Raw genomic sequence first — 227,254 nt, forward strand, 5'->3', positions numbered from 1 at the left:
TTTTTACAACCTCACTTCTGTGGGGGGTTCTTTTTTTTTTTAATATTACCCTGTTTGGGGGGGGGGGGGGGGGTATGGGCCCGCGCGAGAAGTCGGACCGGCCGACTTCTCGCGCGTCTACGGCGGAATGGGGGAAACGTTCATTCGCGGGCAGGGGGGAAGCGCGCCGGAAAAGCCGGCGCGGCCCGGCCGGAAACGCCCGCACGAGGAGGGGGGCGAGGGCGCGGCCGGTGGGTCTTGCGGGCCTCGCGGATCCTGCCGGACGAATCGGATGGATCGGATCGAACGGATCGGCTCGACGGGTCGGCCCAACGGGTCGGCCCGGACCTCGACGGTGGGGCCGCGTTCCGATCCGCGGGGGCGGAAGCGGAGCACCGACCGCGGCACGTCCGGGAGACGTGCCGGCAGGACCCGCCGGCGGCGCCCTACAGCAGCGGCGTGAGCCAGCGACGGAGCAGTTCGGTGTACCGGTCGGGAGCGGTGTTCCAGAGGGTGGCGTGGTCGGCACCGGGGAAGGCCTGGAGGCTCACGACGTCGCGACGGGCGGCAGCCAGCTTCTCGGCGGTGCCGAAGGGCGCGATCCGGTCCTCGGGGCTGTGCAGGAGAAGGGTGGGCACCCGCAGGTCGGTGCCCTCGGCGATGCGGGCGAAGTCGGCGAGGTCGACGCCCGTGCGGCCCTCCGCGGCCAGCGCCCCCAGCTCGGCGGCGACGCCCTGGAAGCCGGCCCGGGCGGCGTCCCGGCGGGCGGAGACCGGGAGGTCGAGCACCGGCGAGTCGAGGATGAGGCCGCTGACGGCGTGCGGCCAGGCGGTGCGGGCCGCGGTCTGGAGGGCCGTGGTCGCGCCGACGGACCAGCCGTAGAGGATCACCTTGCCCGCGCCGCTGTCGAGCGCCAGCCGTACCGCCGCCTCGATGTCGCGCCACTCGGTCTCGCCGAAGTGGCTGAGCCCGTCCGGGGAGGCGGGGGCGCCCTGGTCGCCGCGGTAGGTGACGGCGAGGGTGGGCAGGCCGAGCCGGTCGAGGACGGGGAGCACCGGGAGGGTCTGCTGGCGGTCGGCCTCGGGGCCGTGCACCAGGATCACCCAGGTGCCGCGCTTGCCGTCGAGCCGCCAGGCGGGAAGGGCGCCGAGCTCGCCGTCGGCGGTGGTGTCGGTGAAGGGGAGGCCGAGTGCCTCGGTGGGGTCGCCGAGAAGGACCCGGGGGGTGAAGCGGACCTCGGTGCCGGGGGTGAGCGTGCCCCGGTCGGCGCGGAGCAGCCGGCGGGTGACGCCCCGCTCGTCGCTGTGCAGGACCTCCTCGACGACCGCGTGCCCGCCGTCCGCCCACTCGACCGCCCAGCGGCCGGGGCGCAGGCTCTCGGGGCCGCGGGTGAAGGTGACCCGGCCGGGGGCGAGGCCGCGGACCAGGACCGGCCCGGACTCCGGGACGGCGGCCACCGGACGGACCGTCCGCTCGGAGGCCCGACGGCCGATCACCAGCACGGCGGCCCCGACCGCGGCGGCCGCCACGACGGCGGCGGTTCCCCAACGCATTTCACTCCCCGCTCTGTTGCTCACGGACCGGACGGTGTTCGGGCACCAGTTCACCGGCGCTCCGTCCGCCCGGCCACCGGGCTGGGCCGTCCGGGTCACCCGGGCGGCGGCCCGGCGGCGCTGAGGAGGTGTCGGAAGCGGGCAATGAGGATGGTGGGGCGGGACGGCGGCGGAGCCGGCGGTGCCCCGCTGGGAGGGGATGTGGTGTTCCCGGTGGGAGGGACGTGGTGTTCCCGGTGGAGGGCGGCCCCGCGCCTGGCGATCCCCCGGCGCGTCGGCGGCGTCCGCGTGTGACCAACCCCTCCGTGACCTCGGTTGACTCCCGGTTCGGGCCCGTGATGGGATCCTGGGGCCAAACGGAGGCATGGAGAGGAAGCCGGTGGAATTCCGGCGCGGTCCCGCCACTGTCACCGGGGAGCACGCTCGGAACATCGCCACGGCGGCCGTCGACGGCCGCTGGAAGGCTCCGGGGGTGCGTTCGACCCGGAAGCCAGGAGACTCTCGCCCCCGTCACGTCGATCCAGGGCGCGGACCCTGAGTGAGGACACGCACGCGATGCAGGCTGCCCCGCCCCACCGGACTCCGAGCTGCCCTCCGCCGTGCCCCCGATGACCCCGCTCGGACCCTCCTCCTCGCCGCGCCCGCTGGCCCGCGCCGCCGCGTTCGCGCTCGGCGCCGTCGCGGGCCATGTCGCCGACGCCCGCTTCGCCGACCCCCGCCGGGGCCATCCGGTGGCTGTCTTCGGCAGCGCCGCGACCCGGCTGGAGCGTCGGCTGTGGCGCGACGACCGCGGCGCGGGGGCCGGCTACACGGCGCTGTGCGTGGGCGCGGTCGCGGCGGGCGCGCTCGCCCTGGACCGTACGGTGGGCCGGCGTCCGCTGGGCCGGGCGGTGCTGGCGGCGGCCGCGACCTGGACGGTGCTCGGCGGCACCTCGCTGACCCGGGAGGCGCGCACCATCGGCCGCTCGCTGGCCGCGGGCGACCTCACGGCCGCCCGGGAGCGGCTGCCGCACCTGTGCGGGCGGGACCCGAGCGCGCTGGACGGCCAGCAGATCGCCCGGGCGGTGGTCGAGTCGGTGGCCGAGAACACCGCCGACGCCGTGGTGAACGCGCTGACCTGGGGCGCCCTGGCCGGCACGCCCGGCCTGCTGGCCTTCCGCGCCGTGAACACCCTGGACGCGATGGTGGGTCACCGCTCGCCGCGCTACGCCCGGTTCGGCTGGGCCTCGGCCCGGCTGGACGACCTGGCGGGCTGGCCGGGCGCCCGGCTGACGGCGCTGCTGACGGTGGCCGCCGCGCCCGAGCCCCGTACGGCCTGGCGGGTCTGGCGGCGCGACGGCTCCGCGCACCCGAGCCCGAACGCGGGCCAGGCCGAGGCGGCGTTCGCCGGCGCGGTGGGCGTACGGCTGGGCGGGGCGCTGCGGTACGGCGAGCGGGTGGAGCACCGGCCCGTGCTGGGTGCGGAGCTGCGGCCGGTGACGGTGGACGACATCGAGCGCGCCTGTGCGCTCTCCCGGCGGGTGGGCGCACTGGCGCTGGGTACGACGGTCGCGGGGCACGTCCTGCTGCGGATGCTGCTGAGGAAGAGGGGACGGGCATGAGCAAGGCGCTGCTGGTCGCGGGGACGACCTCGGACGCGGGCAAGAGCGTGGTGACGGCCGGGATCTGCCGTTGGCTCGTCCGCCAGGGCGTGCGGGTCGCGCCGTTCAAGGCGCAGAACATGTCGCTCAACTCCTTCGTCACCGCCGACGGTGCCGAGATCGGCCGCGCCCAGGCGATGCAGGCGCAGGCCGCCCGGGTGGAGCCGGAGGCGGCGATGAACCCGGTGCTGCTCAAGCCGGGCGCGGACGGCCGCAGCCAGGTGGTGCTGCTCGGCAGGCCGGTGGCGGAGGTGGGCGCGCTGGACTACCGCGAGCGCAAGCCCGTCCTGCTGGAGCGTGCCCTGGAGTGCCTGGCGGACCTGCGCGGCCGCTACGACGTGGTGGTCTGCGAGGGCGCGGGCTCGCCCGCCGAGATCAACCTGCGCGACCGCGACATCGCCAACATGGGCCTGGCGACGGCCGCCGCCCTGCCGGTGGTGGTGGTCGGGGACATCGACCGCGGCGGGGTCTTCGCGGCGATGTACGGGACGCTGGCGCTGCTGTCGGCGGAGGACCAGCGGCACGTGGCCGGCTGGTTCGTCAACAAGTTCCGCGGTGACGCGCGGCTGCTCGCGCCCGGGCTGGAGATGCTGCACGGGCTGACCGGCCGTCCGGTGCTGGGCACGCTGCCGATGCTGCCCGGGCTCTGGCTGGACGCCGAGGACTCGCTGGACCTGTCGACGGTGGTGGACCGGGCGGACGGGCCCGGGCCGTACGGCGCGGACGTGCTGCGGGTGGCCGTGGTGCGCTTCCCGCGGCTGTCCAACTTCACCGACATGGACGCGCTCGCGCAGGAGCCGGGCGTGCTGGTGCGCTGGGCGACCCGCCCGGAGGAGCTGGCCGACGCCGACCTGGTGGTGCTGCCCGGGACCCGGGCCACCGTCGCCGACCTCGCCTGGCTGCGCGAGCGCGGTCTGGAGCCGGCGCTGCGGGCGCGGGCGGCGGCCGGGCTGCCGGTCCTCGGGGTCTGCGGCGGCTACCAGATGCTGGCGCGCTCGATCGTGGACGAGGTCGAGTCGAAGGCGGGGGCCGTCGAGGGCCTCGGCCTGCTGCCGACGCAGGTGCGGTTCGGCGCCGAGAAGGTGCTGGCGCGGCCGGTCGGCGAGGCGTTCGGGCAGCGGGTGGAGGGCTACGAGATCCACCACGGGGTGGTCACCGTCGAGGGCGGGGACACGTTTGTCTCCGACGGCCGGGGACGGAGTCTGGACGGCTGCCGGGTGGGCCCGGTCTGGGGCACGACCTGGCACGGCGCGCTGGAGAACGACGGGTTCCGCCGCGAACTCCTGCGCGAGGTCGCCGCGCTGTCGGGCCGGGCGTTCGTCCCGGCCCCGGACACCTCCTTCGCCGCGGCGCGCGAGGCCCGGCTGGACCGGCTGGGCGACCTGATCGAGGAGCACGCCGACACCGACGCGCTGTGGAAGCTGATCGAGGGCGGGGTGCCGGCGGCCGGATCGCTGCCGTTCGTCCCGCCCGGGGCCCCTGGGAGCGACGCATGAGCCGGGTACGGCAGCAGGGCCAGGCAGGATCACGCAACCGGGCAGGATCACAGGACCGGACAGTGCCGCGGGACGGGGCACGACAGGAGTGGGGTACGGCATGAGTGACGTCCGCTATCCGTTCACCGCGATCGTCGGCATGGCCGACCTGCGGCTCGGGCTGCTGCTGAACGCGGTCTCCCCGGCCGTGGGCGGCGTGCTGGTGCGCGGCGAGAAGGGCACCGCGAAGTCGACCATGGTGCGCGCGCTGGCCGGCCTGCTGCCGTCCATCGCCACCGTGGACGACTGCCGCTTCGCCTGCGACCCGACCGCGCCCGACCCGCAGTGCCCGGACGGGCCGCACGTCTCCCCGCCCGCTTCCGAACGGCCGGCCCAGCTGGTCGAGTTGCCGGTCGGCGTGGCCGAGGACCGGATCGTCGGCTCGCTCGACCTGGAGCGGGCGCTGGCCGAGGGCGTCAAGGCGTACGAGCCCGGGCTGCTCGCCAGGGCGCACCGCGGCGTGCTCTACATCGACGAGGTGAACCTGCTCCAGGACCACGTGGTGGACCTGCTGCTGGACGCCGCCGCGATGGGCCGCTCCTACGTCGAGCGCGAGGGCGTGTCGGTGCGCCATGCGGCCCGGTTCCTGCTGGTGGGCACGATGAACCCGGAGGAGGGCGAGCTGCGGCCGCAGCTGCTCGACCGGTTCGGCCTGACCGTCGAGATCGCCGCCACCCGGGATCCGGCCGAGCGTGCCGAGGTGGTCCGCCGCCGGCTCGCCTACGACGCGGACCCGGCCGGCTTCGCCGAGCGGTTCGCCGAGGAGGAGCGGGCTCTCGCCGAACGCATCGTCGCGGCGCGGGAGTTGCTGCCCAAGGTAGAGCTGACCGATGTGGCGCTGCGTCAAATCACCGCCGTGTGCGCCGCGTTCGAGGTGGACGGGCTGCGCGCGGACATCGTGATGGCCCGCACGGCCGTCGCACTGGCGGCCTGGGACGGGCGCACCGAGGTGCAGGAGGAGGACGTCCGCAAGGCGGCGCAGCTGGCGCTGCCGCACCGGCGCCGCCGCAACCCCTTCGACGCGCCGGGGCTGGACGAGGAGCAGCTGGAGCGGACGCTGGAGGAGCACGCGCAGCAGGAGGAGCCGGAGCCCGAGGGCGACGGACCGGACGGCGACGGCGACGGGCCGGAGGGCGGCCCGGACGGGGGCGGCCCCGACGGCGGCGGCGCGCCCGAGCCGTCCGACAGCGGCCCCGAGGGGTCCGCTCCCGAGGCGCCCTCCCCCGAGGGCCCCGAGGCGCCCGCGCAGCAGCCCGCACCCGCCCAACACCCCTCTCCTGCACGGGAATCGGCTCCGGTCGCGGCCGGGGACCCGTACCGGACGCAGCTGTTCACCGTCAAGGGCACCGGGCACGGCGCCCAGGGCCGCCGCTCCCCCGCCGAGACCACCGGCGGGCACACCATCCGCGCCCGCCGCCCGCAGGGCGCGCTCGGCCGGCTGCACCTGACCGCGACCCTCCAGGCCGCCGCGCCGCACCAGGCGGCGCGCGGGCGCAGCGGGCGGGCGCTGGTGGTGCACAAGGACGACTTCCGCGAACAGGTGCGCCAGGGGCGGGAGTCCAACCTGGTGCTGTTCGTGGTGGACGCCTCCGGGTCGATGGCCGCCCGGCAGCGGATGACCACCGTCAAGGGCGCGGTGCTGTCGCTGCTGATGGACGCCTACCAGCGCCGCGACAAGATCGGCATGATCACCTTCCGGGGCGCGGGTGCCGAGCTGGCGCTGCCGCCCACCTCCTCGGTGGAGGTCGGCGCGGCCCGGCTGGAGTCGCTGCCCACCGGCGGGCGGACCCCGCTGGCCGCCGGCCTGCTGCGCGCGCACGAGGTGCTGCGGGTGGAGCGGCTGCGCGACCCGAGCCGGCGCCCGCTGCTGGTCGTGGTGACCGACGGCCGGGCCACCGGCGGGCGGGACGCGCTCGCCCGCTCGCACCGCGCGGCCGCGCTGTTCGCGGCACAGGGCACGGCGAGCGTGGTGCTGGACTGCGAGTCCGGCCCGGTCCGCCTGGGCCTGGCCCGCACCCTGGCCGGGCTGCTCGGCGGCACCGCCGTCGGCCTGGACGAGCTGCGCGCCGAGGGCGTGGCCTCGCTCGTCCGCGAGAGCCGGTCCGACAACCGTTCTGCGAACCGTGCAACCACCGCGATGCGAAAGGCGGCCTGAGCCGACATGCCCAAGGGTGTCCCCGAGAGCGTTCCCGACGACGGCCTGACGACCCGTCAGCGCCGCACACTGCCGATCACCGCCGTGCACACCGGCCCCGGCAAGGGCAAGTCCACGGCCGCGTTCGGTATGGCGCTGCGGGCCTGGAACCAGGGCTGGCCGGTCGGGGTGTTCCAGTTCGTGAAGTCCGCCAAGTGGAAGGTCGGCGAGGAGAACGCGCTGCGCGTGCTCGGCGCCTCCGGCGAGGGCGGCACCGTCGACTGGCACAAGATGGGCTCCGGCTGGTCCTGGATCCAGCGCTCCGCCGAGCAGGAGATGTCCAGCGAGGAGGCGGCCAAGGAGGGCTGGGAGCAGGTCAAGCGGGACCTCGCGGCCGAGACCTACCGCTTCTACGTGCTGGACGAGTTCACCTACCCGATGCACTGGGGGTGGGTCGACCCGGACGAGGTGGTGGCCGTGCTCAAGGACCGTCCGGGCAGTCAGCACGTCGTCATCACCGGCCGGTACGCGCCCGAGGCGCTGACCGGATTCGCCGACCTGGTCACCGAGATGACCAAGGTCAAGCACCCCATGGACGCCGGCCGCAAGGGCCAGCGCGGTATCGAGTGGTAGGCCGTTGAGCACCGTCCCCCGCCTCGTCGTCGCCGCGCCCTCCTCGGGCGCCGGCAAGACCACCGTCGCCACCGGCCTGATCGCGGCGCTCGCCGCGCGCGGGCTGGCGGTGTCGCCGCACAAGGTCGGCCCCGACTACATCGACCCGGGCTACCACGCGCTCGCCGCCGGCCGCCCGGGCCGCAACCTGGACGCCTTCCTGTGCGGGCCGGAGCGGATCGCACCGCTGTTCCTGCACGGCGCGGCGGGGGCGGACGTCGCGGTGGTCGAGGGGGTCATGGGCCTGTTCGACGGGGCCTCCGGGCGCGGGGAGCTGGCCTCCACCGCGCACGTCTCCAAGCTGCTGCGGGCGCCGGTGGTGCTGGTGGTGGACGGCTCCTCGCAGTCCCGCTCGGTCGCCGCGCTGGTGCACGGCTTCGCCTCCTGGGACCCGCAGGTGCGGCTCGCCGGAGTGATCCTGAACCGGGTCGCCTCCGACCGGCACGAGCAGCTCCTGCGCGAGGCCCTGGAGGAGGGCTCCGGCGTGCCGGTGCTGGGCGCGCTGCGCCGCTCCGCGGCGGTCGCCACGCCGTCCCGCCACCTCGGGCTGATCCCGGCGGTGGAGCGCTCGGCGGAGGCCCTGCGGGCGGTCGCCGACATGGGTGAACTGGTGGCCTCCTCGGTCGACCTGGACGCCCTGCTCGAACTCGCCCGGACGGCGCCGGACCTGGACGCCGAACCGTGGGACCCGTCGGCCGAGGTCACCCCGGTGGCCGGCCGGCCGCGGATCGCGGTGGCGGGCGGCGCGGCCTTCTCCTTCTCGTACGCGGAGAACGCCGAACTGCTCGGCGCGGCAGGCGCGGAGGTGGTCCCGTTCGACCCGCTGCACGCCTCGTCGCTGCCCGAGGGGACGGCCGGCCTGGTGATCGGCGGAGGCTTCCCGGAGCTGTACGTGCGCGAGTTGAGCGGCAACGCCGAACTTCGCGCCGCCATCGCCGGGTTCGCCGCCGCGGGCGGGCCGATCGCCGCCGAGTGCGCCGGGCTGCTCTACCTGGGGCGGGAGTTGGACGGCCTGCCGATGTGCGGCGTGCTGGCCACCGACGCCCGGATGACCGAGCGGCTCACCCTCGGCTACCGGGAGGCGGTCGCCCTGCACGACTCCCCGCTGGGCCCGGCCGGCACCAGGCTGCGCGGCCACGAGTTCCACCGCACGGTCTGCGAACCCGGGGCGGGCGAACTCCCGGCCTGGGGCTGGCGCCTTCCCACCGGCCCCCGCGCCGAGGGCTTCGGAGGCGGCAACGTGCACGCCTCCTACCTGCACCTGCACTGGGCGGGCGCACCGGCGCTGGCGTCCTCCTTCGCGGCCGCGGCGGCGGGCTTCGCGGCGGGAACGGGCTTCGCGGCGGGGGCGGGCTTCGCGGCGGGGGCGGCCGGAGCCCTGTAGTCCACGGTTCGTCCCGTCCCCCGGGGCGCCCCCGGATAACGCGGCGACGCCGCGGGGTGTGCCGCCATAGGCTCCGCCCATGCATGTGATCGTTCTCAACGGCGGGTCCAGCTCCGGCAAGTCGAGCATCGCCCGGCGCCTGCAGGAACTGCTGCCGGACCCGTGGCTGCACCTCGGCGCGGACACCATGGTCGAGGCGCTGCCGGCGTCGTTGCGCGACGGCGGCGAGGGGATCGGCGGGCTGGAGGGCGGGAACGGGACGGTCGAGGTCGGCCCGGTCTTCGCCGCGCTGGACGCCGCCTGGACGCTCGGCGTGGCGGCGATGGCCCGGGCCGGGGCGCGGATCGTGGTGGACGAGGTGTTCCTCGGCGGCGCCGCTTCGCAGACCCGGTGGCGGGCGGCGCTGGAGGGCCTGGACGTGCTCTGGGTCGGGGTGCGCTGCGATCCTGCGGTGGCCGCGGCGCGAGAGGCCGCGCGCGGCGACCGGGTGGCCGGGATGGCCGCCGCGCAGGCCTCGGCGGTGCACCAGGGCGTCGCCTACGACCTGGTCGTCGACACCTCGCGGGCCTCGGTGGACGACTGCGCCCGGCTCGTCGCCGGGCGGGTGGCGTCCGACGGTTGAGCCGCCCCGGCCGAACCCTGTCGTACGCGGCCGCGCCCCGTCGTACGCGGCCGCACGTCGTCCGGGGCACCGGGTCCGGGCTCGCCGCCTCCGCTACAGCGCGAGGGTCTGCCAGCCCGGGCGATCTGATCGTGGACGGCCTCCGGGTCCGGCGCCGGCGACTGGGCCGCCGCCAGCGCCGCGGGCCCGGTCTCCACGATCCGGCGGATCACGCTCCGGTGCTGGTCGCCGCGAACGGGCTGGAGCCGTGCGCCGCGCACACCACGCAGCACGCAGCACGCCCACGCCCACACGTCGGCCGCCGGACCGACCCGTTCCTCGCCGAACTGCTCCGGCGCCATGTACGTCAGGATGCCCGGGCCGCCGCCGGTGGCGGTCAGCCGGGTGCCGTCCACGATCGCCGCGATGCCGAAGTCCAGCAGGCGCGGGCCGGCCGCAGTCAGCATGATGTCGGCGGGCTTGAGGTCCCGGTGGACGAGCCCCAGCCGGTGCAGCCCCGACAGCGCCACAGCCAGCGCGGGCGCGAGGGCACGCAGCGCCTCCGCGGAGCGGATCGCTCCCTGATCGAGCAGGGGGAGTACAGGCGGGCGCCGCCGGATCCCGGGCCTACCGGTCGAGCAGCACGGCGAGGTAGCGGTCGATCTCCTCGCGCAGCTCCTCGGGCATCGGCACGTGCCAGTGCCCGCTGCCGGCCGTCGCGTTGAACAGCACGCCGTCGCACCAGCGGATCAACCGGCGGGAGTCCCCCGTCGGGTCGCTCGAACCGGCGGCGGCGAGCAGTTCGGCGGCTCGCTGGGCGAAGCGCGCGCCCAGGCGGTCGTAGAGGGAGCGCAGTTCGGGCCTGCGGGTGGCCTCCAGGGCGAGCTCCAGGCGGGCCAGGGTGATCCGGCGGCCACCTGTGAGCGCCTGGAAGAGCACCTCGGCGCCGACCTCGGCCAGCTGCTCTCGCGGCGGGACGGCGGCCGCCGGCAGCTCGCCCTCGACGAGGACGGGGTAGTCGGCGGTCTCCCGCTCGACGATCCGGGTGAGCACGAGCTCCAGCAGGGCGGCCCTGGTCCGGGCGAGGTTGGAGGTCGAGCCGGCGGGCAGGCCGGATGCGTCGTCCACGGCGCGGTGGGTGAGCCCGCGCAGGCCGGCGTCGGCGATCAGGTCGATGGCGGCGTCGGCGATCAGGGTCGGGCGCGGGGGTGTCATGGGTCCGATCATGGCCTTTCCGGAGAGGCGCCCCCAACTCACTACAGCCGTAGTTTACGACTCACTACATGCGTAGTACCGTTTCGAGCACCGGGCACTACATCTGTAGTGACCAGAGCGCGCGAGAAGAGGAGCCCCCTCATGGACCTGCACCAGGCGATCGTCATCGGCGGCGGCATCGGTGGCCTCACCGCCGCCCTCGCCCTCCACCGACAGGGCGTCCCCGTCCGCGTCCACGAGCGCGCCGACTCCCTCGAACCCGTCGGCGCCGGACTCGCCCTGGCCCCCAACGCCCTGCGCTGCCTCGACCGGCTCGGCATCGGCGGGCACCTGCGCGCCCTCGCCACCCCGCACCCCGCCGTCGGCCTGCGCCACCCCTCCGGCCGCTGGCTCGCCCGCACCAGCACGTCGGCCTTCGAGGCCTGCTTCGGCGACACCATCGCCGCCGTCGCCCGCGCCGACGTCATCACCGCCCTGGTCGACGCGCTCCCGGAGGGCGCCGTCCGCACCGGCTCACCCGCCACCCTCGTCACCCCCGGCAGCGCGACCGGGCCCGCCGTCGTCCGCACCGCCGACGGGGAGGAGACAGCCGACCTGGTCGTCGCCGCCGACGGCATCCACTCCGCGACCCGGAGCCTGCTCTTCCCCCGGCACCCCGGCCCCCGCTACAGCGGATTCACCACCTGGCGCACCATCGTCACCCCCGGCCGCCTCCCGGCCGCCGCCGGCGAGGTGTGGGGCCGCGGGAAGCTCGCCGGGATCGTCCCGCTCGCCGACGGCCGGGTCTACGTGTACGGCGCCGCCCTCGCCCCGGCCGGCGAACGGGCCGCCGACGGGGACGAGCGGGCCGAACTCCTGCGCCGGTACGGCGACTGGTGCGCCCCCGTACCGCAACTGTTCGCCCTGGCCGAACCCGAGCGGGTCCTGCGCCACGACGTCCGGGACCTCGCCGACCCGCTGCCCGCCCACCACCACGGCCGGGTCGCCCTCCTCGGCGACGCCGCCCACGCGATGTGCCCCTTCCAGGGCCAGGGCGCCTGCCAGGCCATCGAGGACGCCCTCGTCCTGGCCTCCCTGCTCACCCCCGGCACCGACCCCGCCGCCGCCCTGCCCGCCTACACCGCCGCCCGGCTCCCCCGCACCACCGCCGTCGTCGCCGGCTCCCGCCGCATCGGCGACCTCGTCGCCCTCCGTTCCCCCGCCGCCACCTTCCTGCGCACCACCGCCCTCACCCTCGCCGGCCTCCTCCCCGCCCGCGCCCTGCTGAGCCGCGCGGCCCGGACGTACAACTGGCGGCCGCCGACCCCGGGCGGGGCGGTGTGAGGGGCCCGGGCGGCCGTCAGGCGAGCTTGCCGAAGGTGCCGTCGAGCGGGTCGGACCGGTGGCAGGCGACACAGCGCAGCCGGGTGTAGATCGCCACCGCGCCCATGAAGACGTCCTCGCGCCCGTCGGCCGGGGACTCGGAGGAGGCCGGCTTCCCGCAGTCCAGGCAGACGCGGCGGGGGCGGGCGGCGACCGAGCAGGCGCGGCAGATCAGGTGGGTCGGGTGTTCCGCGTGCACGACGACGGGCTGGGGGCCGCCGTACAGCAGGTGGTCGCACCATGTGCAGGACTCGTCCTGCTGGGCCGCCAGCATCCGGGCCCGGGTCTCCTGCTGCCATTTCGCCGCGTGCTGCAACGGCACCCTGACGGGCGGTCCCCACCCGGAGGCGGTGAGCCACCGGGCACCCTCCGCACCGGCGGCCCGCAGCTGGTCGCCGACGGCGATGTCCCTGGGCGTCTTCTCGTTCATCGGGTCTCTCCTCCGCTGGGCTTCCGCAGAGGACAACGCGGCCGGGAGGCCGCCGGACACGCGGCCCGGCGTGCCCGGCCCCGGTTCACAGGAGCGGCTCGGTGTCCCCGTGCGCGATGAGCAGCTTGCGCAGCAGGGCGTCGAGCCGGGTGCGCTCGTCCGCGTCGAGGACCGAGAGGATGCGTTCCTCGTTGCCGACGTGGCCGGCCAGGGCACCGTCGATCAGCTCCTTGCCGGCCGGGGTGAGGCGGACCAGGACGGCGCGGCGGTCGCTCGGGCACGGGTTGCGCTCGACCAGGCCCTTGGCGGACAGCCGGTCGACCCGGTTGGTGATGGCGCCGGAGGTGACCATCGCGGACTTGAGCAGCGCGCGGGCGTTGAGCTCGTACGGCTCGCCGGAGCGGCGCAGGGTGGCCAGCACGTCGAACTCGGAGGAGTCCAGGCCGCAGGCGGTGAAGTACTCGCGCAGGGCGTTGTCGACCCGGACGTTGAGCCGTCGGAGCCGGCCGATCAGGGCCATGGGGCCGGCGTCCAGGTCGGGGCGTGCCCGGGCCCACTGCTCGACGATGTCGTCCACGGTGTCGCGCTGCTGCATGTCCGCCGCCCTCCCGGGGCCGTCCGATCCGAAGCCTTCCGCCCAACGCGGATATCTTAACATTCACATACTTGACGTTCTCCGATCCTGGGCGTAGAAAGTATCTCAACGTTCAGATAATCAACGTTCAGGGGGACGTCATGGCCGTCATGGACCGCAAGCGCGCGGGGATCGCCGTCACCGCCGCACTCGCCCCGGCCGCGTGGGGCACCACCTACCTCGTCACCACCCAGCTGCTGCCCGAGGGCCGCCCGCTGCTGCTCGCCGCCCTCCGCGCCCTGCCGGCCGGACTGCTCCTGCTGCTGATCGGCCGCCGACTTCCCAAGGGGCGCTGGTGGGGGCGCGCGGCCGCCCTCGGGATGCTCAACATCGGGCTGTTCTTCCCACTGATGTTCGTCGGCGCGTACCGCCTGCCCGGCGGCGTCGCCGCCACCATCGGGGCGATCCAGCCGCTGCTCGTCGCCGGGTTCTCGATCGGCGTGCTGCGGGTGCGGCCCGGACGGCGGGCGGTGATCGCGGGACTGGTCGGGGTCGGCGGAGTGGCCCTGCTGGTGCTCAAGAGCGGCGCCCGGCTGGACGGCGTCGGGATCGCCTCGATGGTCGCCGGAATCTCCCTGATGGCCATGGGCACCGTCCTCACCCGCCGCTGGGGCCGCCCCGAGGGCGCCACCCTGCTCGACCTCACCGCCTGGCAGCTCCTGGCCGGATCGGTCTTCCTCGTGCCGCTCGCCGCCGTGGTCGAGGGCGCGCCGCCCGCCCTGAGCGCCGCCAACCTGGCCGGCTTCGCCTACCTCGGCCTGTTCGGCACCGCGCTCGGCTACTTCCTCTGGTTCCGCGGCATCGAGCAGCTCGGCGCCGGCCCAGCCTCCTTCCTCGGCCTGATCAACCCGGTCGTCGCCACCCTCGGCGGCCTCGTCGTCCTCGGCCAGACCCTCACCCCCTGGCAGCTCCTCGGCCTTCTCCTCGCCCTCGCCGCCATGCTCGTCGGCCAGGCCCCCGCCCGCCGCACCCCCACCCCCGCCCCCGCCCCGACATCGGCACCGGCACCGGCACCGGCACTGACCACCGCACCCACCCCCCAGCCCGAACCGGCCACCGCCCGCTGACCGGGCTGCTCCCCCAGGCCGGCATCTCCCTGAACGCCTGCGCCCCGCCGTCGCGGCGGGGCGCAGGCGTATTCGGCGGGCGGCGAGCGATGACGGACGGGCCGCGCGAACGGCGGAACCCGGACCCCGGGCGGCGGGTCAGCCGGTGGCGCGGATGTAGATGTCGGCGGCGCCGGGCAGGCCGCCGGGGATGGTGGCGACGTAGATGCGGCGGGCGGCGGGGGCATGGGTGGGGAGGTCGGTGGGGGTCGGGGTGGGGGTGGGCGTCCAGGTCGGGGTTGGGAGAAGGGCGGGGGCGGGGGCGGGGTCGTCGGGGGTGGGCTCGTCCGGGACGGCCGCGGGGGCCGGTTCGACGGTGGGGTCCTCGGGGTCGGCATCGGAGTCGCCGGGGTCCGGGGCGGCGGGGGTGGGGTCGGAGGGCCCGGCCGGGTCGGTGGGCTCGGCGTCCGGGGACGGGCTCTCGGTGGGCGCGGCGGCGGGGTCGGCGGTGGCGGACGGGCCGGGCGCGGGCGTCGGCGCGGACTCGGGGAGCTCCGGGGCCTCGGCCGGCTCGTCACCGCCGAGGGCGGCGAGCAGGTCGGCCGGGAGCGGGGCGGCCGGCCCGGGCGAGGGGAGGTCGTAGGCGCTGAGAAAGTCGCCGAGGCCGGGGGCCCTGCCGCCGCCGAGGCGGTAGTGCAGGTAGGCGACCGGGGCGCCGCCGGAGGTGTGGGTGTAGACGGCGCCGACCGGGACGTAGAAGCGGCCGACGCCGGGATGCTGGGACGGGTGCAGGCCGGCCAGGCGTTCGGCGCGGTCGCGGTCGGTCTCGCGGCCGGTGCCGCCGGCGGTGAGCGCGTTGACGCCGCGCACCACGAGGGCGGCGGCGACGGACACGCAGAGCACCAGCCCGACGGCGACGGTGCGCCGCAGGACCGGGCGGCCGTGCAGGGCGGGCCAGGAGTCGGTCACCGTGCGCTCGGGTGGAATGCCGTCCACGGTTGTCTCGCTCCCCCGTTCGTTCAGGACGCCTGATCAGGACGTCACACTCTGCTCGACGTGGGACCGTAGCCGAGAGTTCCTCAGCCCAGGTAGGCGGGGGCGACCGCAGCCCTGGTGACCGGCTGCGCGCTGCCCGAACCGTCCGCCGGGACGGTCCACAGGTCGGCGCCGTAGTCGCCGGGCAGGGCGTAGACCAGAGTGCCCTGGCCGGACCAGAGCGCCTGGTCGTCGATGTTGCGCTGCTCGGCGGTGGCGGTCTCGGTCATGGTGGCGAGGTCGAGCACGTACAGCCGCCACGGGGCGTCGGCGGGCAGGCCGGGAACGCGCTTCTTGTAGGCGACGCGGGTGCCGTCCGGGGAGAGCGAGGGGCACTCGACGTTGTCGTGCAGGGTGGTGAGGGTGCGGGCGGCGAGGTCGCCGCGGACGAGGTGGGTCCGCCCGGCGCTGGCGAGAGTGGCGTAGAAGGTGGTGTCGTCGGCGAAGGTGACGCCCCAGATGTTGATGTCGTGCGCCTGGTACGGGTGGCCGTCCAGGACGACCGAGAAGTCCTCCAGGTTCTCCCGCAGGTTCCAGTCCCGGACGTCCACGATCGAGGTGCGGGTGGAGAAGTCGCTGCCCGCGTACGAGTCGCCGCTGACGAAGACCGTCCAAGCGGCGAGGTGCCCGGACGGGGAGACCCGGGAGCGGGTGGGGATCCCGGCCGCCGGGAACGAGCGGAGCTCGCGCAGGTGGTCGTCCAGGACGACGGCGCGGTAGGTGTCCTCCAGCGCGCCGTGCTGGGCCTGGAGGCAGATGCCGGTGCCGGCGGCGGCGTGGAAGCGCAGGCACTGGACGCCGGAGGCGGTGCGCGGGCCGTCGGGGCGGTCGGCGGCGACGGAGGTGATCTCGTCCCGGTGCGGGCCCCAGGCCATGTTGCGGAACAACAGCTGTCGTCCGCCGGACTGCACCTGTAGTGACACCGGGCCGGACGTGACGGACGGCCCGCCGGGCTGGGCCTGGTCCCGGCGGGCGGTGCGGTCGGCGGCGTTGAGGACGGCCCCGGTGCCGACCGCGCCGAGCAGCACGACGGCGACCAGCAGGATGATCATCCTGGTGCGGTTCCGCAGGTTCATGGGGTCTCCTCCGGGGACTTCGCGGCGACGGGTCCGGGCTGCTCGGCGACGGGGACGGGCTGACCGGCGGCGGGTCCGGACGGGCGCAGTACCGCCGCCGCGCCGAGCACGCACAGCGCCAGCGCCCCCGCCGACCAGCCCAGCGCCGCCGGGCCGCCGACCACTCCCCACAGCGCGCCGAACAGCAGCGAGCAGGCGAACCGGGCCAGCGCCTGTCCGGTGCCGACCAGGGCGAGCCCGGCGCCGCGCTGCTCGGCGGGTACGGCGTCGGCGGCCGCGGCCGCGAGCACGCCGTCGGTGGCCGCGTAGAAGGTCCCGTGCAGCACCAGCACGCAGAGCACCGCCGGCAGCCCGCGCAGCGGTGACAGCAGCAGCCCGTACGCGAGCAGCAGCACCCCGTGCCCGGCGAGGAAGAGCCGGTGGCGGCCGATCCGATCGGCGAGCGCGCCGAGCGGGACGGCGAGCAGCAGGAAGGCGGCGGCGGTGCCCAGCGGCAGCAGCGGGAAGAGGCCGACGGGCAGGTCCAGCCGGCGCTGGACGAGCAGGTAGAGGAAGGAGTCGCTGACGGTGGTGAGGCCGAGCAGGACGGCGCAGAGCGTCAGCCGGCGCAGCCCCGGCAGCCGCAGCAGGGTGAGGCTGTCGCGCAGTGAGGGGGCGGAAGTCGACAAGTCGTCACCCTGCTGCCGGTTCGGCACGAACAGCAGCAGGATCAGCACCCCGAGCGCCGCGACGCACGCGCTGACCGCGAACACCGCGTCGTAGCCGTGCCGCTCGCCGCCGTCGGCGAGCAGCGGACCGCCGGCCAGCCGCAGCACCAGGAACGCGGTGAGCGGCCCGAGCAGGGCGCCGGCCGTGTCCATCGCCCGGTGCACCCCGAACGCCCGGCCGCGGTGGGCGGGTTCGGTGGCGAGCGAGATCATCGCGTCCCGGGGGGCGGTGCGCAGGCCCTTGCCGGTGCGGTCGACGGCGATCACGGCACCGATCAGCGGCACGGTGTGGGCGAACAGCAGCAGCGGCCGGCACAGCGCGGACAGGCCGTACCCGACGGCCGCGACGGTCTTGTGGCGGGCCGCGCCGTCGCGGCCGCGGCGGTCGGACAGGTGGCCGCCGACCAGCCGGACCAGTGCGCTGAAGCCGTTCTGGATGCCGTCGAGCAGACCGAAGCCGAGCGGGGAGAGGCCGAGACCGGTGAGCAGGTAGAGCGGGAGGACGGCGGTGACCATCTCCGAGGAGATGTCGGTGACCAGGCTGACCGCACCGAGGGCGACCACCGCCCCGGGCACGGCGCCCCACCGCACCGGGCCCACGGCCGGCCCGGCGGTGGTCGGCGTGGCGGGGGGCTGCCCGGCGGGGGACGGCCCGACGGACGGCTGCCCGGTGGGGGCCTTCGAGCTGCGCGAGTCCGCGACGTACACGGCCGTCAGTTCCGGATTCCGGTGCGGCCGACGGCGCCCGCGGAGCGCGGCCAGGGACGGGGCCCGGGACGGCTGCCGGGGGCGAGGGTTCCGGGGGCGCGCAGTCGTGCGAAGGCCATGGGGTCCTCCGGAGGTCGGGGATTCCTGGGCGGGAGCGCCGAGAACAGTAGGAGCGCCGTGGTGTCGTGTACCGCACAACGCAGATGAAGAACAGGCGAACAGCTGCCGCGCCACGGCGAACCCGGCACGGACGGCGGACCCGGCACGGACGGCGCGGACGGCGGACCCGCGTCGGAGGTCACACCCACCGCGATTGACCCGTTCCGGCCGGGCGTGGTGGGATCACCGGAGCTCGGGACGAAAGGTGCGGCACGTGAGCGAACCGGTCGCCGGCGCCCCCCGAACCCTGGTGGTGGGGATCGGCGCGAGCAGCGGCGCCGAACGGACCGAGGTCCTGCGACTGCTCACGGACACCCTCAGGGAGGCCGGCCTGACGCCGTCCGCCGTGGCCCGGCTGGCCACCGTGACGGGCAGGGCGAACCACCCGGCGGTGCGCTGGGCGGCCGACCACCTCGCCGGGGTGCCCGTGGACGAGCACCCGCCCGAGGTACTGGCGGGCGTGCCGGTGCCGAACCCCTCCGCGACCGTCGGTACGACTGTCGGCACCGCGAGCGTGGCCGAGGCGGCGGCGCTGGCGAGCGCGCCGGGCGGCCGGCTCGTGGTCACCAAGCGGAAGTCGGCGCGGGCCACGGTCGCGATCGCCCGGACGGCGGCGCACGGACGCCTCGCGCCGCTCGACGTGGACGCGGACCCGCCGCCACCCACCTGTCCACCGGCACCACCAGCCCCGACCGGTACCAGCCGAACCACCTGAGCCACCCGAAACCCGAAGCACCCGAAGCACCCGAAGCACCCGCAAGGAGACCCCGCGTGACCGCCCCCGAACCCGACCTGCGCCACCACGGCGACGCCGAGGTGCGCGCCGACGGGCTCGGCCTGGTCGACCTCGCCGTCAACGTCCGCACCGGCACTCCCCCGGCGTGGCTGCGCGAGCACCTCGCGGCCACTCTCGGCGACCTCGCCGCCTACCCCGACCAGAGCGCCGCTCGCGCCGCGGTGGCCGCCCGGCACGCCCGCCCGGTCGAGGAGGTGCTGCTCACCTCGGGGGCCGCGGAGGCCTTCGTCCTGCTGGCAAGGGTTCTGACTCCAGGTCATATCGTCGTGGTGCACCCGCAGTTCACCGAGCCGGAGGCGGCCCTGCGGGACGCCGGGCACCGGGTGCACCGGGTGCTGCTCTCCCCCGAGGACGGGTTCCGGCTGGGCGCCGTCCCCGAGGAGGCGGACCTGGTCGTCCTCGGCAACCCGACCAACCCGACCTCCGTGCTGCACCCCGCCGAGGCCGTCGCCGCGCTGGCCCGGCCGGGGCGCACCCTGGTGGTGGACGAGGCGTTCATGGACACCGTGCCGGGCGAGCGGGAGTCCCTCGCCTCCGTCCGGGATCTACCCGGCCGGGTCGTCGTGCTGCGCAGCCTCACCAAGACCTGGGGGCTGGCCGGACTGCGGATCGGCTATGTGCTCGGGCCCGCACCGCTGATCGCCGACCTCGGCGCCGCCCAGCCGCTCTGGCCGGTCTCCACCCCGGCACTGGCCGCCGCCGAGGTGTGCAGTGGCCCGGCGGCGCTCGCCGAGGCCGAGCTGGCCGCGGCCGAACTGGCGCTCCGGCGCGAGCACTTGGTGAAGGGACTGGCCGCCTTCCGGTCGGTGCGGCTGTACGGCGAGCCGGCCGCTTCCTTCGTCCTGGTCCGGCTGCCGGATGCGGCGGCCGTCCGGCGGCGGTTGCGCGAGCACGGCTTCGCCGTCCGGCGCGGGGACACCTTCCCGGGGCTGGGCGAGGAGTGGCTGCGGATCGCCGTCCGGGACGAGGAGACCACCGACCGATTCCTCAACGCCCTTGAGGCCGTGCTCGGTTCCGCCTGACCGGCGCAGCGCCAACGCCCTCCGGACGCCCGCCGTCCGCCCGTCAAGCCGGACGGGCGGACGAACGAACGGCCGAACGGCCAGCCGGGCAACCAGCCGGCCCGACACGCAAACAGCACGGCCCGCACCGACGCGACGAGCGCTACCGGAGCCCGAGCGCCTCCGCCGCCAGGGCGGTGCCCTTCACCCGGGCCGCGATCTTGGCGAAGGCGGTGTCCCGCGAGGTGGAGGCGTCGTCGGCGAAGGGCGAGAATCCGCAGTCGTCGGTGGTGCCGAGCTGGTCGACCGGGATGTGCCGGGCCGCGGTCAGCACCCGGTCGCGCACCTCCTCCGGGCTCTCCACCCTGGGGTCGATCGGGTCGGTCACTCCGACGAACACCCGGATTCCGGGGCGGAGTTGATCCGCGATGACGGCGAGCACGCGGTCGGGGTCGGCCTCGCTCGCCAGCTGCACGTAGAAGTTGCCGACCTTGAGCCGGAAGAGCTTCGGCAGCAGCTCGGCGTAGTCGACGTCCAGGCTGTGGGTGGAGTCCTGGTCCCCGCCCGGGCAGGTGTGCACGCCGAGGCGGGCCCGCTCCTCCTCGGTGAACCGGTCGAGCACCTGGTTGTTGAGGGCCACGAAGTCGTCGAGCAGGCTGCCCGACGGGTCGAGCTTGAGCGACAACCTGGCCTCGGTGAAGTCGAGTTGGACGACGTGGGCGCCCGCGTCCAGGCAGCCGCGGATGTCGGCCTCGGCCTCGTCGGCCAGGTCCTTCAGGAAGTTCTCGCGCGAGTACCCGTCGATGCCGCCGGCCGGGTAGAGCAGGCTCAGCGCGGAGGGTGCGATGACGGCCTGCTTGACGGGCTGCGAGGTGTGGCGCAGGGCTTCGCGCAGATAGGTCTCGGCGCGGACGCGGTAGCGGAAGGGTCCGGCGGTCAGCCGCGGCAGCTGCCGGGTGTGCCCGTCGGCGAAGGGGATGACGGCGCCGTCCCCGGCGAGGGAGGTCAGCCCGGCGAGGGGGTAGGTGACGAAGCTCGGCTTGGCCTGCTCGCCGTCCACCAGGACGGGGCAGCCGAGCTCCGCCAGCTTGGCCAGGGTGTCGGCGGTGGCCTCGTCCTGCAGCTTCTTCAGGTCGGCGTCGGACAGCCGCCCTTCGGCGTGTTCGGTGAGGGCGTTGAGCAGGCTGCTCGGCCGGGGGATGCTGCCGATGGGCTCCGTGAGAATGGTCATGACGGGACGGTAGAAAGGGCGGCGCCCCGAGCACAACGGGGCGCACGGCGCATTCCGCCCGACCGTTCACACTCCGCGCGCCCCACCCTTCTGCGTTCACGCCCCCGGAACGGCACACCCCTCCGCCCAATCCCGTAGCGTGGCGAAGTCCTCGGCCAGCAGGCCGATCCGGGGGTTGACGTGCAGGGCCAGCGCCCGCCCGGGATGGTGGGCGGCGATCCACTCCTCGTCCTGCGGGCCGAGTTCGTCGTCCACCCAGACGAACGGGCGTCCGGCGGCCCAGGCGACCACGTCCCGGGTCTTCCAGTGCAGCCCGTCCGCGTTTATCCCGAACAGGTCGGACCAGCGGATGTACGGCAGTTCGGGCAGGCCGATGTGCGGGCCTATGTGGGTGTTCGCCTCGCCCATCCAGCCGGTGGCCCACACCAGTTCGTACGGCAGCGCCAGCAGCGCCTCGCCGTGGGAGGGGTTGAGCCAGACCCGCAGCGGCTTGACCCGGACGGCGGGCGGCTTGGCGTGCTTGGCGCGGGTCGCCTGCCGGGCCTGGACCGCCGCCAGGTGCTCCTGCTTCGCCACCCACCAGGAGGGGCGCAGCCGGTGGGTGGCGTAGCCCTCGGGCCTCCGCTTCGGCGCGGCGTAGGGATTGAGCGGTCCGTCCACGTCGAGCAGGAGCAGGGGCTGCTGGGTCATGCCATGAATTCTCGGTCCGGTGAGGGCGCTTGACCAGCGATTTGCCGGCCGCGATCGGCCGGGCGGAGCCCCGGGGCGTCCCCGCCGCGATCGGCCGCATCCCGGCCGCGATCGGTCGGGCGAAGCCCCGGGGCGGTCCCGGCCGCGCCACCCGGACCGCCCCGGCTCCAGGCGTCACGGGCGGTCCCACAGGTTGCGGGCGGCGAGCAGCGGGAGCACGCCCTCCCCGAACCAGTACGCCTCCTCCAGGTGCGGCATTCCGCTCAGCACGAACTCGTCGATGCCCAGCGCGTGGTACTCGCAGATCAGGTCCGCGACCTCCCGGTGGCTGCCCACCAGTGCCGTCCCGGCGCCGCCGCGCAGCAGGCCGATGCCGGCCCAGAGGCCGGGGTACACCTCCAGCCGCTGCGCGGAGCCGCCGTGCAGCGCGAGCATCCGCCGCTGCCCCTCCGACTCGCTCTCGGCGAGCGCCCGTTGGGTCTGCCGCACCCGGGCCGGGTCCATCGCGGCGAGCAGCCGTTCGGTCTCCGCCCAGGCCTGCGCGGCGGTGTCCCGGGTGATCACGTGCAGGCGGATGCCGAACCGGACGGCCCGGCCCCGGGCGGCGGCCAGTTCGCGGATCCAGCGGATCTTCTCCCGGACCTGGGCGGGCGGCTCGCCCCAGGTCAGGTAGACGTCGGCGTACCGGGCCGCGACGTCGCCGGCGGCCGGGGAGGAGCCGCCGAAGTACACCGCCGGCACCGGGTCCGGCAGCCGGTTCAGCCGCGCGCCCTCGACCCGCAGGTGCGGCCCGTGGTGGTCGACCGTCTCCCCCGCCCAGAGCCGTCGGGTGATGTCCAGGAACTCGCCGGTCCGCGCGTACCGGGCGTCCTTGTCCAGGAAGTCCCCGAAGGCGCGTTGCTCGGCGGACTCCCCGCCGGTCACCACGTTGAGCAACAGCCGCCCACCGGAGTGCCGTTGGTAGGTCGCGGCCATCTGCGCGGCCAGTGTCGGGCTGATCTGTCCGGGCCGGAACGCCACCAGGTACTTCAGCCGCTCGGTCACCTGGCTGAGCATCGCGGTGGTCAGCCAGGCGTCCTCGCACCAGGCCCCGGTCGGCGTGAGCACGCCCTCGAAGCCCAACTGCTCGGCGCTGCGGGCGATCTGGCCGAGGTAGCCGATGCCCGGCGGCCGGTCCGACCCGGCGGCGCCGGGCGTGGAGCCGTGCCCGCCGCCGACGATCAGCCGGCTGTCGCCGTTGGTGGGGAGGAACCAGTGGAAGGTGAGAGCCATGGACGGACACACTCCTGGGGCCGGTGCTGCCTGCGGTCGGTTGTCGGAACCCACTCGCGGCGACACCCGTCCGCCCACACCCGCCCCAGGTCCACGTGCAGCCTGCGCACGAGAAGGGGGCGGCCCGGAGCAGTCATGCCCCGATTCTCCGCGTCTCCCCCACCCCGATCAAGCCCCCGGACTCCCGGCCCCGACCCTCGGAGGCCCCGACGCCGCAACGCCCGCGGGCCCCCTCCTGCACCGGGAGGGGGCCTGCGGGCGTGACGTGGCGAGGGTGCCGGGTACGGCGGCGGATCAGACCTGGCCGGCCTTCTCCAGGGCCGCGCAGCAGGTGTTGATCAGGAGGCGGGTGACGACGTAGGGGTCGACGTTGGCGTTCGGGCGGCGGTCCTCGATGTAGCCCTTCTTGTCCACCTCGACCTGCCACGGGATGCGCACGGAGGCGCCGCGGTCGGAGACGCCGTAGCTGTAGACGTTCCACGGGGCGGTCTCGTGCTTGCCGGTGAGGCGGGACTGGATGTCGTCGCCGTACTGGCTGACGTGCTCCAGCACCTTCTCCTGGGAGGCGCCGAGCGACTCGCAGGCGGTGATGATGGCGTCGTAGCCCTCGCGCATCGCCTTGGTGGAGAAGTTGGTGTGGGCGCCCGCGCCGTTCCAGTCGCCCCTGGCCGGCTTGGCGTCCAGGGTGGCGTCGATGCCGAACTCCTCGGCGGTGCGGTACAGCAGGTAGCGGGCGATCCACATGTCGTCGGAGACGGTCAGCGCGTCGACCGGGCCGATCTGGAACTCCCACTGGCCGGGCATGACCTCGGCGTTGATGCCGCAGATGGCCAGGCCGGCGTCGATGCAGCGGTCCAGGTGCAGCTCGACGATCTCGCGGCCGAAGACCTCCTCGGCGCCGACACCGCAGTAGTAGCCGCCCTGCGGGGCCGGGAAGCCACCCTCCGGGAAGCCGAGCGGGCGGGAGCCCTTGAAGAAGGTGTACTCCTGCTCGATGCCGAAGATCGACTCCTGCGCGGCGTACTTCTCGGCGACCTCACGCAGCAGGGCGCGGGTGTTGGAGACGTGCGGGGTGCCGTCCGTCTCCAGGACCTCGCAGAGGACCAGGATGTTGTCGCCGCCGCGGATCGGGTCCGGCGTCACGCGCACCGGGTCCAGCACGCGGTCCGAGGCGTGGCCCTCGGCCTGGCTGGTCGAGGAACCGTCGAAGCCCCAGGTGGGGATCTTGTCGGCGTTGGGCAGGACGCGAGTCTTGGAACGGAGCTTCGCGGTCGGCTTGGTGCCGTCGATCCAGATGTACTCGGCCTTGATTGCCACGTCGTGTCCCTCGCATTGCTGGGTGGTGGGTGCCCGCGTAGCGTTGCAAGCCGCCGTTTCCCGGTTGTTCCTCTCGTGTAACGCGCATGTGAACCAACCGTCCGCGTTGGCACGGTCACGGTGCGGGAGTGCCGGGGGTGGCACTCCCGCTGTTCCGGGTGCCGTCGGTGACGGCGCGGGCATGGTCAGTGACGACGGGCGTGCGCGGCGCGACGGCGCCGGGTGGCCCACAGCGCGGCCGCTCCGCCCGCGACCAGGGCGGCGGCCCCCGCGGCGAGCGGGCCGGTGGCGCTGCTGCCGCCGGTGGCGGCCAGCTTCTCCGCCTTCTCCGACTTCTCCACCGCGGCCTGCGGACCGGCGGCCCGCGAGGTGGTGGTGTCGGCGACCGGCTGAGCCGCGGGCGCACTGGCGGACGTGTCGGCCGGCGCGGTACCCGTGGCGGTCGGAGCGGTCGGGGCGGTCGACGGCGCGGAGGGCTTCTCGCAGCTCACCGAGGCGACGGTGACCTTCCCGGTGACCTTGGCGACGTTCAGGTTGAGCGGGTTCACCTCCACCTGCACCTCCAGCGCGGAGGCGGCGGCGGTGGTCGTGGTGACGGTCTTCTTGGAGAACTCCACCGAGACACTGCCGACCAGTGGCACGTCCACCTTGGTCGGGCCGTACACGCCGACGGTGACCGGCTTGCCGAGCACGCTGAGCTTGACCGGCGCGACCACGTCGGCGGTCGGCTGCCCGTCGACCGGACAGGTCGCCTCGGCGCTCATCGCCTCCAGGCCGAGCAGCGCGGTGGTGGGCAGCCCGGGGGCGTGCACGTCGGCGTTGACCAGCTTGACGGAGGCGGTGGCGCCCTTGGCGTCGACCCTGGTCACCGACTTGCCGATGTCGGCCTTGACGAGCTCGACCGGGCCGGTCTGGTCGACCCCGGCCACCGTGGCCGTCAGGATCGATCCGTCGCGCTGCGCCGGCGACTCCACCTTGTTCAGCGCGATGTTCACCGGGACGTCCACCGCCTTGTTCAACAGGCTGACGTCCAGGTCGAGTTCGGCGGTGACGGCGCGGGCCTTGCCGGGCGACGGGGCGGGCTCGGCCGCGTGGACGGGCGCGGCGGTGAGCAGGGTGCTCGCCACCACGGCGGTGGCCGCGGCGGCGGAAACGATTCGGCGAGAAGACATGGCGATACCCCCACACAGATGAAACGATGAGACGCCAGTCTTCTCGAACAATCCGTCACATGAGTAACACAGAAAGTCATTTCACTCGTTGGAGTGAGATTGGCGTTCTGCGCTGACCCAGCTCTGCTACAGCGGCCGCACCGTACCGGCCTACAGCGGCCGCGCCGCACCGGCGGCTACGGCAGCCGCCAGTCCACCGGCTGCGCCCCCTGCCGCACCAGCAGCTCGTTCGCCCGGCTGAACGGCCGCGAACCGAAGAAGCCGCGGTCGGCCGACATCGGGCTGGGGTGGACCGACTCCACCGACGGCACGTTGCCCAGCAGCGGGCGCAGGTTGCGGGCGTCGCTCCCCCACAGGATCGCCACCAGCGGGCCGCCGCGCGCCACCAGCGCCCGGATCGCCTGCTCGGTGACCGCCTCCCAGCCCTTGCCGCGATGCTGGCCGCTCTTGCGCGGCTGCACGGTGAGCACGCGGTTGAGCAGCAGCACGCCCTGCTGCGTCCACGGGGTGAGGTCCCCGTTGGACGGCTGCGGCAGGCCCAGGTCGGTGCCGTACTCCCGGTAGATGTTGATCAGGCTCGCCGGGATCGGCCGCACCTCCGGCGCCACCGAGAAGCTGAGCCCGACGGCGTGGCCGGGCGTCGGGTACGGGTCCTGCCCGACGATCAGCACCCGCACGTCGGCGAAGGGCTGCTGGAAGGCCCGCAGCACGTTCGGGCCGGAGGGCAGGTAGGTTCGGCCTGCGGCCAGTTCGGCGCGCAGGAAGTCGCCCATCGCGGCGACCCGTCCGGCGACGGGTTCCAGGGCGGTGGCCCAGCCGGGCTCGACGATCTCGTTCAGTGGACGCGGTGCCATGGTCGCCACCCTATCGGCCTACGCCGACAGCGCCTTCAGCGGATGATCATGGGATCGAGGCAGGTCGACGGGGTCCGCGGGCGGTGTCCTCGGCCCGACCGAGGACACCGCGGGCCTACCCGACCGGCCGCCCCCGCAGCACCACCAGCCGCGGGTCCGCGAGCACCCGGACGTCCGCCCGCGGATCCTGCGCGTACACCACGAAGTCCGCCGGCGCGCCCTCCTCCAGGCCCGGCCGCCCCAGCCACTCGCGCGCTCCCCAGCTCGCCGCCGACAGCGCCTGCGCCGGGCTCAGACCCGCCTTCACCAGCTCCGCCACCTCGTCCGCGACCAGCCCGTGCGCCAGCGAGCCGCCCGCGTCCGTCCCGACGAACACCGGGATGCCGGCGTCGTGCGCGGCGCCCACGGTGTCGTACCGGCGCTCGTGCAGCCGCCGCATGTGCGCCGACCAGGCCGGGAACTTGGCCTCGCCGCCGGCCGCGAGGTCCGGGAAGGTGGCGATGTTGACCAGCGTCGGCACGATCGCCACCCCGCGCTCGGCGAAGGCCGGGATCAGCTCCTCGGTCAGCCCGGTGGCGTGCTCGACGCAGTCGATCCCGGCCGCCAGCAGGTCCGGCAGCGACTCGGCGGAGAAGCAGTGCGCGGTGACCCGGGCACCCTCCTCGTGCGCCGCCGCGATCGCCTCGGCCAGCGCGTCGCCGGGCCAGCAGGCGGCGAGGTCGCCACGCTCGCGGTCGATCCAGTCGCCGACCAGCTTCACCCAGCCGTCCCCGCGCCGGGCCTCGGCCCGCACGTAGGCGGCCAGGTCGCCGGGTTCGATCTCGTGCGCGTAGTTGCGGATGTAGCGGCGGGTGCGGGCGATGTGCCGCCCGGCCCGGATGATCCGGGGCAGGTCCTCGCGCTCGTCGATCCACCGGGTGTCGGCGGCCGAGCCGGCGTCGCGGATCAGCAGGGTGCCGGCGTCCCGGTCGGTGAGCGCCTGCTTCTCGCTGGTCGCGGCGTCCACCGCGCCGTGCGCGTCCAGGCCGACGTGGCAGTGCGCGTCCACCAGGCCGGGCAGCACCCAGCCGTTCACCGTCCGCACGTCCCCGGCGGTCGGCGGGCGGGTGAAGCTCACCCGGCCGTCCACCACCCAGAGTTCGTCCCGGACGTCCTGCGGACCGACCAGCACCCGACCCCGCACGTGCAGCACCGCGCCATCGCTCATGGCCGCACTCTACCGACGGGCGGGTTCCGTGTAAGCAGTCATGATGCGGCAGACTCGTTTCCGCACCCCACCCCCGCGAAAGGCGATCAAGACGTGAGTCCCTTCCTCGACCTGCCCCCGCTCAGCGCCGCCGAGTTCGCGGCGATCGAGGACCGGGTGGCCGCACTGCTGCACACCGAGGCCGATGTGATCGTCACCCAGGGCGAGGCGCTCCTGCCCCTGGAGGCCGCGATCCGCGGCGCCGCGCACCCCGGCTCGACCGCCCTCAACATCGTCACCGGCCCGTACGGGCAGACCTTCGGCAACTGGCTGCGCTCCTGCGGGGCGAAGGTCGTCGACCTGGCCGTGCCCTTCGACAGCGCGGTGAGCGCCGAGCAGGTGGCCGAGGCCCTCGACGCCAACCCGGGGATCGACTTCGTCTCCCTGGTGCACGCCGAGGCCGCGACCGGCAACACCAACCCGGTCGCCGGGATCGGTGCCGTGGTCCGCGAGCACGGCGCGCTGCTGATGCTCGACGCGGTCGCCTCCGTCGCCGCCGAGCCGCTGCTCACCGACGAGTGGGGTGTCGACCTGTGCGTCATCGGCGGCCAGAAGGCGATGGGCGGCCCGGCCGGGGTCTCCGCCGTCTCCGTCTCCGCGCGCGCCTGGGAGCGGATCGCCGCCAACCCGGCCGCCCCGCGCCGCTCCTACCTCTCGCTGCTCGACTGGAAGGAGCGCTGGACCGACGCCGGCCGCGCGGTGCTGCCGCACGCCCCGGCCCAGCTGGAGATGCTCGCGCTCGGCGCCTGCCTGGACCGGATCGCCGCCGACGGCCTGCCGGCCGTGATCGCCCGCCACCGCGCCGCCTCGGCCGCCACCCGGGCCGGCGTCCGCGCGCTCGGCACCCTGGCCCCGTACGTCGTCGAGGACGCCCACGCGGCCCCGGTCGCCACCACCCTGCGCACCCCGGACGGCGTCGACGCGACCGCCCTCGCCGCCCGCCTCGACCCGGCCCTGCCCGTCCAGCCGGGCGGCGGCGCCCTGGCCGGCTCGATGCTGCGGGTCAACCACTACGGGCGGGCGGCCGCGCTGGACACCGTCCGCGCCTGCCTGTCGGGCCTGGCCGGGGCGACGGACGCCGACCCGGCGCCCGCGCTGGCCGCCGCCGAGGCCGCCTGGAGCGCGACCGTCCCGGCCTGAGCGGTTCGGGCTCCCACGGCCGAGGCCCCCGCAGGACATCCTGCGGGGGCCTCGGCCGTGCCCGGGCTCAGTGCCCGTTGACGTCCACCACCTCGACGCCGCGAATGTTCCGCTCGATCTCCTCCGTCGGCAGCGCGATCGCCAGCGCCCAGTAGTAGACGACCAGCGAGAACACCACCACGACCACGATGTCCCACCACAGCGGCAGGTTCCCCTTGGCGCCCGCGCCGAAGGTGCCCTGCCAGGAGGTCAGGCCCATGCCGAGCAGGTAGACCGGCAGCCACTGCCCGGCCCGGAAGTCCATCCGGGGCGCGTTCGGCAGCCCCTTGGAGCGCGCGTACCAGGAGTACCCGCCGAGCAGCGCGTAGCCGATCACGATCGCCAGGCCCAGGCGCCACAGGGTGTCCCAGCCGGACCAGTAGATGACCAGGCTCGCCACCACGAAGGCCAGCGGCGAGATCACCGAGCCGCCGGGCAGGTGGTACGAGCGCTCCATCTTCGGCAGCCGCTTGCGCAGCACCCCGAAGGCCAGCGGGGCGCCCGCGTACATCAGCACCACCGCCGAGGTGATGAAGCCGACCAGCCGCTGCCAGCTCGGGAAGGGCAGGAAGCAGATCACCCCGGCCACCCAGGCGATGAGCAGGCCCAGCCAGGGCACCGCGCGCTTGTCGGTGGACTGCAGCACCTGCGGCGCGTAGCCGTTGCGGCTCAGGCCGTAGGTGACCCGGGAGCTGGAGGTGATGTAGACCAGCCCGGTGCCGGCCGGCGAGATGACCGCGTCGATGAACAGCACGGTGGCCAGCCAGCCCAGGCCGATCAGGGTCGCCAGGCCGGCGAACGGTCCGCTGATCCCGGGGTAGTCGAGGGTGCTCCAGCCCTGGGCGAAGGTCTCCGGCGGCAGTGCGCCGATGAACACCACCTGGAGCATCACGTAGACGATGGTGCCGACCACCACCGAGCCGAGCACCGCGCGGGGGATGTCCCGGCGCGGGTTGCGGCTCTCCCCCGCCCACTGGATGGCCTGTTCGAAGCCGAGCAGCGCGAAGATCACCCCGCTGCTGCTGATCGCGGTGAGCACGCCCTTGGCGCCGTCCGGCGCGAAGCCGTGCACGTCGAAGTTGGAGCCGTGGAACTCGGTGAGGCCGAGCGCGAAGATGGTCAGCACCGGGATGGCGACCTTCCACACGGTGGCCGCGCTGTTGGTGTGGGCGAGCAGCCGCACGCCGAGGAAGTTGACCGCGACGAAGACTCCGAGCAGGGCGGCCGCGACGACGAATCCCCAGCCGGTCAGGGTCAGGTTCTTGTTCAGCAGGCCGTCCGCCCAGCTCCAGTGCTGGGCGTAGTTGATCATCGCCTGCACCTCGATCGGCGCGATGGTCGCGGCCTGCAGCCAGGTGAACCAGCCGAAGGACATCCCGGCGAACCCGCCGAAGGCGTAGTGCGGGTAGCGCGCCGTCCCGCCCGCCACCGGGAACAGCCCGCCCAGCTCGGCGTGGACCAGCGCCAGCAGGATGATCGCCACCGCGCCGATGCCCCAGGACAGCAGCGCCGCCGGCCCGGCGGCCACCGCCGCCTTCTGCGCCCCGAAGAGCCAGCCGGAGCCGATGATCGCCCCGACCGAGGCCCAGAGCAGTCCGATGACGCCGACCTCGCGCCGCAGCCCGGTGTGCCCGGAGCCGGGCGGATTGGAGGAGGAATGGGCCATGGCCGATCGCCTCTCGAAGCAGGAGGAAGTCCTCCGACAGTGCCCCAGCCCGGGCGCCTCCCCTCCCCGAAACGCCCCGCACCCCGTGCCCCTCACCCGAACAGCCCGCGGGAACCGCCCGCCGGCACAGTTTCCGAAGCGTTCACCCGCCCGGCACGTGGAACTCACCGGCGGCAGGCAGGCTCCCGGACAGAGCTTGAAGTTGGCTATACAACTTCAGCCCATACGACAGCCGTAGTGCCGCCGAGGAGAAGACCGATGACCGAACTGCCGCCGTACTGGCTGCGCGACAACTGCCCGTGCGCCGAGTGCCGGGACCCGCGCAACGGACAGAAGCTGTTCCAGATCGACGACCTGCCCGAGGACCTGGCGGTCGCCGGGAGCGCGGAGGCCGACGGACACCTGGAGGTGCGCTGGTCGGACGGCCACCGCTCCCGCTACCCGCTGGAGTGGCTCGACCGGGCCGACGAGGGCGACGGGCGCACCGAGCGGGGCAAGCGGCTCTGGACGGCGGCGGACTTCGCGTCCGGCCTCCCGCAGGCGCGGTGGGAGGCCTACCTGGCCGACCCGGCCGAGCGGGCCGCGGTGCTGGCCGCCGTACGGGACGACGGCTTCGCGGTGCTGCGCGGGGTGCCGGCCGTCGAGCGGCAGGTGCTGCGGGTGGCGGAGAGCTTCGGCCACGTACGGGTCACCAACTACGGGGAGCTGTTCGACGTCCGGGTCGAGCCGGACCCGAACAACCTCGCCTTCACCAGCGTCGCCATCGCCCCGCACACCGACAACCCGTACCGGGACCCGGTGCCGACCCTCCAGCTGCTGCACTGCCTGGAGAACTCGGCGACCGGCGGCGACTCCGGGCTGGTGGACGGGTTCAAGGCCGCGGCGCTCCTCCGGGAGGAGGCGCCGGCCGCGTTCGAGGTCCTCACCCGTACGCCCGTCCCGTTCGTCTTCCGCGACCGGGGCACCGAACTGCGCGCCGACCGCCCGCTGATCGACGTGGACCCGCTGGGCCGGATCCGCGAGGTCAGGTTCAACAACCGCTCGATCGGCACGGTCCGGGCCGGCGCCCCGGACGGCCTGAACGCCTTCTACGCCGCCTACCGCCGCTTCGCCGCGATCACCCTGCGCCCCGGGCTCCGGCTCACCTTCCGCCTCGGCCCCGGCGACTGCCTGATCTTCGACAACACCCGCCTGATGCACGCCCGGACGGCCTTCCGGCAGGACGGCCACCGCCACCTCCAGGGCTGCTACGCCGACCTCGACTCCCTGCACAGCACCCTTGCGGTGCTGCGCCACCGCGCCGCCGCGCTGGACGCGATCGCCGCCCTGTTCGCGGGCGAGGGCGCCGGGGAGTACCTGGGCGAGGAGGTCACCATGGCCGAGCACATGCTCCAGGCCGCCGCTGCCGCCGAGGCCGCCGGGGCGCCGGCGCACCTGGTCGCCGCCGCGCTGCTCCACGACGTCGGCCACTTCTTCGACGAGCACGGCCAGGGGTCCGCGCACGGACGGGATCTGATGGAGGGTCAGGACAATCGCCACAGCGACTCCGGGGCCGACTGGCTGGCCCGCTGGTTCGGCCCGGAGGTCACCGAGCCGGTCCGGCTGCACGTGGCCGCCAAGCGCTACCTGTGCGCGGTCGAGCCCGGGTACCGGGAGCGGCTCTCCGCGGCCTCCGAGTACACGCTGGGCGTCCAGGGCGGCCCGATGGACGAGCGCCGGGCCGCCGCCTTCGCCGAACTCCCGGGCGCGCGGGACGCGGTGGCGGTGCGGCGCTGGGACGAGCAGGCGAAGGTGGCGGGCGCCCCGACGCCCGGTTTCGAGCACTACCGCCCGCTGCTCGCCGCCCTCATGCGGTGAGGACGCTCACGCGGCGAGGGCGCTCGCCGCAGGAGGGCGCTGACGCTGTGAGGGCGCTGACGCCGTGAGGGCGCTGACGCCGTGAGGACGCCCGTGCGGCACGCGCGAGGGGCTCAGTCCAGCTCCCGAGCGTGCCGCGAAAGCGCCGAGGTGGCAAGGGAGTTGTGCACGCTGAACGCCACCGTCCCGGGCAGGTAGCGGTCCTGGGACCACTCCACCGGCGTGCCCGTCGGGTCGGTCGTGCGCCGCCGCTCGCGCAGCAGCGGACCGCCCCGGCGGCAGCCGAGCAGCCGGGCGTCCTCGGCGTTGGCCGGGACGACGTCGATGGTGTGGTCGGCGTCGGTGAACAGGATGCCGTGCTCGCGCAGCACTTCGGTGTGCGAGACCACGTCCGGCGGCAGCTCGGCGACGATCTCGCCGACCCGCGGCGGGTACACGGTGCGCTCGACCATCACCGGCGTGCCGGACAGCGTCCGCAGCCGGACGATGACGTACACCTCGGCGCCCGGCTCCAGGCGCAGTTGCTCGCGCTCGGCGGCGTCGGCCGGGCGGCGCACCAGCGAGTCCAGGATGCCGCCGGGCTCCTCGCCCATCGAGTACGCCCAGTGCGTGAAGCTGAGGAGTTCGGAGAAGCTCTGCACCCGGGCGCCGCCGAGGACCACCCGGCGGGTGCCGCGGCGGGAGGTGACCAGTCCGTCGGAGCGCAGCACTGCGAGGGCCTGGCGGACGGTGCCGCGGGAGACGCCGTACTGCTCGGCCAGCGCGCCCTCGGCGGGCAGCCGGCCGGCCTCGCCGTACGCGCCGGTGGTGATCGCCTCGCGCAGGTCGGCGGCCACCTTCCGGTACAGCGCGCCGGGGCGCTCGGCCGCGGGCTCCGCGGCGGCCGAGCGGTCCCCGGCGGCCGGGCGCCCCTCGGCCCCGGGGCGCTGGGGCTCAGTTGCCACGTCAGTCAATGTCCCTCCTGGGGCGGTGTCCTGCGCAGCCGTGCCGGCGCGGACTGCCCGACCTTATCCCGCTGCGCCTTCGAAGCATCGCACCGAACGGTTCACGCTCCGATGGCCGGATTCCACCGTTCCCGCAGCCGACCCCGGTTCTGGGCCGTCCGTTCATCTTCCCGTCACCGGCCTCCGGCGTACTTACTGCTGTCAGCGAAGTTGGCTAGTCAACTCGGACGACGTCGATCGATCGCTCACCCGGCCGGTCCGCCGCCCTTCGCGAGACGCAGGCCCGCGGAACCCCCCGCGAACGCCCCTCGCAGTACGCCCCCTTAACAGGAGACTTCCCCGTGACCGTGCACCGCGCCCGCGCCGCCGCCTTCGCGGCCGTACTGACCGCCGCCGCGCTCTCCCTCACCGCCTGCGGCTCCGCCGGTTCGAGCGCCAAGTCCGGCGACGCCGCCAAGGACGGCGCCAAGGACGCCAAGACGGCCACCTCGGCCGCCGACTTCGGCGGCATGGACGGCCTGATCGCCGCGGCCAAGAAGGAGGGCAAGCTGCACGTCATCACGCTGCCCCGGGACTGGGCGAACTACGGCAAGATCATCGACGGCTTCAAGGCCAAGTACGGCATCGAGGTCGAGGAGGAGAACCCGGACGGCTCCAGCCAGGACGAGATCAACGCGGTCAACTCCCGCAAGGGCCAGGACCGCGCCCCCGACGTGGTCGACCTGGGCAGCGCCTTCGCCCTCCAGGCGGTCAAGGACGGCATCCTCGCCCCCTACAAGGTCGCCACCTTCGACAAGGTGCCGGACACCATGAAGGACGCGAACGGCGCCGCCGTCAACGACTACGGCGGCTACGTCTCCATCGGCTGCGACGCCAAGAAGATCGCCAACTGCCCGAAGACCTTCGCCGACCTGCTCAAGCCCGAGTACAAGGGCCAGGTCGCCCTCAACGGCAACCCGACCAAGTCCGGCTCCGCCTTCGGCGGCGTCTACGCGGCCGCGCTCGCCAACGGCGGTTCGCTGGACAACGTCCAGCCCGGCATCGACTTCTTCGGCAAGCTGAAGCAGTCCGGCAACTTCAACCCGGTCGAGTCGACCCCGGCCACCATCGAGAAGGGCGAGACCCCGATCTCGATCGACTGGTCCTACCTGAACGCCGGTTACACCGACGAGTTCAAGGACAAGGGCGTCGACTGGAAGGTCTCCATCCCGACCGACGGCTCCTACGCCCAGTTCTACAACCAGGCCGTCAACAAGTGGGCCCCGCACCCGGCGGCCGCCCGCCTGTGGCAGGAGTACCTGTTCAGCACCGAGGGCCAGAACCTCTTCCTCGGCGGCTACGCCACCCCGTCCACCTTCGAGGCCCTGAAGAAGGACGGCACCCTGGACACCACCGCGGCCGCCAAGCTGCCGGCCGTCGAGAAGCCGTTCACCACCTTCCCGACCGTCGACCAGATCAACGCGGCCAAGAAGGTCGTCACCGAGAACTGGACCAAGGCCGTCGCGGGCTGACACCCCGGCCACGTACCGCACTTCGGGCTGAGAAAAGGCACTCATGACCACGGCTCCCACCCCGGTGCCGACCACCCCCGCCGCCACCTCCCCCGGTGGCGGCGCGGGGGCGTCCGCCACCGCCACGACCACCTCCCCCACGAGCACCGCCCCCGCCCCGCGGCGCCGGCCGCTCGCCCGCCTCGGCGGCGCCTCCTGGCTGGCCACCGTGCCGCTGCTGCTGTTCTTCCTGATCGGCTTCGGACTTCCCTGCGTCGCCATCGTGATCGGCGCGTTCACCGCCTCCAGCGACGCGGAGAGCGGCGCCGGGCAGTTCACCTTCGACAACCTGACGGCCTCCGTCCAGGGCGGCTACCGGACGGCCATGCTGAGCAGCCTCAAGCTCTCCGCGCTGACCGCGCTGCTCGCCACCGTGCTCGGCGTACCGCTCGCCCAGGCCGTCGTCACCTCCCGGCGCGGCTGGCTGCGCCAGGCGGTGCTCACCTCCTCCGGCGTGCTCGCCAACTTCGGCGGCCTGCCGCTCGCCTTCGCGTTCGTCGCCACCCTCGGCAACGCCGGTGAGATCACCAGGCTGCTGCACCTCACCGACCACGGCTGGTCGCTGTACTCCTTCACCGGCCTGACGGTCGTCTACCTGTACTTCCTCATCCCGCTGATGGTGCTCACCATCACCCCGGCCCTGGACGGCCTGCGGACCCAGTGGCGCGAGGCGGCCCAGAACAACCGGGCCACCACCGTCCAGTACTGGCTCCACGTCGCCCTGCCGATCCTGCTGCCCTCCCTGCTCGGCGGCTTCGTGCTGCTCTTCGGCAGCGCCTTCGCCGCCTACGCGACGGCCGCCGCCATGGTCGGCGCGACCGTCCCGCTGGTCAGCCGCTCGATCGCGGACGCGCTCTCCGGCAACGTGCTGGTCGGCCAGGGCAACCTCGCCCTCGCCCTCAGCCTCAACATGATCGTCGTGGCCGTCCTGGTGATGGCCGTGTACCTCCCCCTCCAGCGCCGGAGCGCCCGATGGCTCAGCTGACCACCCCCGCCCGCCCCGGCCGACGCGACGTGCGCTGGTGGCGCGGTGCCGTGCTGCTGCTCGCCGGCGTCTACTTCGTCGTCCCGCTCGCGGCCTCCTTCTGGTTCTCGATCGACGAGCCCAAGGGCATCTCCTTCTCCGCCTACACCGGACTGCTCTCCGCCCCCGGCTTCCTGGACAGCCTCTGGCTGACCCTCGGCCTCGCCGTGGTCACCGTCGTGGTGCTGCTGCTCCTGCTCGTCCCGGCCCTGATCGCCGTCCGGCTCGGCTCGCCGAAGCTGCGCCCGGTCATCGACGTGCTCTGCACCCTGCCGCTGGTCGTCCCGCCGGTCGCCCTGACCGCCGGCCTCATCGGCGTGCTGCGCTGGGGCCCGGACTACCTGATGGACACCCCGTTCTTCCAGACCTTCGTGTTCGTCCAGGACCCGGACTTCCCGCTGGTACTGGTCGTCGCCTACGTGCTGATGGCCCTGCCGCTCGCCTACCGCGCCCTGGACGCCGGCCTGCGCTCGATGGACGTGCGCACCCTGGTCGAGGCCGCCCGCAACTGCGGCGCGAGCTGGCCGCGCGCGGTGTTCACCGTGGTCCTGCCCAACCTGCGCGGGGCCCTGCTGAACGCCTCCTTCCTCACCCTGGCCCTGGTCCTCGGCGAGTTCACCACCGCCTCGATCCTCGGCTACCAGCCCTTCCCGGTCTGGATCTACTCGGTCGGCAACAGCCAGGCCCACATGTCGGTCGCGGTCTCCATCCTGAGCCTGCTGCTCACCTGGCTGCTGCTGCTCCTGCTGGCCACCGCCGGGCGCGAGCGCCGCGCCAAGACCGCCACCTCCTGAAACCCCCCGGAGTCACCAGTCATGACCACGGCCACCGCCATCGCCAACGGCGTCTCGCTCTCCCCCGGCAGCGCCACCGTCGAATTCCGCTCCCTGCGCCGCGCGTTCGGCGCCACCACCGCCCTCGACGGCCTGGACCTGACCGTCCACCCGGGCGAGCTGATCGCCCTGCTCGGCCCGTCCGGCTGCGGCAAGACCACCGCGCTGCGCATCCTGGCCGGCTTCGAGCAGCACGACTCCGGCGAGGTGCTGGTCGACGGCCGGGACATCACCGCGATCCCCGCGCACAAGCGCGACGCGGGCATGGTGTTCCAGTCGTACAGCCTCTTCCCGCACCTGACCGCCCTGGACAACGTCGCCTTCGGGCTGCGGATGCGCGGCACCGGCAAGGCCGAGCGCCGCAAGCGGGCCCAGGAGCTGCTGGAGCTGGTCGGCCTGCCGCACCGCGCCGACCACTACCCGCACCAGATGTCCGGCGGCCAGCAGCAGCGCATCGCGCTCGCCCGCGCGCTCGCCCTCCAGCCGCGCGTCCTGCTGCTGGACGAGCCGCTGTCCGCGCTGGACGCCAAGGTCCGCCTCCAGCTGCGCGACGAGATCCGCCGCCTCCAGCAGGAGCTGGGCATCACCACCCTGTTCGTCACCCACGACCAGGAGGAGGCGCTGTCGATGGCCGACCGGGTCGCGGTGCTGCGGGCCGGCAGGCTGGAGCAGTGCGCCGTCCCGTCCGAGCTGTACAGCCGGCCGGCCACCGCCTTCGTCGCCGAGTTCGTCGGCACCATGAGCCGCATCCCGTGCACCCGCACCTCGGACGGCGTCGAGGTGCTCGGCCGCCGGCACGCGGTGGACGGCGCGATCCCGGCCGACGGCGAGCTCCAGGTGCTGGTCCGCCCGGAGAACGTCACCCTGACCCCGGCCGAGGACGGCCCCGCGCTGGTGGTCACCGCCTCCTTCCTGGGCGCCGTCACCCGGCTCACCGTCCGCCTGGACGACGGCACCGAGGTCAAGGCCGACCTGCCCACCGAGGCCGCCGCCGCCCTGCCGGCCGGCGCCCGGGCCGCGCTCACCCTGCCGGAGCGCCCGGTGCTGGTGGACCGCCGCACCGCCTGAGAACCTCGTACCTCCCTGCTCCGTCCACCGGAGCACCGAAGAACCACCGAAGGTACCGCCATGCCTGACTCCGCCCTGCCCGACTCCGCCCTGCCCGGGAACTCCGCCCCGCCCGCCGCGCTGCCCGCCGCCGTCCTGCCCGCCGCCGTCCTCTTCGACATGGACGGCACCCTGGTGGACACCGAGCAGCTGTGGTGGCAGGCCGCCGCCGAACTCGCCGAGGAACTGAACCGCCCGCTCACCGACCAGGACGCCCCCGAGGTGCTCGGCCAGGCCATCGAGCACACCGCCGCCCACCTGCACAGGGTCAGCGGCACCACGCTCGGCGAGGCCGAACTCGCCGCCCGGCTCGGCGATTCCTTCGCCGGCAAGGTCGCCGCCGAAACCGTTCCGCGCCCCGGCGCGCTCGCCCTGCTGGCCTCGCTGCGCGACGCCCGGGTGCCCACCGCGCTGGTCTCCGCCTCCCCGCGCCGGGTGGTGGACCTGGTGCTGTCCGCCATCGGCCGGGACTGGTTCGCCGTCACCCTGGCCGCCGAGGACACCGAGCGCACCAAGCCCGCGCCCGACCCGTACCTCGCCGCCGCCGAGCGGCTCGGCCTGGACCCGGCGGCCTGCCTCGCTGTCGAGGACACCCCGACCGGGGTCGCCTCCGCCACCGCGGCCGGCTGCGCTGTGCTCGCCGTGCCGTCCACTGCGGTGCCGATGCCCCGGGGCGAGCGGATCACCCTGCTCGCCAGCCTGGAGCAGGCCGACCTCGCCCTGCTCGGGAAGCTCGCCGGTCCCGGCGCGGTTCGACCCTGACATGCCCTATCTCCTGCTCGCCCTCGCCATCGTCAGCGAGGTCTGCGCCACCAGCTGCCTCAAGCTCACCGAGGGGTTCACCCGGCTCTGGCCGAGCCTCGGCGTCGGCATCGGCTACGCGCTCTCCTTCGTGCTGCTCGGCCGCGCACTCAAGCACATACCGGTCTCGGTCGCCTACGCGGTCTGGTCCGGGGCCGGCACCGCGGCGGTCGCCGGGATCGGCGTGGTCGCCTTCGGCGAGTCGCTCGGGCGGCTCCAGTTGGTGGGCATAGCGCTGGTGATCGTCGGGGTGGTCGTGCTCAACCTCAAGGGCGGACACTCCTGACGCCGTTCTGACGGTTCGTCAATTTCCGAATACGCTGGTCAGCCACCCTTTCGGGGCGGGACGTCGGACGTGCCGACCTCCCGCCCCGAAGCCTTCGCTACGGTGTCCCCCATGACGGACCCCCGACCCCATCACTACCGCTTCGTCCACCGCGAACTCGCCCGCCAGGTACTGGAGTTCGGCCCGCGCGTGGCCACCCCGACCCCGGACGGCGGCAGCCTGCTGCCCGTCGTCACCCAGATCTGGGACGACCTCGGCGCCGCCCTGCCGCCCGAGGACCGCCTGCCCCACCACGGCCTCGACTGCCGGCACCTGTCGGTCGACGGCCACCACATGCTGCTGGTCACCCTGCCCACCGCGGTCGGCGCCACCGAGGCCCACTTCGTCGCCGCCGTCCAGCCCCAGGGCGCCAGGTCGGTGCGCTACATGACCCTGGAGCACGCGTTCAGCCCCTTCGACGGCAGCCCCGGCACCGTCCTCGGCGAGTGGACCGCCGAGAGCCACCTCAACCACGGCCCGGGGCCCTCGCCCGTCGCCGAACTGTTCGTCACCGCCGTGGTACGGCTCGTCACCCCGAAGAAGCGCGGCTTCTGGCGCCGCTGAGACCGACCCCGCGGGTACGTCCCGGGCCGGGCCGCCGACGTCAAGAAGGCGTCGACGGCCCGTAAAGGTCCCGCAAACATCCTCCCCCGGACCCCTGCGCGGGCGATCATCGGCGCACTGGTCGGGGCTATGCTCGCCCGGTCCGACAAACGACGCATCGGGGGGCGAAAGTGTCCGACTTCAAAGTCAGTTCAGAATTCCTCGCCAAGCTGGCCCAGGACCTCAAAGGCTGCGGCGACGAACTCGAACAGGGGCTCAAGGCCTTCGAAGCGGCCGGCCACACCGGCACCGGCTTCGACTTCCTGGACGAGGCCTGCGGGCACTTCAAGGACAAGTGGCAGTTCGGCCTGAAGAAGGTCCGCGAGTGCGTCAAGGTCCTGGACGAGGGCCTGGAGCAGGTGCAGAAGAACTACGACGGCACCGAGCAGAGCATCGTCAAGGTCCTCACCCCGGCGGGGCAGTCGTGAGCGCCCCGACGCCGCCGGCGCCCGACTGGTCCGGCCTCGGCTTCAACCCCACCCCCGGCGACTCCGCCGCCGTCACCGCGCTCAGCGCCGGCCTGCGCCGGGTGGGCCAGCACCTGACCGGCGTGCACACCACGCTCTCCCAGCTCTCCTCCAACCAGGGCGAGTGGACGGGCGAGGCCGCCAAGCAGTTCGCCAAGCAGTTCGACAAGCTCCCCGGCTACCTCCAGGACGCCGCCGACTCGATCACCGCGGCCTACACCGCGCTCGATGTCTGGTACAAGGCGCTGACCGAACACCAGCCCAAGGCGGCCGAGTTGGCCGCCTCCGCGGTCGCCGCCAAGAAGAAGCAGGACGAAGCGGACCGGGCGCACAGCGCCGCGGCCGCCGCCCCCGACCTCCAACTGGCCGGCCGCCACTACTCCGACGACGCGAGCCTCGCCGCCGCCGAACAGCGCTACAACACGGCGAAGAGCCACCTCGACTCGGCCGCCGGCCTGCTCACCAGCGCCTCCAACGAGCTGGCCGGCCTCCAGAAGCAGGCCCACGAGCTCGCCGGGACCCACCAGTCGGACGCGAAGAAGACGGCCGAGGCCGTCCGCAAGGCCGCCGACAGCAAGGCCCCGCCGGAGCCCGGCTGGCTCAGCAAGGTCGGCGACTGGTTCAAGAACCACGGCGCGGACCTGCTGACCGTCGCGGCCGGCGTCTGCGGCGTCGCGGCGATCTTCTTCCCCGCCTTCGCGCTGCCGGCGCTCCTGCTGAGCGCCGCCGCCGCGGGCGCGCACGCGACCCAGTACGCCGCCAAGGGCCAGCTGTGGCCGCCGCAGAAGAACATCGGCAACTGGCTGACCCTGGGCGGCGACGTCCTCGGCGCGATCCCCGGCGTGGGCGTCGCGGCCAAGGGCGTGACCGCCGTCCGGGAGGCCCGCGCCGCCGGTGCGGGCGTGCGCGGCGCGGTCTCCGCCGGGTCCACCGAGGTCCGGACCGCCGCCCGGGGGATCGACCCGGCCAACCCGGTCTTCACCACGGCGATCGAGAAGCCGGCCATCAAGCTCGGCGTCTCCAAGGCCACCGCGATGAACGTCTCCGACGGCGTCCAGGCCGCCACCACCGCCGGGCTCAACGCCCCGACCGCGTACGCGCTCACCCAGGACAACCCGAGCGACAACCTCGCCGGTGCGGTCAACTACACGACCGGTGGCAACAGCGTCATCGGCTCGGCGGGCATGGCGGCCGGCGGCGGCAAGGCCAACGTCATCATCGGCAGCGTGTCCACCGTCGGCAACCTGCTCGGCATGGGCGGATGGGCGGCCGGCTATGGCCGCTGAGACCCCGGGCGCCACCGCCCCGCCGCTCTGGCTCGACCTGCCCGCGGGCTTCACCGCCGTCGACCTGGACGAGGACCCCGGCGACCGGATGGCCCGGGCCGCGGAGCAGTTGGACGCGCTCTTCCCCGAGGCCGGGGCCGAGCAGAAGCTCGCCGCCGTGATCGCCTCCGAGACCGCGCTCCAGGCCCAGCTGCGGGAGGGCGCCGTCCACGTGTCCGGCTGCCTGGTCCGGGCCGGGGACGGCGGTCCGATCCACGGCGTGCTCTCCGTCTTCCTCCGCCCGCAGGACCTCGGCGCGCCGGGCAGCTACCCCGCGCGGGTCGCCGCGGAGCTGGCCGAGGCCTGGCCGGACGCCGACGTCGGCGTGGTGGACCTGCCGCTCGGCCGCGCCGCCCTGGCCGCCCGCGAGCTGACCGTCCCGGTGCCCGGCGCGGTCTTCGGCGTACCGGAGTCGGCCGTCGGCACGGTCCGCCAGCTCGAACTGCTGATCCCGCACCCGTGGAGCCCGTACGTGGTCGCCGCCGTCTTCACCACCGAGGACGTCGACCACTGGGACGAGTGGCTGCCGCTGGTCGCCGCCGCGTACCGGGGCATCTCCTTCCACCCGCCCCGGGACGAGAGCCGCGACACCGTGCCGCCCGACCAGTGGGACAACGTCCGGAAGGCCTTCGGATGACGGTCGCTCCGCCCGGCCAGGGGACTCGAAGCGGCCCGCGCCGGTTCGGGGGCGCGGTGGCGCTCATCGCGCTCTCCACCGCCATGCTCGTCGCCGTCATCGCGCTGGACGTCTACGTCAACTCGTTCCTCGCCACCATCGTCGGGTTCGGCTACCCCCTGGTGATGCTGATCGCGTTCGCCCTGCGCCGCGACGCCGACACCAACCCCGCGTTCCAGAAGAGGATGTTCGGCTGGAGCGCGGGCATCTGCGCGGTCGCCTTCGTCGCGTACCTCGCGGGTTCCACCGCCTGGACCAACCTGATCCTGGGCTCGGGCCGGACGGTGCGGGCCGTGGTGGTCGACGAGAAGGTCACCGACTCGCTCCACGGCACCGGGCGGGCGTACACCCTGGCCGCCACGGAGCTGAACGACGAGGTCCCGGGCGGCCCGCTGGAGGAGCGCGACGCGCTGTTCAAGCGCGGAGACGTGGTCACCGTCCGGATGGACCCGGCCGGGCGGGTCGCCCCCAAGCTCCCCGGCGAGGTCGACTCCCCCGCCTACCTGCTGCTGTTCCTCGGCTGCAACGTCCTGATCGACGGCGCCGTGCTCTGGTCGGTGCGCCGGCCCGGGCCGTCGGCCGTCCGAACCGTCGACCGTCCGAGCCGGGCGGGCGCCTGAACCGGACGGCCGCCGCCCCGGGCCGGGCCCGGGGCGGGGTGCCGGATCAGCCCAGCAGGGCGGGCAGTTCGGCGATCGAGCCGAGGACGTGGGTCGCGCCGTCGGCCCGCAGGCGGGCCTCGTCGTGGGCGCCGGTGAGGACGCCGGCGACGACCGGGGCGCCGGCCCGGGTGCCGGTCAGCATGTCGTAGCCGGTGTCGCCGGCGACCGCGACCTGGTGGACCGAGTCGGTGCCGGTGCGCAGCAGCGCGGTGAGCACCAGGTCGGGGTACGGGCGGCCGCGGCCGGCCTCGGCGGGGCAGAGGGTCAGGTCGGCGACGGACCGCCAGCCCAGGGCGTCCAGGATGCGGTCCTGGGTGGTCCGGGAGAAGCCGGTGGTGAGGACCACCTTGCGGCCCCGGCCGCGCAGTTCGGCGATGGCCTCGGCGGCGCCGGGCAGGGCGGCGCAGTGGCCGGCGTCGACCAGGTCGTCGTAGGCGGTCTCGAAGGCGGCGTTGGCCCGCTGGGCCTTCTCCTCCTCGCCGAACAGGTGCCGGAAGACGGAGATCTTGGACTCGCCCATGGTGGCCCGGACGTGGGCCAGCATCGGGTCGAACTCCGGGCTGCCGGCCTCGACGCCGAGCGACGCGGCGGCCGCGGTGAAGGCCTGCTCGACCAGGCCGTCGTCGGCGACGGTGGTGCCGGCCATGTCGAGCACGACCAGGCGGATATCGGTGGTCACAACAAGGTTCCTTACAGGTTGGCGAGTTCGGCGGTGGTCTCGGCGATGGCGGGCGAGCAGGTCATGCCGCGGCCACCGGGGCCGGTGACCAGCCAGACGCCGTCGCGCACGCGCTCGCGGTGGACGACCCGGGTGGTGTCGACGCACTGGGCGTACACCCCGGCCCAGCGGCGGCGGATCCGCGGCATCGGGCGGCCGAGCAGTTCCTCGACCACGCCGGCCAGGTGGTCGTACGGGTCCTCGACGACGTCGAAGCCGAACGGCTGGTCGTACTCGTGGGTGTCGCCGATGGTCAGGCCGCCGTCGCGGCGCTGGACCATCAGCAGCTGCATCCTGTGCTCGGCGGCGACCGGCGGCTGCGGCTGGGTCTCGCGCAGCCGGTCCAGGGCGGTGCCGGCGAAGGCCGGGTAGTAGCGGAAGCTGTCGCCGTCGGCGACGGAGGTGGTCAGGGTCTCGCCGAGCGGGTCGGTCTGCATCATCTGGAGGCGGACCCGGCGGACCGGCAGGGCGGGGGCGAGTTCGCGGACCAGGCCGCCGAGCCAGGCGCCGGTGCAGAGGATCACCAGGTCGCCGGTGTGGACGTCGCCGTGGTCGTCGCGGACGGCGTTCTCGCCGACCACCTCCCGCACCTCGCGCCCGGGCAGGAAGGTGTACCGGCCGGTGGACTCCAGGTGGCCGCGCAGCGCGCGCTGGGCGGTGCGGGGCTCGACGGCGGCGTCGCGCTCGCACCACAGGGCGCCGAGCAGCTTGCCGCGCAGGGCCGGGTTGACGGCGCGGGTCTCGTCCGGGTCGAGCAGCCGGTAGCCGCGGGCGGCGGCGTCCGGCAGGGTCAGGGCCTGCTCGGCGACGGCCAGTTCGGCCTCGGTGCGGATCGCGGTGAGCGACCCGTTCGCCCGGAAGCCGAGGTCCGGGACGCGGGCGCCGATGGACTCCCACAGTTCGCGGGCCCGCAGCGCGGTGTCCAGTTCCTCGCCCTGTGCCCGGCCGCTGACCCAGACCAGGCCGAAGTTGCGCACGGAGGCGCCGCGGGCCTCGGTCTCGCGCTCCAGGTGGACGACCTCGTGGCCGCGCTCGACGGCCTGCCAGGCGTGCATGCTGCCGAGCACGCCTGCTCCTACGACGATGACTCTCATGCGTCCAGGCTGATGCGCCCGGGTGTCCGAGGGGCGTCGGGCTGCCGTCCCGGAGATGAATCACCTGGGAAGTTGTACAGACAACCCGACGGCTATTCGGCGGTGGCGCCCACGGCCCCGGCGGTCGCGGCCGCCGGGGCCGCCGGGACGACCGGGGCGGCTACGACCGCACCACCCGCGCCCGCAGGTAGTTGCGCCGGCCGAAGTTCGGCTCGTCCACCGCCGTCAGCTCCTCCACCTGGAACCGGTACAGCGCCGCCGCCCCGCCGCCGGTCAGGAACTGCCGCCGGGCCTCCTCGTCCCGCGCGAAGGCCGGATAGCGCCCCTGGTAGGCGGCCAGCGCCGCCTCGGCCTGCCGCCCCCAGGCCTCGCCCGCGCTGCCGGTCAGCTGGAGGCCGCGCAGCTGCTCGCCGAAGGCCGGCGGCGGCAGGAAGACGGTGGCGGCGGCCCGGGCCTCCTCGGCCAGGTGGTGGCTGTGCCGGGTGGAGCGCTCGCTGACGAAGTAGAGGACGAGGTCGTCGTCGTACGCGAAGAAGGCCAGGTTGGCGTGCGGGCCGTGCTCGTGCCCCGCGGTGGCGAGGGTGAGCACCATGGCCTCGGCCAGCAGCCCCTCGACGCCCTTGTGCAGCAGGTCCCCCGGCCAGTCCCCCTGCGTGATGTCGAGTCGGTACGGCATTCGGCACTCCCTCCGCTGGCACGCCCGGCGCCGGCGCGCCCGAGCACGACTGAGCCGGGCGGGCGCCCCCCGGAGGAGGCCCCACGCCCGGCTCACATGCTCCACCCGTCGTCCGAAACCGGACAAGGGGCGGGCGGCCCGAGAAACGGCGTCCGAGCGCGCAGCGGCGTCGGAGTTCCCGGCGGCGTCGGCGGCGGGGTCAGCGCCCCTGCGTCGCGTAGCCGCGGTCGACCGGGGGCAGCGCGCCCGGCCCGAGCAGCGGACGCAGCGCACCCGCCCGCATCCGGTCCACCAGCGGTCCGCAGCGCCCGGCGAGCGGCGCCAGCACCACCGCGACCAGCAGCCCGACCAGTGCGCCCACCGCCACGTCGTGCGGGTAGTGCACGCCGACCCAGACCCGGGAGGCGGCCATCAGCGCCGCGAACAGGCCGGCCACCCAGCCGAGCCGCCGGTCGACGAACCAGAGCGCGGCCGCGGCGGCGAAGGCGATCACCGAGTGGTTGCTCGGGAAGGACCAGTCCCCGGTGCCCGGGCAGGTCTCCAGCGCGACGCTGCCGGGGATCTGGGCGCACGGCCGGAGCTCCTCGACCGCGCCCTTGAACACCGAGTTGACGCCGTACGCGACGACCACGATCACCGGCGAGGCGAGCACCCTGGCCATCACGGCCGAGTCCGCGCCGCGCGCCCGCCACCACGCGAGGAGCATGAAGACCGCGAACAGTCCGAGGCCGAGCGCCGACCAGACCTTGATCAGCTCGTCCAACCAGTGCGGGGCGGACTGCGCCCAGCCGTTGACCCGGCTGTACAGGCCGCCGTCGATTCCGCTGCCGTCGTACACGGCGAGCGCCCGGGATGGCGTCACATGTCACCTCCGTGACGTCGCGCCTTACGGGCGCGGAACAGTTCGAGAACAATGGGGAGCACGGAGACAACTACTACCAGACCGATGATGGGCAGCAGATATCGGTCGATGCTGGGGACGGACGAGCCGAGCCCGTACCCGGCGAGCACCACGCCGACCGTCCAGACCACGCCTCCGAGCACCTGCCAGAGGGTGAACGAGCGGACCGGCACGTCGAGTACGCCGCAGAGCGGATTCAGCACCGTACGGACCACCGGGATGAACCGGGCGAGCACGATCGCCTTGCCGTGCCCGTACTTGGTCAGCAGTTCCTCGGCCCGCGCCACGCCCTCCAGCAGGCTCTTGCGCCGGGTCCGGGCCAGCAGCGCCCGGCCGCCGCGGCGGCCGATCAGGTAACCGACCTGGGCTCCGACGAGCGCGCCGACCAGGGCGGCGGGCAGCACCTGCCACAGGTGCAGCTGTGGGCCCTTGGTGGCGCCGGGGACGCAGAGCAGTCCGGCGGTGAACAGCAGCGAGTCACCGGGCAGGAAGAAGCCGACCAGCAGGCCGGTCTCGGCGAACAGCACCGCGGCGATGCCGAGCGCGCCGAAGGCGGCGAGCAGTGAGGACGCGTCCAGCGGGTTCACCGCGAGGTGAACGGCCGGATCGGCGAGGAACTGGAGCAAGGCCGACGGACCTCCCGTACGTTGGGGGGCGGTTCGCATCGGAACCCGCCCGGACCGTCTACAGTTGCGTAGACGGTCTACATGACTGTAGACGAAACTTGGAGGAAGCGCCGCCATGCCCGACGTACCGTCCGCCCGCCGGCCCGCCGGGGAGCTGGAGGCCGAGGTGCTGGCCGCCCTCTGGTCCGCCCGGCAGCCGCTGACGCCGCAGGACGTCCAGGCCGCGCTCGGCGGGGACCTCGCCCGCACCACCATCGCGACGATCCTCGGCCGACTGTTCGACAAGGGCACGGTCGTGCGCACCCGGGCCGGCCGGGCCTACGCCTACACCCCGACCGTCCAGGACACCGCGGGGCTCGCCGCCCGCCGGATGCACACCGAACTCGGCCGCGAGTCCGACCGCTCCACCGTGCTGGCCCGCTTCGTCTCCGACCTCTCCGCCGAGGACGAGCAGTTGCTGCGCGAACTGCTCGGCGACGGCGTCCCGGACGCGGAGACGACCGGGGGCGGCGCCGCGGGCCCGGACACCGCGGGCCCGTACCCCCCGGGCCGGGGCACCCCGGGAGCGGCCGGCCGATGATGCTCGCCGTCTGGGTCCCGCTGCTGCTGCCGTTCCTGGCCGCCCCGCTGGCCCGCCGCCTCGCCGAGGCGCTGCCGCCGCGGGCCGCCGCCTGGATGCTGGCCGCGACCACCGCCGTGCTGGCCGGCGGCACGCTCTGCTCGCTCGGCCTGCTCGCCGCCGACGGGCTGCTCCAGCTCCCGCCCGTCGCCGCCCTCGGCCACCTCTCGCTGCCCTGGCTCACCGCGGCCTCGCCCGGCGCGCCGTTCGCGGCCGCGCTCGCCGCCCTGGCGCTCCTCGCGCTCGGCGCACTGGCGGTGCGCACCGTCCACCGGCGGCAGCGGGAGCTGCGCACCGCCCGGGCCGCGCTCCCGGCCCACGACCACCCCGACCGACCCACCGGCGGCGCCGGCGGCACCGACCGCACCGACCGCACCGACCGCACCGACCGCACCGACCGCACCGACCGCACCGACCGCACCGACCGCACCGACCGCACCGACCGCCACCGTACGGACCGGACGGACCGGACGGACCGGACCGGCGCCCACCGGCCGGGCCGCGCCCCCTCCCCTGCCCAGCATTCGGACATGCGCCCCCCGTGCGCCTCCGTGCGCCGGTCACGCCCCTCGGCGTGGCCGCCCGCACTCACCCGGCTCGCCGCCCGCCTGCGGCCGGTCGCCCTGCTGCGGCCCGCCGCGCTGTTCCGGCCCGCCGACCACCCGCTCACCGTGCTGGACGACGACTGCGCCGACGCCTTCGCCCTGCCCGGCCGCCTGGGCCGCCCCGGCCGACCGGGCGAGCCCGGCCGGATCGTGGTCACCTCCGGCATGCTGCGCGCCCTCGACGGCCCCGAGCGCTCCGCCCTGCTCGCCCACGAACGGGCCCACCTGGCCGCCCGCCACCACCTCTTCCTCGCCCTCGCCGAGCACGCCGCCGACGTCCATCCGGCACTGCGCCCGCTGCGCGCACCCCTCGGGTACCACCTGGAGCGCTGGGCCGACGAGGTCGCGGCTGCCCGGGTCGGCGACCGCGCCGTGACCGCCCGCGCGGTCGGCCGGGCGGCCCTGGCCGCGAGCCGTTCCCCCTGGCCGGCCCGCCCCCGGACGGTCGCCACCGCGCACTCCGGCCCGGTCCCGCGCCGGGTCGCCGCGCTGCTCCGGCCCCGTCCGGCCCCCGCCCCGGGCACCTGGCTGCGGGCCGCCGCCGTGGCCCTGGCCGCCTGCCTGGCACTGAGCACCGGCGCCGCCCTGGAGGCCACCGCCGACCTGCACCACACCGTGGAGGCGGCCCAGCAGGGCTCCGGCGCACAGCGCTGACCGCCGGCCGGGGCCGCCGGGGGTCGGGCCCCGCACCCCGGCGGGCACGGCCGGGCCCTGGGCCGGACCCGCGTTCCGTACCGCCCGGTATGCCGACTTGCCCGACCCCGTCCCCAGCGGCCCACCGCACCCGTACGCTTTCGTCAGCGCGTCGGCCCCGACGCGTCCTCGAACGGCGGCGAGGAGCGAAGCGAGTGCGGCAGACCGGACGGCAGTCCCGACGACCAGAGCGCCGCACCCCGCCGTCCGCGACGGAGCTGGCCAAGGTCCACGACCGCACCCTCGCCGACGCCGCCGCCCGGGAACTGTCCACCCCCGCCCGCGCCGAGGAGACCGGCGGCCCCGGCCTGCTCGAACCCCGGCCCGAGATCGGCGACTCCTGGGCCCGGCTGCGCCGCCTCGGCCTCGACCCCGACACCGGCGCCGCCGCCGTCCTGCTGGGCCCCGGCGAAATCGAACAGCGGCGCCGCACCAGCGGGCTCGACACCGTCCTGCCGGTGCTGCGCGAGACCCTGGTGGAGACCGGCGGCACGGCCCCGCTGCTGCTGGCCGTCGCCGACGCCGAGGGCCACGTGCTCTGGCAGGAGGGCGAACGCGGCCTGCGCCGCAGCGCCGACCGGATCGGCTTCATCACCGGCGCCCGCTGGATCGAGGAGAGCGTCGGCACCAACGGCATCGCGGTCGCGCTGCGCGCCCGGCGCCCGATGCACGTCCACTCCGCCGAGCACTACCTGCGCAGCCACCACTCCTGGACCTGCGTGGCCGCACCGGTGCGCGACCCCGGCACCGGGCAGCTGGTCGGCGCCATCAACCTGAGCGGCCCGGCGCACAGCATCCGCCCGTACCTGCTCCAGCTCACCGCGACCGCCGCCCGGCTGGCCGAGACCGAGCTGCGCGCCCACCGGCTGGAGGCGCTGCACCAGCTGCGCACCCTGGCCGCCCCGCTGCTCGCCCGGGTCGGCGGCCCGGCGCTGGTGGTGGACGCGGCCGGCTGGACCGCCGCCGCGGCCGGGCTGCCGCCGCCCAGCCGGCTGCGGGTGCCCAGCGAGGGCTGGACCCCGGCCGCCGTGCACTGGGTGCCGGGCCTCGGCGAGTGCGCGCTGGAGCCGCTCGCCGACGGCTGGCTGGTGCGCCCGGTCCGGCCGCCCGGGGAGAACGGCTCGGGCGCGGTGACCGCCGAACAGGCCGAGGGCGCCCACCTCCGGCTGGACCTGCGCCGCCCGGACCGCCCCGGGCTGTCCGTCCGGGGCGCGGCCGACAGCTGGTCGCACCCGCTCAGCCCGCGCCACGCCGAACTGCTGCTCCTGCTCGCCACCGGACGCGAGGGCAGCACGGCCGCCCAGCTCGCCGACGCGCTGTTCGGCGACCCGGGCCGGACGGTGACGGTGCGCGCGGAGCTCTCCCGGCTGCGCCGCTACCTGGGCGGGCTGCTGGCCCACCGGCCGTACCGGATCGCCGAGTCGGTGCTGGTCACCGTGGACGGGCCGGACGACCCGTACGACCTGCTGCCCTCCTCCTCGGCCCCGGCCGTGCGGCGGCTGCGGGCCGCGCTGGCCGCGGGGACGGCCCGGCTGCCCGGTGCGCCGCCCCTGCCGCCGCCGCGCGTCGCCGCGCCGACGGAGCGTCGCTGACGCTCCGCCCCCGGACGCTCCGCCCCCGGCCGCGCGGAGCGGATCCGGCGCCCCGTCGTCAGCCGTTCGCGAGCAGCGCGGCCAGCTCGGCGTCGGTGGGACCGCAGCGGCGCTCCTGGTGCTCGGAGACCAGCGCGTAGGTGCGGTCCAGCCAGGCCTGCACCCGGGGCTTGGAGGCCTCCAGCAGTGCGCTGCCGTGCGGGGATTCGAGCGCCAGGTGCAGCGTCGCGCCGTGGCACGGGCAGTACGCCGGCCACAGTTTGACGTCGCCCTGGCCGCTCAGCGCGCGCAGCCCGTCGCGCAGCAGTTCGCGTGAGAACACCCAGTCGGCCTCGTCCGGCCGCCCCAGGTGGAAGGTCAGCAGGACCTCGTACGGGCGCGCGGCGACGAACCGGAACCGGGTGCGCACCTCGCCGACCACCTCCTCGCCCAGCGAGATCCGCAGGATCAGCACCTCCTCCACCGCCGCCGGAGCGGCGGTGGAGCCGTCCCCATCGCCGCCCGTGGGGGTGGCGGCGAGGGGTGCACTTGAGGCTGCGGACAGCGGGTCGGGCGGCATGACGGTCTCTCCGGGACGGCGTGGGATGACCTCAGCCTGCGTCACGCCCGGCGCACCGGGCAAGGGTTGCAAGGGGGTTGCAATAACGCCCGTCCGGGGCGGCCGCTCCTCACCCGCCCTTGTCAGACGGATCGTCAACTTCCGTGTGTCGAAAGGGCGTCCACGAAATGGACGGGGGCCGACCGGGAGGTGATCACCCACTGGTACGCTCTGCCCTCTCCCCGGGCGGGCCCGCGCGGAACCGGCCCGCGACGGCCGGAGCCGGACCCGGCGGCGACGCGTGGGAGAATACGGCGACGCGACGGCGGCTTCGGGGAGGGAGGGGTCCGGTGGCTGTGCGCGAGGACACCGCGCGGGACGTGCACCACGAGCCCGCACGGCAGGGTCGGCACGGGCGGCCGCGCCCGTTCGGCGGCCTGTTCCGGCTGCCCACCCTGCGCCTGTCCGGTGCCGCGATGGCGATGTCCACCGTGGTCGGCATCAGCATCGCCACCACCCTGCTGCTCAACGAGCAGCAGGGGATCGGCCGCCGGGCCGGCGTCGCCCGGGTCGGCTCCACCCCGCCGCCCACGCCGGGCGCCACCGACCAGGCCGAGGCCGCCTCGGAGCAGACCCCGACCGACGGCCTGTCGTCCGCCCCCGCCGCCGGCCACCCCTCGACGGCCCCCTCCTCGCACCTCTCGGCACGCCCGTCGGGACCCGCGCCGGTCGCCGCCACCCCGCCCGCGTCCCGCACGGCGGGCCCGGGCACGCCCCAGACCGGCGGCCAGGCCTCGGCCGGGCAGGACGCGCCGGCCCACGGCACCCAGCTCACCGGCACCGGCACCGGCACCGGCACCGGGGCCGACGCCCCGGCCGGCCCCTCGCCCTCCCCTTCCGTCCCGGCCCCGCCCTGGAACGCCCAGCAGCCCGGCTACGACCCCTCCGCCCCCGGCCAGGGACCGAACATCCCCGGGCTGCGGCCGACCGTGCCCGGCCGCCCGGCGCCGCCGCCGGCCGCGTCCCTCCCGGACGTCGGTGCCGCGGGCGCCCCGGGGAAGGACGCGCCCACCGCGCCCACCGGGCCCACCGGCCCCGTCGAGGACGCCGGCCCGGCCGACCCCGGAAGCGCCCCGGACACCGACCACGCGCTGTCCGGTACCGCCCTGCTCTCCCCGCTCGGCCGGGACGGCCTGCGCCACCGGCTCACCCTCTCGGTGGCCGAGCCGGTCACCGCGTTCCAGGCCGAGTTCCGGCTCGCCCCGGGCGAGTCGGCACCCGGCGCCGGCGCCGCCTGGACCGACCTGCCGGGCGCCGTGATCACCGCCCAGCAGGAGCGCGGCACCCTCGTCTACCGCTTCACCACCCCGCCCGGCACCGACGTCCGGCCCGGCCACTACACCTTCGGCGTCCGCGGTGCCCGTCCGGCTGCGGAGCCGTCCGCCGCGGCGCGCAAGGCGGCCCCGGCGGAGAGCTGGAGCGTCTCCGCCTTCGCCCTCGACCACCCCCGCGCGGTCGCCGCGCTCGGGGGCTTCGGCCCGGCGCAGCCGCTGCTCGCCGAGCCGTGCGCGCCCCGCGCCCGGGCCGCCTCGCCGCTCCCCGGACCGGCCGACGGCCCGGCCCTGGCAACGGCCCCCGCACCGGCCCCCTCCCCGGGCTCCGCACCGCCCACCGCCCCGGCCACCGCGGCGCGCTGACCTGCCGACGGCCGGGTGTAACGGTCGTTCGACGATCCACGGTCGGCCGTTCCGGACGGGCACATCCCCGAACCTCGTTCGTTACTGTGGGCAGCACCCCGGCCCGGCGCCCCGACGGCCCCGGCCGGGCCGCCGTTCCGCACCCGAGGAGGAGTCCGTGTCCACCGTCCTGACCCAAGGCGGCAACGCACCGCTGACCGCCGCGCGAGTGAGCGTCGAGGTCACCGCGCCCAAGGCGCTGGACGTCTCCGGCCTGCTGCTGACCGATGCCGGAAAGGTCCGCTCGGACGACGACTTCGTCTTCTTCAACGCCCCGAACGGCCCCGGCGTCAGCCACCGCCCGGCCACCGCCGGCACCCCCGACGCGATCACCGTCGACACCCGGGCCGTCCCGGCCGGCATCACCAAGATCGTGGTCACCGCGAGCCCCGCCGACCAGGTCTCCACCTTCGCCGGGATGGAGCCCACCGCCACCGTCCGCGACGCCGACACCGGCGAGGTGCTGGTCACCTTCACCCCGCCCCGGCTGGGCCTGGAGACCGCGCTCATCGTGGTCGAGGTCTACCTGCGGGGCGGTGCCTGGAAGGTGCGCGCCGTCGGACAGGGCTACGCCGACGGCCTCGCGGGCATCGCCACCGACTTCGGCGTCAGTGTCGAGGACTCCCCGGCCCCCGCCTCCTCGGCCCCGGCCCCGGCCCCGGTCCCGGCCGCCCAGGCCCCCGCAGCGCCGGTCGCGCCGCCGGCCCCGGTGGACCGCACCGTCCAGCTCCCGGCTCCGCCGGCCGCCCCGCCCGCACCGGCCGGGCCCCCGACCGCCACCCCGGTCGGCACCCCGGTCGACCCGCGGATCGCCCTCGCCACCGGCCAGACCGCCGTCCCGGCCCCGCCCGCGGCTCCCCCGGCCCCCGCCGCGCCCGCGGCCCCGGCCGCCCCCGCCAAGATCACCCTGGACAAGGGCCGGGTCAACCTGGTCAAGGGCAGCTCGGTCTCCCTGGTCAAGAACGGCCGCCCGTTCCTCTCCTCCGTCCGGATGGCCCTCGGCTGGAAGTCCGCCGGCCGCGGCCGTGACATCGACCTGGACGCCTCCTGCCTCGCCTTCGACGCCCGGCACAAGCGGCTGGAGACGGCCTGGTTCATGAAGCTGAGCATCTTCAACGGCGCGATCTCCCACTCCGGCGACAACCTGGTCGGCGGCGAGGGCGGCGACGACGAGGCGATCACCGTCCACCTGGAGGGCCTGCCGGCGGAGGTCCACGGGCTGGTCTTCGTCGTGAACTCCTTCTCCGGCCAGAAGTTCACCGACGTGCGCGACGCCTACTGCCGTCTGCTGGACGCCCGGACGGAGGAGGAGCTGGTCCGCTTCGACCTCACCAACTCCGAGCCCCACACCGGTGTGATGATGTGCAAGCTGGTCCGCCGTCCGGGCGGCGAGTGGGAGATGACGGCACTCGGCGAGTACGTCGACGGCAAGACCGCGCGGGCGATGATCGAGCCCGCCGCCGCGGCGCTGTAGCCGCACACCGCCGCCGGTCCCGCGAGGCCACGACACCACGCGACGACCTCCCGACGTCACGTCCGCGCCCGTGAATTCACCCCCTTGAGGCATCAAGTCGCCACCACGGCGACTCGATTGACTCTCAGGGGGGTGAATCCGCTCTCTCCCCCGCACCCCGAGGAGGAGAGCCGTGCCACACTTCCTGTCCCGCCTCGCCGTCGCCGGCACCGCCACCGCGCTCGCCGCCGGACTGATCACCCCGACCACCGCCCAGGCCGCCGCCCGGCCCGGCGACCGCGCCGCCGCACTGCGGTGGACGGCCCTCGGCGACTCCTACACCGCCGGGGTCGTCGTGGCCACCGGCGACGAGACCGAACCGCGCGACGGCTGCGCCCGCACCGTCGACTCCTATCCCGAGATCCTCCGCCGCGACCTCGGCTCCCTGGTCGCCCTGCGCAACGTCAGCTGCAGCGGCGCCACCACCGGCAGCGTCGACACCGGCGCGCAGTCCCCGCTCGGCCGGCCGCTCCCGCCGCTCGGCACCGACCCCAACGGCCCCTACCCGTCCGTCCCGCCGCAGATCGACGCCGTCGACCCGGCCACCGACCTGGTCACCGTCGGGATCGGCGGCAACGACCTCGGCTTCGCCGAGATCCTCAAGAGCTGCATCGAACTCGGCGCCGTCCAGCTCGGCCGGGGCACGCCCTGCAAGAACAAGTTCGACGCGAGCCTGCCCGACCGCCTGAACCGGCTGCGCGGCGACTACGCCCGGATGCTGACCGCGCTGCACGCCAAGGCCCCGTCCGCCAGGGTCCTCACCGTCGGCTACCCGCACCTCGTCCCCGAGGACGCCGCCCTCTGCCAGTTCGGCAACCCCCTGCAGTTCGGCACCTTCACCACCGGCGACCTCGCCTGGGCCCGCACCGCGCTCCTGGAGCCGCTCAACGCGCTCATCGCCCAGGACACCGCCGCCCGCGGCGACACCTTCGTGAACCTCTACCCCGCCAGTGCCGGCCACAGCGTCTGCGACGCCGACCACTGGCTGGACGGCGTGCTGACCAGCGTCATCCCCCTCGAATACGCCGTGGTGCACCCCAACGCCGTCGGCCAGGCCCACACCGCCGCCCTGGTCGAGGACGCCCTCCTCGACGGCTGACCCTCCCCGCGACGCGGCCCCCGACGACCGGCCCGACGGGCGGGACCACCGAAAACCGGTGGCCCGCCCGCCCGCCGGGGATCATCCTGGTCCGATGCCCATCGACATCCGCGAGGCCACCCCCGAGGACTGGCCCGCCATCTGGCCGTTCTTCCACGCCGTCGTCGCCGCCGGCGAGACCTTCCCCTACCCCCTGGACATGCCCTCCGAGCTGGGCCGGGAGTGGTGGATGCTCGCCGCCCCGAACCGCACGGTGGTCGCGGTGGACGAGGACGGGCGGGTCCTCGGCACCGCCAACATGAACCGCAACCGCCCCGGCAACGGCTCGCACGTGGCCAGCGCCAGCTACATGGTCGACCCGGCCCACCACGGCGAGGGCATCGGGCGGGCCCTGGTCGAGTACACCCTCGACTGGGCCCGCCGGGCCGGCTTCCGCGCCATGCAGTACAACGCGGTGGTCGCCGGCAACCACCACGCCGTGAAGCTCTACCGATCGCTCGGCTTCGAGATCGTCGGCACCGTCCCCGAGGCCTTCCACCACCCGGTGGACGGCTACGTCGGCCTGCACGTCATGCACCGGCCGCTGTAACCGTCCTACTCCTCGATCGCCCCGCCGACCCGCCGCAGGTGCTGCCGGAAGCTGTACGCCGGGTCCGCGGCGCGGCGCCGCAGGTACTCGTCGAAGGCGGTCTGCCGCCGCAGCGTGTCCCCGGCCGCGATCCGTCCGGCCTGCGCGCGCTCGGTCCGGGCGATCGCGCCGGCCGTCTCCAGCACCTCGGCGACCCGGTCGGCGGGCACGAACAGCACCCCGTCCGCGTCGGCGAACACCACGTCCTCGGCACTCACCGGGTGCGGGCCGAACTTCGCCGTCAGCAGCGCCTCCGGCTCCCGGCCGTCCAGCCGCACCGGGCCGAGCGGCAGCGCCCCGTAACTGAAGACCGGCAGCCCGATCTCCAGCAGCTCGGGCGTGTCCCGGTGCAGCCCCCACACCACGATCCCGGCCACCCCGGCGGCCCGCGCCTCCAGCACCGCGAGGTCCCCGATGCAGGCCTCGTCGGTCCGCCCGCCGTTGTCGACCACCAGCACGTCCCCGTCCCGCGCCGCGCCGTACGCCTCCAGGAACACGTCCACGCTCCCGTAGTGCCGCACCGGCAGCACCCGCCCCGCCACCCGGGCCCCGGCCACCACCGCCCCCACCCCCACCGGCGCCACCCGCGGCTCCACCCCGAGCCGCACACAGGCGTCCGCCACCAACGGCGTGGACAGCTCCGCGAAAGCCTTCAGCATCGCCAACTCCTCCGCTCGAAAAGCCAGTTCACCAGCAGGAAGATCCTAGGCCCGACCTCGGACCCACACCATCGAGTGACGATCACGCCATCCCCGTTCCTCCTGTGCGCACCACACATAGCCTTCCGACGCACCCGGTCGAAAGGTCTTCCATGCACACAACGGACAACGAGATCCTGCTTGGGCTGTTTCTCTCCCTGGACACACCTGAGGGTCTGCGGGCCGAACTCGTCGAAGGTGAGATCCTCATCGGGCTCCCCGCTGACGGCTACCACTGCCACCTCATCAGCGAGTTGGCCGATCAGGTGTGGCGCGGGTCGGCCACCGAGATGCAGATGTCGGAGAACAAGGGGCTCCGCCTCGCCGCCGGCGGGCACGGCCCGCCGGACCACGTCATCCCGCGGGCCACGTTCGTCCCGGAGCACCTCCGTCTGTTTCGGGATGCCCCGCCGTGGATGGGGCCGGACGGCGTGGCCATGGTCGCCGAGGTCACATCGAGCAAGCCCGACCTCGACCGGATCACCAAACGGCACTGCTACGCGCGGGCCGGCATCCCGCTCTACCTGCTGATCGACCGCGAGAAGTCCCAGGTCAGCCTCTTCGGCAGACCGCATCGCGAGGAGTACACCGAGGTCCACCTCGCCGCCTTCGGTGAACCGCTCGCCATCCCCGCGCCGTTCGCGTTCGACCTCGACACCAAGCCCTTCCTCTGACGCCGGGAACGCGGACGGCCCGCACCCCCCGTCAGGGGTGCGGGCCGTGGCCTGGGGCGCCGGGTCAGCCGCGGGTGGCCATGGCGCGCAGGAAGAAGGTCAGGTTGGCCGGGCGCTCCGCGAGGCGGCGCATGAAGTACCCGTACCACTCCTGGCCGTACGGGAGGTACACGCGCATCGTGTTGCCCTCGCCGGCGAGGCGCAGCTGCTCCTCGGGGCGGATGCCGAACAGCATCTGGTACTCGAAGGAGTCCCGCTTGCGGCCGTTCCACTGGGCCAGCTGGCCGGCGATCTTGATCATGTTGGGGTCGTGCGAGGCGATCATCGGGTAGCCCTCGCCCGCCATCAGGACCTTCAGGGCGCGGACGTACGCGAGGTCGACCTCGTGCTTGCCCTGGAAGGCGACCGACTCGGGCTCCTTGTAGGCGCCCTTGCACAGGCGCACGCGGGAGCCCTCGCCCGAGAAGTCGCGGCAGTCGGCCTCGGTGCGGCGCAGGTAGGCCTGGAGCACGACGCCCAGCCAGGGGAAGTCCGCCCGCAGCTCGCGCGCGATGGCGAGGGTGGAGTCGGTGGTGGTGTGGTCCTCCATGTCGAGGGTCACCGTGGTGCCGGCGTCGGCGGCGGCCTCGCAGATGCGGCGGGCGTTCTCCAGCGCGATCTTCTCGCCGTCCACCGGGAGGAACTGGCCGACGGCCGACAGCTTGACCGACACCTCGGCGCCGGCCGCGAGGCCGGTGTCCTTGAGGGCCTTGAGCAGGTGCTCGTAGGCCTCGGCGGTGCCGGCGGCCTGGGCGGCGTCCTGGGTGTCCTCGCCGAGGTGGTCCAGGGTGACCTTGCGGCCGGTGGCGATCAGGTCGTCCGTGGCGGTGACGGCGTCGTCGAGGACGTCGCCGGCGACGAAGCGCTCGACTATCGCGTGGGTCGGCGGGAACTTCTCGACCACGGTGCGGACCTGCGGGGACCGGGAGGCCGCGAGAAGGGCGGAACGGAGCATCGTGACTCCTGGAGCTGGTGTTTCCAAGGGTGGCAGAAGGGCCGGGGCGGCGGGCATCCGGGGAGCCGCGCGCAGCGCGTCCCAAGAAGGGTGGCGGCGGGCGACGGGTGGGTGGGCCCCGCCGCCCCGGCGGGCGGCGCCCGGCTGCGGGACCGGGCGTCGCGGGTGACCGGTGGCTACTGGACGAGCCGTACGATCAGCGGCACGGGGCTGGTCAGCCCATGTGCGGGTAGCGGTAGTCCGTCGGCGGGACGAAGGTCTCCTTGACCGAGCGGGTGGAGGTCCAGCGCGCCAGGTTCTGCTTGGCGCCCGCCTTGTCGTTGGTGCCCGAGGCCCGGCCGCCGCCGAAGGGCTGCTGACCGACGACGGCGCCGGTGGGCTTGTCGTTGATGTAGAAGTTGCCGGCCGCGAAGCGCAGCTTGTTCATCGCGTCCTGGGCCGCGGCGCGGTCCTGGGAGATGATCGAGCCGGTCAGGCCGTACGGGGACACCGACTCCATCTGGGTCAGCATCTCCTCGTACTTCTCGTCCTCGTAGACGTGCACGGCCAGGATCGGGCCGAAGTACTCGTCCTTGAAGTACTCGCTCGCCGGGTCCTGGCAGACCAGGACGGTCGGGCGCACGAAGTAGCCCACCGAGTCGTCGTAGGTGCCGCCGGCGAGGACCTCGACCTGCGGGTCGGCCTGGGCGCGGTCGATGGCCGCCTTGTTCTTGGCGAAGGAGCGGTCGTCGATGACGGCCGACATGAAGTTGCTCAGGTCGCTGACGTCGCCCATGGTGAGGCCCTCGACCTCGGCGGCGAACTCGTCCTTGAGGCCGGCCCAGATCGACGCCGGGACGTAGGCCCGCGACAGCGCCGAGCACTTCTGGCCCTGGAACTCGAAGGCGCCGCGGGTCATCGCGGTCTTCAGGACCTTGGGGTCGGCGGACGGGTGGGCGACCAGGAAGTCCTTGCCGCCGGTCTCGCCGACGATCCGCGGGTAGGTGCGGTAGCCGGCGATGTTGTTGCCGACCTCGCGCCACAGGTGCTGGAAGGTGGCGGTGGAGCCGGTGAAGTGGATGCCGGCCAGCGCCGGGTGCTTGAGCGCGACCTCGGAGACGGCCAGGCCGTCGCCGGTGACCATGTTGATGACGCCCTTGGGCAGGCCGGCCTCCTCCAGCAGCTGCATCAGCAGGTGCGCGGAGAACTGCTGGGTCGGGGAGGGCTTCCACAGCACCACGTTGCCCATCAGCGCGGGCGCGGTCGGCAGGTTGCCGGCGATCGCGGTGAAGTTGAACGGGGTGATCGCGTAGACGAAGCCCTCCAGCGGGCGGTGGTCGCTGCGGTTCCACACGCCGTCCGAGGAGATCGGCTGCTCGGCCAGGATCTGGCGGGCGAAGTGCACGTTGAAGCGCAGGAAGTCGACCAGCTCGCAGGGGGTGTCGATCTCGGCCTGCTGGGCGGTCTTGGACTGGCCGAGCATGGTGGCGGCGGCCAGGGTCTCGCGCCAGGGGCCGGCCAGCAGGTCGGCGGCCCTGAGGAAGATCGCGGCGCGCGAGTCGAAGGAGAGCGCCTGCCAGGCCGGGGCAGCGGCCAGGGCAGTGTCGATGGCGTCCTGCGCGTCGGCCTGGGTGGCGTTGCGCAGGGTGCCGAGCCGAGCCGCGTGGTTGTGCGGCTGGACGACGTGGATCTCGGTGCCGCCGCCCATCCGGCGCTCACCGTTGATCGTCATGGTCAGCTGGACCGGCTCCTGGCCGCCCAGCTCCTTCAGCTTGGCCTCCAGGCGAGCCCGTTCCGGGCTCCCGGGGGCGTAGCTGTGGACCGGCTCGTTCACCGGCGCGGGGACCTGGGTCACAGCGTCCATAGAGCGCACGCTCTCCTTCGTTCAGTGCGGGGGACTGCCGGCGCGGGTTGCACGCCGACCACAGCACGAACGCTATTCCTGGCTACCGGGCCACTTGATTGGCCGCGCGGCTAAATTCCCCCGTACGGCGTTGTCCGGCCCGACGAACCTGGTCACGCCGCGGTCACGAACCGTCCCCTCCCACCCCATGGTTCACACCTCCGTGCACCACCGGCTCACGCTCCTGGCCCTGGCCACCGGCTCGCACTCCGGCGCTCGGACTCCGAACGGCGCTCGGCCGCCGAAGGGGGCGCGGACGGCGAAGGGGGCGCGGATGGCGAAGGGGGCGCGGACGGCGCAGTCGGTGCGCCGGCGGGGTCACGGACGGCCCTCCGCCCGACGACAGCCCCGAACGCTGTCCGCCCGGCTAAAATCGACCGCGAAACGTTGTCCGGGCGGATGAAGGAGGACCGGCGTGACCACCTCCGGCCTGCCGCTCCGTCAACTCCTGATGTCCCTCGGCGAACCGCTGGTCGAACTGCAGGCCGCCCCGCAGGGCCTGGACGTCGCGGTGCGCGACGTCGCCATCCTCGACCCGGAGGACCCGCCGACCGCCGCCCCCGGCGAACTCGTGCTCGCGATCGGCGCCCGCGGCCGGGCCGCCCTGCCCGCCCTGCGCGCGGCCGGCCGGGCCGGGGCCGCCGCCGTCGCGGTCAAGCTGGACGGCCCCGGCCAGGCCGACGCGCTGCGCGAGGCCGCCACCGACGCGGGCGTCGCCCTGCTCTCGGTGCGCCGCGAGACCCGCTGGGAGCACCTCGACTCGCTCGCCCGGGCGATCATCGCCGGCCCGGACGCCCCGGACGCCCCCGGCTCCCCCGAACCCAACGCCGGCGACCTCTTCTCCCTCGCCCAGACCGTCGCCGTGCTCACCAACGGCATCGTCTCGATCGAGGACACCTCCAGCCGGGTGCTGGCCTACTCCCGCTCCTCCGACTCCGACGAGGTCGACGACCTGCGCCGGCTGTCCATCCTCGGCTGGCAGGGCCCGGAGCCGTACCTCTCCAAGCTCCGCGAGTGGGGCATCTTCCAGCACCTGCGCAGCTCGGACGCCCCGATCGCGGTCGAGCCGCACCCCGAGCTGGGCCTGCGCCGCCGCCTGGCGATCGGCATCCGGGCCGGGGCGCAGCCGCTCGGCACCATCTGGGTGCAGGAGGGCGCCCAGCCGCTGGCCCCGCTGGCCGAGCAGTCCCTGGTCGGCGCCGCCCGGGTGGCGGCCGCCCAGCTGGTGCGCCGCCGCCGGGAGCTGTCCGCCGACGTCCGGCTCACCCAGACCCTGCTCACCGGCCTGCTGGAGGGCTCCACCGGCCCCCAGTCGCTCGCCACCCACCTCGGCCTGGACCTGCGCCGCCCGGCCACCGTGCTGGCCTACAGCGCGCGCACCACGGACGCGCTGCACCGCTCCGACGTCACCGGCCTGATCTCGGTGCACACCGCGGCCCGGCACCGCACCGCGCTGCTCGCCCCGATCGAGTCCCGGGTGTACGTGCTGCTGCCCGAGCTGCCGCCCGGCCTGCCGATGACCACCGTGCGCGACTGGGCCTCCGAGGTGGTGACGGCCGCCCGCGAGCACCTGGGCGTCCCGCTGCGCGCCGCGATCGGCTCGACCGTCGACGGCCTGGCCCAGGTGCCCGACTCCCGCGCGCAGGCGGACCGGATCCTGGACGCGATGGGCCGCGGCGGGGTGGACCTCGACGTGGCGGCGCTGATCGACGTGCAGGCGGAGGTGCTGGTCAGCGAGATGCTGGCGCTGCTCCAGGAGCGCTCCGGCCTGCGCGACCCGCGGCTGACCGCGCTCACCGCGTACGACCGCCGGCACGGCACCCGGCTCGCCGAGTCGGTGCTGGCCTGGCTGGACGCGCTCGGCGAGGTCCGGGTGGCCGCGGACGCCCTGCACATCCACCCCAACACCCTGCGCTACCGGGTCCGCCGGGCCGAGCAGCTGACCGGCATCGACCTCGCCCAGCCGCAGCAGCGCCTGCTGGCCATGCTGCAACTGCGACTGCCCGCGGACGAGTGGTCCGCGGGCAGCCCTTCACGCTCGGAGGGTCACTCGCCGTAGCCCTGGCCGCGCTTGTGCTCGTTCAGCCGGCGCCACGGGCCGCTGATGGCCAGCTGGATGCCCGGGGTCTGGATGTTGGCGAAGAGGGTCTTGCCGTCGTCCGAGAAGGTCACCCCGGTGAACTCGCTGAACTCGGGCTTCTCGGCGGTGCCGATGTTCAGCTCGTTGCGGGCGATCGGGAAGACCAGGCCCTCCTCGGTGGCGCCGAACAGGTGCGAGACGCCCTCGCCGTCCTCGCAGATCACGATGCCGCCGTACGGCGAGACGGTGATGTTGTCCGGGCCGTCGAAGTTGTCGTGGTCGCCCCAGACGTCGGTGTTGACGCCCAGCAGGACCTTCAGGGTGATGGTGCGGCGGGCCGGGTTGTAGAACCAGACCTGGCCGTCGTGCTGGAGCGGGCTCTCCGAGCGGGCGAAGCTGGAGACGAAGTAGAAGCCGCCGTCACCCCACCACATGCCCTCCAGCTTCCGGGCGCGGGTGACCTCGCCGTCCTTGAACTGCTTGCGCACCGAGACGGTCCTGGCGTCGCGGTCCGCGACCTTGACCCAGTCCACGCCGTAGGTGGTGCCGACCGCGGTGGCGCGGGAGAGGTCGTCGATGAACTTGCCCTGCGCGTCGAAGACCTTGAAGGCCTCCAGCACACCGGCGTCGGCGGCCAGCTGGCGCAGCTTGTAGCGGCCGTGCTTGAAGCCGGCCGGCGGGGTCCAGCGGAACAGCAGGCCGTTCGGGTTCGAGGCGTCCTCGGTCAGGTAGACCTGGCCGCGCTTGGGGTCCACCACGACGGCCTCGTGGGCGTAGCGGCCGAAGGCCTTGACCGGCTGCGGGTCGCGGTTGTAGTCGTCGTCGAACGGGTCGACCTCGAAGATGTAGCCGTGGTCCTTGGTGAAGCCGTTCTTGCCGGCCTTGTCCTCGGTCTCCTCGCCGGACAGCCAGGTGCCCCACGGGGTCACGCCGCCGGCGCAGTTGGTGGCGGTGCCCGCGATGCCGACCCACTGCTCGACCGAGCCGTCCCGCTTGGCGTGCACGATGGTGCAGCCGCCGGCCGCGCCCGGGTCGTAGACGTGGCCCTCGGTCAGCGGCACCGGGTGCGGCCAGTTGGCGCGGGCGCCGGCCAGCTCGTGGTTGACGACCATGTAGTTGCCGCCGCGCTCGTCCTCGAAGGCGGAGGTGCCGTCGTGGTTGCTCGGGGTGAACTCGCCGGTGCGCAGCTTGGTGACGCCGGCCCGGTTGAGGACCTTGTACGAGAAGCCCTTCGGCAGGGACAGCAGGCCGCCCGGGTCCTGGACCAGCGGGCCGTAGCCGACCGCGGTGCCGGCGGCCGAGTTGGTCCCGGCGGCCGCGGCGACCGGGGCCTCGCCGCCGACCGGGGCGGCGATCGCGCCCGGGGCGCTGGCCAGCGCCTCGGCGCTGCCGGCGATCAGCACGCCGGCCCCGACGAGGGTGGAACGGTTGACGAAGTCCCGGCGGGACAGCGACATGGCAGCAACTCCTGAGGATGAGCGGGGGCGTCGGTGCGGGATGCCGACGCCCAGCAGGCTCCGCCGGGCGGGTGAACCCGGTATGACGTCCACCTCACGCCCAGGCGGCCATTTGCCGACCGATGACCTTCACATGACCTCGGCTTTACGCCGGCACCCGTCGAAAGGACGCTCCGTCGGACGCCGCGCGGACCGGAGGGGAGTTCCGTCGGACGCCGCGCGGGCCGGCAGACCGTCAGTGCCGTGCCGCCCGCCACTGCTCCCAGGCCGCCAGCCACAGCTGCTCGGACAGCCGCTGCTCCTCCCACACGCCCGCCCCGCCGCCGCCCGGCCGCTCCCGCCACAGCTGCGCCCAGGCCCGCTGCGCCGGCAGGCTCGCCACCTCGCTCGCGAACACCGTGTACCGGACCACCTCCTCGACGGCAGCCTCGCCCTCCGCCGTGCCGACCAGCCAGTGCGTCTGCTGGGACAGCCGGTCGAGGTGGTTCACCATCGAGGTGACCGCCGCCGCGGCCTCCTCCCGGGTCTCGGTGGCCAGCCGCATCTGCTGGCGCACCGCCGTCTCCCAGCGCACCGCGCCGATGTCCCCGCGCAGCCCGCGCGGCAGTCGCGGCGTACGCCCGACCCGCACCTGCGCCTCGATCGCGGCGGACTCGGCGACGGTCTGCGCGATCAGCGCCCGGTGTGCCTCCATCCCGACGGCGGGCGGCAGTTCGCGCTCCTCGACCGGCACGTGGCGGGCCCGTCGGGCGGCCAGCTCGCGCAGCAGTCCGGTGCGTCCGCGCAGGCAGCGCTCGAAGTCGCCGATCGAGCCGAGCTCCACCGCGCCGGGGGCCACCCCGCGCCCGCAGACCGTCACGGTCAGCCCGCCGACCCGCAGTCGCCCGGCCCACACCGCTTCCGGTCCGGGCGCCGCCGGGGCGCCGGGCTCCGGCACCGGCCGGTCCTCGTGCACCTCCACCGCGCAGGGCTCGCCGTCCACCGTGATCCAGGCGCGCAACGCCCGCACCCGGCCCGGCCCGTCGCCCTCGTCGATGCCCAACTGCTCGTAGACGCGGTCCCGTTCGTCCTCGACCAGGTCCTCCAGCTCGGGCAGCCGCTCGCCCCGATCGGCGCCCGGCCGGTAGGTGCGCACGGTGACGTACGGGCCGGCCGCCGAGCGCCAGTCACCGCACTGGACCTCGACCCAGCGCAGCTCGCCGCCGGAGGTCTCGAAGGCGGCCAGCGCCTCACCGTCCGGCGCCTCACCGTCCACCGCGTCATCCTCGGCCCCGTCACCGGCCGCCGGTCCACCGGTCCGCACGTCCCCGGCCACCGCTCGACCGGCGACCACGCCGTACACCGGGAAGTCGGCCGCCGCCAGGGTCCGGCGGGAGAACGCCTCCTGATCGGCGAACGGGTCGACGGGCCGGCCGGCGGCCCGGTCCACGGGCGGTTCGGCCGCCCGGCCCGACGGCCGGTCGGCGGGCTGCTCCGCGCTCCGGTCCGCGCCGCGCTCCGCGGGCCGACCGGCGAAACGGTCCTCCCGGACCGGCCGGTCCGGAGCCGGGACGGACCCCGAGGGCCCGGTGTTCCGCTTCTGGTGCCTGCCGCCGTTCTCCCGCATCATCCTGTGCCGCACCCCCGATTCCTCGCACCCGCACCGCTGACGCCACCTTACGTGCCCGCAGCTGCCGGGTCATCAGCTCCGCCTCCGGACGGGGGTGGTGGCCGTGTCAGGACGCCCGGTTGTCAGCGGCCCTCCCTAACCTGGCGGCATGACAGCACAGAACGCGGCAGCACAGAACGGGGCGGCGCACGACGGCGCCGCCCAGGACCGGACCCGGCCGGGCGCCTTCCCCGCCCGGATCAGCATCGTCACCCTCGGGGTGACCGACCTCGACCGCAGCGCCCGCTTCTACGAGGCGCTCGGCTGGAAGCGCTCCGCCGCCTCCAGCCCGGAGATCGTCTGGTTCCGCACCGCCGACTCGGCGCTCGGGCTCTTCCCCACCGAGGAGCTGGCCGCCGACGCGGGCCTGCCCCCCGCCGGCGAGCCCTCCTTCCGCGGCGTCACCCTCGCGGTGAACCTGGAGTCCCCCGCCCTGGTGGACGCCGCACTGCGGACGGCGGTGGAGGCCGGCGCCGTGGTGGTCAAGCCGCCGGTCCCGACCGACTGGGGCGGCTACTCCGGCTACTTCGAGGACCCGGACGGCCACCTCTGGGAGCTGGCCCACAACCCGTTCTTCCCCTTCACCGAGGACGGCTCGCTGGACCTTCCGTGACCCGGGCCCGGCTCGGCCCACTCCGTGAAGGCCGGGAGGCTCAGCTCCTGGAGCGCGCCTTGAAGGCGGCCTTGCGCGCCTCCTTGGCCAGCGCCCGGTCCGGGTGCAGCTCCCCGATCGCCTCCAGGACGTCCGCCGTGTACGGGTGGTCGACCCGCCACAGCTCGCCGAACCACCCGGCCGGATCGCCGTTCACCGGCAGGTCGGTGATCAGTTCGCGGAGCAGCTCGGCGTCCCCGCCGTTGTCCAGCAGCTGGGCGGCGAAGGTGTCGACCACCGTCCACAGCGCCATCGCCCGGTCCGGCACCGGCACGTCCGTCGCGCCCTGCGCGGCCAGCCAGGCCCGCGCCGCGCCACCCAGCTCCGGGTCGTCCATGGCCTCCCGGACGGCCGGCTCCGCGTCCGGTCCGAGCAGGTTGAGCGCCGAGACGCAGAGCATCCGGCGCAGCGGGCCGTAGCCGTCGGTACCGCGCGCCGCCGCGAGCAGCTCGCGCGCCGCCGCCACCGGCTCCCGGTCGGCGGTCCACACCCGCAGCTCCTCCTCCGGCAGCACGTTGGCGGACTCGCACACCCCGCGCAGCAGCTCGGCCGCGTTCCCCCGGGCCAGGTCGCCGACCAGCGGGGCGTCGTAGCCGTCCTCCAGCAGCCACTGCCGGATGCCGTACTGGCCGAGCGGGGTGAGCCGGACCAGCCCGAAGCGGGCCGACTCCTCCTCGTCCAGCGGCTCCTCGCCGACCGCGGCGGGCTCCTCGCCGTCCTCCTCGTCGAACAGCTCGGGGTCGATCGGGCGGTAGTCCAGCAGGCCGAGCTCGGCGAGGTCGCCCAGCATCGGGTCCAGCGCGACCATCACGTCCGTGATGTCGCCGAGCAGCTCCTCGCTGGGCTCCTCGCCCTCCGGGACGACCAGCAGCGCGGCCAGCACGCCCAGCGGCACGGTCTCGTTGCCCGGCTCGGCGAAGGCGGTGGTCTCGTAGAGCACCTGCAGGGCCTCGTCCAGCAGCTCGGCGGCCTCGTCGCGGGCCTCCTCGACCTCGGAGAGCCCGTCCTCGTCCTCCTCCTCGTCCGCGCCGTCCCCGGCCGGTTCCGCCCCGCCCTCGGCCCCCTCCGGGACGGAGTCCGCCTCGACGGCCAGCTCCCGGACGATCCCGGCGGCGGTCAGCCACAGCTCCAGGACGGTCTCCGGGTCGCCCTGCTCGGCGGGTTCCAGGTCCGGGCCCGGGACGGCGACGTGCTCGCCGTCCGCGGTCGTGCCGAGCTCCACCAGGTCCAGGTCGCAGGCCAGCGACCAGGCCCGCAGTGCCTCGACCTCGGCCTCCTCGGGCACCTCGCCCTCGGCCGGGGCCAGGCCCAGCAGCCGGGCCGCGGGTGCCCGGTCCGCCTCGACCAGGTCGCCGAACTCGTCCACCTCCCGGTGCGGGGCGGCCCAGCGGGCCAGCACCAGCGCGTACCCGAACATCGGTACGGCCTTCGCCTGCTCGGCCAGCTCCCGCTCGGCGGGCAGCTTCACCGGCGGGACCAGGACCGCCGCGTCGTCCAGGTCCTCGTCGTCCAGCCCGTGCGCGGCGAACGCCCCGTAGAGGTCCTGGAGCTCCAGGTCCGCGGGCAGCACCGCCTCGGCCGCGCCCTCCCCCGCCGAAGCCCCGGTGTTCTTGCGACGTCGTCCGGCCATCGTTGTGCGCTCTCCCTCAGCCAGCGGTCAGCCCAACAGCGCCGCGTACCGATCCATCACCTCAGCGTATAGGCCGGGCACCCCCGATGCCCGGCCGTACGGGGCGCACCCAGGGGCGCGCGCCATGGACGCGCGCCCACCCCTTATCCTTCGGTCTGGTAGCGCGCACACCCCGCGCCTGCCACCGGGGCAACGAAGCCCAACCGCCCTCCGCCCGACCCCGGGCCGGAGGGGCCCTCTTCAGCTCACCTCGCCCCACCAGGGAGCCCGTACCCGCGGCCACCACCACAGCGCCTCCGGACGGGCGCGCCGGCACAACCCCGCCGACCCCGGTGGTGCCCGGCCACAGGAGACCCCTGCCATGGCGGACCTCTCCCCCGCCGGCTCCGGCCTGCGCACCGCGCAGCTCGACGGACGCCGACTGTCGGAGGCCCTGCTTCCCCTGGAGCTCGCGCCGCGCGCCCAGCTCCAGCTCGCCGCGATCAGCCGCTGGAACGCGCTGCGCGGCGTCCGCGTCGGCCTGGTGGCCGCCGCCCTGCTGCTGATGCTGATCGGCGCCAACCTCGCGACGCCGATCTACTCGCTCCTCCAGCAGCGGCTGCACCTCACCGCGCTCGACACCACCGTCCTGTTCGCGATCTACGTACTGGCGCTGGTCCCGGTGCTGGCCGTGGTCGGCCACTGGTCCGACCACCTCGGCCGACGCGCCCTGATCCTGCCCGCCGTCGCGCTGGCCGCCGCCGGCGACGTCGTGTTCGCCACCTCCGGCAGCTTCTGGCAGCTCGCCGCCGGCCGAGCCGTCCAGGGCATCGCCGTCGGCCTGTCCACCGGCGCCGCCGGGGCCGCCCTCGGCGACCTGCTGCCCGACCGGCCGACCCAGGCCGCCAAGATCACCCTGGCCTGCTCGGCGGGCGGCGTCGCGCTCGGCCCGGTGGTCGGCGCCCTGCTGGCCGGCGGCTCCGACCCGCTGCTCACCCCGTTCCTGCTGCACGCCGTCGCCCTGCTGGCGCTCTGCGTGCCGCTGGCCCTCCTCCACCCCCGGATGCCCGGCCGCAGCCGCCCGCCGGCCTCCCCGCCCCGCATCACCACCCCGGCCCACCTGCGCCCGCAGCGCCTGCGGCTGCCCCGCACCGGGCGCCGCGAATTCCTGCTCGCCGCCACCGCCGGCTTCATCTCCTACGCGGTGTTCGGCGTCTACCTCAGCTTGGCCCCGGCCTTCGCCGCCCAGCTGCTGCACACCGACTCCAAACTGGTCGGCGCGATCGTGGCGGCCCTCCTGCTCGGCTCCTCGGCCGCCACCCAGCTGCTCGTCCCGCCGACCTCGGACCGCGTGGTGACCGCCCTCGGCATGGCAGGCCTCGCCGCCGGCCTCGGCCTGGTCGTCGCCGCCCAGTACACCGGCACCCCGGCGCTGCTCTTCATCGGCAGCGTCCTCGGCGGAATCTCCCAGGGCGTGGCCTTCCGCTCCCTGTTCACCGCCGCCGTCGGCGCGATGAACCCGGAACGCCGCGGCTCCGAGCTGAGCACCCTCTGGGTCATCGTCTACCTCGGCAGCTCCGCCCCCATCATCGCCCTCGGCGCCCTCGTCCAGACCTACGGCCTCCTCCCGTCGGTCAGCGGCTTCGCCGCCGTCGCCGCCGTCGCCTGCGCCGCCCTCGCGATGGCCGTCGCCCGCAAACCCGGGGCAACAGCCTGACCCCCTCGAACACCGAAGCGTCGCTGCCCGGGACTTCCGAAGAAGTCCCGGGCAGCGACGTCTCCGCCACCGGGTGAGCACCCGCGCATCATCTGCTTCGTTGAACAAGTCCACCGCCGTTCCCCACCATCCACCCCCCACCCGCCTGCCGGCGGGTTCCCGCCCCGCCCTCGCCGCGCGCCGCCCCGCCAGGCGGCACGCGGCGCTGATGGAGCACAGCGAGAACCTGGGCGACGACGCCAGTGGGCTCGAAGGCCGTCCACATGTGGTTTGCGTCGTGGCCGAGGAGATGGTGACGCCCGAGGCTCAGTGGATCGGGCGGATCATCGCGGTCAGCCGGGGCGAGTCCGGAGAGGGCTGTTGCGCGTTGAACGCCTGGTAGCCCCACATCTCGTAGAGCCGCTGGACCTTGCCGTCCCCGGCGAGCGGGTTGACCAGAAGGGTGACACGGCCCTCAACGCGGCGAAGCAGCAGCTCGTCGTGGATCCGGCGGGCGGCACCCGTGCCCCGCCATGGGCTCCGGACGCCGATTTCCTTGATGGCCAGAGCCGGGGCTTCGGTGCAGCCGTCCGGAAGGGGCTCGGTCATGCGCTTCCAGTAGCGGTCACCCGCCTCGATCGTGTTGCCGTAGGCGTAGCCGATCGGTACCTCACCGTCGTAGCCGAGGACGAGCTCGAAGCCGGGCTCGGTGGCATGCCGGTCGAGGCGTTCGGCGAACACGTCGACGCGGTAGTTCGGCAGGTGCAGCAGTGGGGCCCGCACGTCGCTGTACACGTCCAGCAGGTCCTGCCGGGCCCCGGGGGGCAGGGTGGTGTGGTGACGGAGTTCGACGGTCACGCGGTGGTCCTCCAGGTGTTGTGGGCGTACGCCGTCCAAGTGTGGTCCGGGCCACTTCCGCCGGCCCGCTCGTTCAGCGAGGTGCCGAAGGCGGCCAGCATCCAGGTGACGCGGGGATGCGCGGAGTCCTCGACCGGGACGAACATGGCGGTTGCGATCGCGGGCTCCAGATCGCCCTGCCCGAGCTGGGCGCGGGCGAGCCGGACTGCGGTGATCGCTCGGGACCTCTGCATGGTGTCGTGCCGGCGGCCCCGGCCTTCCTTGACCGGGGCCGCCCCGAGGACATCGCCTTCCTCGCCGACCCCAGTGCGTCCTTCATCACCGGCCAGTCGTGGCACGTCGACGGCGGCTGGCTCCTCCACCGACCGGCCCATCCCACCGAACAGGAAGCAAGCCACCATGCAGCACCGCGTCCGAGCCGTACTCCTCACCCCGCACGACACCCTGCTGTTGATCAAGCGCATCCGCCCCGGCATCGCCCCGTACTGGGTGATCGTCGGTGGCAGGATCGAGCCGACCGACGCCGGTCCCGAGGACGCCCTGCTGCGCGAGGTCCGCGAGGAGATCGCCGGCGAAGCCGAGATCGTCCGCCTCCTCCACACCGTCGAAACCGGCGACGAGCGCCAGAACTTCTACCTCGCCACCGTCGAGAAGTGGAGCTTCAAGGACCGCACCGGTCCCGAGTTCAGCCAGGAAGGCCGAGGCGAGTACCTCCTGGAGGAAATCCCCCTCACCACCGAAGCCCTCGACGCGGTCAACCTCCTGCCCCAGGACTTCGCCACCGTCCTGCGCGCGGCCGTCGAAGGCGGGGACCTCCTGGCCACCAGGTAACCGCAAGTCGGCAGCTGCTCATCGACCCCAAACGCCTCACGCAGTGTCAATTGCCGTGATACGTTCCGTAATCCAATCGAAAACAGGCGACCCCGGCGGTGCTGGTAACACCCCGGGGTCCGGCAACAGGAGCCAAAACTCCCGATGCGTGTCCATCGTAGCGCCCACGTGCGCAACTTCACCGTGCTGCCCAACGCCGTGCTTCAGTACCGGCGGTTGAGCTACACCGCCCGAGGCCTGCTCGCGGACCTCCTCTCCCGACCCGACGGCTGGCGGGAGGACGGTCGGCACATGGCCGACTCCAGCCCGCAGGGGCGCGGAGCGATCCGCAAGGCCCTGAAGGAGCTGACCGACGCGGGCTTCTACCGCGTTGAGAAGATCCGCATGCCGGACGGCACCATCCGCACCGAGACCCACGTGTACGACACACCATGGTTCGCGCCGGATGCCACCCGTCCGGCTCCCGGTGGAGCGGCCACCGGGCGCGCTGGCAGCCCTGTTGTAAAGGACCGGCAGCAAGAACCCACCCTCCCCGCGAGTCCGGCCGACAACGCCGAATCAGAAGGACGGGAGGAGGATTTCGAGACCGAAGAGGTCCGCGAGGCGGTCGCCACGCTGTTCCGGGTGATCCGCCCCGAGCCCCGACTGCGCCTGGGCGAGGCCGAAGCCGCCGAACTCGCGCCCCTCGTCGCACAGTGGCTGCAACGCGGCGCGGCCCACGCCGACCTGGCCCAGGCCCTGCTGCCGGGCCTGCCCACCCCGGTGCACTCGGCGGCCGCCGTGCTCCGCTACCGCCTGGAGCACAAGATGCCGCCCGCGCGGCCCGCCGCACGGCCACCGGCCCGGTACTCCGAGTGCGCCACGTGCCACGACCCCGTGCCCCGACCGGGCATCTGCCGCCCGTGCGCCGGCCTGGCAACCCGAACCCTCACGGTCGGCCAGGGCGCGGACGTGGCAGCCGCGGGTGCCGCCCGGGTCCGAACCGCAATGCGCTCCGCGATGACCGGCAGTCGACCTGCACACATCGCCGCCTGAACCACGCCGCCCTGCTCCATCAGCGCCGCGCGCCGCCAGGCCGGGCGGCGCGCGGCCCGGGCCGGGGCGGGCCCCCCCCCGCGGGCGGAGCGGGGCGCCGAAACCCCCCGCCCCCGCGCCCCCCTCGGTTCGCGCGGCAGCAGGTTGACGATCGACGAACGTCCTCAGACGTTGAAGCCGAGGGCGCGGAGCTGGTCGCGGCCGTCGTCGGTGATCTTGTCCGGGCCCCACGGCGGCATCCAGACCCAGTTGATGCGCAGGTCCTGCACCAGGCCGTCGGTGGCGGTCTTGGCCTGGTCCTCGATGACGTCGGTCAGCGGGCAGGCCGCCGAGGTGAGCGTCATGTCGATGGTGGCCACGTCGGACTCGTCGATGTGGATGCCGTAGATCAGGCCCAGGTTGACGACGTCGATGCCCAGTTCGGGGTCGACGACGTCCATCAGGGCCTCGGTCAGGTCCTCGACCGAGACGGTGCCGGCGGTGGTGCCGACGATGAGACCGGTCTGCTGCTCCGCAGCGGGGGCCTCGGTGCCGGTGGTGGTGCTCTCGTCACTCATGGTCTTGTCCTCCTCTGCGGGGTCAGTCGTTCACGGCGGGGTTCTGGGCGAGCGCCTGGGCGGTGGCGTCCTTCCAGGCCATCCAGCTGAGCAGGGCGCACTTGACCCGGGCCGGGTACTTGGAGACGCCGGCGAACGCGACCGCGTCCTCCAGCACCTCCTCGTCGCCCTCGCCCTGGCCCTTGCTCTGCATCAGCTCCAGGAAGGCCTCCTGGACCGCCTGCGCCTCGCCCACGGTCTTGCCGACCACCAGGTCGTTGAGCACCGAGGCGCTCGCCTGGCTGATCGAACAGCCCTGCGACTCGTACGAGACGTCGGTGACGGTGGCGCCGTCGAGCTTCACCCGCAGGGTGATCTCGTCGCCGCACGTCGGGTTGACGTGGTGCACCTCGGCGTCGCCGTCCCGCAGCCCCTTGCCGTGCGGGTTGCGGTAGTGGTCCAGGATGATGTCCTGGTACATCGAGTCGAGCTTCATGGTCGTCCTGCCCCGTCCCTCAGCCGAAGAAGTTCCGGACGTGGTGCAGGCCGTCGATCAGCGCGTCGACCTCGCCCGGCGTCGAGTACAGATAGAACGACGCCCGCGTGGTCGCCGGAATTCCGTACCGCAGGCACACCGGCCGCGCGCAGTGGTGGCCGACGCGCACGGCGATGCCCTGCTCGTCCAGCACCTGGCCCACGTCGTGCGGGTGGATGTCGCCGAGGGTGAAGGAGATCGCGGCACCGCGGTCCACGGCCGTGCGCGGGCCGATGATCCGCAGGTCCGGGACCTCCAGCAGCCGCTCGACGGCGTACTCGGTGATCGCGTGCTCGTGCGCCGCGATCTTCTCCATGCCGATGCCCTGGAGGTAGTCGATGGCCGCGCCGAGCCCGACCGCCTGGGCGATCGGCGGGGTGCCGGCCTCGAACTTGTGGGGCGCCGGGGCGTAGGTGGACGAGCCCATGGTGACGGTCTCGATCATCTCGCCGCCGCCGAGGAACGGCGGGAGGTCCTCCAGCAGCTCCTGGCGGCCCCAGAGCACGCCGATGCCGGTCGGGGCCAGCATCTTGTGGCCGGTGAACGCGACGAAGTCGGCCTCCAGCGCCTGCACGTCCATCACCATGTGCGGCGCGGCCTGCGAGGCGTCGATGACGACCAGGGCGCCGACCGACTGGGCCTTGCGGACGATCGTCTCGACCGGGTTGATCGTGCCGAGCAGGTTGGAGACCAGGGTGAAGGAGACCACCTTGGTCTTCTCGGTGATCAGCTCGTCGATGTTCGACAGGTCGAGCCGGCCCTCGTCGGTCAGCCCGAACCACTTGAGCTTCGCGCCGCTGCGCTGCGACAGCAGCTGCCACGGGACGATGTTGGAGTGGTGCTCCATCTCCGTGATGACGATCTCGGAGTCGGCGTCCACCCGGTAGGGCTCGTCGGCCCAGGCCAGCATGTTGGCGACGAGGTTGAGCGACTCCGAGGCGTTCTTGGTGAAGATCACCTCGTTGCGGCTCGGCGCGTTGACGAAGGCCGCGACCTTGTCCCGGGCGCCCTCGTACAGCGCCGTGGCCTCCTCGGCGAGCACGTGCACGCCGCGGTGGACGTTGGCGTTGTGCCGCTCGTAGTAGGCGTTCAGGGCGTCCAGCACCTGGCGCGGCTTCTGCGAGGTAGCCGCGTTGTCCAGGTAGACCAGCGGCTTGTCGTCGTGCAGCACCCGCTGGAGGACCGGGAAGTCCTTGCGGATCGCGTCGGTGTCGAGCAGTCCCGCAAACGGATGGGTCACTCGGACGCGCCCCCCTTCACATACGACTCGTAGCCCTCTTCCTCCAGCTTGTCGGCCAGCTCGGCGCCGCCGGACTCGACGATGCGGCCGCCCGCGAAGACGTGGACGTGGTCGGGCTTGATGTACCGCAGGATGCGGGTGTAGTGGGTCACCAGCAGGGTGCCGACCTCGCCGGTCGAGCGGACCCGGTTGATGCCCTCGGAGACGATGCGCAGCGCGTCGACGTCCAGGCCGGAGTCGGTCTCGTCGAGGATCGCGATCTTCGGCTTGAGCAGCTCCAGCTGGAGGATCTCGTGGCGCTTCTTCTCACCGCCGGAGAAGCCCTCGTTGACGTTGCGCTCGGCGAAGGCCGGGTCCATCTGGAGGGCGGCCATCGCCTCCTTGACCTCCTTCACCCACAGCCGCAGCTTGGGGGCCTCGCCGCGGACGGCGGTGGCGGCGGTGCGCAGGAAGTTGCTGACCGAGACGCCGGGGACCTCGACCGGGTACTGCATGGCCAGGAAGACGCCGGCCTTGGCACGCTCGTCGACGGACATCTCCAGGACGTCCTCGCCGTCCAGCAGCACCGAGCCGCCGGTGACGGTGTACTTGGGGTGGCCGGCCAGCGAGTAGGCGAGGGTGGACTTGCCGGAGCCGTTCGGACCCATGATGGCGTGGGTCTCGCCCTGCTTCACGGTCAGGTCCACGCCCTTCAGGATCTCGCGCGGGCCGTTCTCGGCGTCCACGGAGACGTGCAGGTCGCGGATTTCAAGGGTTGCCATGTGTACTCAGGACTCCTGGTTGACGGAGACGAGCACATCGTCCCCTTCGATCTTTACGGGGTAGACAGCGACCGGCTTGGTGGCGGGCAGGCCGGACGGCTTGCCGGTGCGCAGGTCGAAGCTGGAGCCGTGCAGCCAGCACTCGATCATGCAGTCCTCGACCTCGCCCTCGGAGAGCGAGACGTTCGCGTGCGAGCAGGTGTCGTTGACCGCGAACACCCCCTCGTCGGTACGGACGACGGAGACCGGCACGCCGTTGAGGTCCACGCGCTTGGGAACGTCCTCCTGGAGGTCGCTCAGCGCGCAGGCACGGAGGAAGGTCATCGCGTTCAGACCGCCGATTCCAGCTCGGCGTCGATCTTCTCCATGAGCTGGTCCTGGACCTCGGCCACGCCGATCTGCTGGAGCAGCTCGGCGAAGAAGCCGCGCACGACCAGGCGGCGGGCCTCGTCGGCCGGGATGCCGCGGGCCTGCAGGTAGAACAGCTGCTCGTCGTCGAAGCGGCCGGTCGCCGAGGCGTGGCCGGCGCCGACGATCTCGCCGGTCTCGATCTCCAGGTTCGGGATCGAGTCGACCCGGGCGCCGTCGGTGAGCACCAGGTTCCGGTTGAGCTCGTAGGTGTCGGTGCCGACCGCGGCGGCGCGGATCAGCACGTCGCCGACCCAGACCGCGTGCGCGTCCTGGCCCTGGAGCGCGCCCTTGTACGCCACGTTCGACCGGCAGTGCGGCGTGTCGTGGTCGATCACCAGGCGGTGCTCCAGGTGCTGGCCGGCGTCGGCGAAGTAGAGGCCGAACAGCTCGGCCTCGCCGCCGGGGCCCGCGTAGGTGACCCGCGGGTGCAGGCGGACCAGGTCGCCGCCGAAGGTGACGGCCACGGACTTGAACGAGGCGTCCCGGCCGATCAGCGCGTTGTGCTGGGCGGCGTGGACGGCGTCGCGCTCCCAGTCCTGCACGGAGACGAAGGTGAGCTTGGCGCCCTCGCCGACCAGCAGCTCGACGTTGGCGGCCCGGGTGCCGGTGCCCTCGTGGTTCAGCACCACGACGGCCTCGGCGAACGGCTTGACGTCGATCACCACGTGGGCGAAGCGGACCCCGCCCTCGCCGCGCACGTCGATCCTGACCGGCTCGGCCAGCACCGACTCCTTGGGGACGGTGACCACCAGCGCCTGCTCGAAGGCGCTGAACGCCTGCGCGGCGACCCGGTCGACCGGCTTGCCGGCCTTGCCCAGGCGGGCGTCGTCCCGGCCGACGGTCTCGGCGGTGACGCCGTCCGGCAGCGTGAACTCGACCTTGTCCTCACCGCGCGGGGCGGAGGCGGCGGTGCCGTCGTGCAGCCCGCCGAGGCGGTGCAGCGGGGTGAACCGCCAGTCCTCCTCGCGGCCGGTGGGCACCGGGAAGTCGTTCACGTCGAAGGACGGCTTGACCGCGACGCGCGCGTCGATCGGCTGCTGGACCGCGGTGCGGCCGGTGCCGGGGCCGGCGAGCTGCGCGCCCGCGCCGGCGGTGCCGACCTCGATCGACCCGGCGGTGGTGGAGCCGGTGGTGTTCTGCTCAGCCATGGCTGTTCGTAGTGCTCTCTTCCTCGGAAATGAGTGGACGGCGGCGGCGGCCTGGGGTCAGCCGACCGCGCCCTCCATCTGCAGCTCGATCAGCCTGTTGAGCTCCAGCGCGTACTCCATCGGCAGCTCGCGCGCGATCGGCTCGACGAAGCCGCGGACGATCATCGCCATCGCCTCGAACTCGGTCATGCCGCGGCTCATCAGGTAGAAGAGCTGGTCCTCGCTGACCTTGGAGACGGTCGCCTCGTGGCCCATGGACACGTCGTCCTCGCGGACGTCCACGTACGGGTAGGTGTCCGAGCGGGAGATGGTGTCCACCAGCAGCGCGTCGCACAGCACGTTGGACTTGGCGCCCTTGGAGCCCTCGCCGATCTCGATCAGGCCGCGGTAGGAGGTCCGGCCGCCGCCGCGCGCCACCGACTTGGAGACGATGTTGGAGGAGGTGTTCGGCGCCATGTGCACCATCTTGGCGCCGGCGTCCTGGTGCTGGCCCTCGCCCGCGAAGGCGATCGACAGGGTCTCGCCCTTGGCGTGCTCGCCCATCAGGTAGACGGCCGGGTACTTCATGGTGACCTTGGAGCCGATGTTGCCGTCGACCCACTCCATGGTCGCGCCCTCGTACGCCACGGCGCGCTTGGTGACCAGGTTGTAGACGTTGTTCGACCAGTTCTGGATGGTCGTGTAGCGGCAGCGGCCGCCCTTCTTGACGATGATCTCCACGACCGCCGAGTGCAGCGAGTCGGAGGAGTAGATCGGGGCGGTGCAGCCCTCGACGTAGTGGACGTAGGCGTCCTCGTCGACGATGATCAGCGTCCGCTCGAACTGGCCCATGTTCTCGGTGTTGATCCGGAAGTAGGCCTGCAGCGGGATGTCGACGTGCACGCCCTTCGGCACGTAGATGAACGAGCCGCCGGACCACACGGCCGTGTTCAGCGCGGCGAACTTGTTGTCGCCGACCGGGATGACGGTGCCGAAGTACTCCTTGAAGATCTCCGGGTGCTCGCGCAGCGCGGTGTCGGTGTCCAGGAAGATGACGCCCTGCTCCTCCAGGTCCTCACGGATCTGGTGGTAGACGACCTCGGACTCGTACTGGGCGGCGACACCGGCGACCAGGCGCTGCTTCTCCGCCTCCGGGATGCCGAGCTTGTCGTAGGTGGCCTTGATGTCCGCGGGCAGGTCCTCCCAGGACTCGGCCTGCTTCTCGGTGGAGCGGACGAAGTACTTGATGTTGTCGAAGTCGATGCCGGAGAGGTCGGAGCCCCAGGTCGGCATGGGCTTCTTGCCGAACAGCTTCAGGCCCTTGAGCCGCAGGTTCAGCATCCACTCGGACTCGTTCTTCTTCGCCGAGATGTCGCGGACGACCTCCTCGCTGAGCCCGCGCTTGGCCGCGGCACCGGCGGTGTCCGGGTCGGCCCAGCCGTACTCGTAATTGCCGAGGCCTTCGAGCTCGGGGTGCGAAACGGTGTCAGTCATGCGAGCTTCCTAACGCGCGGACGCTGAATCTTCGGTGGACGTACCGGCAGTCGGCACTGCATCGGAGCCGCGTCCCGCCGGGGGCTGGGCGGGCGACGATGCGGCACCGGGTGCCGGCACATAGGTGGTGCAGACCCCGTCGCCGTGGGCGATCGTGGCCAGCCGTTGCACATGGGTGCCCAGGAGCCGGGAGAAGACCTCGGTCTCCGCCTCGCAGAGCTGCGGGAACTGCTCGGCGATGTGCGCGACCGGGCAGTGGTGCTGGCAGAGCTGGGCGCCCGCCGGGGCCTTGGCCGCGGCCGACGGGACACGCCGCACCGTGGCAGCGTACCCGTCCGCGCTCAGCGCCTGGGCCAGCGCCTCGGTGCGTTCCCCGGCGGCGGCCATGCGCAGGGCCTCCAGGTACTTCTCGGCCTGCTGGCCGAACCGGGCGCGGGCGAAGGCGGCGACCGCCTCCTCCCCCGCCTTGCCGCCGCCCACCGAGTCCGCGATCCAGCGGAGCGCGTCGGCGGCGAGCTGGTCGTACGCCTGGTAGAAGGCGTCCCGGCCGGCGTCGGTGAGGGCGAAGACCTTGGCCGGACGGCCCCGGCCGCGGCTTCCGTAGACCCGCTGTTCGCGGGACTCGACCAGACGGGTGGCGACCAGCCCGTCGAGGTGGCGGCGGACGGCGGCGGCGGTGAGGCCGAGCCGGTTCGCCAGGTCGGCGGCGGAGGAGGGGCCGTGGTCCAGGATCGACCGGGCGACCCGGTCCCGGGTGGCCCGGTGGCCCTCCAGCAGCACCTCGGCCGCCGTCACGGGCACGTCGCAGGAGGAGGCCGTCTCGGCCTCCTGCTGCTGGGCGTGCTCGCGCATGTTTTTCACAACACCAGTGTTGCGTAATTCCTTCCGCCGCGACAAGCCGTGATCCAGGCCTCACCGGTGTCATCTGTCACGCAGGTTAGCCTTACCTGACCTGCAAAAACGATCATCGAGCCGCCGTCCGGCCCGCGCGTCAGGCCCTCTTACACTCGCCGGTATGCACTCCGAACCCGCGGTCCAGATCGCCGGGCTGGTCAAACGCTACGACGACAAGCTCGCGGTGGACGGCCTCGACCTCACCATCCCGGCCGGCGCGATCACCGCCGTCCTCGGCCCCAACGGCGCCGGCAAGACCACCACCATCGAGACCTGCGAGGGCTACCGCCGCCCCGACGCCGGCACCGTCCGGGTCCTCGGCCTCGACCCGGTCGCCCAGAGCGCCGCGCTGCGGCCCCGGATCGGCGTCATGCTGCAGTCCGGCGGCGTGTACGCGGGCGCGCGCGCCGTCGAGATGCTGCGGCACACCGCCAAGCTGCACGCCCACCCGCTGGACGTGGACGCCCTGGTCGAGCGCCTCGGCCTCGGCTCCTGCGGCCGCACCGCCTACCGGCGGCTGTCCGGCGGCCAGCAGCAGCGGCTCGCCCTGGCGATGGCCGTGGTCGGCCGCCCCGAGCTGGTCTTCCTGGACGAGCCCACCGCGGGCCTCGACCCGCAGGCCCGACGGGCCACCTGGGAGCTGGTGCGCGACCTGCGCCGGGACGGCGTCACCGTGGTCGTCACCACCCACCACATGGACGAGGCCGAGCAGCTCGCCGACCGGGTCGCCGTCGTGGACCGCGGCCGGGTGATCGCCGACGGCACCGTCGAGGAGCTGTGCCGCGGCGGCGCCGAGGACTCCCTGCGCTTCGACGGCCCGCCCGGCCTCGACCTCGGCCCGCTGCTCAAGGAGCTGCCCGAGGGCGCCACGGCCACCGAGACCGCCCCCGGCAGCTACCGCGTCGAGGCGCCCGTCGACCCGAGGCTGGTGGCCACCGTCACCGGCTGGTGCGCGGCCTCCGGCGTCCTGCCCGAACGGCTGTCCGTCCAGCGCCGCAGCCTGGAGGACGTCTTCCTCGACCTGACCGGACGGGAGCTGCGCTCGTGAGCGAACGGAGTGAGGGAACCATGAGCGCCACCACCACCGACTACTCCCCCGCACCGGGCCCCGCGCCCGTCGGCCGGATGCTGCTCGCCCAGACCGCGTTCGAGACCCGGATGCTGCTGCGCAACGGCGAGCAGCTGCTGCTCACCGTGGTCATCCCGACCGTGCTGCTGGTGCTGTTCTCCGCCGTGGACGTCGTCGCGGTCGAGGGCCCCGGCAAGCGGGTCGACTTCCTGGCGCCCGGCCTGCTGGCGCTGGCCGTGATGTCCACCGCCTTCACCGGCCAGGCCATCGCCACCGGGTTCGAGCGCCGCTACGGCGTCCTGAAGCGGCTCGGCGCCAGCCCGCTGCCGCGCTGGGCGCTGCTGACCGCCAAGACCGGCTGCGTCCTGGTGACGGAGGCGCTGCAGGTGGCGCTGCTGTCGGTGATCGCGCTGGCCCTCGGCTGGTCCCCGCACGGGGACCCGCTGACCGTCGCCGCGCTGCTCTTCCTCGGCACCGCCGCCTTCTCCGGGCTCGGCCTGCTGATGGCCGGCACGCTGAAGGCCGAGGCCACCCTGGCCGGCGCCAACCTGGTGTTCGTCCTGCTGCTGCTCGGCGGCGGGGTGATCGTGCCGCTGACCAGGTTCCCCGAGGCCGTGCGGTCGGTGCTGGAGCTGCTGCCGATCTCGGCGCTCTCGGACGGCCTGCGGTCGGTGCTCCAGAACGGCGCCGGGGTGCCGTGGGCCGACCTCGGCATCCTGGCCGGCTGGTCGGTGCTCGGGCTGGCCGCGGCCGCCCGCTTCTTCCGCTGGGAGTAGGTCGGCGAGTACCGACGAACGACGCCCCCCGGCCGCTTCGGGCCGGGGGGCGTCGTGGTCATCGGGCCGGGTGTCAGCTCTCGCTGCCGCCGCGGCGCTTGCGGGCGAGCAGGACGAGCGCGCCGCCGACCAGCAGCACGCCGCCGCCGGCCGCCGCGATGATCGGGGTCGAGTCGCTGCTACCGGTCTGGGCGAGCGCCGGCGCACTGGTGGTGGGCGTCGGGGTCGGCGTCGGGGTCTTGCTCGGGGTGGGCGTGGCCGACGGGGTCGGCGTGGCCGGGGGCGTGGTCGACGGCGTGGGGGTCGGGGTCGCGGTCGGCGTCGGCGTCGGCGTCGGGGTCGGCGTCTTGGTGGGGGTGGGCGTGGGGGTGGGAGTCGGCGTGTGGCACGGCTCGATGGTCTTGGTCTCGTTGATGTTCCAGCCCTTCTCGTTCGGGTTCTCCGTGGTGGTGACCACCAGGTTCGCCTTGATCGGGGCGTTGTGATCCTTCACCGGGAAGGTGCCGTGGTACTCCTTCGGGAAGATCTTGCCGTCCAGGACCTTCTCGCCGTCGATGGTGAGGCTGACGGTGTTCTTCACGGTCTCGTTGCCGCTGTAGTTGATCAGATCGATCACGATCTTGTCGCAGGTCACCGTCCAACTCGGCACGTGCGCCGAGGCATTGGTGGCCAGCGCCAGGGGCAGGAGAAAACCGGCCGCAGCCGTTCCGGCAAGCGCCGTCGCACCGATCGCAAAGTGCCGCTGCTGTCGTGCCATTACTTTGTTCCCCTCCGAACGGTCTTGTGCAGCAGGCGTGTTGAGTGGTTCGCGGTGGCCCGCTACGACTGTCCGGGGGACTCTACCGGCACTCCCGCACCCCGCCACACCCCGCCGTACGACCGGATATCGACTGTCCGTCCGTCTTCCGATGTGCATGACCAGCCCATCACAGCCGTCACCTCGCGGAACGCGGATTCGACAAAGCTGAATGGACTTCGTCACCTTCAAGACAGAACGGAGCCCTCGGTGATCGGGTTCAATCACCGAGGGCTCCGATTCAGTCAGCCGACGAACAGCGGGCCATTCCGGCCTTTCCGTCGATTCCGCCCCTCCGCGGCCGGGGCCGCCGCCGGGGCGGGCTCGACCGGCTCAGGCCTTCCTGGCCGCCTTGCGCCGGGCGGCCACCACGATCGCGCCACCGGCCGCGAGCACGACCGCACCGCCGATCGCCAGCGGCAGCACCGGGCCGGAGCCGGTGTGCGCCAGGTTGCCGCCCGCGTCCGGCTGGGCGGACGGGCTGCCCGAGGCCGACGGGGCGGTGGTCGCGCCGGTGGCGGACGCGCTGGGCGAACCGCTCGCGCCCGGCGTGCCGGTCGCCGGGGCGGACGGGCCGCCCGAGGGGCTCGCCGAAGCGCTCGGGGAGGTCGAGGCGCTCGGCGTGGCCGACGGCGAGCCGCTCGGCACGGTCGGCGGCACCGTCGGCGTGCCGGACGGCGTCGGCACGGTGCCCGGCAGGCAGCCGGTGAAGGGGTAGTGGTGCGTCTCCGCACCGCCCTTGCCGGTCAGCGAGGCGGCGATCACCGAGCCGTTGACCGGACCGCCGCTGCCGAGGTCGAAGGCGGCGTTCGGCGCGAGCACGGTCCCGGCCCAGGCGGCCTGACTGTTCTTGACCACCTTGGTGGCGGTCGGGAAGTTCCAGAGCAGCTTGGAGCGGATCGCCCCGCCCGCGGCGCTCTGCAGCTTGTCGTCCAGCACGAAGGCCTTCTTGCCCTCGTCCCACAGGTGGAAGCCGGTCGTCCCGGCCGCCGCCATGTCGTACGAGCCGCCGGTCACGTTGACCACCGTCACCGAGCCGGCCGGCACCTTGAGGAAGACGTCCTTGGCGCCCTGCAGCTTCGCCGCGTCGACGGTGAAGCTGTTGTACTTCGCGTCCCCGCCGGTGAACGTCAGCTTGGCGCCCTCGGCCTGGACCGTGGCGCCGGCGGTCTGCGGCACGGCGGCCAGCGAGGTCGCGGCGGCGCGCAGCTTGGCGAACTCGGCCTTGAAGTCGATCGGCGAGGGGCCCTGGTTGACGGTGCCGGCGTGGGCCTGGGCCACCGCGCCGTCGGCCTTGGAGCCGAAGACGCCGTTGCCCTTCATCACCTGGGTGTTGTGGCCGGTGATCCGGCCCGCCACGACCAGGGCGTTCTTGCCGGGCAGCGCGTCGACCTGGGCCGCGGTGAGCTCCTGGCCGACCGAGAAGCCGCCGGTGAAGTCGGCGTTGCCGCCGACCGCGACCGCGCCCTCGGCGTCGGGGGTGTGGGTGTCGTCGCCCTCGATGAATTCGCCGTAGAGGTTGGCGACCCCGAGACCGCGGCACTCCTGGTCGGCGCCGACGGCCTGGGCGGCCGGCGCGATGAGGCCGGCCAGTGCGAGAGAGCCACCGACGGCGAGCGCGGCGGCGGAAGTGGATATGCGCATGTGCAGGTCTCCGCTTACGTGCGGGAGGAGGTGGGAGAGAGGTCCGAAAAAAAGGTATGGACCAGAGGCGCACTCTCTCCACCCGAACCACAATTGGTCAAGACCAATGCGCATCTTGAGGGATTCACCCCTTTTGTCCGCGTGTCCCGTCCCGGCGTGTCGCCGGCCCCGGACTCCGCCGCCCACGGCCGCGCGCAGCCGTGCCCCGCCCCAAGATCGCCTGTAAGGCCGCCTACGATTGACCCCGTGCCTAACCCCTTCTCCCTGCTCGCCGAGCGCTGGCAGCCATCCGCCGAGATGGTCCGCCGCGCCACGTTCGCCGCGCTGGTGATGAGCGTGGTGATCGTCGTCACCGGCGGCGCCGTCCGGCTCACCGCCTCCGGCCTCGGCTGTACGACCTGGCCCCGATGCACCGACGAGAGCCTGACGCCCACCGCCGAGATGGGCTTCCACGGCGTCGTCGAGTTCACCAACCGGATGCTCACCTACGTGCTGAGCGCCGCCGTCGGCTGGGCCATCCTGGCCGCCCGCTGCCACCGGCCCTGGCGGCACAGCATGACCCGGCTCGGCTGGGCGCAGTTCTGGCTGGTGATGAGCAACGCCGTACTCGGCGGCATCACCGTGCTGACCGGCCTCAACCCGTACACCGTGGCGCTGCACATGATCGCCGCGATGGCCCTGGTCTGGGTCGCGCTGCTGATGTGGGAGCGGTCCAAGGAGGACGACGGCCCGCCCCGCCTCGTGGTGCCCCGCCCGGTCCACCAGCTGTCCTACGTCCTGGTCACCGTGATCGGCCTGCTCGTCGCGGCCGGCACCCTGGTGACCGGCGCCGGCCACCACCCCGGCACGCCCAAGGACAACAAGATCGTCCCGCGCATCCCGATCGACTACGACCGCCTCGCCCAGTTCCACGCCGACTTCGCGTTCGTCTCGGTCGGCCTGGCCATCGCGGTGATCTTCGTGTTCGCCGCCGTCAAGGCCCCGCAGCCCGCCCGCGCCCGGGCCAAGGAACTGCTCGCCGTCCTGCTGCTGCAGGGCGTGCTCGGCTTCGTCCAGTACTTCACCGACGCGCCCGAGCTCATGGTCGGCCTGCACATGCTGCTCGCCGCCCTCACCTGGATCGCCGCGCTGCGCGTCCCGCTCGCCCTGCGCACCCGCGCGGACGCGGCGACCGCCGACCAGCTGCCCGCCCAGGCTCCGCAGACCGCCTCGGTCTGACCCCCGGCAGCACCGACGGCCCGGTTCCTCCGCACGGAGGAGCCGGGCCGTCGCCGTGTCCGGGCCGGGTTCAGCCGCCGAGCTGGATGCCGGCCATCCGCTTCCACTCGTACGCGCCGGTCTTCACCTTGAGGCCCAGCTCGCCCTCGAAGTCCTCGTGCAGGGTCAGCCCGGCCAGCTCCGCGGCCCGGCGGCCGACGGCGTAGCTGGGGGCCACCTGGTCGCCCCAGGCGCCGTCCGCGCCCACCACGACGATCCGGGTGGCCACGGAGCCGACGTACTCGACGACCGCGTCGGCGCTGCCGCCGTGCTCGCGGGCGAAGCTGGTCAGGTGCTTGGCGATGCGCTTGGCACGGCGCTCGGTACGGGCGTCCGGCGCGGTGGCGGTCTCAACGCTGCTCATGCCCGCATGCTACCCAGCGGTAGCGCCGCTGGCGACGGGAGCACCCTGTGCACCGGGCCACATACTGGAGGGGTGACCTTCTCCGGCTGGCCGGCCGAGGCGCTCGACTTCTACGAGCACCTGGAAGCCGACAACTCCAAGACCTTCTGGCAGGCCCACAAGGACGTCTACGACGGCGTCGTCCGGGCCCCGATGGAGCTGCTGCTCGCCGAACTGGAGCCGGAGTTCGGGCCGGGGAAGATCTTCCGGCCCAACCGCGACGTCCGGTTCAGCGCCGACAAGTCCCCGTACAAGACCCACATCGGCGCCCATCTGGAGAGCGGCGGCTACATCCAGCTCTCCGCCGACGGGCTGGCCTGCGGCAACGGCTTCTACCAGCTCGCCCCGGACCAGCTGGAGCGCTACCGCGCCGCCGTCGCGGAGGACGTCACCGGCGCGGAGCTGGAGCGGGTGATCGCCCGGGTGGAGCAGCAGGGCCCGCTGGTGGTGGGCCGGGACTCCCTCAAGTCGGCCCCGCGCGGCTACTCCAAGGACCACCCGAGGATCGGGCTGCTGCGCCACAAGGGCCTGGTGGCCTGGCAGGAGTGGGAGCCCGCGAAGTGGCTGGGCACCCGCGCCGCCCACACCCGGATCACCGGCTTCCTGCACGCCTCCCAGCCGCTGCGGGACTGGCTGGACGACCACGTCGGCCCGTCCGGACTGCCCGCCCGCTGAGAACGAGAAGAGCCCCGGTCCGCCTGGACCGGGGCTCTTCTCGTCAGCCTCTACTTCACGAACGGGTCGATCGCGCAGACCACCATCAGCAGCGACAGGTAGGTGATCGACCAGTGGAACAGCCGCATCTCCTTGAGCTTCGCGCCCACGATCCCGGCCTTGGCCCGCCCGTACAGCGCGTGCGCCTCGCGCAGCCAGGCCGCGCCCAGCAGCACCGCGACGACCGGGTACAGCCAGCTCATGTGTCCCAGCGGCCAGAGCGCCAGCGAGACCGCCACCATCACCCAGGAGTAGATGACGACCTGCTTGCCGACCGCCACGTTGCCCTTGATCACCGGCAGCATCGGCACGCCGGCCCGCGCGTAGTCGTCGCGGACCTTCATCGACAGCACCCAGGTGTGCGGCGGCGTCCAGAAGAACACCACCAGGAACAGCACGATCGCGGCCCAGGACATCGAGTTGGTCACCGAGGACCAGCCGACCAGCACCGGCATGCAGCCGGCGATGCCGCCCCAGACGATGTTCTGCGAGGTGCGCCGCTTGAGCCCCAGCGTGTAGACGAACACGTAGAACAGCAGTGCGCCCAGCGCCAGCCCGGCCGACAGCCAGTTGACCCCGAAGCCCAGCAGCAGGGTCGAGACGACCGCGAGCACGACGCCGAACACCAGCGCCTCGCGCGGCGACACCATCCCGGTGACGATCGGCCGCCGCTCGGTGCGCGACATGATCGCGTCGATGTCCCGGTCGATGTACATGTTGAGGGCGTTGGCGCCGCCGGCCGAGAGGTAGCCGCCGATGACGACCTTCAGCACCAGCAGCATGTTCGGCACGCCCTGTTGAGCCAGGAACATCACCGGCACGGTGCTCATCAGCAGCAGCTCGATGATCCGCGGCTTGGTCAGTGCGACGAACGCGCCGACACGGGCCCCGAACGGCCGGTGCGCAGGAGTCGCCCCGGTGACCCCGGCGGGACGGGTTTCGACGGCGGTCACTAACACCCCAACTGAAGATGAATCCTCGCAGGCGTCCACAGGAACGAAGGGTCCCGAATCGTCCGCTCTGCGCGTACCACGACACCATAGACGTTCCATATATCGCATCCGGCTCCGGGGTCCCCCGGCGAGGCGGAACGCACACCCCCGGGTGAACCGCCCGGGCGACGCCCCCGGAGGCCTCCGGGGAGGTCCGCTAGCCCGTCCTGACCACCGGAGCGGCGCGGAGCCGCGATTCGGGAGAGTCTGGGACAAATCCCTCCCGGCGTTCCCGGTGGGAATCTGCAGGGGGAATTGCCGGTTGTCCCAGCACGGAGGGTGAGCCCCGACCCGGACGGTAGGCTCGCACGCAGAAGCGGGATCTACCCTCCGTGACCGGCACCACCCAGCGTCGGGACCACAGCGCCGTGGCCGACCCGGTCCCCATTCACGGGGTCACTCTTCACAATGGAAGGAGCCCTGAGACAGGGTGAGCACTGCGCCGACGAACGCATTCGAGTGGACCGATCTGGACGAGCGCACGGTTGACACCGCGCGGGTCCTGGCCATGGACGCTGTCCAGAAGGTCGGCAACGGACATCCCGGGACGGCCATGTCGCTGGCCCCGGCCGCGTACCTGATCTTCCAGCGATTCCTGCGCCACGACCCGACGGACCCGTCGTGGGTCGGGCGCGACCGCTTCGTCCTCTCCCCCGGGCACACCAGCCTGACGCTCTACACCCAGCTGTACTTCTCGGGCTACGGCCTGGAGCTGGACGACCTCAAGGCCTTCCGTGTGGCGGGCAGCCGCACCCCGGGCCACCCCGAGCACGGCCACACCGCCGGCGTGGAGACCACGACCGGCCCGCTCGGCCAGGGCATCGCCAACGCGGTCGGCATGGCGATGGCCGCCCGCTACGAGCGCGGCCTGTTCGACCCGGAGACGGCGGCCGGGGAGTCCCCCTTCGACCACACCGTCTGGGCCATCGTCTCCGACGGCGACCTGGAGGAGGGCATCTCCGCCGAGGCCTCCTCGCTGGCCGGCCACCAGAAGCTGGGCAACCTGGTCGCGCTGTACGACGACAACCACATCTCGATCGAGGGCGACACCGAGACGGCCTTCTCCGAGGACGTCCTCAAGCGCTACGAGGCGTACGGCTGGCACGTGCAGCGCGTCACCCCGAAGGCCAACGGCGACATCGACGTCGAGGCCCTCGCCGGTGCGCTGGCCGCCGCCAAGGCCGAGACCGCCCGCCCGTCGCTGATCGCGATGCGCACGATCATCGCCTGGCCGGCCCCGGACGCCCAGAACACCGCCAAGGCGCACGGCTCCGCGCTCGGCGCCGCCGAGATCGCCGCCACCAAGAAGGTCCTGGGCTTCGACCCGGAGAAGACCTTCGAGGTCAGCGACCAGGTCATCGAGCACGCCCGGCTGGTCATCAAGCGCGGCAAGGCCGCCCGCGACCAGTGGCAGCAGGGCTTCGACGCCTGGCGCGCCGCCGACGCGCACCGGGCCGCCGAGTTCGACCGCATCCAGGCCGGCGAGCTGCCCGAGGGCTGGAAGAAGGCCGTCCCCTCCTTCCCGGCCGGCAAGGACGTCGCCACCCGCAAGGCCTCCGGCGAGACCCTCAAGGCGCTCGGCGCGGTGATCCCGGAGCTGTGGGGCGGCTCGGCCGACCTCGCGGAGTCCAACCTCACCACCATCGACGAGGACAGCTCCTTCCTCCCCGAGGGCAACCCGCTGAAGTCGGCGAGCCCGTACGGCCGGACGATCCACTTCGGCATCCGCGAGCACGCCATGGGCTCGACCATGAACGGCATCGCCCTGCACGGCCGGACCCGCGTGTACGGCGGCACCTTCCTGGTCTTCGCCGACTACATGCGCCCGGCCGTCCGCCTGGCCGCGCTGATGAAGCTGCCGGTCACCTACGTCTGGACGCACGACTCGATCGGCCTCGGCGAGGACGGCCCGACCCACCAGCCGGTCGAGCACATGGCCTCGCTGCGCGCCATCCCGGGCCTGGCCATGGTCCGCCCGGCCGACGCCAACGAGACGGCCGTCGCCTGGCGCACCCTCATCGAGCGCCAGACCAGCCACCCCGGCCCGGTCGGCCTCGCGCTGACCCGCCAGAACGTCCCGACCTTCGACCGCGAGGTCTTCGCCTCCGCCGAGGGCACCGCCAAGGGCGCCTACGTGCTGGCCGAGGCCTCCACCGGCGACCCGCAGGTGATCCTGCTGGGCACCGGCTCCGAGGTCCAGCTGGCCGTCCAGGCCCGCGAGGTGCTGGAGGCCGAGGGCATCGCCACCCGCGTGGTCTCGGTCCCGTCCTTCGAGTGGTTCCAGGAGCAGGACCAGGCCTACCGCGACAGCGTGCTGCCGCCGTCGGTCAAGGCCCGCGTCTCGGTCGAGGCCGGCATCGCCCAGGGCTGGCGCGAGCTGGTCGGCGACCACGGCCGGATCGTCTCGCTGGAGCACTTCGGCGCCTCCGCCGACTACAAGGTGCTCTTCGAGGAGTTCGGCATCACCGCCGAGCGCGTGGTGGCCGAGGCCCACAACGCCCTGCGCTCCCTCGAGGCCGTCAACCGCTAGCGGCACCCGGCCGGGGCCGCCGACCGCACATCGGCGCCCCGGCCCTTCGACCACCCCACGAAGCAGAAGAACAAAGGGACTGAAGCACCATGACTGACGCACTGAAGCGCCTCAGCGACGAAGGCGTTGCGATCTGGCTGGACGACCTCAGCCGCAAGCGGCTGAACTCCGGCAACCTGGCCGAACTGGTGCAGAACAAGCACGTGGTGGGCGTGACCACCAACCCCACCATCTTCCAGAAGGCCATCGCCGGCTCCGGCGACGACTCCTACGACGGCCAGCTGCGCGACCTCGCCGTCCGCAAGGTCACCACCGACGAGGCGATCCGCATGATCACCACCTCGGACGTGCGCGACGCCGCCGACGTGCTGCGCCCGGTCTACGACGCCTCCAACGGCCGCGACGGCCGGGTCTCCATCGAGGTCGACCCGCGCCTGGCGCACGAGACCGCCACCACCGTGGCCGAGGCCAAGCAGCTGTGGTGGCTGGTCGACCGCCCGAACGTCTTCATCAAGATCCCCGCCACCAAGGCCGGCCTGCCCGCGATCGCCGAGGTCATCGGCAAGGGCATCAGCGTCAACGTCACGCTGATCTTCTCGCTGGAGCGCTACAAGGCCGTCATCGACGCATACCTGACCGGCCTGGAGACCGCCAAGGCCAAGGGCCTGGACCTCTCCCAGATCGAGTCGGTCGCCTCCTTCTTCGTCTCCCGCGTGGACACCGAGATCGACAAGCGCCTGGACAAGATCGGCGGCGAGGCCAGGAACCTGCGCTCCAAGGCCGCGCTGGCCAACGCCCGCCTCGCCTACCAGGCGTACGAGGAGGTCTTCGGCAGCGTCGACGGCAAGACCGCCGGCAGCGCCCGCTGGAGCGCCCTGGAGGCCGCCGGCGCCAAGCCGCAGCGCCCGCTGTGGGCCTCGACCGGCGTCAAGGACCCGGCCCTGCCGGACACCCTGTACGTCACCGAGCTGGTCGCCCCCGGCACCGTCAACACGATGCCCGAGGCCACCCTGGAGGCCACCGGCGACCACGGCGTGGTCACCGGCAACACCATCGTCCCCAACTACGCCGACGCCAAGGCCGTGCTGGACGCGATCGCCGCGGCCGGCGTGGACTACGACGACGTCGTCCAGCTGCTCGAGGACGAGGGCGTCGAGAAGTTCGAGCAGTCCTGGAACGAGCTGCTCGACACCGTCACCGCCTCGCTCGCCTCCTTCGCCGACGAGAAGTGACCCCTGCTCACAGCCAGCGCACGAAAGCGGAGCCCATCAAGTGAGCACTGATTTCCCCGAGTTGACACCGGAATCGGACGCGGACGATCTCCCGCCCACCCCCGTCAACCCGCTTCGTGACCCCTCCGACCGACGGCTCCCGCGCATCGCGGGGCCGTCCGGTCTGGTCATCTTCGGGGTCACCGGCGACCTGTCCCGCAAGAAGCTGATGCCGGCCATCTACGACCTGGCCAACCGCGGTCTGCTTCCGCCGGGCTTCTCCCTCGTCGGCTTCGCCCGCCGCGAGTGGGACGACGAGGACTTCGCCAAGGAGGTCCACGACGCCGTCCGGGACCACGCCCGCACCCCGTTCCGGGAGGAGGTCTGGCAGCAGCTCGCCAAGGGCATGCGCTTCGTCCACGGGACCTTCGACGACGACGATGCCTTCGACAAGCTGCGCGAGACCATCGAGGAGCTGGACAAGGCCCAGGGCACCGGCGGCAACTTCGCCTTCTACCTGTCCGTCCCGCCGAAGTTCTTCCCCACCGTCGTCCAGCAGCTCAAGAAGCACGGCCTGGCCGACCCGCCCTCCTCGCCCGCCAACGGGCAGGAGGGGACCGGCAGGACCTCGTGGCGCCGCGCGGTCATCGAGAAGCCCTTCGGCCACGACCTGGAGAGCGCGCAGGAGCTCAACAAGGTCGTCCACGAGGTCTTCCCCCGGGACGAGGTCTTCCGGATCGACCACTACCTGGGCAAGGAGACGGTCCAGAACATCCTGGCGCTGCGTTTCGCCAACCAGATGTTCGAGCCGATCTGGAACCGGTCGTACGTCGACCACGTGCAGATCACCATGGCCGAGGACATCGGCATCGGCGGCCGGGCCGGCTACTACGACGGCATCGGCTCCGCCCGTGACGTGATCCAGAACCACCTGCTCCAGCTGATGGCGCTCACCGCCATCGAGGAGCCGGCGTCCTTCCACCCCAAGGCGCTGGTGGCCGAGAAGCTCAAGGTGCTCAGCGCCGTCAAGCTCCCGGCCGACCTCGGCCGGCACACCGTGCGCGGCCAGTACGCGTCCGGCTGGCAGGGCGGCGAGGAGGTCGTCGGCTACCTGGACGAGGACGGGATCGACCCGGACTCCAAGACCGACACCTACGCGGCCATCAAGCTGGAGATCAACAACCGCCGCTGGGCGGGCGTCCCGTTCTACCTGCGGACCGGCAAGCGCCTGGGCCGCCGGGTCACCGAGATCGCGGTCGTCTTCCAGCGCGCCCCGTACCTGCCGTTCGACTCCTACGCGACCGAGGAGCTGGGGCAGAACGCCCTGGTCATCCGGGTCCAGCCGGACGAGGGCGTCACCGTGCGGTTCGGCTCCAAGGTGCCGGGCACCTCCTTCGAGGTCCGGGACGTGACGATGGACTTCGCCTACGGCGAGTCCTTCACCGAGTCCAGCCCGGAGGCGTACGAGCGGCTCATCCTCGACGTGCTGCTCGGCGACGCCAACCTGTTCCCGCGCCACCAGGAGGTCGAGCTCTCCTGGCAGATCCTCGACCCGATCGAGAAGTACTGGGACACCCACGGCAAGCCCGCCCAGTACGCGGCGGGGACCTGGGGCCCGGTCGAGGCGGACGAGATGCTCGCACGAGACGGCAGGAGCTGGCGCCGGCCATGAAGATCGACCTCACCAACACGACGTCCAGCAAGATCAACGCCGCGCTGATGGAGGCGCGCCGGGCCCGCGGTTCCGGCGCCGCCGGCATGGTGCTCACCCTGGTGATCGTGACCGACGAGGGCAGCGCCTACGACGCCCTCAAGGCCGCCAACGACGCCTCCCGCGAGCACCCGATGCGCACCCTCGCGGTGATCAAGCGCGCCGGGCGCTCGCCCCGGGCCCGCGCCGAGACCCGGCTGGACGCCGAGATCCTGGTCGGCTCGGACGCCGGCTCCGGCGAGACGGTCGTCCTGCGGATGCACGGCGAACTCGCCGCGCACGCCCAGTCGGTGGTCCTGCCGCTGCTGCTGCCGGACGCCCCGACCGTCGTCTGGTGGCCGGACAACGCGCCGCTGCACCCGGCGCAGGACCCGCTGGGCTCGATCGCCCAGCGCCGGATCACCGACGCCGTCACCGCCGAGTCCCCGGTCGGCCAGCTCGCCCAGCGCGCGCAGAGCTACACCCCGGGCGACACCGACCTGGCCTGGACCCGGGTCACCGGCTGGCGCTCGATGCTGGCCGCCGCGCTGGACCAGCGGCCGTCCACGATCGTCTCCGCGGTGGTCGAGGGCGAGTCCTACAACCCCAGCGTCGAGCTGCTCGGCCTCTGGCTGACCAACCGGCTGCACGTGCCGGTCGAGCGGGTCGTCACCAACGGCCCCGGCATCACCGCGGTGCACCTGCGCACCAAGGACGGGGACATCACCCTGGACCGCCCGGACGGCCTGCTGGGCACGCTCTCCATGCCCGGCTCGCCGGACCGCCAGGTGGCGCTCAAGCGGCGCGAGACCTCGGAGCTGATCGCCGAGGAGCTGCGCCGCCTGGACCCGGACGACATCTACGCGACGGCCGTGCGCACGCCCGTCGACCAGCTGCACGAGCCGGCCAACGCCGAGACCGCGGCGGCGGAGCGGGTCGCCCGGGAGGTCGCCGAGGACGCCGTCGAGGAGGCCGCCGAGGCCGCCGTGGCCAACCCGGACCGGGTGACCGCCGGGACGGCGGACCGGAAGCCCGCCCGGAAGGCCGCCGGCAAGCGCGCCGGCAAGGACGGCGCATGACCAACGCGACCCCCCAGCTCGTCGTCCACCGGGACAAGGAGCTGATGGCCCAGGCGGCCGCGGCCCGGCTGATCACTCGGATCGTGGACGCCCAGGCCGCCCGCGGCAGCGCCTCGGTGGTGCTCACCGGCGGCCGCAACGGCAACGCCCTGCTGGCCGCGATCGCCGCCTCCCCGGCGCGCGACGCGGTCGACTGGGGCCGGCTGGACCTCTGGTGGGGCGACGAGCGCTTCCTGCCCGCCGCCGACCCGGAGCGCAACGCCGTCCAGGCGCGCGCCGAACTGCTGGACGCCGTCCCGCTCGACCCGGCGCGGGTGCACGAGATGCCCGCCTCGGACGGGGTGGACGGCTCGGACGTGGAGGCCGCCGCCGCCCGCTACGCCGAGGAGTTGGCGAAGGCGGCCGGCCCGGGCGACCGGCTCGGCGTCCCGGCCTTCGACGTGCTGCTGCTCGGCGTCGGCCCGGACACCCACGTCGCCTCGCTCTTCCCCGAGCACCCGGGTGTGCGGGAGACCGAGCTGACCGTGGTCGGCGTGCGCGGGGCCCCCAAGCCCCCGCCGACCCGGATCTCGCTCACCCTCCCGGCGATCCGCACCGCCCGCGAGGTCTGGCTGCTGGCCGCCGGGGAGGACAAGGCGGGCGCGGTCGCGCTGGCGCTGTCCGGCCCGGGCGAGCTCCAGGCGCCCGCCTCCGGCGCGTACGGCCGCGGCCGCACCCTGTGGCTGCTGGACCGCGCCGCCGCGGAGCGGATCCCGCCGCAGCTCTACCCGCCGGCCTCCGCGTAGCCGGCCCGGCGATGCCGAAGGGCGCCACCGTCACTCGACGGTGGCGCCCTTCGTACTTCTCGCCGTTGCGTTCGGACCGTTGCGACGGGCTCAGATCTCGCCGCGGAGCTTCGCCAGCGCCTCGGCCAGGATCGCCTCGCCGTCGGCGTCGGTGCGCCGCTCGCGGACGTAGGCGAGGTGGGTCTTGTAGGGCTCGTTGCGCGAGGGCGCCGGCGGGTTGTGCTGGTCCTGCCCCGCGGGGAAGCCGCAGCGCGGGCAGTCCCAGGTCTCCGGGATCGCCGCTTCGGCGGCGAAGCTGGGACGGGTCTCGTGCTTGTTCGCGCACCAGAAGGAGATCCGGTTGCGCGGGGCGGACTCGCCGCGCTCCGCCTCGCCCATCGGGCCGGCCCCGACCCTGCTGCCACGGATGGCATTGCCACTTGCCACGGTCTGACTCCCTGCGTACTGGTGCGCCGACCCGCCGCGGTGCGCGTCGGTGGCGAAAGTCGTCCTAGTGTAAGCAGGAGTTAAGCATCCGCCACCATCGCCTCCGCACCCGACCGTCCCAGGATAGGCGCTCGGGCGACGGGGCGTCAGGGATACGTCAGACCGAGGTCTTCATCAGCAGGCCGAGGACGATGATGGACGCGAACCATCCCACGCCGACCACGATGGTGATGCGGTCCAGGTTGCGCTCGGCCACCGCCGAACCGCCGCCGGTGGACATCGCGCCACCGCCGAACATGTCCGACAGGCCGCCGCCCTTCCCCTTGTGCAGCAGCACCAGCAGGATCATCAGAAGACTGAAGATGATCAGGGCAATCGAGAACCCGAGAACCACGACGGGACCAACTCTCTCGTATCTTCGGCGAAGGGGCCGGGCCGCGTACGGCGGTCCGGCCCCAAAGCCTACGTTGCTGCGGCGGCGTTAGCCTACTGCCTGCTCACGGTAGCGCACGATCTTGACGAACTCGTCGGCGTCCAGCGAGGCACCGCCGACCAGGCCGCCGTCGATGTCGGGCTTGGCCATCAGACCGGCCGCGCTCGACGACTTCACCGAACCGCCGTACAGCACCCGGACCTTGCCGGCCAGCTCGGCGTCGTACAGCTCGGCGATCCGCTTGCGGATGGCGGCGCAGACCTCCTGCGCGTCCTCCGGGGTGGCCACCTCGCCGGTGCCGATCGCCCAGACCGGCTCGTAGGCGACCACGATCGACTCGGCCTGGTGGGCCGGGACGTCGGCCAGGCCGCCGTCCAGCTGGGCCAGGGTGTACTCGACGTGGGTGCCGGCCTTGCGGATCTCCAGCGGCTCGCCGACGCACAGGATCGGGGTGACCCCGGCCCGGTAGGCGGCCTTCACCTTGGCGTTGACGATCTCCTCGTTCTCGCCGTGGTACTGGCGGCGCTCGGAGTGGCCGATCACCGCGTAGGTGCACTGGAGCTTGGCCAGCATCGGCCCGGAGACCTCGCCGGTGTAGGCCCCGCCGTCGTGCTGCGAGATGTCCTGCGAGCCGTACTTGATCTTCAGCTTGTCGCCGAAGACCAGGGTCTGCACCGAGCGCAGGTCGGTGAACGGCACCAGGACGGCGACCTCGACGGCCTCGTAGTCCTTGTCGGCCAGCGCGAAGGCCAGCTTCTGGGTGTGCTGGATGGCCTCAAGGTGGTTGAGGTTCATCTTCCAGTTGCCCGCCATCAGCGGGAGACGGTCGGTCATGTGTGTCAGTCCTCCAGTGCGGCGAGACCGGGGAGGGTCTTGCCCTCCAGGTACTCGAGGCTGGCGCCGCCGCCGGTCGAAATGTGTCCAAAGGCGTTCTCGTCGAAGCCCAGGATGCGGACGGCCGCGGCGGAGTCGCCGCCGCCGACCACGGTGAACGCGTCGCTGTCGAGCAGGGCCTGCGCGACGGCCTTGGTGCCGTTCGCGTAGTCCGGGTGCTCGAAGACGCCCATCGGGCCGTTCCAGAACACCGTGCCCGCGTCGGCCAGCTTGGCCGCGTACAGCTCGCGGGTCTTCGGGCCGATGTCCAGGCCCTCCTGGTCGGCCGGGATGGCGTCGGCATCGACGGTCGTGGGGTTCGCCGGGGCCTTGGTCTTGAGGTCCGGGAACTCGGCGGAGACCAGGACGTCCGTCGGCAGCACGAACTCGACGCCCCGCTGCTCGGCCTCGGCCAGGTAGCCGAGGACGGTCGGGACCTGGTCCTCCTGCAGCAGCGAGATGCCGACCTCGTGGCCCTTGGCCTTGAGGAAGGTGTACGCCATGCCGCCGCCGATCAGGATCCGGTCGGCCTTCTTCAGCAGGTTGTCGATCACACCGAGCTTGTCGGAGACCTTGGCACCGCCGAGGACCACCACGTACGGGCGGGCGACGTCCTCGGTGAGCTTCTTCAGCACGCCGACCTCGGTGGCGATCAGGTCGCCCGCGGCGTGCGGCAGCAGGGCCGGCAGGTCGTAGACCGAGGCGTGCTTGCGGTGCACGGCGCCGAAGCCGTCGCCCACGTACAGGTCGGCCAGCGCGGCCAGCTGCTCGGCGAAGGCCTTGCGCTCGGCGTCGTCCTTGCTGGTCTCGCCCGCGTTGAAGCGCAGGTTCTCCAGCAGCGCGACCTCGCCGTTCGCCAGCGCGGCGGCGGTGGCCGTGGCACTCTCGCCGACGGTGTCGGTGGCGAAGGCGACGTCCTTGCCGAGGATCTCGCCGAGGCGCCCGGCCACCGGGGCGAGCGAGAACCGCGACTCCGGCTCGCCCTTGGGGCGGCCGAGGTGCGAGGCGACGACGACCTTCGCACCGGCCGCGGCCAGCTTGGCGATGGTCGGCGCGACGGCGCGGATGCGGCCGTCGTCGGTGATCGTGTCGCCGTCCAGCGGCACGTTCAGGTCGGCGCGCACGAAGACGCGCTTGCCTTCGACACCGGCTTCGATGAGCTCTTCGATGGTCTTCACGGGGATTCGGTTTCTCCTGGGGAGATGGTTGATGCGCAGTGAGGCGGCACGGCGCAGGGGCCGCCTGAGAAGTCCTTGAGCGCGGAACGAGGGCCCGGTCGGCACCGTACGCCGTCCGGGCCCTCGCCCCTACATCACGTCAGCTCCCGCAACGTCAGAGCTGCCCGCCGACGAGGGTGACCAGGTCGACGACGCGGTTCGAGTAGCCCCACTCGTTGTCGTACCAGCCGAGCACCTTGACCTGGTTGCCCTGGACCATGGTGAGCTGGCTGTCGAAGATGCACGAGGCCGGGTCGTTCACGATGTCCGAGGAGACGATCGGGTCCTCGGTGTAGGCCAGGATGCCCTTGAGCGGGCCCTCCTGCGCGGCCTTCTGGAAGGCGGCGTTGACCTCGTCCTTGGTGACCTCGCGCTCCAGGGTGACGACCAGGTCGGTGATGGAGCCGGTCGGGACCGGGACGCGCAGCGAGGTGCCGTCCAGCTTGCCCTTCAGCTCCGGCAGGACCAGGGCGGTCGCCTTGGCGGCACCGGTCGAGGTCGGGATGATGTTCTGCGAGGCCGCACGAGCACGGCGCAGGTCCTTGTGCGGGAAGTCCAGGGTCACCTGGTCGTTGGTGAACGCGTGGACGGTGGTCATCAGACCCTTGACGATGCCGAAGCTCTCGTTCAGCACCTTCGCCATCGGCGCCACACAGTTGGTGGTGCAGGAGGCGTTGGAGATGATGTGGTGGTTGGCGGCGTCGTACTTCTCGTCGTTGACACCCAGGACGATGGTGACGTCCTCGTCGGTGGCGGGCGCCGAGATGATGACCTTCTTCGCGCCGGCGGCGAGGTGCTTCTTCGCGGCCTCGGCCTTGGTGAAGATGCCGGTGGACTCGACGACGATGTCGGCGCCCAGGGCGGCCCACGGAAGGTTCGCGGGGTCACGCTCGGCGGTCACCTTGAAGGTGTGGCCGTCGACGGTGATGCTGTCCTCGGTGTGCGAGACCTCGGCCTGGAGGGTACCCAGGGTGGTGTCGTACTTGAGCAGGTGAGCCAGGGTCTTCGTGTCGGTGAGGTCGTTGACACCGACGATCTCGATGTCCGCGCCCTGGGCCTTGACCGCGCGGAAGAAGTTGCGGCCGATGCGGCCGAAGCCGTTGATGCCTACCCGGATCGTCACGAACCGATCTCCTCGTTAGGTACGCCGGGCGCGAGGCCCGGCGGGATGAGATTTGGGAAGTCCCCGACCGCCTATGACCCTACCCCTCCGGGGCCTGGGACGGCACATCGCGCCGCCTGGTGAGACCGGGCGTGGCGTGCCCCAAACCCCATTTCAGGCCGTCCGGCCCCGGCCCGCCGGGCAGTTGGCCCCAGGTCAGTGGTCTCTACCAATTCGGGAGTGCCGGGGCTGTCCGGAAACGACCGCGGCCGGCGCCCGGAAGTCCGGGCACCGGCCTGTCGTGATCACGGAGCGTGAGCGTGAGCGTGGGCGTCAGCTCATCGCCATCCCGGTCAGTTCATCGCCATCTCGTCGGTGAGGCTGGCCTCGGTGCTCGGCAGGCCGAGCTCGGAGGCCCGCTTGTCGGCCATCGCCAGCAGGCGGCGGATCCGCCCGGCCACCGCGTCCTTGGTCAGCGGCGGGTCCGCGAGCGCGCCCAGCTCCTCCAGCGAGGCCTGCTTGTGCTGCATCCGCAGCTGGCCGGCCGCGGCCAGGTGCTCGGGCACCTCGTCGCCGAGGATCTCCAGCGCGCGGGCCACCCGGGCGCCGGCCGCCACCGCGGCGCGGGCCGAGCGGCGCAGGTTGGCGTCGTCGAAGTTGGCCAGCCGGTTGGCGGTGGCACGCACCTCGCGCCGCATCCGGCGCTCCTCCCAGGCGAGCACCGACTCGTGCGCGCCGAGCCGGGTCAGCAGGGCGCCGATCGCGTCGCCGTCGCGGATCACCACCCGGTCGACGCCGCGCACCTCGCGGGCCTTGGCCGGGATGCCGAGCCGGCGGGCGGCGCCGACCAGGGCGAGGGCGGCCTCCGAGCCGGGGCAGGTGATCTCCAGCGAGGAGGAGCGGCCCGGCTCGGTGAGCGAGCCGTGCGCCAGGAAGGCCCCGCGCCAGGCCGCCTCGGCATCGCAGGTGGCCCCGGAGACGACCGCCGGGGGCAGGCCCCGGATCGGACGGCCTCGGCCGTCCACGAGCCCGGTCTGGCGCGCCAGCAGCTCGCCGTCCTTGACCACCCGGACCACGAAGCGGCTCCCCCGGCGCAGTCCGCCGGGGGCCATCACCACCAGGTCCGAGGAGTGCCCGAAGATCTCCAGCAGGTCCTTGCGCAGCCGCCGTGCCGCCGCTCCGGTGTCCAGCTCCGCCTCGATCACGATGCGGCCGCTCACGATGTGCAGCCCGCCCGCGAACCGCAGGATCGCCGACACCTCCGCCTTGCGACAGCAGGCCCGGGTGACCGGGAGCCGGCTGATCTCGTCCTTCACCGCTGGAGTCATCGCCATGGCCCGATCCTTCCATGTGTCCGGAAAATCCGGTCGTACGCTGCCGCCAACAGCTCGGGGTCGTGTCGCGGCGTCCCGTCGGCGCGGGCCACCGAGCCGAGCACCAGAGCCGCTCCCATCCGCTCGGCGGCCTTCTCCAGTCCGTCCAGGTCGGCCTGGCCGAAGGCCCCGCCGGTGACGGCGCGCTCGTCCACCAGGATCGCATCCACGGCGAGGTCCGGAGCGTGGTCGGCGATGACCTCCAGGTGACGCTGCGGCGTGAAGCCCTCGGTCTCCCCCGGCTGGGGAGCCAGGTTCAGGGTGAGCAGGCGGCGGGCGCGCGTCTCGGTGAGCGCCGCGGCCAGCTCGGGCACCAGCAGGTGCGGCAGCACGCTGGTGAACCAGGAGCCGGGGCCGAGCACCACCCAGTCCGCCTCCCGGACGGCGGTGACCGCCTCCGGGACGGCGGGCGGCTCGTCCGGCAGCAGCCGGATCGACTGCACGGTGCCCGGGGTCACCGCGACGTCGGCCTGGCCGCGCACGGCCGTGACCTCGCCGGGCCGCAGCGGGTCGTGGCCGCGGACGGTCGCCTCGATGTCCAGCGGCACCGCCGACATCGGCAGCACCCGGCCCTGCACGTTGAGCAGCCGGCCGACCCAGTCCAGTGCCGCCACCGGGTCGCCCAGCTTCTCCCAGAGCGCGACGATCAGCAGGTTGCCCACCGCGTGGCCGCCGAGCTCGCCGTTGCCGGTGAAGCGCTGCTGGATCACCTCGGACCAGGTGCGGCCCCAGTCGTCGTCCCCGCACAGCGCGGCCAGCGCCTTGCGCAGGTCGCCCGGGGGCAGCACGCCCAGCTCCTCGCGCAGCCGGCCGCTGGAACCGCCGTCGTCGGCGACGGTGACCACCGCGGTGAGGTCGCTGGTGAGCCGGCGCAGCGCCGACAGCGAGGCGGACAGGCCCTGCCCGCCGCCGAGCGCGGTGATCCTGGGCGCCGGATTGGCGCGGGCGGGGCTGCTGCGGGGACGGCCCGGCGCCGTGGGCCGGGCCGGGCTGCCCGCCCGGTCACCGGTCCTGCTCTGCGGCTGTCGCCCGGGCACGTATCCCGCCACACTCACCTCGCGTTCCTCGGCCCGCCGACCGCTCCGCCGGCGGGCCCGGCAGGGAGGCGGCGGTTACTCCCGTCCCATGTCACGGTGGACGAGCACCGTCTCGACTCCGTCGGCGATGAGACGCTTGGTCAGACGCTCGGACATGGCGACGCTGCGGTGCTTGCCACCGGTGCAGCCTACGGCAAGCGTCATGTAGCGCTTCCCCTCGCGGCGGTATCCCTCGGTGATGATGCGCAGGAGCTGGGCGTAACCGTCCAGGAACTCGTTGGCTCCGGGCTGCTGGAAGACGTAGTCGGCGACGTCCGCGTCGGTGCCGGTGCGGGCCCGCAGTTCGGGCACCCAGTGCGGGTTCGGCAGGAAGCGGCAGTCCACCACGAGGTCGGCGTCGACCGGCAGGCCGTACTTGAATCCGAAGGACATCACGGTGGCGCGCAGCTCGGGCTCGTCGTGGTCGGCGAACTGGGCGTCCAGCTTGGCGCGCAGCTGGTGCACGTTGAGGTTGGAGGTGTCGATCACCAGGTCGGCCTCGCCGCGCAGGTCGCGCAGCAGGTCGCGCTCCTGGGCGATGCCGTCCACGATCCGGCCGTCGGCCTGCAGCGGGTGCGGGCGGCGGACGCTCTCGAAGCGGCGCACCAGCGCCTCGTCGGAGGAGTCCAGGAAGACGACCCGGAGCCGGACCCCGCGCTTCTCCAGCTCGTCCAGCGAGGTGAGCAGGTCGTCGAAGAACTGCCGGCCGCGGACGTCCACGACCACGCCGATCCTGGCGACGTTGCCCTGGGAGCGCGCGCCCAGGTCGACCATGGTAGGAATCAGGGCCGGCGGCAGGTTGTCCACCACGAACCAGCCGAGGTCCTCCAGGCACTTGGCCGCGGTGGAGCGGCCGGCTCCGGACATCCCGGAGATGATCACCAGCTCCGGCGCGTTCTCGGCCACGTCTGACACGGTCACTTCGGTTCCCCGCTCTCGGTCTTTCTGCTGGGGAGAACGCGTACGGCTCGGCCGCCCTTCCCCGGCCCGGGCAGGCGGGCGGGGCCGGGGCACACCGGCTGACGGGCGGCGTCGGCCGTCATGGCGTCTCCTGGGATGGTGCGGTCTGGGGTGCTGCTGCCACCGGCTCGGCGGCCTGCTCGGCCCCGTCCTCGATGATCTCGCCGGTCGCGGTGTTGACCGCGGGTGCGACGGGTGTACGGGACGACAACGCCTCCGCAACAGTCTGCGCGGTGCGGCGTCCGATGCCGGGTACCTCGCAGAGCTCGTCCACGGTGGCGGCCCGGAGCTTCTTCAGCGAGCCGAAGTGCTTGAGCAGCGCCCGGCGGCGAGTCTCGCCGAGGCCCGGGACGGAGTCCAGTTCCCCGGCGGTGAGTCGCTTGGAACGCTTGTTGCGCTGATAGCTGATCGCGAAGCGGTGCGCCTCGTCGCGGACCCGCTGGAACAGGTAGAGGCCCTCGCTGGAGCGGGGCAGCACCACCGGGTCGTCCTCGCCGGGCAGCCAGACCTCCTCCAGGCGCTTGGCCAGGCCGCACAGCGCGACGTCGTCGATGCCGAGCTCGTCCAGGGCGCGCTTGGCGGCGGCGACCTGCGGCTGCCCGCCGTCGACGACCAGCAGCTGCGGCGGGTAGGCGAAGCGCTTGGGGCGGCCGTCCTCGTCCCGGGTGCCGCCGGTGCCGGTGTCCGGGTCGGTGCCGCCGCCCGGGGCGGTGCCGGTGTCGTCCTCCTCCGGGACGGCCCACTCGCCGGTCCGCTCGCGCTCCTGGAGGTAGCGGCGGAAGCGCCGGCCGATCACCTCGTGCATCGAGCGGACGTCGTCCTGGCCCTCGAAGCCCTTGATCTGGAAGCGCCGGTACTCGCTCTTGCGGGCCAGGCCGTCCTCGAAGACGACCATGGAGGCGACCACGTCCTCGCCCTGGAGGTGGGAGATGTCGTAGCACTCGATGCGCAGCGGGACGGAGTCCAGCTCCAGCGCGTCGGCGATCTCCTGGAGGGCGCGGCTGCGGGTGGTGAGGTCGGAGGCGCGCTTGGTCTTGTGCAGTGCGAGCGCCTGCTGGGCGTTGCGCTGCACGGTGGCCATCAGGTCCTTCTTGTCGCCGCGCTGGGGGACGCGCAGGTCGACCTGGCTGCCGCGCAGGCCGCTCAGCCACTCGCGGACCGGCTCCGCCGGGTCGGGCAGGGCGGGGACGAGCACCTCGCGGGGGACGGACTCGCCGCCGCCGTAGAGCTGCTGGAGGGCGTGCTCGACCAGGCCGGCGGTGTCGACGTCCTCGACCTTGTCGGTGACCCAGCCGCGCTGGCCGCGCACCCGGCCGCCGCGGACGTGGAAGATCTGCACGGCGGCTTCGAGCTCGTCCTCGGCGAGGGCCAGCAGGTCGGCGTCGGTGGCGTCGGCGAGCACGATGGCGTTCTTCTCCATCGCGCGCTTGAGGGCGCCGATGTCGTCCCGCAGCCGGGCCGCCTTCTCGTACTCCAGTTCCTCGGCGGCCTCCCGCATCTGTTCTTCCAGCCGGCGCAGGTAGTTGCCGGTGCGCCCGGCCATGAAGTCGCAGAAGTCCTCGGCCAGCGCGCGGTGTTCGTCCGCCGAGACCTTGCCGACGCAGGGCGCGGCGCACTTGCCGATGTAGCCGAGCAGGCAGGGCCGGCCGACCTGGCGGGCGCGCTTGAAGACGCCGTTGGAGCAGGTGCGGACGGGGAAGACGCGCAGCAGCAGGTCGACCGTCTCGCGGATCGCCCAGGCGTGCCCGTACGGGCCGAAGTAGCGCACGCCCTTCTTGTGCGCCCCGCGCATCACCTGGACCCGCGGGTACTCCTCGTCGAGGGTGACGGCGAGTTCCGGATAGCTCTTGTCGTCGCGGTACTTGACGTTGAACCGCGGGTCGAACTCCTTGATCCAGGAGTACTCCAGCTGGAGCGCCTCGACCTCGGTGCCGACCACGGTCCACTCCACCGAGGCAGCGGTGGTGACCATCGTCGCGGTGCGCGGGTGCAGACCGGCCAGGTCCTGGAAGTAGGACGACAGGCGCGGCCGCAGGCTCTTGGCCTTCCCGACGTAGATGACCCGGCCGTGGGCGTCGCGGAACCGGTAGACGCCGGGGGAGGTCGGGATCGCACCGGGCGCGGGGCGGTAGGTGCTCGGGTCAGCCATGGGTCCACCGTACCGAGTGGGGCCGGGGCCGCGGGGCGGAGATCGTCGGGGAGGACCGTGGCGGTCGGAAGGCGGTCAACTGGGTCAGCTCGGGGTCACCTTGAGGTTGCCGCCCTCGACCGTGACGGTGTAGGCGGGCAGCGGGGAGGGGGCCGGTCCGTCCTGCACGGCGCCGTCGGTGATGGCGAAGCGGCTGCCGTGGCAGGGGCACTGGATCTGGTTGTTCTTCACCTGGTCCACGAGGCAGCCGGCGTGGGTGCACCGGGCGTTGAACGCCTTGTACTGGCCGGCGGTGGGCTGGGTCACCACGATCTTCTGCTCGCGGTAGACCTTGCCGCCGCCCTCCGGCACGGCCGAGGCCGGGCCGAGGTCGACCGGGCCCTTGGGGGCGCTGCTGCCGGCGGATGAGGAGGAGCTGCACCCGGTGACCGCCACGGTGCCGCCGGCCGCCAGGACGGCCGCGGCCCCGCAGAGCAGGGTGCGGCGGGAGGCGGTGGGGCTGGTCTCGGGGGCCTCGGACATCGATGTGCTCCTACGGTTGCTGCTGCGGCGAGGGACCACGGAATTCTATGCCGCGCCACCCCGCCGCTCCCGGGCCGCCCGGGGTGCGGCGGCGGGGAGCGGCGGGGTGGCCGGACGGGACTACTTCTTCGCGGCGGCCGCGCGCTTGCGCGGCGCCCTCTTGGCCGGGGCGGCGACCGGGGCGTCCGTGAAGTCGGCCGGCAGGATGTCCCGCAGGAACTTGCCGGTGTGGCTCTCCGGGACGGCGGCGATCTGCTCCGGGGTGCCCTCGGCGACCACCGTGCCGCCGCCGGAGCCGCCCTCGGGGCCCATGTCGACGACCCAGTCGGCGGTCTTGATCACATCGAGGTTGTGCTCGATGACGATCACCGTGTTGCCCTTGTCCACCAGCCCGCTGAGCACCTTGATCAGCTTGCTGATGTCCTCGAAGTGCAGGCCGGTGGTGGGCTCGTCCAGCACGTAGACCGTCCGCCCGGTGGAGCGCTTCTGGAGCTCCGAGGCGAGCTTGACGCGCTGCGCCTCACCACCGGAGAGGGTGGGCGCGGACTGGCCGAGCCGGACGTAGCCGAGGCCGACGTCGTTGAGCGTGCGCAGGTGCCGGGCGATCGCCGGGACGGCCTCGAAGAAGTCCAGGGCCTCCTCGATCGGCATGTCCAGCACCTCGGCGATGGACCTGCCCTTGTAGTGGACCTCCAGCGTCTCCCGGTTGTACCGGGCGCCGTGGCAGACCTCGCACGGCACGTAGACGTCCGGCAGGAAGTTCATCTCGATCTTGATGGTGCCGTCGCCCGAGCAGTTCTCGCAGCGGCCGCCCTTGACGTTGAAGGAGAACCGGCCGGGCAGGTAGCCGCGGACCTTGGCCTCCTGCGTCTCCGCGAAGAGCCGGCGGACGTGGTCGAACACGCCGGTGTAGGTGGCCGGGTTGGAGCGCGGGGTACGGCCGATCGGCGACTGGTCGACGTGCACCACCTTGTCCACCTGGTCGGTGCCGGTGATCCGGGTGTGCCGGCCGGGCACGCTGCGGGCGCCGTTCAGCTCCCGCGCGAGGTGGGTGTACAGGATGTCGTTGACCAGCGTCGACTTGCCGGAGCCGGAGACGCCGGTGATCGCGGTGAAGGTGCCCAGCGGGAAGCCGACCGTGACGTCCTTGAGATTGTGCTCGCGGGCGCCGTGGACGGTCAGCTGGCGCTTCTTGTCCCGCTCGCGGCGGGAGGCCGGGATCGGGATGGACCGCTTGCCGGAGAGGTACTGGCCGGTCAGCGACTCCTTGTTGGTGAGCAGCTGCTTCAGCGAGCCGGAGTGCACCACCTTGCCGCCGTGCTCGCCGGCGCCCGGGCCGATGTCGACCACCCAGTCCGCGGTCTTGATGGTGTCCTCGTCGTGCTCGACGACGATCAGGGTGTTGCCGATGTCGCGCAGCCGCACCAGCGTCTCGATCAGCCGGTGGTTGTCCCGCTGGTGCAGGCCGATGGACGGCTCGTCCAGCACGTACAGCACGCCGACCAGGCCGGAGCCGATCTGGGTGGCCAGCCGGATGCGCTGGGCCTCGCCGCCGGACAGGGTGCCGGCCGCGCGGTCGAGCGAGAGGTAGTCCAGGCCGACGTCGACCAGGAAGCGCAGCCGCTCGTTGACCTCCTTGAGGACCCGCTCGGCGATCTGCTTGTCCCGGGCGTTCAGCTTCATCGCGCCCAGGAACTCGGAGCAGTCGCTGATCGACATCGAGGAGACGTCGGCGATCGACCTGCCCTCGACGGTGACCGCGAGCACCACCGGCTTGAGCCGGGTGCCCTGGCAGGTCGGGCAGGGCACCTCGCGCATGTAGCCCTCGAAGCGCTCGCGGCTGCTGTCGCTCTCCGCCTCGGTGTGCCGGCGCTGGATGAACGGGATCGCGCCCTCGAAGCCGGTGCTGTACGAGCGCTCCCGGCCGAAGCGGTTGCGGTAGCGGACCTCCACCTGGTGCTTGTGCCCGTACAGCAGCGCCTTCCTGGCCCGGGCGGGCAGCCCGGCCCAGGGGATGTCGGTGCGGAAGCCGAGCTCCCCGGCGAGCGCGTCGATCAGGCGCTGGAAGTACTCCTTGGCGTGCCCGGCCGACCACGGGTGGATCGCGCCCTCGTCCAGCGAGCGCTCGACGTCGGGCACGACCAGCTCCGGGTCGACCTCCATCCGGTTGCCCAGGCCCGAGCAGTCCGGGCAGGCGCCGAACGGCGAGTTGAAGGAGAACGAGCGCGGCTCCAGCTCCTCGAACGACACGTCGTCGTACGGGCAGTAGAGGTGCTCGGAGTACATCCGCTCGCGCTCCGGGTCGTCCTCCGGGAGGTCGACGAAGTCGAGCACGACCATGCCGCCGGACAGGCGCAGGGCCGTCTCCACCGAGTCGGTGAGCCGCCGCTTGGCGCTGTCCTTGACGGTCAGGCGGTCGATCACCACCTCGATGGTGTGCTTCTCCTGCTTCTTGAGCTTCGGCGGCTCGGCGAGCTGGATCGTCCCGCCGTCGACGCGGGCGCGGGAGTAGCCCTTGGACTGGAGGTCGGCGAAGAGGTCGACGAACTCGCCCTTGCGCTCGCGCACCACCGGGCTCAGCACCTGGAAGCGGGTGCCCTCGGCGAGCTCCAGCACCTTGTCCACGATCGCCTGCGGCGACTGCTTGGCGATCGGCCGGCCGCAGTGCGGACAGTGCGGCTTGCCGATCCGGGCGAACAGCAGGCGCAGGTAGTCGTAGACCTCGGTGATGGTGCCGACGGTCGAACGGGGGTTGCGGTTGGTGGACTTCTGGTCGATCGAGACGGCCGGGGAGAGGCCCTCGATGAAGTCCACGTCGGGCTTGTCCATCTGCCCGAGGAACTGGCGGGCGTAGGAGGACAGCGACTCGACGTAGCGGCGCTGGCCCTCGGCGAAGATCGTGTCGAAGGCGAGCGAGGACTTGCCGGAGCCGGAGAGGCCCGTGAAGACGATGAGGGAGTCGCGGGGCAGGTCGAGCGAGACGTTCTTGAGGTTGTGCTCGCGAGCACCGCGGACGATGAGGCGGTCGGCCACTGCTTCTGGCGCCTTTCTCCGGGGCGAGAGGGCTTGCGGTGAGTATCTGTACTTCTTCCAGGATGCGGCAGCCAGCCTATAGCTCAGACGTTCGAATATCGACTCTGTCCAGCGGAGACCACCCGAACGAGTGAGGGCCACCCCGGGGCCGTCCGTACCCGCACGGCGCGCATAGCCGAAAACCCCCTGCTCAGAGCCCCGATCCGGCGGTAGCGTCACATGGTCAACGAGCGAAGCCCCCACGGGCAACGCACCCTCTCGTCACAGAAGGCGGATTCGATGACCGACCCGCAGCCGACCGACCCGCACTCCGCCGCCGCGGCCGCCGCCCGGCACCTGGCCCGGGTCGAGGAGAGCACCCGGCACCTGCTGCACACCGCGGCCGAGCTGAAGCCCGAGGCCCTCGCCGAGCCCTCCGCGCTGCCCGGCTGGACCCGCGGCCACGTGCTGGCCCACCTCGCCCGTAACGCCGACTCCCTGGTCAACCTGCTGACCGGCGCCCGCACCGGCACCGACGTCCCCCAGTACGCCAGCAACGAGGCCCGCGACCAGGACATCGAGCGCGACGCGCCGCGCCCGCTGGAGGTCCAGCTCGCCGACCTGCGGGAGTCCCACGAGCGCTTCCTGGCCGCCGCCGCGCTGATGGGCCCCGAGGCCTGGGCCGTCGGGGTCAGGCACCGCTCCGGCTACGTCTTCCCGGCCTTCGACATCCCGGGCAAGCGCGTGGTGGAGCTGGAGTTCCACCACGTCGACCTGGACGGCGGCTACACCCCGGCGCACTGGCCGCAGGAGTTCGCGGTCAGCCGGTTCCGCGGGCTCGCCGAGGGGCTGGCCGGCGAGGCCGGCCTGCCCGCCGTGGAGCTGGTCGCCGACGACACCGAGGACCGCGCCGTGATCGGCACCGGCACCCCGGCCCTGACCGTCGAGGGCCCGGTCCGCGCGCTGACCGCGTGGCTCTCCGGCCGCTCCACCGGCGACGGCCTGCGCCACACCCCCGGCACCACCCTCCCCCGGCTTCCCCCGATGGGCTGACGGCGCGAGGATGATCCCAGGAGCCACTGGAGAGGGAGCGAACGGATGACGTACCACGGAGCGGTCAAGGTCGGCGGAGCGCCGGACGTGCGGGAGCTGGCCCACCTGATCATCACCAAGGTCGCCGTCGGACCGTACGACAACAACGCCTACCTGCTGCGCTGCCGGGCCACCGACGAACAGCTCCTGATCGACGCGGCCGCCGACGCGCCGGTGCTGCTGGAGACCGTCGGGGACGACCTCGAAACGGTGGTCACCACCCACCGGCACCACGACCACTGGGGCGCGCTGGCCGAGGTGGTCGCCACCACCGGCGCCCGGACGGCCGCCGGCGAGCACGACGCCGAGGGCATCGACGTCCCCACCGAGCTGCTGCTCGCGGACGGTGCCGGGCTGCGGGTCGGCGAGGTCGAGCTCACCGTCCGCCACCTGGTCGGCCACACCCCCGGCGCGATCGTGCTGGTCTACGACGACCCCCAGGGCCACCCGCACGTCTTCACCGGCGACTGCCTCTTCCCCGGCGGCGTGGGCAACACCTGGGGCGACCCGGAGGCCTTCCGGACGCTCTACCGCGACGTCACCGAGAAGATCTTCGACGTCCTCCCCGACGAGTCCTGGGTCTACCCCGGCCACGGCAACGACACCACCCTGGGGGCCGAGCGCCCGCACCTCGACGAGTGGCGCGAGCGCGGCTGGTAGCCCCGCCCCGCCCCCGCCGAACGGCCGAGGCCCCCGCGACCGTTTCCGGTCGCGGGGGCCTCGGCGGTGCACCGGCCCGGCGCCCCTGGCATCAGGGCGCGTCGGGCGTCAGGCGCGTCAGGCGTCGAGCTTCTCGCGCTCGGCCTGCTCGGCGTTCTTCGAGGCCCGCAGGCTGGTGAAGGTGGTGATCGCCAGGACCACCACGATGAAGCCCAGCGAGAACGGGATGCCGATCTCCGGGGCCCAGTCCGCGCCCGCCTCGTGGGCGGCGTGCAGCACCAGCTTCACACCGATGAAGCCGAGGATCACCGACAGGCCGTACGACAGGTGGACCAGCTTCTTCAGCAGGCCGCCGATCAGGAAGTACAGCTGGCGCAGACCCATCAGGGCGAAGGCGTTGGCGGTGAAGACCACGTACGGGTCCTGGGTCAGGCCGAAGATGGCCGGGATCGAGTCCAGTGCGAACAGCACGTCGGTGGTGCCGATCGCCAGCATGACGATCAGCATCGGGGTGATCAGCCGGCGGCCGTTCTCCCGGACGAACAGCTTGGTGCCGCGGTAGTCCTCGGTGGCCGGGAAGCGGCGGGTGATCGACTTGAGGACGCGGTTCTCCTCGAACTCCTCCTCGCCCTCCTCCTCGGCGCGGGCCTCCTTGATCAGCTTCCAGGCCGTCCAGATCAGGAAGCCGCCGAAGATGAAGAACACCCAGGAGAACTCGGAGACCAGGGCGGCGCCGCCGGCGATGAACACCGCCCGGAGCACCAGCGCGATGATCACACCGAACATCAGCACGCGCTGCTGGTAGATCCTGGGCACCGCGAACTTGCCCATGATCAGGATGAACACGAACAGGTTGTCGACACTGAGCGACTTCTCGGTGATGTAGCCGGCGAAGAACTCACCCGCCGGCTGCGCACCGGAGTGCCACCAGAGGAAGCCACCGAAGAGGACCGCCAGGACGACCCAGACGGCCGTCCAGATCCCGGCCTCCTTGATCGAGACCTCGTGCGGCTTGCGCCCTCCGATGAAGAAGTCCGCCACGATCAGTGCGATCAGCACCAGAATCGTGGAGACCCACATGGTCATGGAAACGTCCACTACTGCTCCTCCGGCAGGTAGGCGAGACAGTCATCGTCACTGCCGGAGGTCTCTTCCGCCCATCGGGCCAGCGCCCCGGGGTGCCGCGACGGGCACCCGTGATGACGGGGTCGGCTGTCGAGGAATACTCCCCTCCGCTGCCAACGAGAGTAACAGCTTCTCCAAAGAAAGGTAAAGAAGGTAAAGACCGTCAAGGCGGGCCACCGGAACCCGGGGGCTTGGAAGCCCTGGGAGCCGGGGCGGCGGGTGCCGCGAGTGCCGCGGGAGCGGGGAGTGCCGCGGGAGCGGGGAGTGGCGGGTCCTGCGGGGAGGGGCGGGAGCCGCCCGGGCTACAGGTACGGCTCGATCGCCGGCAGCAGGTCCTGGAAGGTGCGCCCCTTGGCCGGCGCGCCGATCGCCTGCATCTCCCAGCCGCCGTCGCCGTCCCGGACCACCTTGGCCATGATCTGCCCGGTGTGCGGCCCGCCGCCCGCCAGCTCGTAGCGGGCCAGCTCCAGCCCGGTGGTCTCGTCCACCAGCCGGCAGTGCGCCCGCTGCACCTCGGCGAAGGTCTGCCCGGTGTACGAGCTGACCGTGAACACCACCTGGGTGATGTGCACGGGCACGTGCGCCAGGTCGACCAGGATCGCCTCGTCGTCCTCGGCCCCGGAGCCGCCCTCCAGGTTGTCCCCGGTGTGCCGCACGGAGCCGTCGTTGCTCTCCAGGTGCGAGAAGAACACCACGTCGGACGGGGTGCGCTCGGCGTACAGCAGCGCCGAGGCGTCCAGGTCGATCTTCCGGGTGCGGCTGCCGAACAGCCCGCGCTTGGGGGCGGCCCGCCACCCGAGGCCCATCCGGACCACGGTCAGGGCGGCGCCCTGACCCTTCTGGAGGCTGACCCGCTGCCCCTTGGCCAGGTTCACCGACACGACGTTGTCCTCTCTGCCGGCCGCGCGGTCACACCCGCACGGCTCCACGGTGGAACACCCCGTCGCCGTCCCCCGGCTGAGGCCCCCTCTGCGTACGGCCCGCAACCCCGTCCCGAGGGCACGATGCCGCAGGCCAGCCTAGGCCCTGCGGCACCCCGCCCTCCCCCGGGTTTCCCCGTTTGTGGCAAGCCTGAGACACCCGCGGGCTTGACCGGTGCCATTCCGGCCAAGCCCGGTCACCGCGCGGGCGCGCTCGCGCGGGGCGCCTACGCCACACCCGCCTCGCGCATCTGCCGCAGTTCCTTCTTCAGCTCCTTGACCTCGTCGCGCAGCCGGGCCGCGACCTCGAACTGGAGGTCGGCGGCGGCCGTGTGCATCCGGTCGGTCATCTCCTGGATGAGGTCCGCCAGTTCGGCGGCGGGCAGGGACTTGGCCGGCTTGCGCTCCGCGCCCAGCGACGGCACCGGGGCCTTGCCCTTGCCCTGGTTGCGGTAGCCCGTGGAGAGCAGCTCGTCGGTGTCCACGTCCTCGCGGGCGAGGGTGTCCAGGATGTCGCCGATCTTCTTGCGCAGCGGCTGCGGGTCGATCCCGTGCTCCTTGTTGTAGGCCTGCTGCACGGCCCGGCGGCGGTTGGTCTCGTCGATGGCCTTCTCCATCGAGGGAGTGATCCTGTCCGCGTACATGTGGACCTGGCCGGAGACGTTGCGGGCGGCACGGCCGATCGTCTGGATCAGCGAGGTGCCGGAGCGCAGGAAGCCCTCCTTGTCCGCGTCCAGGATCGCCACCAGCGACACCTCGGGCAGGTCCAGGCCCTCGCGCAGCAGGTTGATGCCGACCAGCACGTCGTACCGGCCCGCTCGCAGCTCCCGCAGCAGCTCCACCCGGCGCAGCGTGTCCACGTCGCTGTGCAGGTACCGGACCCGGATGTCCAGGCCGAGCATGTAGTCGGTGAGGTCCTCGGCCATCTTCTTGGTCAGCGTGGTGACCAGGACCCGCTCGTCCCGCTCCACCCGCTGACGGACCTCGTGCACCAGGTCGTCGATCTGGCCCTCGGTCGGCTTGACGATCACCTCGGGGTCGATCAGGCCGGTCGGGCGGATGATCTGCTCGACCTGGCCGTCGCCGCGCGACAGCTCGTACGGGCCGGGCGTCGCCGACAGGTAGACGGTCTGGCCGATCCGCTCCAGGAACTCCTCCCACTTCAGCGGGCGGTTGTCCATCGCGGAGGGCAGCCGGAAGCCGTGCTCGACCAGGGTGCGCTTGCGCGAGGCGTCGCCCTCGTACATCGCGCCGATCTGCGGGACGGTGACGTGCGACTCGTCGATGACCAGGAGGAAGTCGTCCGGGAAGTAGTCGAGCAGGGTGTTCGGCGGGGAGCCGGGCTCACGGCCGTCGAAGTGCATCGAGTAGTTCTCGACGCCCGAGCAGGTGCCGATCTGGCGCAGCATCTCGATGTCGTAGGTGGTGCGCATCCGCAGCCGCTGGGCCTCCAGCAGCTTGCCCTGCTTCTCCAGCCGGGCGAGCGTCCCCTCCAGCTCCTTCTCGATGCCGGTGATCGCGCGCTCCATGCGCTCGGGGCCGGCCACGTAGTGCGAGGCGGGGAAGACGTGGACGGATTCGTCCTGGCTGATGATCTCGCCGGTGAGCGGGTGCAGGGTGTACAGCGCCTCGATCTCGTCGCCGAACATCTCGATCCGGACGGCGAGCTCCTCGTAGACCGGGAAGATCTCGATGGTGTCGCCGCGGACCCGGAAGGTGCCGCGGGTGAAGGCCACGTCGTTGCGGGCGTACTGGATGTCGACGAAGCGGCGCAGCAGGTCGTCCCGGTCGATCTCCTGGCCGACCTTGAGCCGCACCATCCGGTCGACGTACTCCTGCGGGGTGCCGAGGCCGTAGATGCAGGAGACCGAGGCGACCACGATGACGTCCCGGCGGGTGAGCAGCGAGTTGGTCGCCGAGTGGCGCAGCCGCTCGACCTCCTCGTTGATCGAGGAGTCCTTCTCGATGTAGGTGTCCGTCTGCGGGACGTACGCCTCGGGCTGGTAGTAGTCGTAGTACGAGACGAAGTACTCGACGGCGTTGTTCGGCAGCAGCTCGCGGAACTCGTTGGCCAGCTGCGCGGCCAGCGTCTTGTTCGGCGCCATCACCAGGGTGGGGCGCTGCAGCTTCTCGATCATCCAGGCCGTGGTGGCCGACTTGCCGGTGCCGGTGGCACCGAGCAGCACGACGTCCTTCTCCCCTCCCCTGATCCGCCGTTCCAGCTCGGCGATCGCCGCCGGCTGGTCGCCGTTCGGCTGGAAGGGACTGACGACCTCGAAGGGCGCCACGGACCGCTCAATACTCGTGATGGGACGCACCACTCAACGGTACGACCCACCACTGACAAGCGAGGCCGGTTCGATCAGGCCGCGTGGGCCTCGAAGCTCATGGCCGGCTCCCGGGCGGGGTCGATCCGCACGACGGAGTCGAAGGCGGCGGCGAGTCGCTCGATCAGCGGAAGGGTCGGATCGACCCCGCTCTCCTCGATGCCCTCGACGGTCTCCTCGTCCAGCCCGGTCCGCTCGGCGAGCTCGGCGAGTGTCCACCCGAGCGCGGAGCGCCGGGCGTACACGGCCTCGGCCAGCGCCATCCGCCGCCCCGCCGCGCGGTACTCCTCGCTCTCCCGGTGCTCCGCCGGCACGGTCCAGCGGGTGTGGTAGCCGCTGCTCATCGCTGCTCCTCCCGGTCGTAGATCTCGTGATCGGCGGCGGGCCGGTGCTCCGCCTCGCAAACCTTCTGCGCGCGGCGTGCCCGTTCGACCTGATCGGTCTCGCGGTTCCTAGTCTTGCGGAAGACCGTCAGCAGCACAGCCCTCCGCCCCGGCGCGAGCCAGTACGTGATGCGCATGGACCCGATCCGCAGCTCCCGCAGCGGGCCGCCCAGGTGGCTCGCCAACGGGAACGACAGCGCCTCACCGTCCTCGGCGAGGCGGTCGGCGGCGCGTTCGGCAGCCCGGTACTCGGTGGTCGGGCAGTTCTGGAGCCATACCCGCACCTCGGGCTCGATCTCGATCCCGTAGCCCGCCCGGGACTCGTCACCGGTCATGCCTCTCCCCCTCGCTCGGCAGTGGGAACAACTGCCGGGCGAGGGGGAGGGTCACGGGTCAGGCCTTGGCGCTGTCCCGGGCGAGGGCGACCAGGCGGGAGATGGCGCGCAGGTACTTCTTGCGGTAGCCGCCGCGCAGCATCTCCTCCGGGAAGACCCGGTCGAAGGGCAGGCCGGAGGCGGTGATCGGCAGCTCGCGGTCGTACATGCGGTCGGCGAGGACGACCAGGCGCAGCGCGGTGGACTGGTCGTCGACCTGCTTGACGCCGCGCAGGCAGACCGCGGTGACGTCGTCCAGCAGCGCGCCGTAGCGGCTGGGGTGGACGGCGGAGAGGTGGGCGAGCAGGGCGTCGAAGTCGTCCAGCGAGGCGCCGGGGGTGCGGTCCGCGACGTCTCCGACGGCCTCGTCGGAGTACGGCGGCGGGGCGTCCGGCAGGCCGCGGTGGCGGTAGTCCTGGCCGTCGATCCGCATCGGGCGGAAGTGCGCGGACAGGCCCTGGATCTCGCGCAGGAAGTCGGCGGCGGCGAAGCGGCCCTCGCCGAGCTTCTCCGGCAGGGTGTTCGAGGTGGCGCACAGCTTCACGCCGTTCTCGACCAGCCGGCCGAGCAGGGTGGAGACGAGCACGGTGTCGCCCGGGTCGTCCAGCTCGAACTCGTCGATGCAGAGCAGCGTGTGCCCGGAGAGGGTCCGCACGGCCTGCTGGAAGCCGAGCGCGCCGACCAGGTTGGTCAGCTCGACGAAGGTGCCGAAGGCCTTGGGGCCGGGGGCGGCGTGCCAGAGCGACGCGAGCAGGTGGGTCTTGCCGACGCCGTAGCCGCCGTCGAGGTAGACCCCGGCGGGGCCGGTGGGCGCGGGCGCGGAGCGGCGGAACCAGCTGCGCTTGGGCGGCGAACCGTTTCCTCCGCCGAGGGTGGCCGCGAACTGCTCCAGGACCTGGACGGCCTCGTACTGGCTCGGCTGGGTCGGGTCCGGGATGTACGTCCCGAAGCTCACGTCGGCGAACCGGGGCGGCGGGACCATCTCGGCGACCAGCCGCTCGGCGGGCACGACGGGACGGCGGGAGGTGAGCGCGATCGGGGAGCCGGACACGAGTGCGGCGGCTATCGGCTCGTTCGCGGTTGCGGAGTGGGAGGCTGCGGGCACATCAGTAGAGGGTACGCCTGCCCCGTACGCCGTCCGAACGACCCGCGGCCCCGGACGGAGCACGGCCGGCGGTGGAAGACTGGGATCATGCAACAGTTGATCAGCCCGCTGGGCGGCCGGCCCGCGGATCCGGCCGCACTGGAATCGCTCGCCGCCGTCTACGCGTACCCCGAACAGGTGAATCAGGGGCGCCCCTGGCTGCGCGCCAACATGGTGTCCGGCCTGGACGGCGGGGCCAGGCTGGACGGGCTCTCGGAGGGCCTCTCCGGCGACGCGGACAAGCGGATCTTCGGGGTGCTGCGGGCCCTGTCGGACGTGGTAGTGGTGGGCGCGGAGACGGTCCGCGCCGAGGGTTACCGTCCGGCCCGGGCGCGCCGGGAGTTCGCGGCGGCCCGGGCGGCGGCGGGCCAGGCGCCCGCCCCGGTGATCGCCGTGGTGAGCCGCTCGCTGCGGCTGGACCTGACCGCGCCGCTGTTCACCGAGCCGCTGGTCAGGACGGTGGTGATCACCACCGAGGACGCCGATGCGGAGCGTCGTCGGGCGGTGGCCGAGGTGGCCGACCTGGTGCTCGCGGGCACGGGTTCGGTGGACCTGCGGGCGGGCGTGGCGGCCCTGGCCGAGCGGGGCTGGACCCGGCTGCTGACCGAGGGCGGCCCGCGTCTGCTGGGGCAGTTCGCGGCGGCCGGCCTGCTGGACGAGCTGTGCCTGTCGCTGGCCCCGCTGCTCACCGGCGGCGACGCGCCGCGCATCCTCCACGATGCCGGAATGCCGGACGTGCAGCGGATGGAGCTGGTCTCATTGATCGAGCAGAAAGGATTCCTCTTCACTCGCTACCTGCGTCACCTGGGTTCGGATGACCCCGTGACCCCCCGATCGTGATCCCGTTATGCGATGCCGGGGCCCGGGGGCCGGCCACTGGAAGGGACTCACGTGTTCAAGACGGTACTGATGATCGAAAAGGCTCTCTCCGACGCGGACGTGGAACTCGTCACCACGCTCCACGGCGAGGAGGAGGTGTCCTTCGTCGTCCTGATGCAGCCGCGCGGCAGGCAGGACGAACTGCTGCGGGCGCTCGACGACGTCGCCCTCGGCCACCTCGACAAGGTGGTCCACGAGCACGACGAGTCCGGGAACGCGCCGACGGTGGCGACCGAGTCGCTGGAGCACAGCCTGCGCCACCTGCGCACGGCCGGGGCCGGGGCGGTGGGCGAGCTGGTCGAGGAGAGGCCGCTGGAGCGGCTGCGTGCGGTCGTCGAGGAGCAGCGGGCGGACGAGGTGGTGGTGCTCACCTCCCCGCACTTCGTGGAGGAGTTCTTCCACCGCGACTGGGCCTCCCAGGCCCGGCACAAGGTGGGGGTCCCGGTGCTCAGGCTGTTCGCCAGCGACTCCTGAGCGACTCCTGGCCCGGTGCGGCGGTGGTGCAGAATCGTCCTTGCGGTCCGCCCGCGAGGACGATTCCGTCCTCCCGTCCCGTCCGCCCGCCCTGTCTGCCCCCGCCCCTACGGAGCCACGCCTTGAACGACGCCGCGCACGACCTGCACGCCCCGCACTTCATCGGCATCGGCGGCGCCGGGATGTCCGGCCTGGCGAAGATCCTCGCCGTGCGCGGGGCCAGCGTCTCCGGCAGCGACTCCAAGGAGTCCGAGACCGTCCTCGCGCTGCGCGCCCTCGGTGCCACCGTGCACGTCGGCCACGCCGCCGAGCACGTGCCGGACGGCACCAGCAGCGTGGTCGTCTCCAGCGCGATCCGCGCCGACAACCCGGAGCTGGCCGTCGCCCACGAGCGCGGCATCCCGGTGGTGCACCGCTCCGACGCGCTGGCCGCGCTGATGGGCGGCCGGCGGGCGCTGGCGGTGGCCGGCACCCACGGCAAGACCACCACCACCAGCATGCTCGCCGTCGCCCTCGGCGAGCTGGGCCTGGACCCGTCCTACGCGATCGGCGGCGACCTCGACGCGCCCGGCTCCAACGCCCACCACGGCACCGGCGAGATCTTCGTCGCCGAGGCGGACGAGAGCGACCGCAGCTTCCACAAGTACGCGCCGGAGGTGGCGATCGTGCTCAACGTGGAGCTGGACCACCACGCCAACTACGCGTCGATCGAGGAGATCTACGAGTCCTTCGAGACCTTCGTCGGCCGGATCGTCCCCGGCGGCACCCTGGTGGTCTCGGCCGACCACGACGGCGCCCGCGAGCTCACCTCCCGGGTGGCCGGACGCGAGGGCCTGAACGTGGTGACGGTCGGCTCCGCCGAGGACGCCGACCTGCGGGTGCTGTCGGTGGTCGCCCGCGGCATGACCAGCGAGGTGACCGTGCTGCTGGACGGCGCCGAGCTGGCGTTCACCGTCTCGGTGCCCGGCCGGCACTACGCCCACAACGCGGTGGCCGCGCTGGCCGCCGGCGTCGCGCTGGGCGTCCCGGCCGCCGACCTGGCCAAGGCGCTCGGCGCCTACACCGGCGTGCGCCGCCGCCTCCAGCTCAAGGGCGAGGCCGCCGGGGTCCAGGTGATCGACTCCTACGCCCACCACCCCACCGAGATGACCGCCGACCTGGAGGCGATCCGCGAGGGCCTGACCGGCGGTGGCCGGGTGCTGGTGGTCTTCCAGCCGCACCTGTTCAGCCGCACCCAGCAGCTCTCCGAGGAGATGGGCCGGGCCCTGGCGCTGGCCGACGCCTCGGTGGTGCTGGACATCTACCCGGCCCGCGAGGACCCGATCCCCGGCGTGACCAGCGAGCTGATCGTCGACGCCGCCCGCCGGGCCGGCGCCGAGGTCGCCGCCGAGCACTCCTTCGCCGCCGCTCCCGCCGTGCTGGCCGGCCTCGCCCGCCCCGGCGACCTGCTGCTCACCATGGGCGCCGGGGACGTCACCAACCTGGGCCCGGCCATCCTTGACCATCTCGGGGGAGGCCTTCAGCACCTCGCGAACGTTGCTTCCAACGTCTGACACACGCACGCACGAACGCCGCGACCGGGAGCCGTGATGAGCTACGAGATCGAGAAGACCGAGGCCGAGTGGCGCGCCGAGCTCAGCCCCGAGGAGTACCACGTGCTCCGCGAGGCGGGCACCGAGCGCCCGTTCACCGGTGAGTACACCGACACCAGGACGGTCGGCGTCTACGGCTGCCGGGCCTGCGGGGCCGAACTGTTCAGCTCCGAGACCAAGTTCGACAGCCACTGCGGCTGGCCGTCCTACTACGCGCCGCTGGCCGGGGACCGGGTCCAGTACATCGAGGACACCTCGCTCGGCATGCGCCGGGTCGAGGTGCGCTGCGCCCGCTGCGGCGGGCACCTCGGGCATGTCTTCGAGGGCGAGGGCTACGGCACGCCGACGGACCAGCGGTACTGCATCAACAGCGTCTCGCTGACGCTGAAGCCGGCCGAGCAGGGCTGAGCGACGAACGGCAGGAGGCCCGGACACGTACGGTGTCCGGGCCTCCTGCCGTTCGGGCCCGAGTGCCCGGGCGTGCGTGCTGTCCCGGGCCTGCGTGCTGTCCGGGCGGGCGTGTCCGGGCCTACCCCTCGACCGGTGCGAAGCGGACCGGAAGGTGCATCAGCGCCCGGTGGAACGGGCCCGGGCGCCAGAGCAGGTCCTCGGCGGGGGTGGAGAGTTCGAGGTCGCTGAGGCGGCTGCCCAGCTGCTCGATGGCGGTGATCGCGATCAGCAGGGCCGGGTCCCGGGCCGGGCAGGCGTGCGGGCCGGCCGCCCAGGCCAGGTGGGCGCTCTCCCCGCTGCGCAGCCCGCCGTCGTCGGTGGGCGGCGCGGCCTGGGAGTTGGCGGCCGCGTACGAGACCAGGACCAGCGTGCCCGCCTTGATCTCGCGGCCGTGGAAGGTGATGTCGTACCGCGGGTAGTGGGCCGAGAGGTTGGCCATCGGCGGCTCGTGCCAGAGCACCTCGTCGATCGCCTGGTGGGCGGTCATCGCCCCGCCGAACAGCGAGCCGGCGTAGCGGGCGTCGGTGAGCAGCCGCAGCAGGGCGTTGCCGATCAGGTTGGTGGTCGGCTCGTGCCCGGCGATCAGGGTCAGGGTGATCTGCCGGATCACCTCGTCGTCGTCCAGCCCGACCGGGTGGGTGACGAACATCGAGGTGAGGTCGTTCCGGGGGCGCGCGCGGCGCTCGGCGACCATCGCGGTGACCACCGCCAGGAGCTTCCCGTACGAGGCGCCGGCCCGCGCGGTGGACTCGATCAGCCCGGTGATCGCGTCCACCACCTCCTCGCGCTGCTCCTGCGGCACGCCGAACCAGGTGGTGAGCGCGAAGGCGGGCAGCCGGCGGGCGTACTCGGCGATCAGGTCGGCGTGCCCGCCGGCGGCGAAGCGGTCGATCAGCCGGTGCGCGGTCCCGGCGACCTGGCGCTGGAGCCGGTGCGGTTCGAACAGCGCGAGGGCGTCGGTGATCACCGCCCGGTAGCGCGCGTGGGTCTCACCGTCGCTGAACAGCGCGGTCGGGCGGTAGCCGAGCACCGGCAGCAGCGGGGAGTCCGGCGGGACGGTGCGCTGCCAGGCCCGGGAGTCCTTGGAGAAGGTGTCGGTGTCGCGCAGCAGGTCCAGCGCGGCCTGGTAGTCGGTGACCAGCAGGGCCTCGACGCCTGGCGCGACCTCGACCGGGGCGACCGCGCCGTGCCGCCGCAGCCGCTCGTAGACCAGCTGGGGGTCGGCGGCGAAGACCGGGCCGTGGATCGGGGTCGGGCGGGACTCGACGGTCACGGCTGCTCCGGGGTGGCGGGGTCCGAGGTGGCGGGGGCGGCGGGCAGGGCGTCCAGGACGTGCTCGGCCAGCGCGATCAGCGCGTCCAGGCTGCTGTCGCGCTCGCGGGCGTCGCAGAGCAGCAACGGGGTCGCGGCATGCAGGTCCAGGTGGGTGCGCAGCACCTCGACCGCGTGCTCCGGCGCGTCCGGGAAGCGGTTGACGGCGACGGCGTACGGCAGGCCCTGCTCCTCGACCATGTCCATGATCTCGAAGGAGTCGGCCAGCCGGCGGGTGTCGGCGAGCACCAGGGCGCCCACGGCGCCGCGGGCGATGTCCTGCCAGAGCGGGAAGAACCGCCGCTGGCCGGGGGTGCCGAACATGTAGAGCACGACGTTGCCGGGCAGGGTGAGCCGGCCGAAGTCGACGGCGACGGTGGTGGTGGCCTTCTCGGGCAGGCCGGCCAGATCGTCCACCGGGCGGCCGGTCTCGGTCATCGCCTCCTCGGTGTGCAGGGTGGCGATCTCCGAGAGGGTGCGGATGAGGGTGGTCTTGCCGACCCCGAACGGGCCGGCCACCACCAGCTTCATCAGCGTCTGGTCCCGGTCGGGCAGGTAGCCCACCCGGCTCTGGTCTTCCGGGTCCGGCCGGGCGGCCGGGTCACCGGAGCGCACGGAGTCCAACGAGGAGCCTCTCGACGATGGAGCGGTCGGTCTGCTGGGCGCGCGGGATCGGTGCGCGGGCGTGCAGGCAGCCCGACTCGACCAGATCGGCCGCGAGGAAGACAGTGGCACTGACCGGCAGGCGCAGGTGCGCGGCGGCCTCCACCACGGTCAGTGCGCCGGGGCGCAGCAGTTCCCAGAGCCGGCGGTGTTCGGGTTCGAGCGCGGCCGGCGGGTCGGCGCGGTCGGCGAACAGCACGGTCAGCCGCTCGAAGCCCTTGGTGCCGGGGCGGCTGCGGCCGCCGGTGGCCAGGTAGGCGGGCACCATCCGCCTGCGGGGGGCGGCGGTCATGACCGGCCGTCGTCGTCCTGCCGCCGGGTCGGGCTCGCGAGCGCGCGACCGAGGGCGGCGACCTGCAGCTGCATCTGGTAGGCCACGTTGCCGAGTTGGGCGTCCGGCGAGGTGAACACGGCGAGCGAGGTGTTCTCCCCGGCGGGCACCACGATGGCGTAGCCGAGGTCGGACTCCACCACGGTCTGGGCCAGCCTGGGGCGCTCGGCGTCGGTGAACGCGGCGGTGAAGGCCCGGGCGGCGGCGTGCACGGTGGCGGTCATCGCGGCGACCCGCTCGGCCGAGGCGCGCTCCAGGCCGCCCGAGGCGCCCTCGACCAGGCCGTCCCCGGTGGCGATGACCGCGTGCAGCACCCCCGGCAGCTCCAGCAACGGGGTCAGCACCCACGAGATCTCGTCGGTGGTGGTCGGGCTGGGCGTGCTGCTCACTGCTCGGCTCCTTCTAAGGTCTGACCGGTGTTCTGGTCACCGGGGTCGTGGCCGGCGGTGGTGTCGCCGGGGTCGTGGCCGGGGGTGGTGCCGCCGGGGGCGGCGGGGGTACCGGCGGCGCCGGTCTCCTCGCGGGCGGCCCGGGCCACGGCGGCCCGGCCGGAGTCGGTGCCCTGCTGCAGCGCCTGCCAGTGGGCGGCGGCCTGCTCGGGGGTGCGGGCGGACGCCGGGGCACGGTCGGACGCCGGGGTGCGGTCGGACGCCGGGGCGCGAACGGGGACGGGCCTCGCGCCGGGCGGCTGCTCGGCGGCCAGCGGACGGCGGCGCCGCCGGGTGGGCAGGCCGGTGCCGTCGTCGGCCACGGGTGCGTCCGCCGCGGGCGCACCGGCCGGCTCATCGCCCCTTGCCGTCGCGCCGTCCGTCCGGCCGTCTGCCTGGCCATCCGTCCGGCCATCCGTCCGGTCGTCCGCGACCGGATCGGGCACCACCCGGATGGCCGGGGCCGGGTGCGGGCCCGGCTGGTTGTGGCGGTCGGCGAGCTGCGGGCCGTCCTGCTCGTCCGCGTCGCGCATCGGCGGGACGGCCGCGACGGTGGGCGCCTGGGCCGGCCCGGCGCCGGCCCGCAGCGGCAGCGGGGTGAGCACCGACAGCGGCTGCTCGTCGTCCACGACGGTCACCAGCGCGGCCGGGATGCGCAGGATGGTCCGCATGCCGCCGTACGGCGAGGGCTCGACGTGACAGGAGAAGCCGTACTGGCGGGCCAGCTTGCCGATCACCGCGAAGCCGGTCTTGGGCGGGTTGCCGAGCTCGGTGAGCAGCATGTCGGGCGGGCCGGCCAGCAGCCGACGGGCGCGGCGCAGCTGGTCCTCGTCCATGCCGATGCCGCTGTCGTCGATGATCACCAGCGCGCCGCGGCCGCCCTGCTGGACGGTGACCGGGACATCGGTCTCCGGGTGGGAGTAGGCGGTGGCGTTGGCGAGCAACTCGGCGATGGTGACGGCGATCGGCTCGGCGGCCCGGGCGACCACGGCGAGGCGCTGCTCGCGCAGGTGGTTGGCGACCTTGATCCGGGCGTAGCCGGGCACCCGGGAGAGCGCGCCGACGACCACCTCGGCGAGCGGCGAGTCGGTGCGGGCCAGGCCCGGCCAGGCCTCGCAGAGCACCGCGATGGTCTGGATCCGGCGCAGCGCGACCTCGTTACGGAAGTCGACCTCCAGCAGCCGCGGGTCGTCGTGCTCGTGCTGGAGCTGCTGGACCAGGCTCTGGATCTGGTACAGCAGGGTCTGGATCCGGGAGGTGGCGCCGCGCATGGCGGCGCGGGCGGCGGCGTCCACCCGCTCGCGCTCGTCGGCGAGGGCGGCGTGCGCGGCGTCCAGGACGGCCTGCAGCGCCCGGACCGCCTCGGGGCCGACGGCCTGCGGGTCCAGTGGGCCGACCAGCGGGGCGTTGCCGTGGGTGAGCCGTACGGCGGTGGCGGCGATCCGCTCCTGGGCGAGGTGGCCGATCTCGGCGAGCAGCGCGGTCGCCCGCGCCTCGGCGGCCGCGAGCGCGCTCTCGGCCCGCTCGGCCCGGTCGGTCGCGGCTGCGCCCTGCTGCAGGGCGTCCCGGACGGTGTCCTGCGCGTGCCGGGCCGCTTCCTGAGCCTCGCGGACGCTGTCCTCGGCGGCGCGGGTGCGCTCCTGCGCCAGCTGGGCCTCCTCGGCGGAGCGCCGGGCGGCCTCCTGCGCCTCGCGCTGCTGCTGCTCGGCGCGGGCGAGCCTGCCCTCGGCGGCCCGGGTACGCTCCTCGCTCCGGCCGAGCGCGGTCTCGGCGGCCGTCGCCCGGGCGACGGCCCCGGCCCGGCCGCGGGCGAGCACGGCCGCGGCCACGGCGGCGACCAGCGCCAGGACGATCAGCGCGATCTGCGTCATCGAAGTCCTCGGGGGTGCTTGCGGGTGGGACCGGGTGGTGCGGCCGGACCTGCCGGGAGGGGCGCGTTCCGGGAGCGCGGGCGGGGTCAGTTCCCGGCGGCGCGGGGGCGCGGGGAGCGGGCGGCGTCCTCGGCCAGTTCCCGGGCCACCAGGGCGACCTGGCCCATGGCCTCCAGGGCGCCGGGGGCCGCGGAGCCGTCCAGGTGCCGGTACTCGGCCGCGAGGGTGAGCACCAGTCGCTCGGGCAGGCCGAGTTCGGGGTGGCGCTGTTCGGCGATCACCCGCCGGGCGGCGTCCAGCGCGGGTATGCCTGCGGCGTGCAGGGCGTGGGCGCGCTCGCGGACGTAGGCGAGGTAGCCGATGTGCTCCCGGACTCCGTCGCGGTCCAGCACCGGGCCGTGGCCGGGCACGAAGATCTCCGCGCCGGTGGCGAGGGCCTGCTCGCAGGCGCCGATGACGTTCTCCAGCGGTCCGGCCCAGTGCGAGGGGTGGTCGCCGGGCTGCTCGGGCGTCGAGGAGAAGATCACGTCGCCGGTGAAGACCGCGCGCTGGTGCGGGAGGTGGACCATGAGGTCCCCGCCCGTGTGGGCGGCGGGCAGGCTGGTGATCCGCACCGGGTAGCGGCCGACGGTCAGCTCCAGTTCGCCGGTGAAGACGGTGTCGGGGCGCACCGGCGCGGTGCCGGACCAGTCGAACTGCCCGAAGTGCTCCCTCAGGTAGCCGCCGAGCGGCGACTGCGGGTCGCTGTTGACGACCAGCGCGTGCTGCTGCTGCGGGGTGGGCTCCCAGTGGATGTGCTCCAGCGCCTCGCGGGTGGCGATCACTTCGGCGTCCGGCAGCACCCCGGCGCCCCACAGGTGGTCCCCGTTGGCGTGGGTGACGACCACCCGGTCGATCCCGACGCCGTCCGGCAGCAGCCGCCGGCTCGCGGCGAGGAACTCCCCGGCCATCGAGGGGTCGTACGGCGTGTCGATCCAGAGCGCGGTGGTCTCCGAGGCCAGCAGCCCGCAGTTGGCCAGGCCCCAGCCCCGCTTCGGCGGGAGCCACACGTACAGGTCCTCGGCAATCGCGCTCACGTTCGCACGGCTGATCGTCATGTGCGCGATTATGCCCATGTCGTGACAGGAGTGGAGCAAAACCATTACAGTTCAAGCCACTTCGCGCCCGAAGGAACCCGAGCTGTCCCGATTCGTCCCACGTGGTCTGGACCACATCTGGCCGAAGTGGCCCGGCCCGGGCCCCGGTTGGGTCCGCGCCGGGCCGGGGATGGTCCGTGCCGGGCCGGGGTCCGGCCCGGGATTCGGTCCGGGATCCGGTTCCGGGGGGGGAGCGTCAGATCCCCTGCTCCGCCGACCGCTCCAGCTGCTTGATCCCCTTGCGCTCCCCCGCACAGCGCTCGTAGCCGAGCCAGGCGTTGATCGCCAGCATCGGCCCGTTGGTCGTGTCGTTGCTGGTGTACGCGTGCCGGTAGCCGGCCGCCGCGGCGAGCCGCAGCGACTCCAGCTTGGCCAGTTTGCTCAGCCCCCGGCCGCGGAACTCCCGGCGGCAGGCGGTGAACGCGGACCAGTAGCGGTCCACGCCGTCGGTCTGCACCATGCTGAACGCGGCCGGCCGGCCGTCCACCACGGCGACGACGCTCAGCGCCGCGTCCCGGTCCGGCCTGGCCCAGTCGTTGCGCAGCCAGTCCTCGTACGTGAGGGCGTCCATCGGCACCTCGCTGCCGGGCTCGTCCAGGATGGCGTCCGCCTCGACCAGGAACACCGGGTACGGGTCGTCCGCCCAGTCGGCGGCCGGGCGCAGCTCGACACCGGCCGGCCGTACGGGGGCGGGCGGCAGCGGCAGCGCGAGGTCCCGTCCGGCGAACTGCATGGTGCGCCCGATCCGGTAGCCCCGGGCGGTGGCGAAGGCCTGCGGGGCGGGCTCGTCGTCCAGCCAGGTGTGCAGCTCCGTCACGCCGTGCCCGGTCAGGTGCCGCTCGGCCGCGGCCAGCAGGGCGGTGGCCGCGCCGCGCCGCCGGTACTCCGGCAGCACGCTGCCGTTGGCGTGGCCGACACCCGTGGTCGTCGTGCCGAGCACCACCCCGCAGCGCACCGCGCCGACCACCCGGCCGTCCAGCTCGGCGACGAAGGTGCGGAAGTGCTCCTCGGGGCTGGGCTGGGCGTTCAACCAGACCAGCGTCTCGGCGGAGAGCACCAGGTGTTCGCGCCCGGCCCGGTGGGCCGCGGCCACGGCCACGGCGTCCTCGGGGCGGAAGTCACGGATCGTCACGGAGGAGGAATTCGAAGAAGTCATGGATTCCCACGCTAGCCCCGCCGGCCCGTCCGGCGCCTCCGGTTTTCCCGCCGGAAGGGCGCCCCACCTGCGCGGACGGTCCGGGCTCGGGACCAAAGTCCCTCACGACCGGTACGACATGCTCAAATAATGCTCTGAGAAGACCGGGCGAGGCTTGGCAGCCGCCCCGCCCGGGGACATTCTCAGCAGCACGGCCGCGCGGTTCCGGCGACGACGCCCGCACCGCTCGACGGCCCTCCCACCCGGCCCTCCGAAGGGGGCGAACCGATGACTTCCCCTGCCCTGGAACTGCCTGCCTCCGCCACCGCGAGCCGAGGAGCCGCACCCCTGGGAACCGCACCTCTGGGAACCGCGCGCCGAGAAGCCGCGCCCCGGGAGGCCGCGCCCCGTCTGGGCGTCGGCCTCGGCTGGCGCAGCGAGATCGACACCGTGGTCGAGAGCCGGCCCGGCCTGGACTGGGTCGAGGTGGTCGCCGAGAACATCTGCGCCGACCACCTGCCCGAGTCCCTGACCGTGCTGCGCGGACGCGGCGTCACCGTCGTCCCGCACGGCGTCGGCCTCGGCCTCGGCGGCGCCGACCTGCCCGACCCCGGCCGCCTCGACCGGCTCGCCGAGGCCGCGCTGGCACTCGACTCCCCACTGGTCAGCGAGCACCTGGCGTTCGTCCGGGCCGGCGGCCTGGAGGCCGGCCACCTGCTGCCCGTCCCCCGCACCCGGGACTCGCTGCGGGTGATCGCCGAGAACGTCCGGATCGCCCAGGACCACCTGCCGGTGCCGCTCGCCCTGGAGAACATCGCCGCCCAGCTCGCCTGGCCGGACGACGAGTTCACCGAGGGCCAGTTCCTCGCCGAGCTCGTCGAGCGCACCGGCGTCCGGCTGCTGATCGACGTCGCCAACCTGCACACCAACCGGGTCAACCTCGGCATCGACCCGGCCGCCGAGCTCGACCGCCTGCCACTGGAGGCGCTCGCCTACGTCCACGTCGCGGGCGGCACCCTGGTCGACGGCGTCTGGCACGACACCCACGCCCACCCCGTCACCGAACCGGTGCTGGAGGTGCTGGCCGAACTCTGCGCGCGGGTCGCCCCGCCCGGGGTGCTGCTGGAGCGGGACGCCAACTTCCCGCCGCCCAGCGAGCTGGCCGGTGAACTGGACGCCATCCGCCGGGTGCTGGAGGGGAGCACCCGGCGATGAGCGACCTGACGAGGACGGCGCGGGAGAACACCGGCCCGCGTCCCGCCACCGACCACGACCCCGCCGCGCAGGGCCCCGCCGAAAAGAGTCCCGCCGAGCGCGGTCCCGCCGAGCAGGACCTCACGGAGCAGGACCTCGCCGCCGCCCGGCGGCGCCTGGCCCGGCGCCAGGAGGAGCTGCTGGCCGCCCTGGTGGCCGGCGGGCCCGTCCCGCCCGGCTTCGACGAGCGGCAGGTCCGCGCCCAGTCCACCGGCCTGGCCGCCAAGCGGCGGGACACCACCGCCAAGGTCGCCCCGGACCTGCCCCGGGCGCTCGGGGCGCAGTACGGGCCGCTCTTCCTCGGCTACGCCCGCTCCCACCCGCAGACCGGCGGCTACCGGGCCGACGCCCGGACCTTCGCGCAGTGGGCGCTCACCGAAGGCGGCCCGCTCGCCGACGACCACCGCCGGGCCCTGGAGCAGTGGCTCCACCCGGCACCCGTACGGCCGCCGGGCCCGCTCGCGCGCCTGCGCCGGGCCCTGCGCCCGGCCCCGCGCCGCTAGCCGGCGGCCGGGCCGCCGGCGAACCCGGCGGCACCTGATCCTGACGCACTGTCACCATCTCGGGGGAACAGCCCATGTGGCACAACAGCTACTTCATCGTCCCGGCCGTCCTGCTGGCGGCCGCCGCCCTGTACGCCGCCCGGACCCGGCAGCACATCGGCCGGGTGCGCTACGCCAAGGGCCTGCCCGGCCGCGGTCTGCCGCTGCTCGACACCGCGTTCCTGTCCGGCGGGCCGGGGCGGGTGTTCGACACCGCCGTGGTCCGGATGCACATGAGCGAGCAGGTCGTGATCAGCCGCTCCGGTCTGGTCACACTCACCGGATCCAAGCCGTACGACGCCGTCGACAAGGCGGTCCAGGACGCGGTCGGTCCGACCGGCAGCCGTCAACTCGGCTCGCTGCGCCACACCGTGATGCGCTCCGCCGCCGTCCAGGAGATCGGTGACCGGCTCGCCGACCGCGGCCTGCTGCGCCGCCCCGAGCGGCTGCGGCGGGCCCGCACCGCCCGTCGGCTGCTCTGGCTCGCGCTGCTGCTCGTGGTGGCCTCCGCGGTGGCCTCCCTGCTGCTCGACGACGGCGCCGCCGGCCACGACCGCCCGAACCTCTGGGTCCCGGGCCTCCTGCTGTTCGGGGGCCTCACCGCGCTGCTCGCCACCGCGCCGGTCAAGGGCCGGATCACCCCGGCCGGGCAGCGCCAGCTCTCGCTGATGCAGGGCACCCCGTGGAAGCCCAACGCCGGGATGCCGCCCCGGCTGGCCGGCGGCGCGCTGCTGGGCGCGCTCGCGCTCGGCGGCCTGGCCGCCGCCGGGCTGGACAACCCGGAGCTGGAGGCCGCGATGCTGACCGCGTCGGCCGAGGAGGAGGCCGTACGGCAGGCGGTCGCCGCGAACGCCTCCTCGTCGTCCTCGTCGTCCTCGTCGTCCTCGTCGTCGGCGTCGTCGGCGTCCTCGTGCTCCTCCGGTTCCTCGGGCTCCGACGGCGGCTCCGCCTCCTGGTGCGGGTCCTCCGACTCCGGCTCCTCGGGCTCCGGCTGCGGCTCGTCCAGCTGCGGCTCCTCCTCGTCGAGCTGCGGATCCTCTTCGTCGAGCTGCGGGTCCTCCTCCAGCTGCGGATCCTCGTCCTCCTCCAGCTGCGGGTCGAGCTGTGGCGGCGGCTGCGGCGGCTCCTGAGATCCGCCGGGCGCGCCGCCGGACGTCACAGTTCGGTATCGCGGACCGGGAAGACGTTCCGCCCGCCGTCGACGCAGGCATACAACAAGCCCATGTGGTTGCTGTTCCTCATACCGGCCTGTGTCGCGGCGGTCCTGTCCTGCCTCCGACTGGTCCGGATGACCGCCACCGCCGACGCCCTGGCCGACCAGGCCGGCCTGCGGCCCCCCGAAGCCGTCGGCATCGGCCTGTACGAGACCGCCTACCTGGCCGGCGGCCCGGACCGGGTGGTCGAACTCGCCCTCGTCCTGATGACCGGCCGCGGGCGGCTGCACCTGGCGCACACCGGCTGGACCACCGTGGTCGACCCCAGGGGCCGCAGCCGCCTGGAGCGGGCGGTCATCGCCACCGTCGGCCCCGAGGTCCAGTGCCGGACCGACGAGCTGCGCCGGGCGATGGCCGAGCACCCCACCGTGCTGGAGATCGGCGCCCGGCTCACCCTGGCGGGCCTGGCCACCCCCGCCCTGGTGCAGCGCAACACCGTGGTGGTGGTCCGGCAGGTCCGGCACGCGCTGCTGCTGACACTGGTCCTGCTGGCCGCCTCGCTGGCCCTCGGCGGCTTCACCGGGGGTGACACCCTCGCCCCGCTCGCCTGGTTCTCCCTGCCGGTGGCGCTCACCTCGGGCACCCTGCTGATGGCCCGGGTGGACGTCTACCCGTACACCCGCTGGGCCTCCCCGGTCGGCCAGGAGGTGCTGCGCGAGGTCCGCCCGACCCGCCAGCGCGGCCTGGCCGACGACGAGGAGCGCGAACTGCTCACCGCCGTCGCCATGAACGGCCCGGCCGTCCTGCCCGACGCCCGGCTCCGCGCCGCCCTGCGCCCGCACCGGACCTGAAAACCGGCTGCGCCGACCGCTGCGACCAGGGCAGACTCCCACCCATGGACGCACCCGACCCCGCCGAGCAGGACCCCGCCGACCGCGCCCCGGACTCGCCGGCCCTCGGCCGGAAGGGCCTCGCGACGCTGGAGCGCGCCCGCTCCGAGGGCCGCCCGGTCCGGCTGCGCCGCTCCGTCCCCGGCGCGGACCGGCTGGAGGGCTTCGTCCTCGGCACCGGCCCGGTCTGGACCCTGCTCGCCACCTGCACCGACCACCGCCTCGACGGCTGGAGCGCCGTCCGCACCGCCGACCTGCACAAGGTCCGCGACCGGGGCGGCCCCGAGAGCCTGACCGTACGGGTGCTGCGCCGCCGCGGCCTGTGGCCGGTCCGCCCGCCCGGCGCCGACCTGCCGCTGGACGACCTGCCCGGCCTGCTCACCGCCGCCTGCGCCGAGTACGGTCTGATCGCCCTGCACACCGAGCGCCGCGACCCCGGCGCCTGCTGGGTCGGTACGGTCACCGCGCTGCGCCCCGCCTCGCTGCGGCTGCACGAGGTCGACCCCGAGGCGCGCTGGCACCCGGAGCCGACGAAGTTCCGTTTCGAGGACGTCACCCGGGTCGACCTCGGCGACCACTACACCTCCGTGCTGCGCGAGTTCGCCGGGCCGCGCCCGTAGCGACGCCGGAGGCCGGCTCCCCGTCGGGGGAACCGGCCTCCGGGAGGAACAGCGGAACCGTCAGACCAGGCCGTTCAGCAGCTCGCTGACCGGCTTGCGCCGACCGGTGAAGAACGGCACCTCCTCGCGGACGTGCAGCCGGGCCCGGGAGGGGCGCAGATCGCGCATCAGGTCGACGATCCGGTGCAGCTCGTCCGCCTCGAAGGCGAGCAGCCACTCGTAGTCGCCGAGCGCGAACGAGGCCACCGTGTTGGCCCGCACGTCCGGGTAGCCGCGCGCCATCTGGCCGTGCTCGGCGAGCATCGCGCGCCGCTCGGCGTCCGGCAGCAGGTACCACTCGTAGGAGCGGACGAACGGGTACACGCAGACGTAGTCGCGCGGGCGCTCGTCGGCCAGGAAGGCCGGGATGTGCGACTTGTTGAACTCGGCCGGGCGGTGCAGCGCCATGTTCGACCAGACCGGCTCCAGCAGCCGGCCGAGGCCGGTGCGGCGGAAGCGGTTGTACGCCTCCTGGAGGTCGTCCGAGTCGGCGGCGTGCCACCAGACCAGGATGTCGGCGTCCGCGCGCAGACCGGAGACGTCGTACGTGCCGCGCACGGTCACGTCCTTGGCGTCCAGCTGGGCGAACAGCTCGTCCACCTCGGCGGCCAGCGCGGTGCGGTCCTCGGGCAGGGCGCCCTTGAGCTTGAACACCGACCACATCGTGTAGCGGATGACCTGGTTCAGGTCGCGCGCCTTCTTCTTCTCGGGCTGCTGCTCCCGCTCAACGCTCTCAGTCATGCGCCCATTGTCCTCTCCGTGGAGCCTTCCCCGGTCGCCGGGGTCAACAGTCTGTCGACGGCGGCCGCCGCGGCGGCCGCCGAACCGATGCACGCCGGAATGCCCACCCCGTCGTACGCGGCGCCGCACAGCGCCAGCGCGCCCACCCGCGCCACCTGGGCCCGCACCCGGGCCACCCGGTCCAGGTGCCCCACCGGGTACTGCGGCAGACCGGCCGTGAAGCGGGAGACGAAGGTGTCGTACGGCCGGGCGGTCAGCCCGATCGCCTCCTCCAGGTCCGCCAGCGAGCGCGCCACCAGCTCCTCGTCCGGCAGCCCCAGCGCCTCCTCCTCGCGGTACCGGCCCAGCGAGGTGCGCAGCAGGAACGCGTCCGGCGCGGAACGCTCCAGCCAGCCCCACTTGTTGGAGGAGAAGGTCGAGGCCTTGATCCGCCGCCCGTCCACCGGCGGCACCAGGAAGCCGCTGCCGCCGGGCGGCTCGGCCAGGTCGGCGCGGCGGAAGGCCAGGGTCACCAGGGCCATGCCCGCGTACTCGACGGCGTCCAGGTCGGTGGCGGCCGCCGGGGCGTCCTCGCGCAGCAGCCGGGCCGCCACGGGGGCCGGGACGGCCAGCACCACGGCGTCCGCGTGCAGCACCTCGCCGCCGGTCACCACCCGCCAGCCGTCGGGGGTGCGGCGCAGCTCGTCCACCGGGGCATCGGTGCGCAGGTCCACCCCCGCCTTCACGCAGGCCGCGGCGACCGCGCCGGGCAGGGTGCCGAGGCCACCGCGCAGGCCCTGGAACACCGGGGTGCCGACCACCTTCGGCCGGGAGGCCAGCTCGTGCACCCCCTCGACCAGCGAGCCGCCGCCGCGCGCGATCGACAGCAGCTGCGGGACGGCGGCGCGCAGCGAGATCTCCTCGGCGCGGCCGGCGTACACGCCGCCGAGCAGCGGCTCGACCAGCCGGTCCACGACCTCCTGGCCCAGCCGGTCGGCGACGTAGCGGCCGATCGCGACGTCCTCGCCGATCTCGCCGGGCCGCTCGTTCCGGGCCCGCTCCAGCCCCTCGTCGGTCAGCACGCCGGAGGCGGCCAGCGCCTCCAGGTCACCGGGGACGCCCATCACCTGCCCGCCGGGCAGCGGCCGCAGCGCGCCGCGGGTCCAGATCGCGGCCTTGGCGGTGGTCGGCGGCTCCAGCTTTTCGCCGAGCCCGACCGCCCGCGCCAGGTCCACCGCCTCCGGCCGCCGGGCCAGCACCGACTCGGCCCCGAGGTCCACCCGGACCCCGCCGACCTCTCCGCCCCACAGCTTCCCGCCGACCCGCCCGGACGCCTCCAGCAGCGTGACCCGCGCCCGCGCGGGCCCCCCGGCGGCACCGCTCAGGAAAGCGGCCGCGGCCAGCCCCGCGATCCCACCACCGACGACGACGACCTGTGCTTCCGACATGCTCCGCAGTCTCGCAGGTCTTTACGCCGGACCCTCAATCCCCTGCACGCCCGAGGTCGATCGCGATCGGGAACGGCACCGGGCGTTCCAGTCTGCCGCGGAAGTGTCGGCCCTGACGACAAGAAGGTCCGGCTCGGGGCGGTTCCGAACTGATCGATGGAGCATTGGTCTTCATGACATGGCCCAAGGTAGCGAGCTCAGGGGGTTGGAGAGCCGCCCCTTAGGGTGTGTGCAATGGAACCGATCATGGTGAGTGCGTGTCTGGCCGGGATCCCCTGTCGGTACGACGGGCGGGCGAAGACCTCCGACGACGCCGTGCGGCTGGTCGAGCGGGGGCGGGCCGTGGTGGTGTGCCCGGAGGGGGCGGGCGGGCTGCCGACGCCGCGGCCGCCGGCGGAGATCGTGGGCGGGGACGGCGCGGACGTGCTGGACGGGCGGGCCCGGGTGGTGGACGCGACCGGGGCGGACTGCACCGCGGAGTTCCTGGCCGGCGCCCGGACGGCGCTCGCCGCCGCCGAGGAGGCGGGGGCCCGGCGGGCGGTGCTGATGGCGCGCAGCCCGTCCTGCGGCTGCGGGCAGGTGTACGACGGGTCGTTCACCGGGGAGCTGCGCCCCGGCGACGGGGTGACGGCGGCGCTGCTGCGCCGGGCCGGGATCGAGGTCACGGCCGGGTAGCGGGCCCCGGAGCGGCAGGGGCCCGCCACCGGGAGGTCAGCGCGCGCTGGCCTCGTGGACGAAGGCGACGAGGCGGCTGAGCGCGTCCGGGTCCATGGACGGCAGCACGCCGTGGCCGAGGTTGAAGATGTGGCCGCTGGTGCCGATCGCCTCGGCGGCCCGCAGCACCTCGGCGGCCTTGGTCTCCACCACCGCGGTGGGCGCGTACAGCACCGCCGGGTCGAGGTTGCCCTGCAGGCCCTTGCCCGGGCCGACCCGCTCGGTGGCGACGTTCAGCGGCACCCGCCAGTCGACGCCGACGATGTCCGCGCCGGCCTGGCCCATCAGGCCGAGCAGTTCGCCGGTGCCGACGCCGAAGTGGATCCGGGGCACGCCGTACTCGGCGACGGCGTCGAAGACCTTGGTGCTGGACGGCATCACCGAGCGGCGGTAGTCGTCCGGCGCGAGCGCGCCGACCCAGGAGTCGAACAGCTGGACGGCCGAGGCGCCGGCCTCGATCTGGACCTTGAGGAAGGCCGAGGTGATGTCCGCGAGCCGGTCCACCAGGGCGGCCCACAGCTCGGGCTGCCCGTACATCATGGCCTTGGTGTTCTCGTGGTTCTTGGACGGCCCGCCCTCGATCAGGTAGCTGGCCAGCGTGTACGGCGCCCCGGCGAAGCCGATCAGCGGGGTCTCGCCGAGCTCGTCCACCAGCAGGCCGACGGCCTCGGTGATGTAGGGGACGTCGTCCGGCTCCAGCGGGCGCAGCCGCTTCAGGTCCTCGACGGTGCGGATCGGGTCGGCGATGACGGGGCCGATGCCGGGCTTGATGTCGACATCGATGCCGACGGCCTTGAGCGGCACCACGATGTCGCTGAAGAAGATCGCCGCGTCCACCTTGTGCCGGCGCACCGGCTGGAGGGTGATCTCCTTGACCAGCTCGGGCCGCATGCAGGACTCCAGCATGGGGATGCCCTCGCGGACCTTCAGGTACTCGGGCAGCGAGCGGCCGGCCTGGCGCATGAACCACACCGGCGTGTGCGGCACGGGCTCGTGCCGGCAGGCGCGCAGGAACGCGGAGTCGTGCGCGGCGCCGCGACGCCGGGGGGTGGTCTGGCCGCCGTGGGTGGGCGCCGTGGTGTCTGCCGTTGTCTCGCTCACGCGTCAAATCTTCGCATGCGTGCCGGGCCCGGTTTCCCGGCCGGTCTCGTCGGTTCCTCCAAGATCTGTCCGGGTTTGCCGTTCCGGCACGCCGCTGGGAGAGAAGTTGCGGCGATAACCCCGTTCTTCGACCTAGTCTTCGGGGCATGGCAGCGGTCGGAGGGCACCCCGCACAGGGTGGCGGAGCAGGTGGCGGAGCGGGGCACGAGGGGGTGCCGAGCGAGTTCCGGGCGGCCGTGGCGGCCCTGGACGGGGCCCGGCTGCGGCCCGAGGTGCAGCTCTCCCCCTCGCCGGCGCCGCGCCGGCTCGCCCCGTACTCGTTCGCGGTGACCGCCTCGGTCGAGGTCGACGGCGAGGAGCTGGCGGACGGCCGGCTGGTGCTGCTGTACGACCCGGCCGGGCAGGAGGCCTGGAACGGGGAGTTCCGGGTGGTCACGATGACCCGGGCCGAGCTGGAGCCGGAGATGGCGGGCGACCCGATGGTCTCCGAGGTGGGCTGGTCCTGGCTGCTGGACACGCTGCAGGCGCACGGCGCCGGGTACGCGGAGCCGTCCGGCACGGTGAGCCTGGCCTCCTCCCAGTACTTCGGCGGCCTGGCGGACCGCCCGTCCTCGACCGAGATCGAGATCCGGGCCTCCTGGACCCCGGCCGACGGCCGCTTCGAGCGGCACCTGGCGGCCTGGGCGGACCTGCTGTGCGTCAGCGCCGGCCTGCCGCCGGCCGCCCCGGCCCCGCAGGGGCCCGCCGAGGTTCCTTCACTCGGTGGAGTGGTCCCGATGCCGGCCCGGCGACGCCCCCGGTCGCACTGACGGGTGGTGTGCGGGCCCGACGGCGCCCGGGGGCCGGACGCCACCCCCAGGGCTGACGGAGTGTGACTTCGGATCCGCTCTTCGTCAATTCACCGGTCGACACCGACCGATCGACACCGAATCTGATCGATTTTGTGCGAATACCGGGCATGTCGCATCAATCATTTGCGCGATTTGTCCGTATTGTTACTCACTAGATCGTGATCTTTCGCTAAAGCCGGGCACGGTTGCTGCCGAAGCAGACTGTGACCCTTTCCGAACGCGGAACACTCCGACCGCCCCCATCGGGGTTCCGTCCGCCACTCCCCGCAGGAGGCCTGGTGTCGGTCCTTCTTGAGCACCCCGCAAACGTGGTCGCCTACCGGCCGACCAAGCCCACCGCCATGGTGGTCATCGCCGATCCCCGTGTCCGAAACACCGTCACCCGCCACCTGTGGGCACTCGGCGTCCGCGACGTGATCGAGGTGTCCTCCATCGCCGAGGCCCGCCCCCGGGTCTCCACTCCCCGCGACATCTGCGTCGCCGACGTGCACCTCCCGGACGGCTCCGGGCTGACCATCCTCGCCGAGACCCGCGCCGCGGGCTGGCCCAACGGCCTGGCACTGTCCGCCGCCGACGACATCGGCGCGGTCCGCAGCGCACTGGCCGGCGGTGTCAAGGGATACGTGGTGACCGGTACCCGGACGAACGTCGCGATGCCGGGCCGCCCCGGGATGCCGCTCGGCGCCGCCGGGCTGGCCGGCCGGATGCGCCGCCCCGGGATGCCGGGCATGCCGGGCGCGGCCGGTGCGCCGGGCGCCCCCGGAGCACCTGGTGCGCCGGGCGCGCAGCAGGCCGCCTACCGCGAGCTTTCCGGCCGCGAGGTCGAGGTGCTGCGACTGGTCGCCGAGGGACAGTCCAACAAGGCGATCGGCGTGGCGATGGGCCTGTCGGCGCTCACCGTCAAGAGCCACCTCGCCCGGATCGCCCGCAAGCTGGGCACCGGCGACCGCGCCGGCATGGTCGCGGTCGCGCTGCGCACCGGCATCATCCACTGAGCCGGGCGCTCCGGACCGCTGCGGCGGCCGAGGAGGAACGTTACAACGCGGGCGCCGCCGGGCGGCCCCCCGCCGCCCCCCCGGCCACCCCCGCGGCGGGGGGCCCCCCGCGTGCGGGCGGCGGCCCTGGCAGCCCGGGCCCCCCCGCCCCCCCGCCGTGCGGCCCCCGGCCTCCCGGTGCGCGCAGCCCGCCCGGGGACGGCCGGGCGGCCGGGTCTTCGCACCGCCCCCCGTGTCACCCCCACGGCGCCCCCCATGAAGCCCCGTACGACCCCCGCGCGGTCCGGTGCGGCCCGCCCCGCGATCCCTCGGCGATCAACAGTCTGACCAGTCCGACAACACTCCCGGCCGCGAGGACCGTCGTACCCTTGGGGGGTGACCGACGCCGTAGCAGCCATCCCAGAAGAAGCAGCCCCGGTCCCGCTCCTCGAACCGAAGGACGGGATCCCATCCGTGGTGGCGGACGACCGGGCGCTGGCCGCCGTCGTCGCCGCCTTCGCGGGGGGCACCGGACCGGTGGCCGTCGATGCCGAACGGGCCTCCGGCTACCGCTACGGGCAGCGCGCCTACCTCATCCAGCTGCGCCGCGAGGGTTCCGGCTCCGCCCTGATCGACCCGATCGCCTGCCCGGACCTCAGCGCGCTCGGCCGGGCCGTCGAGGACGCCGAATGGGTGGTCCACGCGGCCAGCCAGGACCTGCCCTGCCTCGCCGAGGTCGGCATGAGACCCCGGCGCCTGTTCGACACCGAGCTGGCCGGGCGGATCGCCGGCTTCGCCCGGGTCGGCCTCGGGCCGATGACCGAGAACGTGCTCGGGCTGAGCCTCGCCAAGGAGCACTCCGCGGTCGACTGGTCCACCCGCCCGCTGCCCGAGCCGTGGCTGCGCTACGCCGCTCTGGACGTCGAGGTGCTGGTCGAGCTGCGCGACGCACTCGAACGGGAGCTGGACGCCCAGGGCAAGCTCGGCTGGGCGATGGAGGAGTTCGCCTCGATCGCCGCCGCGCCCCGCCCGGCCCCGCGCACCGACCCGTGGCGCCGCACCTCGCAGCTGCACAAGGTCCGCCGCCGCCGTCAGCTGGCCGTGGTGCGCGAGATGTGGCTCGCCCGCGACCGGATGGCGCAGGACCGCGACGTCTCCCCCGGCCGGGTGCTCGCGGACGCGGCGATCGTCAACGCCGCACTGGCCATGCCGCTGAACATCGCCTCCCTGCAGGCCGTCCAGGGCTTCGGCCCCCGGGTGCACCGGCGCCAGCTGGAGCAGTGGCTGGCGGCCGTGCAGCGCGGCCGGGAGATCCCGGAGAACCAGCTGCCGCCGGCCACCGCGCCGCACGAGGGACCGCCGCCGCCGCGGGCCTGGGCCGAGAAGGACCCGGTGGCCGCCGCCCGGCTCTCCGGCGCGCGCAGCGCGATCGGCGAGCTGGCCGAGCGCCACCACCTGCCGGCCGAGAACCTGATCACCCCGGACCTGGTCCGGCGGGTCTCCTGGCAGCCGCCGGCCGACCCGGGCCCGGAGGGCGTGGCCGCCGCGCTGCGCGGGCTCGGCGCCCGGCAGTGGCAGGTGGACCTGGTGGCGCCGGCGGTGGCCGCCGCCTTCGCCGCGGCGGTCGTCGCCCAGGACTGATCACGGCGCGCGGGCCGGTCGCGGTCCGGGCCGATCCGGCAACACGGGAAGGGGATGTCGTCCGTACGGGCGACATCCCCTTCGCCGTACCCGGGAACGGCGCTCCTGGTCGGACGGCCGGGGAACGTGTCGGGAGACACATGGTCAGATCCCTCCGAGGGGCCTGGGCAGGTTGGTTACCGGCGGGTAGCATGGCCGTGATGCGGCGCCGCTCGGGTCTTCGACGGCGGCAGCCCGCCCACCTAAATGTTGGTCCCTGGGAGGAGAGCCCCCGTGCCTCGTACCGCGAGGGACGTCGTCTTCGTCGATGGCGTCCGCACCCCGTTCGGCAAGGCCGGCCCGAAGGGCATCTACCACGAGACCCGCGCCGACGACCTGGTCGTCAAGTGCATCCGGGAGCTCGTGCGCCGTAACCCGAACCTGCCCGTCGAGCGCATCGACGAGGTCGCCGTCGCGGCCACCACGCAGATCGGCGACCAGGGTCTGACCATCGGGCGCACCGCAGCCCTGCTGGCCGGCCTGCCGAAGTCCGTGCCGGGCTACTCGATCGACCGCATGTGCGCCGGCGCGCTGACCGCCGTGACCGCCACCGCGGGCGGCATCGCCTTCGGCGCGTACGACGTGGTCGTGGCCGGCGGCGTCGAGCACATGGGCCGCCACCCCATGGGCGAGGGCGTCGACCCGAACCCGCGCTTCGTCTCCGAGAAGCTGGTCGACGAGTCCGCCCTGTTCATGGGCATGACCGCGGAGAACCTGCACGACCGGTTCCCGCACCTGACCAAGGAGCGCTGCGACGCCTACGCCGTGCGCTCGCAGGAGAAGGCCGCCAAGGCGTACGCCAACGGCGACATCCAGCCCGACCTGGTGCCGATCACGATCCGTAACACCAACCCCGAGGTCGGCGAGACCGGCTGGGGCCTGGCCACCGTGGACGAGCCGATGCGCCCGGGCACCACGATGGAGAACCTGGCGGGCCTCAAGACCCCGTTCCGCCCGCACGGCAACATCACCGCGGGCAACTCGGCCGGTCTGAACGACGGTGCCACCGCCTCGCTGCTGGCCGCCGAGGACGTCGCCGAGGAGCTCGGCCTCCCGGTGAAGATGCGCCTGGTCTCGTTCGCCTTCGCGGGCGTCGAGCCCGAGGTCATGGGTGTCGGCCCGGTGCCGGCCACCGAGAAGGCGCTGGCCAAGGCCGGTCTGACCATCGACGACATCCAGGCCTTCGAGGTCAACGAGGCCTTCGCCGTCCAGGTCCTGGCCTTCCTGGACCACTTCGGCATCGCGGACGACGACGAGCGGGTCAACCCGTACGGCGGCGCGATCGCCTTCGGCCACCCGCTGGCCTCCTCCGGCGTGCGCCTGATGAACCAGCTGGCCCGCCGCTTCGAGCAGCGCCCGGAGGTCCGCTACGGCCTCACCACGATGTGCATCGGCTTCGGCATGGGCGGCACGATCATCTGGGAGAACCCGCATTGGAGCGGAGCGGAAACGTCGTCTCAGGTCGAGGGTGGTAAGTGACCATGGCCAACACCACTGAGCTGCTGACCCGCGGCGCCGAGCTCTTCCCGGGCGAGGTCGTCACGACCGCGCACGTCCGCCACCTCGACCTGCCGCTGCAGGCAGGCCGGCTGGCCCTGATCACCCTGGACAACGGCTTCGACCACACCAAGCCGACCACCTTCGGCCCGGGCTCGCTGCTCAAGCTGAACGAGGCGCTGGACCAGGTCGAGGCCGAGGCCGCCGAGGGCGCGATCGTCGGTGCCGCGATCACCGGCAAGCCGTTCATCTTCGCGGTCGGCGCCGACCTCAAGGGCGTCGAGCTGCTCACGGAGCACGCGGACGCGCTGGCCATCGGCAAGGGCGGCCACGACGTCTTCAAGCGGATCGCCTCGCTGCCCGTCCCCACCTTCGCCTTCTACAACGGCGCGGCGATGGGCGGCGGCGTCGAGGTCGGCCTGCACTGCGACTACCGCACGGTGTCGGCGGGCGTCCCGGCCTTCTCGCTGCCCGAGGTCTTCCTCGGCCTCGTCCCCGGCTGGGGCGGCTGCACCATCCTGCCGAACCTGGTGGGTGCCGGTAACGCCGTCAAGGTCATCATCGAGAACTCGATGAACCAGAACAAGCAGCTCAAGGGCAAGGACGTGTTCGAGCTGGGGATCGCCGACGCGATCTTCGAGCCGGCCGACTTCCTGGAGCAGTCGCTGCTCTGGGCCGCCAAGGTCCTCAAGGGCGACGTCGTCGTCGAGCGCGAGGCGATCGACCGCGGCAAGGCCTGGGACGACGCCGTCCTCTGGGGCCGCATGGTCGCCGACGCCAAGGTGCACGGCGCCGCTCCGGCCGCGTACCGGGCGCTGGACATCATCGCCGCCGCCAAGGACTTCGACCTCGCCGACAAGGCGAGCCTGCAGGCCGGCTTCGACGCCGAGGACACGGCCCTGGCCGACCTCATCATGAGCGGCGAGCTGCGCAGCGGCATCTACGCCTTCAACCTGGTGCAGCGCCGGGCCAAGCGCCCGGTCGGCGCGCCGGACAAGTCGCTGGCCCGCCCGGTCACCAAGGTCGGCGTCGTCGGCGCCGGTCTGATGGCCTCGCAGCTGGCGCTGCTGTTCGCCCGCCGTCTGGAGGTGCCGGTGGTCCTCACCGACATCGACCAGGCGCGTGTCGACAAGGGCGTCGGCTACGTCCACGCCGAGATCGACAAGCTGCTCGGCAAGGGCCGGATCAGCCAGGACAAGGCCAACCGCCTCAAGGGCCTGGTCTCCGGCTCGCTGGACAAGGCCGCCGCCTTCGGCGACGCGGACTTCGTCATCGAGGCCGTGTTCGAGGAGATGGGCGTCAAGCAGGCCGTCTTCGCGGACCTGGAGAACGTGGTCTCGCCGACCTGCGTGCTGGCGACCAACACCTCCTCGCTGTCGGTCACCGAGATGGCCTCGAAGCTGAAGCACCCCGAGCGGGTCGTCGGCTTCCACTTCTTCAACCCGGTCGCGATCCTGCCGCTGCTGGAGATCGTCCGCGGCGACAGCACCGACGACGCCGCGCTGGCCACCGCCTTCGCCGTGTCGAAGAAGCTGAAGAAGACCTCGGTGCTCTGCAAGGACGCCCCGGCGTTCGTGGTGAACCGGATCCTGACCCGCTTCATGGGCGAGATCCAGGGCATCATCGACGAGGGCACCCCGATCGCCGACGTCGAGAAGGCCGTCGAGCCGCTCGGCCTGCCGATGTCCCCGATCGTGCTGCTGGAGCTGGTCGGCCCGGCCATCGCCCTGCACGTCTCGGAGACCCTGCACGGCGCCTTCCCGGAGCGGTTCACCGTCTCGGAGAACCTCGCCAAGGTGGTCAAGGCCGGCAAGCGCGGCTTCTACACCTGGACGGACGGGCAGCAGGTCCTCGACCCCGAGGTGCTGGAGCTGCTCTCCTTCGGCGACTCGGTGCTCACCGAGGAGCAGGTCCGCGCCCGCGCCCTGGACGCCGTGGCGCAGGAGATCGGCCTGATGCTGGAGGAGGGTGTCGTCGCCGAGGCGCAGGACATCGACCTCTGCATGATCACCGGTGCCGGCTGGCCCTTCCACCTGGGCGGGATCACCCCGTACCTGGACCGTGAGGGCGTCTCGGAGCGGGTGAACGGCAAGACCTTCCTCGCCCCCGGCGTGGCCTCGGTACCCGCCTAGGCGCGGCCCGTACCCGGAACACGGAGGAGCCCCGGTGACCAGCTGGTCACCGGGGCTCCTCGGTGTGTACGGGGTTGCCGCCGGGGCACGCTGTGTACGGGGTTGCCGCCGAGACGGGGCTGTGCACGGCGTCGCCGCTGGAGCGGGTGTGGACGGCGCTGCCGCCCGGCCGCCCGGACGCGGGCGTCTCAGTGCTTGAGGCGGTAGACCACGGTGTCGGCGAAGACGCCGACCATCTCGTAGTGGGTGTCCAGCAGGTTCTCGATCCGGGGGACCATGACCGGCTGGTACGGGGCGATGCCGGAGTCGTCGACCACGACCTCGGGCAGGCCGTTGGCCAGCTCCTTGTCGAAGGTCTGCCAGGCGTTGGCGACGCTGAACTGCTCGCCGACGTTCTGGTTGCCGTCCTTGCCGCCGCTGTAGTTGGTGAGGAAGCCCGCGGTCAGGTAGCGGGTGGCGGGCTTGCGGTCGGCCAGCCAGTACAGCTCGGGGTGCATGCCCCAGACCAGCACGGTGTCCTTGGGGGTGGTCTGGGCGGCGACGGCGGTGGCGACCTCGGTGGTGCGGTTGAGCCGCTCCCCCGGCCAGGCCAGTGCCAGGCTCCAGAACACCGTGGCGGCGACCGTGGTGTACGCCAGGACGGGCTTCCAGCGGATCGCCGAGGTGGCGACCGCCCCGGTGCCCAGCAGCACCAGCGGCGGCATCAGCTGGAGGTAGTAGTGGCCGAAGAAGTGGAAGCCCACGCTGACCGCGACCACCGAGGAGAGCAGCCAGACCCACAGGTCGGTGGTCGAGCCGTGCTCCTCGCCGGCCACCGGCAGCGGGCGGTGGCGGTACTTGAGCCAGAGCCTGCGCCCGACCGGGAGCAGGAACCCCAGGCCGGCCCCGACCAGGATGGCCGAGTTGCCGAGGGCCCGGCCGAGCATCTGGAGCCAGGCGCCGCCGAAGGAGGCGTAGTCGCCGCTGCCGGTGACCACCCAGAAGAGGAAGCCCTTGGGCTTGGTGAGGATCACCGCGACCAGCGCTATCGGCAGGGTGAAGCCGAACCCGATCTTGAACAGCGCGGGCGGCCAGCGCACCCCGCGCCGGCGGGTGTCCTGGAAGAGCATCCAGAGCACCGGCAGCAGCACCGCGCCGCCGGTCTGCTTGGTCAGTGAGCACAGGGCGACCGCGATGCCCGCGGCCAGCCAGCGGCGCCGTTCGGCGTACCGGAAGGCGGCCACCATGGCGGGCAGCATGAAGACCTCGAAGGTCGCCGCCTGGGTGTCCTCCGGGGAGAGCCCGATGGAGACCAGCAGGTAGAGCAGTCCGGCCCCGGCCCCGGCCCGGTTGCCCCAGCGGCCGCGGGCGATCGAGGCCAGCAGGATCGCCGTGACCAGGTGGGCCACCACCGCCAGGGTGCGCAGCGGCCAGAGCGAGGCGGAGCCGAAGACCGCGAAGCAGGCCTGGTAGAGCCAGGGCAGCAGCGGGGGCTTGCGGTCCACCACGGTGTCGTACAGCACGCCGCCGTCCGCCAGCATCCGGGCCTGGGTCGCCAGGAAGCCCTCGTCCGGGCTCCAGACGGGCCGGGCGAAGGAGGGGATGTGGGTGACCAGCGCGACCAGCGCGAGCACCGGCACCAGCCTGGTCCAGTACCCGGTCAGCAGACGGGTACGGACGCGCTCGGGCAGGCGCTCGGCCAGTCCGGTGAGGCGGAGGCGGGTGGGGGTCGGCACGGATGACAACCTACCGGGCGGGATCGGCGCCGATGGCGCCGGTCCCGCCTTTCAGTGCGATTGTCAGCTTGTTCCGTGACGAACTGTTACGGAGTTACGACAAATGGTCGTCAACGGAGCGGGGACCGCTCCGCCCGGACGGCCTCCGGTCAGGCCTCGACCGGCGCCGCGTCCAGCTTGGCGACCAGCGCCGTCACCTTTCGGGCGATGTCCGGGGCGTTCAGGCCGATCTCGGCCAGGATCTCGGCGCGGCTGGCGTGGTCCAGGAACTCCTGCGGGATGCCGAAGTCGCGCACCGGCAGGTCCACGTCCGCGTCCCGCAGCGCCTGCGCCACGGCCGCGCCGACGCCGCCCACCCGGCCGTTGTCCTCGATGGTGACGACCACCCGGTGCTCGGCCGCCAGGCCCGGCAGGGCCCGGTCCACCGGCTTGACCCAGCGCGGGTCCACCACGGTGGCGGTGATGCCCTGGGCGGCCAGCAGGTCGGCGACCTCCAGGCTGGTGGGGGCCATCGCACCGACCGAGACGATCAGCACGTCGGCGCGGTGAGCGCCGGAGGGCTCCTCGGCGGCGCGCAGCACGTCCATGCCGCCGATCCGGCCGACCGCGGGGACGGCCGGGCCGACCGTGCCCTTGGAGTAGCGGACCACGGTCGGGGCGTCCTTGACCTCGACGGCCTCGCGCAGCTGGGCGCGGACCTGCTCGGCGTCGCGCGGGGCGGCCAGCCGCAGGGACGGGATGAGCTGCAGCATCGACATGTCCCACATGCCGTTGTGCGAGGCCCCGTCGTCACCGGTGACGCCGGCCCGGTCCAGGACGAAGGTGACGCCCAGCCTGTGCAGGGCGACGTCCATCAGCACCTGGTCGAAGGCCCGGTTGAGGAAGGTCGCGTAGACCGCGAACACCGGGTGCAGGCCGTTGGTGGCCAGGCCGGCCGCGCTGGTGACGGCGTGCTGCTCGGCGATGCCGACGTCGAAGATCCGGTCCGGGAAGGCCTCGGCGAACGGGGCCAGGCCCACCGGGTGGAGCATGGCGGCGGTGATGCCGACGATGTCCTCGCGCTCGTGGCCGAGCGCGACCATCTCCTCGGCGAAGACCGAGGTCCAGCTCCGCCCGCCGCCGCTCTGGATCGGCAGGCCGGTCTCCGGGTGGATCTTGCCGACCGCGTGGAAGCGGTCCTCGTCGTTGTTCTCGGCGGCGTGGTAGCCGCGGCCCTTCTCGGTGAGGCAGTGCACGATCACCGGGCCGCCGAAGCCGCGCGCCTTGGTCAGCGCGGACTCCAGGGCGGTCATGTCGTGGCCGTCGATCGGGCCGATGTACTTGAGGCCGAGGTCCTCGAACATGCCCTGCGGGGCGATGAAGTCCTTGAGGCCCTTCTTGGCGCCGTGCAGCGTCTCGAACAGCTGCTGGCCGACCACCGGGGTGCGCTGGAGCGCGTCCTTGCCCCAGGACAGGAACCGCTCGTAGCCCTGGGTGGTGCGCAGGGTGGCGAGGTGGTTGGCCAGGCCGCCGATGGTCGGCGAGTACGAGCGCTCGTTGTCGTTGACGACGATGACGAGCGGGCGGTCCTCGGCGTCGGCGATGTTGTTCAGCGCCTCCCAGGCCATGCCGCCGGTGAGCGCGCCGTCACCGATGACGGCGACGACCGGGTCGTTCTTGCCCAGGATCTGGTTGGCCTTGGCCAGACCGTCGGCGTAGGAGAGGACGGTGGAGGCGTGCGAGTTCTCGATCACGTCGTGCTCGGACTCGGCGCGGGACGGGTAGCCGGACAGGCCGCCCTTCATCCGCAGCCGGGAGAAGTCCTGGCGGCCGGTGAGCAGCTTGTGGACGTAGCTCTGGTGGCCGGTGTCGAAGAGGATGCGGTCGCGCGGCGAGTCGAAGACCCGGTGCAGCGCGATGGTCAGCTCCACCACGCCGAGGTTGGGCCCGAGGTGGCCACCCGTCTTGGAGACCTCGGTCACCAGGAAGGTCCGGATCTCCTGGGCCAGTGCGGCCAGCTGTCCGGGCGTGAGCCGGTCGAGATCGCGCGGTCCCCGAATGCGGGTCAGCAGGGCCACCCGTTCCTCCTCGTTCAGTGTTCGCGGACCACGGAAAGTCCGACGGGCGTCGCTGCCCGGTCCGGTGCCACGCCGGCGGTCCCGGCCGGGGCCGACCGGTCGAGTCTAATGTCCGCCTCCCGGACGCCGAGCGGCGCGCCCGATGCCACGGTTCGGTTACCGCCATTCCGGGAGGTCGGGCGGGGGAGGCGGGTCACGCCGGATTGACGCACTGGCGTTCGACCATGCTTATCCGGGCGGAGCCGACCGTCCGGGACGGGACGTTCGGGACGCCCCCGTCCGCGGTGCGCCGGCCGAGGTGCGCCGGCCGAGGTGCGCCGGCCGAGGTGCGCCGGCCGGCGGCGTCAGGCGCGGCCGAGCGCGCCCGACTCCCCCATCTCGCTCATCACCAGGGCCAGCGCCCCGAGCACCTCGGCCCGGCCGCCGAGCGTGCCGGGGACGACCGAGAGCTGACGGGCGGCGCTCGGGATCGCATAGCGGGCCACCGAGTCGCGGATCGGGGCGAGCACCAGCTCGCCGGCCTCGGCGAGGTCCCCGCCGAGGATCACCCGGCGCGGGTTGAGCAGGTTGCACAGGGTGGCGACGCCGGTGCCGATCTGCCGACCCGCGTCGGCGATCACCCGGCGGCAGCCGAGGTCGCCCTGCTGGGCCAGCTCGACCACCCGGGGCAGGCTGAGGTCCGGGCCGAGGGTGGGGGCGAGCAGCGAGAGCAGGTAGCGGGAGCCGACGAAGGTCTCCAGGCAGCCGCGGTTGCCGCAGCGGCAGACCGGCCCGGCCTCGTCCAGGGTGATGTGCCCGATCTCACCCGCGGTGCCGCCCGGCCCTCGGTAGATCTGCCCGTTCACCACCAGCCCGGCGCCGACGCCGCTGGCGACCTTGATGTAGGCGAGGTCGCTCAGCCCGCGGCCGGCGCCCCAGACCAGCTCGCCGAGCGCGCCCAGGTTGGCGTCGTTGTCCACGTGCACCGGCATGCCGAGCCGCTCGGTCAGCTCCCGGCCCGGGGCGATGCCCGTCCAGCCGGGCAGGATCGCGGTGGAGCCGAGCGCGCCGGTCTCCACGTCGATCGGGCCGGGCACCCCGAGGCCGACGCCGATCACCTTGTCGGGGCGGAACCCGGCCTGCGCCAGCAGCCGCTCGACCATCGCCTCGGCGCGGTCGAAGCCCTGCTGGGCGGAGACGTCGACGTCGATCGGGGCGCTCTCCTCGGCCAGCACCCGGTGGGCCAGGTTGCCGACCGCGACGCGCAGGTGGGTGTGGCCGAAGTCGATGCCGACCACGATGCCGGCGTCCCCGCTGAGCGAGACGCTGCGCGCGCGGCGGCCGCCGGAGGAGGTGTCGGCGACCACGACGGTGCCGCTCTCCTTCAACTCCCGCACGATGTTGGACACGGTGGCCGCGGACAGTCCGGTGCCGCGGGCGATCTCGGCCTGGGTCAGCGAGCCGGCCATCCGCACCGCGCGGAGCACCCGTTCCAGGTTCGCCCGGTGCAGCGACGACTGCGAGCCCGGTGTGTCCGTCGACATGATCCACCCTCCCAGGGCGGGGACCCCTCCGCCGGGCGTCCCCTTCAACTCCTGAAGGGTACGGCCCGGGGGCCCGGGCAGGGGTCCCGGCCGGTGGTCCCGGCCGGGGCGGGCGGGGCCCCGGGCGCGGACGGCGGCCGACCGGCGCGGACCGGAGCGCCGGGGCGCGGGCGTGGCGGCGCGGTGATCGGGGGGTGAAGGTGTTGCGCGGCCCGGACCTGCGGAGACGGGGATCGGCTCTCCTGGCGGCGGCCGAAAACGACACACCATTAGCATGGTGCCCAATTCTCACCCGTCCCCTCGGAGCCGTGGACGGCACCGGCAAGGGGACGCTTCCAGACATGACGGGGAATCAGATGGCAGGGGATCACCCTACGCCGGGGTCAGGCGAAACGCCCGGCAACGGTCCGCAGGACAACCGGGGCGTCTCGTTCGGGCGCCCGCCGGGCGGCGGTGTGGATCCGGCCGCCGTCGCGGACCAGATGACGCAGCTCGACGGCGCGGCCGTCCCGGGCCCGGCCGCGCCCGCGGGCCCGCCGCCCGCCCAACCGCCGACGCCGCCCGCGCAGCCGCCCGCCGGCAGCCCGGAGTACGCGGCGTACGCGCCGACCGCGGCCGGGTTCCCCAGCCAGGCCCCGCCGCCGCCCGGCGCCGCCCCGCTCGGCCCGTACGACCCGGTCCCCGGTTCCCCGTACGGCGCCCCGAACGCCGGGCAGGCCTACAACACCGGCGGCTACAACTACCCGCAGCAGCAGCCCGGGTACAGCTACCCCGTCGCGCCCGTGCCGCCCAAGCAGCGCAACCCCGTGATGCTGTGGGGCGGGATCATCGGCGGTGTGCTGGCGATCTCGATCGTGGTCGCCCTGGTCGTCCTGCTCAAGGACCCCGACCCGTCCCCCGACCCGGCCCCGGGCCCGGTCGCCGCGGACAGCGGCGGCACCACCGACAACGGCGGCACCAGCAGCGGCCCGACCCCCGGCCCCGGGCCCAAGGGCGGCAGCTACAACGTCGCCTGGAGCGTCCCCAAGCCGGCCGGCGCCGACACCTCGACCCAGCTGCTCGGCGTCTGGGGCACCGACAAGCTCGCCGTGCGCGTCGACGGTTCGGGCATCAAGGCCTACAACCTGACCGACGGCAAGGAGGCCTGGACCGTTCCCGTCCCGGCCGGCAGCAAGGAGCTGTGCACCGCCTCCTACGGCGCCAACTCCAAGGGCGTCGCCGCTGTCTCCTTCAACACCGGTGACAGCGACTGCTCCACCGTCGGCGCCGTCGACCTGACCCAGGGCAAGCTGCTCTGGAGCGTCAAGGTCTCGGCCGACCGGATGTCCTCGCCGACCCTCAGCGTCACCGAGAACGTGGTCGCCGTCGGCGGCAACATGGTCGGCGCCCTGAACATCGCCAACGGCCAGCCGGCCTGGCAGTTCCAGCCGCGCGACAAGGACTGCTCCGTGCGCGGCAAGGCGGCCGGCGTCCAGATCGCGGTCAGCGACCGCTGCTACGGCACCACCGGCCCGAAGTCGCAGCTGGTCGTCGTCAACGCCGAGACCGGCAAGCCGACCAGCGCCCCGATCACCCTCACCGGCAGCATCGAGCAGGTCGACTCGGTCGTCCAGGACAAGCCGCTGGTGCTGCTGATGTCCAGCGGCCCGCAGGGCGACTACATCCTGCCGTTCGACAAGGACAACAAGCCGGGCAACCAGATGTCCGTCAAGGAGCCCGGTGCGGACAGCCTGCGCCTCTCCGGCCAGGACGAGGCCGTCACCCGCAACGTGGTCAGCGGCACCACGCTGTACGTCCAGGTCAGCGGCGGCAAGCCGGGCATCAACGCCTACGACCTGACCACCGGCAAGCGGCTGTGGGCGGCCACCTCCGGCTCGACGAGCAACGACATGCGCCTGGTGGCCGGGACCGACAAGGACGGCAAGGTCCGCGCGGTCGTCGACCAGGGCTACAACAAGCCGGCCCGGCTGGTGACGCTCTCGCCGACCGACGGCTCGCTGTCCGACCTCGGCACCATGACCATGCCGAGCAGCATGGGCATCGGCAGCAGCAGCTCCGAGTACCTGATCTCGGACGACGGCGCCGCGGTCTACGCGTTCCGCCGCTTCAGCGCCAGCGACGGTCCGCTGACCAAGTGGAAGAAGTGACGCCGGGCCGACGAACCGACCGGCGCCCCGGGCGAACCGGTTGACCGGGGTGACCGGGTTGACGACCGGGGTGACCGGGGTGACGACCGGGTGACGACCGGGGCATGACCCCTCGTCGCGGACCACGCGGGCGGGGCAGGAACGGGCTGATCGCCCGGGCCCGCCCCGCCCGCGATTTTTCGGCCGCCCCGTCCGTTGGACGTGCGAGGATTCGGAGCATCAGTCTGACAAAGGAGTGCAGCGAGTGCCCGGCACAAACCTGACCCGTGAGGAGGCCCGCACCCGGGCCGACCTCCTCCACGTGGACGCGTACGACATCGAGCTCGACCTCGGTTCGGCCCGTGAAGGCGGTACCTTCCGGTCCACCACCGTGGTCCGGTTCACCGCCACCACCCCCGGCGCGGAGACCTTCATCGACCTCGTCGCCCCGAGCGTCGAGGAGGTCGTCCTCAACGGCGTGCGGCTCGACCCGGCGAGCTTCGCCGACAGCCGCATCCCGCTGCCGGGCCTGGCGGCCGAGAACGAGCTGCGGGTCGTCGCGACCTGCGAGTACACCAACACCGGTGAGGGCCTGCACCGGTTCGTCGACCCGGTCGACGGCGAGACCTACCTGTACACCCAGTTCGAGGTGCCGGACGCCCGCCGGGTCTTCGCCAACTTCGAGCAGCCCGACCTGAAGGCCGCGTTCGCGTTCACCGTGACCGCGCCGAACGGCTGGGTCGTGGTCTCCAACTCGCCGACCCCGGAACCGGTCGGCGAGGGCGACACCCGGGTCTGGACCTTCGAGCCCACCGGCCGGATCTCCAGCTACATCACCGCGCTCGTCGCCGGCCCGTACGTCGGGGTCTTCGACACCTACGAGAACGGCGAGCAGAAGGTGCCGCTGGGCGTCTACTGCCGGCCCTCGCTGCGCGAGTTCCTGGACCCGGAGGCCGTCTTCGAGGTCACCAAGCAGGGCTTCGACTACTTCCAGGAGAAGTTCGACTTCCCGTACCCGTTCGCCAAGTACGACCAGCTCTTCGTCCCGGAGTTCAACGCCGGCGCGATGGAGAACGCGGGCGCCGTCACCCTGCGCGACCAGTACGTGTTCCGTTCCAAGGTCACCGACGCCGCCTACGAGGCCCGCGCCGCGACGATCCTGCACGAGCTCGCCCACATGTGGTTCGGCGACCTCGTCACCATGGAGTGGTGGAACGACCTCTGGCTGAACGAGTCCTTCGCGACCTACGCCGAGGCGGTCTGCCAGGCCGAGGCTCCCGGCTCCAAGTGGCCGCACTCCTGGACCACCTTCGCCAACCAGATGAAGACCTGGGCGTACCGGCAGGACCAGCTGCCGTCCACCCACCCGATCATGGCGGAGATCAACGACCTGGAGGACGTCCAGGTCAACTTCGACGGCATCACCTACGCCAAGGGCGCCTCGGTGCTCAAGCAGCTGGTGGCGTACGTCGGCCAGGACGCGTTCTTCCAGGGCGTGCAGGCGTACTTCAAGCGCCACGCCTGGGGCAACACCCGGCTCAGCGACCTGCTCGGCGCCCTGGAGGAGGCCAGCGGCCGCGACCTCAAGGCCTGGTCCAAGGCCTGGCTGGAGACCGCCGGCATCAACGTGCTGCGGCCCTCGATCACGGTGAACACCGACGGCGACATCGAGTCCTTCGCGGTGCTCCAGGAGGCCCCCGCGCTGCCCGCCGGCGCCAAGGGCGAGGCCGTGCTGCGGCCGCACCGCATCGCGATCGGCGTGTACGAGCTGAACGGCGACGCGCTGGTGCGCACCGACCGGATCGAGCTGGACGTCGACGGCCCGCGCACCGAGGTGCCGGAGCTGGTCGGCCGCCACCGCCCGGCCGTCGTGCTGCTGAACGACGACGACCTCTCGTACGCCAAGATCCGGCTCGACGAGGACTCGCTGGCCGTCGTCACCGAGCACCTCGGCGGCTTCGCCGACTCGCTGCCGCGCGCGCTGTGCTGGGCCTCCGCCTGGGACATGACCCGCGACGGCGAGCTGGCCGCCCGCGACTACCTGGCGCTGGCGCTGTCCGGCATCGGGCGCGAGAGCGACATCGGCGTGGTGCAGTCCGTGCACCGCCAGGTCAAGCTCGCCCTCGACGCCTACGCCGACCCGCAGTGGCGCGAGCAGGGCCTCGACCGCTGGGCCGCCGCCGCGGAGGAGCACCTGCGCGCCGCCGAGCCCGGCAGCGACCACCAGCTGGCCTGGGCCCGCGCCCTCGCCTCGGTCGCCCGTACGGACGGTCAGCTGGGCCTGCTCGCCGGGCTGCTGGACGGCTCGGTCGAGATCAAGGGCCTCGCGGTCGACACCGAGCTGCGCTGGACCCTGCTGGTGCGCCTCGCCGCCACCGGCCGGGCCGACGAGGCCGCCATCGCCGCCGAGCTGCAGCGGGACAACACCGCGGCCGGCCAGGAGCACGCGGCCACCTGCCGCGCCGCCCGGCCGACCGCCGAGGCCAAGGCGCAGGCCTGGGCGTCGGTGGTGGAGTCCGACAAGCTGACGAACTATGTGCAGGAGGCCGTCATCGCCGGCTTCCAGCAGTCCGACCAGCGCGAGCTGCTCGCGCCGTACGCGGCGAAGTACTTCGCGGCGGTCAAGGGCGTCTGGGAGACCCGCAGCCACGAGATCTCGCAGCAGATCATCGTCGGGCTGTACCCGGCCCTGCAGGTGACGGCCGCGACCCTGGAGGCCACGGACGCGTGGCTGGCCTCGGCCGAGCCGGCGCCGGCGCTGCGGCGCCAGGTCGTCGAGGCGCGGGCGGGCGTCGAGCGCGCCCTCAAGGCCCAGGACGCCGACCGTGCGGCGGGGGCCCGCTGACGGTGCGCTAACAGCCGAAGGGGCGCCGGACGGGATCGTCCGGCGCCCCTTCGGGGTCGTGCGGGTCCTGGTGGACGTCGTGCGGGTCCTGGTGGACGCGGCGCTCGCCTCTACGAGGAGCTACTTCTTCTTGGCCTTGCTGCCGTACGGCATACCGGCCAGGGCGGCGATGATCGCGAAGGCGACGAGCGGGACCACCACGTACAGGCCGATGGTCTCACCGACACTCAGGCCGGAACCCGGGTCGTCACCGTCGTCCCTGGTGAAGGCCATGGCGGGCGACGACAGCAGCATCATCAGCGTGACCGTTGCGCTGACCGCGCCGGCTCGCAAAGCATTCCTCTTGTCCACGTTTCCAACTTACCCGCCGCTTACAGGACGGCGCGCGTCGGGGTCCGCCTGGCGGAGTCGGGCAGGGAGCCCGGCAGGAAGTCGGGCAGGGCGAGGAGCTGGGCCAGCAGCCCGGCGGCGGGGGCGGTGGCGAGGCGTTCCAGGGTGACCGGCCCGCCGGAGCCGTCGGCGACCGGCAGGCGCCAGTTCGGGTACTGGTCCCAGGTGCCGGGCAGGTTCTGCGGGCGCGGGTCGCCGACCAGGTCCGGCAGCCAGACCCCGACCAGCTCCGCCGGGGTGGCCCGCAGGAAGCGGTACAGCACGGGCATCGTCAGCGGCTCGTCCGGGCCCAGCAGCCCCAGCCCGGCCAGCTCGGCCCGCCAGTCCGCCAGCTCCGCCGCCGCCTGCTCCTGCTCCTCCCCCAGCGGCCGGGCCAGCAGGCCCAGCCGGTGCCGCAGCTCGACGTGCTCGCCGGAGAGCCGGGCCGCGGTGCTGGGCAGGTCGTGGGTGGTGAGGGTGGCCAGGCAGCCCGGCCGCCAGCGGTCCGGGCCGAGGATCGCGCCGCCGGCCTGCCAGTCCCGCTCGAACCAGAGCACGGACGTACCCAGCACCCCGCGCTCCGCCAGCTCCTCCCGCACACCCGGCTCCACCGTGCCGAGGTCCTCGCCGATCACCGCCGTACCGGCCCGGTGCGCCTCCAGCGCCAGCACCCCGAGCATCGCCTCCGCGTCGTAGCGCACGTACGCGCCCTCGGTCGGCGGATGGCCCTTCGGCACCCACCAGAGCCGGAACAGGCCCATGACATGGTCGATCCGCAGCGCCCCGGCGTGCCGGGCGGCGGCCCGCAGCAGCTCCGCGAACGGGGCGTAGCCGGCCTCGGCGAGCGCGTCCGGGCGCCAGGGCGGCAGGCCCCAGTCCTGGCCGTGGGCGTTGAAGGCGTCCGGCGGGGCGCCGACCGAGATGCCGTCGGCCAGCACGTCCTGCAGCGCCCAGGCGTCCGCGCCGTCCGGATGGACGCCCACGGCCAGGTCGTGGATCAGACCGACCGGCATGCCGGCCCCGCGGGCGGCCCGCTGGGCGTGGGCGAGCTGCTGGTCGACCTGCCAGGCGAGCCAGCGGTGGAACTCGACCCGCTCCGCGAGCTCCTTCTCCGCCTGCTCGACCTGTGGGCCGTCCGGGTGACGCAGGCCCTTCGGCCAGTGCTGCCGGTCCGGGCCGTGCTCCTCGGCGAGGGCGTTCCACAGGGCGTGCCGGCGCAGCCACTCGCCCTCACGGCGCAGGTACGCCTCGTACTCGGCCTGGCGGCCGGGGCCGCGCGGCACCTCGTGCAGCAGTTCCAGGGCCTCGCGCTTGAGCTGCCAGACGGCGTCCCGGTCGATCAGCGCGTCGTGGCCGAGGACCTCCTCGCGCAGCCGGGCGGCGCGCCGGGCCGGCTCCTCGGCCCCTTGCCGTTGCTCCGCGGTCAGGTACGCGTACTCGGGGACGTCCTCGACCCGCAGGTGCACCGGGTCGGCGAAACGGCGCGAGGACGGGCGGTACGGGGAGGGGTCGGAGGGGGCGCCGGGCAGCGCCTGGTGCAGCGGATTGATCTGCACGAAGCCCGCGCCGAGGCCCGCCCCCGCCCACCGGGCCAGCTCGACCAGGTCGCCGAGGTCGCCCATGCCCCAGGAGCGCTCGGACAGCACCGAGTACAGCTGGGCGAGGAACCCCCAGCTGCGGCCGGGCAGCTGGGGCGGCCGCTCGGGGACGACGATCAGCGCGGCCCTCGCCGTCCGTTCGCCGCTCCGCGCCGTGAGCACGTGACGCCCCAGCGGCAGGTCCCCCGGCACCCAGTGCGAGTGCCCCCGCGGCAGCTCCCAGCTGCCCCCGTCCTCCAGCTCCACCCGCAGCCGGGCGTCCGCCGGCACGTCCAGCGCCGCCCGCCTCCCCTGCCGCACCACCACGCACGGCGGCAGCAACCGGGCCCGCTGCCCGGCCCGGTGACGCTCCAGCGCCTCCCGCGCCTCCTGCGGCGTCCCGGCCACCACCCCCATCGCCCCCAGCACCGCGACCAGCGTCCGCGCCCCCACCGTCTGCCCGCCGGCCCCCGGGTACCGGGTGTCCACCCCGTACGCCTGCGCCAGCGCCACCAGTTCGGCGGGCGGCGGCGGAGCGTCCTGCGCCGGCACCTGCTCGGCTCCGTCACTGTCGTGGTAAGCGGCCACTCGCGGCTCCTGCGATGTCTCGGCAACGCCCGGTCGGGACAGCCACAGTCCTACCCGCGTGACACCACGATCACCCAGCGCGACACGACGGTGCCGGACGGAACGGCCGGGGGATCAGGCCGACCGCGATCAGGGCCGGCAGCCACCGGCGCGGCGATGGTGGAACCATCCGTTGCTCCCTTCCCCCCGGCCACGATTGACACGGTGTCGCATCGTGACGCCGATTCTGCTGGTCACGGCCGCACCGCACCAGGGGTCGGCCCCGGCCTCCACAAGGGAATGAAGCAGGGCAATCCAGACGTAGCTGTCGGTGACATTGACACCGGATTGGCCAGCTGGTGGGGTTGCCGGGATGTGGTTCCGGCCTGGCGAGGAGGCTCCTGTGCAAGCCCGAGTGTCCGTTGCGGCCGGGCGGCGGCTGCGGTCGCAGTTGGAGCAGAGTCCGGCGTTGCGGGAGGTGCTGCAGCACCCCGCGGCGGTGGTGGCGCGGCGGGCGACGGCGCGGACGTGCCGTCAGCTGGCGCCGCGGACGGCGGACCGGCTGATCGCCGACCTCAAGGGCACGGAGCCGCTGCTGGCCTCGGTGCGCGAGGAGCGGGCGGATCGGGCCGGGCGGGCCGCGGGCCGGCCGGGGCGGCGGACGATGCAGATCGCGGCCGGGGTCGCGGCCGCGGCGGTGGTCGGCGGGATGCTGGCCGGCTCATTGCCGTCGACGGCGTACGCGGCGGCTTCGGCGGTCTCGGCGCCGGACGTGGTGAGCGCCGCGCCGCAGACGCCGCTGGGCAGCGTGACCGACCCGAGGGTGTTCCCGAAGCCGCAGCAGCAGACGGTGGCGGGCAAGCCCGTCACGGTGCCGTCGGCCGTGACGGTGGTGACCGCGCCCAAGGTGGACCAGGGCGCGGTGCGGGCCGTGCACGAGGTGCTGGAGGTCGCCGGGGCGCGCGATGTGACGCCGCAGCCGGACGGCGGGACGCCGGCCGCCGGTTCGCTGGTGGTGTACGTCGGCGGGCCCGCCGAGGGCGCCGGCGGCGAGGTGGACCGGGTGCTGCGGCAGCTGTCCGCGGCGGCCGGCGGCAAGGACGGCACCGGGCCGACGACCGCGGGGATGCCGGCCGGCGGGTACGTGCTGTCGGCCGGTCAGCTGCCCGCCCAGGGCGGCGGCACGTACGGCGCCGTGGTGCTGGCCGGCGTGGACGCCACCGGCACCTTCTACGCCGCGCAGAGCCTGCGTCAGCTGCTCGCCGCCGTACCGGCCGGGCAGGGGCAGGCGCCCGGTGCGGCCGGGCTCGGCCTGCCCGGGGTCACGCTGCGGGACTGGCCGACCGGCGCGCCGGTGCGCGGCACCGCGGAGGCCTTCTACGGCACCCCGTGGACCGCCCAGCAGCGACTGGAGCAGGTCGACTTCCTGGGCCGCTCCAAGCAGAACTTCTACCTCTACGCCCCCGGTGACGACCCGTACCGTCTTTCCCGCTGGCGCAACGCCTACCCCGCCGCCCAGGCCGAGGAGTTGCGCGAACTGGGCTTCCGGGCGCGGCAGAACCACGTGGTGCTCGGTTACGCGATCGACCCGGGGCAGTCCTTCTGCTTCAGCTCCGGCAAGGACGTGGACGCGCTGGTGAAGAAGCTGGACGGGCTGCGGGGGCTCGGTTTCACCGCCTTCCAGCTGCAGTTCCTGGACGTCAGCTACGACGAGTGGCACTGCGGCGACGACCGCGACGAGTACGGCACCGGGCCCGCCGCGGCCGCCAAGGCGCAGGCCGCGCTGGTGCGGAAGGTGCAGGACCGGCTGATCGCGCGGAACCCGGGCCTGGCGCCGCTGTCCGTCGTCCCCACCGAGTACCACCAGCAGGGCTCCACCCCGTACCGCAAGGCGCTGGCGGCGGCGCTGCCGGAGGGCGTGCAGGTGGCCTGGAGCGGGGTCGGGGTGATCCCGGAGAAGATCACCGGTGCCCAGGCCTCGGACACCGCCGGGCTGTACGGGCGCCCGCTGCTCACCATGGACAACTACCCGGTCAACGACGCCACCCCGGACCGGCTCTTCCTCGGCGCCTACACCGGGCGCGACCCGGAGGTGGCCACCCGCTCGGCGGTGCTGCTGACCGGCGCGATGCAGCAGCCGGTGGCCTCCCGGATCGCCGTCTCGACGGCCGGCGACTTCGCCTGGAACCCGGCCGGGTACAAGCCGGAGGAGTCCTGGCAGGCCGCCGTGCGCTCGCTGGCCGGGCCGACCGGCGCCGCCCCGACGCCCGCCGGGACGGCGCTGTCCGCGGTCCTCGCGCTGGCCGGCAACAGCACCTCCTCGCCGCTGTCCAAGCAGGAGTCCGGCTATCTGACGCCGCTGCTGGACCGGTTCTGGGCGGCCGCCGAGCCCACCTCCGGCGCCACTCCCGACCTCGCCCGGCTGATCGAGGCCGCCGCCCCGCTGCGGGAGGCCCTCGCCGCCATGGCCACCGCCCAGCAGACCCTGGCCGGCACCCCGGCCACCGCCCAGCTGGCCGGCGAGGCCGCGCCCTGGCTGGGCCCGCTGCGCGACTACGGGCTGGCCGGGCAGGCCGCCCTCGACATGGTGCTGGCGCAGCACGGCGGCGACGGCGCCGCGGCCTGGAAGGCCCGGGTCGAGCTCAACCGGCTGCGCGAGCAGCTGGACCGGGCCCCGGCCACTGTCGGTGCCGGGGTGCTCGGCCCGTTCCTGGACCGCGCCGTGCGCGCCGCCGACAACTGGGCGGGCGTGGGCGGCGGCGGGCTCACCCCGACCACCACCATGGGCACCGCGCAGGACCACCTGCCCGCGCTGATGACCGACGGCGTGGCCGACACGTTCTACTGGAGCTCCGCTCCCCCGCAGCCCGGCGACGCGGTCGGCCTGGACCTCGGCGCGGGCCGCCCGGTCAGCGGCGTGACCGTGCTGATGGGCGGCTGGGGCAACGGCCCGGACGCCCGGTCCGCCGCGGACGACTACATCCGCGACGGCGTGCTGGAGTACTCGACCGGCGAGGGCGGCTGGAAGCAGCTCGCCACCGTCAGGAACCAGAGGACGGTCAGCGCCCAACTGCCGCCGGGCACCGTGGTGCGGGCGGTGCGGCTGCGGGCCACCGCCGCGCAGAAGACCGCCGTCGCGGTGCGCGAGTTCACCGTCACCGCCCCGGACGAGTCGCCGGCCAGCGTCAGCGGCGGTCCCGACGCGGCGCCCGGTTCCTCCGCCGCCGCCGTGCTGGACGGCAACCCGGACACCGCGTACCGGGCCGCCAAGGCGCCGACCGCGCTGGACGAGCCGCTGGTCGTCGAGCTGGGCGCGGCCCGCCCGCTGGACCGGCTCACCGTGCTGACCGACCCGGCGGTGCACGCCACCGCCACCGTCGCGGTGCGCCGGGCCGACGGCACCTGGGCCGACATCGGCACCGTGCAGCCCGGCTACAACGAGCTGCCGGCCGGCGGGCAGCCGGCCGACGCGTTCCGGCTGACCTGGAAGCCCGGCGGCGACCCGCCGGTGGTCAACCAGGTGATCCCGTGGTACTCGGACGCCCCGGCGGCCCGGCTGAGCCTCTCCGACCCGGCCCTGGACGTGGTCACCGGCGCCTCCGCGCCGGTGACGACCCGGGCCACCGTGGAGGCCGGCCGCCCCGAGGGCACCACCGGCGAGCTGCGCACCGAGGTGCCGGCCGCCGCGAAGGGCCTGACCGTGACCCCGGCCGGCCCGGTGACCGTGCCGCGCGGCGGCCGGGTGGGCGTGCCGCTGCTGGTGGGCGCCTCCGCGGAGACGCCGTCCGGGACGTACCGGGTGCCGGTGCAGTTCGTGGCCGGCACCACCACCGTCCGGCAGGTGCTCCAGGTGCACGTGGTGCCGCCCACCGGCGGTCCGGACCTGGCGGCCGGCGCGAAGGCCACTTCCTCGGGCGACGAGACGGCGAACTTCCCGGCCTCGGCGGTCACCGACGGCGATCCGAAGACCCGCTGGTCCTCGCCGCCCAAGGACGACGCCTGGGTGCGACTGGAGCTGCCGCAGGCGACCCGGCTGGGCGCGGCGGTGCTGCACTGGCAGGCCGCGTACGCCGCCTCGTACCGGATCCAGGTCTCGGCGGACGGGAACTCCTGGACGGACGCCGCGACGGTGGACAACGGCAAGGGCGGCGACGAGACGGTGCGCTTCGACGCGCCCGGGGTCCGGTACGTCCGGGTGCAGGGCGTGGCGCGGGCGACCAAGTACGGCTACTCGCTGTGGGGTGTCGAGCTGTACGCCGTGACCCCGCCGGCCGCACCGCAGCCTCCGGCAGGGCAGCCCGCCCAGCCCGTCCAGCCCGGCGGCGTGCCGGGCGTCCCCGCGGCGCCCCCGGCGGCCGCCAAGCCGTAGCCGCCAAGCCGTAGCGGCCGGGCCGGGCCCGGCGGTGGAGGCCTCGGACGGGGAGGCCTCGGAAGAGGCGGCCCCCGGAACGCGGCGGGCCGCCGGCTCCCCGGTGCGGGGGGCTCGGCGGCCCATGAGGCGCGTACCGACGGTGTGACGGGCGGGCCCTTGTGAAGCTGGGGTCAGGCGGAGAGCGGTTCGGGCTGCTCGCCGCGGCGGACGGGGGCGGGGTGGCCGGGGTGCGCCCGGCCGAGCGGGACGGGGTGGACCGGCTGCTCGGTATGGTCGCGGTGCTCGTACTCGCCCCACTGCGGGGCGCGCAGCTGGTCGCCGCCGCCGTAGGGCTCCAGGTAGGGCCGCCACCGCGGGTCCTTGATCCCGGTGCCGATGATGCGCCAGGCCAGGCCGCTGGGCGGCGCGGGTGGTCGTTTCATCCGCCAGCCGAGTTCGGTGAGGTGGCGGTCGGCCTTGGTGTGGTTGCAGCGGCGGCAGGCCGCCACGACGTTGTCCCACCGGTGCTGGCCACCGCGGCTGCGCGGGATGACGTGGTCGACGCTGGTGGCGGCGGCCCCGCAGTAGACGCAGCGGCCGTGGTCGCGGGCGAACAGCGCCCGGCGGGTGAGCGGGACGGGCCCGCAGAAGGGGACCCGCACGAAGCGGGTCAGGCGGACGACGGACGGCGCCGGAAGGGCGCTGGTGGCGCTGTGCAGAGTGACTCCCGAGTCCTCCAGGCTGACCGCCTTGTGGTTGAGGACCAGGATGAGTGCGCGGCGCATCGATACGACGCCGAGTGGCTCGTAGGACGCGTTGAGGACCAGGACATGCGGCACGGATGCCTCCTTGGACGCCTGCGGCGCGTGGCTCGCGCCGGGACGAGCGGTTGGATCGCGCCACGCGTGCGCGATCTCCCCCAGTGTCGCCTTACGCCTTTGTACGGCGCCACCACTCCTGTGTAACGGACCTGACGTGAACTCCGGGTGTGGTCTCTGTCATAGCCGGTATGCCCGGGGGAAGGTCGGGTTGCACCCGGGTGGCGGTGCGGCGCGCCCCGGTGACCCTGCCGGGTGGCCCTCCGGGGGCAGGGTTCGGCCGTCCGGAGCAGTGTCCCGACTGCCCTGGAGGGCCTCGGCGCCCGGGTGCGGGGGGAGCGTACGGGGGCGTTGACGGGGCGTTCGGGACGCTCCGTACGCCCGCGGGCACGCTCACGGGAGGTTCCCGGCCGGTCCGGGCGGGCATGCGGCGGCGGATAGGCTGACGCTCACGGTCCGCGGGCCGCTCCTCGGCGGTGCGGGCCCGCCACTCACCCGGCAAGGAAGGCCTGCACGTGTTCAGCTCCGGTGCCACCGGTCCGTCCGACGCGTCCTCGACGCTCACCACTCCGACGCCGGCCCCAAGCCCCACCGCGCAGCTGCCCGAGCTCGACCTGCGGATCCCGACCAGCGCGCAGGAGGTCTCCGAGACCACCCGGCAGGCCGCCAGCTGGTTCGACACCCACTGGCAGGGCTGGCTGGCCTCGGGGCTGCGGATCGTCTTCATCATCGTGCTGTCCCTGGTGCTGCGGGCCGTGGTGCGCAAGCTCATCACCCAGCTGATAGGGCGGATGGCGCGCACCTCCGAGCACCAGGAGGAGAGCCGGCTGGGCGGGCTGCTGGCCAACACCGGGGTGGTGAACACCGAGCGGCGCCAGCAGCGTTCGGAGGCGATCGGTTCGGTGCTGCGCAGCGTCGCCTCCTTCACGATCCTGGGCACGGCGGCGCTGATGGTGCTGTCCGCGCTGGGGGTCAATCTGGCGCCGCTGCTGGCGAGCGCCGGTGTGGCCGGTGTGGCGATCGGTTTCGGCGCCCGCAACCTGGTCACGGACTTCCTCTCCGGGGTCTTCATGATCATGGAGGACCAGTACGGCGTCGGCGACGAGATCGACACCGGGGTGGCCACCGGCACCGTGCTGGAGGTCGGTCTGCGGGTCACCAAGCTGCGCGGGGCGAACGGCGAGATCTGGTACATCCGCAACGGCGAGGTGAAGCGGATCGCCAACATGAGCCAGGGCTGGGCGACCGCCTCGGTGGACGTGCAGGTCGGGTACAAGGAGGACCTGCTCCGGGTCGAGGACCTGATCCTGGCGACGGCCGAGGAGATGGCCAAGGAGGCCCCGTACGACGAGCTGGTCTGGGCGCCGGTGTCGATCCTGGGTGTGGAGTCGGTCGCCTCGGACTCGGTGGTGCTGCGGATCGAGGCCCGGACCGCCCCGGGCAAGGCGGCCGCCGTCTCCCGGGCGCTGCGCCAGCGGCTGAAGGCGGCCTTCGACCGGGCCGGGATCAAGGTCAAGGAGGAGGTCCCGGCGGCCGCCGCCGGGGCGACCGGCGTGGTGATCGCGCCCTCGCCGGTGCCGGCCGCCGAGCAGGCCGCGCCGTCCGCGCTGGCCGACCCGGCCTCGCCGCGCTACCGGGCGACCGAACCGATCCCGGCGGCGAAGGGGGCGGACGACGCGGCGAAGCCGTAGCCCGGCGACCGTACGGACACGACGCAAGCCCCGCACCCGGTACGCCGGGTGCGGGGCTTGCGTCGTGTCCGGTAACGCTTCGGCATCCTCCGCTCCACCCACCATTGACACTCCGCCGACACGGCCCTACGGTCCTTCCCAAGCGACTGGAAAGTTTCCTAACAGTTCGTCCGAAGCCCGCCCGCTCCCCGCTCCGGGGACACCCGCGGACCGTCCCGACCAGCCGAAAGGGGAGGATTCCGGGCATGACCAAGAACACCGCCAGGGCCCCCCTCGCCGGCACCCCCAGCCTGCTGCGCGCCATCAACGACCGTGCCGCCCTCGAACTCCTGCTGGAGAACGGGCCGCTCTCGCGCACCCAGATCGGCTCCCTCACCGGGCTGTCCAAGCCCACCGCCTCCCAGCTGCTGGCCCGGCTGGAGGCGGCCGGGCTGGTCCTGCCGGTCGGCACCACGGCGGGCGGCCCCGGCCCCAACGCCCGGCTGTACCAGGTGAATCCGGCCGCCGGGTACGTCGCCGGACTGGACGTCACCAACAGCGAGATCCGGGTCGCCGTCGCCGACATCACCGGCACCACGCTGGCCGAGCACACCGTGCCCACCAAGGGCGTCCCGGCCGCCGGGACCGTCCCGGCCGTCGCCACCGCGGTGGCCGAGGCCGTCCGGGCCGCCGGCCTGCCCGAGGGCGTCCTGCGCACCGCCGCGATCGGCGTCGGCGGCGCCCCCGACCCGGTCACCGGCAAGCTGCGCTACGCCTCCCACCTGCCGGGCTGGCACTCGCCGAGACTCGTCGAGGAGCTGACCGAGGCGATCGGCGCGCCGGTGTCGATCGAGAACGACGTGAACCTGGCCGCCGTCGCCGAGCGCTCCTCGGGCGCCGCGGCCGGTTTCGAGGACTTCGTCCTGCTCTGGGCCGGGGCGGGGGTCGGCGCGGCGATCGTGATCGCCGGGCGGCTGCACCGCGGCTTCACCGGCGGCGCCGGGGAGGTCGGCTACATGCCGCTGCCCGACTCGCCGGTCGAATGGGACGCCCGCCGCCGCAAGTTCGGCGGGTTCCAGGCCCTGGTCGGCACTCCCGCCGTCCGAGCCCTGGCCCGTGAGCACGGGCTCGGCGCGGCCACCGCGCAGGAGTCCATCGCCAAGGCGCTGGCCCTCCCGGGCGCCGGTGACGCCTTCCTCGCCGAGCTGGCCGGGCGGCTCGCCGTCGGGCTGGCGGTGATCGTCGCCGTCGTCGACCCCCAACTGGTGGTCCTCTCCGGCGTGGTGCCGAGCGCCGGCGGCGAGCGGCTGCGCGCTCTCGTCGAGGACGAACTGGCACGGATCTCCATCGCCCGGCCGGAGGTCCGCAGCAGTGCCCTGTCCGGCTCACCGGTCCTGCTCGGCGCCCTGCAACGTGCCCTGTCCGACGCCCGCGAGGCGGTCTTCTCCACCCACTGACGCTCCCCCTGTCACCTCGCCACCTGCACCCACCTCTCCCCAACCCCCGAACGCGGGAACCGAGGCAACGAGGCCTGCCCGCGCACCCCCAGGAGGATCCCGAAGTGCACGCCACCACCTCCCGCAGAGGCCGCCGCACCGTCGCCGCCGTCGCCGGCAGCGCCGTCCTGGCGCTGCTCGCCTCCGCCTGCACCGGTTCCAGCGACACGGGCGGCTCCGACGAATCGGCCGGCGGCAAGGACGTCACCATCACCTTCTGGCACGGCTGGAGCCAGGACAACGAGATCAAGGCGATCAACGACAACATCGCCGCCTTCGAGAAGGCCCACCCCACCATCCACGTCAAGGCCGTGGACAGCCTCGCGGACGACAAGGTCAACCAGGCCCTGCGGGCCGGCGGCGCCGACGCGCCGGACGTGGTCTCCTCCTTCACCACCAACAACGTCGGCATGTTCTGCTCGACCAAGGCCTTCGTCGACCTCAAGCCGATGCTCCAGAAGAGCGGCATCGACCCGGCCAAGACCTTCCCGGCCACGATGCTCAACTACACCCAGTTCCAGGGCAACCAGTGCTCGCTGCCGCTGCTCGGCGACGCGTACGGCCTGTACTACAACAAGAAGGCCTTCGCCGACGCCGGCATCGCCAACCCGCCGAAGACCTTCAGCGAGTTCGCCGAGGACGTGGCCAAGCTGACCCTCCCCGACGGCGACTCGTACAAGCAGCTCGGCTTCATGCCGCTGTACCACGGCTACGAGTCCACCACCGAGCACTACCTCGGCCAGTACGGCCCCACCTACTTCGGCGCCGACGGCAAGTCGGACATCGCCGGCGACCCGAAGGTCGCCGCGATGCTCAAGTGGCAGAAGGGCCTGGTCGACCAGCTCGGCGGCTACACCAAGCTGGAGAAGTACCGCGCGACCTTCGGCGAGGAGTTCAGCGCCAAGAACCCCTTCCACACCGGCCAGCTCGCGATGATCCTCGACGGCGAGTGGCGCACCGCCTCGCTCGCCAAGGACAAGCCCGACTTCGAGTGGGCCACCGCCGCCTTCCCCGTCCCGGACGACCAGGCCGACACCTACGGCCGCGGCTACCAGACCGGCACCATCGTCGGCATCGCCAGCACCAGCAAGAAGCAGGCCGCCGCCTGGGAGTTCGTCAAGTACCTGACCACGGACACCGACGCGGTGGTCGGCTTCGCCAACGCGATCCACAACGTGCCGAGCACCTTCGAGGCGCTCGACTCGCCGAAGCTGGTGAGCGACGACAACTTCAAGACCTTCCTGAACGTCGCCAAGAACCCCCACTCCGGCACCACCCCGCCGGCCGTCAACGGCGGCAGCTACATCACCACCCTGCAGAACCTCGGCTACGACTACGAGTCCGGCAAGCAGACCGACCTCCAGGCGGGCCTGGCCGCCACGGCCAAGCAGATCGACACCGACATCGCCCAGGCCAAGTAGCCCGGGAACGGTCCACGGAGCTCCCATGTCACTCGCGTTCGGCACCCGCAAGGGGAACGACGAGGCCGACGCGGGACCGACCGGCCCGGCGGCGCCCGGCACGCAGCACCTGCTGCGTCGCAAGCGCCGCCGGGAGGCGGCCCGCACCCTCGCCTTCCTCTCCCCCTGGCTGATCGGCTTCGGCGTCTTCTTCGCCTACCCGCTGATCTCCACCGTCTACTTCTCCTTCACCTCCTACAACGGCTTCGGCAGCCCGACCTTCAGCGGCCTGAAGAACTGGAACTACGTCTTCAACGAGCTGCCGAGCTTCTGGCAGGGCCTGCGCAACACCCTGTGGCTGGTCGTCGTCATGGTGAGCCTTCGGGTCGCCTTCGGCCTGGGCATCGGGATGCTCATCACCAAGGTCAAGACCGGCGCCGGCTTCTTCCGCACCGCCTTCTACCTGCCGTACCTGGCCCCGCCGGTGGCCGCCACGGTCGCCTTCGCCTTCCTGTTCAACCCCGGCACCGGCCCGGTCAACCACCTGCTCGGCGAGCTCGGCCTGCCGCAGCCCGGCTGGTTCGCCTCCGAGGACTGGTCCAAGCCCGCGCTCACCCTGCTCGCCATGTGGGGCGTCGGCGACCTGATGGTCATCTTCATGGCCGCGCTGCTGGACGTCCCCCGGGACCAGTACGAGGCGGCCGAACTGGACGGCGCCGGCCCGTTCCAGCGGTTCCGGTACGTCACCCTGCCGAACATCTCGCCGATCATCATGTTCGCGGTGGTCACCGGGGTGATCCAGACCATGCAGTACTACACCCAGGCGATCGTCGCCGGGAAGGTCGCCAGCGGCATCGCGGGCGGCTCCGGCCAGCCCTTCGAGCCCGGCTACCCGGGCGGCTCCACCTGGACCCTGCCGCAGATGGTCTACAAGCTCGGCTTCCAGAGCTTCAACTACGGCGCGGCCTGCGTCGTCGCCGTAGTGCTGTTCGCCATCTCGATGGCCGTCACCTCGATCCTGCTCCGCCGCCGGTCCGGCTTCATGGCGAGCGACGACTAGCGGCCCGTGAGGACCCGATCATGACTCTTGGCACCACACTCACCGAGGCGCCGGCCGCGACCGGCCCCTCCCGCCGCTCCCGGTCCTCCCGGTCCGGCAGCCCCGCCGCCCGGGCCGCCCGGCGCCGCGCGGTGCTCCACTGGGTGGCCGTGCACGCGCTGGCCATCGCCGCCGCGCTGTTCTTCCTGCTGCCCTTCGTCTTCGTCCTCCTCACCTCGGTGATGTCGGACCGGCAGGCGCTCACCACCGACTACTGGCCGACCAGCTGGGAATGGGGCAACTTCGGCAAGGTCTGGGCCGTCCCCGGCTTCCTCAGCTGGTGGCGCAACACCCTGCTGTACGCCGGGCTCGGCACCCTGCTGACCGTGGTCTCCAGCCTCCCGGTGGCCTACGCGCTCGCCAAGTTCCGCTTCCGCGGCCGCAACCTGGCCCTGATGGCCGTCATCGCGATGATGATGCTGCCGCCGCAGGTCACCGTCATCCCGATGTACCTGTTCTGGACCAAGCAGATGGGCCTGGGCAGCTCGCTCTGGCCGCTGATCATCCCGATGGCCTTCGGCGACGCGTTCTCCATCTTCCTGCTGCGCCAGTTCCTGATGACCATCCCCAAGGAGTACATCGAGGCCGCCCGGATCGACGGCTGCGGAGACCTGCGCACCCTGCTGCGGGTGGTCCTGCCGATGGCCAAGCCGGCCATCGCGGCGGTCGCGCTGTTCCAGTTCTTCTACTGCTGGAACGACTACTTCGGCCCGCAGATCTACGCCAGCAACAACCACGACGCCTGGACGCTCAGTTACGGACTGGAGTCCTTCAAGGCCGCCCACCACACCAACTGGAACCTCACCATGGCCGCCACCCTGCTGGTGATGGCCCCGGTGATCGTCCTCTTCTTCTTCGCTCAGAAGGCCTTCATCGAAGGCGTGACACTGACAGGGGTCAAGGGCTGATGTCCGCACTGAAGTTGGCAATCGTCGGCGGCGGTTCGACGTACACCCCGGAGCTGATCGACGGCTTCGCCCGGCTGCGCGACACCCTGCCGATCGGCGAACTGGTGCTGATCGACCCGGCCGCCGAACGCCTGGAGCTGATCGGCGGCCTCGCCCGGCGGATCTTCGCCCGGCAGGGCCACGCCGCGGTCGTCACGGTGACCACCGACCTGGTGGCGGGCGTCGCGGACGCCGACGCCGTCCTGCTCCAGCTGCGCGTCGGCGGGCAGGCGGCGCGCGACCGGGACGAGACCTGGCCGCTGGAGTGCGGCTGCGTCGGGCAGGAGACCACCGGCGCCGGCGGCCTCGCCAAGGCGCTGCGCACCGTCCCGGTGGTGCTGGACATCGCCGAACAGGTGCGCCGGACCAACCCGGACGCCTGGATCGTGGACTTCACCAACCCGGTCGGCATCGTCACCCGGGCCCTGCAGGAAGCCGGCCACAAGGCCGTCGGGCTGTGCAACGTCGCGATCGGCTTCCAGCGCAAGTTCGCCAGGCACCTGGGCGTGGACCCGGAGCTGGTCCGGCTCGACCACGTCGGGCTCAACCACCTGAGCTGGGAGCGCGGGGTGACCCTGCTCGACGCCCCGGGCGCCGCGACCGGGCGCGAGGTGCTCCCCGAGCTGCTGTCCTCGCACGGCAAGGAGATCGCCGAGGACCTCCACCTGCCGCAGGCCGTCATCGAGCGCCTCGGCGTGGTGCCGTCCTACTACCTGCGGTACTTCTACCAGCACGACGCGGTGGTGGCGGAACTGAAGGAGCAGGGCTCGCGGGCCGCCCAGGTGGCCGAGATCGAGCGGCAGCTGCTGGAGCTGTACGCCGACCCGACCCTGGACACCAAGCCCGAGCTGCTCGGCAAGCGCGGCGGCGCCTTCTACTCGGAGGCGGCCGTCCAGCTGATCGCCGCCCTGCTCGGCACCGGCGGCGGAACGTCCGTGCAGGTGGTGAACACCCGCAACGACGGCGTGCTGCCCTTCCTGCCGGACGACGCCGTCATCGAGGTGCCGGCCGAGGTGGACGCGCGGGGCGTGCGCCCGCTGCCGCAGCGGCCCGTCGAGCCGCTGTACGCAGGCCTGATCGCCGCCGTCACCTCGTACGAGCACCTCGCCCTCGACGCCGCCCTGCACGGCGGCCGCGACCGGGTCTTCGACGCCCTGCTCGCCCACCCGCTGGTCGGCCAGATCGAGCTCGCCGACCAGCTCACGGACCGGCTGCTCGCCCACAACCGCGAGCACCTCGCCTGGGCCTGATCCGGCCCGCGACGCGCCCGCCCGGCGACCGGAGGAGGTCGCCGGGCGGGCTCCGCGAGGAGACCGTCCACCCCCGGCCGGGGACCTTTCGGCCGGGCACCCCGGCCGGGACCACGGCCGGGCACCCGGCCGACGACCACGGCCCGGGCCACGTACGAGCCGCGGGGACCTGATGACCCACCAGCCCGAACCACTCCTGCCCGGCGTCCTCGCCATCGACGCGGGGAACTCCAAGACCGACGTCGCCCTGATCGGCACCGACGGCAGCATCCTCGGCACCGCCCGCGGCGGCGGCTTCGCGCCGCAGAGGATCGGCGGCGCGGCCGCGGTCGCCGGCCTCGCCCCGCTGGTCGAGCAGGCCGCCGCCGAGGCCGGGCACCCGTCCTGGAACGGCGTACTCACCAGCCACGTCAGCGCCTGCCTGGCCAACGCCGACCTGCCGGTCGAGGAGGAGGCCCTGCGGGTGGCGCTGGAGTCCCACCCCTGGGGGGCCGGCAACACCGTCGTCAACGACACCTTCGGCCTGCTGCGGGCCGGCACCGACGGCCCGCGCGGCGTCGCGGTGGTCTGCGGCGCCGGGATCAACTGCGTCGGCCTGCTGCCGGACGGCCGCACCGCCCGCTTCCCCGCCCTCGGCGAGCTCACCGGCGACTGGGGCGGCGGCTCCGGGCTGGCCGTCGCCAGCATGTGGCACGCCGTCCGCGCGGAGGACGGACGCGGCGGCCCGACCGGGCTCGCCCGGGCCATCGCCGAGCACTTCGGCCTGCCCAGCGCCGGAGCCGTCGCCGAGGCCGTCCACCTCGGACACCTGTCGAACGACCGGCTGCACGAGATCGCCCGGGTGCTGTTCGCCGTCGGGGCCGAGGGCGACCCGGTGGCGCTGGAGCTGATCGACCGCCAGGCCGACGAGATCGTCCGGCTCGCGGTGGTCGCCCTCCGACGCCTGGACCTGCTGGACACCCCGACCCCGGTGGTCCTGGGCGGCGGCGTGCTCGCCTCCCGCCACCCGCTGCTGCTGGACAACCTGACCGCCCGGCTCGCCGCGGCCGCGCCGCTGGCCGAGCCGCGCGTCGTCGTCGCCCCGCCGGTGCTCGGCGCGGCGCTGCTCGGCCTCGACCACCTGGCGGCGGGCGAGCGGGCGCAGGCCCGGGTGCGCGAGGCCTACGAGGCTGGCCGGCCGGTGGCGGCCTGACCGCCGCTCAACAGCCCCCCTCCCCCGCCGGATCCGCACGTCCGGCGGGGGAGGGAACCGGCGGACGGCCTTGACGGGAACCGCGGGCCGGGCCCCGTTCGTGTCAAGCGGGTACCGACCACCGCCGCCTCCCGGGGAGACTGGTGCCATGGCCACGCCCCGCACGCTTCTCGCCGCCGCCTTGCTGGCCTGCGGCGCCGCCACCGCCCTCACCGGCTGCACCCCCGCCGACTCCGGCTCCACGGTGGCCGAGGCCTCGGCCGCCGCCCTGGCCGACGAGGGCCCGGACGACCTGCTGGAGGAGGACGACCTCTTCTACGAGGAGGACGAGGAGTTCTACTCCGCCGCGGACGACCCGTCCGTGCCCGCCGCCACCGCCGAAGCGTCCGTTTCCGCCGCGGCTTCCGCCTCCGCCTCCGCCTCCGTCGAGCCTTCCGTGGAGCCCTTCGCCGGGCCTCCCGCCGAGCCCTCGGCCGGCCCCGGGTGCGCCGCCCCCACCGCGCGCCCCGGTCACGAGATCTTCCTCGTCGTCGCCGCCGGCCCGGCCGAACTCACCGCCCGGCCCGCCCGGTTCAACTGCGGCTCCGCCCGCTACGAGCCGGCCGGCAGCCCCGTCCACTACGGCTTCGCGGGCGCCGGCGTGGCCGCGACCCTGGTCGACGGCCCGCACGACGACCCGGCCCGGACCGTCCCCCTCGACGAGCTGATCGCCCACATCGACGACTGCCTGGCCGAGCGCGAGCCGGCCGACCCGTACGGCTGCCACGGCAACGCCTACGACGTGGTGCTCGACTCCCACGGCCGGATCATGCGAATCGGCGAGGTCGACGGCCCCTGACGTCCGCTGACGTCCGCTGACGTCCGCTCGGCGGCTGCCCGGCGGCTGCCCGGCGCGCGCATACGGTGTAAGAACGGCTCTCAACTGTTGGCATTCGGCTGTGCTACGCGCATCGACCGGCCGTCCGCTGGGGGCTTTTGACGTTCGCTACGTCCGTGGGGGCCTTCCTTGGGGCGGGTCTTACCTTCTCCGTCGTTGACCCGGTTTCGGCGGCGGTGCTTTGCTTCCGGCCGTCGGCGGTAACCGGCTCCCGACCCCCGCACCACCGACGGTTCATGGCGAACCGTCGGCACCTCCGCGCTGCCGCCGCCCCCATTTGTCCCCCACAGTGCCGCCGCGCCGTACCCGGGCGCGCCCGGCACCAGAGAGGAACCCTCACGATGGGCATCTCCCCCACCTCCCGCCGGATGCGGCTGCGGGCCCTGACCGGGCTCAGCGCCCTGGCGCTGGCCGCCGCCGGCTTCGCCGCCGCCCCGGCGGCCCAGGCCGCCCAGGACAACCGGCCGGCCGGCGAGTTCGCCGGACAGCCCCACCCCTACCGGCACGGCGCGCACCCGACCAAGGAGGCCGGGAACGCGGCCAAGCCGGCGAGCAACAACCTGAGCTACGGCGGCGGTGTCGACGGCATCGGCGTCACCACCGGCGCGCCGAAGGTCTACCTGGTCTTCTGGGGCACCCAGTGGGGCACCCAGGGCACCAACTCCAGCGGCTACACCACCCTGACCGGCGACCCGAAGGGCGAGGCCGTCCGGGCGCAGCAGCTGTTCAAGGGCCTCGGCACCAACAGCGAGACCTGGTCCGGCGTCATGACGCAGTACTGCGAGGGCGTCGCCGCGGGCGCGACCAGCTGCCCGTCCGGCTCCGCGCACGTCGGCTACCCGACCGGCGGCGCGCTGGCCGGCGTCTGGGTCGACGAGTCCGCCGCCGCCCCCGGCCAGGCCACCGGCCACCAGCTGGCCGCCGAGGCGGTCAAGGCCGCCGGCCACTTCGGCAACACCACCGCCGCCTCCAACCGCAACGTGCAGTACGTGGTGCTGTCGCCGACCGGCACCCACCCGGACGGCTTCAACACCCCGAACGGAGGCTTCTGCGCCTGGCACGACTGGAACGGCGACACCACCCTGAGCGGTGGCGCCGCCTCCTCCCCCTACGGTGACGTGGCGTTCACCAACGACCCGTACGTGACCGACATGGGCAGCTCCTGCGGCCAGAACTACGTCAACAGCGGCAGCGCGGGCACCCTGGACGGCGTGACCATCGTGTACGGCCACGAGTACTCGGAGACCATCACCGACCAGAACCCGGCGGGCGGCTGGACCGACTCGACCGGGTACGAGAACGCCGACAAGTGCTCCTGGAACGGCGTCGGCGGGACGGGCGGCGCGCAGAACGTGAGCTTCGCGACGGGTTCCTTCGCGATGCAGGGCACCTGGTCGAACGGGGTCAACGGCTGCCAGGTCTCGCACGCGATCGTGCACTGACGACCGGGCGGGGGTGGGGCCTCGCCCAGCGCCGGAGCGGGCCGTGCGGGCCCGCTCCGGCGCACTTCCGCGTGCCGGGGCCGCGGTGTCGCGGGGCTGCGGGACTACGGGGCCACGGGGCCACGGGGCCACGGGGCCACGGGGTCGCGGGGTCGCGGGGTCGCGGGGCCACGGTGTCGCGGGGCTGCGGGACTACGGGGCGACCAGCCCGAACTCGTAGGCCTGGATGACCAGGTGGACCCGGTCGCGGGCGTCGAGTTTGGTGAACAGCCGGGCGACGTGCGCCTTGGCGGTGGCCACGCTGATGGTGAGCTCCGCGGCGATCTCGGCGTTGGACAGGCCCCGGCCGACCAGGACGAGGACCTCGCGCTCGCGCTCGGTGACGGCCTCGGCGACGGGTCGGCGGGGCCGGGCCGCGGCGGCCTCCGCGTCCGGGCGGGCGGCGAACTCGCCGATCAGCCGGCGGGTGATGCCGGGGGCGAGCAGGGCGTCCCCGGCGGCGACCACCCGGATGCCGTCCAGGATGGTCTCCAGGGCGAGGTCCTTGACCAGGAAGCCGCTGGCCCCGGCCCGCAGCGCGCCGTAGACGTAGTCGTCGTCGTCGAAGGTGGTGAGGACGAGGACGTGGGTGGGCAGGTCCGGGTCGGCGGTGATCCGGCGGGTGGCCTCGATGCCGTCCGTACCGGGCATCCGGATGTCCATCACGGCGACGTCGGGGCGCAGCCGGGCGACCAGCTCGACGGCCTCGGCGCCGTCGCCGGCCTCGCCGACCACCTCCAGGTCGGGGGCGTCGGCGATCAGCACGCGCAGGCCGGTACGGATGAGCGGCTGGTCGTCGACCAGGACGACGCGGATCACGGTCCCACCTCCACGGGGGTCTCGACGGCGGTCCTGGCGGCGGGCTCGACAGGGGTCCCGACGGCGGGCTCGACGACGGGCTCGACAGGGGTCCCGGCGGGGGTCTCGCCGGGGGGCTCCTCGGGGAGCGGCAGTCGGGCGGCGACCAGGAAGCCGCCCTCGGGGCGCGGGCCCGCACTGAACTCGCCGTGCAGCAGGGCGACCCGCTCGCGCATGCCGGCCAGCCCGTAGCCGGTGCCGGGAGCGCCAACCGCCGCTCCGGCGCCCAGGTCGACCACCGTGACGGCGAGTTCCCGCGGACCGTACGCGACGGTGACGTGGCAGTCCCGGGTGCCGGAGTGCTTGACCACGTTGGTGACCGCTTCCTGGACGATCCGGTAGGCGGCGAGGTCGACCTCGGGCTGCAGCGGACCGACCGTACCGTGCCGGGTGAGCGCCACCCGCACCCCGGCGCCCGCCGCCTTCTCCACCAGTCGGTCCAACTCGCCCAGCCCGGGCGCCACTTCGAGCGGGGCGGACTCGCCCTCGCTCTGCCGCAGCGCGCCGAGCATCCGGCGCAGGCCGGCCAGGGTCTCCCGGCTGGTGGCCTCGATCGCCTCCAGCGCCTTGCGGGTCTCGGCGGGCTGGGTGTCCATGACCCGGCTGCCCATGCCGGCCTGGATCGCGATGATGCCGATGCTGTGGGCGACCATGTCGTGCAGCTCGCGGGCGATCCTCAGCCGTTCGGCGGTGATGGCCTGCTCGGAGGCCCGGCCGCGCAGCGCCTCGGTGTGGACGCGGCCCTGGTGCACGGTGTTGCCGATCAGCCAGGCGATCAGCACGGTGGCGGCGAAGCCCCCGTAGGCGAGCGGGTTGACGGGGTAGTCGTTGACGGCGCCCCAGATCAGCAGCCCGGCGAGGGTGGCGAGCGGCAGCGCCAGGGCGGTGAGCGAGACCCGGCGGGAGCGGGTGGCCGCGCAGTAGCCGACCACCGCGTCGGCGATCAGGAACTGGAGCGGCGCCGCCTCCGGGACGCCCCACATCCCGAGCGCGAACATCCCGCCCCCGAGCGCCACCACGACGGCGAGCAGCGGCAAGCGGACCAGCAGCGCCGCGACCAGGGTGGTGACCACCGCGGTGACCACCATCGGCATGTCCTCGGGGTTGCCGTGGTACTTCAACAGGTGGCGCAGCTCGTCCTCGCGGGTGAGGAACCGGAACCCCACCAGGGCCGTCCACAGCGCCGCCACCCACACGCCCGCGGGCAGGCGCCTGAGCAGCGGCGGACGAGGTTCGGTGATCATGGCGCGATGGTATCGGCGGCCCGGCCGGCGGCGCATTGGCCCGGGGGCGTAATCCCCGGGGCCAGTACGGCGACCCGCGGTTGTGGCCCGCGGCCCGATGCCCGGGACGGGGGCCGACCGGCAGCGTTGTCCCCGTGATCGAGATCGAGCGACTGACCAAGCGGTACGGCGCCACCACCGCCGTCGACCAACTGACCTTCACCGTCCGGCCGGGCACCGTGACCGGCTTCCTCGGGCCCAACGGCGCGGGCAAATCCACCACGCTGCGGATGATCCTGGGCCTCAACACCCCCACCGCGGGCACCGCCACCGTGGCCGGCGTGCCCTTCGCCGGCCGGCCGCGCGGACTGCGGCACGTCGGCGCGCTGCTGGACGCGGGCGACGTGCACGGCGGGCGCAGTGCCCGGGCCCACCTGTCGGCGCTGGCCCGCAGCAACCGCATCCCGCTCGGACGGGTGGACGAGGTGCTGGCGGAGGTCGGCCTCGGCAAAGCGGCCGGGCGGCGGATCGGCGGCTACTCGCTGGGCATGAAGCAGCGTCTGGGCATCGCCGGCGCGCTGCTCGGCGACCCGCCGGTGCTGCTGTTCGACGAGCCGCTGAACGGGCTGGACCCGGAGGGCGTGCTCTGGGTGCGCGGGCTGTTCCGGCGGCTCGCGGACGAGGGCCGCACGGTGTTCGTCTCCAGCCACATGATGGCGGAGATGGAGCACACCGCGGACCGGCTGGTGGTGATCGGGCGCGGGCGGCTGATCGCGGACGAGAGCCTCGCCGAGTTCTCGGCCCGCAACGCGGTCTCCTCGGTGGCCGTCCGGGCGCCCGAACTCTCCGCGCTGGCCGAGGCCCTGCGCGCCGAGGGGGCCGAGCTGCGGCTGGCGGAGCCGCAGTTCGGGATCGTCACGGGGATGCCGGCCGCGCGGATCGGCGAACTCGCGCTGCGCCACGGCGTGGTGCTGCACGAACTGGCCGCCCGGACGTCGTCGCTGGAGTCGGCGTTCATGTCCCTGACCGCCGACAGTGTCGAGTACCTGGCTGGAGAGGCCCGATGAGCACCGCGACCCTGGGTTCCACCGTCGAGCCCGCACCCCGGTTCCTCGACCTGCTCGCCGCCGAGTGGATCAAACTGCGCTCGCTGCGCTCCACCTACTGGGTGCTGGCGCTGGCCTCGCTGGTGGCGATCGCGGTCAACGTGAACGCCGTCCACACCGACCTGCCGTACATCGACCACCCGCCGCCGCGGATGCCCGGCCAGTCGCCGTACACCTACGACCCGCTGTTCCACGGCCTCGGCAGCATCGCGGGCGACCTGATGGCGGTCGCGGCCGGCAGCCTCGGGGCGATCACCGTGTTCGGCGAGTACACCACCGGACTGGTCCGCACCACCTTCGCCGCCGTGCCGGACCGCCGGGGCGTGATCGCGGCCAAGGTGCTGCTGATCGGCGGGATCACCGCGCTCGCCGGGCTCGTGGTGTCGGCGGTCTCCTTCTTCACCGTCAACGCGATGCTGGCCTCCCGGCACGTCGGGCTCTCCCTCGCCGACGAGGGCTGCCTGCGGGCCGTGCTCGGCTACGCGGCGATCGTGCCGGTCTGCGCGCTGATCGGGATGGCGCTGGGCGCGCTGCTGCGGCACGCCACCGCATCGATCGTCTCGCTGGTGATGCTGATGTTCATCCTGCCGATGATGTTCGGCGGGGACCGCTACCGGTGGCTGAAGGAGATCGGCACCCACCTGCCGCTGGCCACCGTGCAGCGGCTCACCATCACCCCGCACTCCACGACCACGATGGGGAAGTACGCGCCGAGCGTGCTCGACTCGTGGATCACCATGGGGCTGTGGGGCCTGGCCGCGCTGGTGGCGACGGTGCTCGTGGTGCGGCGCCGGGACGTGTGAGGCCCTGGGCTACCCCAGGCCGAGGCGCCGCGCGGTCGCGGCGGGCAGCCGGTACGGGCGCTCGGGCGGCAGCAGCCGCTGCGCCTTCGCCGGCTGCCCGTCGCGGACCAGCGCGGCGATCCGCCGCACCTGCGGGGTGAGGTCGGTGAGTCCGACGACCCACTCCTCGGCGTAACTGCGGATCAGCGAGCGGCCGATGCCCACCTGGATGCTGTAGTGGTTCAGCGCCGCCCCGCGCAGCGACCGCTCCGGGTCCCACTGCACGTGGACCTCGGCGCGGGCCACCTCGTCCGGGTGCGCGGTGGTCAGGACGGCGCGGGCGAGCGCCTCCTCCCAGCCCTCCCGGGTGATCCGGACCGCCAGCACCCTGGTCTGTCCGGCCTTCTGCGCCCAGTTGCTGCGGTGCATCAGCCAGCGGAACGAGGGCTTGATCCACGTCATCCGGTGGAAGCCGAAGGGCGCCGTGAAGCGGCCCGCCGCCAGCGCCGCGTCGGCGACGGCCGGCGGGTACGCCTGGTAGAGCACGATCGTCCGCGCGTCGTGGTCGGCGCGGATCTCGCGCAGTGCGGTCATCTCGCGGCACCCCCTTCGCCCCCGGCGTCCCCTCCGCCCCCCGGCACTCCCCCGGCACGCTGCCAGCGCGGGCCCGTCCGGCGCAACGGGATTACCGGGCGGGGCCGCGGCCTCCTCGGACCGCGGCCTCCTGGGACCGTGGCCCCGTGACGCCCGGCTCGGACCCCGGCCCCGAGACACCCGGCTCGGGCCGTGCGACCCGCCTCAGGCCGCGGCGGCCTTGGCGCGGAAGGCGCCGAGGGTGGCGGCCGGGACGCCGCAGCCGGGGAGGAAGGAGGCCGCGCCGCCGTGGTGGGCGCGGACGCGGTCGAGGAAGACGGACATGGCCTCGGCCGGGGCCTCCAGGAGGGGCGCGGGGATCGTGAGGTTGTGGCCCCGGGAGTCGGTGACGCGGGAGGTGGTGCGGTCGTTGAGGGCGGTGCGGTGGCGTTCGGCGAGGCCGGCGAAGATCTGCGGGAGGGCGTCGGCGGTGCGGGTGTAGTCGGCGACGATGTGCTCGGCGGGGACGTCGAGGAGGTCCAGCAGGAGGGCGGTCAGCAGGCCGGTGCGGTCCTTGCCGGCGGCGCAGTGCAGTAGGACGGCGCCGGGGCGGACGGTGGCGTCGACGGCGGCGGCCACCGCCTCGGGCGCGGACTCGGCCAGCAGGACGTAGAAGTCGCCCAGGTCGGCGGCCGTGGCCATGGTGCTCATCCGCGCGGTGAGGGCGTCGGTGGCGGGGTTCACCGGGGCCGCGACGACGGATATCCCGGCGGCCTCGGCGGCGGCCCAGTCCTCGGGGTCGGTCTCGCGCGGGTCCCGCAGGTCCACGATGGTGCGGATGTCGCAGCCGCGCAGTTGGGCGACGGTGGCCTTGTCGGCGGCCGGGAACGGCTGGGCGGAGCGGTACAGCACACCGGGACGGACCCGTCGGCCCTCGGGGTCGCCGAGGACTGCGGCGTCACGGAAGTTGACCAGGGACATGCGGGAGGCCTTTCGGTGGAGCCGCACCCGGGACGGGACGGGGAAGATCCGGAGCGGAGACATCTAGACGTCTAGATGTGTAACCCGTTCCGGGGTCGCCGGGCAAGCCTCGATCGGTGCATCCCTCCATCCCACTCCCCTCGGCGGGCCACGGCGACCCGGGCGGTGGGCCACGGCGACCCGGGCGGTGGCAGCTGGCCCGGCGGCGCGGACCGACCCCGGGGACGCGGGCGGGCTCCGTAGGATCGGGCCCGTGGCGACGAACCCCCCGAGCTCCCCGAACACCCCGGTGTACCGCCGCCTGGCCCGCCGGATCCAGGAGCGCGTCGACGCCGGCGCCTACCCGGCCGGCACCCGGCTGCCCAGCGAGTCCGAGCTGAGCGCCGAGTTCGGCGTGAACCGGCTGACCGTGCGGCAGGCGGTGGCGGAGCTGGAGCGGGCCGCCGTGGTGGAGATCCGCCGGGGCGTGGGCACCTTCGTCCGCCCGCCGGCCGTCCGGGTGTCGATCGCCGTGGACCCGCGCAGCCAGCGCTTCGACCTCGGCAGCGTGCCCACCGCACTGCCGAACGAGGAGCGCACCGACGGCGAGTTCGTGGTGGCCGCTCCGCCCGTCACGGGCTCGCCGCAGGACGCGGAGGCGGCCCGGCAGCTGGGCCGCAGCCCGGCGGAGCTGTCCCGGGTGGACTCGGTGATCCGGCTGGGCGGGCGGGCCCGGGCGGCGTGCAGCTACTGGGTGCCGTTCGGCCCGCTGCCCGCCGAGCTGGTCCGGCCGGGCCGCTCCGGGAACCTGGTGCCGGACCTGGCGCGGGCCGCCGGGGTGGAGCTGGAGTACGACTGGCGGGCCTTCGGCGCCGTCGGCGCGGATCTCGCGGACGCCGAGCTGCTGGGCGTCCCGCCGGGCACCGCGCTGCTGGTGCGCGAGGGCGTCAGCTGCACCCCGGACGGCGCCCCGGCGCTGTACGTGCGGCGGCGGATCGACGGCAGCAGCGCGCGCTTCGTCCTGCACTTCCGCGACCGGTAGCGAAGGCCGCCGCGCCCGCCCCCGGCCGGAGCGCCCCTGATAAATTCAGCGCCGAAACACCAGGCCGTACGGGGGCGGGCAGAGCACGGTGATCGAGGAGATCGACTACGACATACCCGGCGAGCTGGCCGAGGTCTACCTCGTCCTGCTCGCCGACGTCTCCCGCACCGGGCGGCTGCCGCGCCGCGAGGAGCTGGAGCGCCTGCGCAAGCTCGGCGAGCACTGCGCCGAGGCCGGATACGGGCTGCGCGAGGTGGTGGCGCAGTGCCTGGCCGCGGCCCGGCGGGCCTGGCAGACCCTGCCCGGGACGGCCGCCGCGAGCAGCGTCACCGAGCTGCGCCGCACGGGCGACGCGGTGCTCGCCGCCACCGACGCCGCGCTGGCCGCGCTGGGCGAGGGCCACGAGCGGGCCCAGCGCCTGGCCGTCCGCCAGGAGGAGGCGGCCCGCCGGGAGTTCATCGACGACCTGCTGTTCGGCCGCAGCGACCTGGGGCTGCTGGCCGAGCGCGCGGAGCGGTTCGGGCTGCGGCTGGCGGGCTCGTACACGGTGGCGGTCGCGGTGGGCGAAGAGCCGTTCGCGGACGTCCATCCGCTGGTGCACCGGGTGGAGCGGGAGCTGGCCGGGCGGTTCGGCGAGCGGGACGTGCTGCTGGCCAGCAAGGACGGCCGGCTGGTGTGCATCGCCCCGGACTCCGAGCGGGCCGTGCTGGAGGCCTTCGCCGAGCTGACGCTGCGCCCCGGCCCCGGCTACCGCCCGGTGCGGCGGGTGGCCACCGGCCGCCGGCACTCGGGGCCGAGCGGGGTGCTGCGCAGTTACGAGGAGGCGCTGGACGCGCTGGACTACGCGCAGCGGCTGGACCTGCCGGCCCGGCAGCTGCGGGCCGAGGAGCTGCTGGTCTTCCCGGTGCTGATGCGGGACCGGGCCGCCATGGCCGACCTGGTGCGCAGCGTGCTCGGCCCGCTGACCGAGGCGCGCGGCGGCGCCCGGCCGCTGCTGGACACCATCGCGGTGCAGGCGGAGGCCGCGTACGTGAACGCGGAGGCGGCGCGCCGGCTGGGCCTGAGCGTGCGCACGCTGGGCTACCGGCTGGAGCGGATCAAGGCGCTCACCGGGTACGACCCGGCGGACGCGCTCCAGCGCTTCACCCTGGAGACGGCGGCGATGGGTGCGCGGCTGCTGAACTGGCCGGAACAACCGCTGTAGTACGCGGTACGACCGCTGTAGTACGCGCTACGACGGCTGTAGTACGCGCCACGACGGCTGCAGTGCACGGCGCCACCGTTGCGGTTCGCGGCACGACGGCTGCGGTACGCGGAACCACGGCTGTAGTGCGCGATACGACCGCCGCCGTCCCGCCACGGGAGTCCCACCGCCCCAAACCCGCGGGGCGGCGCCGGAACCGTCCGGCGGCCGTCCTGTTGCCGAGCTGTTGCAGTGTCACGCGGGCCGTGCGTACCAGGGTGTCAAGAGGGCGTAAAGATTGCCGGATCCTGGCAATGTGCGGGGGGCCGCGGCACTGTCATGATCTCCCCGGCGCCGAAGCGCGGCGCCGGCGGGAGGACGGGGGAGCGTGGCCGGGATGGGGGGATTCTTCGCGGCCGCGCTGGCCTTCCCGACGGCGCTGTTCAGCTTCGCGCTGGTGGTGGTGGTCGGGTACTGGTTGCTGATGCTGTTCGGCGGCCTGGTTCCGGGCGCCGTGCACGGGGGGCACGGCGGCGGGCACCAGGTGGACGTCGGACACGCGGGGCACCACCTGGGTGCCGGGCACGGGGGGCACGCCGGGCACCTCGGACACGGGGGGCACAGTGCCGGGGGGCACGGCGCCGACGGCGGGTCCGGCCGGCAGGGCACCGGCCACCACACGGGCGTGCTGGACGCGCTGGGGCTGGGCGGGGTGCCCGTGACGGTGGCGGTGTCGCTGCTGGTCGCGCTCGCCTGGTTCGTCAGCCTGGCCGGCACCGTCCTCACGTCGGGGGCACCGGCGCGCGGCGGCGTGTTCGTCGTCGCGCTGGTCGCCTCCTGGGCGGGCACCCGGGTGCTCGTCCGGCCGCTGTCGCGGCTGTTCCCGCAGGACCGGCCGGTCACCCGGGGGGACTTCGTCGGCCGGGTCTGCGTGATCCGGACCGGCCGGGTGACGGCCGACTTCGGGCAGGCCGAGGTCACCGCGGAGGACGGCTCCACCGCGACCGTCCAGGTCCGTACGGCGACGCCCGAACCGGCCCTGACGGCCGGGCGGACCGCCCTGATCTTCGACTACGACGCCGAGGGCGAGCACTTCCTGGTGGCGCCCTTCGACCCGCCGGCCGTCCACTGACGCCCGTCCGCTGACGCCAAGTCACGCGTTTTCGCCCGCCCTCACCGCACTTCCCTTCGCACCAACTCGCCATCGTCAAAGGACTCCGTGATGGACACCATCGCCGTGGGTTTCGGCGTGCTCGTCGCCGTCGTGCTGCTCATCGTGCTCGCCATGCTGCTGTTCGTGGGCCGTCTGTTCCAGAAGGTCGAGCAGGGCAAGGCACTGATCGTCTCCCGGACGAAGAAGGTGGATGTGACCTTCACCGGCGCGATCGTCCTCCCGGTGCTCCACAAGGCCGAGTTGATGGACATCACCGCGAAGACGGTGGAGATCCACCGGGCCGGCCGGGACGGCCTGATCTGCCGGGACAACATCCGCGCGGACATCCGGATCTCGTTCTTCGTCCGGGTCAACAAGACCGTCGAGGACGTCATCAAGGTCGCGCAGTCGATCGGCACCGCCCGGGCCAGCGACCCGCAGGCGATCCAGGAGTTCTTCGCCGTCAAGTTCGCCGAGGCGCTCAAGACCGTCGGCAAGCAGCTGGACTTCACCGACCTGTACACCCACCGGCACGAGTTCCGGGACCAGATCATCGCGGTCATCGGCACCGACCTCAACGGCTACACCCTTGAGGACGCGGCCATCGACCACCTGGAACAGACGCCGATGAGCCAGCTGGACTCCGACAACATCCTGGACGCCCAGGGCATCCGCAAGATCACCGAGCTGACGGCGATCGAGCACGTGCGCACCAACGAGTACCAGCGCAACGAGCAGAAGGAGATCACCCGGCAGAACGTGGACGCCCGGGAGGCCGTCCTGGAGCTGGAGCGCCGGCAGGCCGACGCCGAGATCCGCCAGCGCCGCGAGATCGAGACCCTGCGGGCCAAGGAGGACGCGGTGATCGCCCGGGTGCAGGAGGAGGAGCGGCTCAACGCCCAGACCGCCTTCCTGCGCACCGAGGAGCTGCTCGGGGTGCAGCGGGAGAACCAGGCCCGCGAGGTCGCGGTGGCGCAGAAGAACCGCGAGCGGGTGATCGCGGTGGAGAACGAGCGGATCGAGAAGGACCGCCTGCTGGAGGTCGTCGGCCGCGAGCGGGAGACCCAGCTCGCCACGATCGCCAAGGAGAAGGAGGTCGAGTCCGCCAAGCGCGAGGTCGCCGACGTGGTCCGCGAGCGGGTCGCGGTGGACCGCACCGTCGCCGAGCAGGAGGAGGCCGTGAAGACGCTGCGCGCCACCGAGGAGGCCGAGCGGGTCCGCAAGGCCGTCGTGATCCAGGCCGAGGCCGAGGCGCAGGAGAAGCTCGTCAAGGACATCAAGGCCGCCGAGGCCGCCGAGCAGGCCGCCTCGCACAAGGCCCGCGAGGCGCTGGTGCTGGCCGAGGCCCGGCAGCGGGCCGCCGAGCTGGACGCGGCCGCCAAGATCCGGATGGCCGAGGGCATCCGGGCGGAGGCCGCCGCCGAGGGCCTGGCCCGGGTCCAGGTCCGTGAGCAGGAGGCCGCGGCGGTGGAGAAGGTCGGCCGTGCCGAGGCCGTCGTCCAGGTCGAGAAGGCCAAGGCCGCCGCGCTGGAGGTCGGCGGCAGGCTGAAGGCCGAGGCCGAGGGCCTGACCGAGAAGGCCGCGGCGATGGCCAAGCTGGACGAGGCCTCGCGCGGGCACGAGGAGTACCGTCTGCGGCTGGCCGCCGAGAAGGACGTCCGGCTGGCCGGGCTGGACACCCAGCGGCAGATCGCCGAGGCCCAGGCGGCGCTGGTCGCGGCCGGGCTGGAGAAGGCGAAGATCGACATCGTCGGCGGGGACTCGGTCTTCTTCGACAGGCTGGTGCAGTCGGTGTCGGCCGGCAAGAGCCTGGACGCCTTCGTCGGCCACTCGCAGACCGCGCAGACCCTGGCCGGGCCCTGGCTGGACGGGCGGGCCAGCTTCACCGAGGACCTCACCAGGGTGCTCTCCTCGGTCTCCACGGCGGACGTGCAGAACCTGACGGTCTCCGCCCTGCTGATGAAGCTGATCGGTTCGGGCGCCGGCGACCAGGCCGGGCAGCTGCGCCGGCTGCTGGAGTCGGCGCGGCAGCTGGGCGTCGCGGAGACCCCGCTCGGGGTCCTGGCCGGCGGCCTCGCCTCGGCCAACGGCTCCAAGTGACCCGCTGAGCGACCGGGCGGTCCGGCCCGCCGGACCGCCCGGCCCGCCGGAACCGCCCGACCCGCCGGAACCGCCGGAACCGCCCGACCCGACCGATCAGACCGATCAGACCGATCAGACCGAGGAACGTGACCGTGACCGTGGACGCCCTCGACGCCCGGCTCGACGCCGGCACCTACGAGGTCCTGCGCGACCGGCTCGCCCGAGCCGCCGCCGAACTCGCCGACCGGGCCCAGGCGTTGAACGCCCGCCGGGTCGACGAGTTCGGCGGCGGGGAGCTGCGGCTGGCCGGCACCGGACGGCTCACCACCGACCGGGCCTGCCTGCCGCAGGACCTCACCACCGCCGGCGGGCTGCTGCTGCTCGCCACCCGGCCGACCGAATCCGCCGATGGCGCCGGGGACTTCACCGACGTCCTCGGCCTGCACCACCCCGACCTCTCCCCCGCGCCCGCCGAGGGCACCCTGCTGGACGACCCGCGGCTGCGCCAGGACCTCGCCGATCTGCGGCGCTACTTCCGCGACGCCCGGCTGGAGCGGCTGCGCGCGGTGGACGGCCGGCTGCTCGCCGTCTTCCGCACCGGCCCCGCCGCCACCGACGTCCGGGTGCTGCGCTGGCGCCTGGACGGCGGCTCCGCCGACGACGCCCAGCCGTCCTACCTGGACGGGCGCGGCGAGCGCGACCACGTCCCCGCCGACGGGCAGCAGCTGCCCTGGACCGCCGTCACCCGGGACGACCAGCTGCCCGCCGGTCCCGGCCGCCCGCCCCGCGCGGACCTGGCCGGCGAACTGCTGGTCGGCGTCGACGGCGGCCGGCTGACCATCGCCGCCCCGGACGGCCGGGAGCTGCACCGCGAACCGCTGGCCGAGGCCCTGCAGACCCTCGCCGACGCCCGGATCGCCCACGCCCGGCTCGGCACCCTGCTGCTGGTGCGGGTGCGCCCGTACCAGGAGGAGACCGACCGGCACCTGGTGGTCCACCTGCCCACCGGCACCGTCACCCGGATCGACGCGCTCGGCCAGGCCTGCCTGCGGCTGCCCGCCGACCAAGGCGTGGCCTTCCCCGGCGGGTGCCACCTGGTGGACGGCACCGTGCGCGTCTTCGACCAGCCGGTCGACGGCCTGGTGTACGAGCGCACCGTCCTGTCGCCCAACGGCGAGGACGTGCTGTACGAGTTCCGCTCCCCCGCCGACGGCCGCGCCCTGCTCCAGCCGTACAACAGCGTGCGCCAGGAGGCCGCCGCCCCGCTGCCCTGCCAGGGTTACGCGCTGCTCGCCGACGGCACTCTGATCGCGCTGCGCCCGGCCGAGGACGGGCCGACCCGGCTGCACCCCGTCCAGCTCTGGCAGAGCCCGTTCACCAGCGAGCGCTTCGCCGCCGAACAGCCGCCCGGCAGCGGGCCGCTGGCCCGGATCGGCAACGCCGACCTGGTCCGCGGCCTGGCCGACTGCCTGGCCCTGGCCCGGCTGGCCGCGGCCGGCGCCGACACCCCGGCCGGCCACCGGGCCGTCCTCGCCGCCTGCACCCGCACCGCCGACCGGCACCACTGGCTCGGCCAGAGCGGCCTCGGCGACCTCGCCGCGCCGCTCGCCGAGATCCGCGACACGGCCCGGCAGGTCGTCGCCGAGTACGAGGCCGTCGCCCAGCTCACCGCGCACGCCGCCCGGCGGACCGACGAGACCGCCGAGCACGTCGAGGGCCTGCTGCGCACCGCCCGTGGTGAGACCCTGGCCGACGCCGCCGAGTGGGTCGACCGGCTGGCCGGGCTGCGCCGCGCCCAGGGCCGCGTCGAGGCGCTGCGCGACCTGCCGCGCGCCGACGCCGGGCGGATCGACGCGCTCGCCGCGCACCTCGCCGAGGGCCTGGCCCGGGCCGCCGACCGCGCCGTCGTCCAGCTCGCCGAGCCGACCGCCTTCGAGCCGCACCGGCAGCGGGCCGGCGAGCTGGCCGAGCGGTGCGCCGCGATCGCCACCGCCGCCGAGGCCGAACCGCTGGGTCTCGAACTGGCCGCCCAGAGCGAGGCCCTGCAGACCGTCTCGGAGCTGGTCGGCACCCTCGACCTGGCCGACGCCACCACCCGCACCGCGATCCTCGACCGGCTCGCCGACGTGCTCGGGCTGCTCAACCGGGCCCGGTCCGCGCTGACCGTGCGCCGCCGGGAGCTGCGCACCCGCGAGGCCGCCGCCGAGTTCGCCGCCGAGACCGCCCTGCTCGGCCAGGCCGCCACCGCCGCGCTCGCCGCCGCCGACACCCCCGAGGACTGCGACGAGCAGCTCGGCCGGCTGCTGCTGCGGATCGAGCAGTTGGAGACCCGTTTCGCCGACGCCGACCCGGCCCTCGGCGAGCAGCTCACCGCCCGGCGCACCGAGCTCCACGACGCGCTCACCGCCCGCCGCCAGCACCTGCTGGAGGAGCGGGCCCGGCGTGCCGACCGGCTGGTCGCCTCCGCCGGGCGCATCCTCGACACCCTGCACCGCCGGCTGGCCGCGCTGGACACCGCCGAGGAGATCGAGGCGGCCTTCGCCGCCGACCCGACCGCCGTCAAACTCCGCGACCTGGCGGGGCAGTTGACCGTGCTCGGCGACCGGGTCCGGGCCGAGGAGCTGACCGGACGGCTGCGCGCGGCGCGCGGCCGCGCCCAGCGGGCCCTGCGCGACCGCGCCGAACTCGCCGGGGACGGCCCCGGCACCCTGCGGCTGGGCCGCCACCTGTTCGCCGTCACCACCCGGCGGCCCGAACTCGCCCTGGTGCCCTGGCGCGGACGCCCCGCCTTCACCCTCACCGGCACCGACTACCGCTCCCCCGTCACCGACCCGGCCTTCGCCGCCACCGAGCGGTACTGGGACCGCCCGCTGCCCTCGGAGACCCCGCGGCTGTACCGCGCCGAGTACCTGGCGGCGAGCCTGCTGCCGGCCGCCGAGGCGGGGGCGCCGCGCACCGACGGCGAGCTGCTGGAGTACGTCCGGCGGGCCGCCGAGCAGCGCCCGGACGAGGGCTACCAGCGCGGCGTGCACGACCATGACGCCGCGCTGCTGCTCCGCGCCCTGCTCCGGCTCGGCGCCGGGGCCGGGCTGTTGCGCCATCCGGCGGGCGCCCGGGCGGCCGCCCAGCTGTACTGGGCGCACGGCGCCGACGAGCGGCAGCGGCTGCTCTGGCACACCCGGGCCCGCTCGCTGGGCCTCGCCCGGGACGCCTTCGGCGGCGCCCCGGCGTCGGCCGCGCTGGCGGCGCTGACCGCGCTGGAGGCCGAACTCTCCGCCGCCGTCTCGGAGTTCGTTCCGGGGGCGGAGCCCTCCGGCCCCTATCTGGTGGCCGAACTGGCCGCCGCCGCACCCAGCTTCGCCCACTCCCCGGGCGCCGCCGCGCTGGTCGACAAGTTCCGCGCGGCACCCGAGTCGGCCGGCCTCACCGAGGCGCTGGCCGCGCTGCCCGAGGAGCCCGGACTGCTGCCGGTACGGCGCCAACTGGCCACGGCCTGGCTGGAGTCGGGAGCGGCCGACGCCGACCCGGCCGACCTCGCCGAAGCGGCCGCCGTGCTGCTCTGCCCGTCGCTGCCGCGCCGGCCCGCCGAGGGGGCCGTGGGCGCCCGGATCACCGGACTGCTCGGCGACCACCCGCGGCTCGCGGGCGGGGCGCTCGACCTCCGGCTGGACGAACTGCTCGCCAGGGTGCGGGAGTTCGAGCAGGTCGAGGTGCCCGGCCACCGGGCCTACCAGCGGCTGCGGGGCGAACTGCTGGCCGCCGAGCACGCCCGGCTGCGGCTCGACCAGTACCGGCCCGCCCCGCTCAACGGCTTCGTCCGCAACCGGCTGATCGACCAGGTGTACCTGCCGCTGGTCGGCGACAACCTCGCCAAGCAGCTCGGCACGGCCGCCGCCGGCGGGCCGGTCGACCGCAGCGGCCTGCTGCTGCTGGTCTCCCCGCCCGGCTACGGCAAGACCACCCTGGTCGAGTACCTCGCCGAGCGGCTCGGGCTGCTGCTGGTCTCCGTCAGCGGCCCCGCGCTCGGCCACCGGGTCACCTCGCTGGACCCGGCCGAGGCCCCCGACGCCACCTCCCGGCGCGAGGTCGAGAAGCTCAACTTCGCCCTGCACGCGGGCGACAACGTGCTGCTCTACCTGGACGACGTCCAGCACACCTCGCCCGAGTTCCTCCAGCGCTTCATCCCGCTGTGCGACGCCCAGCGCCGGATCGACGGCGTGTGGGACGGCGAGGCCCGCGAGTGGGACCTGCGCGGCAAGCGCTTCGCCGTGGTCATGGCCGCCAACCCGTACACCGAGTCCGGCCGCCTCTTCCGGCTGCCCGACATGCTCGCCAACCGCGCCGACGTGTGGAACCTCGGCGACGCCGTCGCCGGGCGCGAGGACCTCTTCGCGCTCAGCTTCGTCGAGAACGCCCTGCCGGCCGGCCCCCACCTGGCCCCGCTCGCCACCGCCGAGCGCGCCGACCTCGACACCCTGCTCGCCCGCGCCGGCGGCCTGCCCGGCGGCACCCTGGCCGGCGCCTGGCCCGCCGCCGAGGTCGAGCGGATGACCGCCGTCCTGGCCGGTCTGCTCCACCTGCGCTCCACCGTCCTGGCCGTCAACCGCGCCTACCTGGCCTCCGCCGCCCAGGACGACCGGACCCGCACCGAGCCCCCCTTCCTGCTCCAGGGCTCCTACCGCAACATGGCCAAGCTCGCCCAGCGCCTCGACCCCGCCCTCACCCGTCCCGAACTGGACGCCCTGCTCACCGACCACTACCGGGCCGAGGCCCAGCCCCTGGGCGCCGAGGCCGAGGCCCAGCTCCTCAAGCTCGCCGAGCTCCGCGGCACCCTGACACCCGAGCAGGCGGCCCGCTGGGCGGAGCTGAAGCGGTCCTGGCAGGAGCGCGGGCGCGCCACCGAACGCCCTTGACCTGAAGGGCGCTTGAGGTCCTAGCCTCGGCCGCATGGGCTACTTCACCGAACGCGAGCGCGGCTATCTCACCGGCCAACCGCTGGCCCGTCTGGCCACCCTCGGCCCGGACGGCTCCCCGCAGGTCCGGCCGGTGGGCTTCCGGCTCAACGACGACGGCACCATCGACATCGGCGGCCCGGACAACGCCGGCAGCCGCAAGTACCGCAACGCCCGGGACCGCCCCGAGGTCTCCGTCCTGATCGACGACCTGGCGCCCGCCGACGATCCGGTCGCGGGCGGCTGGGGGCGCGGCGTGGAGATCCGCGGCCGGGCGGAGGTGCTCGCCGTGGACGTCCCGCCGGTGGCGCCCGACCGGTTCAGCCGGGACGTCATCCGGGTGCACCCCCGGCGGATCATCACCTGGAACCTGGAGTCGCTGGGCTCCACCGCCCGGGACGTCGGCTGACCCGGCCGGCCCCCGCACCCTCCGCGGCGCCCCCTGCCTCCCCGGCCGGGGGCGCCGCCGTGCTGTGTGCGCCGGCCGTCGTGCTGTGTGCGCCGGCCGCTGTCCCGTGTGCGCCGGCCGCCGTGCCGTGTGCGCTAGCCGTCGTCCCGTGCGTGCCGGTCCCGGGCCCGCAGGCCGTCCAGGATCAGGTCCGCGAGGCGCTCCGGGAGTTCGGGGCCGATCTCGCGGTGGCCGAGCAGGGCGCGGGCCTGGAGGGGTGCGCTGAGCAGTTCCAGGGCGAGGTCGGCGTCCGTGCCGGCCGGGAGTTCGCCGCGGTCGACGGCGCGCCGGACGACGGCGCCGGCCTGGGCGAGGCGGGAGTCCCAGAAGACCTGCCAGGCCTCGGCGAGGGCCGGGTCCTCGGAGCCGAGGGCGGCCGCGCGGGCCACGGCCCGGCCGAGCGGGGTGGCCAGGTACGCGGCGAGCGCGCGGGCGAAGGCGGTCAGGTCGGTGCGGACGGCCCCGGTGTCGGGGACCGGGATGCCCTCGTCGCTGGCGGTCAGCATGGCGTCCAGCACCAGCTTCTCCCGGCTGCCCCACCGCCGGTACACGGTGGTCTCGTTGACGCCGGCCCGGGCCGCGACGTCGGCGATGGTGAGCCGGGCGACGCCTCCTTCGGCCAGCGCCTCCATGGCGGCCGCCAGGACGTCCCGGCGCACCCGGGCGGCCCGGCCGCCCGGACGTCGGCGGATCGGGTCCGGCTCTTCCTCGGTCATGTGTCGATCACCTCGCCACCACCTTAACGCAGGAGCACTTGCATTAAGCGATCCCCCGGCGCATAGTCGCTAATGCAAGAGTTCCGGCTTTAAGAGCGACAGGAGGCATCGCCATGTCCTTCACCTGGCCCCTGGACCCACAGGACCTGTTCGTCGAGCGCTACCCGCAGATGACCCTCGGCCTGCCCGCCGCCGAGGTGGACGCGGTCCGCGCGGCCGTCACCGACATGTGGGCCGACCGGCCCGGCGGCTGGGTGTACGAGTGGTCCGCCCTCGCCGCCCGGCACGCCGGCGCCGGGCGCCACCGCCAGGCCGCCCAGGCGTACGGCTGGGCCAAGTTCCCCTCGCTCGCCGACGCTCCGAAGCGCACCGCGCTGGCCCGCCAGGTCGAGCAGTACCTGCTCGCCTCGCCCGGCTTCCCGGTCGACGTCGAGCGCCGCACGCTCACCGTCCCCCACCGCGGCGGCGAGGCCGCGGTCCCGGTCCACCTGATGGCCGCGCCCGGCCTGCCCGCCGCCGCCCCGGTGGTGCTGGCCAGCGGCGGGGTGGACTCCTGGAAGACCGACCTGCACGGCATGTGGGAGCAGCTCGCGCTCGCCCTGCCGGTCCGGCTGCTGCTGTTCGACCTCGCGGGCACCGGCGAGACCTCCCACCTGCCGATGACCCCGGACGGCGGAACCGAGGTGATCGAGGGCCTGATCGCCTTCGCCCGTACGCTCGGCGACGGCCGGGTCGGCCACTTCGGCATCTCGATGGGCGGCTACTACTCCGCGCGCACCGGGCTGACCGGCGCCGTGGACGCGGCGGTGGTGCTCGGCGGCCCGGTCGAGCACTCCTTCGACCCGGACCGCGGCTTCGACTTCGGCATGGACGGCATCGTGGGCAACGCCCTGGGCTTCGACGCGGCACCGGACCGGGCGGCCCTGGGCCGGGCCTTCGGCTCCTTCGGCCTGCGCCCGCTGCTGGACCGGGACGACCAGGCGCCGATGCTGGTGCTCAACGGTGCCGACGACGTCCACGTCCCGCAGCACGACACCCTGGTGTTCGCCGGCCGCCGCGACACCCGGGTCGAACTGATCCCGGACACCGGGCACTGCGCCATTTCGAGGTTCGACGAGGCGATGGCGCTGATCGTCCCCTGGCTGAGGACCACTCTCCTGGGATAGTCCGACCACCGCACGGGTCCCCCCGTCGGGGTATCCGCGCGTGCCGGCGATCCGGCCGAGTGGATCAGTGCCCCGGGCCCGGCCCCGGACTCCGCTCCGGGCCCGCAGCCGGGTCCCACCCCGGGTTCCACCCCGGGCCCCGCGCAGGGCTCCGCTCGGGGCTCCGGCCCGGGCCGGGCACCGCCGGCCGGTCCCGGGCCGCCGGTGCGGCCAGCGCGTCCCAGACGGGATCGGGCAGCCCGGGGACGGCCCGCCCCTCGGCCTGCCAGCGCCGGGCCAGCTCGGCGTAGATGGGCGCTTCCGGGCCGGGTTCCGCCACCGGCCGTTCCGTCACCCACTGCTCCCGCACCGGCGGTTCCGTCGTCACCCGCGGCTCCGTCGTCGCGGGTGGCGACGGCGGTTCCGGCGGCCTGTCCGGAATGCCGCGCAGGATCGTTTCCTCACCCGGCTGCCGTTCCGGCACCGGCAGCCACCCGAATCCACTCACACCCACCCAACGCACCCCGCCCGCGCCGGGACACGGTCGGGTCAACCCGGTGCTCCGCAGGTCAACCCCCTGCGGAGCGCGGCCGGGTGCGCAGGAAGTCGGCCCACCCGACTTCCTGCGCACGTCGTGCCCTCCCCATTGTCCCGGCACGGCCCGTGGGTTCTTTCCGGCGAGGCTCCGGGGTTTCCCGCCCGGGCCCGGGTCTTCCCCGCTACCGCCGCCGCCCCGCCGCCAGCAGCTCGGGCACGCTGGCGAGCTTCACCCGGGGCCGCCCCTCGGCCTCGCCGCGCTCGCGTTCCGCGCGCTCCACCGCCCGCAGCTCCCGCAGCCCCACCGCGTCCGGCCGCCGGTGCCGCACCAGCCGCTCGAAGTCCTTGCGGCCCGCCTCCGGGACGGGCAGCGCCCGGGCGGCCGCGTCGTCCAGCAGCGCGTCCACGGTCTCCCGCGCGCAGGCCCGGTTGGCGCCGATCCCGCCGGACGGCCCGCGCTTGGCCCAGCCCACCACGTACGTCCCCGGCAGCGGCCGGCCGGTCGCCGGGTCGACGACCCGCCCGTTCCGGTGCGCGACCGTCCCGGCCCGCTCGTCGAACGGCAGCCCGGGCAGCGGTACGCCCCGGTGTCCGATCGAGCGCACCACCAGCCCGGCCCGGAGCACGTCCGTCGCCCCCGTGCCCTCGACCCGGCCGTCCGCCGTCGGGGCGGTCCGCTCGACGGTCAGGGCCTCGACCCGGCCGTCCCCGGAGAGTTCGACCGGCGCCGACAGGAACCGCAGCACGATCCGCCGTCCCGGCCCGGGCTCCGCGGACCCGTCGAACGGCACCAGCGGCAGCCCGGTGAGCAGCCCCGCTCCCGCCGCCGTGCCCGACCCCGCGCCGGACCCCGATCCCGATCCCGATCCCGCCTCCGCTTCCGCTCCCGCCGCCTCGATCGCCGCCCGTACCTCCGGGTGGTCCTCGACCACCACCTCGACACCCGGCAGCTGCCGCAGGGCCAGGAACTCCGCCCTGGTCCACGCCGCCTGTCCGGGCCCGCGCCTGGCGAGCAGCACGACCTCCCGGACCCGGCTGCGGCGCAGCGCGGCCAGGGCGTGGTCGGCGATGTCGGTGGCGGCGAGCCGGTCGGGGTCGGTGAGCAGGATGCGGGCGATGTCCACCGCGACGTTGCCGTTGCCGATCACCACCACGCGCCGGGCCGACAGCTCCACCGCGTCGGCGGGCACGGTCGGTTCGGCGTTGTACCAGCGGACGAACGCGGTCGCGGGCAGGCTGCCCGGCAGGTCCTCGCCGGGGACGCCGAGCCGCCGGTCGGCCGCCGCGCCGACCGCGTACACCACCGCGTGGTGGTGCGCGGCGAGCTCCTGGTGGGTGAGGTCCGTGCCGATCTCCACGTTGAGGTGCATCCGCAGCCGGGGGTCGCGGAAGACGCTCGCGAAGCTCTCCGCGATCCGCTTGGTGGACTGGTGGTCGGGCGCGACGCCGTGCCGCAGCAGGCCGCCGGTGACCGGCAGCCGGTCGATCATGGTGATCTCGGCGCTGGTGCCGCGCAGCAGTTCCTGCGCGGTGTACCCGGCGGAGGGGCCGGTGCCGACGACCGCGATCCGCAGCGCGCCGAGCTCGTCCGGCAGGCTGCGCGGGAAGCTGGGCGCGCCCCAGGCGTGGTCGCTGGGGTGGTCGCGGAACCAGTCGCGGTTGAGGTCGCCGAACACGGTGTCGGGCCCGCGCAGCCGGTCGACCGGGTACACCGCGTCCACCGGGCAGGCGTCCGCGCAGGCGCCGCAGTCGATGCAGGCCCGCGGGTCGATGTAGAGCATGTCGGTGGTGCCGAACTCCGGCTCGTCCGGGGTCGGGTGGATGCAGTTGACCGGGCAGACGGACACGCACGAGGCGTCGTTGCAGCAGGTCTGGGTGATCGCGTAGGCCATGGCCGGGTGGGGTCCTCGCTGCGCGTGGGGGATGGGGCGGCTTGGTGGCGACGGTCCGTCAGAGCATGTGCACCCGGCGGTAGACGGCCGCCGAGCGGCTGGTGAGCAGTCCGGTCTCGGCGAGGAAGGCCATCAGGTGCCGGGAGCTGGTGCGCATCATCGCCTTGCGGTGCTCGCTGGCCCGCACCTCGGCGAGCGCCCGCTGCACGTCGAGCCCGGCGGCCTTGTAGACGCCCGGGTGCACCATGCTGGTGACGATGACGTACGCGCCCACGGCGATGCCGGTGGCGGAGGCGCGCCGGCGGGCGGGGCTCGCGTGGCGCATCCGCTCGCGGATCTCCTGCCGGGCGAACTTCATGTGCCGGGACTCCTCGACCACGTGGATCCGGGAGGTGCCGCGGACGATCTCCAGGACGTTCTCGCCGCGCATCCAGTCGCGCTGCATGACGTCGAGCACCTCTTCGGCCACCAGGATTCCGCCGTAGGCGAGTTCGCCCTTGGCGAGCGCCTTGAAGGCGCGGCCGGCCTGGGCGATCAGCTTGTGCGGGCGGTAGGCGGGGACGCCCATCTTGGCGCAGGCCCGGGCGAACATGATCGAGTGGCGGCACTCGTCGGCGATCTCGGTGAGCGCGAACTGGAACGCGGCGTCGGCGGGGTTCCTGAGGTACTGGTCGCGCAGCACCATCTGCTGGAGGATCATCTCGAACCAGATGCCGGTGTTCATGATCGAGCAGACCTCGTGCCGGGTGAGCACGACCCGCTGCCGCTCGGTCATCCCGTCCCACAGCCGGGTGCCGTAGAGGGTGCTCCACTCCGGGTTGAGGCCGTAGTGGTCCTCCGGGAGCGGGGCGTCCCAGTCGATCTCGGTCGAGGGGTCGTAGGAGAGGGTGGCGGCCGACTCCAGCAGCCGCTTCGAGACGTCGTCGTCGGCCTCGGTGTGGCCGTGCCCCGTCTGCCGGGTGAGCGCCATGGCTGCCTCCAGGTGCCTGTCTCCGCGGGCTCCCGCTCACCCGCTTATTAGACGGACAGTACAATAAGAGCCGGTCGCCGAGAACCCCCCGCGCGGCAACGACCCGGCGCGCGACCGTACGGTTCGCGCCCCGGGTCCGTTCCGCGTCCGTTCCGCGTCCGTCCCGCGTCCGTTCCGCGTCCGCCACGCGTCCCTCCCTGTCCGCGCCGCTGCGCCGCGTCCGCTACGCCTCGCCGATCGCCTGCCGCAGCGCCTCCGCCGCCTCGGCCGTCGCCTCCCGGAAGCGGCCCCCGATGCCGAGGTAGTTGGCGTACCCGTGGATGAGGTCCGGCTGCCGGCTCAGCCGCACCGCGACCCCGGCCTCCTGCAGCGCCCGCGCGTACGCCTCGCCCTCGTCGCGAAGCGGGTCGAAGCCCGCGGTGCCGATGTACGCGGGCGGCAGGCCGGACAGGTCCTCGGCGAGCAGCGGCGACAGCCGCGGGTCGGTGCGGTCGGCGGGCGCGGGCGCGTACCGGTCGGCGAACCAGTCCATGTCCGCGTCGGTCAGGAAGAACCCGTCGGCGAACAGCCCGCGCGAGGGGCGCCGGACCGAGGCGTCGGTCGCCGGGTAGAGCAGCAGCTGGAACACCGGGGCGGGCCCGCCCCGCCGGACGGCCTGCTGAGCGACGACGGCGGCCAGGTTGCCGCCCGCGCTGTCCCCGCCGACCGCGATCCGCTCCGGGTCCGCGCCCAGGCCGGCCGCCTCGGCGTGGGCGTGGTCGAGGGCGGCGAGCGCGTCCTCGGCCGCCGCCGGGAACACGTGCTCGGGCGCCAGCCGGTACTCCACCGACAGCACCCGCACCCGCGCCCGCCGGGCGAGGAAGCGGGCGACGTGGTCGTGGCTGGCCCGGCTGCCGACCACCCAGCCCCCGCCGTGCAGGAAGACCAGCAGGCCGGAGCCCGTCGCCAGCCCGTCCGGGGTGTACAGCGTGGCGGCCAGTTCGCCGTGCTCCCGCGGGATGACGACGCTCCGCGCGGCGACCGCACGATCCTGCGGCCCGCCCACCAGGTGCCGCGCGTGCTCCATCGCGGCCCGCGACGACCCGACCCCGCCCGGCATCACCAGGGCCGCCTTGGACAGCCGTTGGAGCTTGAGCATCAGCTGCGCGTCCAGCGCGAGCGTCTGCCCGTCGCGGACCACCGGCTTGCCCGCGATGGCCCGCCGCAGGCCCTCCGGCAGGGCGTACGCGGCGCGGACGACGGCGGCCTGGATCCGGACGGGCGGTGGGATCGTCATCTCTTCTGCCTCCTGAGGGCGGCCCCGGAACGGCCCCGGAACGGTGTCGGGGCGGTGTCGGGGCGGTTCTGCCGGGACCGGGAGCCCATGATGGGCCCCTCCCCCCGGACGTGGAAGCCTCCTGGACACCGTCTGAACCCGCCCTCGACCCCGCCCCCGCCCCCGCCCCCGCCGCGCGCCGTCGGCCCGCCCGCTCAGGCGCCGCGCCGGTCCTGCGCGTCGAAGGACGCCAGCGTGCGCGCGCCCGGTTCGAGCGCCCGGCGCAGTGCGGCCAGCACGTCCGCCTCCAATCCGCCCACGGCCTCGGCGAGTTCCTCCGCCACGTCCGCCGCGATCTCCTCGGCCACGGCGTCCGCGGCCGTACGGGGCCCCAGTTTGCTGACGGCGGCCGCGGCCCGGGCGGGGGTGAGCAGGGCGGAGGCCTGGACCAGGAGCCAGGCCGGGACGCCGGCCGCGCCCCGGGGCGGGGGGAGGTACGGGCGGGCGCCGTCGTAGCGGTCGTCCTCGGCGAAGGCCTGCTGCTTCACCTTCACCAGCGGACGGGCCGGGCCGGACTCGTGCCACTCGCCGGCGGGTTTGAGGACGTACCCCTCGGCGAGGTTGTCCGGCAGTTCGGGCAGGCCGAACAGCGCGGGCACCCGGGTGGGGTAGCGCACCGGCAGGTCGTGCAGGGTGGTCAGGGGGCCGTGCCCGAGCAGGGGCACGCAGGTGAGCCCGGCGGCCCGCGCGGCCGTGCGCAGGGTGCGGTCGGCGATCCACCGACGGCCCTCGGGCGTCTCGACGGTGGCGTCGAATGGCAGCCAGCGCAGGCCGGGGGCGTACCAGACGCCGGTCTGGACCGGGTCGACCCCGGGGGCGGCGGGCACCCCGGGGTGCGGGTAGCGGCCGCCGGCCAGTTCCCCGTAGATCGTCACCGCGGCACCGTCCCGGGTCCCGCGCACCGCGGCGGCGAACCGGGCCGCCGCGACGGACAGTTCGGGCCAGATCCGGCTGACGCCGAAGAAGGCGTCCAGGCCCTCGTCGTCCAGCAGTTCACGCCGCTTCGCGGCCCGCACCGAGCCGCCCTCGCAGACCACCGCGAAGTGCGCCCCGTGCACCTTCTCGGCCGCGGTCCACTCCCGGCTGCCGGGCCCGCCGGAGCGGCCGCGCGCGGGGATCTTGGGGTAGGGCCGCAGCTCGGGCCCGTCTGACTCCGTCTCGAAAACCGTCTCGGACACGAACGGCATCCTCGCCGCCGGGCCCGCCGCCCGGCAACCGGGATTCCGGGGCGACCGGGATTCCGGCGGGCGAGCGGCGGCGTCGGGGCGCCGCGCCGCCGGCGGGGGTCAGATCCCCCAGGCTGCCCGCAGCTCCGCGAAGGCCTCGTGGAACCCCGGGAAGGTCTTCCGCACGCAGCCCGGGTCGTCGAAGGTGATGCCGGGCGTGCGCAGCGAGGTGACGGCGAAGGACATCACGATCCGGTGGTCGGAGTGGGTGGTGATCTCGGCCGGGCGCGGGGTGCCGGGCCGGATCTCGATCCAGTCGTCCCCGGTGGCCACGGTGATGCCCATCGCGCGCAGGTTGTCGGCGCAGGCCTCCAGCCGGTCGCACTCCTTGACCCGGGTGTTGTGGACGTCCTCGATCCGCACCGGGCCGGTGGCGAACGGGGCGATGGCCGCGAGTGTGGGCATGGTGTCGGAGATGTCCCGCATGTTGACGGTGATTCCGCCGAGCCGGCCGTCGCCGGCCACGGTCGTGCGGTCGCCGCCGATGTCCACCCGGGCGCCCATCCGCCGCAGCACCTCCACGAACCGCAGGTCGCCCTGGAGCGCGTCCCGGCCGAGGCCCGGGACGGTGACCTCGCGGCCGGCCAGGGCGGCGGCGGCGAAGAAGTAGCTGGCGGTGGAGGCGTCCGGTTCGATCGGGTGGTCGGCGGCCCGGTAGCCGCCGGCGGGCACCTCGAACACCTCGCCGGCGGGGGTCCGTTCCCGCTTCACCTCGACCCCGAAGTCGCGCATCATCGCCAGGGTGATGCCGATGTACGGGGCGGAGACCAGCCGGGTGACGGTGATCCGCAGGCCGTCCCGGGTGAGCGGGCCGAGCAGCAGCAGCGCGGTCAGGTACTGCGAGGACTGCCCGGCGTCCAGGGTGAGTTCACCGCCGCGGACGCCGTCGGCGACGACCGTCAGCGGGTGGTGCCCCTCGGCCTCCTCGTGCCGCAGTTCCACGCCCAGCTCGCGCAGTGCCCGGGTGAGCGGGGCGACCGGGCGGCGGCGCATCTGGGCGGAGGCGTCGAAGCGGTAGGTGCCGCGGCCGGCGGCGGCGAGGGTGGGCAGGAAGCGCGCGGTGGTGGCGCCGTCCCGGCAGTACACCTCGGCGTCCGGCACGGCGGGCCCGGACGGGCGGCCCTCGACCCGCCAGGCGTCGGCCGTCCGTTCGATCCGGTACCCGAGGGCGTCCAGGCCCTGCACGAAGCCCTCGGTGTCGTCCGAGGACAGCGGGCGGCGCAGGGTGGTCACGCCCTCGGCGGCGGCGGCCAGGAACAGGGCCCGGGCGGTGATGGACTTGGATCCCGGGATCTCCACAGCGGTCACGGCAGGCTCTCCCAACACGAGTGTCCGACAGGCGTCTCCGGTGACGTCGGGCCCGATCCTGCCGCACCCGGCCGCCGCCTTCGCCGGCCTTCCACGGACTGGACGGTGACGCGGGCGACAACAGCGGGCGAAGGATCGGCGGGCGAGGATCAGCGGGCGAAGGATCAGCGGCCGGGCCGGTGGCCGGGCGGCAGGGTGGGCCGCAGGCTGGGCGGGAGGGTCGCGCGCAGCCGGCGGATCGTCCGCAGGACCTCGTCCCGGTGCTTGGCCGACTTCACCCAGGCGGGCAGCCGGGCGACCAGGCTCAGTGAGCCGGGGAACGCGGTGCGTTCGCGCAGGACGGCCCCGACGTAGGACTCCAGCAGGTCGAGGTGGGCGGGGTTGAACGCCCACAGCCGCCGGCCGCAGCAGTCCGCGTCCAGCCAGAGCGGCAGTCGGAAGTACGGGTCGACGGGGCCGCCGAACGCCAGGTGGTCCGGGACGGCGTCCACGGCGTGCCCGCAGCCGCACCTCAGCCGCAGGCGGGTGTGCTCCCGGGCGCCGATCCACCGGGGCTCGCACGCGTCGCCCGGCCGCGCGAGGACGAGGGCGCAGCCGCCGCACTTCGGGCAGCGGACGAGCACCTCGTCGGCGAAGTCGTACAGCTTGACCCCGGGGTCGGTGAACCGGCGCTGCTCCGTTGCACCAGCCGTCCCGCTCGCCATTCCTGTCCTCCGTGCTGCCGACCACTTGGCATGGTGATCATCTCATCCGTCCGGCAGGGGGATCGGCCGCCGGTTCGGCGGACGGCCCGGCCTCCGGTCAGCAGCGCGCCCAGAGCCCGGCCAGGTGCGCGTGCAGGACCTCCTCCGCCTCCCCCACCGTCCGGTGCCCGACCAGGACGTGCGTGGTGAGCCCGTCGGCGAGGGCGAGCAGCGCGCGGGCCTCGGTCCGCGCGACGACGGCCCCGCCCGCGGCCGCCCCGCCGATCACCGATCCGCCGACGGCCGCCCCGCCGGCGGCTTCCGTGACCAGCCGCACCATCAGTTCCTCCAGCGCCGCGTAGCTGCTCCGCAGGGTCGCCGCCAGCGCCGGGTTGACGGCGGCCCCGGCGACGAAGGCGAGCCAGATCCTGGCCTCGGCCCGGTGCTCCTCGCGGAGCAGCGCCACCTCGCCCGCCACCAGTCCGAGTTCGCTGGCCGCCGACTGCGCCGGGCCGGCCGCGAGCCGGCTCCGCACCCGCTCGGAGACCCGCGCGCCGATGTGCGTGAGCGCGAACAGGAGCATCTCCTCCTTGGTGCGGAAGCAGCGCTGGACGGCTCCCATCGAGACCTCCGCCCGGGCGGCGACGTCCCGCAGGGTGACGCCCTCCAGCCCGTGCTCGTCCACCAGCAGGCAGACGGCCTCGGCGATCCGCCGGCGCCGGCCCTCGTGGTCCACCTGTTTGGGCATCCCCGGTCTCCCTCCGCGTTCCTTGGGTCCTTGTCGGTCCTTGTCGGCCCTCGTTGGCCCTCGTTTTATTTCGATGCAAGCGTATCGGCTCCCGGGCTATGGTGGCCCTGTTCCGATGCGGTCGCATCGGAACCAGGCCGAGGAGAGCCGAGGAGAACTCCCATGCCCCTGTGGAGCAAGCCCGCCACCGAACTCGCCGCCGCCGTGCGCACGGGCGAGGTGTCGGCCCTGGACGTGGTGGACGACCACCTGGACCGGATCGCCGACGTCAACCCGCACCTGAACGCCGTCACCCAGCTGCTCGCCGACCGGGCCCGCGCGGCCGCCCGGGAGACCGACCGCCGCCGGGCCGCGGGCGAGGAACTGGGTCCGCTCGCGGGCGTGCCGTTCACCGTGAAGGAGTGCACCCCGATCGCCGGCGTGCCGACCACCTTCGGCAGCCCGCGCTTCCGCGACCACGTCGCCGCCGTCGACGCCGTCCCGGTGGCCCGGCTGCGCGCGGCCGGGGCGATCCCGATCGGCCACAGCAACCTGCCGACCCTGATCCTCGCCGGGATGCACACCCGCAGTGAGCTGTACGGCGACACCCGCAACCCGTGGGACGCGGGCCGCACCCCCGGTGGCAGCAGCGGCGGGGACGGCGTGGCGGTCGCCGCCGGCATGGCCCCGCTCGGGCTCGGCAACGACTCCGGCGGCTCGGTCCGCGTCCCCGCCTCCTTCTGCGGGGTCGCCGCCCTCAACCCGACCACCGGCCGGTTCCCCGCCGACCAGCGCCTGATCGGCCCGGACGACCCCGGCCCGGCCTCCCAGGTCCTGGTCGCCGACGGCCCGTTGGCCCGTACGGTCGCCGACCTGCGGCTCGCCTACGAGACGCTGGCGGGCACCGACCCGCGCGACCCGCGCGCCGTGCCCGTCCCGCTGTACGGGGAGCCGCTCGCCGGTCCGATCAAGGTCGCCGTCGTCGCCGATCCCGGCGGTCACGGCAGCCACGGCGGCCACGGGGTCCACCCCACCGTCCGCCGCGCCGTCGAGACCGCCGCCGACGCGCTGCGCGACGCCGGGTACGACGTCCGGGAGGTCCCCGACGTCCCGCGGATGGAGGAGGCGCTCGACGCCTACCACCGCCTCGCCGTCACCGAGTTCGCGCCGAGCTGGCCCGTCGTGCGGCAGCTGCTCGGCGAGGGCGGCGACCGCTACATCGAGCTGATGATGCACGGCGCCCGGCCCGTGGACGCCCCCGGCCTGATCCGGCTGATGAGCGTCTGGATGAGCATCCGCCGCTCCTGGACGGAGTTCCTGCACGAGTACCCGCTGCTGCTGGGCCCGGTGTTCACGGAGCCGCCGGTCGAGCCCGGACTGGAGTCCCGGGACCAGGCGGGCCGCGACCGGGTCGACTCGGCCATGCGGCTCTGCTCGGTGACCAGCTTCGTCGGCGTGCCGGCCGTCGCCGTCCCCACCGGCCTCGCCGCGGACGGCCTGCCCACCGGCGTCCAGCTCGTCGGCCGCGCCTTCCGGGAGGACCTGTGCCTGGCCGCCGCCCAGGCCGTCGAGGACCGCCTCGGCACCCTCACCCCGATCGACCCCGTGCGGTAGCGGCCCTCGGGGCCGTCGCGGCTCCGCGGCCGTCGCGGTTCCGGGACCGTGGCGGCTCCGGCGCGGCGCGGCCCGGGGCCGCGCCAGCCCGGGGCCGCGCCCCGCCCGCCCCGCCGGCTACGCCCCCGGCAGCCCCGGCACCACCAACCCGCTCTCGTACGCGATCACCACCGCGTGGGTCCGGTTCTGCGCGCCGAGCTTGCCCAGCACGTTCCCCACGTGCGTCTTGACGGTCTCCTGGCTGACGGCGAGCGCCTGCGCGATCTCCGGGTTGGACAGTCCGGTCGCCATCAGCCGCAGCACGCCCTCCTCCCGCCCGGTCAGCGCCGCCCGGGGCAGCGCCTCGGCCGAGTCCAGCGGCCGGGCCGCGACCATCCGGCTCAGCGCGGCGGGGAACAGCACCGCCTCCCCCGCCGCCGCCACCCGCACCGCCTCGGCGATCTGCGGGACGGGCCGCCGCTTCAGCACGAAGCCGCTGGCGCCGGCGCTCAGCGCGGCGGTGACGTAGGCGTCGTTCTCGAAGGTGGTGATCACCACGACCTTGGGCGGGTCGGCGTGCTCCCGCAGCAGTTCGCGGGTGGCGTCGATGCCGTTGCGGCGCGGCATCCGCACGTCCATCAGCACCACGTCCGGCCGCAGCAGCCGGGCCTGCTCGACCGCCTCGACGCCGTCGGCGGCCTTCCCGACCACTGTGATGCCGGGCTGGGCGCCGAGCAGGGTGCCCAGGCCGCTGCGGGTGAGGGGGTCGTCGTCGGCGATCAGGACGGTGACGTCGGACGGCGCGCCCGTGTCGGGGCCGGCGCCGCTCACGCCGACCACCGCATCGGCAGCCGGACCGCCAGCCGCCACTGCCCGTCGCCGGACGGGCCGGCCTCGAACTCGCCGTGCAGCAGCCTCACCCGCTCGGCCAGCCCGGGCAGGCCGTGCCCGGAGGTCGGGAAGCCGCTCGCGCCCGGTCCGGCGGCCGCGCCCGCCACCGCGTTGACCACGGTCAGCTCCAGTTCCTCCGGTCCCGCCGTCACCCGCAGCTCGATCGTCCCGCCGTTGCCGTGCCGCAGCGCGTTGGTCAGCCCTTCCTGGACGATCCGGTAGGCGGCCCGGGAGAGGGTGCCCTGCACCTGCGCCAGGTCCCCCGTGGTCCGCGGCGCCACGACGGCGCCCGCGTGCCGCAGCCGGTCGATCAGCTCGGGCAGGTCGGCGAGGGTGCGGGTCGGGGCGGTGCCGGTCTGCTCCTCGCGCAGTGCGCCGAGCACGTAGTCGAGGTCCTCCAGCGCGGCCCGGGTCGATTCCTCGATACTGCGCATGGCGGCCCGCGCCGCCGCCGGGTCGTCGGCGAGCACCTCGCCCGCGACGGCCGCCTGGATGGTGGCGGCGGTCAGGGTGTGCCCGATGGAGTCGTGCAACTCGTGGGCCAGCCGGTTGCGTTCGGCCATCAGCCGCTCCCGCTCGGCGGCCAGGGCGAGCCGCTCGGCGGGCGAGGGTCCGAGCAGCCGCGGCGCCAGCCACCGCAGTGCCCCCGACGCCCCGGCGAGCAGCACCGCCGCGAGGACCAGGCTGAGCGCGCCGATGACCCACGACCAGACGCCGGTCACGTCCGCGCCCCAGCCGAAGAGGCTGATCCGGGCCGAGCCCTCCACCCATCGTCCCGGCAGCGTCATGGCCATCACGAGGAACGTGCTGCCGCCGATCAGCACCGTCCACCCCAGCGCCACGTGGGCCACCACGAACGCCGGCGTCCGCCAGCGCTCCGCCGCGGCCCCCTTCACCGGGGCGGGCACCGCGACGCCCAGCAGTCGCCGCGCGCCCGCCGCCAGCACCCGGCGCACCACTCGGGGCAGCCCGGCCGCCGCGAGCAGCACCACCCACAGCGGCAGCGCCAGCCAGACCGAGTCCGGCCGCCCGGACACCCCGAGCGTCATCCCGAGCGCCACCATCGCCACCGGCAGCCCGGCCAGCGCTCCGAGTACCGCGAACAGCACCCCCGTGTACGTCGACCTGCGCAGCAGCAACCGCATTCCCTTGATCATGTTCGCCAGTATCACCGGCCTCCCGGCCCCCGCCCTCCCCCGATCGAGGGAGGAGCTCCGGCGGCCTCCCCCGGCGACCCGTCGGGGGCAGTCCGGCGGCATATCGGCAGTCGGAGGGGGCCTCCGCGAACTCGGCCGGATCGCGACCACCCGTTCGCGTGAATACGGGTCGAAGCCGCCGCCAGGCCGCCGGAGTTCCAGACCATCGCATGAATGACGATCAATCAAAAGCTGTTCCGACAAGGCCTTTTGGCGACCGCTTCCACCGTCGCGGCACTGGCCGCGACGGCCGCCCAGGCCGCACCCGTCCAGCGGGACGACGGCCCGCACCGCTACAAGGTGTCCATCCGGAGCGCCGGGGCCTGGGCGCTGCCCGCCGGCCTGACCTCCTTCACCGTGTACGCCCGGGGTCCCGGCGGCGGCTCGTCCGGCCGGGACGGTCGGCCCGGTGGCGGCGGCACCGAGGGCGACGACGGCCCGCCGGTCGCCGCCCGGTAGCGCAACCCGCGCGCCGAGGAGGGCGGGGAGCAGCACACCCCCGCCACCCCGGCCACCGCACCCCCGGCCGGCGACGCGCGCCGGGAGGGCCGCGCGGGCACCCACCGCCCGGGCAACCGCCACACCCGTCCGACATCCCACGAGACCGCCCCAAACCGTTCGGAACCGCTCCGCCGCCACCCCGCCGACGCGCCCAAAAGGGGTGTGATTCCGGCCGATTCGGCGATCGTCCTGCCAACGAACCGACCGTGGATGAGACTTGGCCGTCGGACCGGGAACCCGACCGACCCGACTCCGACGGAGCATCAACTCTCTTGATCCACTTGATCGTTGACACGACAGGAGTTTCCGGATGGCTGGTTCCCCCACCCTTCGCAGAGCTGCCCCGGCCGCCGCCGCGGCGGCCGTCGCGGCGGCCGTCGCCCTGCTGCTCGGCCCGGTACCCACGGCCGCGGCGGCCGACCCGGGCGCCCCGGTGCCGACCCCGTACCTGCTGCCGCTGCCCGCGAACGCCGCCCCGCTCAGCTCGGTGTACGGCCTGAACAACGCGGGCGACATCCTCGGCGAGACCTACCTGAACATCCCCAACCGGTTCGCCCCGCGCGCGCTCCGCTGGAACGCCCACCGGTCCGGCGTCACCACCCTGGAACCGCTGCCCGGCGAGGTCGCCACCCGCCCGGGTTCCCTGAACGCGTCGGGCGTCGCGGTCGGGGTCTCCTTCGCCGGCCTGACCGAGGACCACCCGGTCCGCTGGGCGGCGGACGGCGCCCCGACCGCGCTGGAGCTGCCGGCCGGGGTCCGCGGCGGCAGCGCGTCCGGGATCAACAACGCCGGTGTGGTGATCGGCGGCTCGTACGACTCCGGCTACCGGCCCAAGCCCTTGAAGTGGCAGGCCGACGGCACCCGGGTCGACCTGCCGCTGCTGCCCGGCGACGACACCGGCTCGGTCTCGTTCATCAACGACGCGGGCTTCGTCATCGGCTGGTCCTCGGGGTCGGTCGGCGGCGAGTCCCGGACCCGGACGGTGATCTGGAGCCCGGCGGGTGACGTGACGGCGCTTCCGCTCCCCCCTGGGATCGACGCGGCCGGGGTCGTCCGGATCACCAACGACGGCGTGATCCTCGGCCAAGGGCGGCGCGCGGGGGGCACCGGGTTCGACCGGGTGGTGGCCTGGGACGCGAACGGCACCGCCCGGGACGTCGCCCACGGCCGGCTGAGCTCCGTCAACACCGCGAACACCGTCGTCGGAACGACGTTCGGTGCCGACCGCTCCGAGCATGCCGCGCGCTGGACCCTGGACGGCACGCTGACGCTGCTCGACGTCCCGGCGGGCCGGCAGGCCTGGGCGAGCACGATCAACGCCGCGGGCACGACCGTCGGTTTCGCGGAGGGTCCGACCCCGTACCGCCGCACGCCGGTGCTGTGGCGGCCCGACGGCACGGCCGTGCCGCTCCCGCCGTCCTCGCTCAGCCCCTACGCCCGGGCCCTCCTCGTCAACGAATCCGGGGTGATCGCCGGGGATGCCACCTGGTACGACGCGCCGAACGCGCAGGACCTCCCGCGCGCGATGATCTGGAAGCCCTGATGGCCGCGACCCGCCTCCACCTCGACCCCCACCTCGACAGGACGGACGCGACGGACGGTACGGACGGGACGGGAGACCGCCGGACGACCGACTCGCGCCCCTCGCGCCCCGCGGCCCTCGTCGCCGCAGCGGCCCTCGTCGCCACCGCCGCGTCCGCCGCCCTGCTGCTCGGCCCGGTGCCCACGGCCACGGCGGCCACGGCGGCCGCTCCGGCCGCACCGGCCGCACCGCTGCCGGCCCCGCGGTTCCTTCCCGAGCCGCCGGGCACCGCCTACAGCCTGGCGCGGGGCCTGAGCCGCGACGGCGCCGTCGTCGGCGAGTACTACGCGGACGTCTCCGGCCAGCTCACCCCGCGCGCCGTCCGCTGGCATCCCGACCATCTCGGCTACACCGTCCTGGCGCCGCTGACCGGCGACCTGTCCAGCCGCCCGGTGGGGCTCAACGGCACGGGCACCGTGGTCGGGTCCTCCTACCGGACGATGTCCGACAACCACCCGGTCCGCTGGGCCCCGGACGGGACCGCCACGGCGCTGGCGCTGCCGGCCGGTGTCCGCGGCGGCGGCGCGGCCGCGGTCAACGACGCCGGCGTGGTGGCCGGCGGCTCGTACGACGACACGTACCGGTCCAAGCCCCTGAAGTGGCAGGCCGACGGCACCAGGGTGGATCTGCCGCTGCTGCCCGGCGACACCGCGGGCTCGACCGCCGCCGTCACCAACGCGGGCGTCGTCGCCGGCACCTCCGAGCGGAGCCTCGGCGACGGCCGCTCCCGGGAGACTCCGGTGCTCTGGAGCCCGGCGGGCGCCGTGTCCGCGCTCCCGCTGCCGCCGGGCCTCGACGGGGCCCGGGTGGACGGGATGACCGACGACGGCGTGGTGCTCGGTCACGGGCGGCGCACCGGAGACACGGAGTTCGACCGGGTGCTGGTGTGGACGCCCGGCGGCGCCGTCCGCGACGCCGGTTACGGTCGGACGAGGGCCGTCAACAGCGCGGGCACCGTGGTCGGGGCGACGTTCGACGCCCACCGCTCCACCTTCGCCGCCCGCTGGAACCCGGACGGTACGCAGACCCTGCTCGGCGGCCCGGCGGGCCGGCAGAGCGAGGCGATGGCGGTCAACGGCGCGGGAACCGCCGTCGGCGAGGCGCAGGGCCCGGACTGGAACCGCACCACGGCCCTGCTGTGGAGGCCCGACGGGACGGCCGTGCCGCTCCCGCCGTCCCCGCTCAGCCCGTACGCCCAGGCGCTGTTCGTCAACGACGCCGGGGTGGTCGCCGGGAACGCCGTCGCGCTCGACGCGGCCGGCGACCCGGTCGCGGCCCATGTGATCGTCTGGACGTCCTGACGGTCCGACGGCGGACGGCCGTCCGGTCCTCGGACCGGACGGCCGTCCTCAACCGCGCCCGGGTGCCGGCGGGCCGCCGCCCTCGACGGCCGGCCCGAGGGCGTCGCGCAGCATGGTGCGGGACGTGATGCCCAGCTTCTCGTAGATCTGGTACAGGTGCGCGCCGACGGTGCGGTGCGAGATGAACAGCCGGTCGGCGATCTGCTTGTTGGTGAGTCCGGAGGCGGCGAGGCGGGCGATCTTGAGCTTCTGGGCGCTCAGGCCGTGGGTGTTCGAGGCGTCGGGTCCCGGTCTGCTGCGGCCCGTCGCCCGCAGCTCGTTCCTCGCCCGCTCGGCCCACGGCCGGGCGCCCAGCTCCTCGAACGCGGCCAGTGCGGCGCCGAGTTGGGCCCGGGCCTCGGCCGTGGCCCGGGTTCGGCGGAGCCGTTCGCCGTGGGCGAGCCGGACCCTCGCGTGGTCGAAGCGCCACCGGTCGCCGTCGGGGGTGTCCAGCGCGCGGGCGAAGCGGCGCAGGGCCTCCTGGTCGTCGTCGGTGCACAGGGCGGCCGAGGCCTCCAGGAGCATGGCGTGCCGGGAGGACACGGCGCCGAGCCCGGCCTCGCGCATGGCCCGGACGTGCGCGGCGGCCTCGGCCCGGTGGTCGCTGCGGACGCCGGCTTCGACGAGGTGCGCGGCCACCCAGAGCGCGTGGGGGACGTGGGAGGCCAGGGTGCCGGCGGGGCTGACGGCGTCGGCGTGCCGGTAGGCGAGCGCGAAGTCCCCGCGGCCCAGGGCCGCCACGGCCGCGGCGTGGTGGGCGTAGTGCGCTGCGCAGGGGGCGCCGTGGCGCGCGGCCCAGTCGATGACGTGGCGGGCCGTCGCGAGGCTCTCGTCCGTGTGGCCGCGGGCGCCGAGGACGATGGACCTGATGTACAGGAAGTACCAGGCGAAGGCGCGGTACCCGTGCTCCTCGCAGGCGCGCAGCCCCTCGGCGGCGAGGTCGAGCGCCTCGTCCCACCGCCCGGTGAGGTAGTCCTCCAGGCACAGGTGGATGAGCGCGGAGAGGTACCGTCGGGCCGGTCCGCCCTCGCGCCCGGCCCGCACCACCTGCCAGGCGGTGTCGCGGACCTCGCCGAGGCGGTCGAGGTAGAGGGCGCCGGTGCCGACCCTGGTGATCAGTACCGGGTCGGCCTCCTCGCCCAACGCGCCCATGAGGGCGTCGAGTTGTCCGTGGGCGGCCGCGCCGGTGCGCGCGGGGTCGGCGAAGGTGCGGCCCAGGACGGTCAGGATGGCGGGCGGCTCGGGGGTGAGGCGTTCCACGGCCCGGTCGTAGGAGTGCCACAGTTCGGGCCGGGCGCCGAAGAAGCAGATCACGGCGAGGACGTGCAGCGCGTCGACGAGCGCCTTGTCGTCGGCCCGGTACCCGTGGGCACCGGCCGCGGACTCGATGGCCGTGGTCAGCAGCCGGTGGGCGGTGCCCACGTCGCCGCCCGCGGCGGCCGCGTCGGCGTCCCCGCCCGAAACGCCCCCGCCCGGCGCGTCCCCAGGGAAGACGCCCCCGCCCGGCGCGTCCCCGGGGAAGACGCCCCCGCCGGGCGCGTCCCCACGGAACACGTCCCCGCCCGGCGCGTCCCCGTTGAGCACGAGCAGGGCCGAGGCCGTGGCCGAGTGCAGCGAGTCCTCCCCTTCCGGGGCGGCCTGCCGCGCGTCGTCGAGGAGCTTGCGGGCGCTGGACAGCGCCCCGGTGGACTCGGCCCCCAGGTAGGCGGCCTCGGCGAGCCGGCGGCGGCGGTTCGGCCCCTCCGGGGAGAGGGAGGCGGACCGGATCAGGGTCCGCATGGCCCCCGAGGCGTCGCCGCGCCGCAGGGTGAGGCCGGCGGCGTGCTCCAGCAGTGCGGCGACCTCCTCGTCGGGTTCGAGGGTGGCCTCGCCGAGGTGCCAGGCGCCGCGTTCGGGCCGGTCGGCCAGGGCCTCGGCCAGGGCCGCGTGCGCGGCGCGCCGTTCGCCGCTCAGGGCGTGGTGCACCACGGCGGACCGGATGAGCGGGTGACGGAACCTCAGCCGCCGTCGGCCTTCCTCGATGTGCACCAGCCGTTCGCGCTCGACCGGGGCGAGGTCGTCCAGGCCGTACGAGCCGGTGGCGCGGCGGGCGGCCGCCTGCAGCACGCCCAGGTCGCCGGTGCCTTCCAGGGCCGCGAGCAGCAGCAGGTGCCGGGAGGCGGCGGGCAGCCGGGCGATCCGCGCTCCGAACAGCGTCTCCAGCCGGCTGCTGAGGGGTGGCACGGCCGGGGATCCGGCGGCGGCCGGCTGCACGGCCGCGGGCAGTTCGAGCAGTGCCAGGGGGTTGCCGCCCGCCTCGGCCAGCAGCCGTCGGCGCACGCCGCGCGCGAGTCCGGGGTACCGGTCGGCGAGCAGCCTGGCCGCGGACTCGTCGTCGAGGGGCGGGAGTTCGTACGCGGGGAAGGCGCTGCTCTCCCTTGGGCCCAGTTCGCCGGAGCGCGCCGCCGCCACGAAGCCGACGCCGAGGCCGGTCACCCGCCGGGCGACGAAGCCGAGCACGGTGGTGCTGGCCGGGTCGACCCAGTGCAGGTCGTCGACGACGAGCAGCAGCGGCTGCCCGCCGGCGATGGTCTGGAGCAGCCGCAGGACGGCGTTGCAGACGACGAGTTGCTCCGGCGGCGGCCCGCTGTCGAAGCCGAGCGCCACGCGCAGGGCGTCGCGCAGCGCGGCGTCGAGCTGGTCCAGGGCGCCCAGGTGCGGGAAGAGGATCTGGTTGAGGCCGGAGTAGCCGCAGTCGGCCTCGAACTCCACTCCCGAGGCTCTGAGCACCCGGGCGCCGTCCGCGAGGGCGGACGCGGCGACGGCGTCCAGGACGGCGCTCTTGCCGACGCCGGCCTGGCCGGCCAGCAGCAGCGCCCCGCCGTCGGCCCCGATGCCCAGCCGCTCCCGGACCAGCCGCAGGTCGTCGTCCCGGCCGACCAGCAGGCCTGCGGCGCCGGGTGCGCCGGGCCCGTTCCCGCCCACCACGACCGTTCCCCTCCCCATGATTCGGCCCACGGTCACGCGCGCGCCGAAGTCCGGTCCGCAGCGCGGAAATGCCCACGGTGCGGCCGTGATCGCCCCCCGACCGTATCCATTATGACGGAAAAAGAATGGTCAAGTTCCGGACTTGACGGTCCATTTCCAGCTGCCTGCCGCACTTCTCGTCCGCCGCCACGACACACGGCCCGACCTGCGCCGATGTGATCGGCCGCGCGGTTCTCGCAGCCGAATGACCAATGCGCCCACTTGCCGCGGTGAATCACGGTTGGGCCCGCGGTTCCGTTCGATGCGTCGCGCCCCTGCTGAAATGCGCCATTCGACGGCCGGGCGTGAGCAATGTCACCGGGCCCGAATGCGGGATACGGGCACTCCCCGATCGGTCCGGACGACGGCTCCGCGACCTGCGCGGCCCGGTGAGCCCGGCGGCCGGTCGACCCACGGACCGACCGGCCTTCCGCCGTCGGCGGGCCGGTGCCTGCTCCGCCCGAACGACCTCGCAGGACGATCACCCGATCGGCCATTTCCGCAGGTCGCAGCGGCGCGCCTGACGAACCGTTAGGTCTGTTCGGATTGCGGCGCCGATTGCGGGGGCCGGCGGGGCATGGCTGTCTGGTTCTGGCAGGGCCGACCGGCGCTGCCACCTGTTACCCCGTACTCCCTGGAGGAGACCATCATGCGTGCCCTCAAGCGTGTCCTGGCCGTCAGCGCCCTCACCGTCCCGCTCGTGATCGGCGCCGCCGGCCTGGCCTCGGCCCACGGCAGCATCGACGCGAACTACGGCAAGGGCTTCTTCACCGCCAACGAGCACGGCGCCGGCCTCGCGGCCGTCGAATCCCACGTCGGCCCCGACGGCGTCGAGCACGCCGACTTCTGGATCTGGGCCGACGACAACGGCGTCACCGGCTCGTTCACCGGCTCCGGCGCCACCAGCCACGAAGGCTGACGAAACCCTGCACCACTGGACGTACGGGGCGACCCCGGGACAGGGCCGCCGCTGATCCGGATCCTGGAATGACGAAACGGCCGGTCGACCGCGAGGTCGACCGGCCGTTCCCATGGGCCCACCCGGAGAGCGCCTGCTCCGCCCGGACGATCCCTCAATACGATCACCCGATCGGCCATTTCCGCAGGTCGGCGCGGCGAGCCTGACACATCGTCAGGCCTGTTCGGATGGCGGCGCCGATTGCGGGGGCCGACGGCACATGGCTGTCTGGTTGCGGCAGGGCCGACCGGCACTGCCACCTGTTGTCCCGCACTTCATGGAGGAAACCATCATGCGTGGTCTCAAGCGTGTCCTGGCCGTCAGTGCCCTCACCGTCCCGCTCGTGATCGGCACCGCCGGCCTGGCATCGGCCCAGGAGGGCCTGGACGCGAGCTGGGGCAGCGGCCAGTTCATCGTCAACCAGAACGGCGCCGGGGTCGCGGCCGCCGAGTCCTCGGTCAGCCCCGAGGGCGTCTCGCACGCCGACTTCTGGATCTGGTCCGACGACACCGGTGTCTCCGGCGCGTTCACCGGCTCCGGCGCCACCTGGCAGGAGGGCTGACGAACCCCGCCCCACCGGGGGTGCGGGCTCCAGGCCGGGCCCGATCCGGTCCCTGGAACGACGAAACGGCCGGTCGACCGCGAGGTCGACCGGCCGTTCGGCTGCCCTCCCCCGGCCGGGCCGCCGCGGCCCGGTTCCGTCAGGGCGACACTGCCTGTGGGCTAAGGATGTTGAGGGATCGAAGGAGAACCGGGGCACCGGTGCCGATCCTGGTCCGAGACCACCGCGGCCGTCGCGGTCGCCGCGGTCGCCGCCGAGGCGAATGCCGTGGCGTTCGCCTCAAGATGGCCGACCTGCGTGGTGCCGGTCAGGACGACCGCGCGCCGGAAGGCCGCCGCGTGGAAGGCGAAGGGGTTGCCGGTGCCGGCGAGCGCACCGGACGCCATCGGCCGGTTGAGCAGGGGCAGGTGCGAACGCCCGGCCTCGCCGTACGCGGCGGCGAAGCCGGCGTTGGCGGGGTTCGCCGGGAACTGGACGGTGTCGAAGAGGTCGACGGCGAGCGCCGCCCGCAGGGCCTCCTCGGAGGAGACGCTGACTCCGACCGCTCCCACCTCCCCGGAGGCCCGCAGGCCCTCGAACCAGGCGAGGAGGCGCTCGTCCCGCAGGTCCTCGACCGCGCACTTGTGGAGTTGCAGGAGGTCGACGCGCCCCAGCAGCCGGCGGGACCGTTCGAAGCTCGTCTCCAGGGCTCCGGGCGAGTGGTCCGGACGGGCACCCTCCGGGGCCGGCCAGGTCTCGCCGCACTTGGTGGCGATCACCAGGTCGTCGCGTCGGCCGGCGGGCAGGTCCGCGAGGTACTCGCCGAGCACCGCCTCGCTCCGGCCGTACGCGGCGGCCGTGTCGAAGAAGCGGATGCCCAGTTCGATCGCCCGGTCCAGCAGGGCCCGGGCCTGTTCGGGGAGGCACACCGCGGAGTCCGGGGCGGGCCACGGCCGGCCGATGCCGATCAGGCCGAGCCCGAGTTCGACCCCTCGGATCCGGTCGCCCATCGCCCTGTCCATCACTTGCCCCGCGGGTGGTAGGCGAGCTGGCGCTCGACGGCGGCCGTGGCGAAGTCGCCGAGGCCGTTCACGACGTCGCCGGCTTCGAGCCGGATCCCGCGGGCGAGTCCCGCCCCCTTGAGCACGGCACCACGGCGGTCGGGGTCGGGCCCGGTGAAGTCGTCGCCCCCTGCCAGCCGGACGCTCTGGGCCGAGATGGCGCCGATGATCTGGGCGCCGTTGCCGATGGTGCTGGAGCCGACGATCTCGGCGCCGTTGAGCAGCCGCGCGCGGTCGCCGATCGACAGGACCGATCCGGGCTGGTTGGCCTTGACCTGGACGCCGCCCGGCCCGAACGAGCACCCGTCGCCGACGACGACCCTTCCGCCGTCGGCGGCGGCGATCGGCGTGGACGGGTGGAAGGTGTTGCCACTGCCGATGGAGCACGTCCCGCCGTCGCACTGGACCACCACGCCGGGGAAGAAGGTGTTGCCCTCTCCGATCACGGCTTCGGTGGCGATCAGCGTCGAGAACGGGTCGAGGACGGTGTTCGTCCCGGCGAGGACGGCCGTCTCGGCGAGCGTCCGGAACCCCTTCGCTCGACGTTGTGCGTCCATCATTTCGATGATCCTGTCGTGCACTTCCGGTCAGCTCCCCTCACCACAGGTGGCCCCTCACCAACCCGTGAGGGGCCACCTACTTCTCCGGACGACAAAACGGCCGGTCGATCCGAAGATCAACCGGCCGTTCGCTGTGCGCGAGGGGGGAGTTGAACCCCCACGCCCTTTCGGGCACTGGAACCTGAATCCAGCGCGTCTGCCTATTCCGCCACCCGCGCATCTGGGTGATGAGGAAAACTATAGACCATCTGGTGGGGTGCCTCCGACCACCCCGGGGCGAACGGGCGGGAGCCGCCCCGCACGCGGGGAGGGCGCGGGGCGGCGGCCGGGGCGGGCTACGGCGTCGGGACCCGGAGGTGGCGGGCGAGGTAGCCGGTCCAGGTGTGCTGGAAGCTCTCCGCGAGCTGCGACTCGGGGGCGAACAGGTCGAAGGCGTGGTACGCGCCGGGGTACAGGTGGAGTTCGACCGGGACGCCGTGGGCGCGCAGGCGCATGGCGTAGTCGAGGTCCTCGTCGCGGAAGCAGTCCAGTTCGCCGACCGCGATGAAGGTGGGCGGCAGCCCGGCGAGGTCCTCCGCGCGGGCGGGGGCGGCGTACGGGCTGACGTCGTCGGTGCCGGCGCGGTCGCCGAGGACCGCCTGCCAGGCGAGGCGGTTGGTGGCGCGGTCCCAGATGCCGATGTCGGTGATCTCGCGGCTGGACGCGGTCCGGTCGCGGTCGTCGAGCATGGGGTACATCAGCGCCTGGAACAGCGGCGCCGGGCCGCCGCGGTCGCGGACCAGCAGGGCGGTGGCCGCCGCGACCCCTCCGCCGCCGCTCTGGCCGGCGATGCCGATCCGGGTGCCGTCCAGGCCGAGGGCAGGCGCCTCGCGGACGAGCCACCGGTGGGCGGCGTGGCCGTCCTCGGCGGCGCCGGGGGCGGGGGTCTCGGGGGCGAGCCGGTAGTCGACGGCGGCAACGGCGCAGCCGAGCCGCGCGGCCAGTTGCTTGAGCCAGGGGTCGTCCTGGGCGGCGAAGCCGAGCACCTGTCCGCCGCCGTGGAACCAGAGCAGCACCGGCAGCGGCCCGGTCGCGGCGGTGGGCCGCAGCAGGCGGACCGGCACGTCCGGTCCGCCGTCCGCCCGGCTCGCGAGGTGTTCCTCCACGGTGACCGTCGGCTCGTCGGGTGCGGCGGCGGCGACGGCCGCGGCGAAGGAGCGGAGGGTCTCGCGGGTCGCGGCGATGTCGGTGAGGTCGAAGGCGCCGTGGGGGGTCATCGGGACGCCGTCGAGGGCCCGGCGCAGTTCCGGGTCCATCAGCAGGCGGGGGGCGGGCCCGGTGGTGTCCGTTGCCATGGCCGCTCAGCCCCGGAACTCGTCGATGACGACCACACCGGTTGGCCCGTACGTCTCCAGGGACTCCAGCACCGAGCCCGCCTCGTGGAGGCCGACGGTGCGGGTGACGATCCTGCCGGGGTTGAGGCGGCCGGTCTCGATCATGTTGAGCATCGTGCCGAACCGCTGCCCCTGCATGCCGAAGGCGCCGAGGATCTCCAGTTCCTTGACCATCATGACGTCGATCGGCAGCGGGACGTCGCCGCGCTCGGCGCCGGTGGTGTGCCCGAGCTGGAGGTGGCGGCCGCGGGTGCGCAGGGACAGGACGGAGTTCCGGCAGGCCTCGGCGATCCCGACGGCGTCGACGGAGACGTGGGCGCCGCCCCGGGTGAGGGTCTTGACGGCCTCGGTCGGCTCGTCCACGGCCGCGTTGACGGTGTGGACGGCGCCGAGGGCGCGCGCGGCTTCCAGCTTCTCGTCGGAGATGTCGATCGCGATGACGTTGGCGCCGGTGGCCGCGGCGATCTCTACCGTGGACAGCCCCATGCCGCCGCCGGCCCCGTACACCGCGACCCATTCGCCGCCGCGCACCCGGGCCTGGTCGACGACGCCGTGGAAGGCGGTCATGTAGCGGCAGGCGAGGGCGGCGACATCGACGAAGCCGACGGTGTCGGGGACCCGGACCAGGTTGACGTCGGCGAAGCGGACCATGACGTACTCGGCGAAGGCGCCCCAGTAGGACACCCCGGGCACGAGGGAGTCCACGTGCTCGCACACGTGCTGGTTGCCGCTGCGGCACATCTCGCAGGAGCCCTCGCCGGGGTTCATCGGGAAGATGACGCGGTCGCCGTCCCGCCAGTCGCGGACGTCCCGGCCGACCTCCACGACGGTGCCGGCGAACTCGTGGCCGAGCACGAACGGGGGCTGGACCTGCGGCCCGCCGGTCCAGAAGTCCCCGGCCCACAGGGCCCAGTCGGTGCGGCAGATGCCGTTGGCGCCGACGCGCACGATCGCGCCGTCCGGCGGGCAGACGGGGTCGGGCACCTCGCGGACGACGAGGGGCTTGTGGAGTTCTTCGATGACTGCGGCGCGCATGGACGCGACCTCCTCGGTAAATGTCCACCGGTTGAAGCGGTGGACTTGGAAGCTATGCGGAGGCGAGGAGTCGTGTCAACCGCATAGAGTGGTGGACATGAGCGATGGGGACGGCCGACGAGAAGGGCGCCAGCGCGCCAGGACCGACTTCCGGTTCGACGACGCACGACTGTGCTTCGCCTTCGCCGGCACACTGGCCGACCGCGGCAAGGACGTGCAGGTGGAACGGCTCGCCGGGCCGGAGGACCTGAGCCGGTGGGGCGTGGAGAGCGGCTGCACGACGGTGGCGCCGAGCTGCAGCGGGGCCGAGCTGGAGGGTGCGCGGCGGCTGCGCGAGGCGATCCAGCGGATCGGCGTCGCACTGGCGGAGGGGGCGCCGGCTGAGCACGAGGACGTCGCCGTGGTCAACGGGGCAGCGGCAGAACCGACTTCGGTGCCCGCGCTCTCGGCGGATGCGGAGTCCGTGCGGTGGGACGGGGACGGCGTGGCGGCGGTGCTGTCGATGGTCGCGCGGGACCTGATCGAACTCTGCGGGTCGGAGCAGCGGACGCGCGTCCGCATCTGCGGGAACCCGGACTGCGGAACGCCGTTCGTGGACACGTCCCGGGCGGGCGCGAGGCGCTGGTGCTCGATGAGGACCTGCGGCGCGCTGGTGAAGAAGCGCGCCTACCGGGCGAAGGCGAAGTAGCCGGGGTAGGAGACGCAGCGGGGCGGGGCACCGGTCGGCGCCCCGCCCCGAGGGGTGTGGAGGAGTGGATCAGCCCTCGATCGGCAACTCACCGGCCCGGACGGCATTGATGAAGGAGCCCCACGAGGAGTCGGGGAAGACGAGGGCCGGGCCCTGCGGGTCCTTGGAGTCACGCACCGGGACGGCGCCGGACAGGAATCCGAGGGCTACCTCGATGCACTCGCCCGCGTCGTTGCCACTGTGGCTGCTCTTCCGCCAAGCGGCCTTCCTGAGATCGGTGTTCTGCAAAACGGTACTCCTCCATCGCATCGGCGATCAGGGCACGGGATTCCCCTGGCGAGAGTACACCGGCACGCACCAGGTCAAATTCTTTCCTGGCTCCTTCGACAACTGACGGTGCGTCGCTGAAGTGCCCGCGATACAGACTCTCCGAGTACACCCACTCCCTCCCGTCCGGCATCAACAGCAGCACCATGGAGGAGGATGGTGCGGCCAGAAGCGGGCAACCGAACGGCAAGACCTCTACGACGACGTTCGACCGCTCGGTCACTGCAAGCAAGTGCTCCATCTGTTGCCTCATGACGCCCGGTCCACCGAAGACCGTACGGATGGCCCCCTCGTCCAGCACCACCATGAGCGTCGGTCCATCGGCAACCAGAAACCGGTGCTGCCGACTCAGTCGGGTCTCAATTCGCTCAGCTAGCAACTTCGGGTTGTTGCGCGCGTTTCCAGTCGCGAACATCGCACGAACGTACTCCTCGCACTGCAACAACCCATTGATCCGCGTGTACTGAAGCACCCGAATCGCCAGCGCCTCGTCCTCCAGTTCCATGAACTTCTCGAACCAGTCCGCGCTTTCGATGTCCGCCTGCCAGTCCACCCGCTCCCACAACCGGATCAGCAAGCCCCCCATGGCCAGGATTTCGTCAGCCTTCTCGACGCCCTCCCGGTCCATCGACCTCCTCCCGCTCTCGAACCGGGTAATCACCGTGCGAGAGAAGTTCAGGAGCTCCCCCAGCTGCTCCTGGGTGTAGCCGGCCCGCTCACGCGCGAAGCGGAGCGCCTCGCCGAACATCTCCGCCGGGCTCGACGTCGGCCCAGCCCCAAGGCGCCGATGTGCCATGCGTTTCCCCCTCAGGTGCCACGGATCTCCACACTCTGTTTTGGTCGCAACCGTAACTCGGGCACCCTCATCATTGATGCCGGAACGCAATCTTTTGCGTGCATAGGGTTACGTTGCGCTCCCCTTCTCACTCCCCCCTCCGCCCCCTCCGAGGTACCCCCATGCCCACGTCCCGTCCTCCCCGCATGTTTGTCGCGCGCCTCGACTCGCGGGCCGAATTCACGCCCCTGGCCCGGTACTTGCTCCGGGCCTACCTCTCCGGACTGCCCTCCGGGGACCGCTACCGCGACACCGCCGAGCTGCTCCTCGGCGAGTTGTTCGCCAACGCCGTCCAGCACTCCGACGCCCCCGACGACTGCCACATCGAGGTCCGCTTCACCGTCACCGGCTCCCGCCTGCGCCTGGAAGTCCACGACGCCGGCACCGACCACCCCACCCTCCACACCCCGACCCCCGACGACGAACACGGCCGAGGCCTGCTCCTCGTCGACCGGCTCGCCGAACGCTGGGGCAGCGCCAACCGCCCCGGCGGCATCGGCAAGTACGTCTGGGCCCTCATCGCCCCCGCCCCCGGCCCCGCCCTCGCCACCACCTGAAAGCCCAGAACCCCCATGCACCTCACCACCCTCGCCGGCCACGCCCTCTCCCGCGGCCGCACCCCCGCCGACACCTACGCCCTCCTCGCCCGCCGCACCCACAAACCCCTCCCCTCCGCCCGCGCGGTCTGCCTCGCCCTGACCATCCCCCTCGCCGAGACCCTCCGCCGCCTCCACGAGTGCCACGACGCCCTCCTCGCCAACCCCCGCACGGGCTCCGAGACCGACACCGGCGAACTCCTCGAAGCCCTTGGCGTCTTCGACGTCCCCGCCTCCCTCACCGACACCGAACTCAAGGTCGTCGACCACTTCCTCGTCGCCATCGACGCCATGGGCGGCATCCGACCCGGCCACCACCACGGCCTGCACCGCTGGTTCACCACCGGCAACCTCACCGCCGCCTACCTCTCCCTCGCCGCCGCCCGACCCCTCCCCCGCACCGGCAACCCCACCACCTACTGGACCACCCTCGTCACCGCAGGCGAACTCCTCACCACCGCTCCCAACCCCGACACCCGCCTCAAGTACGCCCTCACCCACTGCCGCACCCAGGCCGCGAAGGGGATTTCCGGGTAGTGCGATGATCATTCGCTGAGTACTGTGTGCCGTCGAACAGTTGGGCAGCTGTTCGACGGCTGCCCCCGTGCGACGCGCAGACCGCCGGCGCACGGAGGTCAGAAAGTGAGCAGACAGATGCAACCGACGTTCGTCCTGGTCCACGGAGCCTTCGCGAACTCCTTCTCCTTCGCGCCGCTCCAAGCCGAACTCGGCCTCCTCGGGCACCGGTCCGTCGCCGTCGACCTCCCGGGGCACGGATTCGCCGCGACGTACCCGGCCGCCTACCAGGCGCCGCAGGACCTCGAAGGGCTCGCCACCGCGCCCGGCGCCATCAAGGGCGTCACCCTCGCCGACAACGTCGCGCACCTCGTCGGGATCCTGGAGCGGGCCAAGCGCAACGGGCCCGTCGTCCTCGTCTCCCACAGCCGCGGCGGTCTGACGGCCACCGTCGCGGCCAACCAGCGGCCCGACCTGATCGACCGCCTCGTCTACGTCTCCGCCTGGGCCCCCGTCGACCTCCCCGTCGGCGCCTACTACGCCGAGCCCGAGATGGCCACGGTCGACGCCGCGGGGCTGGCGGCGGCGCTCATCGGCAACCCCGCCGAACTCGGGCTGCTGCGCGTCAACTTCCGCACCGCCGACCCCGGCATCCTCGCGGGCTTCAAGGCGGCCTTCCTCGCCGACGGCACGGACGACCAGTTCATGGTCTTCCTCAACACCTTCCAGCCCGACGAGAACCTCGACACCGGCACCCCGGACGACCGGGCCCAGGCCGACACCTGGGGCCGCATCCCGAAGACGTACGTGCGGCTGGCCGACGACACCAGCATCCCGCTCGCCATGCAGGATCGGATGATCCACGAGGGCGACGCCCTCAACCCGGAGAACCCCTACGACGTCCGCACGCTCCCCGGCAGCCACCTGAAGTGGCTGGTCGACCCGGCGCCGGCCGCCCAGGCCCTGGCCGAACTCGCCGCGCTCCTGCCCACCGAAGCCTGACCGCCACCGCACTCAGCACGTGGCCCGCGCAGGAAGTCGGCCCCGCCGACTTCCTGCGCGCCGGACGCCCCGGCTCAGGCCTTCGTCCTGACCGGCCTCGCGGCTCACCTCGCCCGCGCCCGGTGGGCGCCGCCTCGCAGCCACCCGGTCCAATCCCTGGTGAAGACTGCCTCCATGCGAGTGAAGTGCACCCAAATCATCGATCCGCAGAGCGACGAGACGATCGCGGCTCACCCCGCGATACACGTGGGCGGTGTCTACCCGGTCCTGGAGATGATGACCGGACCCGACTACTGGATGATCCGCGTCCTGGACGACAGCGGGAACGACCCCGGCTCGTTCTGGGATCCGGCGATGTTCGAGACCGTCGACGCCCACCTGCCCTCCAGCTGGACCCTCGTCCTGGAGAACGGCCGCATGCGGCTGGCCCACGCCCTCTGGCAGCGCCCGAACTTCTGGAACGACTACTTCGACAACGACCCCCGGGCCCTGGCGGACTTCCGAGCGGCCAAGCACGAGCTGCTCGACGGCACCGATCGATGACCGCGAACGGTCTGTGCGCTCCCGGGCACACGGCGGTGCGCTGACGACCAACTCCGGTGGCACGAAGGCTCCTAGGCTCACGCCGCGACAGGACTTACGCCCCCCTTCATCCGGAGAGACCGAGAAGACCGTGCTGAAGAAACTCTGCTCCGCCCTGCTGACCCTGGCCATCTCGATGGGCCTGGTGACGACGCTCAGCGGCACCGCGTCCGCGACCAACTACCAGGTCATCGACTGGCACATCTCGAACATCACCGCGGGCGGAAACACCAACCACCAGAACTACTGGAACCTGATCGACGCCATCCACCGGTACACCTACGGCGATTCGACCGGCCTCAACGGCGTCACCGAGACCACCACCGAGCACGGCCGCCTGATCCAGGTGCGCGTCCTCGACACCAACAACGTCCACCTCGTCTCCGTCTACCTCTGGGCGAACGACCTCTACGTCGCGGGCTTCTACGCCCCGCAGACCAACTCCCACTGGGCGTTCCAGGACCGGCTCGGCGAGTTCCAGAACGCGCTGGGCGTGACGGTGCCCGCGAACCGCCGCATCGCCAGCGGCAACTACAGCAACATCCCGGGCGGCAACGAGCGGGGAAGCCTCGTCCTCAGCCCCGAGCACATCTACAACGCCATGCGCACCCTCGGCCGCGCGACCGCGTACAACGACGCCACGGGCCGGGCGCTGCTGACAGCGATCCAGATCTTCTCGGAGGCGGCACGCTTCGGCGTGGTCTTCGACGTCGTCCGGGGCAACATCCAGGACCCCGGACGGAACCGGCCGCTGAACTACTTCGATCCGCAGCGCGGCAACATCCTGGCCGCCAACGTGGAGAACCAGTGGGGGCAGATCAGCGAGTTCATCCGCAACGCCCGCAACGACCCGTCCACGGCGACCATCTCCATCATGGGCCACACCGTCGCCACCATCGCGGCCGTGCTCTACTACATCGGCTTCATCGAGGCCAACGGCGCCATCATGCACAAGCCCAGGTAGGACGAAGCCCCGGGGCGGCCCACCGGCACCGACCGGCGGGCCGCCCCCGCCGCCTCGCGTCCCTAGCCCCACCAACTGACCAGCCGGGCGAGCAGGACCGTCACGGTGGCACCGCCCGCCGCCGCGGCCATGCCCCGCACGAAGTGCAGGCCGACCGTACGACGAACGACCCGCCACCGCCGGCGGCGGCCCGCCCCATCGATCCGACCGCGACTGCTGAACCAGGCGACCATCGCGCCTCTCCTCTCCAGGGGACGACCGCCCCTCGCGGCCTGGTCCAACCCTCGCCGCACCCGACAGCGGCGCCACGCCCGACCGATGAGACCCGACGAAGCCTGAAGTCGGCTGCCGGGAAACGGCGTTCGCCTGACAGCGGCATGCCTTCGATCCATGATGAACTGACAGCAACGGACGAAATCTGACAGTTCATCGAGGGCAGCCTGTGGCGGGAATCGTCGTTCCGACCGATGAAAAGCTTCCACCCGGACCACGGAGGGAACTGGTCGGGGCCCTGCACGGGCTGTACCGGGGCGCGGGCAAGCCCAGCCTCCGCGAGATCTCCGACGGCATCAGGCGGCGCGACGACCTGCCGACGACGGTGAGCCACGACACCGCGAGCCAGCTGCTGCACGGCATGACCGTCCCCTCCTGGGCACGGGTGGAGTCCATCGTGCGCTTCCTGGTCGACGCCGCCGTCGGGCGGCAGAAGCCGGATCCGGAGGCCGAGGTCGAGCGGTTCCACCGGCTCTGGCTGGCCGCCGAGGACGCGGACCCCGCCGCGCCGACCCAGCCGTCCTCGGCGGACGCGGAGCTGTGGGCGGACCTCCGGTCCACCGACCCGGAGCGCCGCATCACCGCCCTCTACCGCCTGGAGCGCCTCGCCTGGCGCCCCGCGACGCCGGGCCGGGAGGCCCTCGCTCCGTCGTGGCCGTCCGCGCTGGCCGACTTCCTCCGGGCGGCCCGCCCACGCGGGGCGCCCGGCGATCCGGAGCCAGCCCGGCTTGAAGACCTCCAGGTGGCAGTGCTGGTCCTGGGCCGTCTACCCGATCGGTGTTACACCGACAGATTCGACCTTTCAGGCCTCGATCTCCGGAACCTGGTCTGGGACGGAGCACGGCTCTGGTTCGTCGACCTGAGTCGAAGCCTGCTGTCGCGCAGCAGCCTGCACGGCGTGCAGCTCGGAGGGGCCCAACTCATGGAGGCGACACTCGCCGGTGTCGACCTGGACACCGCCGATCTCACCGAGGCCAATCTCACCGGGTGCTTCCTATCCGGCGCGAGCATGGACGATACCCGGTTGCCGAACGCCGTCCTGGACAACGCCGTCCTCTCGGAAGCCCGCCTGACATGGGCCTCGGCCCGCGAGTCCTCTCTGGTGGAGTGCACGGCAGAGAACACGAACTTCCGGTACGCCGACCTGCGCGACGCCAGCTTCGAACGGGCCCTTCTGATGAACTGCCACTTCGACGATGCCATCCTCGCCGGCGCATCCTTCGCCGACGCCGATCTGAGCGGCAGCTCCTTCACCGACGCCGACCTCTCCGGGGCGTTCTTCACCAGGAGCAGCCTGGCCACGGCGCGACTGGCGCCCGAGCAGCTGGCGTCCGTCGAGGTCGTACGCGATTCCGACGGGTCGAACGTCCCCGCCTGATCCCCCGCCGCGCAGGAAGTCGGTCCCGCCGACTTCCCGTGCGGCAGCGCCGTCCCTCCGGCGGCTACAGCGCGGCCCGGTAGGCCTCCAGCCGCTCCGCCAGCTCCTGCGGGTGGCCGAGCATGGGGAGGTGGTCGCCCGGCATCTCGTCCGGGCGGAAGCCGAGCCGCTCCTCGACGTGCCGCCGCAGGAACGCGGGCGGGAAGAACCGGTCGCCGGTGGCCAGCAGGTACCTGGTCGGCACCTGCGGCCAGGCCTCCAGCGGCCACGGCGCGCCGAACGGGGTCGCGGACTGCCGCCGCTCGTGCTTCGCGAGGAGTTCCTCGGCCAGCGCGGCGGGGGTGTCGTGCAGGAACAGGGCGCGTTCGTCCTCCTCCGCGCCCTCTGCCACGCCCCTGCTGCGGTCGGATTCGCGGCGGGCCGCCCAGTAGCCGGTGTTCTCCCACCATGCGCCCGGTGTCTCCCCGGGCGCCGGCACCTGGGCGTGCAGCATGACCAGCAGGTCCACCGGCATCCGCGCGCAGACCAGCGGGCCGGTGAAGCCGCCGAACGAGTGCGCGACGACCACGCGCTCGCCCGGCCGGTCCCCGACGGCCGCCACCGCCGCCACCGCCGCGTCCGCGTACTCGGCGAGCCCGGCCGCGTCGTCGTCGCACGGCAGGTCCGGCGCGACCACCTCGTGACCCCGCCCGCGCAACTCGGCTGCCAGCGGCCCCCAGTACCAGGCATCGGCCGCCGCGCCATGGATCAGAACGTACGTCGCCACGGATCACTCCCCGTCCGGAACGGATCACTTCTGGGCCGCGCCCCGAGCCTACCGACCGGTCCGCCCCCGAACCGCCTCGCGACACCCGCATACTCGTCCCAACGACTATTCGCAGGCCACTCGTTGGGGGAAGCCCTTGTTCCGCGACACCCGCCCGCGCAGCATCCGCATACCGACCCACCGCGAGACCGCCGAGGAGTGGGGCGAGCAGATCGCCGCACTCCGCGCCGCTCCGCCCGGGTGGTCCTTCCTGCTGGGGCGGCTCTCCTCCGACGGCTACCTCTGCCACCTCGACCTCAACTACCACCTGGACGGCGAACTCGTCGCCGTCGTCCAGACCTCGCGCCCCGTTCCGGCCGGCCACCGGGTGGGCTCCCTCACCACCCCGCAGTCCCAACTCTCCACCTTCCTGGCGAATTCGGACCGCCTCGACCCGCGCACCCACCTCGCCCCGCTCGACGGCCCGCCCACCCCGGGCGAGGTCCTGCTCCACGGCGTCCGCGTCCCGGTGGAGGTCCACCACAGCCACGGCTGCCGCAGCGCCCTCGTCCCCCGGCTCCCCTCCCAGCAGGGCTGCGTGATCGTCACCGCCGCCACCGAGCACTGGGCCGCCGCCACCGACCTCGCCCTGCGGCCCCCGGCGGCGTTCTGAGCGGGGCGGCGCGCCGGACCCCCGCGCGATTCACCCGGACGGGGCGGCGCGGGCGGCGCGCGCGACGCGGGCGGAGCCATCGACATGACGTGTCGTCATGAATGCGCCGTTGCCGATGTGTTCAGGCCAATTACCGGCAGAACATCCCGGGTACGACGGTGCGGGTGGGGTTAGCCTGTGGCCATGGTTGCAAACTGCAAGGAAGAAGTAGCCATGGGCGACGCGGAGTTCGTCAGCGGCCCCGCCCTGATCCTCCGGTCCCTCGCCTCCGACCCCGACCGGCGGGCCGTCGTCACCGCCGACGGCGCCGGGATCACCGCCGGCGACCTCGCCGCCGCCGCCTACCGCCTCTCCCACGAGCTGATCGCCCGGGGCGCCGCCCTCGGCACCACCGTGACCCTGCTGACCGGCAACACCCCCGAGGCCCTCGTCGCCCGGTACGCGGCCGGCCTCGCGGGCGCCCGGGTGGTGAACCTGTACGACGGCATGAGCGAGCCGGTCCTGGCCGAGATCACGGCGAGCGTCGACACGACGCTCCTGCTCGTGGACGCCGAACGGTACGCCTCGGCCGCCCGCTTGCTCCCGCTGCTCGACGGGCCCACCGTCCTCACCCTGGGCCCGGGGCCGGCCGACCGCGCCCCCGGCGCCCTCGGCGAGGACGTCATCGCCGCCTCCGCCCACCGCCCCGCCGAACCGCCGGACGTCCGGATCGGCCCGGAGGACGACCTCGGCATCCGCCACACCGGCGGCACCACCGGCATCCCGAAGGGCATCCTCAGCCTGCACGGGCCCTACCGCCACGTCTTCGACGCCCCGGTCGGCAGCGACCCGGTCGACGGCGCGCCCCGCCTCCTCGCCGCCACCCCGCTCGCCCACCTCGCCGGGATCATGTCCGACCTGACCCTCCAGCGCGGCGGCACGGTGGTCCTCCAGCGCTCCTTCGACCCCGGCGCGGTCCTGGCCGCCGTCGAACGCGAACGCATCACCGACCTCTGGGTGCTGCCGGCGCTGCTCCACCAACTGCTCGACCACCCGGCGGTCGGCCGCACCGACCTGTCCAGCCTGCGGCAGATCATCTACGGCGGCAGCGCCGCCTCGCCGACCCGGATCCGCGAGGCGCTCAAGGTGTTCGGGCCCGTCCTGGTCGGCGTCTACGGGATGTCGGAGGCGCAGCTGATCTCCTGCCTCACCCCGCAGGAGCACGCCCGGATCGGCCCCGACAGCGTCCAGGTCCCGGTCGGCCGGCCCGTCCCTGGCGTCGAGGTGGCGATCCGCTCCCTCGACGGCACCGACCTGCCGACCGGCGAACAGGGCGAGGTCCACCTGCGCTCCGACGGCATCATGGCCGGGTACTGGAAGCGGCCCGACCTCACCGCCGCCGTGCTGCGGGACGGCTGGCTGAACACCGGCGATGTCGGCTACTTCGACGAGGACGGCTATCTCTACCTCTCCGACCGGGTCAAGGACCTGATCATCGTGGTCGGCGGGCACGTCTACCCGTCGGAGGTGGAGGACCTCCTCCTCACCCACCCGACCGTCGCCCGCTGCGCGGTCTTCGGCGTCCGCGACGACCAGGAGACGGAGCACGTCCACGTCGCCGTCGTCCCCGCCCCGGGGCAGCGGCCGCGGCTCGACGAGCTCCGCGCCTTCGTCACCGAGCGCAAGGGCCGGATCTTCGCCCCCGAGGCGCTCCACCTCGTCGACGAGATCCCGCTGACGCCCGTCGGCAAGCCGGACAAGAAGCGCCTGCGCGAAGCCGCCACGGCCTGAGGGCGGTCGGGGGGTGGCGGCGCCGATGGCCGCCACCCCGCCGGCCCGCGCCCGGCCCTCCCTGCCTCCACGCCCTCCGCGCTACCCCTCCTCGCTACCCCTCCTCGCGGCCGCGGAAGGCCCGGCGGTACTCCCTCGGGGCGACGCCCACCCGGTCCGTGAAGACCGGCCGCAGCGAGACCGCCGAGGCGAAGCCGCAGCGGGTGGCGACGGTGTCGACGGGCAGGTCGGTCTCCTCCAGGAGCCGCTGGGCGGTGAGGACGCGCTGGTCGAGGAGCCAGCGCATCGGAGTGGTCCCGGTGGTGGCGGTGAAGCGGCGGGCGAAGGTGCGGTCGGACATCAGGGCGGCGGCGGCCATCCGGCGCACCGTCCAGGGAGCGTCGAGGGAGGCCGCGACCTCGGCCCGCAGCCGGGCCAGCGGATCGTCACCGGCGGCGGCCGGGACCGGGGAGGGGATGAACTGGGCCTGGCCGCCCGCCCGGAAGGGCGCGGTGACCATGGCGCGGGCGATGGCAGCGGCGGCCTGCTGGCCGTGGGCGGTGCGGACGAGGTGGAGGCAGAGGTCGATGCCCGCCGCGACGCCCGCCGAGGTCCACAGGCCGTCGCCGCCGGTGAAGAGCACCTCGGGCCGGACCGTCACCGCCGGGAAGCGGCGGGCGAGTTCGGGGGCGAGCGCCCAGTGGGTGGTGGCCTCCCGGCCGTCCAGCAGGCCGGCCTCGGCGAGGACGAAGGCGCCCGCGCAGAGCGAGGCGACCGGGACGCCGGCGGCGGCCGCGGCCCGCAGGGCGTCCAGGATCTCGGGGCCGCGCCGGGCGGCCGGGTCCTCGACGCCCGGCACCACCACCAGGTCGCAGGCGGCCAGCGCCGCCGGCCCGTGGTCGGGGACCCGCTCCAGCCCGCCGCCCAGCCGCACCCGGGCGCCCTCCGGCCCGCAGACCCGCAGGTCGAAGGCGGGCAGGCCGGGCCGGGAGGTCCGGTTCGCCCACACCTCGCCGATCACCGCGTAGTCGAAGGCCCGGACACCGTCGAAGATCAGACAACCCACCGTTCGCATGGCAGGAACCTATCGATGGGTGGCCCCGCTGCCCATCACGCCCGCCCGGCGACCCCGACCACCATGGACGGCATGACGAACACCGACGCCTTCGACGCCCCCCTCACCCTCGACCAGGACGCCGTCCTGCTGCTCATCGACGTCCAGAAGGGCTTCGAGGACACCGCCTTCTGGGGCCCCCGCGACAACCCGCGGGCCGAGCAGCGGATGGCCGAGCTGATCGCCGCCTGGCAGGCCACCGGCCGCCCGATCGTCACCGTGCAGCACACCTCCCCGGCCGGCCCGCTCGCCGAGGGCACCCCCGGGCACGGGCTGAAGGACTTCGTCGCCGACGTCACCCCCGCCCTGCACATCACCAAGACCGTCAACAGCGCCTTCTACGGCACCCCCGACCTGCACGCCTGGCTCCAGGAGCGCGGCGCCCGGCAGGTGGTGGTCACCGGGATCATCACCAACGTGTGCAACGAGACCACCGCCCGGATGGCCGGCAACCTCGGCTACGACGCGGTCTTCCCCGTCGACGCCATGCACTCCTTCGACATGACCGGCCCCGACGGCACCACCGTCCCCGCCGCCGACCTCGCCCGCGCCACGACCACCACCCTGCACGCGATGCGCTTCGCCAAGGTCGTGACGACGGAGCAGGTGCTCCGGGCGGCTAAGGCCTGAACAGCGGCTCGTACGCGGTGCCCTCCTCCGCGTTGAGCAGCACGTACGAGGCCCCGGGGCCCAGCGCGAGCTCCCGCAGCCGCGCCAGGGCCTCGGCCGGGGAGGGGACGTCGAGCCCGAGCGCGGCGGCCGCCGCGTCCCGGTCGGCGAGCAGGTCGGGCTCGTCCTCCAGGTACTCCTCCGCCGCCCTCGTGCTCTCCTCGACCGTCAACCGCGGGCAGTCCCGCCACCACGGCACCGCCAGCAGCAGCCGGACCAGCTCCGGCACCCCGACGGCCAGCAGGGCCGCGCCGCCCTCGGAATCGGCGTACAGCACAGGCCGCTCCTCGCCGCCCTCCCCGCAGAGGAAGAAGGTGCCGCCCGCACCGTCCTTGGCCACCGGCTCCAGGGCCGCGCCCGAGGCGAGCACGACCGCCTCGCCGTGCTCGTAGACGTCGAGGGAGAAGTCGCCCGGCCAGGCCAGGAAGTCGGCGGCGGCGGAGTCGGCGGCGGCGTCGGCGCGGATCGCATCGAGGAGGGACATGGCGGCCACCCTACGGACCGCTACGGACACTCCTCGGCCCGCCAGCCGCTCCGCCAGGTACTCCTCCCAGGTCCGCCGCCCGTGCTCGGCCCCCGCCGGGGCCAGGTTCTCCCCCGCCCGGTACGCCCGCCCGCCCCTGCCCGGCACCCGCAGCGGCAGGTGCCGGCGGCCCGGCCGCGCGCAGCAGCGGGACCACCTGCCGGCCGAGGGTTCCGGTCCCGCCGGTGACCAGCACGCTGTGCTTCGTCATGATCGTCTCCGTTTCGTCCCGGGCCGGGAGTTGATCTCCCCGCCGCGGCCGTTGTTGGGTGGCTCCTGCTGCCCTGACCCCCGGCGACGAAGGAATGTGACACGTGGACGAGAAGGTGGACGAGAGCTCTGCCCGGGCCGCGCTCTTCGAGGAGCAGCGCCCGCGCCTGCGCGCCGTCGCGTACCGGATGCTCGGCTCGATCAGCGAGGCCGAGGACGCCCTCCAGGAGGCCTGGCTCCGCTACGACCGCACCGACACCGCCGACGTGGCCAACCTCGGCGGCTGGCTCACCACGGTGGTCTCGCGGGTCTGCCTGAACCTGCTGCGCACCCGCGCCCAGCGCCGCGAGGAGCCGCTGGAACCCGCCGGGCCGGGCGGCGAGCCGGGCCCGCCGCGCATCCCGGACCCGCTGCTGCGGCGTGAGGGCGTCGTGGACCCTGAGCAGGAGGTGATGCTCGCGGACTCGGTCGGGCTCGCGCTGATGGTGGTGATGGAGTCGCTGTCACCGGCCGAGCGGGTCGCCTTCGTGCTGCACGACCTCTTCGCGGTGCCGTTCGAGGAGATCGCCCCGCTGATCGAGAGGACCGCCGCCGCCACCCGCCAGCTGGCCAGCCGGGCCCGCCGCAAGGTGCAGGGGCAGGCGCCCGCGCCCGACCCGGACCTCGGCCGGCAGCGGCGGGCCGTGGACGCCTTCTTCGCCGCCGCCCGCAACGGCGACCTGGACGCGCTCGTCGCCGTGCTCGACCCGGACGTGGTGCTGCGCTCGGACGGCGGCACGGCGATGGCCCGGCACACGGTGGTGCTCTCGGGCGCCGGCACGGTGGCCGGCCAGGCCGTCCTGTGGGGCACGCTGTCGCCGTTCGCCCGCCCGGCGCTGGTCAACGGCACCGCCGGCGCGGTGGTCGTCGGCGACAACGGCCGGGCGCTGTCGGTCATGGCCTTCACCGTGGTGGACGGCGCGATCGTCGCGATCGACGTGCTCACCGACCCGGAGCGGCTCGCGGCCCTGGACCTCACGGACTTCCGGGAGCAGTGACGCGCGGGCGCACGGAACGGGGTGGGAGGGCCGTCGCCCTCCCACCCCGTTCCACACCCCTGCGCCCCCTGAACAGACGCCCCCTCGAACAGGTGCCCCCTTGAGCAGGCGCACCCTTGAGCAGGCGCACCCCCCTTGAGCAGGCGTCACCAGCCCTGGGCGACCACCCAGTCGGCCAGCTTCCGGGCGCAGTCGTCCACCGCCTCCTTCCAGCTGTGCTCCGCACCGTCCCCGGCCTCGTCGCTGACGTGCTTGACCAGCCGCACCGGCAGCCCGGCCCGGTGCGCGACGGTGGCGACGGCGTAGCCCTCCATGTCCACCAGGTCGGCGTGCTCGGCGAGCCGGTCGCGGGCGGCCGCGTCGGAGACGAAGAGGTCCCCGGTGGCCAGCACCGGGCCGTCCCCCTTGCCGATCACCAGCGGGGCGCCGTACTCACGCCCGGTGAGCGCGTGCAGGGCGGCGGTGTCGAGGTCGTGCTGGATCACCTGGACCACGTGGTGGGTGCCCTCCCAGCCGGGGCGCAGCGCACCGGCCGTGCCGAGGTTGATCACCTCGGACGGCTTCTCGCCCTGCGCGAGGACGGTGGCCAGCGCGACGGCGGCGTTGACCTTCCCGATCCCGGTGAGCAGCACGGGCAGGCGGTCGTCCAGGTGGGCGGCCTCCTCGCGCACGGCGACGACGAGCAGCGGGCGGTCGGGCGAGATCGTTCCAAGCAGGCGCATACCTCCATCGTACGGAGCGAGGGGTCGCCGCACCCGGGAATGCGCGCCCTCAACCGGACCCCCGCGCTCCGCCCGACCGGGGGAACCACGTAGGGTGCGGCCCGCGTCGGACGGTTCGCCACCTCTCGGGACGACCGGTGGGAGCGGCCCGGGCC

Annotated in this window: 200 protein-coding genes, 1 tRNA gene, 2 pseudogenes and 1 riboswitch; of the genes and pseudogenes, 99 read left to right on the forward strand and 104 right to left on the reverse strand. The window is 73.8% G+C overall.

What is annotated here, in order from left to right; genetic code table 11:
- Window positions 1-425: 425 nt before the first annotated feature.
- Window positions 426-1,532 (reverse strand): alpha/beta hydrolase, encoded by a 1,107-nt coding sequence (locus ACFVUY_RS17520; RefSeq protein ID WP_387685791.1) that lies wholly within the window; start codon window positions 1,530-1,532, stop codon window positions 426-428.
- A 368-nt stretch (window positions 1,533-1,900) separates the two neighbouring features.
- A riboswitch (cobalamin riboswitch) is annotated at window positions 1,901-2,033 on the forward strand.
- Between the two features lie 107 nt (window positions 2,034-2,140).
- Here ACFVUY_RS17520 and ACFVUY_RS17525 point away from each other — a divergent pair.
- From ACFVUY_RS17525 to cpt, 6 genes are all read left to right on the forward strand, one after another.
- A complete protein-coding gene (locus ACFVUY_RS17525; RefSeq protein ID WP_387730775.1) occupies window positions 2,141-3,133 on the forward strand; it encodes a cobalamin biosynthesis protein in 993 nt (330 codons plus the stop codon).
- Entirely contained in the window at window positions 3,130-4,668 is a 1,539-nt protein-coding gene (locus tag ACFVUY_RS17530; protein WP_380354269.1) for a cobyric acid synthase, read from the forward strand. The genes ACFVUY_RS17525 and ACFVUY_RS17530 overlap by 4 nt, the downstream gene beginning before the upstream one ends.
- 100 nt (window positions 4,669-4,768) lie before the next feature.
- Window positions 4,769-6,862 carry a putative cobaltochelatase gene (locus ACFVUY_RS17535; RefSeq protein WP_387730778.1) on the forward strand — a complete coding sequence of 698 codons (2,094 nt, stop codon included), beginning with the start codon at window positions 4,769-4,771 and terminating at the stop codon, window positions 6,860-6,862.
- Between the two features lie 6 nt (window positions 6,863-6,868).
- Window positions 6,869-7,474 (forward strand): cob(I)yrinic acid a,c-diamide adenosyltransferase, encoded by a 606-nt coding sequence (gene cobO, locus ACFVUY_RS17540; RefSeq protein ID WP_049655361.1) that lies wholly within the window; start codon window positions 6,869-6,871, stop codon window positions 7,472-7,474.
- Window positions 7,475-7,478: 4 nt separating this feature from the next.
- Window positions 7,479-8,897: a cobyrinate a,c-diamide synthase gene (locus tag ACFVUY_RS17545; RefSeq protein WP_387730781.1), complete on the forward strand. Its 1,419-nt coding sequence runs from the start codon at window positions 7,479-7,481 to the stop codon at window positions 8,895-8,897.
- Between the two features lie 85 nt (window positions 8,898-8,982).
- Entirely contained in the window at window positions 8,983-9,519 is a 537-nt protein-coding gene (gene cpt, locus ACFVUY_RS17550) for a chloramphenicol phosphotransferase CPT (protein WP_387685904.1), read from the forward strand.
- Here cpt and ACFVUY_RS17555 read toward each other — a convergent pair.
- Together ACFVUY_RS17555 and ACFVUY_RS17560 are read right to left on the reverse strand one after the other, a co-directional pair.
- A complete protein-coding gene (locus ACFVUY_RS17555) occupies window positions 9,435-10,118 on the reverse strand; it encodes a protein kinase (RefSeq protein ID WP_387731099.1) in 684 nt (227 codons plus the stop codon). The genes cpt and ACFVUY_RS17555 overlap by 85 nt on opposite strands.
- Before the next feature lie 7 nt (window positions 10,119-10,125).
- On the reverse strand, window positions 10,126-10,713 hold the full coding sequence (locus tag ACFVUY_RS17560) for a TetR/AcrR family transcriptional regulator (protein ID WP_387730784.1): 588 nt from the start codon (window positions 10,711-10,713) through the stop codon (window positions 10,126-10,128).
- A gap of 141 nt (window positions 10,714-10,854) precedes the next feature.
- On the opposite strand from ACFVUY_RS17560, the gene ACFVUY_RS17565 reads away from it, so the two are divergent.
- Window positions 10,855-12,036 carry an FAD-dependent monooxygenase gene (locus ACFVUY_RS17565; protein WP_387730786.1) on the forward strand — a complete coding sequence of 394 codons (1,182 nt, stop codon included), beginning with the start codon at window positions 10,855-10,857 and terminating at the stop codon, window positions 12,034-12,036.
- Window positions 12,037-12,052: 16 nt separating this feature from the next.
- On the opposite strand, the gene ACFVUY_RS17570 is transcribed toward ACFVUY_RS17565, so the two are convergent.
- Both ACFVUY_RS17570 and ACFVUY_RS17575 read right to left on the reverse strand, forming a co-directional pair.
- Window positions 12,053-12,505 (reverse strand): hypothetical protein, encoded by a 453-nt coding sequence (locus tag ACFVUY_RS17570; protein WP_387730789.1) that lies wholly within the window; start codon window positions 12,503-12,505, stop codon window positions 12,053-12,055.
- Window positions 12,506-12,590: 85 nt separating this feature from the next.
- Window positions 12,591-13,100 (reverse strand): MarR family winged helix-turn-helix transcriptional regulator, encoded by a 510-nt coding sequence (locus tag ACFVUY_RS17575; RefSeq protein WP_387685775.1) that lies wholly within the window; start codon window positions 13,098-13,100, stop codon window positions 12,591-12,593.
- A 140-nt stretch (window positions 13,101-13,240) separates the two neighbouring features.
- Here ACFVUY_RS17575 and ACFVUY_RS17580 point away from each other — a divergent pair, with 140 nt between their 5' ends.
- Window positions 13,241-14,206 carry an EamA family transporter gene (locus tag ACFVUY_RS17580; protein ID WP_387730791.1) on the forward strand — a complete coding sequence of 322 codons (966 nt, stop codon included), beginning with the start codon at window positions 13,241-13,243 and terminating at the stop codon, window positions 14,204-14,206.
- A gap of 138 nt (window positions 14,207-14,344) precedes the next feature.
- On the opposite strand, the gene ACFVUY_RS17585 is transcribed toward ACFVUY_RS17580, so the two are convergent.
- The 3 genes from ACFVUY_RS17585 to ACFVUY_RS17595 form a co-directional block, all read right to left on the reverse strand.
- Entirely contained in the window at window positions 14,345-15,181 is an 837-nt protein-coding gene (locus ACFVUY_RS17585) for a hypothetical protein (RefSeq protein WP_387730793.1), read from the reverse strand.
- Between the two features lie 83 nt (window positions 15,182-15,264).
- Entirely contained in the window at window positions 15,265-16,296 is a 1,032-nt protein-coding gene (locus tag ACFVUY_RS17590; RefSeq protein WP_387730795.1) for a TolB family protein, read from the reverse strand.
- The gene (locus ACFVUY_RS17595; RefSeq protein WP_387730798.1) at window positions 16,293-17,711 is read right to left on the reverse strand and encodes an MFS transporter; all 1,419 of its coding nucleotides are present in this window, start codon (window positions 17,709-17,711) and stop codon (window positions 16,293-16,295) included. The genes ACFVUY_RS17590 and ACFVUY_RS17595 overlap by 4 nt, the downstream gene beginning before the upstream one ends.
- 373 nt (window positions 17,712-18,084) lie before the next feature.
- Here ACFVUY_RS17595 and ACFVUY_RS17600 point away from each other — a divergent pair, with 373 nt between their 5' ends.
- On the forward strand, window positions 18,085-18,585 hold the full coding sequence (locus ACFVUY_RS17600) for a cobalamin biosynthesis protein (RefSeq protein ID WP_387730800.1): 501 nt from the start codon (window positions 18,085-18,087) through the stop codon (window positions 18,583-18,585).
- Window positions 18,586-18,641: 56 nt separating this feature from the next.
- Entirely contained in the window at window positions 18,642-19,688 is a 1,047-nt protein-coding gene (gene cobC / locus ACFVUY_RS17605; protein ID WP_387730803.1) for an Rv2231c family pyridoxal phosphate-dependent protein CobC, read from the forward strand.
- Window positions 19,689-19,830: 142 nt separating this feature from the next.
- Here cobC and ACFVUY_RS17610 read toward each other — a convergent pair whose 3' ends face one another.
- The 7 genes from ACFVUY_RS17610 to ACFVUY_RS17640 form a co-directional block, all read right to left on the reverse strand.
- Window positions 19,831-20,898 (reverse strand): cobalamin-independent methionine synthase II family protein, encoded by a 1,068-nt coding sequence (locus tag ACFVUY_RS17610; protein WP_387730806.1) that lies wholly within the window; start codon window positions 20,896-20,898, stop codon window positions 19,831-19,833.
- 96 nt (window positions 20,899-20,994) lie between these two features.
- Window positions 20,995-21,588, reverse strand: coding sequence for a hypothetical protein (locus ACFVUY_RS17615; RefSeq protein ID WP_387685757.1), 594 nt, complete (start codon window positions 21,586-21,588; stop codon window positions 20,995-20,997).
- A gap of 174 nt (window positions 21,589-21,762) precedes the next feature.
- Window positions 21,763-22,860 carry an LLM class flavin-dependent oxidoreductase gene (locus ACFVUY_RS17620; RefSeq protein ID WP_387685755.1) on the reverse strand — a complete coding sequence of 366 codons (1,098 nt, stop codon included), beginning with the start codon at window positions 22,858-22,860 and terminating at the stop codon, window positions 21,763-21,765.
- 294 nt (window positions 22,861-23,154) lie between these two features.
- The gene (gene glnII / locus ACFVUY_RS17625) at window positions 23,155-24,177 is read right to left on the reverse strand and encodes a glutamine synthetase (RefSeq protein WP_387685753.1); all 1,023 of its coding nucleotides are present in this window, start codon (window positions 24,175-24,177) and stop codon (window positions 23,155-23,157) included.
- A gap of 185 nt (window positions 24,178-24,362) precedes the next feature.
- Window positions 24,363-25,349: an SCO1860 family LAETG-anchored protein gene (locus ACFVUY_RS17630; RefSeq protein WP_387730808.1), complete on the reverse strand. Its 987-nt coding sequence runs from the start codon at window positions 25,347-25,349 to the stop codon at window positions 24,363-24,365.
- 176 nt (window positions 25,350-25,525) lie between these two features.
- On the reverse strand, window positions 25,526-26,203 hold the full coding sequence (locus ACFVUY_RS17635) for a uracil-DNA glycosylase (protein ID WP_359903447.1): 678 nt from the start codon (window positions 26,201-26,203) through the stop codon (window positions 25,526-25,528).
- Between the two features lie 115 nt (window positions 26,204-26,318).
- Entirely contained in the window at window positions 26,319-27,410 is a 1,092-nt protein-coding gene (locus tag ACFVUY_RS17640) for an amidohydrolase family protein (RefSeq protein ID WP_380553153.1), read from the reverse strand.
- 93 nt (window positions 27,411-27,503) lie between these two features.
- On the opposite strand from ACFVUY_RS17640, the gene ACFVUY_RS17645 reads away from it, so the two are divergent.
- Window positions 27,504-28,589: a pyridoxal-phosphate-dependent aminotransferase family protein gene (locus ACFVUY_RS17645; RefSeq protein WP_387730811.1), complete on the forward strand. Its 1,086-nt coding sequence runs from the start codon at window positions 27,504-27,506 to the stop codon at window positions 28,587-28,589.
- A gap of 67 nt (window positions 28,590-28,656) precedes the next feature.
- On the opposite strand, the gene ACFVUY_RS17650 is transcribed toward ACFVUY_RS17645, so the two are convergent.
- Window positions 28,657-30,294 (reverse strand): APC family permease, encoded by a 1,638-nt coding sequence (locus tag ACFVUY_RS17650; protein WP_380353748.1) that lies wholly within the window; start codon window positions 30,292-30,294, stop codon window positions 28,657-28,659.
- A gap of 258 nt (window positions 30,295-30,552) precedes the next feature.
- On the opposite strand from ACFVUY_RS17650, the gene ACFVUY_RS17655 reads away from it, so the two are divergent.
- On the forward strand, window positions 30,553-32,151 hold the full coding sequence (locus ACFVUY_RS17655; protein WP_387730814.1) for a TauD/TfdA family dioxygenase: 1,599 nt from the start codon (window positions 30,553-30,555) through the stop codon (window positions 32,149-32,151).
- 113 nt (window positions 32,152-32,264) lie between these two features.
- Here ACFVUY_RS17655 and ACFVUY_RS17660 read toward each other — a convergent pair whose 3' ends face one another.
- The gene (locus ACFVUY_RS17660) at window positions 32,265-33,095 is read right to left on the reverse strand and encodes a GntR family transcriptional regulator (RefSeq protein WP_387685741.1); all 831 of its coding nucleotides are present in this window, start codon (window positions 33,093-33,095) and stop codon (window positions 32,265-32,267) included.
- A gap of 341 nt (window positions 33,096-33,436) precedes the next feature.
- On the opposite strand from ACFVUY_RS17660, the gene ACFVUY_RS17665 reads away from it, so the two are divergent.
- The 11 genes from ACFVUY_RS17665 to ACFVUY_RS17715 all read left to right on the forward strand — a co-directional run bounded on the left by ACFVUY_RS17665 (window position 33,437) and on the right by ACFVUY_RS17715 (window position 42,426).
- On the forward strand, window positions 33,437-34,606 hold the full coding sequence (locus ACFVUY_RS17665) for an ABC transporter substrate-binding protein (protein WP_387730816.1): 1,170 nt from the start codon (window positions 33,437-33,439) through the stop codon (window positions 34,604-34,606).
- 43 nt (window positions 34,607-34,649) lie between these two features.
- On the forward strand, window positions 34,650-35,630 hold the full coding sequence (locus ACFVUY_RS17670; RefSeq protein ID WP_387730819.1) for an ABC transporter permease: 981 nt from the start codon (window positions 34,650-34,652) through the stop codon (window positions 35,628-35,630).
- Window positions 35,618-36,463: an ABC transporter permease gene (locus ACFVUY_RS17675; RefSeq protein ID WP_387685735.1), complete on the forward strand. Its 846-nt coding sequence runs from the start codon at window positions 35,618-35,620 to the stop codon at window positions 36,461-36,463. Before ACFVUY_RS17670 ends, ACFVUY_RS17675 begins: the two co-directional genes overlap by 13 nt.
- 21 nt (window positions 36,464-36,484) lie before the next feature.
- On the forward strand, window positions 36,485-37,570 hold the full coding sequence (locus ACFVUY_RS17680; protein WP_387685733.1) for an ABC transporter ATP-binding protein: 1,086 nt from the start codon (window positions 36,485-36,487) through the stop codon (window positions 37,568-37,570).
- Window positions 37,571-37,630: 60 nt separating this feature from the next.
- Window positions 37,631-38,371: an HAD family hydrolase gene (locus ACFVUY_RS17685; protein ID WP_387730821.1), complete on the forward strand. Its 741-nt coding sequence runs from the start codon at window positions 37,631-37,633 to the stop codon at window positions 38,369-38,371.
- 1 nt (window position 38,372) lies between these two features.
- Window positions 38,373-38,696 carry a DMT family transporter gene (locus tag ACFVUY_RS17690; protein ID WP_387685728.1) on the forward strand — a complete coding sequence of 108 codons (324 nt, stop codon included), beginning with the start codon at window positions 38,373-38,375 and terminating at the stop codon, window positions 38,694-38,696.
- A gap of 111 nt (window positions 38,697-38,807) precedes the next feature.
- Window positions 38,808-39,299, forward strand: a complete 492-nt coding sequence (locus ACFVUY_RS17695; protein WP_387685726.1) for a hypothetical protein — start codon at window positions 38,808-38,810, stop codon at window positions 39,297-39,299.
- A gap of 170 nt (window positions 39,300-39,469) precedes the next feature.
- A complete protein-coding gene (locus ACFVUY_RS17700) occupies window positions 39,470-39,766 on the forward strand; it encodes a hypothetical protein (protein WP_387685725.1) in 297 nt (98 codons plus the stop codon).
- Complete coding sequence (locus ACFVUY_RS17705) at window positions 39,763-41,091, forward strand: WXG100 family type VII secretion target (protein ID WP_387730824.1); 1,329 nt, start codon at window positions 39,763-39,765, stop codon at window positions 41,089-41,091. Before ACFVUY_RS17700 ends, ACFVUY_RS17705 begins: the two co-directional genes overlap by 4 nt.
- Window positions 41,081-41,767 carry a hypothetical protein gene (locus ACFVUY_RS17710; protein WP_387730827.1) on the forward strand — a complete coding sequence of 229 codons (687 nt, stop codon included), beginning with the start codon at window positions 41,081-41,083 and terminating at the stop codon, window positions 41,765-41,767. Before ACFVUY_RS17705 ends, ACFVUY_RS17710 begins: the two co-directional genes overlap by 11 nt.
- A gap of 56 nt (window positions 41,768-41,823) precedes the next feature.
- Window positions 41,824-42,426 (forward strand): hypothetical protein, encoded by a 603-nt coding sequence (locus tag ACFVUY_RS17715; RefSeq protein WP_387730830.1) that lies wholly within the window; start codon window positions 41,824-41,826, stop codon window positions 42,424-42,426.
- Window positions 42,427-42,472: 46 nt separating this feature from the next.
- Here ACFVUY_RS17715 and ACFVUY_RS17720 read toward each other — a convergent pair whose 3' ends face one another.
- The 5 genes from ACFVUY_RS17720 to ACFVUY_RS17740 all read right to left on the reverse strand — a co-directional run bounded on the left by ACFVUY_RS17720 (window position 42,473) and on the right by ACFVUY_RS17740 (window position 46,483).
- The gene (locus ACFVUY_RS17720; RefSeq protein ID WP_387730833.1) at window positions 42,473-43,147 is read right to left on the reverse strand and encodes a phosphonatase-like hydrolase; all 675 of its coding nucleotides are present in this window, start codon (window positions 43,145-43,147) and stop codon (window positions 42,473-42,475) included.
- 11 nt (window positions 43,148-43,158) lie between these two features.
- Window positions 43,159-44,280 carry a TIGR03364 family FAD-dependent oxidoreductase gene (locus tag ACFVUY_RS17725; protein ID WP_387730836.1) on the reverse strand — a complete coding sequence of 374 codons (1,122 nt, stop codon included), beginning with the start codon at window positions 44,278-44,280 and terminating at the stop codon, window positions 43,159-43,161.
- 160 nt (window positions 44,281-44,440) lie between these two features.
- The gene (locus tag ACFVUY_RS17730) at window positions 44,441-44,956 is read right to left on the reverse strand and encodes a pyridoxamine 5'-phosphate oxidase family protein (RefSeq protein WP_387685713.1); all 516 of its coding nucleotides are present in this window, start codon (window positions 44,954-44,956) and stop codon (window positions 44,441-44,443) included.
- Between the two features lie 199 nt (window positions 44,957-45,155).
- On the reverse strand, window positions 45,156-45,818 hold the full coding sequence (locus tag ACFVUY_RS17735; protein ID WP_387685711.1) for a phosphatase PAP2 family protein: 663 nt from the start codon (window positions 45,816-45,818) through the stop codon (window positions 45,156-45,158).
- Entirely contained in the window at window positions 45,815-46,483 is a 669-nt protein-coding gene (locus ACFVUY_RS17740) for a DedA family protein (RefSeq protein ID WP_387730838.1), read from the reverse strand. The genes ACFVUY_RS17735 and ACFVUY_RS17740 overlap by 4 nt, the downstream gene beginning before the upstream one ends.
- A 115-nt stretch (window positions 46,484-46,598) precedes the next feature.
- Between ACFVUY_RS17740 and ACFVUY_RS17745 the strand changes: the two genes are divergently transcribed.
- The 3 genes from ACFVUY_RS17745 (at window position 46,599) to ACFVUY_RS17755 (ending at window position 49,992) form a co-directional block, all read left to right on the forward strand.
- Window positions 46,599-47,063, forward strand: a complete 465-nt coding sequence (locus tag ACFVUY_RS17745; protein ID WP_387730841.1) for a BlaI/MecI/CopY family transcriptional regulator — start codon at window positions 46,599-46,601, stop codon at window positions 47,061-47,063.
- Window positions 47,060-48,361, forward strand: a complete 1,302-nt coding sequence (locus tag ACFVUY_RS17750) for a M56 family metallopeptidase (protein WP_387730844.1) — start codon at window positions 47,060-47,062, stop codon at window positions 48,359-48,361. Before ACFVUY_RS17745 ends, ACFVUY_RS17750 begins: the two co-directional genes overlap by 4 nt.
- A 194-nt stretch (window positions 48,362-48,555) precedes the next feature.
- Window positions 48,556-49,992 carry a GAF domain-containing protein gene (locus ACFVUY_RS17755; protein ID WP_387730847.1) on the forward strand — a complete coding sequence of 479 codons (1,437 nt, stop codon included), beginning with the start codon at window positions 48,556-48,558 and terminating at the stop codon, window positions 49,990-49,992.
- Between the two features lie 58 nt (window positions 49,993-50,050).
- Here ACFVUY_RS17755 and ACFVUY_RS17760 read toward each other — a convergent pair whose 3' ends face one another.
- Window positions 50,051-50,551 (reverse strand): SsgA family sporulation/cell division regulator, encoded by a 501-nt coding sequence (locus tag ACFVUY_RS17760; protein WP_359905384.1) that lies wholly within the window; start codon window positions 50,549-50,551, stop codon window positions 50,051-50,053.
- Window positions 50,552-50,880: 329 nt separating this feature from the next.
- Between ACFVUY_RS17760 and ACFVUY_RS17765 the strand changes: the two genes are divergently transcribed.
- From ACFVUY_RS17765 to ACFVUY_RS17780, 4 genes are all read left to right on the forward strand, one after another.
- Window positions 50,881-52,227 (forward strand): hypothetical protein, encoded by a 1,347-nt coding sequence (locus ACFVUY_RS17765; protein ID WP_387730850.1) that lies wholly within the window; start codon window positions 50,881-50,883, stop codon window positions 52,225-52,227.
- Window positions 52,228-52,396: 169 nt separating this feature from the next.
- The gene (locus ACFVUY_RS17770) at window positions 52,397-53,740 is read left to right on the forward strand and encodes a TerD family protein (protein WP_387731101.1); all 1,344 of its coding nucleotides are present in this window, start codon (window positions 52,397-52,399) and stop codon (window positions 53,738-53,740) included.
- Window positions 53,741-53,912: 172 nt separating this feature from the next.
- Window positions 53,913-54,878 (forward strand): SGNH/GDSL hydrolase family protein, encoded by a 966-nt coding sequence (locus ACFVUY_RS17775; RefSeq protein ID WP_387730853.1) that lies wholly within the window; start codon window positions 53,913-53,915, stop codon window positions 54,876-54,878.
- 100 nt (window positions 54,879-54,978) lie between these two features.
- Window positions 54,979-55,467 carry a GNAT family N-acetyltransferase gene (locus tag ACFVUY_RS17780; RefSeq protein ID WP_387685898.1) on the forward strand — a complete coding sequence of 163 codons (489 nt, stop codon included), beginning with the start codon at window positions 54,979-54,981 and terminating at the stop codon, window positions 55,465-55,467.
- 5 nt (window positions 55,468-55,472) lie between these two features.
- Here the strand turns inward: ACFVUY_RS17780 and ACFVUY_RS17785 are convergent, their stop codons facing one another.
- Entirely contained in the window at window positions 55,473-56,165 is a 693-nt protein-coding gene (locus tag ACFVUY_RS17785; RefSeq protein WP_387685698.1) for an RraA family protein, read from the reverse strand.
- Window positions 56,166-56,317: 152 nt separating this feature from the next.
- Here ACFVUY_RS17785 and ACFVUY_RS17790 point away from each other — a divergent pair, with 152 nt between their 5' ends.
- Window positions 56,318-56,878, forward strand: a complete 561-nt coding sequence (locus ACFVUY_RS17790) for a Uma2 family endonuclease (RefSeq protein WP_387730856.1) — start codon at window positions 56,318-56,320, stop codon at window positions 56,876-56,878.
- A gap of 64 nt (window positions 56,879-56,942) precedes the next feature.
- On the opposite strand, the gene ACFVUY_RS17795 is transcribed toward ACFVUY_RS17790, so the two are convergent.
- Window positions 56,943-57,872 carry a proline dehydrogenase family protein gene (locus ACFVUY_RS17795; protein WP_359905370.1) on the reverse strand — a complete coding sequence of 310 codons (930 nt, stop codon included), beginning with the start codon at window positions 57,870-57,872 and terminating at the stop codon, window positions 56,943-56,945.
- 214 nt (window positions 57,873-58,086) lie between these two features.
- Window positions 58,087-59,715 (reverse strand): L-glutamate gamma-semialdehyde dehydrogenase, encoded by a 1,629-nt coding sequence (pruA, locus tag ACFVUY_RS17800; RefSeq protein ID WP_387685693.1) that lies wholly within the window; start codon window positions 59,713-59,715, stop codon window positions 58,087-58,089.
- Between the two features lie 454 nt (window positions 59,716-60,169).
- On the opposite strand from pruA, the gene ACFVUY_RS17805 reads away from it, so the two are divergent.
- A complete protein-coding gene (locus ACFVUY_RS17805) occupies window positions 60,170-61,813 on the forward strand; it encodes a PucR family transcriptional regulator (RefSeq protein ID WP_387685691.1) in 1,644 nt (547 codons plus the stop codon).
- Here the strand turns inward: ACFVUY_RS17805 and ACFVUY_RS17810 are convergent.
- On the reverse strand, window positions 61,801-63,291 hold the full coding sequence (locus tag ACFVUY_RS17810; protein ID WP_387685689.1) for an alkaline phosphatase PhoX: 1,491 nt from the start codon (window positions 63,289-63,291) through the stop codon (window positions 61,801-61,803). The genes ACFVUY_RS17805 and ACFVUY_RS17810 overlap by 13 nt on opposite strands.
- A gap of 235 nt (window positions 63,292-63,526) precedes the next feature.
- Window positions 63,527-64,912: a hypothetical protein gene (locus ACFVUY_RS17815; protein ID WP_387730859.1), complete on the reverse strand. Its 1,386-nt coding sequence runs from the start codon at window positions 64,910-64,912 to the stop codon at window positions 63,527-63,529.
- 136 nt (window positions 64,913-65,048) lie between these two features.
- On the opposite strand from ACFVUY_RS17815, the gene ACFVUY_RS17820 reads away from it, so the two are divergent.
- The gene (locus ACFVUY_RS17820; protein WP_387730862.1) at window positions 65,049-65,552 is read left to right on the forward strand and encodes a VOC family protein; all 504 of its coding nucleotides are present in this window, start codon (window positions 65,049-65,051) and stop codon (window positions 65,550-65,552) included.
- A 40-nt stretch (window positions 65,553-65,592) separates the two neighbouring features.
- On the opposite strand, the gene ACFVUY_RS17825 is transcribed toward ACFVUY_RS17820, so the two are convergent.
- Complete coding sequence (locus tag ACFVUY_RS17825; protein WP_387685683.1) at window positions 65,593-67,221, reverse strand: hypothetical protein; 1,629 nt, start codon at window positions 67,219-67,221, stop codon at window positions 65,593-65,595.
- Between the two features lie 361 nt (window positions 67,222-67,582).
- Here ACFVUY_RS17825 and ACFVUY_RS17830 point away from each other — a divergent pair, with 361 nt between their 5' ends.
- Window positions 67,583-68,917, forward strand: a complete 1,335-nt coding sequence (locus ACFVUY_RS17830) for an MFS transporter (RefSeq protein WP_387730865.1) — start codon at window positions 67,583-67,585, stop codon at window positions 68,915-68,917.
- A gap of 306 nt (window positions 68,918-69,223) precedes the next feature.
- Here ACFVUY_RS17830 and ACFVUY_RS17835 read toward each other — a convergent pair whose 3' ends face one another.
- A complete protein-coding gene (locus tag ACFVUY_RS17835; RefSeq protein ID WP_387730868.1) occupies window positions 69,224-69,754 on the reverse strand; it encodes a GNAT family N-acetyltransferase in 531 nt (176 codons plus the stop codon).
- On the reverse strand, window positions 69,751-69,987 hold the full coding sequence (locus ACFVUY_RS17840) for a hypothetical protein (RefSeq protein ID WP_387730871.1): 237 nt from the start codon (window positions 69,985-69,987) through the stop codon (window positions 69,751-69,753). Before ACFVUY_RS17840 ends, ACFVUY_RS17835 begins: the two co-directional genes overlap by 4 nt.
- Before the next feature lie 166 nt (window positions 69,988-70,153).
- On the opposite strand from ACFVUY_RS17840, the gene ACFVUY_RS17845 reads away from it, so the two are divergent.
- Both ACFVUY_RS17845 and ACFVUY_RS17850 read left to right on the forward strand, forming a co-directional pair.
- On the forward strand, window positions 70,154-70,585 hold the full coding sequence (locus ACFVUY_RS17845) for an NUDIX domain-containing protein (protein ID WP_387730874.1): 432 nt from the start codon (window positions 70,154-70,156) through the stop codon (window positions 70,583-70,585).
- Window positions 70,586-70,729: 144 nt separating this feature from the next.
- The gene (locus tag ACFVUY_RS17850) at window positions 70,730-71,620 is read left to right on the forward strand and encodes a hypothetical protein (RefSeq protein ID WP_387730877.1); all 891 of its coding nucleotides are present in this window, start codon (window positions 70,730-70,732) and stop codon (window positions 71,618-71,620) included.
- 164 nt (window positions 71,621-71,784) lie between these two features.
- Here the strand turns inward: ACFVUY_RS17850 and ACFVUY_RS17855 are convergent, their stop codons facing one another.
- From ACFVUY_RS17855 to ACFVUY_RS17890, 8 genes are read right to left on the reverse strand one after another with little or no spacing between them, the layout of a single operon-like run.
- Window positions 71,785-72,177 (reverse strand): metal-sulfur cluster assembly factor, encoded by a 393-nt coding sequence (locus ACFVUY_RS17855; protein ID WP_387685667.1) that lies wholly within the window; start codon window positions 72,175-72,177, stop codon window positions 71,785-71,787.
- Between the two features lie 22 nt (window positions 72,178-72,199).
- Window positions 72,200-72,652: a Fe-S cluster assembly sulfur transfer protein SufU gene (gene sufU, locus ACFVUY_RS17860; protein WP_380548922.1), complete on the reverse strand. Its 453-nt coding sequence runs from the start codon at window positions 72,650-72,652 to the stop codon at window positions 72,200-72,202.
- Between the two features lie 19 nt (window positions 72,653-72,671).
- Window positions 72,672-73,931, reverse strand: coding sequence for a cysteine desulfurase (locus ACFVUY_RS17865; protein ID WP_387685665.1), 1,260 nt, complete (start codon window positions 73,929-73,931; stop codon window positions 72,672-72,674).
- Window positions 73,928-74,692, reverse strand: a complete 765-nt coding sequence (gene sufC / locus ACFVUY_RS17870; RefSeq protein ID WP_380548925.1) for a Fe-S cluster assembly ATPase SufC — start codon at window positions 74,690-74,692, stop codon at window positions 73,928-73,930. The genes ACFVUY_RS17865 and sufC overlap by 4 nt, the downstream gene beginning before the upstream one ends.
- A gap of 6 nt (window positions 74,693-74,698) precedes the next feature.
- Window positions 74,699-75,016: a bifunctional 3-phenylpropionate/cinnamic acid dioxygenase ferredoxin subunit gene (locus ACFVUY_RS17875; RefSeq protein WP_359905302.1), complete on the reverse strand. Its 318-nt coding sequence runs from the start codon at window positions 75,014-75,016 to the stop codon at window positions 74,699-74,701.
- A gap of 5 nt (window positions 75,017-75,021) precedes the next feature.
- Window positions 75,022-76,251, reverse strand: a complete 1,230-nt coding sequence (gene sufD, locus ACFVUY_RS17880; RefSeq protein WP_387685661.1) for a Fe-S cluster assembly protein SufD — start codon at window positions 76,249-76,251, stop codon at window positions 75,022-75,024.
- Window positions 76,252-76,308: 57 nt separating this feature from the next.
- On the reverse strand, window positions 76,309-77,724 hold the full coding sequence (sufB, locus tag ACFVUY_RS17885) for a Fe-S cluster assembly protein SufB (RefSeq protein ID WP_387685659.1): 1,416 nt from the start codon (window positions 77,722-77,724) through the stop codon (window positions 76,309-76,311).
- A 9-nt stretch (window positions 77,725-77,733) separates the two neighbouring features.
- A complete protein-coding gene (locus tag ACFVUY_RS17890) occupies window positions 77,734-78,576 on the reverse strand; it encodes a helix-turn-helix transcriptional regulator (protein WP_387685656.1) in 843 nt (280 codons plus the stop codon).
- A 163-nt stretch (window positions 78,577-78,739) separates the two neighbouring features.
- Between ACFVUY_RS17890 and ACFVUY_RS17895 the strand changes: the two genes are divergently transcribed.
- Entirely contained in the window at window positions 78,740-79,666 is a 927-nt protein-coding gene (locus ACFVUY_RS17895; RefSeq protein ID WP_387685653.1) for an ABC transporter ATP-binding protein, read from the forward strand.
- A 20-nt stretch (window positions 79,667-79,686) separates the two neighbouring features.
- Window positions 79,687-80,463, forward strand: a complete 777-nt coding sequence (locus ACFVUY_RS17900) for an ABC transporter permease (protein ID WP_387685651.1) — start codon at window positions 79,687-79,689, stop codon at window positions 80,461-80,463.
- A gap of 73 nt (window positions 80,464-80,536) precedes the next feature.
- On the opposite strand, the gene ACFVUY_RS17905 is transcribed toward ACFVUY_RS17900, so the two are convergent.
- Together ACFVUY_RS17905 and ACFVUY_RS17910 are read right to left on the reverse strand one after the other, a co-directional pair.
- The gene (locus ACFVUY_RS17905; protein WP_387730880.1) at window positions 80,537-81,220 is read right to left on the reverse strand and encodes an LAETG motif-containing sortase-dependent surface protein; all 684 of its coding nucleotides are present in this window, start codon (window positions 81,218-81,220) and stop codon (window positions 80,537-80,539) included.
- 372 nt (window positions 81,221-81,592) lie between these two features.
- A complete protein-coding gene (locus tag ACFVUY_RS17910) occupies window positions 81,593-82,903 on the reverse strand; it encodes a choice-of-anchor A family protein (RefSeq protein WP_387730883.1) in 1,311 nt (436 codons plus the stop codon).
- Between the two features lie 246 nt (window positions 82,904-83,149).
- Here ACFVUY_RS17910 and ACFVUY_RS17915 point away from each other — a divergent pair, with 246 nt between their 5' ends.
- A complete protein-coding gene (locus tag ACFVUY_RS17915; protein ID WP_387730886.1) occupies window positions 83,150-84,121 on the forward strand; it encodes a heme A synthase in 972 nt (323 codons plus the stop codon).
- A gap of 70 nt (window positions 84,122-84,191) precedes the next feature.
- Here ACFVUY_RS17915 and ACFVUY_RS17920 read toward each other — a convergent pair whose 3' ends face one another.
- Entirely contained in the window at window positions 84,192-84,524 is a 333-nt protein-coding gene (locus ACFVUY_RS17920) for a hypothetical protein (protein WP_387730889.1), read from the reverse strand.
- Window positions 84,525-84,596: 72 nt separating this feature from the next.
- Between ACFVUY_RS17920 and ACFVUY_RS17925 the strand changes: the two genes are divergently transcribed.
- Window positions 84,597-85,238, forward strand: coding sequence for a DUF2461 domain-containing protein (locus ACFVUY_RS17925; protein ID WP_387685638.1), 642 nt, complete (start codon window positions 84,597-84,599; stop codon window positions 85,236-85,238).
- A gap of 50 nt (window positions 85,239-85,288) precedes the next feature.
- Here ACFVUY_RS17925 and ACFVUY_RS17930 read toward each other — a convergent pair whose 3' ends face one another.
- Window positions 85,289-86,236, reverse strand: a complete 948-nt coding sequence (locus tag ACFVUY_RS17930) for a heme o synthase (RefSeq protein WP_387685636.1) — start codon at window positions 86,234-86,236, stop codon at window positions 85,289-85,291.
- Between the two features lie 463 nt (window positions 86,237-86,699).
- On the opposite strand from ACFVUY_RS17930, the gene tkt reads away from it, so the two are divergent.
- The 5 genes from tkt to pgl all read left to right on the forward strand — a co-directional run bounded on the left by tkt (window position 86,700) and on the right by pgl (window position 93,564).
- On the forward strand, window positions 86,700-88,799 hold the full coding sequence (tkt, locus tag ACFVUY_RS17935; protein WP_387730891.1) for a transketolase: 2,100 nt from the start codon (window positions 86,700-86,702) through the stop codon (window positions 88,797-88,799).
- A gap of 89 nt (window positions 88,800-88,888) precedes the next feature.
- Window positions 88,889-90,031, forward strand: a complete 1,143-nt coding sequence (tal, locus tag ACFVUY_RS17940) for a transaldolase (RefSeq protein ID WP_387685632.1) — start codon at window positions 88,889-88,891, stop codon at window positions 90,029-90,031.
- Window positions 90,032-90,092: 61 nt separating this feature from the next.
- Complete coding sequence (gene zwf / locus ACFVUY_RS17945) at window positions 90,093-91,682, forward strand: glucose-6-phosphate dehydrogenase (RefSeq protein WP_359912954.1); 1,590 nt, start codon at window positions 90,093-90,095, stop codon at window positions 91,680-91,682.
- Window positions 91,679-92,779 carry a glucose-6-phosphate dehydrogenase assembly protein OpcA gene (opcA, locus tag ACFVUY_RS17950; protein WP_387685630.1) on the forward strand — a complete coding sequence of 367 codons (1,101 nt, stop codon included), beginning with the start codon at window positions 91,679-91,681 and terminating at the stop codon, window positions 92,777-92,779. The genes zwf and opcA overlap by 4 nt, the downstream gene beginning before the upstream one ends.
- A complete protein-coding gene (gene pgl, locus ACFVUY_RS17955) occupies window positions 92,776-93,564 on the forward strand; it encodes a 6-phosphogluconolactonase (protein ID WP_387730894.1) in 789 nt (262 codons plus the stop codon). The genes opcA and pgl overlap by 4 nt, the downstream gene beginning before the upstream one ends.
- A gap of 90 nt (window positions 93,565-93,654) precedes the next feature.
- Here the strand turns inward: pgl and ACFVUY_RS17960 are convergent, their stop codons facing one another.
- From ACFVUY_RS17960 to uvrA, 11 genes are all read right to left on the reverse strand, one after another.
- Window positions 93,655-93,942: an RNA polymerase-binding protein RbpA gene (locus ACFVUY_RS17960; RefSeq protein WP_223245297.1), complete on the reverse strand. Its 288-nt coding sequence runs from the start codon at window positions 93,940-93,942 to the stop codon at window positions 93,655-93,657.
- 205 nt (window positions 93,943-94,147) lie between these two features.
- Entirely contained in the window at window positions 94,148-94,384 is a 237-nt protein-coding gene (secG, locus tag ACFVUY_RS17965) for a preprotein translocase subunit SecG (protein ID WP_359817184.1), read from the reverse strand.
- An 87-nt stretch (window positions 94,385-94,471) separates the two neighbouring features.
- On the reverse strand, window positions 94,472-95,257 hold the full coding sequence (gene tpiA, locus ACFVUY_RS17970) for a triose-phosphate isomerase (protein ID WP_359912928.1): 786 nt from the start codon (window positions 95,255-95,257) through the stop codon (window positions 94,472-94,474).
- Window positions 95,258-95,262: 5 nt separating this feature from the next.
- A complete protein-coding gene (locus tag ACFVUY_RS17975; protein ID WP_387730897.1) occupies window positions 95,263-96,474 on the reverse strand; it encodes a phosphoglycerate kinase in 1,212 nt (403 codons plus the stop codon).
- Window positions 96,475-96,628: 154 nt separating this feature from the next.
- Window positions 96,629-97,636 carry a type I glyceraldehyde-3-phosphate dehydrogenase gene (gene gap / locus ACFVUY_RS17980; RefSeq protein ID WP_387685624.1) on the reverse strand — a complete coding sequence of 336 codons (1,008 nt, stop codon included), beginning with the start codon at window positions 97,634-97,636 and terminating at the stop codon, window positions 96,629-96,631.
- Window positions 97,637-97,968: 332 nt separating this feature from the next.
- The gene (whiA, locus tag ACFVUY_RS17985; RefSeq protein WP_049649611.1) at window positions 97,969-98,949 is read right to left on the reverse strand and encodes a DNA-binding protein WhiA; all 981 of its coding nucleotides are present in this window, start codon (window positions 98,947-98,949) and stop codon (window positions 97,969-97,971) included.
- Window positions 98,940-100,037, reverse strand: coding sequence for a uridine diphosphate-N-acetylglucosamine-binding protein YvcK (gene yvcK, locus ACFVUY_RS17990; RefSeq protein WP_380548970.1), 1,098 nt, complete (start codon window positions 100,035-100,037; stop codon window positions 98,940-98,942). Before yvcK ends, whiA begins: the two co-directional genes overlap by 10 nt.
- Before the next feature lie 63 nt (window positions 100,038-100,100).
- Window positions 100,101-100,985, reverse strand: a complete 885-nt coding sequence (gene rapZ, locus ACFVUY_RS17995) for an RNase adapter RapZ (RefSeq protein ID WP_359912919.1) — start codon at window positions 100,983-100,985, stop codon at window positions 100,101-100,103.
- 118 nt (window positions 100,986-101,103) lie between these two features.
- A complete protein-coding gene (gene uvrC, locus ACFVUY_RS18000) occupies window positions 101,104-103,173 on the reverse strand; it encodes an excinuclease ABC subunit UvrC (RefSeq protein WP_387730900.1) in 2,070 nt (689 codons plus the stop codon).
- An 84-nt stretch (window positions 103,174-103,257) separates the two neighbouring features.
- On the reverse strand, window positions 103,258-103,695 hold the full coding sequence (locus tag ACFVUY_RS18005; RefSeq protein ID WP_387730903.1) for a Rieske (2Fe-2S) protein: 438 nt from the start codon (window positions 103,693-103,695) through the stop codon (window positions 103,258-103,260).
- Window positions 103,696-103,815: 120 nt separating this feature from the next.
- Window positions 103,816-106,728, reverse strand: a complete 2,913-nt coding sequence (gene uvrA, locus ACFVUY_RS18010; protein ID WP_359912911.1) for an excinuclease ABC subunit UvrA — start codon at window positions 106,726-106,728, stop codon at window positions 103,816-103,818.
- Between the two features lie 279 nt (window positions 106,729-107,007).
- Here uvrA and ACFVUY_RS18015 point away from each other — a divergent pair, with 279 nt between their 5' ends.
- Window positions 107,008-107,760, forward strand: a complete 753-nt coding sequence (locus ACFVUY_RS18015; protein ID WP_387730905.1) for a maleylpyruvate isomerase family mycothiol-dependent enzyme — start codon at window positions 107,008-107,010, stop codon at window positions 107,758-107,760.
- A 45-nt stretch (window positions 107,761-107,805) separates the two neighbouring features.
- Complete coding sequence (locus ACFVUY_RS18020) at window positions 107,806-108,459, forward strand: MBL fold metallo-hydrolase (protein WP_359912905.1); 654 nt, start codon at window positions 107,806-107,808, stop codon at window positions 108,457-108,459.
- A 117-nt stretch (window positions 108,460-108,576) separates the two neighbouring features.
- Here the strand turns inward: ACFVUY_RS18020 and ACFVUY_RS18025 are convergent, their stop codons facing one another.
- The 6 genes from ACFVUY_RS18025 to zapE form a co-directional block, all read right to left on the reverse strand.
- Complete coding sequence (locus ACFVUY_RS18025) at window positions 108,577-109,557, reverse strand: TerC family protein (RefSeq protein WP_387685615.1); 981 nt, start codon at window positions 109,555-109,557, stop codon at window positions 108,577-108,579.
- A 329-nt stretch (window positions 109,558-109,886) separates the two neighbouring features.
- The gene (locus ACFVUY_RS18030; protein ID WP_359915324.1) at window positions 109,887-110,465 is read right to left on the reverse strand and encodes a TerD family protein; all 579 of its coding nucleotides are present in this window, start codon (window positions 110,463-110,465) and stop codon (window positions 109,887-109,889) included.
- 266 nt (window positions 110,466-110,731) lie between these two features.
- The gene (uvrB, locus tag ACFVUY_RS18035) at window positions 110,732-112,822 is read right to left on the reverse strand and encodes an excinuclease ABC subunit UvrB (protein WP_387685612.1); all 2,091 of its coding nucleotides are present in this window, start codon (window positions 112,820-112,822) and stop codon (window positions 110,732-110,734) included.
- A 44-nt stretch (window positions 112,823-112,866) separates the two neighbouring features.
- The gene (locus tag ACFVUY_RS18040) at window positions 112,867-113,175 is read right to left on the reverse strand and encodes a helix-turn-helix domain-containing protein (RefSeq protein WP_380668710.1); all 309 of its coding nucleotides are present in this window, start codon (window positions 113,173-113,175) and stop codon (window positions 112,867-112,869) included.
- Window positions 113,172-113,549 carry a type II toxin-antitoxin system RelE/ParE family toxin gene (locus tag ACFVUY_RS18045; RefSeq protein ID WP_387730907.1) on the reverse strand — a complete coding sequence of 126 codons (378 nt, stop codon included), beginning with the start codon at window positions 113,547-113,549 and terminating at the stop codon, window positions 113,172-113,174. Before ACFVUY_RS18045 ends, ACFVUY_RS18040 begins: the two co-directional genes overlap by 4 nt.
- A 58-nt stretch (window positions 113,550-113,607) precedes the next feature.
- A complete protein-coding gene (gene zapE / locus ACFVUY_RS18050) occupies window positions 113,608-114,654 on the reverse strand; it encodes a cell division protein ZapE (protein WP_387685895.1) in 1,047 nt (348 codons plus the stop codon).
- A 126-nt stretch (window positions 114,655-114,780) separates the two neighbouring features.
- Here zapE and ACFVUY_RS18055 point away from each other — a divergent pair, with 126 nt between their 5' ends.
- From ACFVUY_RS18055 to msrB, 4 genes are all read left to right on the forward strand, one after another.
- Window positions 114,781-115,572: a pyrimidine reductase family protein gene (locus tag ACFVUY_RS18055; protein WP_387730910.1), complete on the forward strand. Its 792-nt coding sequence runs from the start codon at window positions 114,781-114,783 to the stop codon at window positions 115,570-115,572.
- 51 nt (window positions 115,573-115,623) lie between these two features.
- Window positions 115,624-116,085: an indole-3-glycerol phosphate synthase gene (locus ACFVUY_RS18060; RefSeq protein ID WP_359915318.1), complete on the forward strand. Its 462-nt coding sequence runs from the start codon at window positions 115,624-115,626 to the stop codon at window positions 116,083-116,085.
- Between the two features lie 122 nt (window positions 116,086-116,207).
- Window positions 116,208-117,638 carry a UDP-N-acetylmuramate--L-alanine ligase gene (gene murC, locus ACFVUY_RS18065; RefSeq protein WP_387730913.1) on the forward strand — a complete coding sequence of 477 codons (1,431 nt, stop codon included), beginning with the start codon at window positions 116,208-116,210 and terminating at the stop codon, window positions 117,636-117,638.
- A 36-nt stretch (window positions 117,639-117,674) separates the two neighbouring features.
- Window positions 117,675-118,085, forward strand: coding sequence for a peptide-methionine (R)-S-oxide reductase MsrB (gene msrB, locus ACFVUY_RS18070; RefSeq protein ID WP_380630987.1), 411 nt, complete (start codon window positions 117,675-117,677; stop codon window positions 118,083-118,085).
- A gap of 121 nt (window positions 118,086-118,206) precedes the next feature.
- Here msrB and ACFVUY_RS18075 read toward each other — a convergent pair whose 3' ends face one another.
- The 7 genes from ACFVUY_RS18075 to ACFVUY_RS18105 all read right to left on the reverse strand — a co-directional run bounded on the left by ACFVUY_RS18075 (window position 118,207) and on the right by ACFVUY_RS18105 (window position 125,023).
- The gene (locus tag ACFVUY_RS18075; RefSeq protein ID WP_387730915.1) at window positions 118,207-119,400 is read right to left on the reverse strand and encodes a cytochrome P450; all 1,194 of its coding nucleotides are present in this window, start codon (window positions 119,398-119,400) and stop codon (window positions 118,207-118,209) included.
- Window positions 119,397-119,969, reverse strand: coding sequence for an ATP/GTP-binding protein (locus ACFVUY_RS18080; RefSeq protein ID WP_359914400.1), 573 nt, complete (start codon window positions 119,967-119,969; stop codon window positions 119,397-119,399). The genes ACFVUY_RS18075 and ACFVUY_RS18080 overlap by 4 nt, the downstream gene beginning before the upstream one ends.
- Window positions 119,970-120,039: 70 nt before the next feature.
- Window positions 120,040-120,393: a DUF742 domain-containing protein gene (locus ACFVUY_RS18085; RefSeq protein ID WP_359914392.1), complete on the reverse strand. Its 354-nt coding sequence runs from the start codon at window positions 120,391-120,393 to the stop codon at window positions 120,040-120,042.
- Window positions 120,390-120,821, reverse strand: coding sequence for a roadblock/LC7 domain-containing protein (locus ACFVUY_RS18090; protein ID WP_387685596.1), 432 nt, complete (start codon window positions 120,819-120,821; stop codon window positions 120,390-120,392). The genes ACFVUY_RS18085 and ACFVUY_RS18090 overlap by 4 nt, the downstream gene beginning before the upstream one ends.
- Complete coding sequence (locus ACFVUY_RS18095; protein ID WP_387730917.1) at window positions 120,818-122,731, reverse strand: ATP-binding protein; 1,914 nt, start codon at window positions 122,729-122,731, stop codon at window positions 120,818-120,820. Before ACFVUY_RS18095 ends, ACFVUY_RS18090 begins: the two co-directional genes overlap by 4 nt.
- An 86-nt stretch (window positions 122,732-122,817) precedes the next feature.
- Window positions 122,818-123,828, reverse strand: a complete 1,011-nt coding sequence (locus tag ACFVUY_RS18100; protein WP_387730919.1) for an MBL fold metallo-hydrolase — start codon at window positions 123,826-123,828, stop codon at window positions 122,818-122,820.
- A gap of 235 nt (window positions 123,829-124,063) precedes the next feature.
- The gene (locus ACFVUY_RS18105) at window positions 124,064-125,023 is read right to left on the reverse strand and encodes a GNAT family N-acetyltransferase (protein ID WP_387730922.1); all 960 of its coding nucleotides are present in this window, start codon (window positions 125,021-125,023) and stop codon (window positions 124,064-124,066) included.
- Between the two features lie 390 nt (window positions 125,024-125,413).
- On the opposite strand from ACFVUY_RS18105, the pseudogene ACFVUY_RS18110 reads away from it, so the two are divergent.
- From ACFVUY_RS18110 to ACFVUY_RS18125, 4 genes and pseudogenes are all read left to right on the forward strand, one after another.
- Window positions 125,414-126,759, forward strand: a pseudogene (locus ACFVUY_RS18110) (DUF692 domain-containing protein).
- A gap of 74 nt (window positions 126,760-126,833) precedes the next feature.
- Entirely contained in the window at window positions 126,834-127,928 is a 1,095-nt protein-coding gene (locus tag ACFVUY_RS18115; protein WP_387730924.1) for a TIGR04222 domain-containing membrane protein, read from the forward strand.
- Window positions 127,929-128,020: 92 nt separating this feature from the next.
- Window positions 128,021-128,803 (forward strand): TIGR04222 domain-containing membrane protein, encoded by a 783-nt coding sequence (locus tag ACFVUY_RS18120; RefSeq protein WP_359914368.1) that lies wholly within the window; start codon window positions 128,021-128,023, stop codon window positions 128,801-128,803.
- A gap of 44 nt (window positions 128,804-128,847) precedes the next feature.
- On the forward strand, window positions 128,848-129,462 hold the full coding sequence (locus ACFVUY_RS18125; RefSeq protein ID WP_387730927.1) for a hypothetical protein: 615 nt from the start codon (window positions 128,848-128,850) through the stop codon (window positions 129,460-129,462).
- A gap of 60 nt (window positions 129,463-129,522) precedes the next feature.
- On the opposite strand, the gene hemQ is transcribed toward ACFVUY_RS18125, so the two are convergent.
- Window positions 129,523-130,242 (reverse strand): hydrogen peroxide-dependent heme synthase, encoded by a 720-nt coding sequence (hemQ, locus tag ACFVUY_RS18130; protein ID WP_387730929.1) that lies wholly within the window; start codon window positions 130,240-130,242, stop codon window positions 129,523-129,525.
- Window positions 130,239-131,669, reverse strand: a complete 1,431-nt coding sequence (gene hemG / locus ACFVUY_RS18135; protein WP_387730932.1) for a protoporphyrinogen oxidase — start codon at window positions 131,667-131,669, stop codon at window positions 130,239-130,241. The genes hemQ and hemG overlap by 4 nt, the downstream gene beginning before the upstream one ends.
- Window positions 131,670-131,903: 234 nt before the next feature.
- Between hemG and ACFVUY_RS18140 the strand changes: the two genes are divergently transcribed.
- Window positions 131,904-132,344: a DUF523 domain-containing protein gene (locus tag ACFVUY_RS18140; RefSeq protein WP_387730934.1), complete on the forward strand. Its 441-nt coding sequence runs from the start codon at window positions 131,904-131,906 to the stop codon at window positions 132,342-132,344.
- 36 nt (window positions 132,345-132,380) lie between these two features.
- On the opposite strand, the gene hemE is transcribed toward ACFVUY_RS18140, so the two are convergent.
- Window positions 132,381-133,394 carry a uroporphyrinogen decarboxylase gene (gene hemE / locus ACFVUY_RS18145; RefSeq protein WP_387731104.1) on the reverse strand — a complete coding sequence of 338 codons (1,014 nt, stop codon included), beginning with the start codon at window positions 133,392-133,394 and terminating at the stop codon, window positions 132,381-132,383.
- Between the two features lie 236 nt (window positions 133,395-133,630).
- Here hemE and ACFVUY_RS18150 point away from each other — a divergent pair, with 236 nt between their 5' ends.
- The 5 genes from ACFVUY_RS18150 (at window position 133,631) to ACFVUY_RS18170 (ending at window position 140,618) form a co-directional block, all read left to right on the forward strand.
- The gene (locus ACFVUY_RS18150) at window positions 133,631-134,293 is read left to right on the forward strand and encodes a DUF3000 domain-containing protein (protein WP_387685574.1); all 663 of its coding nucleotides are present in this window, start codon (window positions 133,631-133,633) and stop codon (window positions 134,291-134,293) included.
- A gap of 320 nt (window positions 134,294-134,613) precedes the next feature.
- Complete coding sequence (locus tag ACFVUY_RS18155; RefSeq protein ID WP_049651279.1) at window positions 134,614-135,330, forward strand: response regulator transcription factor; 717 nt, start codon at window positions 134,614-134,616, stop codon at window positions 135,328-135,330.
- Between the two features lie 375 nt (window positions 135,331-135,705).
- Window positions 135,706-136,950 carry an HRDC domain-containing protein gene (locus tag ACFVUY_RS18160; RefSeq protein ID WP_387685571.1) on the forward strand — a complete coding sequence of 415 codons (1,245 nt, stop codon included), beginning with the start codon at window positions 135,706-135,708 and terminating at the stop codon, window positions 136,948-136,950.
- Window positions 136,951-137,223: 273 nt separating this feature from the next.
- Window positions 137,224-138,468 (forward strand): thiolase family protein, encoded by a 1,245-nt coding sequence (locus ACFVUY_RS18165; RefSeq protein ID WP_387685569.1) that lies wholly within the window; start codon window positions 137,224-137,226, stop codon window positions 138,466-138,468.
- A gap of 2 nt (window positions 138,469-138,470) precedes the next feature.
- A complete protein-coding gene (locus ACFVUY_RS18170; protein ID WP_387685567.1) occupies window positions 138,471-140,618 on the forward strand; it encodes a 3-hydroxyacyl-CoA dehydrogenase NAD-binding domain-containing protein in 2,148 nt (715 codons plus the stop codon).
- 188 nt (window positions 140,619-140,806) lie between these two features.
- Here ACFVUY_RS18170 and ACFVUY_RS18175 read toward each other — a convergent pair whose 3' ends face one another.
- The 3 genes from ACFVUY_RS18175 to ACFVUY_RS18185 all read right to left on the reverse strand — a co-directional run bounded on the left by ACFVUY_RS18175 (window position 140,807) and on the right by ACFVUY_RS18185 (window position 145,913).
- A complete protein-coding gene (locus ACFVUY_RS18175; protein ID WP_387730937.1) occupies window positions 140,807-142,333 on the reverse strand; it encodes an ArnT family glycosyltransferase in 1,527 nt (508 codons plus the stop codon).
- Window positions 142,334-142,482: 149 nt separating this feature from the next.
- Window positions 142,483-144,390 (reverse strand): 1-deoxy-D-xylulose-5-phosphate synthase, encoded by a 1,908-nt coding sequence (dxs, locus tag ACFVUY_RS18180; RefSeq protein ID WP_387730940.1) that lies wholly within the window; start codon window positions 144,388-144,390, stop codon window positions 142,483-142,485.
- A gap of 344 nt (window positions 144,391-144,734) precedes the next feature.
- Window positions 144,735-145,913, reverse strand: coding sequence for an ROK family protein (locus ACFVUY_RS18185; RefSeq protein WP_387730942.1), 1,179 nt, complete (start codon window positions 145,911-145,913; stop codon window positions 144,735-144,737).
- Between the two features lie 482 nt (window positions 145,914-146,395).
- Between ACFVUY_RS18185 and ACFVUY_RS18190 the strand changes: the two genes are divergently transcribed.
- Window positions 146,396-148,060 carry a PQQ-binding-like beta-propeller repeat protein gene (locus tag ACFVUY_RS18190; RefSeq protein ID WP_387730945.1) on the forward strand — a complete coding sequence of 555 codons (1,665 nt, stop codon included), beginning with the start codon at window positions 146,396-146,398 and terminating at the stop codon, window positions 148,058-148,060.
- A 244-nt stretch (window positions 148,061-148,304) separates the two neighbouring features.
- Complete coding sequence (pepN, locus tag ACFVUY_RS18195; RefSeq protein WP_387685558.1) at window positions 148,305-150,884, forward strand: aminopeptidase N; 2,580 nt, start codon at window positions 148,305-148,307, stop codon at window positions 150,882-150,884.
- A gap of 120 nt (window positions 150,885-151,004) precedes the next feature.
- On the opposite strand, the gene ACFVUY_RS18200 is transcribed toward pepN, so the two are convergent.
- Window positions 151,005-151,235 (reverse strand): hypothetical protein, encoded by a 231-nt coding sequence (locus ACFVUY_RS18200; RefSeq protein ID WP_387685556.1) that lies wholly within the window; start codon window positions 151,233-151,235, stop codon window positions 151,005-151,007.
- Between the two features lie 20 nt (window positions 151,236-151,255).
- Window positions 151,256-153,418 (reverse strand): 4-alpha-glucanotransferase, encoded by a 2,163-nt coding sequence (gene malQ / locus ACFVUY_RS18205; protein ID WP_387730947.1) that lies wholly within the window; start codon window positions 153,416-153,418, stop codon window positions 151,256-151,258.
- Window positions 153,419-153,800: 382 nt separating this feature from the next.
- Here malQ and ACFVUY_RS18210 point away from each other — a divergent pair, with 382 nt between their 5' ends.
- Window positions 153,801-157,766 (forward strand): beta-N-acetylglucosaminidase domain-containing protein, encoded by a 3,966-nt coding sequence (locus tag ACFVUY_RS18210; RefSeq protein WP_387730949.1) that lies wholly within the window; start codon window positions 153,801-153,803, stop codon window positions 157,764-157,766.
- A gap of 317 nt (window positions 157,767-158,083) precedes the next feature.
- Here ACFVUY_RS18210 and ACFVUY_RS18215 read toward each other — a convergent pair.
- Window positions 158,084-158,587: pseudogene (locus ACFVUY_RS18215) on the reverse strand (HNH endonuclease); the annotation flags it as partial.
- Between the two features lie 494 nt (window positions 158,588-159,081).
- On the opposite strand from ACFVUY_RS18215, the gene ACFVUY_RS18220 reads away from it, so the two are divergent.
- The 9 genes from ACFVUY_RS18220 to ACFVUY_RS18260 all read left to right on the forward strand — a co-directional run bounded on the left by ACFVUY_RS18220 (window position 159,082) and on the right by ACFVUY_RS18260 (window position 169,939).
- Complete coding sequence (locus tag ACFVUY_RS18220) at window positions 159,082-160,257, forward strand: mechanosensitive ion channel family protein (RefSeq protein WP_387685549.1); 1,176 nt, start codon at window positions 159,082-159,084, stop codon at window positions 160,255-160,257.
- A gap of 245 nt (window positions 160,258-160,502) precedes the next feature.
- Complete coding sequence (locus tag ACFVUY_RS18225) at window positions 160,503-161,693, forward strand: ROK family protein (RefSeq protein WP_387685547.1); 1,191 nt, start codon at window positions 160,503-160,505, stop codon at window positions 161,691-161,693.
- 104 nt (window positions 161,694-161,797) lie between these two features.
- Window positions 161,798-163,153: an ABC transporter substrate-binding protein gene (locus ACFVUY_RS18230; RefSeq protein ID WP_387730952.1), complete on the forward strand. Its 1,356-nt coding sequence runs from the start codon at window positions 161,798-161,800 to the stop codon at window positions 163,151-163,153.
- 25 nt (window positions 163,154-163,178) lie between these two features.
- Complete coding sequence (locus ACFVUY_RS18235; protein ID WP_387685543.1) at window positions 163,179-164,192, forward strand: carbohydrate ABC transporter permease; 1,014 nt, start codon at window positions 163,179-163,181, stop codon at window positions 164,190-164,192.
- Between the two features lie 20 nt (window positions 164,193-164,212).
- A complete protein-coding gene (locus ACFVUY_RS18240; RefSeq protein ID WP_387730955.1) occupies window positions 164,213-165,139 on the forward strand; it encodes a carbohydrate ABC transporter permease in 927 nt (308 codons plus the stop codon).
- A gap of 8 nt (window positions 165,140-165,147) precedes the next feature.
- Window positions 165,148-166,428 carry a 6-phospho-beta-glucosidase gene (locus ACFVUY_RS18245; RefSeq protein WP_387731107.1) on the forward strand — a complete coding sequence of 427 codons (1,281 nt, stop codon included), beginning with the start codon at window positions 165,148-165,150 and terminating at the stop codon, window positions 166,426-166,428.
- Window positions 166,429-166,600: 172 nt separating this feature from the next.
- Complete coding sequence (locus ACFVUY_RS18250; protein WP_387685539.1) at window positions 166,601-167,620, forward strand: N-acetylglucosamine kinase; 1,020 nt, start codon at window positions 166,601-166,603, stop codon at window positions 167,618-167,620.
- Between the two features lie 148 nt (window positions 167,621-167,768).
- Complete coding sequence (locus ACFVUY_RS18255; RefSeq protein ID WP_387730958.1) at window positions 167,769-168,458, forward strand: hypothetical protein; 690 nt, start codon at window positions 167,769-167,771, stop codon at window positions 168,456-168,458.
- Between the two features lie 380 nt (window positions 168,459-168,838).
- Window positions 168,839-169,939 carry a hypothetical protein gene (locus ACFVUY_RS18260; protein ID WP_387685535.1) on the forward strand — a complete coding sequence of 367 codons (1,101 nt, stop codon included), beginning with the start codon at window positions 168,839-168,841 and terminating at the stop codon, window positions 169,937-169,939.
- Between the two features lie 192 nt (window positions 169,940-170,131).
- Here ACFVUY_RS18260 and ACFVUY_RS18265 read toward each other — a convergent pair whose 3' ends face one another.
- On the reverse strand, window positions 170,132-170,797 hold the full coding sequence (locus ACFVUY_RS18265; protein ID WP_359914785.1) for a response regulator transcription factor: 666 nt from the start codon (window positions 170,795-170,797) through the stop codon (window positions 170,132-170,134).
- On the reverse strand, window positions 170,794-172,080 hold the full coding sequence (locus ACFVUY_RS18270; protein ID WP_387730961.1) for a sensor histidine kinase: 1,287 nt from the start codon (window positions 172,078-172,080) through the stop codon (window positions 170,794-170,796). Before ACFVUY_RS18270 ends, ACFVUY_RS18265 begins: the two co-directional genes overlap by 4 nt.
- Before the next feature lie 134 nt (window positions 172,081-172,214).
- Here ACFVUY_RS18270 and ACFVUY_RS18275 point away from each other — a divergent pair, with 134 nt between their 5' ends.
- Both ACFVUY_RS18275 and ACFVUY_RS18280 read left to right on the forward strand, forming a co-directional pair.
- Window positions 172,215-173,126 (forward strand): ABC transporter ATP-binding protein, encoded by a 912-nt coding sequence (locus ACFVUY_RS18275; RefSeq protein WP_387730964.1) that lies wholly within the window; start codon window positions 172,215-172,217, stop codon window positions 173,124-173,126.
- Window positions 173,123-173,968: an ABC transporter permease gene (locus tag ACFVUY_RS18280; protein WP_387730967.1), complete on the forward strand. Its 846-nt coding sequence runs from the start codon at window positions 173,123-173,125 to the stop codon at window positions 173,966-173,968. Before ACFVUY_RS18275 ends, ACFVUY_RS18280 begins: the two co-directional genes overlap by 4 nt.
- 9 nt (window positions 173,969-173,977) lie before the next feature.
- Here ACFVUY_RS18280 and ACFVUY_RS18285 read toward each other — a convergent pair whose 3' ends face one another.
- A complete protein-coding gene (locus ACFVUY_RS18285) occupies window positions 173,978-174,541 on the reverse strand; it encodes a DUF4291 domain-containing protein (RefSeq protein ID WP_359914773.1) in 564 nt (187 codons plus the stop codon).
- A gap of 204 nt (window positions 174,542-174,745) precedes the next feature.
- Entirely contained in the window at window positions 174,746-175,501 is a 756-nt protein-coding gene (locus tag ACFVUY_RS18290) for a tyrosine-protein phosphatase (RefSeq protein ID WP_387730970.1), read from the reverse strand.
- A gap of 253 nt (window positions 175,502-175,754) precedes the next feature.
- On the opposite strand from ACFVUY_RS18290, the gene ACFVUY_RS18295 reads away from it, so the two are divergent.
- The 6 genes from ACFVUY_RS18295 (at window position 175,755) to ACFVUY_RS18320 (ending at window position 186,301) form a co-directional block, all read left to right on the forward strand.
- Window positions 175,755-176,522 carry a GntR family transcriptional regulator gene (locus ACFVUY_RS18295; RefSeq protein ID WP_387685523.1) on the forward strand — a complete coding sequence of 256 codons (768 nt, stop codon included), beginning with the start codon at window positions 175,755-175,757 and terminating at the stop codon, window positions 176,520-176,522.
- 88 nt (window positions 176,523-176,610) lie between these two features.
- Window positions 176,611-177,726, forward strand: a complete 1,116-nt coding sequence (locus ACFVUY_RS18300; RefSeq protein WP_387685521.1) for a PucR family transcriptional regulator — start codon at window positions 176,611-176,613, stop codon at window positions 177,724-177,726.
- Window positions 177,727-178,102: 376 nt separating this feature from the next.
- Window positions 178,103-178,837, forward strand: coding sequence for a hypothetical protein (locus ACFVUY_RS18305; RefSeq protein ID WP_387731110.1), 735 nt, complete (start codon window positions 178,103-178,105; stop codon window positions 178,835-178,837).
- Window positions 178,838-178,927: 90 nt separating this feature from the next.
- Window positions 178,928-180,958 carry a flotillin family protein gene (locus ACFVUY_RS18310; RefSeq protein WP_387685517.1) on the forward strand — a complete coding sequence of 677 codons (2,031 nt, stop codon included), beginning with the start codon at window positions 178,928-178,930 and terminating at the stop codon, window positions 180,956-180,958.
- Between the two features lie 134 nt (window positions 180,959-181,092).
- Window positions 181,093-185,853 carry a DNA repair ATPase gene (locus ACFVUY_RS18315; RefSeq protein ID WP_387730973.1) on the forward strand — a complete coding sequence of 1,587 codons (4,761 nt, stop codon included), beginning with the start codon at window positions 181,093-181,095 and terminating at the stop codon, window positions 185,851-185,853.
- Window positions 185,854-185,887: 34 nt separating this feature from the next.
- The gene (locus ACFVUY_RS18320) at window positions 185,888-186,301 is read left to right on the forward strand and encodes a PPOX class F420-dependent oxidoreductase (protein WP_387685512.1); all 414 of its coding nucleotides are present in this window, start codon (window positions 185,888-185,890) and stop codon (window positions 186,299-186,301) included.
- A gap of 134 nt (window positions 186,302-186,435) precedes the next feature.
- Here ACFVUY_RS18320 and ACFVUY_RS18325 read toward each other — a convergent pair whose 3' ends face one another.
- Window positions 186,436-187,056, reverse strand: coding sequence for a TetR/AcrR family transcriptional regulator (locus ACFVUY_RS18325; protein ID WP_387685510.1), 621 nt, complete (start codon window positions 187,054-187,056; stop codon window positions 186,436-186,438).
- Window positions 187,057-187,169: 113 nt separating this feature from the next.
- On the opposite strand from ACFVUY_RS18325, the gene ACFVUY_RS18330 reads away from it, so the two are divergent.
- The gene (locus ACFVUY_RS18330) at window positions 187,170-188,222 is read left to right on the forward strand and encodes an alpha/beta hydrolase (RefSeq protein WP_387730976.1); all 1,053 of its coding nucleotides are present in this window, start codon (window positions 187,170-187,172) and stop codon (window positions 188,220-188,222) included.
- Between the two features lie 64 nt (window positions 188,223-188,286).
- Here ACFVUY_RS18330 and ACFVUY_RS18335 read toward each other — a convergent pair whose 3' ends face one another.
- The 8 genes from ACFVUY_RS18335 to ACFVUY_RS18370 all read right to left on the reverse strand — a co-directional run bounded on the left by ACFVUY_RS18335 (window position 188,287) and on the right by ACFVUY_RS18370 (window position 196,880).
- Window positions 188,287-188,589, reverse strand: coding sequence for a hypothetical protein (locus ACFVUY_RS18335; protein WP_387730979.1), 303 nt, complete (start codon window positions 188,587-188,589; stop codon window positions 188,287-188,289).
- Window positions 188,590-188,920: 331 nt separating this feature from the next.
- Window positions 188,921-190,630, reverse strand: a complete 1,710-nt coding sequence (locus ACFVUY_RS18340; RefSeq protein ID WP_387730982.1) for an FAD-dependent oxidoreductase — start codon at window positions 190,628-190,630, stop codon at window positions 188,921-188,923.
- Window positions 190,631-190,688: 58 nt separating this feature from the next.
- The gene (locus ACFVUY_RS18345) at window positions 190,689-191,600 is read right to left on the reverse strand and encodes a diiron oxygenase (RefSeq protein WP_387730984.1); all 912 of its coding nucleotides are present in this window, start codon (window positions 191,598-191,600) and stop codon (window positions 190,689-190,691) included.
- 223 nt (window positions 191,601-191,823) lie between these two features.
- Window positions 191,824-192,876, reverse strand: a complete 1,053-nt coding sequence (locus ACFVUY_RS18350) for an alpha/beta hydrolase (protein WP_387730987.1) — start codon at window positions 192,874-192,876, stop codon at window positions 191,824-191,826.
- 194 nt (window positions 192,877-193,070) lie between these two features.
- Complete coding sequence (locus tag ACFVUY_RS18355; protein ID WP_387685499.1) at window positions 193,071-194,093, reverse strand: RNA ligase family protein; 1,023 nt, start codon at window positions 194,091-194,093, stop codon at window positions 193,071-193,073.
- Between the two features lie 108 nt (window positions 194,094-194,201).
- Window positions 194,202-195,449, reverse strand: coding sequence for a 3-phosphoshikimate 1-carboxyvinyltransferase (aroA, locus tag ACFVUY_RS18360; RefSeq protein ID WP_387730990.1), 1,248 nt, complete (start codon window positions 195,447-195,449; stop codon window positions 194,202-194,204).
- Window positions 195,450-195,613: 164 nt separating this feature from the next.
- Window positions 195,614-196,153, reverse strand: coding sequence for a hypothetical protein (locus ACFVUY_RS18365; protein WP_387730993.1), 540 nt, complete (start codon window positions 196,151-196,153; stop codon window positions 195,614-195,616).
- 97 nt (window positions 196,154-196,250) lie between these two features.
- Entirely contained in the window at window positions 196,251-196,880 is a 630-nt protein-coding gene (locus ACFVUY_RS18370) for a TetR/AcrR family transcriptional regulator (RefSeq protein ID WP_387685495.1), read from the reverse strand.
- A 162-nt stretch (window positions 196,881-197,042) separates the two neighbouring features.
- Here ACFVUY_RS18370 and ACFVUY_RS18375 point away from each other — a divergent pair, with 162 nt between their 5' ends.
- Window positions 197,043-198,473, forward strand: a complete 1,431-nt coding sequence (locus tag ACFVUY_RS18375) for an amidase (RefSeq protein ID WP_387730996.1) — start codon at window positions 197,043-197,045, stop codon at window positions 198,471-198,473.
- A gap of 117 nt (window positions 198,474-198,590) precedes the next feature.
- Here ACFVUY_RS18375 and ACFVUY_RS18380 read toward each other — a convergent pair whose 3' ends face one another.
- Both ACFVUY_RS18380 and ACFVUY_RS18385 read right to left on the reverse strand, forming a co-directional pair.
- A complete protein-coding gene (locus tag ACFVUY_RS18380) occupies window positions 198,591-199,283 on the reverse strand; it encodes a response regulator (RefSeq protein ID WP_387685491.1) in 693 nt (230 codons plus the stop codon).
- Window positions 199,280-200,500: a histidine kinase gene (locus ACFVUY_RS18385; RefSeq protein ID WP_387730999.1), complete on the reverse strand. Its 1,221-nt coding sequence runs from the start codon at window positions 200,498-200,500 to the stop codon at window positions 199,280-199,282. Before ACFVUY_RS18385 ends, ACFVUY_RS18380 begins: the two co-directional genes overlap by 4 nt.
- 213 nt (window positions 200,501-200,713) lie before the next feature.
- Between ACFVUY_RS18385 and ACFVUY_RS18390 the strand changes: the two genes are divergently transcribed.
- The 3 genes from ACFVUY_RS18390 (at window position 200,714) to ACFVUY_RS18400 (ending at window position 203,923) form a co-directional block, all read left to right on the forward strand.
- Complete coding sequence (locus ACFVUY_RS18390) at window positions 200,714-200,998, forward strand: hypothetical protein (protein ID WP_380545651.1); 285 nt, start codon at window positions 200,714-200,716, stop codon at window positions 200,996-200,998.
- A 352-nt stretch (window positions 200,999-201,350) separates the two neighbouring features.
- Entirely contained in the window at window positions 201,351-202,583 is a 1,233-nt protein-coding gene (locus ACFVUY_RS18395) for a hypothetical protein (protein ID WP_387731001.1), read from the forward strand.
- A complete protein-coding gene (locus ACFVUY_RS18400) occupies window positions 202,583-203,923 on the forward strand; it encodes a hypothetical protein (protein WP_387731004.1) in 1,341 nt (446 codons plus the stop codon). Before ACFVUY_RS18395 ends, ACFVUY_RS18400 begins: the two co-directional genes overlap by 1 nt.
- 48 nt (window positions 203,924-203,971) lie before the next feature.
- Here the strand turns inward: ACFVUY_RS18400 and ACFVUY_RS18405 are convergent, their stop codons facing one another.
- Window positions 203,972-206,947 (reverse strand): AAA family ATPase, encoded by a 2,976-nt coding sequence (locus tag ACFVUY_RS18405; protein ID WP_387731007.1) that lies wholly within the window; start codon window positions 206,945-206,947, stop codon window positions 203,972-203,974.
- A gap of 670 nt (window positions 206,948-207,617) precedes the next feature.
- On the opposite strand from ACFVUY_RS18405, the gene ACFVUY_RS18410 reads away from it, so the two are divergent.
- Together ACFVUY_RS18410 and ACFVUY_RS18415 are read left to right on the forward strand one after the other, a co-directional pair.
- Window positions 207,618-207,887, forward strand: coding sequence for a hypothetical protein (locus tag ACFVUY_RS18410; protein WP_387685481.1), 270 nt, complete (start codon window positions 207,618-207,620; stop codon window positions 207,885-207,887).
- A 331-nt stretch (window positions 207,888-208,218) separates the two neighbouring features.
- Window positions 208,219-208,488 carry a hypothetical protein gene (locus ACFVUY_RS18415; RefSeq protein ID WP_387731010.1) on the forward strand — a complete coding sequence of 90 codons (270 nt, stop codon included), beginning with the start codon at window positions 208,219-208,221 and terminating at the stop codon, window positions 208,486-208,488.
- 161 nt (window positions 208,489-208,649) lie between these two features.
- Here ACFVUY_RS18415 and ACFVUY_RS18420 read toward each other — a convergent pair whose 3' ends face one another.
- The 5 genes from ACFVUY_RS18420 to ACFVUY_RS18440 form a co-directional block, all read right to left on the reverse strand.
- Complete coding sequence (locus ACFVUY_RS18420; RefSeq protein WP_387731012.1) at window positions 208,650-209,477, reverse strand: aldo/keto reductase; 828 nt, start codon at window positions 209,475-209,477, stop codon at window positions 208,650-208,652.
- Between the two features lie 11 nt (window positions 209,478-209,488).
- Window positions 209,489-210,088 carry a hypothetical protein gene (locus ACFVUY_RS18425; protein WP_387731015.1) on the reverse strand — a complete coding sequence of 200 codons (600 nt, stop codon included), beginning with the start codon at window positions 210,086-210,088 and terminating at the stop codon, window positions 209,489-209,491.
- A gap of 134 nt (window positions 210,089-210,222) precedes the next feature.
- A tRNA-Leu gene (locus ACFVUY_RS18430) sits at window positions 210,223-210,306 on the reverse strand.
- A 117-nt stretch (window positions 210,307-210,423) separates the two neighbouring features.
- Window positions 210,424-211,422 (reverse strand): alpha/beta hydrolase, encoded by a 999-nt coding sequence (locus tag ACFVUY_RS18435; RefSeq protein WP_387731018.1) that lies wholly within the window; start codon window positions 211,420-211,422, stop codon window positions 210,424-210,426.
- Between the two features lie 6 nt (window positions 211,423-211,428).
- Window positions 211,429-212,496: an alcohol dehydrogenase catalytic domain-containing protein gene (locus tag ACFVUY_RS18440; protein ID WP_387685471.1), complete on the reverse strand. Its 1,068-nt coding sequence runs from the start codon at window positions 212,494-212,496 to the stop codon at window positions 211,429-211,431.
- A gap of 97 nt (window positions 212,497-212,593) precedes the next feature.
- Here ACFVUY_RS18440 and ACFVUY_RS18445 point away from each other — a divergent pair, with 97 nt between their 5' ends.
- On the forward strand, window positions 212,594-213,184 hold the full coding sequence (locus ACFVUY_RS18445) for a CGNR zinc finger domain-containing protein (protein ID WP_387731020.1): 591 nt from the start codon (window positions 212,594-212,596) through the stop codon (window positions 213,182-213,184).
- A gap of 69 nt (window positions 213,185-213,253) precedes the next feature.
- Here ACFVUY_RS18445 and ACFVUY_RS18450 read toward each other — a convergent pair whose 3' ends face one another.
- Window positions 213,254-213,400 carry a DUF397 domain-containing protein gene (locus ACFVUY_RS18450; protein ID WP_387731113.1) on the reverse strand — a complete coding sequence of 49 codons (147 nt, stop codon included), beginning with the start codon at window positions 213,398-213,400 and terminating at the stop codon, window positions 213,254-213,256.
- Entirely contained in the window at window positions 213,354-214,307 is a 954-nt protein-coding gene (locus tag ACFVUY_RS18455; RefSeq protein WP_387731023.1) for a helix-turn-helix domain-containing protein, read from the reverse strand. The genes ACFVUY_RS18450 and ACFVUY_RS18455 overlap by 47 nt, the downstream gene beginning before the upstream one ends.
- Before the next feature lie 185 nt (window positions 214,308-214,492).
- Here ACFVUY_RS18455 and ACFVUY_RS18460 point away from each other — a divergent pair, with 185 nt between their 5' ends.
- The 5 genes from ACFVUY_RS18460 to ACFVUY_RS18480 all read left to right on the forward strand — a co-directional run bounded on the left by ACFVUY_RS18460 (window position 214,493) and on the right by ACFVUY_RS18480 (window position 218,006).
- Window positions 214,493-214,903: an ATP-binding protein gene (locus ACFVUY_RS18460; RefSeq protein ID WP_387731026.1), complete on the forward strand. Its 411-nt coding sequence runs from the start codon at window positions 214,493-214,495 to the stop codon at window positions 214,901-214,903.
- A 15-nt stretch (window positions 214,904-214,918) separates the two neighbouring features.
- On the forward strand, window positions 214,919-215,479 hold the full coding sequence (locus ACFVUY_RS18465) for a hypothetical protein (protein ID WP_387731028.1): 561 nt from the start codon (window positions 214,919-214,921) through the stop codon (window positions 215,477-215,479).
- A 105-nt stretch (window positions 215,480-215,584) separates the two neighbouring features.
- Window positions 215,585-216,460 (forward strand): alpha/beta hydrolase, encoded by an 876-nt coding sequence (locus ACFVUY_RS18470; RefSeq protein WP_387731031.1) that lies wholly within the window; start codon window positions 215,585-215,587, stop codon window positions 216,458-216,460.
- Between the two features lie 174 nt (window positions 216,461-216,634).
- Window positions 216,635-217,003, forward strand: a complete 369-nt coding sequence (locus ACFVUY_RS18475) for a hypothetical protein (protein WP_380545676.1) — start codon at window positions 216,635-216,637, stop codon at window positions 217,001-217,003.
- A gap of 130 nt (window positions 217,004-217,133) precedes the next feature.
- Window positions 217,134-218,006 (forward strand): ribosome-inactivating family protein, encoded by an 873-nt coding sequence (locus tag ACFVUY_RS18480; protein ID WP_380545677.1) that lies wholly within the window; start codon window positions 217,134-217,136, stop codon window positions 218,004-218,006.
- A gap of 62 nt (window positions 218,007-218,068) precedes the next feature.
- Here the strand turns inward: ACFVUY_RS18480 and ACFVUY_RS18485 are convergent, their stop codons facing one another.
- Window positions 218,069-218,239, reverse strand: coding sequence for a hypothetical protein (locus ACFVUY_RS18485; RefSeq protein WP_387731034.1), 171 nt, complete (start codon window positions 218,237-218,239; stop codon window positions 218,069-218,071).
- 209 nt (window positions 218,240-218,448) lie between these two features.
- Between ACFVUY_RS18485 and ACFVUY_RS18490 the strand changes: the two genes are divergently transcribed.
- Window positions 218,449-219,657: a pentapeptide repeat-containing protein gene (locus ACFVUY_RS18490; protein ID WP_387731036.1), complete on the forward strand. Its 1,209-nt coding sequence runs from the start codon at window positions 218,449-218,451 to the stop codon at window positions 219,655-219,657.
- Between the two features lie 64 nt (window positions 219,658-219,721).
- Here the strand turns inward: ACFVUY_RS18490 and ACFVUY_RS18495 are convergent, their stop codons facing one another.
- The gene (locus tag ACFVUY_RS18495; protein WP_387731039.1) at window positions 219,722-220,423 is read right to left on the reverse strand and encodes an alpha/beta fold hydrolase; all 702 of its coding nucleotides are present in this window, start codon (window positions 220,421-220,423) and stop codon (window positions 219,722-219,724) included.
- A 136-nt stretch (window positions 220,424-220,559) separates the two neighbouring features.
- On the opposite strand from ACFVUY_RS18495, the gene ACFVUY_RS18500 reads away from it, so the two are divergent.
- Both ACFVUY_RS18500 and ACFVUY_RS18505 read left to right on the forward strand, forming a co-directional pair.
- Window positions 220,560-221,075 carry a hypothetical protein gene (locus tag ACFVUY_RS18500; protein ID WP_387731041.1) on the forward strand — a complete coding sequence of 172 codons (516 nt, stop codon included), beginning with the start codon at window positions 220,560-220,562 and terminating at the stop codon, window positions 221,073-221,075.
- A gap of 183 nt (window positions 221,076-221,258) precedes the next feature.
- Window positions 221,259-222,845 (forward strand): AMP-binding protein, encoded by a 1,587-nt coding sequence (locus ACFVUY_RS18505; RefSeq protein WP_387731043.1) that lies wholly within the window; start codon window positions 221,259-221,261, stop codon window positions 222,843-222,845.
- Window positions 222,846-222,939: 94 nt separating this feature from the next.
- Here the strand turns inward: ACFVUY_RS18505 and ACFVUY_RS18510 are convergent, their stop codons facing one another.
- A complete protein-coding gene (locus ACFVUY_RS18510; RefSeq protein ID WP_387731045.1) occupies window positions 222,940-223,899 on the reverse strand; it encodes a GlxA family transcriptional regulator in 960 nt (319 codons plus the stop codon).
- 72 nt (window positions 223,900-223,971) lie between these two features.
- On the opposite strand from ACFVUY_RS18510, the gene ACFVUY_RS18515 reads away from it, so the two are divergent.
- Window positions 223,972-224,568, forward strand: a complete 597-nt coding sequence (locus ACFVUY_RS18515; RefSeq protein ID WP_387731047.1) for an isochorismatase family protein — start codon at window positions 223,972-223,974, stop codon at window positions 224,566-224,568.
- On the opposite strand, the gene ACFVUY_RS18520 is transcribed toward ACFVUY_RS18515, so the two are convergent.
- Window positions 224,558-225,091, reverse strand: a complete 534-nt coding sequence (locus ACFVUY_RS18520; RefSeq protein ID WP_387731049.1) for a hypothetical protein — start codon at window positions 225,089-225,091, stop codon at window positions 224,558-224,560. The genes ACFVUY_RS18515 and ACFVUY_RS18520 overlap by 11 nt on opposite strands.
- A 365-nt stretch (window positions 225,092-225,456) precedes the next feature.
- On the opposite strand from ACFVUY_RS18520, the gene ACFVUY_RS18525 reads away from it, so the two are divergent.
- A complete protein-coding gene (locus ACFVUY_RS18525) occupies window positions 225,457-226,377 on the forward strand; it encodes a sigma-70 family RNA polymerase sigma factor (RefSeq protein ID WP_387731116.1) in 921 nt (306 codons plus the stop codon).
- A 146-nt stretch (window positions 226,378-226,523) separates the two neighbouring features.
- Here the strand turns inward: ACFVUY_RS18525 and ACFVUY_RS18530 are convergent, their stop codons facing one another.
- Window positions 226,524-227,099, reverse strand: a complete 576-nt coding sequence (locus tag ACFVUY_RS18530; protein WP_359906674.1) for a nucleosidase — start codon at window positions 227,097-227,099, stop codon at window positions 226,524-226,526.
- Between the last annotated feature and the right edge of the window lie 155 nt (window positions 227,100-227,254).

The organism is Kitasatospora sp. NPDC058063 (genome assembly GCF_042885395.1).
Classification (GTDB): Bacteria; Actinomycetota; Actinomycetes; order Streptomycetales; family Streptomycetaceae; genus Kitasatospora; species Kitasatospora lactacystinica.

Bases quoted from the DNA above. Each gene is read 5' to 3' on its own strand.
- sufU (WP_380548922.1), bottom strand. From the start codon at position 72,652: ATGAAGCTCGACTCGATGTACCAGGACATCATCCTGGACCACTACCGC.
- ACFVUY_RS17575 (WP_387685775.1), bottom strand. From the start codon at position 13,100: ATGCAGCAGCGCGACACCGTGGACGACATCGTCGAGCAGTGGGCCCGG.
- ACFVUY_RS17685 (WP_387730821.1), top strand. From the start codon at position 37,631: ATGCCTGACTCCGCCCTGCCCGACTCCGCCCTGCCCGGGAACTCCGCC.
- ACFVUY_RS18350 (WP_387730987.1), bottom strand. From the start codon at position 192,876: ATGACGATCCCACCGCCCGTCCGGATCCAGGCCGCCGTCGTCCGCGCC.
- sufC (WP_380548925.1), bottom strand. From the start codon at position 74,692: ATGGCAACCCTTGAAATCCGCGACCTGCACGTCTCCGTGGACGCCGAG.
- ACFVUY_RS17630 (WP_387730808.1), bottom strand. From the start codon at position 25,349: ATGTCTTCTCGCCGAATCGTTTCCGCCGCCGCGGCCACCGCCGTGGTG.
- ACFVUY_RS18400 (WP_387731004.1), top strand. From the start codon at position 202,583: ATGGCCGCGACCCGCCTCCACCTCGACCCCCACCTCGACAGGACGGAC.
- ACFVUY_RS18520 (WP_387731049.1), bottom strand. From the start codon at position 225,091: ATGTCCCTCCTCGATGCGATCCGCGCCGACGCCGCCGCCGACTCCGCC.
- ACFVUY_RS18225 (WP_387685547.1), top strand. From the start codon at position 160,503: ATGACCAAGAACACCGCCAGGGCCCCCCTCGCCGGCACCCCCAGCCTG.
- ACFVUY_RS17845 (WP_387730874.1), top strand. From the start codon at position 70,154: ATGCAGCACCGCGTCCGAGCCGTACTCCTCACCCCGCACGACACCCTG.
- ACFVUY_RS18405 (WP_387731007.1), bottom strand. From the start codon at position 206,947: ATGGGGAGGGGAACGGTCGTGGTGGGCGGGAACGGGCCCGGCGCACCC.
- ACFVUY_RS17570 (WP_387730789.1), bottom strand. From the start codon at position 12,505: ATGAACGAGAAGACGCCCAGGGACATCGCCGTCGGCGACCAGCTGCGG.
- ACFVUY_RS18375 (WP_387730996.1), top strand. From the start codon at position 197,043: ATGCCCCTGTGGAGCAAGCCCGCCACCGAACTCGCCGCCGCCGTGCGC.
- ACFVUY_RS17710 (WP_387730827.1), top strand. From the start codon at position 41,081: ATGGCCGCTGAGACCCCGGGCGCCACCGCCCCGCCGCTCTGGCTCGAC.
- ACFVUY_RS18120 (WP_359914368.1), top strand. From the start codon at position 128,021: ATGTGGTTGCTGTTCCTCATACCGGCCTGTGTCGCGGCGGTCCTGTCC.
- ACFVUY_RS18395 (WP_387731001.1), top strand. From the start codon at position 201,351: ATGGCTGGTTCCCCCACCCTTCGCAGAGCTGCCCCGGCCGCCGCCGCG.
- ACFVUY_RS18185 (WP_387730942.1), bottom strand. From the start codon at position 145,913: ATGTCGACGGACACACCGGGCTCGCAGTCGTCGCTGCACCGGGCGAAC.
- ACFVUY_RS17650 (WP_380353748.1), bottom strand. From the start codon at position 30,294: ATGGCCCATTCCTCCTCCAATCCGCCCGGCTCCGGGCACACCGGGCTG.
- ACFVUY_RS17560 (WP_387730784.1), bottom strand. From the start codon at position 10,713: ATGACACCCCCGCGCCCGACCCTGATCGCCGACGCCGCCATCGACCTG.
- ACFVUY_RS18455 (WP_387731023.1), bottom strand. From the start codon at position 214,307: ATGGCACATCGGCGCCTTGGGGCTGGGCCGACGTCGAGCCCGGCGGAG.
- ACFVUY_RS18255 (WP_387730958.1), top strand. From the start codon at position 167,769: ATGGCCACGCCCCGCACGCTTCTCGCCGCCGCCTTGCTGGCCTGCGGC.
- ACFVUY_RS18410 (WP_387685481.1), top strand. From the start codon at position 207,618: ATGCGTGCCCTCAAGCGTGTCCTGGCCGTCAGCGCCCTCACCGTCCCG.
- ACFVUY_RS18095 (WP_387730917.1), bottom strand. From the start codon at position 122,731: ATGACGCAGATCGCGCTGATCGTCCTGGCGCTGGTCGCCGCCGTGGCC.
- ACFVUY_RS18365 (WP_387730993.1), bottom strand. From the start codon at position 196,153: ATGGCGAGCGGGACGGCTGGTGCAACGGAGCAGCGCCGGTTCACCGAC.
- ACFVUY_RS17920 (WP_387730889.1), bottom strand. From the start codon at position 84,524: ATGAGCAGCGTTGAGACCGCCACCGCGCCGGACGCCCGTACCGAGCGC.
- ACFVUY_RS18460 (WP_387731026.1), top strand. From the start codon at position 214,493: ATGTTTGTCGCGCGCCTCGACTCGCGGGCCGAATTCACGCCCCTGGCC.
- tpiA (WP_359912928.1), bottom strand. From the start codon at position 95,257: ATGACCGACCGTCTCCCGCTGATGGCGGGCAACTGGAAGATGAACCTC.
- ACFVUY_RS17690 (WP_387685728.1), top strand. From the start codon at position 38,373: ATGCCCTATCTCCTGCTCGCCCTCGCCATCGTCAGCGAGGTCTGCGCC.
- hemQ (WP_387730929.1), bottom strand. From the start codon at position 130,242: ATGACTGAGAGCGTTGAGCGGGAGCAGCAGCCCGAGAAGAAGAAGGCG.
- ACFVUY_RS17910 (WP_387730883.1), bottom strand. From the start codon at position 82,903: ATGCGCATATCCACTTCCGCCGCCGCGCTCGCCGTCGGTGGCTCTCTC.
- sufD (WP_387685661.1), bottom strand. From the start codon at position 76,251: ATGGCTGAGCAGAACACCACCGGCTCCACCACCGCCGGGTCGATCGAG.
- ACFVUY_RS18285 (WP_359914773.1), bottom strand. From the start codon at position 174,541: ATGACCGCACTGCGCGAGATCCGCGCCGACCACGACGCGCGGACGATC.
- ACFVUY_RS18105 (WP_387730922.1), bottom strand. From the start codon at position 125,023: ATGACTTCTTCGAATTCCTCCTCCGTGACGATCCGTGACTTCCGCCCC.
- ACFVUY_RS18290 (WP_387730970.1), bottom strand. From the start codon at position 175,501: ATGTCCCTGGTCAACTTCCGTGACGCCGCAGTCCTCGGCGACCCCGAG.
- pgl (WP_387730894.1), top strand. From the start codon at position 92,776: ATGACCAACGCGACCCCCCAGCTCGTCGTCCACCGGGACAAGGAGCTG.
- ACFVUY_RS18325 (WP_387685510.1), bottom strand. From the start codon at position 187,056: ATGACCGAGGAAGAGCCGGACCCGATCCGCCGACGTCCGGGCGGCCGG.
- ACFVUY_RS17785 (WP_387685698.1), bottom strand. From the start codon at position 56,165: ATGCTGAAGGCTTTCGCGGAGCTGTCCACGCCGTTGGTGGCGGACGCC.
- ACFVUY_RS18150 (WP_387685574.1), top strand. From the start codon at position 133,631: ATGGCAGCGGTCGGAGGGCACCCCGCACAGGGTGGCGGAGCAGGTGGC.
- ACFVUY_RS18005 (WP_387730903.1), bottom strand. From the start codon at position 103,695: ATGTCCGAGGCCCCCGAGACCAGCCCCACCGCCTCCCGCCGCACCCTG.
- opcA (WP_387685630.1), top strand. From the start codon at position 91,679: ATGAAGATCGACCTCACCAACACGACGTCCAGCAAGATCAACGCCGCG.
- ACFVUY_RS17760 (WP_359905384.1), bottom strand. From the start codon at position 50,551: ATGCCGCCCGACCCGCTGTCCGCAGCCTCAAGTGCACCCCTCGCCGCC.
- ACFVUY_RS18515 (WP_387731047.1), top strand. From the start codon at position 223,972: ATGACGAACACCGACGCCTTCGACGCCCCCCTCACCCTCGACCAGGAC.
- ACFVUY_RS17520 (WP_387685791.1), bottom strand. From the start codon at position 1,532: ATGCGTTGGGGAACCGCCGCCGTCGTGGCGGCCGCCGCGGTCGGGGCC.
- ACFVUY_RS17655 (WP_387730814.1), top strand. From the start codon at position 30,553: ATGACCGAACTGCCGCCGTACTGGCTGCGCGACAACTGCCCGTGCGCC.
- ACFVUY_RS18115 (WP_387730924.1), top strand. From the start codon at position 126,834: ATGTGGCACAACAGCTACTTCATCGTCCCGGCCGTCCTGCTGGCGGCC.
- ACFVUY_RS17810 (WP_387685689.1), bottom strand. From the start codon at position 63,291: ATGTCGCTGTCCCGCCGGGACTTCGTCAACCGTTCCACCCTCGTCGGG.
- ACFVUY_RS18425 (WP_387731015.1), bottom strand. From the start codon at position 210,088: ATGATGGACGCACAACGTCGAGCGAAGGGGTTCCGGACGCTCGCCGAG.
- ACFVUY_RS17905 (WP_387730880.1), bottom strand. From the start codon at position 81,220: ATGGCACGACAGCAGCGGCACTTTGCGATCGGTGCGACGGCGCTTGCC.
- ACFVUY_RS18100 (WP_387730919.1), bottom strand. From the start codon at position 123,828: ATGACGATCAGCCGTGCGAACGTGAGCGCGATTGCCGAGGACCTGTAC.
- ACFVUY_RS18270 (WP_387730961.1), bottom strand. From the start codon at position 172,080: ATGATCACCGAACCTCGTCCGCCGCTGCTCAGGCGCCTGCCCGCGGGC.
- ACFVUY_RS17565 (WP_387730786.1), top strand. From the start codon at position 10,855: ATGGACCTGCACCAGGCGATCGTCATCGGCGGCGGCATCGGTGGCCTC.
- ACFVUY_RS17530 (WP_380354269.1), top strand. From the start codon at position 3,130: ATGAGCAAGGCGCTGCTGGTCGCGGGGACGACCTCGGACGCGGGCAAG.
- ACFVUY_RS17580 (WP_387730791.1), top strand. From the start codon at position 13,241: ATGGCCGTCATGGACCGCAAGCGCGCGGGGATCGCCGTCACCGCCGCA.
- ACFVUY_RS18370 (WP_387685495.1), bottom strand. From the start codon at position 196,880: ATGCCCAAACAGGTGGACCACGAGGGCCGGCGCCGGCGGATCGCCGAG.
- ACFVUY_RS18330 (WP_387730976.1), top strand. From the start codon at position 187,170: ATGTCCTTCACCTGGCCCCTGGACCCACAGGACCTGTTCGTCGAGCGC.
- ACFVUY_RS18310 (WP_387685517.1), top strand. From the start codon at position 178,928: ATGGACACCATCGCCGTGGGTTTCGGCGTGCTCGTCGCCGTCGTGCTG.
- ACFVUY_RS18305 (WP_387731110.1), top strand. From the start codon at position 178,103: ATGGGGGGATTCTTCGCGGCCGCGCTGGCCTTCCCGACGGCGCTGTTC.
- ACFVUY_RS18320 (WP_387685512.1), top strand. From the start codon at position 185,888: ATGGGCTACTTCACCGAACGCGAGCGCGGCTATCTCACCGGCCAACCG.
- ACFVUY_RS18260 (WP_387685535.1), top strand. From the start codon at position 168,839: ATGGGCATCTCCCCCACCTCCCGCCGGATGCGGCTGCGGGCCCTGACC.
- ACFVUY_RS18170 (WP_387685567.1), top strand. From the start codon at position 138,471: ATGGCCAACACCACTGAGCTGCTGACCCGCGGCGCCGAGCTCTTCCCG.
- ACFVUY_RS18040 (WP_380668710.1), bottom strand. From the start codon at position 113,175: ATGAGCAGCGGCTACCACACCCGCTGGACCGTGCCGGCGGAGCACCGG.
- ACFVUY_RS17675 (WP_387685735.1), top strand. From the start codon at position 35,618: ATGGCTCAGCTGACCACCCCCGCCCGCCCCGGCCGACGCGACGTGCGC.
- ACFVUY_RS18280 (WP_387730967.1), top strand. From the start codon at position 173,123: ATGAGCACCGCGACCCTGGGTTCCACCGTCGAGCCCGCACCCCGGTTC.
- ACFVUY_RS18020 (WP_359912905.1), top strand. From the start codon at position 107,806: ATGACGTACCACGGAGCGGTCAAGGTCGGCGGAGCGCCGGACGTGCGG.
- pruA (WP_387685693.1), bottom strand. From the start codon at position 59,715: ATGGACGCTGTGACCCAGGTCCCCGCGCCGGTGAACGAGCCGGTCCAC.
- ACFVUY_RS18345 (WP_387730984.1), bottom strand. From the start codon at position 191,600: ATGGCGCTCACCCGGCAGACGGGGCACGGCCACACCGAGGCCGACGAC.
- ACFVUY_RS18435 (WP_387731018.1), bottom strand. From the start codon at position 211,422: ATGGCAACGGACACCACCGGGCCCGCCCCCCGCCTGCTGATGGACCCG.
- ACFVUY_RS17590 (WP_387730795.1), bottom strand. From the start codon at position 16,296: ATGAACCTGCGGAACCGCACCAGGATGATCATCCTGCTGGTCGCCGTC.
- ACFVUY_RS17900 (WP_387685651.1), top strand. From the start codon at position 79,687: ATGAGCGCCACCACCACCGACTACTCCCCCGCACCGGGCCCCGCGCCC.
- ACFVUY_RS17620 (WP_387685755.1), bottom strand. From the start codon at position 22,860: ATGGCTCTCACCTTCCACTGGTTCCTCCCCACCAACGGCGACAGCCGG.
- ACFVUY_RS17840 (WP_387730871.1), bottom strand. From the start codon at position 69,987: ATGCAGAGGTCCCGAGCGATCACCGCAGTCCGGCTCGCCCGCGCCCAG.
- ACFVUY_RS18475 (WP_380545676.1), top strand. From the start codon at position 216,635: ATGCGAGTGAAGTGCACCCAAATCATCGATCCGCAGAGCGACGAGACG.
- ACFVUY_RS18340 (WP_387730982.1), bottom strand. From the start codon at position 190,630: ATGGCCTACGCGATCACCCAGACCTGCTGCAACGACGCCTCGTGCGTG.
- msrB (WP_380630987.1), top strand. From the start codon at position 117,675: ATGAGCTACGAGATCGAGAAGACCGAGGCCGAGTGGCGCGCCGAGCTC.
- ACFVUY_RS17695 (WP_387685726.1), top strand. From the start codon at position 38,808: ATGACGGACCCCCGACCCCATCACTACCGCTTCGTCCACCGCGAACTC.
- ACFVUY_RS17610 (WP_387730806.1), bottom strand. From the start codon at position 20,898: ATGACCATTCTCACGGAGCCCATCGGCAGCATCCCCCGGCCGAGCAGC.
- ACFVUY_RS18190 (WP_387730945.1), top strand. From the start codon at position 146,396: ATGACGCAGCTCGACGGCGCGGCCGTCCCGGGCCCGGCCGCGCCCGCG.
- ACFVUY_RS18415 (WP_387731010.1), top strand. From the start codon at position 208,219: ATGCGTGGTCTCAAGCGTGTCCTGGCCGTCAGTGCCCTCACCGTCCCG.
- ACFVUY_RS18485 (WP_387731034.1), bottom strand. From the start codon at position 218,239: ATGGTCGCCTGGTTCAGCAGTCGCGGTCGGATCGATGGGGCGGGCCGC.
- ACFVUY_RS18465 (WP_387731028.1), top strand. From the start codon at position 214,919: ATGCACCTCACCACCCTCGCCGGCCACGCCCTCTCCCGCGGCCGCACC.
- ACFVUY_RS17730 (WP_387685713.1), bottom strand. From the start codon at position 44,956: ATGCCGTACCGACTCGACATCACGCAGGGGGACTGGCCGGGGGACCTG.
- ACFVUY_RS18505 (WP_387731043.1), top strand. From the start codon at position 221,259: ATGGTTGCAAACTGCAAGGAAGAAGTAGCCATGGGCGACGCGGAGTTC.
- ACFVUY_RS17725 (WP_387730836.1), bottom strand. From the start codon at position 44,280: ATGAGAGTCATCGTCGTAGGAGCAGGCGTGCTCGGCAGCATGCACGCC.
- ACFVUY_RS17640 (WP_380553153.1), bottom strand. From the start codon at position 27,410: ATGAGCGATGGCGCGGTGCTGCACGTGCGGGGTCGGGTGCTGGTCGGT.
- ACFVUY_RS18125 (WP_387730927.1), top strand. From the start codon at position 128,848: ATGGACGCACCCGACCCCGCCGAGCAGGACCCCGCCGACCGCGCCCCG.
- ACFVUY_RS17890 (WP_387685656.1), bottom strand. From the start codon at position 78,576: ATGCGCGAGCACGCCCAGCAGCAGGAGGCCGAGACGGCCTCCTCCTGC.
- ACFVUY_RS18240 (WP_387730955.1), top strand. From the start codon at position 164,213: ATGACTCTTGGCACCACACTCACCGAGGCGCCGGCCGCGACCGGCCCC.
- ACFVUY_RS17745 (WP_387730841.1), top strand. From the start codon at position 46,599: ATGCCCGACGTACCGTCCGCCCGCCGGCCCGCCGGGGAGCTGGAGGCC.
- ACFVUY_RS18420 (WP_387731012.1), bottom strand. From the start codon at position 209,477: ATGGGCGACCGGATCCGAGGGGTCGAACTCGGGCTCGGCCTGATCGGC.
- ACFVUY_RS17680 (WP_387685733.1), top strand. From the start codon at position 36,485: ATGACCACGGCCACCGCCATCGCCAACGGCGTCTCGCTCTCCCCCGGC.
- ACFVUY_RS17830 (WP_387730865.1), top strand. From the start codon at position 67,583: ATGGCGGACCTCTCCCCCGCCGGCTCCGGCCTGCGCACCGCGCAGCTC.
- ACFVUY_RS17525 (WP_387730775.1), top strand. From the start codon at position 2,141: ATGACCCCGCTCGGACCCTCCTCCTCGCCGCGCCCGCTGGCCCGCGCC.
- ACFVUY_RS17850 (WP_387730877.1), top strand. From the start codon at position 70,730: ATGCGTGTCCATCGTAGCGCCCACGTGCGCAACTTCACCGTGCTGCCC.
- ACFVUY_RS17855 (WP_387685667.1), bottom strand. From the start codon at position 72,177: ATGAGTGACGAGAGCACCACCACCGGCACCGAGGCCCCCGCTGCGGAG.
- ACFVUY_RS18510 (WP_387731045.1), bottom strand. From the start codon at position 223,899: ATGCGAACGGTGGGTTGTCTGATCTTCGACGGTGTCCGGGCCTTCGAC.
- ACFVUY_RS18015 (WP_387730905.1), top strand. From the start codon at position 107,008: ATGACCGACCCGCAGCCGACCGACCCGCACTCCGCCGCCGCGGCCGCC.
- ACFVUY_RS18385 (WP_387730999.1), bottom strand. From the start codon at position 200,500: ATGATCAAGGGAATGCGGTTGCTGCTGCGCAGGTCGACGTACACGGGG.
- ACFVUY_RS18055 (WP_387730910.1), top strand. From the start codon at position 114,781: ATGCAACAGTTGATCAGCCCGCTGGGCGGCCGGCCCGCGGATCCGGCC.
- ACFVUY_RS17895 (WP_387685653.1), top strand. From the start codon at position 78,740: ATGCACTCCGAACCCGCGGTCCAGATCGCCGGGCTGGTCAAACGCTAC.
- ACFVUY_RS18235 (WP_387685543.1), top strand. From the start codon at position 163,179: ATGTCACTCGCGTTCGGCACCCGCAAGGGGAACGACGAGGCCGACGCG.
- ACFVUY_RS18530 (WP_359906674.1), bottom strand. From the start codon at position 227,099: ATGCGCCTGCTTGGAACGATCTCGCCCGACCGCCCGCTGCTCGTCGTC.
- hemG (WP_387730932.1), bottom strand. From the start codon at position 131,669: ATGTCGGAAGCACAGGTCGTCGTCGTCGGTGGTGGGATCGCGGGGCTG.
- ACFVUY_RS17795 (WP_359905370.1), bottom strand. From the start codon at position 57,872: ATGCTCCGTTCCGCCCTTCTCGCGGCCTCCCGGTCCCCGCAGGTCCGC.
- ACFVUY_RS18250 (WP_387685539.1), top strand. From the start codon at position 166,601: ATGACCCACCAGCCCGAACCACTCCTGCCCGGCGTCCTCGCCATCGAC.
- ACFVUY_RS18085 (WP_359914392.1), bottom strand. From the start codon at position 120,393: ATGACCGCCGCCCCCCGCAGGCGGATGGTGCCCGCCTACCTGGCCACC.
- ACFVUY_RS18390 (WP_380545651.1), top strand. From the start codon at position 200,714: ATGACGATCAATCAAAAGCTGTTCCGACAAGGCCTTTTGGCGACCGCT.
- ACFVUY_RS17820 (WP_387730862.1), top strand. From the start codon at position 65,049: ATGACAGCACAGAACGCGGCAGCACAGAACGGGGCGGCGCACGACGGC.
- ACFVUY_RS17615 (WP_387685757.1), bottom strand. From the start codon at position 21,588: ATGACCCAGCAGCCCCTGCTCCTGCTCGACGTGGACGGACCGCTCAAT.
- ACFVUY_RS18445 (WP_387731020.1), top strand. From the start codon at position 212,594: ATGAGCGATGGGGACGGCCGACGAGAAGGGCGCCAGCGCGCCAGGACC.
- ACFVUY_RS17635 (WP_359903447.1), bottom strand. From the start codon at position 26,203: ATGGCACCGCGTCCACTGAACGAGATCGTCGAGCCCGGCTGGGCCACC.
- ACFVUY_RS17535 (WP_387730778.1), top strand. From the start codon at position 4,769: ATGAGTGACGTCCGCTATCCGTTCACCGCGATCGTCGGCATGGCCGAC.
- ACFVUY_RS18140 (WP_387730934.1), top strand. From the start codon at position 131,904: ATGGAACCGATCATGGTGAGTGCGTGTCTGGCCGGGATCCCCTGTCGG.
- uvrC (WP_387730900.1), bottom strand. From the start codon at position 103,173: ATGGCTGACCCGAGCACCTACCGCCCCGCGCCCGGTGCGATCCCGACC.
- ACFVUY_RS17875 (WP_359905302.1), bottom strand. From the start codon at position 75,016: ATGACCTTCCTCCGTGCCTGCGCGCTGAGCGACCTCCAGGAGGACGTT.
- ACFVUY_RS17960 (WP_223245297.1), bottom strand. From the start codon at position 93,942: ATGGGCGAGGCGGAGCGCGGCGAGTCCGCCCCGCGCAACCGGATCTCC.
- cobO (WP_049655361.1), top strand. From the start codon at position 6,869: ATGCCCAAGGGTGTCCCCGAGAGCGTTCCCGACGACGGCCTGACGACC.
- ACFVUY_RS17825 (WP_387685683.1), bottom strand. From the start codon at position 67,221: ATGGCCGGACGACGTCGCAAGAACACCGGGGCTTCGGCGGGGGAGGGC.
- ACFVUY_RS18080 (WP_359914400.1), bottom strand. From the start codon at position 119,969: ATGAAGCTGGTGGTGGCCGGCCCGTTCGGGGTCGGCAAGACCACCCTC.
- ACFVUY_RS17790 (WP_387730856.1), top strand. From the start codon at position 56,318: ATGCACACAACGGACAACGAGATCCTGCTTGGGCTGTTTCTCTCCCTG.
- ACFVUY_RS18440 (WP_387685471.1), bottom strand. From the start codon at position 212,496: ATGCGCGCCGCAGTCATCGAAGAACTCCACAAGCCCCTCGTCGTCCGC.
- ACFVUY_RS17750 (WP_387730844.1), top strand. From the start codon at position 47,060: ATGATGCTCGCCGTCTGGGTCCCGCTGCTGCTGCCGTTCCTGGCCGCC.
- whiA (WP_049649611.1), bottom strand. From the start codon at position 98,949: ATGGCGATGACTCCAGCGGTGAAGGACGAGATCAGCCGGCTCCCGGTC.
- ACFVUY_RS17670 (WP_387730819.1), top strand. From the start codon at position 34,650: ATGACCACGGCTCCCACCCCGGTGCCGACCACCCCCGCCGCCACCTCC.
- sufB (WP_387685659.1), bottom strand. From the start codon at position 77,724: ATGACTGACACCGTTTCGCACCCCGAGCTCGAAGGCCTCGGCAATTAC.
- ACFVUY_RS18045 (WP_387730907.1), bottom strand. From the start codon at position 113,549: ATGACCGGTGACGAGTCCCGGGCGGGCTACGGGATCGAGATCGAGCCC.
- tal (WP_387685632.1), top strand. From the start codon at position 88,889: ATGACTGACGCACTGAAGCGCCTCAGCGACGAAGGCGTTGCGATCTGG.